The sequence below is a fragment of the Stenotrophomonas sp. JAG2 genome (assembly GCF_041080745.1).
Lineage (GTDB): Bacteria > Pseudomonadota > Gammaproteobacteria > Xanthomonadales > Xanthomonadaceae > Stenotrophomonas > Stenotrophomonas maltophilia_AA.
Genome location: NZ_JBEUMH010000007.1, coordinates 1 through 227,370, shown reverse-complemented (window position 1 = coordinate 227,370; position 227,370 = coordinate 1). Strand labels below are relative to the sequence as shown.

General features: G+C 67.1%; 202 protein-coding genes and 1 tRNA gene (1 of these 203 only partly in view). 122 read left to right on the top strand and 81 right to left on the bottom strand.

Annotated elements, in window-relative coordinates:
* Positions 1-1,054, bottom strand: partial view of a GTP cyclohydrolase II RibA gene (gene ribA / locus AB9O74_RS11415; RefSeq protein WP_179459941.1) — the 5' portion only. The gene continues 62 nt to the left of window position 1, outside the view; the window shows 1,054 of its 1,116 coding nt (coding positions 1-1,054); its start codon is at positions 1,052-1,054; its stop codon lies beyond the left edge, outside the window.
* A gap of 89 nt (positions 1,055-1,143) precedes the next feature.
* Positions 1,144-2,061: a lauroyl acyltransferase gene (locus tag AB9O74_RS11410; RefSeq protein ID WP_369349372.1), complete on the bottom strand. Its 918-nt coding sequence runs from the start codon at positions 2,059-2,061 to the stop codon at positions 1,144-1,146.
* Between the two features lie 85 nt (positions 2,062-2,146).
* On the opposite strand from AB9O74_RS11410, the gene dtd reads away from it, so the two are divergent.
* From dtd to AB9O74_RS11385, 5 genes are all read left to right on the top strand, one after another.
* Positions 2,147-2,587 (top strand): D-aminoacyl-tRNA deacylase, encoded by a 441-nt coding sequence (gene dtd, locus AB9O74_RS11405; RefSeq protein ID WP_369349371.1) that lies wholly within the window; start codon positions 2,147-2,149, stop codon positions 2,585-2,587.
* Between the two features lie 90 nt (positions 2,588-2,677).
* A complete protein-coding gene (rpoD, locus tag AB9O74_RS11400; protein ID WP_176988080.1) occupies positions 2,678-4,525 on the top strand; it encodes an RNA polymerase sigma factor RpoD in 1,848 nt (615 codons plus the stop codon).
* 153 nt (positions 4,526-4,678) lie between these two features.
* Positions 4,679-5,353, top strand: a complete 675-nt coding sequence (locus tag AB9O74_RS11395; RefSeq protein ID WP_369349370.1) for a hypothetical protein — start codon at positions 4,679-4,681, stop codon at positions 5,351-5,353.
* Between the two features lie 168 nt (positions 5,354-5,521).
* Positions 5,522-6,922 carry a type II toxin-antitoxin system HipA family toxin YjjJ gene (gene yjjJ, locus AB9O74_RS11390; protein WP_369349369.1) on the top strand — a complete coding sequence of 467 codons (1,401 nt, stop codon included), beginning with the start codon at positions 5,522-5,524 and terminating at the stop codon, positions 6,920-6,922.
* A gap of 56 nt (positions 6,923-6,978) precedes the next feature.
* Positions 6,979-7,054, top strand: a tRNA-Ile gene (locus AB9O74_RS11385).
* Positions 7,055-7,215: 161 nt separating this feature from the next.
* Here AB9O74_RS11385 and AB9O74_RS11380 read toward each other — a convergent pair.
* The gene (locus AB9O74_RS11380; protein ID WP_369349368.1) at positions 7,216-7,320 is read right to left on the bottom strand and encodes an AlpA family phage regulatory protein; all 105 of its coding nucleotides are present in this window, start codon (positions 7,318-7,320) and stop codon (positions 7,216-7,218) included.
* A 364-nt stretch (positions 7,321-7,684) separates the two neighbouring features.
* Between AB9O74_RS11380 and AB9O74_RS11375 the strand changes: the two genes are divergently transcribed.
* The gene (locus tag AB9O74_RS11375) at positions 7,685-8,116 is read left to right on the top strand and encodes a hypothetical protein (RefSeq protein WP_369349367.1); all 432 of its coding nucleotides are present in this window, start codon (positions 7,685-7,687) and stop codon (positions 8,114-8,116) included.
* A gap of 187 nt (positions 8,117-8,303) precedes the next feature.
* On the opposite strand, the gene AB9O74_RS11370 is transcribed toward AB9O74_RS11375, so the two are convergent.
* Positions 8,304-9,143 (bottom strand): hypothetical protein, encoded by an 840-nt coding sequence (locus AB9O74_RS11370; protein ID WP_369349366.1) that lies wholly within the window; start codon positions 9,141-9,143, stop codon positions 8,304-8,306.
* A complete protein-coding gene (locus AB9O74_RS11365) occupies positions 9,140-10,528 on the bottom strand; it encodes an AAA family ATPase (RefSeq protein WP_369349365.1) in 1,389 nt (462 codons plus the stop codon). The genes AB9O74_RS11370 and AB9O74_RS11365 overlap by 4 nt, the downstream gene beginning before the upstream one ends.
* A 711-nt stretch (positions 10,529-11,239) precedes the next feature.
* On the opposite strand from AB9O74_RS11365, the gene AB9O74_RS11360 reads away from it, so the two are divergent.
* Entirely contained in the window at positions 11,240-11,479 is a 240-nt protein-coding gene (locus AB9O74_RS11360) for a DNA adenine methylase (RefSeq protein ID WP_369349364.1), read from the top strand.
* A 553-nt stretch (positions 11,480-12,032) separates the two neighbouring features.
* On the top strand, positions 12,033-13,226 hold the full coding sequence (locus AB9O74_RS11355) for a serine hydrolase domain-containing protein (protein ID WP_369349363.1): 1,194 nt from the start codon (positions 12,033-12,035) through the stop codon (positions 13,224-13,226).
* A gap of 39 nt (positions 13,227-13,265) precedes the next feature.
* Here the strand turns inward: AB9O74_RS11355 and AB9O74_RS11350 are convergent, their stop codons facing one another.
* The 7 genes from AB9O74_RS11350 to AB9O74_RS11320 all read right to left on the bottom strand — a co-directional run bounded on the left by AB9O74_RS11350 (position 13,266) and on the right by AB9O74_RS11320 (position 20,814).
* Complete coding sequence (locus AB9O74_RS11350) at positions 13,266-14,513, bottom strand: arsenic transporter (RefSeq protein WP_369349362.1); 1,248 nt, start codon at positions 14,511-14,513, stop codon at positions 13,266-13,268.
* An 18-nt stretch (positions 14,514-14,531) separates the two neighbouring features.
* Positions 14,532-15,746, bottom strand: coding sequence for an MFS transporter (locus AB9O74_RS11345; RefSeq protein WP_369349361.1), 1,215 nt, complete (start codon positions 15,744-15,746; stop codon positions 14,532-14,534).
* Positions 15,747-15,945: 199 nt separating this feature from the next.
* On the bottom strand, positions 15,946-17,595 hold the full coding sequence (locus tag AB9O74_RS11340) for a phosphoethanolamine transferase (RefSeq protein WP_369349360.1): 1,650 nt from the start codon (positions 17,593-17,595) through the stop codon (positions 15,946-15,948).
* Positions 17,596-17,681: 86 nt separating this feature from the next.
* Complete coding sequence (locus tag AB9O74_RS11335; RefSeq protein ID WP_369349359.1) at positions 17,682-18,074, bottom strand: diacylglycerol kinase; 393 nt, start codon at positions 18,072-18,074, stop codon at positions 17,682-17,684.
* Positions 18,075-18,180: 106 nt separating this feature from the next.
* On the bottom strand, positions 18,181-19,425 hold the full coding sequence (locus tag AB9O74_RS11330; RefSeq protein WP_369349358.1) for a sensor histidine kinase: 1,245 nt from the start codon (positions 19,423-19,425) through the stop codon (positions 18,181-18,183).
* Positions 19,426-19,450: 25 nt separating this feature from the next.
* Entirely contained in the window at positions 19,451-20,146 is a 696-nt protein-coding gene (locus AB9O74_RS11325) for a response regulator transcription factor (protein WP_369349357.1), read from the bottom strand.
* A gap of 104 nt (positions 20,147-20,250) precedes the next feature.
* Positions 20,251-20,814, bottom strand: coding sequence for a hypothetical protein (locus AB9O74_RS11320; protein WP_369349356.1), 564 nt, complete (start codon positions 20,812-20,814; stop codon positions 20,251-20,253).
* Positions 20,815-20,987: 173 nt separating this feature from the next.
* Here AB9O74_RS11320 and AB9O74_RS11315 point away from each other — a divergent pair, with 173 nt between their 5' ends.
* Positions 20,988-22,082: a DUF5694 domain-containing protein gene (locus AB9O74_RS11315; protein WP_369349355.1), complete on the top strand. Its 1,095-nt coding sequence runs from the start codon at positions 20,988-20,990 to the stop codon at positions 22,080-22,082.
* On the opposite strand, the gene AB9O74_RS11310 is transcribed toward AB9O74_RS11315, so the two are convergent.
* Positions 22,079-23,479: a PLP-dependent aminotransferase family protein gene (locus AB9O74_RS11310; protein WP_369349354.1), complete on the bottom strand. Its 1,401-nt coding sequence runs from the start codon at positions 23,477-23,479 to the stop codon at positions 22,079-22,081. The genes AB9O74_RS11315 and AB9O74_RS11310 overlap by 4 nt on opposite strands.
* 114 nt (positions 23,480-23,593) lie before the next feature.
* On the opposite strand from AB9O74_RS11310, the gene AB9O74_RS11305 reads away from it, so the two are divergent.
* The 4 genes from AB9O74_RS11305 (at position 23,594) to arcD (ending at position 30,614) form a co-directional block, all read left to right on the top strand.
* On the top strand, positions 23,594-24,457 hold the full coding sequence (locus AB9O74_RS11305; RefSeq protein ID WP_346477775.1) for a DMT family transporter: 864 nt from the start codon (positions 23,594-23,596) through the stop codon (positions 24,455-24,457).
* A gap of 240 nt (positions 24,458-24,697) precedes the next feature.
* Entirely contained in the window at positions 24,698-26,164 is a 1,467-nt protein-coding gene (locus AB9O74_RS11300) for a SulP family inorganic anion transporter (protein ID WP_369349353.1), read from the top strand.
* A gap of 330 nt (positions 26,165-26,494) precedes the next feature.
* On the top strand, positions 26,495-29,089 hold the full coding sequence (locus AB9O74_RS11295; protein WP_369349352.1) for a methyl-accepting chemotaxis protein: 2,595 nt from the start codon (positions 26,495-26,497) through the stop codon (positions 29,087-29,089).
* A gap of 100 nt (positions 29,090-29,189) precedes the next feature.
* Entirely contained in the window at positions 29,190-30,614 is a 1,425-nt protein-coding gene (arcD, locus tag AB9O74_RS11290; protein ID WP_369349351.1) for an arginine-ornithine antiporter, read from the top strand.
* Positions 30,615-30,632: 18 nt separating this feature from the next.
* Here the strand turns inward: arcD and arsB are convergent, their stop codons facing one another.
* Together arsB and AB9O74_RS11280 are read right to left on the bottom strand one after the other, a co-directional pair.
* The gene (arsB, locus tag AB9O74_RS11285) at positions 30,633-31,700 is read right to left on the bottom strand and encodes an ACR3 family arsenite efflux transporter (protein WP_369349350.1); all 1,068 of its coding nucleotides are present in this window, start codon (positions 31,698-31,700) and stop codon (positions 30,633-30,635) included.
* A 22-nt stretch (positions 31,701-31,722) separates the two neighbouring features.
* Positions 31,723-32,049 (bottom strand): metalloregulator ArsR/SmtB family transcription factor, encoded by a 327-nt coding sequence (locus AB9O74_RS11280; protein ID WP_319211816.1) that lies wholly within the window; start codon positions 32,047-32,049, stop codon positions 31,723-31,725.
* A 98-nt stretch (positions 32,050-32,147) separates the two neighbouring features.
* On the opposite strand from AB9O74_RS11280, the gene arsC reads away from it, so the two are divergent.
* The gene (gene arsC / locus AB9O74_RS11275; protein ID WP_369349349.1) at positions 32,148-32,573 is read left to right on the top strand and encodes an arsenate reductase (glutaredoxin); all 426 of its coding nucleotides are present in this window, start codon (positions 32,148-32,150) and stop codon (positions 32,571-32,573) included.
* An 85-nt stretch (positions 32,574-32,658) separates the two neighbouring features.
* Here arsC and AB9O74_RS11270 read toward each other — a convergent pair whose 3' ends face one another.
* The gene (locus AB9O74_RS11270; protein WP_176988098.1) at positions 32,659-33,048 is read right to left on the bottom strand and encodes a DUF2628 domain-containing protein; all 390 of its coding nucleotides are present in this window, start codon (positions 33,046-33,048) and stop codon (positions 32,659-32,661) included.
* A gap of 195 nt (positions 33,049-33,243) precedes the next feature.
* Here AB9O74_RS11270 and AB9O74_RS11265 point away from each other — a divergent pair, with 195 nt between their 5' ends.
* The 6 genes from AB9O74_RS11265 to hemC all read left to right on the top strand — a co-directional run bounded on the left by AB9O74_RS11265 (position 33,244) and on the right by hemC (position 39,312).
* Positions 33,244-33,423, top strand: coding sequence for a hypothetical protein (locus tag AB9O74_RS11265; protein ID WP_176988099.1), 180 nt, complete (start codon positions 33,244-33,246; stop codon positions 33,421-33,423).
* Between the two features lie 484 nt (positions 33,424-33,907).
* Entirely contained in the window at positions 33,908-35,815 is a 1,908-nt protein-coding gene (mdoH, locus tag AB9O74_RS11260; RefSeq protein ID WP_369349348.1) for a glucans biosynthesis glucosyltransferase MdoH, read from the top strand.
* A 75-nt stretch (positions 35,816-35,890) separates the two neighbouring features.
* The gene (locus tag AB9O74_RS11255) at positions 35,891-36,556 is read left to right on the top strand and encodes an alpha/beta hydrolase (protein WP_369349421.1); all 666 of its coding nucleotides are present in this window, start codon (positions 35,891-35,893) and stop codon (positions 36,554-36,556) included.
* Between the two features lie 4 nt (positions 36,557-36,560).
* A complete protein-coding gene (locus tag AB9O74_RS11250) occupies positions 36,561-37,607 on the top strand; it encodes a sensor histidine kinase (RefSeq protein WP_176988101.1) in 1,047 nt (348 codons plus the stop codon).
* Between the two features lie 10 nt (positions 37,608-37,617).
* On the top strand, positions 37,618-38,346 hold the full coding sequence (locus AB9O74_RS11245) for a LytR/AlgR family response regulator transcription factor (protein ID WP_369349347.1): 729 nt from the start codon (positions 37,618-37,620) through the stop codon (positions 38,344-38,346).
* A gap of 54 nt (positions 38,347-38,400) precedes the next feature.
* Entirely contained in the window at positions 38,401-39,312 is a 912-nt protein-coding gene (gene hemC / locus AB9O74_RS11240) for a hydroxymethylbilane synthase (protein ID WP_176988103.1), read from the top strand.
* Between the two features lie 146 nt (positions 39,313-39,458).
* Here the strand turns inward: hemC and AB9O74_RS11235 are convergent, their stop codons facing one another.
* Positions 39,459-40,235 carry a DUF481 domain-containing protein gene (locus AB9O74_RS11235; protein WP_346477765.1) on the bottom strand — a complete coding sequence of 259 codons (777 nt, stop codon included), beginning with the start codon at positions 40,233-40,235 and terminating at the stop codon, positions 39,459-39,461.
* Positions 40,236-40,357: 122 nt separating this feature from the next.
* Positions 40,358-40,969: a hypothetical protein gene (locus AB9O74_RS11230; protein ID WP_369349346.1), complete on the bottom strand. Its 612-nt coding sequence runs from the start codon at positions 40,967-40,969 to the stop codon at positions 40,358-40,360.
* 90 nt (positions 40,970-41,059) lie between these two features.
* Between AB9O74_RS11230 and AB9O74_RS11225 the strand changes: the two genes are divergently transcribed.
* Both AB9O74_RS11225 and AB9O74_RS11220 read left to right on the top strand, forming a co-directional pair.
* Positions 41,060-42,025, top strand: coding sequence for a YafY family protein (locus AB9O74_RS11225; protein ID WP_121040104.1), 966 nt, complete (start codon positions 41,060-41,062; stop codon positions 42,023-42,025).
* Between the two features lie 113 nt (positions 42,026-42,138).
* Entirely contained in the window at positions 42,139-42,933 is a 795-nt protein-coding gene (locus AB9O74_RS11220) for a MetQ/NlpA family ABC transporter substrate-binding protein (protein WP_369349345.1), read from the top strand.
* Positions 42,934-42,937: 4 nt separating this feature from the next.
* Here AB9O74_RS11220 and glpK read toward each other — a convergent pair whose 3' ends face one another.
* The 3 genes from glpK to AB9O74_RS11205 all read right to left on the bottom strand — a co-directional run bounded on the left by glpK (position 42,938) and on the right by AB9O74_RS11205 (position 46,758).
* Positions 42,938-44,437: a glycerol kinase GlpK gene (gene glpK / locus AB9O74_RS11215; protein WP_369349344.1), complete on the bottom strand. Its 1,500-nt coding sequence runs from the start codon at positions 44,435-44,437 to the stop codon at positions 42,938-42,940.
* A gap of 47 nt (positions 44,438-44,484) precedes the next feature.
* Positions 44,485-45,978: a glycerol-3-phosphate dehydrogenase gene (glpD, locus tag AB9O74_RS11210; RefSeq protein ID WP_369349343.1), complete on the bottom strand. Its 1,494-nt coding sequence runs from the start codon at positions 45,976-45,978 to the stop codon at positions 44,485-44,487.
* A 147-nt stretch (positions 45,979-46,125) separates the two neighbouring features.
* Positions 46,126-46,758, bottom strand: a complete 633-nt coding sequence (locus AB9O74_RS11205) for an OmpW family protein (RefSeq protein WP_019183623.1) — start codon at positions 46,756-46,758, stop codon at positions 46,126-46,128.
* Positions 46,759-46,950: 192 nt separating this feature from the next.
* Between AB9O74_RS11205 and AB9O74_RS11200 the strand changes: the two genes are divergently transcribed.
* The 4 genes from AB9O74_RS11200 (at position 46,951) to lpdA (ending at position 51,552) form a co-directional block, all read left to right on the top strand.
* Positions 46,951-47,472 carry a DNA-deoxyinosine glycosylase gene (locus tag AB9O74_RS11200; RefSeq protein ID WP_369349420.1) on the top strand — a complete coding sequence of 174 codons (522 nt, stop codon included), beginning with the start codon at positions 46,951-46,953 and terminating at the stop codon, positions 47,470-47,472.
* Between the two features lie 200 nt (positions 47,473-47,672).
* Positions 47,673-49,076, top strand: coding sequence for a dihydrolipoyllysine-residue acetyltransferase (gene aceF / locus AB9O74_RS11195; protein WP_176988109.1), 1,404 nt, complete (start codon positions 47,673-47,675; stop codon positions 49,074-49,076).
* 29 nt (positions 49,077-49,105) lie between these two features.
* On the top strand, positions 49,106-49,720 hold the full coding sequence (locus AB9O74_RS11190; protein ID WP_369349419.1) for a hypothetical protein: 615 nt from the start codon (positions 49,106-49,108) through the stop codon (positions 49,718-49,720).
* Positions 49,721-49,737: 17 nt separating this feature from the next.
* Positions 49,738-51,552 carry a dihydrolipoyl dehydrogenase gene (gene lpdA / locus AB9O74_RS11185; RefSeq protein ID WP_369349342.1) on the top strand — a complete coding sequence of 605 codons (1,815 nt, stop codon included), beginning with the start codon at positions 49,738-49,740 and terminating at the stop codon, positions 51,550-51,552.
* A gap of 153 nt (positions 51,553-51,705) precedes the next feature.
* Here lpdA and AB9O74_RS11180 read toward each other — a convergent pair whose 3' ends face one another.
* A complete protein-coding gene (locus AB9O74_RS11180) occupies positions 51,706-52,524 on the bottom strand; it encodes a hypothetical protein (RefSeq protein ID WP_346477758.1) in 819 nt (272 codons plus the stop codon).
* Between the two features lie 538 nt (positions 52,525-53,062).
* Between AB9O74_RS11180 and AB9O74_RS11175 the strand changes: the two genes are divergently transcribed.
* The 9 genes from AB9O74_RS11175 (at position 53,063) to AB9O74_RS11135 (ending at position 60,259) form a co-directional block, all read left to right on the top strand.
* Positions 53,063-53,431, top strand: a complete 369-nt coding sequence (locus AB9O74_RS11175; protein ID WP_172407534.1) for a hypothetical protein — start codon at positions 53,063-53,065, stop codon at positions 53,429-53,431.
* A 31-nt stretch (positions 53,432-53,462) separates the two neighbouring features.
* A complete protein-coding gene (atpB, locus tag AB9O74_RS11170; RefSeq protein WP_176988112.1) occupies positions 53,463-54,257 on the top strand; it encodes a F0F1 ATP synthase subunit A in 795 nt (264 codons plus the stop codon).
* A gap of 66 nt (positions 54,258-54,323) precedes the next feature.
* Positions 54,324-54,626 carry a F0F1 ATP synthase subunit C gene (atpE, locus tag AB9O74_RS11165; RefSeq protein ID WP_088433762.1) on the top strand — a complete coding sequence of 101 codons (303 nt, stop codon included), beginning with the start codon at positions 54,324-54,326 and terminating at the stop codon, positions 54,624-54,626.
* 111 nt (positions 54,627-54,737) lie between these two features.
* Positions 54,738-55,208, top strand: a complete 471-nt coding sequence (locus tag AB9O74_RS11160) for a F0F1 ATP synthase subunit B (protein WP_176988113.1) — start codon at positions 54,738-54,740, stop codon at positions 55,206-55,208.
* Positions 55,209-55,211: 3 nt separating this feature from the next.
* Positions 55,212-55,739 (top strand): F0F1 ATP synthase subunit delta, encoded by a 528-nt coding sequence (locus AB9O74_RS11155; RefSeq protein ID WP_176988114.1) that lies wholly within the window; start codon positions 55,212-55,214, stop codon positions 55,737-55,739.
* A gap of 44 nt (positions 55,740-55,783) precedes the next feature.
* A complete protein-coding gene (gene atpA, locus AB9O74_RS11150) occupies positions 55,784-57,331 on the top strand; it encodes a F0F1 ATP synthase subunit alpha (RefSeq protein ID WP_176988115.1) in 1,548 nt (515 codons plus the stop codon).
* A gap of 82 nt (positions 57,332-57,413) precedes the next feature.
* Positions 57,414-58,277 carry a F0F1 ATP synthase subunit gamma gene (gene atpG, locus AB9O74_RS11145; RefSeq protein ID WP_176988116.1) on the top strand — a complete coding sequence of 288 codons (864 nt, stop codon included), beginning with the start codon at positions 57,414-57,416 and terminating at the stop codon, positions 58,275-58,277.
* 37 nt (positions 58,278-58,314) lie between these two features.
* Positions 58,315-59,721 carry a F0F1 ATP synthase subunit beta gene (atpD, locus tag AB9O74_RS11140; RefSeq protein WP_121040078.1) on the top strand — a complete coding sequence of 469 codons (1,407 nt, stop codon included), beginning with the start codon at positions 58,315-58,317 and terminating at the stop codon, positions 59,719-59,721.
* Between the two features lie 115 nt (positions 59,722-59,836).
* Complete coding sequence (locus AB9O74_RS11135) at positions 59,837-60,259, top strand: F0F1 ATP synthase subunit epsilon (RefSeq protein ID WP_019183637.1); 423 nt, start codon at positions 59,837-59,839, stop codon at positions 60,257-60,259.
* Between the two features lie 85 nt (positions 60,260-60,344).
* Here AB9O74_RS11135 and AB9O74_RS11130 read toward each other — a convergent pair whose 3' ends face one another.
* Entirely contained in the window at positions 60,345-60,728 is a 384-nt protein-coding gene (locus AB9O74_RS11130; protein WP_176988117.1) for a GtrA family protein, read from the bottom strand.
* An 85-nt stretch (positions 60,729-60,813) separates the two neighbouring features.
* Between AB9O74_RS11130 and glmU the strand changes: the two genes are divergently transcribed.
* Positions 60,814-62,178, top strand: coding sequence for a bifunctional UDP-N-acetylglucosamine diphosphorylase/glucosamine-1-phosphate N-acetyltransferase GlmU (glmU, locus tag AB9O74_RS11125; RefSeq protein WP_369349341.1), 1,365 nt, complete (start codon positions 60,814-60,816; stop codon positions 62,176-62,178).
* A gap of 64 nt (positions 62,179-62,242) precedes the next feature.
* Here glmU and AB9O74_RS11120 read toward each other — a convergent pair whose 3' ends face one another.
* The 6 genes from AB9O74_RS11120 to AB9O74_RS11095 all read right to left on the bottom strand — a co-directional run bounded on the left by AB9O74_RS11120 (position 62,243) and on the right by AB9O74_RS11095 (position 69,661).
* Positions 62,243-63,610 carry a PAS domain-containing sensor histidine kinase gene (locus AB9O74_RS11120; RefSeq protein ID WP_369349340.1) on the bottom strand — a complete coding sequence of 456 codons (1,368 nt, stop codon included), beginning with the start codon at positions 63,608-63,610 and terminating at the stop codon, positions 62,243-62,245.
* The gene (locus tag AB9O74_RS11115) at positions 63,607-64,947 is read right to left on the bottom strand and encodes a sigma-54 dependent transcriptional regulator (protein WP_176988120.1); all 1,341 of its coding nucleotides are present in this window, start codon (positions 64,945-64,947) and stop codon (positions 63,607-63,609) included. Before AB9O74_RS11115 ends, AB9O74_RS11120 begins: the two co-directional genes overlap by 4 nt.
* 129 nt (positions 64,948-65,076) lie before the next feature.
* Entirely contained in the window at positions 65,077-66,297 is a 1,221-nt protein-coding gene (locus AB9O74_RS11110) for an ABC transporter permease (RefSeq protein WP_369349339.1), read from the bottom strand.
* A gap of 16 nt (positions 66,298-66,313) precedes the next feature.
* Positions 66,314-67,618 (bottom strand): ABC transporter permease, encoded by a 1,305-nt coding sequence (locus AB9O74_RS11105; protein WP_369349338.1) that lies wholly within the window; start codon positions 67,616-67,618, stop codon positions 66,314-66,316.
* An 8-nt stretch (positions 67,619-67,626) separates the two neighbouring features.
* Positions 67,627-68,352, bottom strand: a complete 726-nt coding sequence (locus AB9O74_RS11100) for an ABC transporter ATP-binding protein (protein WP_176988123.1) — start codon at positions 68,350-68,352, stop codon at positions 67,627-67,629.
* 43 nt (positions 68,353-68,395) lie between these two features.
* The gene (locus AB9O74_RS11095; protein ID WP_176988124.1) at positions 68,396-69,661 is read right to left on the bottom strand and encodes an efflux RND transporter periplasmic adaptor subunit; all 1,266 of its coding nucleotides are present in this window, start codon (positions 69,659-69,661) and stop codon (positions 68,396-68,398) included.
* A 203-nt stretch (positions 69,662-69,864) separates the two neighbouring features.
* Here AB9O74_RS11095 and glmS point away from each other — a divergent pair, with 203 nt between their 5' ends.
* Together glmS and AB9O74_RS11085 are read left to right on the top strand one after the other, a co-directional pair.
* Positions 69,865-71,706 (top strand): glutamine--fructose-6-phosphate transaminase (isomerizing), encoded by a 1,842-nt coding sequence (gene glmS, locus AB9O74_RS11090; protein WP_346489320.1) that lies wholly within the window; start codon positions 69,865-69,867, stop codon positions 71,704-71,706.
* A 329-nt stretch (positions 71,707-72,035) separates the two neighbouring features.
* Entirely contained in the window at positions 72,036-72,467 is a 432-nt protein-coding gene (locus AB9O74_RS11085) for a CBS domain-containing protein (protein WP_176988126.1), read from the top strand.
* A gap of 59 nt (positions 72,468-72,526) precedes the next feature.
* Here the strand turns inward: AB9O74_RS11085 and AB9O74_RS11080 are convergent, their stop codons facing one another.
* From AB9O74_RS11080 to AB9O74_RS11070, 3 genes are all read right to left on the bottom strand, one after another.
* Positions 72,527-73,975, bottom strand: coding sequence for a UdgX family uracil-DNA binding protein (locus AB9O74_RS11080; RefSeq protein ID WP_369349337.1), 1,449 nt, complete (start codon positions 73,973-73,975; stop codon positions 72,527-72,529).
* A 1-nt stretch (position 73,976) separates the two neighbouring features.
* A complete protein-coding gene (locus tag AB9O74_RS11075; RefSeq protein WP_369349336.1) occupies positions 73,977-75,296 on the bottom strand; it encodes a putative DNA modification/repair radical SAM protein in 1,320 nt (439 codons plus the stop codon).
* A 74-nt stretch (positions 75,297-75,370) separates the two neighbouring features.
* Positions 75,371-75,805 (bottom strand): VOC family protein, encoded by a 435-nt coding sequence (locus AB9O74_RS11070; RefSeq protein WP_369349335.1) that lies wholly within the window; start codon positions 75,803-75,805, stop codon positions 75,371-75,373.
* Between the two features lie 182 nt (positions 75,806-75,987).
* On the opposite strand from AB9O74_RS11070, the gene AB9O74_RS11065 reads away from it, so the two are divergent.
* Positions 75,988-76,350, top strand: a complete 363-nt coding sequence (locus AB9O74_RS11065; RefSeq protein WP_369349334.1) for a hypothetical protein — start codon at positions 75,988-75,990, stop codon at positions 76,348-76,350.
* A gap of 52 nt (positions 76,351-76,402) precedes the next feature.
* Here AB9O74_RS11065 and gloA read toward each other — a convergent pair whose 3' ends face one another.
* Complete coding sequence (gloA, locus tag AB9O74_RS11060) at positions 76,403-76,930, bottom strand: lactoylglutathione lyase (protein ID WP_369349333.1); 528 nt, start codon at positions 76,928-76,930, stop codon at positions 76,403-76,405.
* A 109-nt stretch (positions 76,931-77,039) separates the two neighbouring features.
* Between gloA and AB9O74_RS11055 the strand changes: the two genes are divergently transcribed.
* Both AB9O74_RS11055 and AB9O74_RS11050 read left to right on the top strand, forming a co-directional pair.
* Complete coding sequence (locus AB9O74_RS11055) at positions 77,040-78,152, top strand: PLP-dependent cysteine synthase family protein (protein ID WP_176988132.1); 1,113 nt, start codon at positions 77,040-77,042, stop codon at positions 78,150-78,152.
* A gap of 118 nt (positions 78,153-78,270) precedes the next feature.
* The gene (locus AB9O74_RS11050) at positions 78,271-80,304 is read left to right on the top strand and encodes a M3 family metallopeptidase (RefSeq protein WP_369349332.1); all 2,034 of its coding nucleotides are present in this window, start codon (positions 78,271-78,273) and stop codon (positions 80,302-80,304) included.
* A 91-nt stretch (positions 80,305-80,395) separates the two neighbouring features.
* Here the strand turns inward: AB9O74_RS11050 and AB9O74_RS11045 are convergent, their stop codons facing one another.
* Together AB9O74_RS11045 and AB9O74_RS11040 are read right to left on the bottom strand one after the other, a co-directional pair.
* Positions 80,396-81,196, bottom strand: a complete 801-nt coding sequence (locus AB9O74_RS11045) for an SDR family oxidoreductase (RefSeq protein ID WP_369349331.1) — start codon at positions 81,194-81,196, stop codon at positions 80,396-80,398.
* Positions 81,187-81,765 (bottom strand): DUF1415 domain-containing protein, encoded by a 579-nt coding sequence (locus tag AB9O74_RS11040; RefSeq protein ID WP_176988135.1) that lies wholly within the window; start codon positions 81,763-81,765, stop codon positions 81,187-81,189. The genes AB9O74_RS11045 and AB9O74_RS11040 overlap by 10 nt, the downstream gene beginning before the upstream one ends.
* 212 nt (positions 81,766-81,977) lie before the next feature.
* Between AB9O74_RS11040 and AB9O74_RS11035 the strand changes: the two genes are divergently transcribed.
* From AB9O74_RS11035 to AB9O74_RS11025, 3 genes are all read left to right on the top strand, one after another.
* A complete protein-coding gene (locus tag AB9O74_RS11035; protein ID WP_369349330.1) occupies positions 81,978-83,441 on the top strand; it encodes a benzaldehyde dehydrogenase in 1,464 nt (487 codons plus the stop codon).
* A 14-nt stretch (positions 83,442-83,455) separates the two neighbouring features.
* On the top strand, positions 83,456-84,583 hold the full coding sequence (locus AB9O74_RS11030) for an NAD(P)-dependent alcohol dehydrogenase (RefSeq protein ID WP_369349329.1): 1,128 nt from the start codon (positions 83,456-83,458) through the stop codon (positions 84,581-84,583).
* A gap of 88 nt (positions 84,584-84,671) precedes the next feature.
* Complete coding sequence (locus AB9O74_RS11025; protein WP_369349328.1) at positions 84,672-85,772, top strand: helix-turn-helix domain-containing protein; 1,101 nt, start codon at positions 84,672-84,674, stop codon at positions 85,770-85,772.
* A gap of 80 nt (positions 85,773-85,852) precedes the next feature.
* Here AB9O74_RS11025 and AB9O74_RS11020 read toward each other — a convergent pair whose 3' ends face one another.
* Complete coding sequence (locus tag AB9O74_RS11020; RefSeq protein WP_176988139.1) at positions 85,853-86,335, bottom strand: YajQ family cyclic di-GMP-binding protein; 483 nt, start codon at positions 86,333-86,335, stop codon at positions 85,853-85,855.
* Between the two features lie 78 nt (positions 86,336-86,413).
* On the opposite strand from AB9O74_RS11020, the gene AB9O74_RS11015 reads away from it, so the two are divergent.
* The 3 genes from AB9O74_RS11015 (at position 86,414) to AB9O74_RS11005 (ending at position 89,146) form a co-directional block, all read left to right on the top strand.
* Positions 86,414-87,310: a DMT family transporter gene (locus tag AB9O74_RS11015; protein WP_176988140.1), complete on the top strand. Its 897-nt coding sequence runs from the start codon at positions 86,414-86,416 to the stop codon at positions 87,308-87,310.
* A gap of 142 nt (positions 87,311-87,452) precedes the next feature.
* Positions 87,453-88,460, top strand: a complete 1,008-nt coding sequence (locus tag AB9O74_RS11010) for an ATP-binding cassette domain-containing protein (RefSeq protein ID WP_176988141.1) — start codon at positions 87,453-87,455, stop codon at positions 88,458-88,460.
* Positions 88,457-89,146, top strand: coding sequence for a methionine ABC transporter permease (locus AB9O74_RS11005; protein WP_369349327.1), 690 nt, complete (start codon positions 88,457-88,459; stop codon positions 89,144-89,146). Before AB9O74_RS11010 ends, AB9O74_RS11005 begins: the two co-directional genes overlap by 4 nt.
* 59 nt (positions 89,147-89,205) lie before the next feature.
* On the opposite strand, the gene AB9O74_RS11000 is transcribed toward AB9O74_RS11005, so the two are convergent.
* Positions 89,206-89,817, bottom strand: a complete 612-nt coding sequence (locus AB9O74_RS11000) for a lipocalin family protein (RefSeq protein ID WP_176988144.1) — start codon at positions 89,815-89,817, stop codon at positions 89,206-89,208.
* A 203-nt stretch (positions 89,818-90,020) separates the two neighbouring features.
* On the opposite strand from AB9O74_RS11000, the gene AB9O74_RS10995 reads away from it, so the two are divergent.
* Positions 90,021-90,347 (top strand): hypothetical protein, encoded by a 327-nt coding sequence (locus AB9O74_RS10995; protein WP_369349418.1) that lies wholly within the window; start codon positions 90,021-90,023, stop codon positions 90,345-90,347.
* 34 nt (positions 90,348-90,381) lie between these two features.
* Positions 90,382-92,478: a prolyl oligopeptidase family protein gene (locus AB9O74_RS10990; protein WP_176988146.1), complete on the top strand. Its 2,097-nt coding sequence runs from the start codon at positions 90,382-90,384 to the stop codon at positions 92,476-92,478.
* Positions 92,479-92,562: 84 nt separating this feature from the next.
* On the opposite strand, the gene AB9O74_RS10985 is transcribed toward AB9O74_RS10990, so the two are convergent.
* The gene (locus AB9O74_RS10985; protein ID WP_369349326.1) at positions 92,563-93,759 is read right to left on the bottom strand and encodes a pyridoxal phosphate-dependent aminotransferase; all 1,197 of its coding nucleotides are present in this window, start codon (positions 93,757-93,759) and stop codon (positions 92,563-92,565) included.
* 111 nt (positions 93,760-93,870) lie between these two features.
* On the opposite strand from AB9O74_RS10985, the gene AB9O74_RS10980 reads away from it, so the two are divergent.
* The 8 genes from AB9O74_RS10980 (at position 93,871) to hslU (ending at position 101,436) form a co-directional block, all read left to right on the top strand.
* Positions 93,871-95,988 (top strand): S9 family peptidase, encoded by a 2,118-nt coding sequence (locus AB9O74_RS10980; protein ID WP_369349325.1) that lies wholly within the window; start codon positions 93,871-93,873, stop codon positions 95,986-95,988.
* A gap of 102 nt (positions 95,989-96,090) precedes the next feature.
* Positions 96,091-96,519: a YbaN family protein gene (locus tag AB9O74_RS10975; RefSeq protein WP_369349324.1), complete on the top strand. Its 429-nt coding sequence runs from the start codon at positions 96,091-96,093 to the stop codon at positions 96,517-96,519.
* 165 nt (positions 96,520-96,684) lie between these two features.
* Positions 96,685-96,927 carry a lipoprotein gene (locus AB9O74_RS10970; protein ID WP_346471322.1) on the top strand — a complete coding sequence of 81 codons (243 nt, stop codon included), beginning with the start codon at positions 96,685-96,687 and terminating at the stop codon, positions 96,925-96,927.
* Positions 96,920-97,774: a diaminopimelate epimerase gene (gene dapF, locus AB9O74_RS10965; RefSeq protein WP_369349323.1), complete on the top strand. Its 855-nt coding sequence runs from the start codon at positions 96,920-96,922 to the stop codon at positions 97,772-97,774. The genes AB9O74_RS10970 and dapF overlap by 8 nt, the downstream gene beginning before the upstream one ends.
* Positions 97,771-98,448 (top strand): DUF484 family protein, encoded by a 678-nt coding sequence (locus AB9O74_RS10960; protein ID WP_176988152.1) that lies wholly within the window; start codon positions 97,771-97,773, stop codon positions 98,446-98,448. Before dapF ends, AB9O74_RS10960 begins: the two co-directional genes overlap by 4 nt.
* Positions 98,449-98,470: 22 nt before the next feature.
* Positions 98,471-99,361, top strand: a complete 891-nt coding sequence (gene xerC, locus AB9O74_RS10955; protein ID WP_176988153.1) for a tyrosine recombinase XerC — start codon at positions 98,471-98,473, stop codon at positions 99,359-99,361.
* Positions 99,362-99,452: 91 nt separating this feature from the next.
* The gene (gene hslV, locus AB9O74_RS10950; RefSeq protein ID WP_019183676.1) at positions 99,453-100,004 is read left to right on the top strand and encodes an ATP-dependent protease subunit HslV; all 552 of its coding nucleotides are present in this window, start codon (positions 99,453-99,455) and stop codon (positions 100,002-100,004) included.
* Positions 100,005-100,062: 58 nt separating this feature from the next.
* Positions 100,063-101,436: an ATP-dependent protease ATPase subunit HslU gene (hslU, locus tag AB9O74_RS10945; RefSeq protein ID WP_369349322.1), complete on the top strand. Its 1,374-nt coding sequence runs from the start codon at positions 100,063-100,065 to the stop codon at positions 101,434-101,436.
* A gap of 64 nt (positions 101,437-101,500) precedes the next feature.
* Here hslU and AB9O74_RS10940 read toward each other — a convergent pair whose 3' ends face one another.
* Positions 101,501-102,169, bottom strand: coding sequence for a TetR family transcriptional regulator (locus tag AB9O74_RS10940; protein WP_176988154.1), 669 nt, complete (start codon positions 102,167-102,169; stop codon positions 101,501-101,503).
* 231 nt (positions 102,170-102,400) lie between these two features.
* Between AB9O74_RS10940 and smeD the strand changes: the two genes are divergently transcribed.
* The 3 genes from smeD to AB9O74_RS10925 are packed head-to-tail and all read left to right on the top strand — an operon-like array spanning position 102,401 to position 108,128.
* A complete protein-coding gene (smeD, locus tag AB9O74_RS10935) occupies positions 102,401-103,579 on the top strand; it encodes a multidrug efflux RND transporter periplasmic adaptor subunit SmeD (protein ID WP_070425967.1) in 1,179 nt (392 codons plus the stop codon).
* Positions 103,580-103,591: 12 nt separating this feature from the next.
* A complete protein-coding gene (smeE, locus tag AB9O74_RS10930; protein WP_369349321.1) occupies positions 103,592-106,738 on the top strand; it encodes a multidrug efflux RND transporter permease subunit SmeE in 3,147 nt (1,048 codons plus the stop codon).
* Positions 106,731-108,128, top strand: a complete 1,398-nt coding sequence (locus AB9O74_RS10925; RefSeq protein ID WP_369349320.1) for an efflux transporter outer membrane subunit — start codon at positions 106,731-106,733, stop codon at positions 108,126-108,128. The genes smeE and AB9O74_RS10925 overlap by 8 nt, the downstream gene beginning before the upstream one ends.
* 39 nt (positions 108,129-108,167) lie before the next feature.
* Here AB9O74_RS10925 and AB9O74_RS10920 read toward each other — a convergent pair whose 3' ends face one another.
* The 4 genes from AB9O74_RS10920 to AB9O74_RS10905 form a co-directional block, all read right to left on the bottom strand.
* Complete coding sequence (locus AB9O74_RS10920; RefSeq protein ID WP_346477721.1) at positions 108,168-108,587, bottom strand: low affinity iron permease family protein; 420 nt, start codon at positions 108,585-108,587, stop codon at positions 108,168-108,170.
* Between the two features lie 76 nt (positions 108,588-108,663).
* Positions 108,664-108,996 (bottom strand): hypothetical protein, encoded by a 333-nt coding sequence (locus AB9O74_RS10915; RefSeq protein WP_369349319.1) that lies wholly within the window; start codon positions 108,994-108,996, stop codon positions 108,664-108,666.
* 62 nt (positions 108,997-109,058) lie between these two features.
* Entirely contained in the window at positions 109,059-109,337 is a 279-nt protein-coding gene (locus AB9O74_RS10910; protein ID WP_369349318.1) for a hypothetical protein, read from the bottom strand.
* A 254-nt stretch (positions 109,338-109,591) separates the two neighbouring features.
* On the bottom strand, positions 109,592-110,044 hold the full coding sequence (locus tag AB9O74_RS10905; protein ID WP_369349317.1) for a nucleoside deaminase: 453 nt from the start codon (positions 110,042-110,044) through the stop codon (positions 109,592-109,594).
* 78 nt (positions 110,045-110,122) lie between these two features.
* Between AB9O74_RS10905 and ubiE the strand changes: the two genes are divergently transcribed.
* Positions 110,123-110,884 carry a bifunctional demethylmenaquinone methyltransferase/2-methoxy-6-polyprenyl-1,4-benzoquinol methylase UbiE gene (ubiE, locus tag AB9O74_RS10900; RefSeq protein WP_019186052.1) on the top strand — a complete coding sequence of 254 codons (762 nt, stop codon included), beginning with the start codon at positions 110,123-110,125 and terminating at the stop codon, positions 110,882-110,884.
* Between the two features lie 101 nt (positions 110,885-110,985).
* Positions 110,986-112,926, top strand: a complete 1,941-nt coding sequence (locus AB9O74_RS10895; RefSeq protein WP_369349316.1) for a M1 family metallopeptidase — start codon at positions 110,986-110,988, stop codon at positions 112,924-112,926.
* 71 nt (positions 112,927-112,997) lie between these two features.
* On the opposite strand, the gene AB9O74_RS10890 is transcribed toward AB9O74_RS10895, so the two are convergent.
* On the bottom strand, positions 112,998-113,618 hold the full coding sequence (locus AB9O74_RS10890) for a TetR/AcrR family transcriptional regulator (RefSeq protein WP_369349315.1): 621 nt from the start codon (positions 113,616-113,618) through the stop codon (positions 112,998-113,000).
* A 130-nt stretch (positions 113,619-113,748) separates the two neighbouring features.
* On the opposite strand from AB9O74_RS10890, the gene AB9O74_RS10885 reads away from it, so the two are divergent.
* The 3 genes from AB9O74_RS10885 to AB9O74_RS10875 all read left to right on the top strand — a co-directional run bounded on the left by AB9O74_RS10885 (position 113,749) and on the right by AB9O74_RS10875 (position 116,229).
* Positions 113,749-114,795 (top strand): MBL fold metallo-hydrolase, encoded by a 1,047-nt coding sequence (locus AB9O74_RS10885; protein WP_369349314.1) that lies wholly within the window; start codon positions 113,749-113,751, stop codon positions 114,793-114,795.
* A 94-nt stretch (positions 114,796-114,889) separates the two neighbouring features.
* A complete protein-coding gene (locus tag AB9O74_RS10880) occupies positions 114,890-115,621 on the top strand; it encodes a hypothetical protein (protein ID WP_369349313.1) in 732 nt (243 codons plus the stop codon).
* 5 nt (positions 115,622-115,626) lie between these two features.
* On the top strand, positions 115,627-116,229 hold the full coding sequence (locus tag AB9O74_RS10875; protein ID WP_369349417.1) for an HAD family hydrolase: 603 nt from the start codon (positions 115,627-115,629) through the stop codon (positions 116,227-116,229).
* A gap of 175 nt (positions 116,230-116,404) precedes the next feature.
* Here AB9O74_RS10875 and AB9O74_RS10870 read toward each other — a convergent pair whose 3' ends face one another.
* Positions 116,405-117,343, bottom strand: coding sequence for a carbohydrate kinase family protein (locus AB9O74_RS10870; protein WP_346477714.1), 939 nt, complete (start codon positions 117,341-117,343; stop codon positions 116,405-116,407).
* 275 nt (positions 117,344-117,618) lie between these two features.
* Here AB9O74_RS10870 and AB9O74_RS10865 point away from each other — a divergent pair, with 275 nt between their 5' ends.
* From AB9O74_RS10865 to AB9O74_RS10825, 9 genes are all read left to right on the top strand, one after another.
* Positions 117,619-118,665: a rod shape-determining protein gene (locus tag AB9O74_RS10865; protein ID WP_019186044.1), complete on the top strand. Its 1,047-nt coding sequence runs from the start codon at positions 117,619-117,621 to the stop codon at positions 118,663-118,665.
* Between the two features lie 156 nt (positions 118,666-118,821).
* The gene (gene mreC, locus AB9O74_RS10860; protein WP_369349312.1) at positions 118,822-119,892 is read left to right on the top strand and encodes a rod shape-determining protein MreC; all 1,071 of its coding nucleotides are present in this window, start codon (positions 118,822-118,824) and stop codon (positions 119,890-119,892) included.
* Entirely contained in the window at positions 119,889-120,374 is a 486-nt protein-coding gene (gene mreD, locus AB9O74_RS10855; protein WP_019186042.1) for a rod shape-determining protein MreD, read from the top strand. The genes mreC and mreD overlap by 4 nt, the downstream gene beginning before the upstream one ends.
* A gap of 1 nt (position 120,375) precedes the next feature.
* Complete coding sequence (gene mrdA, locus AB9O74_RS10850; RefSeq protein WP_176988167.1) at positions 120,376-122,445, top strand: penicillin-binding protein 2; 2,070 nt, start codon at positions 120,376-120,378, stop codon at positions 122,443-122,445.
* Positions 122,442-123,554 carry a rod shape-determining protein RodA gene (gene rodA / locus AB9O74_RS10845; RefSeq protein WP_369349311.1) on the top strand — a complete coding sequence of 371 codons (1,113 nt, stop codon included), beginning with the start codon at positions 122,442-122,444 and terminating at the stop codon, positions 123,552-123,554. Before mrdA ends, rodA (AB9O74_RS10845) begins: the two co-directional genes overlap by 4 nt.
* 165 nt (positions 123,555-123,719) lie before the next feature.
* Complete coding sequence (gene rodA, locus AB9O74_RS10840; protein WP_369349310.1) at positions 123,720-124,820, top strand: rod shape-determining protein RodA; 1,101 nt, start codon at positions 123,720-123,722, stop codon at positions 124,818-124,820.
* A 600-nt stretch (positions 124,821-125,420) separates the two neighbouring features.
* Positions 125,421-126,566, top strand: a complete 1,146-nt coding sequence (gene mltB, locus AB9O74_RS10835; RefSeq protein ID WP_369349309.1) for a lytic murein transglycosylase B — start codon at positions 125,421-125,423, stop codon at positions 126,564-126,566.
* Positions 126,563-127,897: a septal ring lytic transglycosylase RlpA family protein gene (locus AB9O74_RS10830; protein WP_369349308.1), complete on the top strand. Its 1,335-nt coding sequence runs from the start codon at positions 126,563-126,565 to the stop codon at positions 127,895-127,897. Before mltB ends, AB9O74_RS10830 begins: the two co-directional genes overlap by 4 nt.
* A 106-nt stretch (positions 127,898-128,003) precedes the next feature.
* Positions 128,004-129,221 (top strand): D-alanyl-D-alanine carboxypeptidase family protein, encoded by a 1,218-nt coding sequence (locus AB9O74_RS10825; protein ID WP_176988172.1) that lies wholly within the window; start codon positions 128,004-128,006, stop codon positions 129,219-129,221.
* 110 nt (positions 129,222-129,331) lie between these two features.
* Here AB9O74_RS10825 and AB9O74_RS10820 read toward each other — a convergent pair whose 3' ends face one another.
* Positions 129,332-130,396: a lipid A deacylase LpxR family protein gene (locus AB9O74_RS10820; RefSeq protein ID WP_176988173.1), complete on the bottom strand. Its 1,065-nt coding sequence runs from the start codon at positions 130,394-130,396 to the stop codon at positions 129,332-129,334.
* A gap of 193 nt (positions 130,397-130,589) precedes the next feature.
* On the opposite strand from AB9O74_RS10820, the gene AB9O74_RS10815 reads away from it, so the two are divergent.
* The 7 genes from AB9O74_RS10815 (at position 130,590) to gnd (ending at position 137,979) form a co-directional block, all read left to right on the top strand.
* Positions 130,590-130,868, top strand: a complete 279-nt coding sequence (locus tag AB9O74_RS10815; protein WP_121041243.1) for a DUF493 family protein — start codon at positions 130,590-130,592, stop codon at positions 130,866-130,868.
* Complete coding sequence (gene lipB, locus AB9O74_RS10810; RefSeq protein ID WP_176988174.1) at positions 130,856-131,563, top strand: lipoyl(octanoyl) transferase LipB; 708 nt, start codon at positions 130,856-130,858, stop codon at positions 131,561-131,563. The genes AB9O74_RS10815 and lipB overlap by 13 nt, the downstream gene beginning before the upstream one ends.
* Before the next feature lie 18 nt (positions 131,564-131,581).
* On the top strand, positions 131,582-132,595 hold the full coding sequence (gene lipA / locus AB9O74_RS10805) for a lipoyl synthase (protein ID WP_176988175.1): 1,014 nt from the start codon (positions 131,582-131,584) through the stop codon (positions 132,593-132,595).
* 237 nt (positions 132,596-132,832) lie between these two features.
* A complete protein-coding gene (locus tag AB9O74_RS10800) occupies positions 132,833-135,010 on the top strand; it encodes a carboxy terminal-processing peptidase (protein WP_176988176.1) in 2,178 nt (725 codons plus the stop codon).
* A 130-nt stretch (positions 135,011-135,140) separates the two neighbouring features.
* Entirely contained in the window at positions 135,141-135,767 is a 627-nt protein-coding gene (locus AB9O74_RS10795; protein WP_369349307.1) for a DUF2242 domain-containing protein, read from the top strand.
* A gap of 22 nt (positions 135,768-135,789) precedes the next feature.
* Positions 135,790-137,073 (top strand): hypothetical protein, encoded by a 1,284-nt coding sequence (locus tag AB9O74_RS10790; protein WP_369349306.1) that lies wholly within the window; start codon positions 135,790-135,792, stop codon positions 137,071-137,073.
* A 3-nt stretch (positions 137,074-137,076) separates the two neighbouring features.
* Complete coding sequence (gene gnd, locus AB9O74_RS10785) at positions 137,077-137,979, top strand: phosphogluconate dehydrogenase (NAD(+)-dependent, decarboxylating) (RefSeq protein WP_346477706.1); 903 nt, start codon at positions 137,077-137,079, stop codon at positions 137,977-137,979.
* Between the two features lie 84 nt (positions 137,980-138,063).
* Here the strand turns inward: gnd and AB9O74_RS10780 are convergent, their stop codons facing one another.
* Positions 138,064-139,104, bottom strand: a complete 1,041-nt coding sequence (locus AB9O74_RS10780) for an oxidoreductase (RefSeq protein ID WP_369349305.1) — start codon at positions 139,102-139,104, stop codon at positions 138,064-138,066.
* Positions 139,105-139,274: 170 nt separating this feature from the next.
* Between AB9O74_RS10780 and AB9O74_RS10775 the strand changes: the two genes are divergently transcribed.
* The 4 genes from AB9O74_RS10775 to AB9O74_RS10760 all read left to right on the top strand — a co-directional run bounded on the left by AB9O74_RS10775 (position 139,275) and on the right by AB9O74_RS10760 (position 143,674).
* Complete coding sequence (locus AB9O74_RS10775) at positions 139,275-139,652, top strand: BON domain-containing protein (protein WP_179460045.1); 378 nt, start codon at positions 139,275-139,277, stop codon at positions 139,650-139,652.
* A 245-nt stretch (positions 139,653-139,897) separates the two neighbouring features.
* Positions 139,898-141,718: an ATP-binding protein gene (locus tag AB9O74_RS10770; RefSeq protein ID WP_369349304.1), complete on the top strand. Its 1,821-nt coding sequence runs from the start codon at positions 139,898-139,900 to the stop codon at positions 141,716-141,718.
* Entirely contained in the window at positions 141,715-142,155 is a 441-nt protein-coding gene (locus AB9O74_RS10765; RefSeq protein ID WP_176988183.1) for a response regulator, read from the top strand. The genes AB9O74_RS10770 and AB9O74_RS10765 overlap by 4 nt, the downstream gene beginning before the upstream one ends.
* A gap of 4 nt (positions 142,156-142,159) precedes the next feature.
* On the top strand, positions 142,160-143,674 hold the full coding sequence (locus AB9O74_RS10760; RefSeq protein ID WP_176988184.1) for an ATP-binding protein: 1,515 nt from the start codon (positions 142,160-142,162) through the stop codon (positions 143,672-143,674).
* Here the strand turns inward: AB9O74_RS10760 and AB9O74_RS10755 are convergent, their stop codons facing one another.
* Complete coding sequence (locus tag AB9O74_RS10755; protein WP_369349303.1) at positions 143,675-144,409, bottom strand: 20S proteasome subunit A/B; 735 nt, start codon at positions 144,407-144,409, stop codon at positions 143,675-143,677.
* Between the two features lie 84 nt (positions 144,410-144,493).
* On the opposite strand from AB9O74_RS10755, the gene folK reads away from it, so the two are divergent.
* A complete protein-coding gene (gene folK / locus AB9O74_RS10750) occupies positions 144,494-144,985 on the top strand; it encodes a 2-amino-4-hydroxy-6-hydroxymethyldihydropteridine diphosphokinase (protein ID WP_369349302.1) in 492 nt (163 codons plus the stop codon).
* Between the two features lie 72 nt (positions 144,986-145,057).
* On the opposite strand, the gene AB9O74_RS10745 is transcribed toward folK, so the two are convergent.
* Positions 145,058-145,795 (bottom strand): pteridine reductase, encoded by a 738-nt coding sequence (locus AB9O74_RS10745; protein WP_176988186.1) that lies wholly within the window; start codon positions 145,793-145,795, stop codon positions 145,058-145,060.
* A 56-nt stretch (positions 145,796-145,851) separates the two neighbouring features.
* Here AB9O74_RS10745 and AB9O74_RS10740 point away from each other — a divergent pair, with 56 nt between their 5' ends.
* Positions 145,852-147,036, top strand: a complete 1,185-nt coding sequence (locus AB9O74_RS10740) for a class I SAM-dependent methyltransferase (RefSeq protein ID WP_241696369.1) — start codon at positions 145,852-145,854, stop codon at positions 147,034-147,036.
* 1 nt (position 147,037) lies between these two features.
* The gene (locus AB9O74_RS10735) at positions 147,038-147,427 is read left to right on the top strand and encodes a VanZ family protein (protein WP_176988188.1); all 390 of its coding nucleotides are present in this window, start codon (positions 147,038-147,040) and stop codon (positions 147,425-147,427) included.
* A 155-nt stretch (positions 147,428-147,582) separates the two neighbouring features.
* On the opposite strand, the gene AB9O74_RS10730 is transcribed toward AB9O74_RS10735, so the two are convergent.
* The 3 genes from AB9O74_RS10730 to AB9O74_RS10720 form a co-directional block, all read right to left on the bottom strand.
* The gene (locus tag AB9O74_RS10730) at positions 147,583-149,919 is read right to left on the bottom strand and encodes a family 20 glycosylhydrolase (protein ID WP_369349301.1); all 2,337 of its coding nucleotides are present in this window, start codon (positions 149,917-149,919) and stop codon (positions 147,583-147,585) included.
* Between the two features lie 93 nt (positions 149,920-150,012).
* Entirely contained in the window at positions 150,013-152,727 is a 2,715-nt protein-coding gene (locus AB9O74_RS10725) for a TonB-dependent receptor (RefSeq protein ID WP_369349300.1), read from the bottom strand.
* Positions 152,728-152,881: 154 nt separating this feature from the next.
* Positions 152,882-153,853, bottom strand: coding sequence for a glucokinase family protein (locus AB9O74_RS10720; RefSeq protein ID WP_369349416.1), 972 nt, complete (start codon positions 153,851-153,853; stop codon positions 152,882-152,884).
* 414 nt (positions 153,854-154,267) lie between these two features.
* Here AB9O74_RS10720 and AB9O74_RS10715 point away from each other — a divergent pair, with 414 nt between their 5' ends.
* The 6 genes from AB9O74_RS10715 (at position 154,268) to AB9O74_RS10690 (ending at position 163,027) form a co-directional block, all read left to right on the top strand.
* Positions 154,268-155,560 (top strand): sugar MFS transporter, encoded by a 1,293-nt coding sequence (locus tag AB9O74_RS10715; protein WP_176988191.1) that lies wholly within the window; start codon positions 154,268-154,270, stop codon positions 155,558-155,560.
* Positions 155,561-155,602: 42 nt separating this feature from the next.
* Entirely contained in the window at positions 155,603-156,670 is a 1,068-nt protein-coding gene (locus AB9O74_RS10710; protein WP_176988192.1) for a LacI family DNA-binding transcriptional regulator, read from the top strand.
* 6 nt (positions 156,671-156,676) lie between these two features.
* Positions 156,677-157,705, top strand: a complete 1,029-nt coding sequence (locus AB9O74_RS10705; protein ID WP_369349299.1) for an SIS domain-containing protein — start codon at positions 156,677-156,679, stop codon at positions 157,703-157,705.
* Entirely contained in the window at positions 157,705-158,853 is a 1,149-nt protein-coding gene (gene nagA, locus AB9O74_RS10700; RefSeq protein WP_369349298.1) for an N-acetylglucosamine-6-phosphate deacetylase, read from the top strand. Before AB9O74_RS10705 ends, nagA begins: the two co-directional genes overlap by 1 nt.
* Positions 158,850-159,917, top strand: coding sequence for an acyltransferase family protein (locus AB9O74_RS10695; protein ID WP_369349297.1), 1,068 nt, complete (start codon positions 158,850-158,852; stop codon positions 159,915-159,917). Before nagA ends, AB9O74_RS10695 begins: the two co-directional genes overlap by 4 nt.
* A gap of 119 nt (positions 159,918-160,036) precedes the next feature.
* A complete protein-coding gene (locus AB9O74_RS10690; protein ID WP_369349296.1) occupies positions 160,037-163,027 on the top strand; it encodes an autotransporter domain-containing protein in 2,991 nt (996 codons plus the stop codon).
* A 102-nt stretch (positions 163,028-163,129) separates the two neighbouring features.
* Here the strand turns inward: AB9O74_RS10690 and AB9O74_RS10685 are convergent, their stop codons facing one another.
* Together AB9O74_RS10685 and AB9O74_RS10680 are read right to left on the bottom strand one after the other, a co-directional pair.
* Positions 163,130-164,356: a multifunctional CCA addition/repair protein gene (locus AB9O74_RS10685; protein ID WP_369349295.1), complete on the bottom strand. Its 1,227-nt coding sequence runs from the start codon at positions 164,354-164,356 to the stop codon at positions 163,130-163,132.
* Between the two features lie 140 nt (positions 164,357-164,496).
* Positions 164,497-166,473 carry a transglycosylase SLT domain-containing protein gene (locus AB9O74_RS10680; RefSeq protein ID WP_369349294.1) on the bottom strand — a complete coding sequence of 659 codons (1,977 nt, stop codon included), beginning with the start codon at positions 166,471-166,473 and terminating at the stop codon, positions 164,497-164,499.
* Between the two features lie 112 nt (positions 166,474-166,585).
* Between AB9O74_RS10680 and AB9O74_RS10675 the strand changes: the two genes are divergently transcribed.
* From AB9O74_RS10675 to AB9O74_RS10660, 4 genes are all read left to right on the top strand, one after another.
* Entirely contained in the window at positions 166,586-166,822 is a 237-nt protein-coding gene (locus AB9O74_RS10675; protein WP_369349293.1) for an ExbD/TolR family protein, read from the top strand.
* 241 nt (positions 166,823-167,063) lie between these two features.
* Positions 167,064-169,937 carry a TonB-dependent receptor gene (locus tag AB9O74_RS10670; protein ID WP_369349292.1) on the top strand — a complete coding sequence of 958 codons (2,874 nt, stop codon included), beginning with the start codon at positions 167,064-167,066 and terminating at the stop codon, positions 169,935-169,937.
* Positions 169,938-170,154: 217 nt separating this feature from the next.
* Positions 170,155-170,781: a LysE family translocator gene (locus AB9O74_RS10665; RefSeq protein WP_176988199.1), complete on the top strand. Its 627-nt coding sequence runs from the start codon at positions 170,155-170,157 to the stop codon at positions 170,779-170,781.
* A 152-nt stretch (positions 170,782-170,933) separates the two neighbouring features.
* Positions 170,934-171,092 (top strand): hypothetical protein, encoded by a 159-nt coding sequence (locus tag AB9O74_RS10660; protein ID WP_176988200.1) that lies wholly within the window; start codon positions 170,934-170,936, stop codon positions 171,090-171,092.
* 97 nt (positions 171,093-171,189) lie between these two features.
* Here the strand turns inward: AB9O74_RS10660 and fhuE are convergent, their stop codons facing one another.
* Positions 171,190-173,346, bottom strand: coding sequence for a ferric-rhodotorulic acid/ferric-coprogen receptor FhuE (gene fhuE / locus AB9O74_RS10655; RefSeq protein ID WP_369349291.1), 2,157 nt, complete (start codon positions 173,344-173,346; stop codon positions 171,190-171,192).
* 425 nt (positions 173,347-173,771) lie between these two features.
* Here fhuE and AB9O74_RS10650 point away from each other — a divergent pair, with 425 nt between their 5' ends.
* The 4 genes from AB9O74_RS10650 to AB9O74_RS10635 all read left to right on the top strand — a co-directional run bounded on the left by AB9O74_RS10650 (position 173,772) and on the right by AB9O74_RS10635 (position 177,246).
* Positions 173,772-174,251 (top strand): VOC family protein, encoded by a 480-nt coding sequence (locus AB9O74_RS10650; protein WP_176988202.1) that lies wholly within the window; start codon positions 173,772-173,774, stop codon positions 174,249-174,251.
* 103 nt (positions 174,252-174,354) lie between these two features.
* Complete coding sequence (locus tag AB9O74_RS10645; protein WP_369349290.1) at positions 174,355-175,206, top strand: helix-turn-helix domain-containing protein; 852 nt, start codon at positions 174,355-174,357, stop codon at positions 175,204-175,206.
* Positions 175,203-176,285 (top strand): alpha/beta hydrolase family protein, encoded by a 1,083-nt coding sequence (locus AB9O74_RS10640; protein WP_369349415.1) that lies wholly within the window; start codon positions 175,203-175,205, stop codon positions 176,283-176,285. The genes AB9O74_RS10645 and AB9O74_RS10640 overlap by 4 nt, the downstream gene beginning before the upstream one ends.
* A gap of 82 nt (positions 176,286-176,367) precedes the next feature.
* Entirely contained in the window at positions 176,368-177,246 is an 879-nt protein-coding gene (locus AB9O74_RS10635; RefSeq protein WP_369349289.1) for an EamA family transporter, read from the top strand.
* Between the two features lie 62 nt (positions 177,247-177,308).
* Here the strand turns inward: AB9O74_RS10635 and betA are convergent, their stop codons facing one another.
* The 7 genes from betA to AB9O74_RS10600 all read right to left on the bottom strand — a co-directional run bounded on the left by betA (position 177,309) and on the right by AB9O74_RS10600 (position 185,931).
* Positions 177,309-178,979 (bottom strand): choline dehydrogenase, encoded by a 1,671-nt coding sequence (betA, locus tag AB9O74_RS10630; RefSeq protein WP_369349288.1) that lies wholly within the window; start codon positions 178,977-178,979, stop codon positions 177,309-177,311.
* Positions 178,980-179,005: 26 nt separating this feature from the next.
* On the bottom strand, positions 179,006-180,484 hold the full coding sequence (betB, locus tag AB9O74_RS10625) for a betaine-aldehyde dehydrogenase (RefSeq protein WP_369349287.1): 1,479 nt from the start codon (positions 180,482-180,484) through the stop codon (positions 179,006-179,008).
* A gap of 36 nt (positions 180,485-180,520) precedes the next feature.
* Positions 180,521-182,500, bottom strand: a complete 1,980-nt coding sequence (gene betT / locus AB9O74_RS10620; protein ID WP_176988207.1) for a choline BCCT transporter BetT — start codon at positions 182,498-182,500, stop codon at positions 180,521-180,523.
* A 121-nt stretch (positions 182,501-182,621) separates the two neighbouring features.
* Positions 182,622-183,359: an endonuclease/exonuclease/phosphatase family protein gene (locus tag AB9O74_RS10615; protein ID WP_346478937.1), complete on the bottom strand. Its 738-nt coding sequence runs from the start codon at positions 183,357-183,359 to the stop codon at positions 182,622-182,624.
* A gap of 50 nt (positions 183,360-183,409) precedes the next feature.
* Positions 183,410-184,237, bottom strand: a complete 828-nt coding sequence (locus AB9O74_RS10610) for a thiol:disulfide interchange protein DsbA/DsbL (protein WP_369349286.1) — start codon at positions 184,235-184,237, stop codon at positions 183,410-183,412.
* A gap of 122 nt (positions 184,238-184,359) precedes the next feature.
* Positions 184,360-185,004, bottom strand: a complete 645-nt coding sequence (locus AB9O74_RS10605) for a thiol:disulfide interchange protein DsbA/DsbL (protein ID WP_369349285.1) — start codon at positions 185,002-185,004, stop codon at positions 184,360-184,362.
* A gap of 129 nt (positions 185,005-185,133) precedes the next feature.
* Complete coding sequence (locus AB9O74_RS10600) at positions 185,134-185,931, bottom strand: cytochrome c (RefSeq protein WP_369349284.1); 798 nt, start codon at positions 185,929-185,931, stop codon at positions 185,134-185,136.
* A 155-nt stretch (positions 185,932-186,086) separates the two neighbouring features.
* Between AB9O74_RS10600 and yihA the strand changes: the two genes are divergently transcribed.
* Positions 186,087-186,710 (top strand): ribosome biogenesis GTP-binding protein YihA/YsxC, encoded by a 624-nt coding sequence (yihA, locus tag AB9O74_RS10595; protein ID WP_179460072.1) that lies wholly within the window; start codon positions 186,087-186,089, stop codon positions 186,708-186,710.
* A 153-nt stretch (positions 186,711-186,863) separates the two neighbouring features.
* Here the strand turns inward: yihA and AB9O74_RS10590 are convergent, their stop codons facing one another.
* The 3 genes from AB9O74_RS10590 to AB9O74_RS10580 all read right to left on the bottom strand — a co-directional run bounded on the left by AB9O74_RS10590 (position 186,864) and on the right by AB9O74_RS10580 (position 189,473).
* Entirely contained in the window at positions 186,864-187,841 is a 978-nt protein-coding gene (locus tag AB9O74_RS10590; RefSeq protein WP_369349283.1) for an MBL fold metallo-hydrolase, read from the bottom strand.
* Between the two features lie 96 nt (positions 187,842-187,937).
* The gene (locus AB9O74_RS10585; protein ID WP_346478854.1) at positions 187,938-188,771 is read right to left on the bottom strand and encodes a helix-turn-helix domain-containing protein; all 834 of its coding nucleotides are present in this window, start codon (positions 188,769-188,771) and stop codon (positions 187,938-187,940) included.
* A gap of 3 nt (positions 188,772-188,774) precedes the next feature.
* Positions 188,775-189,473, bottom strand: coding sequence for a VIT family protein (locus tag AB9O74_RS10580; protein ID WP_369349282.1), 699 nt, complete (start codon positions 189,471-189,473; stop codon positions 188,775-188,777).
* Between the two features lie 163 nt (positions 189,474-189,636).
* Between AB9O74_RS10580 and AB9O74_RS10575 the strand changes: the two genes are divergently transcribed.
* On the top strand, positions 189,637-191,001 hold the full coding sequence (locus AB9O74_RS10575) for a glutamate--cysteine ligase (protein ID WP_369349281.1): 1,365 nt from the start codon (positions 189,637-189,639) through the stop codon (positions 190,999-191,001).
* Between the two features lie 120 nt (positions 191,002-191,121).
* Here AB9O74_RS10575 and AB9O74_RS10570 read toward each other — a convergent pair whose 3' ends face one another.
* Positions 191,122-192,180, bottom strand: a complete 1,059-nt coding sequence (locus tag AB9O74_RS10570) for an NAD(P)-dependent alcohol dehydrogenase (protein ID WP_369349280.1) — start codon at positions 192,178-192,180, stop codon at positions 191,122-191,124.
* A gap of 106 nt (positions 192,181-192,286) precedes the next feature.
* On the opposite strand from AB9O74_RS10570, the gene AB9O74_RS10565 reads away from it, so the two are divergent.
* The 5 genes from AB9O74_RS10565 to fghA all read left to right on the top strand — a co-directional run bounded on the left by AB9O74_RS10565 (position 192,287) and on the right by fghA (position 196,191).
* A complete protein-coding gene (locus tag AB9O74_RS10565) occupies positions 192,287-193,171 on the top strand; it encodes a LysR family transcriptional regulator (RefSeq protein ID WP_369349279.1) in 885 nt (294 codons plus the stop codon).
* 123 nt (positions 193,172-193,294) lie between these two features.
* Positions 193,295-193,681 carry a hypothetical protein gene (locus AB9O74_RS10560; protein ID WP_369349278.1) on the top strand — a complete coding sequence of 129 codons (387 nt, stop codon included), beginning with the start codon at positions 193,295-193,297 and terminating at the stop codon, positions 193,679-193,681.
* A gap of 190 nt (positions 193,682-193,871) precedes the next feature.
* Positions 193,872-194,147, top strand: coding sequence for a metal/formaldehyde-sensitive transcriptional repressor (locus AB9O74_RS10555; protein WP_176988219.1), 276 nt, complete (start codon positions 193,872-193,874; stop codon positions 194,145-194,147).
* A gap of 55 nt (positions 194,148-194,202) precedes the next feature.
* Complete coding sequence (locus tag AB9O74_RS10550; RefSeq protein ID WP_176988220.1) at positions 194,203-195,312, top strand: S-(hydroxymethyl)glutathione dehydrogenase/class III alcohol dehydrogenase; 1,110 nt, start codon at positions 194,203-194,205, stop codon at positions 195,310-195,312.
* 48 nt (positions 195,313-195,360) lie between these two features.
* Positions 195,361-196,191: an S-formylglutathione hydrolase gene (gene fghA / locus AB9O74_RS10545; protein ID WP_369349277.1), complete on the top strand. Its 831-nt coding sequence runs from the start codon at positions 195,361-195,363 to the stop codon at positions 196,189-196,191.
* Between the two features lie 42 nt (positions 196,192-196,233).
* Here fghA and AB9O74_RS10540 read toward each other — a convergent pair whose 3' ends face one another.
* The 3 genes from AB9O74_RS10540 to AB9O74_RS10530 form a co-directional block, all read right to left on the bottom strand.
* Positions 196,234-196,872, bottom strand: a complete 639-nt coding sequence (locus AB9O74_RS10540) for a hydrolase (RefSeq protein WP_346478862.1) — start codon at positions 196,870-196,872, stop codon at positions 196,234-196,236.
* Positions 196,873-196,958: 86 nt separating this feature from the next.
* The gene (locus tag AB9O74_RS10535; RefSeq protein WP_346478863.1) at positions 196,959-197,639 is read right to left on the bottom strand and encodes an isochorismatase family protein; all 681 of its coding nucleotides are present in this window, start codon (positions 197,637-197,639) and stop codon (positions 196,959-196,961) included.
* 63 nt (positions 197,640-197,702) lie between these two features.
* Complete coding sequence (locus tag AB9O74_RS10530) at positions 197,703-198,572, bottom strand: pirin family protein (RefSeq protein WP_369349276.1); 870 nt, start codon at positions 198,570-198,572, stop codon at positions 197,703-197,705.
* Between the two features lie 120 nt (positions 198,573-198,692).
* Here AB9O74_RS10530 and AB9O74_RS10525 point away from each other — a divergent pair, with 120 nt between their 5' ends.
* The gene (locus AB9O74_RS10525) at positions 198,693-199,598 is read left to right on the top strand and encodes a LysR family transcriptional regulator (RefSeq protein ID WP_369349275.1); all 906 of its coding nucleotides are present in this window, start codon (positions 198,693-198,695) and stop codon (positions 199,596-199,598) included.
* Positions 199,599-199,712: 114 nt separating this feature from the next.
* Positions 199,713-201,134, top strand: coding sequence for a diguanylate cyclase (locus AB9O74_RS10520; RefSeq protein ID WP_369349274.1), 1,422 nt, complete (start codon positions 199,713-199,715; stop codon positions 201,132-201,134).
* On the opposite strand, the gene AB9O74_RS10515 is transcribed toward AB9O74_RS10520, so the two are convergent.
* Entirely contained in the window at positions 201,077-201,574 is a 498-nt protein-coding gene (locus tag AB9O74_RS10515; RefSeq protein WP_369349273.1) for a universal stress protein, read from the bottom strand. The two genes, AB9O74_RS10520 and AB9O74_RS10515, sit on opposite strands and share 58 nt — an antisense overlap.
* Before the next feature lie 148 nt (positions 201,575-201,722).
* On the opposite strand from AB9O74_RS10515, the gene AB9O74_RS10510 reads away from it, so the two are divergent.
* The 4 genes from AB9O74_RS10510 (at position 201,723) to AB9O74_RS10495 (ending at position 206,931) form a co-directional block, all read left to right on the top strand.
* Positions 201,723-202,637, top strand: a complete 915-nt coding sequence (locus AB9O74_RS10510) for a LysR family transcriptional regulator (protein ID WP_176988224.1) — start codon at positions 201,723-201,725, stop codon at positions 202,635-202,637.
* A 180-nt stretch (positions 202,638-202,817) separates the two neighbouring features.
* Complete coding sequence (locus AB9O74_RS10505; protein WP_369349272.1) at positions 202,818-204,356, top strand: MFS transporter; 1,539 nt, start codon at positions 202,818-202,820, stop codon at positions 204,354-204,356.
* Between the two features lie 17 nt (positions 204,357-204,373).
* Positions 204,374-205,429, top strand: a complete 1,056-nt coding sequence (locus tag AB9O74_RS10500; RefSeq protein WP_369349271.1) for an HlyD family secretion protein — start codon at positions 204,374-204,376, stop codon at positions 205,427-205,429.
* On the top strand, positions 205,426-206,931 hold the full coding sequence (locus AB9O74_RS10495) for an efflux transporter outer membrane subunit (protein WP_369349270.1): 1,506 nt from the start codon (positions 205,426-205,428) through the stop codon (positions 206,929-206,931). Before AB9O74_RS10500 ends, AB9O74_RS10495 begins: the two co-directional genes overlap by 4 nt.
* Here AB9O74_RS10495 and AB9O74_RS10490 read toward each other — a convergent pair.
* The 5 genes from AB9O74_RS10490 to AB9O74_RS10470 all read right to left on the bottom strand — a co-directional run bounded on the left by AB9O74_RS10490 (position 206,904) and on the right by AB9O74_RS10470 (position 211,778).
* Positions 206,904-207,242 (bottom strand): hypothetical protein, encoded by a 339-nt coding sequence (locus AB9O74_RS10490; RefSeq protein ID WP_179460084.1) that lies wholly within the window; start codon positions 207,240-207,242, stop codon positions 206,904-206,906. The two genes, AB9O74_RS10495 and AB9O74_RS10490, sit on opposite strands and share 28 nt — an antisense overlap.
* Positions 207,243-207,354: 112 nt before the next feature.
* The gene (locus AB9O74_RS10485) at positions 207,355-208,299 is read right to left on the bottom strand and encodes a DegV family protein (RefSeq protein WP_346478867.1); all 945 of its coding nucleotides are present in this window, start codon (positions 208,297-208,299) and stop codon (positions 207,355-207,357) included.
* A gap of 89 nt (positions 208,300-208,388) precedes the next feature.
* Positions 208,389-209,018, bottom strand: a complete 630-nt coding sequence (locus AB9O74_RS10480; RefSeq protein WP_369349269.1) for a 2-hydroxychromene-2-carboxylate isomerase — start codon at positions 209,016-209,018, stop codon at positions 208,389-208,391.
* 76 nt (positions 209,019-209,094) lie between these two features.
* A complete protein-coding gene (locus AB9O74_RS10475; RefSeq protein ID WP_369349268.1) occupies positions 209,095-210,375 on the bottom strand; it encodes an amidohydrolase family protein in 1,281 nt (426 codons plus the stop codon).
* Positions 210,372-211,778 (bottom strand): amidohydrolase, encoded by a 1,407-nt coding sequence (locus AB9O74_RS10470; RefSeq protein ID WP_346489655.1) that lies wholly within the window; start codon positions 211,776-211,778, stop codon positions 210,372-210,374. The genes AB9O74_RS10475 and AB9O74_RS10470 overlap by 4 nt, the downstream gene beginning before the upstream one ends.
* 253 nt (positions 211,779-212,031) lie before the next feature.
* Here AB9O74_RS10470 and AB9O74_RS10465 point away from each other — a divergent pair, with 253 nt between their 5' ends.
* From AB9O74_RS10465 to AB9O74_RS10455, 3 genes are all read left to right on the top strand, one after another.
* Positions 212,032-215,451 (top strand): autotransporter domain-containing protein, encoded by a 3,420-nt coding sequence (locus AB9O74_RS10465; RefSeq protein ID WP_369349267.1) that lies wholly within the window; start codon positions 212,032-212,034, stop codon positions 215,449-215,451.
* 109 nt (positions 215,452-215,560) lie between these two features.
* Positions 215,561-216,337, top strand: coding sequence for an AMP nucleosidase (locus AB9O74_RS10460; RefSeq protein WP_369349266.1), 777 nt, complete (start codon positions 215,561-215,563; stop codon positions 216,335-216,337).
* A gap of 52 nt (positions 216,338-216,389) precedes the next feature.
* Entirely contained in the window at positions 216,390-216,929 is a 540-nt protein-coding gene (locus AB9O74_RS10455; protein ID WP_179460091.1) for a DUF924 family protein, read from the top strand.
* A 72-nt stretch (positions 216,930-217,001) separates the two neighbouring features.
* Here AB9O74_RS10455 and grxD read toward each other — a convergent pair whose 3' ends face one another.
* The gene (gene grxD, locus AB9O74_RS10450) at positions 217,002-217,928 is read right to left on the bottom strand and encodes a Grx4 family monothiol glutaredoxin (protein WP_369349265.1); all 927 of its coding nucleotides are present in this window, start codon (positions 217,926-217,928) and stop codon (positions 217,002-217,004) included.
* A gap of 58 nt (positions 217,929-217,986) precedes the next feature.
* Here grxD and AB9O74_RS10445 point away from each other — a divergent pair, with 58 nt between their 5' ends.
* Positions 217,987-218,763 carry a polysaccharide deacetylase family protein gene (locus tag AB9O74_RS10445; RefSeq protein WP_369349264.1) on the top strand — a complete coding sequence of 259 codons (777 nt, stop codon included), beginning with the start codon at positions 217,987-217,989 and terminating at the stop codon, positions 218,761-218,763.
* A 30-nt stretch (positions 218,764-218,793) separates the two neighbouring features.
* Here the strand turns inward: AB9O74_RS10445 and AB9O74_RS10440 are convergent, their stop codons facing one another.
* The 5 genes from AB9O74_RS10440 to AB9O74_RS10420 form a co-directional block, all read right to left on the bottom strand.
* Positions 218,794-219,117, bottom strand: coding sequence for a hypothetical protein (locus tag AB9O74_RS10440; RefSeq protein WP_176988238.1), 324 nt, complete (start codon positions 219,115-219,117; stop codon positions 218,794-218,796).
* 34 nt (positions 219,118-219,151) lie between these two features.
* On the bottom strand, positions 219,152-219,517 hold the full coding sequence (locus AB9O74_RS10435) for a hypothetical protein (RefSeq protein ID WP_369349263.1): 366 nt from the start codon (positions 219,515-219,517) through the stop codon (positions 219,152-219,154).
* Positions 219,518-219,584: 67 nt separating this feature from the next.
* Positions 219,585-220,268: a class I SAM-dependent methyltransferase gene (locus AB9O74_RS10430; protein WP_369349414.1), complete on the bottom strand. Its 684-nt coding sequence runs from the start codon at positions 220,266-220,268 to the stop codon at positions 219,585-219,587.
* A 17-nt stretch (positions 220,269-220,285) separates the two neighbouring features.
* Entirely contained in the window at positions 220,286-220,906 is a 621-nt protein-coding gene (locus AB9O74_RS10425; protein ID WP_369349262.1) for an SGNH/GDSL hydrolase family protein, read from the bottom strand.
* The gene (locus AB9O74_RS10420) at positions 220,906-222,180 is read right to left on the bottom strand and encodes a pyridoxal phosphate-dependent aminotransferase (protein ID WP_369349261.1); all 1,275 of its coding nucleotides are present in this window, start codon (positions 222,178-222,180) and stop codon (positions 220,906-220,908) included. The genes AB9O74_RS10425 and AB9O74_RS10420 overlap by 1 nt, the downstream gene beginning before the upstream one ends.
* A gap of 174 nt (positions 222,181-222,354) precedes the next feature.
* Here AB9O74_RS10420 and rsgA point away from each other — a divergent pair, with 174 nt between their 5' ends.
* From rsgA to AB9O74_RS10405, 3 genes are all read left to right on the top strand, one after another.
* A complete protein-coding gene (gene rsgA, locus AB9O74_RS10415; RefSeq protein WP_369349260.1) occupies positions 222,355-223,461 on the top strand; it encodes a ribosome small subunit-dependent GTPase A in 1,107 nt (368 codons plus the stop codon).
* Positions 223,462-223,480: 19 nt separating this feature from the next.
* Complete coding sequence (locus AB9O74_RS10410) at positions 223,481-224,734, top strand: flavohemoglobin expression-modulating QEGLA motif protein (RefSeq protein WP_176988243.1); 1,254 nt, start codon at positions 223,481-223,483, stop codon at positions 224,732-224,734.
* Between the two features lie 177 nt (positions 224,735-224,911).
* Positions 224,912-227,203, top strand: a complete 2,292-nt coding sequence (locus AB9O74_RS10405; RefSeq protein ID WP_369349259.1) for a TonB-dependent receptor — start codon at positions 224,912-224,914, stop codon at positions 227,201-227,203.
* Positions 227,204-227,370: the final 167 nt, after the last annotated feature.

Sequence of the window (227,370 nt, the reverse complement as noted above, 5' to 3'; positions counted from 1 at the left end):
TGCGCAGGTACTGCTCGTTCTCAGCGGTGATGTCGCCGGTGACCGGTACGCAGTCCACCACGTCGATGCCGGCATTGCGCAGGCGCTGGGCCTTGGTCGGATTGTTGCTGAGCAGCTGCACGCGGGTCACGCCCAGGCCCTGCAGCATCGCCACGGCGCTGCCGTAGCGGCGCTCATCCGCGCCGAAGCCGAGCTGGGCATCGGCATCGATCGTGTCCAGGCCATCGTGCTGATACCCGTAGGCGCGCATCTTCGCAGCGATGCCGGTGCCGCGGCCTTCCTGGTCCAGGTACAGCAGCACGCCGCCACCGAGCTCCTTGAGCTTGCGCAGGCCACGCCGCAGCTGGTCGCCGCAGTCGCACTTGAGCGAACCGAACAGGTCGCCGGTCAGGCAGGAGGAATGCACGCGTACCGGCACCACCGCGGACAGGTCCGGGTTGCCGACAATGATCGCGACCTGGTCGCGCTGGGCCACGCCGCCGCGGAACACCGCGAATTCGGTCATGCCGACCTCGCGCAGCGGCACCGGCGAGCGGGCCACCAGCTCATAGGCGTGCGCGGCCTGTTCGGCGCCCTGGCTCAGGTCGCACAGGGAGACCTGCGCACAGGCATCGAAACGGCGGTCATCGGGGTTCAACAGCACGCCGACCATCGCCGGCAGCAGCAGGCCGAGGCGGGCGATCTCCACCGCGCCATCGTCCAGCGCTTCACCGCCGGTCCAGCCCGGCGGCATCGCACCGGGATCGCGCAGGTAGCTGAGCGAGGGCAGGGCATCGAAGTCGATCCCGGCCAGCGGCACGCGGGCGCCACGTTCGGCGCTGACCCCGAGCACGCGGGCACGGGTTGCGGTGAGGAACAGGTAGTGGCGGTCTTCCGCGGCGGTGGCGAAGGCGGTGAAGCTGGTGCGGGTGCTGCTGTCCAGCGCGATGAAGGCCAGGCGCTGGCCGTGGCCATCGTCGATCACCACCGGGCGACCGGCACGCAGCTCGGCCACCGCGCGCTCGCAGCGGATCGCGGCCGGATCGCCGAACGGGGAAGAAACAGCAGAGGACATGGCAGGGGCCGTGGGGGACATCGTGGTTTCCACAGTGGGGACGGATCGCGCCGATTCAATCGCGCCAGGGGCGTGACGCTGCGTCGCAGTCAGTGCGGATGGTCCTCGGTGGCATAGGGATCGTCCTCGCCGCTCTCCGGTGGGCGCAGCGTATAGCGCTTGTAGGTCCACTGATACTGCGCCGGATCGCGCCGGGCGATGCGCTCGATCCCGGCATTGAGGGCGCTGGCGGCGGTGCGCGGGTCCGGATCGGCCACGGCGGGCAGGGTGGGCTCGATGTGCAGGGCGAACTCCATGTCCGGCCCGACCCGCTCGCACCAGCCGTACAGCACGGTCGCGCCGGTGCGCTCGGCCAGCCGGTTGACCAGGGTCATCGTCAGCGCCTCCACGCCGAAGAACGGCGCGAACACCCCGTCGCCGGCCTTGGGCTGCTGGTCGGGGAGGATGCCGGTGGCGCCGCCGTCCTTGAGCACCTTGAACAACTGGCGCACGGCGGGGCCCTCGGCGCGCACCTGCTGCACGTTGTCGCCCCCGCGGACCAGCTGCAGGAAGGCATCGCCCACGGCCTCATCCGGGGCCTTGTAGACGATCGCGATCGGCCCGCGCGAGGCCAGCCACTGGTTGAGCAGCTCCCAGTTGCCGTAATGCGGGGCGGCCACGATCACGCCCTTGCCGGCGGCCAGGGCCGCGTCGTACAGCGCCTCGCCGTGGCGCTGGGTCAGCCGGGCGAGGTTGCGGTCGCGGGGCTGGGTCCACAGGCGCAGGGTCTCGATCGCCTGCAGCGCGGTCGAGCGCAGCACGTTGCGGTGCAGGACGGCGCGCTCGGCCTCGCCCATCCCGGGGTAGGCCAGCTCCAGGTTGCGGCGGGTGACGCGGCTCTCACGGGCATTGAGACGGATCCACAGCCAGGCCAACAGGGAGGCGAAGGCACGCAGCCAGGACCAGGGCAGGCGGGTGAACAGGGCAGCGGCGCGGTAGGCCAGGCGGGCAGTGGTGTGCGGTTTCATCACCGCAAAGTCTAGCCGCTGGCGGCCAGCCTGTCGGCGCGAAGGGGCGTTAAGGTAGTCCGCCTTCAGTTGCGGAGCCCCGTCCATGCTTGTCCTGATCCAGCGCGTCAGCGAAGCCAGCGTCCGTGTCGAGGGGGCCATCATCGGCCAGATCGGGCCCGGCCTGCTGGCCCTGGTCGGCATGGAGCCGGGCGATACCGAGGCCCAGATCGCCCGGATGGCCGATCGGCTGCTTGGTTATCGTGTCTTTGGCGATGAGGCCGGAAAAATGAACCGGTCCCTGCGCGATACCGGCGGCGGACTGCTGCTGGTCAGCCAATTCACCCTGGCGGCCGATACATCCAGCGGGATGCGGCCGGGCTTCAGTACCGCCGCGCCGCCGGCGGAGGCTGAACGCGGATTCAACCGGCTGGTCGACATCTGCAGACAAAAACATGCCCCGGGGGTGGAAACCGGCCAGTTTGGTGCCCATATGGTTGTCAGCCTGGTCAACGATGGTCCCGTGACCTTCCTGCTCAGACCCTAGCCCCCGGGACCACCGCCCGGGAACGCGGGGCGCCGGGCTGGTATAATGCTAGGTTCTATTCCCTCTCCCAGCCGGTGGCGCGAGCACTACATGGCCAACGAACGTCCTGCCCAGCAAAACGACATCAAGCTTCTGATCAGCAAGGGCCTGGAACAGGGCTACCTGACCTACGCCGAAGTCAATGACCATCTGCCCGACGACATCGTCGACCCGGAGCAGATCGAAGATATCATCGGCATGATCAACGGCATGGGCATTGATGTCCATGAAGTTGCGCCCGATGCAGAAACCCTGTTGCTCAACGATGGCAACACCGGCAACCGCGAAGTCGATGACACCGCGGCCGAAGAAGCCGCCGCCGCGCTGAGCGCGCTCGACACCGAAGGTGGCCGCACCACCGACCCGGTGCGCATGTACATGCGCGAAATGGGTACGGTCGAGCTGCTGACCCGCGAAGGCGAAATCGCCATCGCCAAGCGCATCGAAGAAGGTCTGGGCCAGGTCCAGGCCGCACTCGGTACCTTCCCGGTATCGGTGGAATCGCTGCTGGCCGACTACGACGCGCACAAGGAAGGCAAGAAGCGCCTGGCCGAAGTGATCGTCGGCTTCAACGACCTGGTCGAAGAAGTGCCGGCCCCGGTCGTCGCTGAAGACACCAGCGACGATGCCGAGGACGACGCCGACGAGGAAGAAGACGGCGACGACGTCGAGGAAGAAGCCGGCCCGACCGGTCCGGATCCGGAAGAAGTCGCACGCCGCATGCAGGCCCTGAGCGACGCGTACACCGCGTTCAAGAAGGCCGCTGCCAAGGGCGACCGCAAGCCGCTGGCCAAGCTGCGCGACGACATGGCCGCCGTGTTCGTGACCCTGAAGCTGCCGTTGCCGCTGACCGATGTGCTCGTCAAGCAGCTGCGCGACGTCATGGCCTCGATCAAGTCCCACGAACGCCGCGTGCTGAACCTGGCGACCGTGACCGCGCGCATGCCGCGCAAGGACTTCATCCGCTCGTGGGAAGGCAACCAGACCAACCTGGAGTGGGTGGAAGACGCACTGAAGCGCAAGCAGAAGTGGTCCTCGGCCCTGCGTGACGTGAAGGACCAGATCATCTCCGAACAGCAGGCGACGATCGACATCGAGAAGACCACCTGGCTGGAACTGGACGAGCTGAAGGAAATCAGCCGCGCCATGGCCTACGGTGAAGCGCGCGCGCGCAAGGCCAAGAAGGAAATGGTCGAAGCCAACCTGCGCCTGGTCATCTCGATCGCCAAGAAGTACACCAACCGCGGCCTGCAGTTCCTCGATCTGATCCAGGAAGGCAACATCGGCTTGATGAAGGCCGTGGACAAGTTCGAATACCGCCGTGGTTACAAGTTCTCCACGTATGCGACCTGGTGGATCCGCCAGGCCATCACCCGTTCGATCGCCGATCAGGCGCGCACCATCCGTATCCCGGTGCACATGATCGAAACGATCAACAAGTTGAACCGCATTTCCCGCCAGATGCTCCAGCAGTACGGCCGCGAGGCTACGCCGGAGGAGCTGGCCAAGGAAATGGACATGCCGGAAGACAAGATCCGCAAGGTGATGAAGATCGCCAAGGAGCCGATCTCGATGGAAACCCCGATCGGCGACGACGAGGATTCCCATCTGGGCGACTTCATCGAGGACACCAACGTGGAGTCCCCGATCGAGAACACCACCAACATCAACTTGTCTGAAACCGTGCGTGACGTGCTGGCCGGCCTCACCCCGAGGGAAGCCAAGGTGCTGCGCATGCGCTTCGGCATCGACATGAACACCGATCACACCCTCGAGGAAGTCGGCAAGCAGTTCGATGTCACCCGCGAGCGCATCCGCCAGATCGAAGCGAAGGCGCTGCGCAAGCTGCGTCATCCGAGCCGGTCCGAGCAGCTGCGCAGCTTCCTGGATATCGATTGATCGATACCGGCGCATCGCATTGAAACCCGACAGACCCCGCGCAAGCGGGGTTTGTTTTTTTGGGGCGGCAGGTGCCGCCGCGCGTGCAGCGGGCAGCAATGCGGATGCGATAGGATGCGCGTCGCTTTAGACCTGTGGATCGATGGAATGACGATGAAAAAAGTCTTGCTTGTCCTTGCCCTGTGCCCCTTCGCCGCGCTGGCCGCCGAGCCGCAGCAGCCTGCCTGCAACGCAGCTGATTTCTTCCAGACCCAGCCCGACCTCACGGTCGGCCGCGTCGTGGATGCCGGCAACGTGGCCCTGGTGGGTGAGCGCGCCGGCTGCCTGGACAAACCGCAGGACGGCTGCCACAGCGGCGATGAGGTCGAACCGGGCAGCAGCCTGGTGATCGGCAGCCGCTGGAACGACTACTACTGCGTGCAGGTCCTGCCACCCGGCAAAGCGGTGGTGGGCTGGGCGCCGGAACAGCGTGTCATGAAGACCGGCCACATGGCCGACACCGACTTCAGCAGCTGGCTGGGGCAGTGGGACGGCAGCGCCGGGCGCGTGCTGGAGATCCAGGCCAAGGGCGACACGCTGCATCTGCGCATGCTGCCCTCGGGCGGCAAAGGCGAGGGCACCCTGATCGGCAGCGCCGAACCGATGGGCGATGAGCTGTTCCTGGGCGAGGAGCCGTGCGCAGTGCGGGCCTCGTTGCAGGGGTCGAATCTGGTGGTTACCGACAACGGAAGCTGCGCGATCGGCGGGGCCAGCCCGGGTGGCGTGTACTCGAGCCGCGCGGCGGCGCAGCGGATGGAGCGGCTGTTCGAAGGGGTGGGGGATCGCTAGGCTGATCGCGTGATTTCGTTGCGTGTTTCGTAACGTAATTACAGATTCTCTTCTGTTGGTGGCTGGATTGATGTGATTTCAATCAACATCTTATAGACGTTATGAGGTTGCGGGTCGCCGAGGATTGGCGTATAGATTCGTAACATAATTCGTCTCGACATCCAGACCATGGCCCGTCCCCGTACCGTGCAGCTCCAGACGTTGTTCGACAGCCTGCCGGCTGGCGAGGTGGTATCGGCGGCCGATCTCATCGATCGCCTGGGCGTCACCCGGGCAACCCTGAGCCGCCTGGTCGCCGAGGCCGGTGACCGCGTGGTGCGACTTGGCCGCACCCGCGCCACCGCCTATGCCGTCCGCCAGCAGACCGCCGCGGGCAGCGAGTGGCCGCTGTTCCGTCTGCGCCCGGACGCCACCCTTGAAGAACTGGGCACGATCGTGGCCCTCACGGGCGAGACCTTCCACGTCGCGGCCACCGCCGCCCGCCCCAATCTGACCCGTTCGCCAGACGAGACCGTCGAAGGCCACTTCCCGGGGCTGCCGTGGTATCTGGACGACCTGCGGCCACAGGGCTTCCTCGGGCGTACGTTCGCGCATCGTCGCGGGCGTGACCTGGGCGTCCCCGACGACCTCAATCGCTGGCAACTGGGTGACACCCTGCAGGCGCTGGTGCGTGCAGGCGGCACCGAGATCGGTGATCTCCTGCTGGGCGGCGATGCCGTGCAGATGGCGTTGCGCGCGCTCGACGCGCCTGGCGATCACGTCCTGGCCGGGCAGCGCGCACGTCGTTATCCCGAGCGCGCCGCGGCGGCACTGGAAGGCGAAGACGTCGGATCGTCGCCCGGTGGCGAGCAACCGAAGTTCACTGCAACGGTGGAGCATGAGGGAGGGCGCTATGCGGCGTTGGTGAAGTTCGCGCAGCCCACCGCAGGCGAGGCCGCCGAACGCTGGGCGGACCTGCTGGTCTGCGAGCACCTCGCCCTGCAGTGCCTGCGCGACGCGGGCGTGCCGGCAGCGGCGTCCGAGATCCTCCAGACCGACACGCATACGTTCCTGGAAGTGCAGCGCTTCGACCGCACCGTCGACGTGCTCGGCCGGCGTGGCTTCGTCTCGCTGCTGGCGCTGTCCTCAGCCTTCGCTGGTGACGTGACCGTGGACTGGGGGACGGCTGCCGACGCGCTGCTGACGCAGGGCTGGGTCGATCGCGACGCGCAGGCCGCCATGGGCAGGCTGCACGCGTTCGGCCGGCTGATCGGCAACAGCGACATGCATCAGGGCAATCTGGGTTTCCACCTGGTCGATCGCGGTCCGCTGCCGTTGGCGCCCGCGTATGACATGTTGCCGATGTCACTGGCACCCTCGCGCACAGGGGTGCTGCGTGCGGCTACGCCGCTCGCCCCCATCGCGCCGGAGCGCAGCGGTCAGCTTGCGCACCTGCACTGGGCAGCGCCGCTGGCGGTGGACTACTGGCAGCGTGTGGCGGGTTCGGCGCTGCTGCGCTCGGGCGTGCTGCGTGACCTGGCTGCGGAGAATGCGCGTCGGGTGCAGGAGATGGGGCGGCGGTTCGGCTGATGTGAGGGTTGCAGTGGAAAGCGCCTGCGGGCCTCCACTACACTGTGCGGCCGCAAGGGCCTATAGCTCAACGGTTAGAGCAGAGGACTCATAATCCTTTGGTTGAAGGTTCGAATCCTTCTGGGCCCACCACCGAATCAGACACTTAGGATCAACCGCAGTGCCTTCGTCGTCAAGCGATCGACCTCCGGTGACCGCTCGGTGACCGTTTAGGCTCCGCTTCCGTCGCAGTTGGCCGCCGCCTGCACCTCGTTCTCCGGGGTCCACAGAGGCGCGCGGCGGCGGGCGTGGATTCACCGGTGAACGTCGCTCTGATACCAGCGCGTTCCGCCACCGACCTTGTGCCTGCGTGGGAACGTCTCCTTTTCCATTTCGCGATAGATATAACTCTTCTTCATCCCGGTCTGCGCTTTCAACCTGATCGAGCTTCAGCAAGACTTCGGGGATATTTTTAGCTGCGCCCATGACGAGCATCCGTTGCGAGAGATGCGAATTCCGGCAGCAGCGCGACCTGCGATCGCGCGCGCACCGGTCACCTGATTCGCGATCTGCATCAGGTCCAAGGTTGGGCCGTTGAACCGGGCCAGCCGACTTACTGCACAGGTGGTCTGCGCGCGCTGCAGCGCCCATGGCGAGCTGTATGTCGGGGCCGATGCAGAAGATCAGGCGGCCAGGGCATGGAGGCACAAGCCCAGCGTGCTTCCAGAACCGCCGGTGGCCAGAGTGGTGCGCGGCCGAGTGCCGGTGCCGGGACCAACTCTGGTGCGTGATCCGCTCGATCTGATCGTCCGCATGCTGGTCGGCGGCAGTTTCCGCGAGCCATCGGACGGCAGGTCAACCACGCCACCGCTGACGGCTGCCGACATCGCCGGTGCCGTCGGCATGATGCGTGATTCAGTGGCCAAGCAGGCCGTACTGGCGGTGGCGCTACGCGGGCAGGGGATATCACTGACGTCGCTGGGGCGTTCCCTGGCAAAGCGGGTGATGCGGCAGATTCAGTGGCAGCGATGCAGTGGCGCAAAGCCTGCGCTGCGAATCCCAGCCGACCGCTGGCGCATGAGGCTGGTGCTGCAGGACGCTGTGAATGACCTGGTGTGGCCCGAAGGAAAGATCGCCGCACAGGATGCCGCAAAGGCGGCAAAAATGCGGAAGGGGGGCGCCTGCGCGTGTACGGGATCGCTGCCGCAACACTAAGACAAGCACTGGAAGGCTGGCGGAAGGAGTTCAGTGGCAGGGTTTTCACATCGATACGCTAGTAGGGTCGTCGTGTCGGCAGCGGCCCATAGGGTCGCTACCTGCGATCAGTCTGCAGCGGTCAAAACTCGTCTGAGCACTAGCGGCAAAGATTGTAAGGGTTTTTGCGGTGGGGGCATGGCGGAATTCAATTCAGCTCTTCCGCAAGAGAGTGCGTTGTTTTAGCAAGTAATACAAAAAGACGCTCAATTGCAGATTGGTCGCTGAACGCTCTGTGCCCCTTGAATTCATTAATGGCGGATGCGAGTAATTCGGAGTAGTCGTGACCTCTTGATGAAAGGCGCAGGTCGCCGTTTATACTCTTTAGCCATCTGTCCATAGCGCTCAAAAAATCATGCTTATTTGATAAGCGGGCGTTTGAGCTGAGAGTTGCATGCACATACCGCTCACTGTCCAAGCGAAGTGCGCTGCCTTCACGCCTCAAATATTTATCAAGGGCTACCCATTTTAGCGAAAATGCAAGTTCACGGTCAGCAAGTCTTAAAGCGTACAAGAGCTTTAGATTATCGAATATTGATTCAATCAAACTTGCAGAATCGGGAACCTTGGCTCTTGCGGTCTTGATAACTAGGTCAAGCACCACTTCAGCAGTTATGAAGTGACTGTCAATTCCGCAAAATCTAGTCCAGCGCAAACGAGGTGAATCTTCAAGTGTTTCGAACCAATGATCTAAATCGCGGTCCACAAGGCACTTAACGCGGGCCTCAACTGCCAGGTTGCCCAGCTCCCTAGACAGCGCGACAACCCTTTGTTTGTTGCCCGAGGTCAGGCCGTGAGCCGCGAGGAGCTCTGCAGGAACATTGACGGCTCCAATGTCATAGAATATAGCTTCTCGTGATATACCCGAGAAAGCTTCGGTTAGCACTTCTTTATCGAAATTTCCCTCGACGAATACATCAGTAAGCTGGGGCTCGAGATCGTATCGTGCAAGCAGTTCTTCAATTGACCAGCGTGCATGCGATATCAAGACTGATTCTCCAGCTTTATTACTCGATTGCGATGTTGCGCCAATAGCTCCATTGAGTGAGATGCCAAGATGAACTGTATATTGGCGCCGTCGGTAATGTCGAGAAGCGACTGAACAAGCTGGCGCTGCCATTTGATGTTCAGGGAAATCTCAGGCTCATCGATCATGAAAACTGTTGGAACGTCTCGCGCAGTTAGTACGTAGCAAAAGAGCAGCAGCAATTGTTGCTCACCCGATGACAGCTGAGCGGGACTCAGTGGCACTCCAAGCCGGTTCTGAATGCTGAACCCTTGACTGAGCTTGAAGGTAATTGTTTTGTCGCTGAGTAGGCCGTTTACGATGGTCACAAACCGATCAATAAGCTGATAGGTTGGCTCTACAGCTTCAAGGCGGCTTTCCACGCTCTGTATGTAGGGTTGAAGTAACTCGGCGGCAAGCGCACTCTTAGATCCATCACCAAGCGCATTACGAAAGTCTGATGTCGGGAGATGAGTCGCCAGCTCATAACGGGCGTGCTCGGCCGATTTGCTGTCGATTGTTACCAGCTTGTTTAAGAGCTCCTGAAGGTCCATGCCCGAAGCAAATTCCGTGGTCCCTTGTCGACTGTTAGAGGAAACGATCCTCCTGAGAACGTCTCCATATACAGAGTGGACGTTCGTCGACCCTTGATTTGTGCCAAGTACCGCCTTCCTGCTGATCCACCGTGCAGCAGCGCTCAATGCTTGGGATAGCGCAATTTCGCGGGATCGAGCTACCAACTCGTTAATTCTCTTCGGCTCCCCGTACTGCATAGTGCGCCGCAGCTCGACCTCGTCACTCGGGTCAGACACGCTATCACTGTCGAGGCGGCGGTCAGCATTAAGAATAAATAGTGCAGGGACATGCTGCTTCAATACAGACAGGTATACCTGTTCGCCGTGAGGTACATCTCCCGCATTTCTTCCGTGCGAAGATTTCTTTACCTTACGGATGATTCGCCTCCCGCCCCGATCCTCTTCTATGACGATTGTGTCATCGTCATAATAAACTGCTCTTCCCTGGTTGGGCCTATAGTCCCAAACAGCTAGGGGCTTATCCTCGCTAAGAACTGTGAGCGAAAGTAGCTTGTTGGCTTTTGGTTGAAAAACCTCTGCCGTAAGCCGAATTCCTGAGGCGAGAGATACCTCTATTTTTTCAAAATCCGCCTGATAAAGTGCGCTCCTGTGCCCTCTATTGTGGGCTGCAGATAGAAGATGAAAAGCCAAGCGAAGTACCGTGCTTTTGCCAACGCCGTTGTCACCATACAGGATGGCTGCGTTTGTTAGCTTGCCCTCCTGTGGTACTGAATATGTATAAAGGCCGAAAAGGCCTTTGATATGAACATTAGAGATTAAGTGCGCTGACATAGAACACCGTTGGTTAAGGAATTTAACAGCGAGTCTTTTTGCCTTCGGTCGTGGGGGCGTTTCATAGACTGGCACGAAAGTGATTTTTGAAGTAAATCTACTATCTGCCCTAGCGGAGAAAGTGGAATCGTTCCTGCGCGTAATCGCGATAAATTAGATCGGGCCAACACCGCCTGTCCCGCTCTTCCCTCTTCCTCGCTCATGTTCCTCCCCCAAAACTCAAAATTCGCTAGTGGGCCATTAAGCAAAATACCGCACTCTTCACGAACCTTACCGCATTTGACCGACTGCGGTAAGGAGCGTTACCGCAGTTGCATCGGGAACCAGACTTGGGCCACAGTAGCTAGCTTGGACGAGCTTCCGAAGAACGCGCACTTAACGGCCGCAGGCTTGGACTCGGGAGGTCCAGTGGCCTGCGGTTCGTCGTTTCTGGGGGTCATCGATGGGCGCTGGGCCGGACTGAAAATTCGGCGTCTGTGACTCGCATGGTTCGACTCCACGTCGCCCCACCATCAAACAGAGCGACGCCCCGATGCCTGCCAGCACCGAAGCGCCGCCGCAGTACACGCGTTTCAGCCCCGTGCCATTGGCCTAAGCTCCGCCGCTCTCGGGAGAGTGCGTGCAGTTTGCTTATCGAATGTCGCAATAGCTGAGACATGAACACAAAGAGTCTTTCCCTTGGCCGGGCGGTAAACGCGCCTGGTGAAACACTTGCTGCCGTTGATCAACGATCGGGCACACGCCTGCTACGTTGAAGCCTTCGCCGGCAGCGCTGCGATACTGTTCGAACGCACCCCCGCGAAGATTTACGTGCTCATCGACACCTATGGCGAACTGGTACGGCTGTACCGCGTTGTGGCCAATCACCTAGATGAGGTCGTTCGCCACTTCCACTGGTCCCAGGACCAGTCGCGAGATGTGCCGGTAGGCACAGCTGCAGAACGTCGATAGGCTGACCGACATCCAACGTGCGGTTCGGTTCTACTACCTCCAGAAGCTGAGCTTTGGCGGGAAGGTGGAGGGCCAGACGCTCGGTGTAGGTGCTACCGGCAGGAAACGAATCAACGTGCTTCGACTCGAACAGGATCTGAGCGACGCCCACATGCGTTTGCCTGGCGTAGTGATCGAGCAGTTGCCCTGACAGCACTGCATTGAAAAGTACGACCGGCCCGAGGCGCTGTTCTTCCTCGATCCTCCGTACTGGCAGACCACTGGCTACGGCCAAGACACCCCGCTGGAAGAGTACGAGCAGCTGGCTGTGGTGATGAGCAAGTTGAAGGGTAGCGCGATCCTCACCATCAACGATCGCCCGGCGATGCGCGCGTTGTTCGATCGCTTCCACCGCCTGAGCGGTCCAATCAGATGCACAGGCGGTGGCGGCGAAGATCGCCAAGGGAATAGATTGATAGCGTGAATGGCGTGGGTACCTCCCATCCCATGACTTCTGCCACTCCAGTCTGACTACAGCTGTAGTTACGCTATCTCCGTTTCCGGAGGAATGCGCATGCGCTTGAAATCGTGGTGGATGGCACTGGGCTGCTTGGTGTGCTGCAACGCGTTCGCTGCCAGCGGTGGGCTGGCGCACGCTCTGGCCAGTCTGAAAGCCAACGCGGAGACATCGCGATCCGACGCAATGCTGATACAGCGCGATGGAAACACGCTGCTGGAGACGCGCAGCACCGCTGCAGCGCAGCCCATCGAACTGATGTCGGCGACCAAGTCGGTGGTGGCACTGTCCATCGGGTTGTTGCTGCACAGCGGCGCACTGGAATCGCTGGATCAGCCGGTGAGCGCGATCTATCCAGAGTGGGCACAGGGGCGCAAGCGCGACATCACGGTGCGGATGCTGCTCAACCACACCTCCGGCCTGCAGAATGTTCCCAACGCAGGCATCGAACTGGAAGGTGCACCGGATCTGGTCAAGCTGGCATTGGCGGCTGAGCTCTCAACGGATCCCGGGTCGACGTTCTCCTACAACAACAAGGCGACCAACCTCCTCGCCGGCATCGTCGAGCGCATCTTGGGGAAGACGATGGATCGCGTCGTCGAGAGCGGCCTGTTCCAACCACTGGGCATCACGGACTACACATGGCGCAAGGATGACGCAGGCACCCCGATCGGCATGGCTGGGTTGGCACTCTCCGCCGCCGACCTCGCCAAACTGGGCAGGTTGATCCTGGACAAGGGTGTCGCGCCGGACGGGCGTCGGCTGCTGGGAGAAGCGTTCGTCGCTGAACTCGTCGCCGAAAGCGCCCGCTCGAAGGAGGTGGGGCTGCTGTGGTGGAGAATTCCTGCCTGGGAGCGGTTTACGCTGAAGCCGGACGCGGCATCGGTTCTGTCGCGCAACGGCGTCGATGCAGGCGTGGCAGCCGGGCTGTTGAAGGCGGGCAGTCGCGGGTTTGCCGGCAAGGGTGAGCTGTTCGTGTTTTTCGGGGAAAGCCTCGGGCCCAGGTGGGCTGACGCGTACGGCCGCGAGATCACCAGCCGGGGCATCAAGCTCACGGACCTGTTCGATCAGGTGCGCGGTCCGGTCGCCGCTTACGCTGCGATGGGTTACATGGGCCAGTACTTGGTCGTGGTGCCAGAGACCTCCCTGGTCGGCGTCCGCCAGATCGTGCGCAAGGAGGGCCACGATTTCGCCGTGGACGACTACGCAACGTTTGCCGCTGACCTGCTGGCCTTGTCCAAGGCACTGTAAAACGTTCGAGCGCTTCTCCCCTGCAGGCGCGGCGTGCGCTTACAGCAACAGCAGCGCAGCGATCAGGGCGGGTGGCATCACCAGGATGCCGAGGCGCAGGAAGCTCAGCGGACTGACGTGCTCGCCTTCGCGTCGAAGGGCGACCAGCCAGAGCATGGTCGCGAGCGACCCGGTCACCGACAGGTTCGGACCCAGGTCGACACCAATCAACAGCGCGGCTCTGACCCGCGCCGGCACGTCCGCCATCTGGCCCACCGAGCCGGCCACCAGGCCGATCGGCAGGTTGTTGGCCAGGTTGCTCAGCACCGCCGCCGCGACGCCCGCCGCCCAGCCTGCCTCGGTGGGCGATCTCCGCGTCAGATCCTCGAGTGCCTGGGCCGCCATCTGGATCACGCCCGTCTGTGCCACGGCTTCCACCAGGACGAACAGCCCGGCCACCAGCGGCAGCACGCCCCAGGACACGTGCCGCAGCATCGGCAGCGGACTGCGGCGCTGACGCAGGCAGATCAGGGCCAGCGTGGCCGCGCCCGCGCAGAACGTGGTGAGCCCAAGCGGTCCCTTCATGGCCGAGGTGACTAGCAGGACGCTGCCGGTAACGCCGACCCCGATCGCACACAGGCGTCCCCCCTCGGACAAGGCCGGCTGCTCGGCCAGTGCGGCCAGCGGTCGGGCGATCTGGCGCCGATGGGCCAGACGCAGTACCAGGTACGTCATGCCGATCGCGGCCAGCGAGGGCAGCGTGAACTGCCGCAGCCATTCCGGCAGGGAGGGCATGTGGCTGCCGAAGACGACCAGGTTGGCGGGATTGGAAATGGGCAGCACGAAGCTGGCGGCATTGGCGACGAACGCACAGACGAACAGGTATGGCAGCGGATCGGCCCGGGCGGCCTTGCAGGCGGCATACACCGCCGGCGTCAGCACGACCGCGGTGGCGTCATTGGAAAGGAAGATCGTCACCACCGTGCCGACCAGGAACACCAGATCGAACAAGCGGCGTCCCGAGCCCTTGGCGTGTCCTACCGCGTACGCGGCCAGCCAGTCGAACAGACCCTCCTGCCGTGCCAGTTCGGCCAGGACCATCATGCCGATCAGGAACAGGTAGACATCGGTTCCCTCCGCCACCGCGGCGATGGCGGCGCCGAACGGCAACAGGCCGGCGACCGTCAGCAGCACGGCCGTGCCCAGTGCCCACGCATACTCCGGCACCCGCCAGGGGCGAAACAGGATGCCGCAGGTGGCAACGGCGGTTGCCATCCAGATGATCATGGACGTGGTGGAAATCTGCATCGATTGCTCAGCGGGTGCTCAAGGGCCGGCGTCGGAGGGCATTGTCGTTGAACGAGTGGCCACGGCGCGAGGCGGATGGGGGTGGTGGGTCTCCGGCACGGCCATCACCACCAGGAAGGCGATGGCTGCTATGCCTGCCAAGGTCAGGAACGCCGCATCATAACCAGCGAACTGGACGATCACCCCGGCCAGTCCCGGGCTGAACGCAGCGCCCAGCCCGAACACCGCGGACACCGCACCCAGCGTCACATTGAAGCGGCCGGTTCCCTGGGTCAGGTCGCTGATGATGACGGGAAGCAGTGCACCGAAGATTCCCGCGCCGACGCCATCCAGCAGCTGCACGCCGAGCAGCCACGTGGGCGCATCGGACAGCGGGTAGAGCACGCCCCGGATCGGCAGGATGAGGAAGGCTGCCAGCAGCAGTGGCTTTCGCCCCCAGGCGTCGGCGCGGGCACCGACCAGCATGGCGGCCGGCACCATGACCAGCTGGGCCGCGACAATGCAGGCCGCAGTCAGGGTCGTCGCCAGTGCAGGACTGGTCTGGGAGAGCTTCTGCCCGACCAGCGGAAGCATCGCCGCATTGGCCAGATGGAAGAGCGCACAGCACGCCGCCAGCATCATCAGCGTCCGGTTGTGCAGCAGCAGGCGGGCCGAGGCCGGGGCGTGGGCCTCCTGGTCGGCGGAGCGCAATCCGCGCGCCTGCGCGTGGTCGATGGCACCGGAAGGAATCATCAGGACCGCCCCGATGCTGGCCAAGGTCATCGCCGCCATCAGGTAGAACACCACCACCGGCCCGCCCAGATAGGCCAACCCGCCCGCCAGCAATGCCGCCACGGCGTTGCCTGCGTGATTGAACGTTTCGTTGCGGCCCATGCGCCGTGCGAACGCACGTGGGCCAACGATCCCCAGCGATATCGCCGCGATGGCGGGCGCGAAAACGGTCCCTGCCACCGCGCCGATCGCCTGGGTCACCGCAACGACGGTGAGGCAGGTGATCCAGGGCAGCGCCAGGCAGCTGGCCGTGACCAGGACCGCGGCCGCGACGACCACTGCCCGCTTGGCCGTGATCCTGTCCATCAACGCCCCGGCCGGGGTCTGGGCGAGCAGGGCGGCGAGCCCTGCAACGGTCATGACCAGTCCGATGCTGGCCGGCTCCCAGTGATGCACGGCCAGCAGGTAGATCGCCAGGTAAGGCCCCAGTCCATCCCGGACATCGGCCAGGAAGAAGTTCACCCCATCCAGCGCACGGTCAGGCGACTGCGATGACGGCGGCAAAGGAGGCGAGGGAGTCACTGGCGCTGGCTCGAGGGGCGGGATAATCCGCCCCGGTGCGTGGCGTTGGCACGTTATGCGCGTACGCCCGTGACGGTCGTGTTGCGTCGCCGACCCAACTGCGGGCGCCAGCCGTCAGTGAGGGTGCGCGCTGGTGCACTCAAGCGCGGCACGCGGCAAACAGGTCCAGCTCACGCTGGTAGACCTGGCTGCGGATATCGAACAGCCCCAGCAGGGAGTGGTAAACGTTGTCGTGACTGTACGCCGTGCCCTCGGCACGGTTTCGCAGGCAGGCCAGGTTGAGGTTTGCATGGTGCGCGAACGCGGGCGAGAACCACATCACCATCGGGACGCGGGTCTGCTCCTGAGGCGCAATGAGGTACGGCGTGCCGTGCAGGTACATGCCGCGCTCGCCAAGCGACTCGCCATGATCGGAGACGTAGATCATGGCCACGTCCCGCTGCTCCGCATAGCCCTGCAGCAGGTCAATGGTCCTGCCCAGCATGCGGTCGGTGTAGACCAACGTGTTGTCGTACGTATTGGTCAGCGCCGCGTTGGTGCATTTCTGGATCTGGTTGCTGTCGCAGGTTGGCGTGAAGACGTTGCCGTCGGCTGGGTAACGCTCGAAGTAGGTTGGGCCGTGGCTGCCCAGCTGGTGGAGCACGATCAGGCCGTCCCCCTGCATGGCGTCGATGCGCGCATCCAGTTGATGCAGCAGCACTTCGTCGTAGCAGGTGCCGTCCTTGTTGACACACTGCCCGGCCACCTTGAAGGCCGGCATGTCATCGGTGGGCACGCGCGCGCACACGCCTTTGCAGCCACCGTTGTTGTTGTTGCGCCAGAGGATGTTCACACCGGTACGCTTCAGGATATCCAGGAGATTTTCTTCCGTCGCCGCGCGTACGTCATCGTACTGGGTGCGTGTCATTCTGGAGAACATGCACGGCAGGGAGATGGCCGTGGCCGTGCCGCACGACGAGACGTTCTTGAAGGCGATGATGTCGCTTCGCTTTGCCAGCACGGGATTGGTGGCGCGCGGGTAGCCGTTGAGCTGGAAGTTCTGCGCACGCGCGGTCTCGCCCACCACGGCAATCACCAGCCTGGGACGCCTGTCCGTGCTCGTCGGCGGACGGGTGGCATCCTCGGCGACGGGCTGCAGCGAACGTGACACCGCGATGTACTTCCGCTTGAGATAGCCGTTGGCATGGCGCACGAAGTTGACCGGCAGTACCTGGTCCCTGAGCTCGCGGTTGTTGCGCAGCAGGGAGGCATAGTCCTTGTAGAACACCATGGATATCACGGCCAGGATCGCCAGGGTCGCGAGCACGTTGACCAGCATCCAGGAAGTGGTCTGCAACACGCACCCGCTGCGGATGCGCAGCGACATCATCGCGGCGGCTGGGAGCACGCCCAGAAGTACGATGGTGAGCAGCAAGGGGACCGAGAAGTAAGACCCGAGCTCGGCCTGGTTAGTCTCGAACACGTTCTGCACCATGCTGCGGTCGATCAGGACGTTGTAGTGCAGCATGAAGTACGTGCTTGCGGCACTGATGATCACCAGCAGCGCCAGCAACGGCTTGCGCAGGTAGGGCAGCGCAAGCACCGGCATGAGCAGCAGGTTGAACAGGCAGAAGAAGAAGACCGGCAGGCTCAGGAAGAACAGCACGCCGCGCACGCTGTCGAACTCCGCGTGCCTCCATAGCGCCTGCCACAGGGCAACGTTGCCGAGGGTGGTGAAGAACAGTGCGACTATCCATGTCAGCTGCACCGGGTTGAGTCGCACGAACATAAGACGCTGAAACACGCGCATTCTTCCAATGAATGAAAAGTGCGCGCAGTATCAGAATGTGTTTATCAGGAAGTTGTCAGGTGCACTGCCTGGTGTTTTTCTGCGCTCTAGCCGAGCAGGATCACCGCCCATACGACGCCCACCATCAACAAGGCCATCGCCTGAGCGGTACTGCCCATGTCCTTGGCATTCTTCGACAGCGGGTGAAGGTCGAGCGAGATGCGATCAACAACGGCTTCGATGGCGGAGTTGAGCAGTTCCACGATCAGGCTGATGAAGCTGACGGCCAGCATCAACGCCCGTTCCACCGGGCTGACGTCGAGGACAAACGTGCCTCCCATCAGAACGCCATGCAGAACCAGCAGCTGTCGAAAGGCGGCTTCGCCCCGCACGGTCGCGAGGAACCCGTCCCGCGAGTGGATCACGGTATGGACAATCCGGTTGAATCCGGTTCTTCCGTGGCGATACTTGCCGGCTCCCTCCGGGTCTGACCAGTGCATCTGCATCTCCTGCATGGATTGATGGGTGCACAGGATGGGAGAGGCGGCGTCAGGAAGCTGTCAGGAGGGGGCGCGAAAGCGCTTGGTTGCCGCAATGCGGTCGAGCCTATTGTTGCTGACCCTGCGTGCCGGACATGTCCAGCGTAAAGCGGCAACCGTTCTCCGAACTCTCCACGGCCATGCGCCAGCCCAGGTGGTCCACGATCCGTTGCACGATCGACAGGCCAAGCCCTTCCCCGCTCTCGCGCAGGCTTGGTGCGAAGCGCTGGAACTGCTGGGGATCCATGCTGGGTGGCAGGCCTGGACCGGTGTCGATAATGGACAGCGTGGCGTCCCGCACGGCGATGCGGATTTCGCCCTTGTCGGTGTACTGGCAGGCATTGCGCAGCAGGTTCCAGACCACGCTGCGCGCCAGTTCGGCGTTGGTGTGGATGCAGGGGTCCTGCGGCGCATCCAGCAGCAGGACGACCGGCTTGCCCGCCAGCCAGGGCTGGCAGCGCGTCATGCATTCCTCGATCAACGGACGCAGCGGGACGTTCTCCTTGGCAAGACGCTGTGGGTCACGCGAGAGCAGCAACAGGCAGGACAGCTGGCGCTGCATTTCCTGCGTGGTCCGAACGATACGCTCGCCGCTCGCTCGCAGGTGGCTGTCCTCGGGCAGCTGGTGAACGATGGTCTCGGCCGCGCCGGAAATGATGGCCAGAGGCGTGCGCAGTTCATGACTGGCATCCCCCACGAAGCATCGTTCACGCTGCAGGTACTGCTCCGCCTCGTCGCTGTGCTGTGCGAAGGCGCGCGCCAACACCCCGATCTCGTCGCGTGCCTCCTGGAAGGGAAACGGTGTCTGCCCGCGCTGCACGGCATCGGCCAGCTGGGTGATGGGGGCGATGACGCGCGCTGCCGTCAGTCGCCCGATCCAGAATGCGCAGAGGATGCACAACAGCATGACCACGAGCGCATAGCCATCGATCACGTGCTCCAGATACTGGTAACGCTCGGCATCCTGGCGGAGGTAATAACGTTGGTCGCCGAGGTCGAACACCAGCAGATGCCAGACGTCGGGCGGGTCGGCGCTGTAATAGCCCGGTGTATACGGGCGCAGGGCATCGGGCACGTTTCGCGCATCAAAGAGCTCACTGCCCCCAGACAGCGCCGGCGGCGTGCCATCGGCAAGGTCGGCCTGCAGGCGATCCATCTCGTCGTGCAGGCTTCTCGAAATGACGTAGGCCCTGAGCTCGTCATAATCCAACTGCTCGGCGGCGACCACGAAGCCCATGACGGCCACCATCAGCAGGACGAACGACACGGTGATACGCGTTCTGAGCGTCATCTGGCGGTAGATCGCTTTCATGACGGCAACTGCCCTCCTCGGGTCGTCATTCCGGGACAGACGTCGTTGGCGCACTCAGGCGCCATCCGATGCCGTGCACCGTCTCGATGAGCGGATGCGTGAAGCTCTTGTCCGCATGCTGCCGAAGCTCGTGGATATGCGTCCGCAACGCACCGCTTTCCGGCGGATGGTCGCCCCACAGCAGGTATTCCATTTCCTGCTTCCTGACCACGCCGGGCGCGGCCCGCATCAGGCACAGCAACAGCTTATGGGTGCTGGGGGTCAGCGTAATGGTCTGGCCCTGCCGCCACGCCTGCGGTGAACGGGTGTCCACCCGCAGGTCCTGCCAGGTCAGCGTGCCTTGGACGCTGCGGCCCTGGGCACGGCGCACCAGCGCCTGGATGCGTGCATCGAGCTCTATCAACGAGAAAGGTTTGACCAGGTAATCGTCCGCGCCCAGTGCAAAGCCCTGCACGCGGTCATCCACCGGATCGCGCGCGGTCAGCATGATCACCGGTACGGGATTCTGGAATTCCTGACGAAGTTTGTGGCAGAGCGTCATGCCGTCCAGCCGCGGCAGCATCAGATCCAGCAGGATCGCGTCGTAGTCATTCCCGGTCGCCAGGCGCAGGCCCGCAGCGCCATCGCGTGCATCGTCGAGCACATAGCCCAGCGGCTCCAGGAATGCGTACAGGTTGGCCACCAACTCGGGGTTGTCCTCGATGATGAGCAGGCGTGTCATGGTGCAGTGGGATCCGGGAGCATGGGGGAACTGTGCGGGATCGCCGTAGTGTTGCCAAGCACCCCGCTCAGGCAGGGGCGCCCGGACCACAGCGGGCGCATGCCTTACCTCAGCAGTGACGGCGCCTGGTCGATCCGCCACGCGCCATTCAACGCCAGCACCACCGCGAACTGTCCGCAGAGCAATACGTCGGCTTCATTGATGTCGCGGATGTGGCGGTCAGCACCCGGCAGCATGACCACCTCCACCTCGCCGATGAAGTCATGCCGCTCGTGATGCCTCGCGCGCACCATCACGCGGTACGGTCCACGCACCGTGCGCACTACCGGGCGGGTGCCTGCGGCCTGTGCCGCCTTGACCAGATCGATCACGTTCCCGCGTGGCATGCGCCAGACGATCCGCTCGGGTTGGCCGAACCACACCAGCGCCTTCACCTCGCGGGTGTGCAGGGCGCGCGTGGGGGGCGTGCGAGCCAACGCCAGCGCTGCCCGGCGGCCGCGCAAGGCGATCCAGGCGATGCTGGCCACGATGAACAGCCCGGTGCCGATCAGGTACACGAATACCAACCCGAACCACGGTGAACTGTTGGGGATGCCGAACAGCATGGCGAAGAAGATGAGCAGCATCACCCACCTGATCCACTCGCCTTTGCTGCTTTCGTCCGACATGCCTGGGTTCCTCGAGGTGTGCCCGCAGCAGGTGCCGGGCGCGCAATTCTGCCACCGTGTGGACAGCAACGGGTATCGCGATCGCCCCGATCGGCCCCCATGCCATCCGGCACGTGGCCAGGCCCGCATCTGCCTGTTAGAAAGGTCGCCACGGACTTCTCTGGTGGTGATGCATGAAGCAACGCGTGTTCTCGGCCTGCCTGATGGCCCTGATGCCGGTCTGCGCCCAGGCGCAGATCGACCTGGCGAATCTGGACAAGGACATGGTCGGTCCACGCACCGAGGTCCTCGTGTTGGGCAGCGTCCACCTGAGCGAGCACGAACCCTTCGCTCCCAAGGCACTGGACCCCCTGCTGGACAGATTGGCGGCGTTCAAGCCCGGCTACATCACCATCGAAGCCATCAGTGGCGAGCAGTGCGACCTGGCCAAGCGCCATGCCGCGGTGTACGGCGATGACTACTGCGCGAGTACCGAGACCGCGAAGACGGCCACGGGATTGGACGTGCCCGCCGCGATCGTAAAGGTCAACGGGACACTCGCAACCTGGCCGGCGTCGCCCACGCCCGCGCAGCGTCGCCAACTGGCCGCACTGTTCCTTGCCGCTGGCGAGCGGGCATCCGCGTACGTGCAGTGGCTGCAGCTGCCCGTGCCGGAGCGACGGGCGGACGATGGGCTGGACGCTACCCTCGTCGAGCTGCTCAAGCAGATCGAAACACGCAAGAACGAGAGCTACCAGATCGCCGCGGTCCTGGCGGCGCGACTTGGCCTGCAGCGCGTGTACGCGGTCGACGACCATACCGGTGACAATCACCAGATCGCGGACCGCAAGGCCTTCGGGGCTGCGCTCCAGCAGGCATGGAGCGGGTATGGCCCTACGTTCGATGCCATGACGGAGCGCGAGGCGGGCTTCATCGCGTCCAACGACCTGCTCTCGCTGTATCGCAGCGTCAACGATCCCGCGGCGCTGCAGGTGCTCGCCGAGTCCAACGTGCGTCCGACGCTGGCCGCGGTGTCACCGCAGCACTACCCCCAGATCTGGGTGCAGGGCTGGGAAATCCGCAATCTGCGCATGGTCGCCAACATTCTCGAGGTTGTGCGTGACCACCCCGGTTCCCGCGTCCTTTCCATCGTCGGCGCGTCTCACAAGCCGTGGTTCGATGGCTGGCTGGGGCAGGTCTCGGGGGTGGATGTCGTGGATACGCAGGCGGTGCTCGGTGGGGAGAGGGCGCCGATGGCGGCACCCGACGCGCAGCGTCAGACCCGCTAGTCGGCGTCCGCGTGTGAGGCGGTCATGGCCTTCGCGAGCACCTCGAACACCCGCGCATCCTGCGCCTGCGCGGCGTTGAAGCGCAGGAAGCCGGCTGCGCGCAACGACGGGCTGAAGGCATTGCCGGGGGCCAGCATCACGCCGTCGGCAAGACAGCGGCGGGCGATGCGGGCGGCATCCATGCCGTCGGGCAGGTGGCACCACAGCAGCATGCCGGCCTGCGGTACCGTCCATGGCGTGATGCCCAGGGGCGCCAGCCGCGCCAGCGTGAGTTCACGTGCCGCGGTCAGTCGCACGCGCACGGTCTCCAGATGGCGCCGATAGCCGCTGTCGGTCAGTGCGGCGTGCAGGATGTCGGCGGCCAGGCGCCCGCCGCCGAAGCTGGTGGCGATCTTCAGGTCGGCCAGGCCTTCGATCCAGTCGCGGCGCGCGGCGATGTACCCGCAGCGCACCGACGCGGACAGCGTCTTGGAAAAGCTGCCCACCTGGATCACCCGCGACAGCCCATCGAACGCGGCCAGCCGCGGTGCGGGCGTGTGCTCGAAATCGGCGAACAGGTCGTCCTCGACGATGACCAGGTCGCTGCTGTCGGCCAGCGAGAGCAGCCGGTGTGCGGTGGCTGGCGAGAGCGTGGCGCCGGTCGGGTTGTGGATGCCGGAATTGGTGATGTACAGGCGGGGCGCATGCGCCTGCAGCGCCGCGGCAAAGGCGTCCACATCCGGGCCGTTCGGCGTGTACGGCACGCCGATCACCTGCACGCGGTGCGCCTTGAGCAGGGCCAGGAAATTGAAGTAGCACGGGTCGTCGATGAGCACGGTATCGCCGGGCTCGAGCAGGAAACGGCAGATCAGGTCAACCGCATGCGAGCCCGATTCGGTGAGCATGATCTGCTCGGGCGCCACCTCGACCGCGTGCCCGGCCAAGCGGCGGGACAGCAGTTGCCGCAGCGGCGGCAGGCCTAGTGGCGATGCGTAATCGGCCAGTGCGGTGCTGCTCGCGCGGGCGGCACTGCGCAGGCCACGGCGGATCCCCTCGACATACATCCAGTCGCTGGGCAGCCAGCCGCTGCCGGGCTTGAGCACGCCGGCCTCGTGATCCAGTGATTGCCGCGCCAGCCACAACGGGTCGACCTGGCGATCGCGTGGCGGTCCCATCTCGGCCAGTGCCAGTGGCGCGACCGGGCCGGCCGCATAGAAGCCGGAGCCGGGCCGCGCCTGGATCAGCCCTTCGGCCGCCAACCGCTCATAGGCTTCGACCACGGTGGACACCGACACCTGCAGTGTCTTGGCCTGTGCGCGCACCGAGGGCAGTCGCGCGCCGGGCAGCCAGCTGCGGTCGTTGAGGCGTGCACGCACGCTGGCCATGACCGCCTCGATACGGGTGGTGGGAAGCGTCATTGGGGCATCCGTACGGGTCGTTCGGCCATAACAGTTACGGCAAAGTGTACTGGACTGTACATGGAGTGGCGGCCCGCCGTCGTGGTCCACTGGCCGCCCTTCAAGGATGTCGACATGGACAACGCAACCCGCGGCTGGATCAACGGTTTCATCGGTGTGGTGATCTTCGCCGGCTCGCTGCCGGCCACGCGGATCGCGGTACTGCAGCTGGACCCCCTCTTTCTGACCGCCGCCCGGGCGAGCATCGCGGCGTTGCTTGGCGGAATGGTGCTGCTCGCCCTGCGCCAGCCGCGGCCCACGCGCGCATCACTGGGGCCGTTGCTGATGGTCGCCCTCGGGGTGGTCGTGGGATTCCCCCTGCTCACCGCATTGGCCCTGCAGCACGTGTCTTCGGCCCACTCGATCGTGTTCCTCGGGCTGCTGCCGCTGAGCACCGCGCTGTTTGGTGTACTGCGCGGCGGTGAGCGGATGCGTCCGGCGTTCTGGTTGTTCTCGCTGCTCGGCAGTGCCGCGGTGGTGGGCTACGCGCTGTCGACCGGGCTCGCCGCCTCGCTGCAGGGCGACCTGTTGATGCTGGCGGCGGTGCTGGTCTGTGGGCTGGGCTATGCCGAAGGTGCGCGCCTGTCGCGCACGCTGGGAGGCTGGCAGGTGATCAGCTGGGCCTTGCTGCTGTCCTTGCCGCTGATGCTGCCGCTGCTGGCCTTGCGCTGGCCGCCTTCGCTGGCGGCGGTGGATGCGCCGGCGTGGTGTGCCCTGGCCTATGTGGCGGTCTTCAGCATGTTGATCGGCTTCATGTTCTGGTACCGCGGGCTCGCCCAGGGCGGTATCGCCGCGGTCGGCCAGCTGCAGCTGTTGCAGCCGCTCTTCGGCCTGGCGCTGGCGGCCGTGCTGCTGCATGAAACCGTGAGCTGGGCGATGCTGGTCGTCACGGTGTGCGCGGTGACCTGCGTGGCCGGCGCGCGGCACTTCGCGCGCTGACCCGAACCGCTGATGCCGCTGATCGTCGGGCGTTCGGTGATGATCATGGACCCGACGCGTTTGAGGGCATCGGGGGACTGCGCTATCCTGCGCGCCGCTTCCGCTGCCCCGGCAGGACCCTTGTGATGACGCCACCCTGATACCGCGTTGACGACGCGCCGGCCATTGCGCTGGCTCAGGGAGTGCCTTGTCCTCATCACACAGCGCGCCGTGCGCATCGCCGGTGCGTGGAGTCTGTCCATGTCTGTTTCCTATCCGCTGCGCCAGCAATGGCTCGGCAATATCCGCGGTGATCTGCTGTCCGGCGCCGTCGTGGCCCTCGCGCTGATTCCCGAGGCGATCGCCTTCTCCATCATCGCCGGGGTCGACCCCAAGGTCGGCCTGTACGCGTCGTTCTGCATCGCGGTGGTCACCGCCATCGCCGGTGGCCGGCCGGGCATGATTTCCGCGGCCACCGGCGCGATGGCGCTGGTGATGGTCGACCTGGTCCGCGATCACGGCCTGCAGTACCTGCTGGCCGCCACCGTCCTGGCCGGGCTGCTGCAGATCGTCGCGGGCGCGCTGAAACTCGGCGTCCTGATGCGCTTCGTCTCGCGCTCGGTGATCACCGGCTTCGTCAACGCGTTGGCGATCCTGATCTTCCTGGCGCAGCTGCCCGAACTGATCGGGATGCCGTGGACGGTGTATGCCGTGTGCGCGGCGGGCCTGGCGATCATCTACCTGCTGCCACTGCTGACCCGGGCGGTGCCCTCGCCGCTGGTGGCGATCGTGGTGCTGACCGCGCTCTCGATCTGGCTCGGGCTGGACATCCGCACCGTCGGCGACATGGGCGCGCTGCCCGACAGTCTGCCCACCTTCCTGCTGCCGGATGTGCCGCTCACCTGGGAGACCCTGCGCATCCTGCTGCCGGTCTCGGCCACGCTGGCCGTGGTGGGGCTGCTGGAGTCGATGATGACCGCGCAGATCGTGGAAGACATGACCGACACGCCCAGCCAGCGCAACCGCGAGTGCGCCGGGCAGGGCCTGGCCAACATCACCGCGGGGCTGTTCGGCGGCATGGGCGGCTGCGCGATGATCGGGCAGTCGGTGATCAATGTGTCCTCCGGCGGACGCGGGCGGCTGTCGTGCCTGGTGGCCGGCGTGCTGTTGCTGCTGCTGGTGGTGTACGGCGCGGACTGGGTCCGGCAGATCCCGATGGCCGCGCTGGTCGCGGTGATGATCATGGTCAGCATCGGCACCTTCCACTGGCGCTCGTTCGCCGAGTTCCGGCTGCACCCGAAAAGCTCCTCGGTGGTGATGCTGGGTACGGTGATCGTCACCGTCGCCACGCATGACCTGGCCAAGGGCGTGCTCACCGGGGTGCTGCTGTCGGCCCTGTTCTTCGCCCGCAAGGTGGGCCGGATGCTGGACATCCAGGATGCCGTGACCGCCAAGGGCACGCGTGTCTACACGGTGAGTGGCCAGGTGTTCTTCGCTTCGGCCGGGCAGTTCGCCGCGGCCTTCGATCTGCTGCACGTGCCCGAGCGCGTGGAGATCGATCTGACCCATGCGCACTTCTGGGATCTCAGTGCGGTCGGTGCGCTGGAGCGGGTGACCGGCAAGCTGCGCGCGCGCGGGGCCCACGTGGAGGTGATCGGACTCAATGCGGCCAGCCAGACGCTGGTGGAGCGGCTGGGGCGTGGCGGGCGCGGCGCGGGCGTTCACTGAACACGGTCAGGAAGCCGCGCTAAACATCGCGCGCATTGCGCCGTTATCCAGCTGAGTCCCTTCTCTGGGCCGGCGCCGTCACGGTGCGGGCAGGCGGCATCTCCACAGGGCAGGGCGGTGGCACCGTGGCGTACGACGCGGTGACCCCCAGCACAGGACCAGCGCAGCCGGGAGTGGCGGCGGGCTGCCTGTGCCGATCCGACGTTGCATCGATCCCTGCTGGCCGCGCCGTGATGACACCGCGCGCGTGCCGGCCCGCAATGGACTGCGTGTTTCCGTGGCGGCGCGTGACTGCGTCCGCCGGTATGCCCTTTTTCCGGAACCGCCCCCATGCCCGTGTCCCGCCCCACCGCGTCCAAGCGCCCCGGCAGCATCGCCAACCGACTGATGCTGGGTACCGCGTTGATCGCCATGCTCTGCTTCGGTGTCACCGCCGCCATCAGCTACCGCGAAGCCAGTGCCTCGCTGGTCGACGCTTCACGCCACACCATGCAGAGCGAGGCCCAGGCCGAAGCGCTGCGGGTGAGCGGTGATCTGTCCAGCGCCTTCGCCACCAGCCAGGCGCTCGCGCAGAACCTGCTGGTCCAGCGCGCCGCGGGCACGCTCTCCCGGGCGACGGTGGCCGCGGTCATCCGCCAGCAGGTGCAGGTGCACCCGGAATGGGTGGGCTTCGGCACGTTGTGGGAGCCGGAGGCTTTCGATGGCAAGGACGCCGAGTTCGTCGGTGCCGAGGCGCATGACGACACCGGCCGGTTCATGAGCTACTGGGCCTGGCACGAGGGGGCCCCGATGCAGGATGCGCTGAAGGGGTACGACGTGCCCGGCGATGGCGACTGGTACCTCAAGCCGAAGGCGCTCAAGCGGCAGACGGTGGCCGAACCCTACACCTACGAGATCGCGGGGCAGAAGGTACTGATGACCACGCTGTCCACCCCGGTGGTCGACGATGGCACGTTCCTCGGCGTGGTGACGGTGGATTTCGCGCTGGCCGCCCTGCAGAAGCACCTGGCCGCATTGCGCCCGATGGGCGAAGGCCACGTTGAACTGATCTCGCCCGGCGGGATCGTGCTGGCTGCGAAGGATCCGAGCGAGATCGGCAAGCGTCGCGAGGATGCGCTGACCACGCAGGTGCTGGCGGCAGTGAAGGCCGACAAGACCTTCGACGCCTTCGAACCGGATGCCGCGGGCGATGTGAAAACCTACGTGCCGCTGCGCATCGGCGGCAGCGAAGAGCACTTCGCACTCGGCGTGATCGTGCCGCACGCACTGATCACCGAAAAGGCACGCGCGCTGCTGTGGATCATCCTCGCCGTGGGCCTGGGTGCCGCCCTGGTGCTCAGTGGCAGCGTGTACGTGCTGCTGCGCCGGCAGGCGATCCGCCCGCTGGCCGATGCTGTCCGTCTCTCGGCCGACGTGGCCGAGGGCCGTCTGGATACGCCGCTGCCGCCGGCGCGCAACGATGAGGTGGGCCGCCTGCTGGAATCGATGCAGCGCATGCGCGGCCAGCTGCGCGCGGTGATGGCCGCGCAGGGCGAAATGGCCCAGCGCCACGAGGCGGGCGAGCTGAGCTACCGCATGGACGCGGAGGCCTTCCCGGGCGAGTACGGCAAGATGGTGGAGGAGACCAACCAGCTGGTCGGGGCCAACATCGCGGTGACCCGCCGCCTGGTCGAGGTGATGCAGCGCTATGCGGTCGGTGACCTGAGCCCGGACATGGATCGCCTGCCCGGCGAACAGGCGGCCTTCACCGCCGCGATGGACACCACCAAGGCCAACCTGCGTGCGATCAACACCCAGATCGGGGAACTGGCCGGCGCGGCGGCAGTGGGCGATTTCAGCCAGCGTGGCGACGTGGTGCGTTTCGACCACGACTTCCGTGCGATGGTCGAAAACCTCAACACGATGATGCAGGTCAGCGATGACAATCTGCAGCAGATCTCCGCGCTGCTGCGCGCGATCGCGGCGGGCGACCTCACCGCGCGCATGCAGGGCGATTTCCATGGCGTGTTCGCGCGGATGCGGGACGATGCCAATACCACCGTGGCGCAGCTGACCGACATCGTCGGCCGCATCCAGCAGGCGACCGGCAGCATCAATCTGGCCGCCGGCGAGATCGCCGCGGGCAACAGCGATCTGTCGCGCCGTACCGAACAGCAGGCGGCCAGCCTGGAAGAGACCGCAGCGTCGATGGAGGAGCTCACCTCCACCGTGCGCCAGAACGCGGACCATGCGGTGCAGGCGAACCAGCTCGCGGCCGGCGCGGCCGACGTGGCCTCGCAGGGCGGCGTGGTGGTCGGCCAGGTCGTGACCACGATGGCCGGCATCGAGGCCTCGTCCAAGCGCATCGCCGAGATCATCTCGGTGATCGACGGCATTGCGTTCCAGACCAACATCCTGGCTTTGAATGCCGCCGTCGAAGCGGCGCGCGCCGGCGAACAGGGCCGCGGCTTCGCGGTGGTGGCCACGGAAGTGCGCGCGCTGGCGCAGCGCTCGGCGGGAGCGGCCAAGGAGATCAAGACCCTGATCGACGACTCGGTCACCCAGGTCAGCGCGGGCTCGGCGCTGGTGCACACCGCCGGCCGCACGATGGAAGAGATCGTCACCGGCGTGCGCCGGGTCAACGACATCATGGCCGAGATCTCGGCGGCCTCGAAGGAACAGTCCGCCGGCATCGAGCAGGTCAACCAGACCATCACCCAGATGGACGAGACCACGCAGCAGAATGCGGCATTGGTCGAGGAAGCCACGGCTGCGGCGCGCGCGATGGAAGAGCAGGCGCAGCAGCTGGGCACTGCCGTGGCGATCTTCCGCCTGCAGTCCAGTGCTGGCCCGGTCAGTGCATCGGCACGCCGCGCCGCGCCGGCGCGCAGCACCGCGCTGATGCCGGCAGCGGCCGTGGCCGGGGACGACTGGCAGACCTTCTGATCCATCCCGGCGTGCCGCATGCAGCGGCACGCCTGGTTCACCGGATGCTCACCGCCCTGCGTGGGTCATCGGCGCTATCCTGTCCGGGCATGGTGAGCACATGACCTCTCGTTCCGACCGGCTCGGCCTGACCGCGTTGACCGCGCTGGTGGTCGGCTCGATGGTCGGCGCCGGCATCTTCTCGTTGCCGCAGAACATCGCGCGCAGTGCGGGCCCGGGCGTGGCCCTGATCGGCTGGACGATCAGCGGGCTGGGGATGTTGATGCTGGCGTTCGTGTTCCAGAACCTGGCCAACCGCAAGCCCGAGCTGGACACCGGCATCTATGCGTACGCGCGTGCCGGGTTCGGCGACTACATCGGCTTCTCGGCTGCCTGGGGCTACTGGGTCTGTTCGCTGCTCGGCAACGTCAGCTACTTCGTGCTGATCTTCAGCGGGCTGGGCTACTTCGTGCCGGCCTTCGGAGAAGGCAATACGTGGCAGGCGGTGGCGTGCGCGTCCGTTCTGCTGTGGGCGATGCACGCGATGATCCTGCGTGGCATCCGCCAGGCCGCGCTGGTCAATGCGGTCGTCACCGTCGCCAAGATCGTGCCGATCGTGGTGTTCCTGATCATCGCCGCGGTGGGCTTCAAGGCCGATATCTTCACCGGGCAGTTCTGGGGCACGGTGGAACTGGGCAGCGTCGGCGATCAGCTGCGCGGCATGATGCTGATCACGGTCTGGGTGTTCATCGGCATCGAGGGCGCCAGCATCTATTCGCGACGTGCGGCCAAGCGGTCGGATGTCGGGCGCGCGACCATCATCGGGTTCCTGTGCGTGCTTGCGCTGTTGATGCTGGTCAATCTGCTGTCGATGGGCGTGCTGCGCCAGGAGGCACTGGCACAGGCGCGCAACCCCTCGATGGCGTTCGTGCTGGAGGCCATCGTTGGCCCCTGGGGCGCCACGCTGATCATCATCGGCATGATCGTTTCGGTGCTGGGGGCGTTGCTGGCCTGGGTGCTGCTGTGCGCCGAAGTGCTGTACGCCGCGGCGGGGGATGGCACGATGCCAGCCTTCCTCGGGCACGAGAACGCGCGCCAGGTCCCGGCCAATGCGCTGTGGCTCACCAACGGGCTGATCCAGCTGTTCCTGGTCATTACCCTGTTCAGTGCCGGCACCTATACCAGCCTGGTGCTGCTGGGTGCATCGATGAGCCTGGTGCCGTATCTGTTCTCGGCCGGTTACGGCGCCCTGCTGGCGTTGCGCGGGGAAACCTATGCCGGGCAACCTGGGCTGCGCGCCCGCGATCTGCTGGTGGCCGGGCTGGCAACGGTCTACGCGCTGTGGCTGGTCTATGCCGGCGGACTGTCCCAGGTGCTGCTGTCGGTATTGCTGTACGCGCCGGGCATCGCCATGTTCGCGGTCGCCAAGCACGGGCATGGGCAGCGGATATTCACCCGGGCGGAGCAGGTGATCGTGGCGGTTGTGATCGTCGTTGCCGGTTGGGCGGCGTGGGCTCTGTACCAGGGCCATCTGCACCTGGCATGAGCGCCACGCGATGGGCGATCACGGTGACCGCACGTCCGGGCTCGCCGGAAACCCGCGGCGCCCCAGCCGCAGCGCCAGATGCACGAGCACGATCAGCACCGGCACTTCCACCAGCGGCCCGATCACAGCGGCGAAGGCGACCGGCGAACCCAGCCCGAACGCGGCGATGGCCACCGCAATGGCCAACTCGAAATTGTTGCCCGTGGCGGTGAATGCGATCGCGGTGGTGCGCGGGTAGTCGCGTGCGATCCAGCGGCCCATGAAGAAGCTCAGCAGGAACTGCACGAAGAAGTAGATCGTCAGCGGGATGGCGATCCGCACCGCGTCGAGCGGAATCCGCACGATGTCACCGCCCTTGAGGCTGAACATCGCCACGATGGTGAACAGCAACGCGATCAGCGTGATCGGGCTGATGGCCGGCAGAAACCGCGTTTCGTACCACGCGGCACCCCGCAGCTTCAGCAGCCAGCGCCGCCCGAGGTAGCCCGCCGCGAACGGAATCCCCAGATACACCAGCACCGCGCCGGCAATGGTCCACGTGCTGACATCGATCACGCTGCGCTGCAGCCCGAACAGCGGCGGCAGCACGGTCAGGAACACCCACGCATAGACGCTGAAGAACGCGATCTGGAACAGCGAATTGAACGCGACCAGCCCGGCCACGTACTGGTTGTCGCCGCGCGCCAACTGGTTCCAGACCAGCACCATGGCGATGCACCGGGCCAGGCCGATCAGGATCAGTCCGGTCATGTACTCCGGCCGGTCGTGCAGGAACAGCGCGGCCAGCGCGAACATCAATACCGGTCCCACCACCCAGTTCTGCAGCAGCGACAACGCCAGCACGCGCTTGTCGGCGAAGACGCCGGGCAGCGCCTCGTACTTCACCTTCGCCAGGGGCGGGTACATCATCAGGATCAGGCCCGCGGCGATCGGCAGGTTGGTGCCGCCGATCGTCATGGCATCCAGCGCGGCGGGCAGGCCGTCGAACAGGGTGCCCAGGGCCACGCCGAGCGCCATCGCCGCGAAGATCCACAGGGTCAGCCAACGGTCCAGGAAGGACAGGCGGGAAGGGGAGGACGTCGTCATTGCCACGGGCCCGGTCACGGTGTCAGCGCGGCGGTGTGCACTGGCCGGCCGGACCGCAGTCCGCCTCGCCGGCGCAGCAGTTTTCGGTCAGGTAACCGATCAGGCCATTCATCGCCTCGAAGTCGGCGCGGTAGCAGATGCTGCGGCCGCGCGGCTCGGCGCTGACCAGCCCAGCCGCGCTCAGCTCCTTGAGGTGGAAGGACAGGGTGGCGCCGGGCAGGCCCAGTTCGGTGGCGATCTCGCCGGCCAACCGGCCGCCATGCCCGGCCTGCACCAGCAGGCGGAAGACGCTCAGGCGGGTGGCGTGGCCCAAGGCGGCGAGAGCGTGGGTTGCGTTGTTATGTTCCATGTTTCTAGAATAATGGAACAATTTGTCTGGAGCAACCTCATGTCGCGTGTTCCCTATCTGATGCCTGGCCAAGCCGGTCCTGCCGCGGGAGACCGCGCATGAAGGCCGTCATCTATCACAACCCGGCCTGCGCGACCTCGCGCAACGTGCTCGCCTTGATCCGCCATGCCGGCGTCGAACCGGAGGTAGTGGAATACCTGCAAACGCCGCCGGATCGTGAGCGGCTTGTCGAACTGATTGTCGCCGCCGGCCTGCAGGTGCGCGATGCGCTGCGCCAGAAAGGCACGCCGTATGCCGAGCTCGGCCTGGGCGATCCAGCGCTGGCGGATGCGCAGCTGCTCGATGCGATGCTGGCCCATCCGATCCTGATCAACCGGCCGTTCGTGCAGACCGCCCTGGGGGTGCGTCTCGCGCGGCCGTCTGAGACCGTTCTGGAAATCCTGGCGCCGATCAACGCCCCGTTCTGCAAAGAGGATGGTGAGGTGGTGATCGACACCGGAGGCCGACGCCCCCCGCCGCGCTGAAGCAGCACACGCGGCCGCCGCACCGCCGCCCCACGAAAAAGCCCGGTCAGTGACCGGGCTTTTGTCTTTCACGCAAGCGCGTTGCTTACCAGCGCATGCCGGCGAAGGGGTTCCAGCTGGTGTCGCCCTTCACTTTTTCCAGGTAGTACGAATAGTTGGTGGTCATCCCGATCAGGACCGACCAGGCCATGCCGATCGCCCGGCCGACCACGTCCGGCAGGAACGCCAGGATCACCATCAGCACGAGGGTGATGCCCAGAATGGTGAGCGCCTTGCGCCACATGCCCAGGATCAGCAGGTAGATCCAGCTGAAGAACAGCGCGAAGAAGTTGAAGTTGATCTTGATCCGCTGGCCGAACGTCAACGTCTTGAACGCGGCCTTGAACGCCGGCGAATTGGGAGCGCCGTGCTGTTCGAAGAAGTTGAAGCGGAACTGCCACTTGGGGCTGTAGGGGGAAGCAGTATTGGAATCCATATCCGAATCATGTGTTGAAAACGATTACATGATACCGACAAGCTCTTGATAAGCGCCAATATTTCGACGCTTCCCAAGACCTCTGGCAAGGACTGCGGGCACCGTCACACATTCGTCCCGAATTTCCGCTAGGGTGCGCAATCCGCGCGGCCGGAAGCCCCGCAGGTCATGAGAAGTCAACGAGATGCCAGGCCAATGTCCATTGATGTGATGTCCCCCGAGCGCCCTGAAGCAGGACCGCAGATCACCCCGTGTCCGGTCGCCACCCAGGCACAGCACCTGCTCGCCCAGCTGCAGTTCTCGCAGGTGAGCGCGCGTGCGCTCGCCCGCCCGCCGGTCGCCACCGACCTGGCCGTGGCCGCCACCCTCGCCTGAGCTGACCCGGCGTCTGTCGCCAACGTCAGCGACGACCCGTCGCTGGACCGCTTCGCCGGTCGAAAACTGCGCACCACTGGCGCTCTCCTGTTCCGGCGGAGCCCCTTGGAAGTGCTGGCGTGGCGGTTTCGCGTCCCCCGCGCCGGTTCCAAGCTGAATGGGGAGACGCCCACGGCACAGGGCCTGCGGGCCGATCGTCGTTCAGGGGCTTCCAGTTGTCTCGATCCAAAAGCTGAATGCGGAGAAATCGACGCGCGGCCCTTCGCGCGCACCTTACATTTCGCGCCATAGACTGAGCCGCATTTTTCGTCTCAAGTCGGTTTGGAGAGTTCGTGGGTTCCGGTAGTCACAGACAACAGCTGCGTGCCGGTCTCCGGCCCGCGCCGACAGGACGAATGCGTGCCATCGCGCACGCCGGGCTCAGGATGCCCCTTTCCACACTTGGCACCCCCGGCCTGGCACGCCCTGCACAGGGACACCGCGCATGAGTACCCAGACCCTGATCGCCCCGCTGGACGCCGGCCGGGCGACGTTGCCGGCCGAGTCGCCGTTGCCGATGCCCGAGCAGTCGCTGCGCGATGGGCAGCTGCAGGTCCCACGCCAGCGCACCTCGCCGCGGATGATCGGGCTGCGCCGCTTTTACATCCTGGGCGGCACCGCGGCGATGACCATCGCTGCCAGCCGGATGATGTGGAAGGTGCTGGCCGTCAACGGCATCAGCGTGCTCGAGGCGTGCCTGCTGGTGCTGTTCGTCGGCCTGTTCGCGTGGATCGCGCTGTCCTTCGCCGGCGCCGTGGCCGGCTTCCTGACCGCGGTGTTCGACCGTGGTTACAAGCTGGGCATCGATCCGGACGCGCCGCTGCCGACCGTGCACACGCGTACCGCGCTGCTGATGCCCACCTACAACGAAGATCCGCGCCGGTTGCTGGCCGGTCTGCAGGCGATCTATGAGTCGGTCGCCGAGACCGGGCAGCTGGCGAACTTCGATTTCTACGTACTCAGCGATACCCGCCGCGATGACGTCGGGCAGGCCGAGGAAGAAGCCTTCCACGCGCTGTGCGATGCGGTCGGCGGCCATGACCGCATCTTCTACCGTCGCCGCGGCGACAACAGCGGGCGCAAGGCCGGCAACATCGCCGATTGGGTCCGCCGGTTCGGCGGCGCCTACCCGCAGATGCTGATCCTGGACGCCGACAGCTTGATGACCGGCGACACCATCGTGCGCCTGGTGGCCGGCATGGAGCACAACCCGGACGTCGGCCTGATCCAGACCCTGCCGGCAGTGGTCGGCGGGCGTACGCTCTTCGCCCGCATGCAGCAGTTCGGTGGGCGCGTGTACGGCCCGGTGATCGGCCGCGGCGTGGCCTGGTGGCACGGCGCCGAGAGCAACTACTGGGGCCACAACGCGATCATCCGCACCCAGGCCTTCGCCGAACAGGCCGGCCTGCCGTTGCTGCCGGGCAAGGAACCGTTTGGTGGGCATGTGCTCAGCCACGATTTCGTCGAGGCGGCGCTGATGCGTCGTGGCGGCTGGGCCACCCACATGGTGCCGTACCTCAAAGGCAGCTATGAGGAAGGTCCGCCGACCCTGACCGATCTGCTGGTGCGCGACCGCCGCTGGTGCCAGGGCAACCTGCAGCACGCCAAGGTGGTGGGCTCCAAGGGCCTGCACTGGGTCAGCCGCATGCACATGCTGGTCGGCATCGGCCATTACTTCACCGCGCCGATGTGGGCGATGCTGATGCTGGTCGGCATCGCGATCCCGCTGTTCCAGGGCGGCATCGACCTCAACGAAGTGCTGCATCTCTCGCCCGGCGTGTACTGGCGCCACCAGGACGAGACCCAGGTGATCCGCATGTTCGCGATCACCATGGTGGTGCTGCTCTCGCCCAAAGTGCTGGGCTATCTGGCGATGCTGCTGGAGCCGGTCGAACGTCGCGGCTGCGGTGGCACGATCCGCGCCTTCATTTCGATGCTGCTGGAGACCATCCTCGCCGCGTTGATGGCGCCGGTGGTGATGTATGTGCAGTCGCGCGGCGTGGCCGAAGTGCTGGCCGGCAAGGACTCGGGCTGGGACGCGCAGCAGCGTGACGATGGCGGCGTGTCCTGGCTCGCGCTGGCGCGCGGTTATGGCGGGCTGAGCGTGTTCGGTCTGTTCATGGGCGCGCTGGCCTACGCGGTCTCGCCCTCGCTGGCCGCGTGGATGGCGCCGGTGGTGATCGGCATGGTGCTGGCGATTCCGGTGGTGGGCTTCACCTCCTCGCGCACTGCGGGCGTCTGGATGCACCGGCTGGGCCTGATGGAAATCCCCGAAGAATCGGCACCGCCGAAGGTGCTGGTGCGCGCGGCCGAGCTGCGCCGCGCGGCCGCCGAGGCGCATCCGCACGGCTGAGCGGTATGTCGCCGCGACCGATGCCCCATTGGCACGGGGCGCGGTCATAATGCGGCTTGAACGTACTGGAGCCGCCTGATGCTGGATACCGTGGAAAACGAAACCGGCGCCGACCCGCAGTGGTCGGTGCTGTGGCTGCATGGCCTGGGTGCCGATGGCCATGACTTCGCCCCGATCGTGCCCGAACTGGTGCGCCCGCACTGGCCGGCGATCCGCTTCGTGTTCCCGCATGCGCCGGTGCAGCCGATCACGATCAACAACGGCGTGCCGATGCGCGCCTGGTACGACATCGTCAGCATGGACTTCCGCTCGCGCGCGGACAGCGCCGGCGTGGAGGCCTCGATCGTCGAGCTGGAACTGCTGATCGAGCGCGAGATCGCGCGCGGCATCCCGGCCGAACGCATCCTGCTGGCCGGTTTCTCGCAGGGCGGGGCGGTGATCCTCAGCGCGCTGCTGCGCCGCACGCGTCCGCTGGCCGGGCTGATCGCGTTGTCGACCTACCTCCCGGATCCGGCCAAGGCGGCCGCCGCGCGGGTGGCCGATGCGATCAGCGTGCCGGTGTTCATGGCGCACGGCACGCAGGATCCGGTGATTCCGGTGGCGATCGCCGAGCACACCGCGCAGACCCTGGGCGCGCTCGGCCTGCCGGTGGAGTGGCACACCTATACGATGGCCCACCAGGTCTGCGCCGAGGAACTGCACGCGCTGGGCGAATGGCTCGAGGCGCGCTTCGCCGCCTGATCCCATGAGCGACCCGCGCCAGCAGTCCTGGTTGCCCGAGCTGTGCCGCCTGCCGCGGCTGGCGGCGATGCTCGGGTTGGCCGAACTGGTCGTGGTGGTGGTCGCGCTCGCACCCGATGGGAGCCGCCATTGGACCGCGACGGATTTCCTCTCGGCCAGTGGTTTCGCGCTGTGGCTGGCGCTGGCGGTCACGGTCTGCCTGTGCAGCGTGCGTGCGATGCTCTCGCGCCTGCCCGAAGTGCCGGGCATGGTGCTGGTGGTGCTGATGACCGGCCTGATCGCCGCTGCCTGTGCGGCAATCGTGCACGCGCTGTATGGCGTGCTCGGTGGCAGCAGCTTCGCGCAGACGGTCGGTTTCTGGCGGTTCACGCTCGGCAGCGCGGCGATGACCGCGCTGATTTCCGCGCTGGCGCTGCGCTACTTCTACGTCAGCGATCGCGGCAGCGCGCAGATGCTGGCCAACGCGCAGGCGCAGGCGGATGCGCTGCAGGCGCGCATCCGCCCGCACTTTCTGTTCAACAGCATGAACCTGATCGCCAGCCTGCTGCGCCGCGATCCGGACGTGGCCGAGCGCGCGGTGCTCGACCTGTCCGATCTGTTCCGCGCGGCGTTGGGCGCGGGCGAGGGCGATTCCACCCTGCAGGCCGAGTGCGAACTGGCCGAACGCTATCTCTCGATCGAATCGCTGCGCCTGGGCGAACGCCTGAAGGTGATCTGGCTGCGCGACGAACCGTTGCCGTGGTCGTTGCCGATGCCGCGGCTGGTGCTGCAGCCGCTGGTCGAGAACGCGGTGCTGCACGGCATCTCGCGGGTGCCGGCCGGCGGCACCATCGTGCTGGCGTTGTCGAGCGATGGCACCAGCCTGCGCATCCGCGTGCGCAACCCGGCGCCGGACCCGGCCACGCGCGGGCTGCCGCTGCTCCAGGGCGCGGGCCACGCACAGCGCAACATCGCCCATCGCCTGGCCTGGCGCTTCGGCCCGGCCGCGCGGATGACGGGGGCGTGGGCCGACGGCTACTATGCTTGCGAAATCACGGTCCCGGTCCAGTGAGGAAACTGTCTTGAAGGTGGTGATCGCCGACGACGAACCGCTGGCCCGCGAGCGCCTGCGCTCCCTGCTCGCCGACCAGGCTGGCATCGAGGTCGTGGCCGAGGCCGAGAACGGCGAGCAGGCGCTGCATGCCTGTGCCGAACTGCAACCGGACCTGGTCCTGCTTGATATCGCCATGCCCGGCCTGGATGGGCTGGAGGCCGCGCGTCACCTGGCGACCTTCGAGCCGCGCCCGGCGGTGGTGTTCTGCACCGCCTACGACGCGCATGCGCTCTCCGCGTTCGAGGCGGCCGCCATCGACTACCTGATGAAGCCGGTGCGCCCCGAGCGCCTGGCCGCAGCCCTGGAGCGCGCGCGGACCTTCCTGGCCGGACGCAGCGGACCGGCAACGGCCGCCAGCCAGCAGGCCCGCACGCTGCTGTGCGCGCGCCTGCGGGGCAGCCTGCGGCTGATTCCGGTCGAGGACATCCACTACCTGCAGGCCGAGGAGAAGTACGTGGTGGTGCACCACGCCCGCGGCGAAGACCTGCTGGAAGAATCGCTGAAGTCGCTGGAAGAGGAATTCGGCAACCGCTTCGTGCGCATCCACCGCAATTGCCTGGTCGCCCGCCACGAGCTGGTCGAGCTGCGACGAAATGGCGCAGGCCAGGTCCAGGCCGTGCTGCGGCACGGGCACGCGCCGCTGGAAGTCAGCCGTCGCTGCGTGGCCAGCCTGAAGCAGGATCTCAAGCACCTGTAACCAGGCGGCCGCACGCCATTGGTCGATCCGCCCCTGTGCGTCGATAATGGCGCCATGAAGACCCTGCGCATCGCCACCCGAAAGAGCCCGCTTGCCCTGTGGCAGAGCGAATATGTCGCCGACCGCCTGCGCCAGGCCCATCCCGGGCTGGACGTGGTGCTGGTGCCGATGAGCACGCGCGGCGACGAGGTGCTGGACCGCTCGCTGGCCGCGATCGGTGGCAAGGGCCTGTTCCTCAAGGAACTGGAGCTGGCGATGCTGCGTGGCGAGGCGGACTGCGCCGTGCACTCGCTCAAGGATGTGCCGATGGAGCTGGATGCGCCGTTCGCGTTGCCGGCGATGCTGACCCGCCACGACGCGGCCGACGGTTTCATTTCCAATCTGTACGCCTCGCTGGAGGCACTGCCGATCGGCGCGCGCGTGGGCACGTCATCGCTGCGCCGGCAGGCCCAGCTGCGCGCGCTGCGTCCTGATCTGGAGCTGTCGGACCTGCGCGGCAACGTCAACACGCGCCTGGCCAAGCTCGACAACGGCGGTTACGACGCGATCGTGCTGGCGGTGGCGGGGCTGGAGCGGTTGGGCCTGGGCAACCGCATCGTCGCGCGGCTGGCCGCGCCGGCATGGCTGCCGGCGCCGGCGCAGGGCGCGGTGACGGTCGAATGCAATGGCGAGGATGCACAGGTGATGGCGCTGTTCGCTGCGCTGGACGATGCCGATACGCGTGCCTGCGTGGAGGCCGAGCGCGCCATGAACCGCGCGCTGCACGGCAGCTGCCATGTGCCGGTGGCCGGGTTCGCGCAGTGGGAAGGCGAGGATCTGTTCCTGCAGGGGCTGGTCGGCGGTGTCGCCGATGGTCGCCTGGTGCGCGCGGAAGCGCGCGGGCCGGCAAGTGATCCGGAAGGCCTGGGCCAGCGCGTGGCGCGCGGCCTGCTCGATGCCGGTGCCGGAGAACTGCTCGCGGTGTAGTGCCGGCCGCTGGCCGGCATTCCAGGTCGCGCAAGGTTCCGGGTAGCCGGCCGCTGGCCGGCACTACCTGACGCGATGGGTGTGCAGTGAGCCGGCCAGCGGCCGGCACTACATCACGACGGCGGGCGCACAGGCGCCCGCGGCGATTACTTGAACTTGTAGACCACGTTCATGGTGGTCAGCGTATCGGTCTTGCGCTTGTCTTCGGCGACGTCGCTGTTGTGGCGCGCCTGCCAGCCGGCCTTCAGCGCCAGGTGCTCGTTCATGCTCACCGACACGCCGAAATCGTTCTGCGCGAAGGTGTTGTACGAGCCCGATTCGACCAGCAGCGTGTTGACCAGATCGGTGTTCGGGGTCAGCGTGTACTTGAGATCGAACAGGCCACGACCGATCAGGCCGGTGCGGGTCGCATCGTCTTCGGTGTTGTGGGTGCGGCGCACACCGGGGCCGATCTGCGCGTCCATGTAGAAGCGTTCACCGTCGATGATCCGGGTGCCGTAACCCAGACCGAACGAACTCTGGCGGTCGTAGGTGGCGAAATCGTCGCGCTCGTAACGCAGCGTGGCGGTGATCTGGCGGTGTTCGCCCAGCTGCAGCGCGCTGCCGGCACTGCCGGTGTAGCGGTTGGCGGTGGTGTTGCGGCGGCGGATGGTGGTGCCGTCGTCGTTGGTATCGGTGTACTCCGAGCGCGAGCGCAGGCCGAACAGGTCCATGCTGTGCACCCAGTCATCGTCGGTGTAGCGCAGGCGCAGACGACCGTTGAAGCTCTCGGTATTGCTGTTGCCACGGGCCGAGGCAAAGCCCAGTTCACCGCCACTGCCGCTCCAGGGGGAGGTCATCGCCGCCAGTTCGGCAACGTCCTGTGCATAAACCGCCGGGGCGCAGAGCAGCAGGGGAACAAGCAACGAAACGCGCAGGGACATCAACGGTTCTCCGTGATCGGACAAGGGGGAGGGACAACAAGGGGGGGATGATACTTGATGCGTTCTGCGTCACATTCGGCGGCGGGCCCCGGCTTTAGGGCCCGTTCGGCCTTGATCCCTGTTCAGGGAACGTCGATCCGCAGCGAGGCATCGTCGAAGCGCGAATAGGTCACGGTGATCCGGAACGGCTGCCCGTTGGTCTGGCCCTTGCGTTCGATCTGAACCGGCAGGCCCTGCGCATTGACCCAGTAGAGCAGGCCATCGGGCGCGGCGGTCGCGTGGCGCACCTCGTATTTGTGGGCGCGCTGGCCGCCGGCGCGTTCTTCGCCGAGGTCGCGCACCTGCAGCTGCGCCGGCTCCAGATCCGCCGGCAGCGGACTGCGCCACTGGGCCAGCATCCCTTCGGGCACCGGGACCTGGCGCACTTCGCCGGCGCGCTGGAGGAAGAAGGTGCCGCCGATGATCGTCTGCGGGCCATCGTCGGTGATCAGCCGGTAGCGGTCCGGGGCCACGTAGTCCATCTGCGCTTCGAGGGCGCGCGGGCCTTGCATCTTCATCACCGCGTGGAAGCTGCGCAGCTGGCCGAAGCGCTGGCTGGCGGCCAGCACGGTGCCGACCGGGTCGGCGGCCGGTGCCGTCGCGGCAGGCACGGTGGCCGCGGGCGTTTCAGTGCGCCCACAGCCCCCCGACAGCAGGGCGGCGGCGGACAGGGCAAGGGCGGGCAACAGGCGCATGACGGGCAGCAGCAGGGGATGGGGGCCCCACGATAGCCGAAGATGCCGCTGAAGCCGCCACAACGACGGCGACTCGGACATAATCGGGTCATGGACCGATATGAACGCATCAACGCCCTGCATCGCCTGCTCAAGTCCGCTCGTTATCCGGTAACGGTGGCGGCACTGCAGGAAAAACTGGAGTGTTCCCGCGCGACTGTCTACCGCGACCTGGCCTTCCTGCGCGATGCGCTGATGGCCCCGGTGGAAGGCGATGGCGAGGCGGGATTCCGCTACCAGGCCGACGAAAGCGACCGCTTCGAGCTGCCGGGCCTTTGGCTCAGCTCGGAAGAGCTGCACGCGCTGCTGGCCTCCCAGCACCTGCTCTCGCGCACCGGTGGGGGCGTGCTGTCTTCGGTGCTGGCCCCGCTGCAGCAGCGCATCGAAGGCCTGCTGGCGGCACAGGCCGGCGTCTCGACCTGGCCGGTCGACCGGGTCCGGGTCATCCCGCACCGCGGCCGCAAGTTCGATGAAGCCAGTTTCCGCGCGGTGGCCTCGGCGGTGCTGGAGCGGAAGCAGCTGGCGTTCGAGTACCGGGCCCGCTCCACCGACGAGGCGACCCAGCGCACCGTGTCGCCGCAGCGGATGACGCATTACCGCGACAACTGGTACCTGGATGCCTGGGACCACGGCCGCGAGGGCCTGCGCAGCTTCGCGGTGGACCGCATCTACAAGGCTCGCGTGATCGATACCACCGCGCGCGACGTGGACGAGACCGAGCTGGACGAGCAGTTGGGCGCCAGCTACGGCATTTTCTCCGGTCCGCCCAAGGGCTGGGCCACGATCGTGTTCAGTGCCAAGGCCGCGCGCTGGGTGGCCGATGAGCATTGGCATTCCAAGCAGCAGGGCCGCTTCCTGCCCGATGGGCGGTACGAACTCAAACTGCCTTACAGCGTCTCGCGCGAGCTGTTGATGGATGTCCTGCACTACGGTTCGGACGCGGAAATCGTCGAGCCGGTGATGCTGCGCGAACAGGCCAAGGCGCTGCTGGCGCTGGCGCTGACCAGCTACGAGTAAGCCGGCCGGGCCGGCATCGGCTCATGCCGTGGGGTCATATGCCCCGGATTCCGCAAGGGCCGGGGCGTGCGGTATCGTGGGGCGTTGCTGCCCTTACGGATTCCGCTGCCCCCATGAAAAAATACCTGCTGCTCCCGTTGCTCGCCGCCTCGCTGGCCCTGGCCGCCTGCGGCAAGCCGGCCAACGACTCCAAGAAGCTGGTGGTGGCCGCGACCGCCGTGCCGCACGCCGAGATCCTCGCCGTGGTCAAGCCGATCCTGGAGAAGGAAGGCCTGACCCTGGAGGTGCGCGTGTTCAACGACTACGTGCAGCCCAACGACCAGCTGGTGCAGAAGCAGGTCGACGTGAACTATTTCCAGACCGAGCCCTACCTGGACGCCTACAACCGCGACCGCAAGACCGACCTGGTCAAGGTGATCGGCGTGCACATCGAGCCCTTCGGTGCGTACTCGCGTCGTTTCAAATCACTGGATGCGCTGCCCAACGGTGCCGATGTGGTGATCCCCAACGACCCCAGCAACAACAGCCGCGCGCTGATCCTGCTGCACAAGGCGGGTGTGATCACGCTGAAGGATCCGACCAACGCACTGGCCACCCAGCGCGACATCATCGCCAACCCGAAGCAGCTCAAGTTCCGCGAGCTGGACTCGGCGATGCTGCCGCGCGTGCTGGACCAGGTCGACCTGGCCCTGATCAATACCAATTACGCGCTCGATGCCGGACTCAACCCGACCGAGGATGCACTGGCGATCGAAAGCAAGGATTCGCCGTACGTGAACTTCCTGGTCGCGCGTCCTGACAACAAGGACGACGCCCGCGTGCAGCAGCTGGCCAAGGCCCTGACCGGTCCGGAAGTGAAGGCTTTCATCGCCGAGAAGTACAAGGGTGCCGTCCTCCCGGCATTCTGAGGGGTCACCCCACGCGGAACCCCATCGTCGCGTCCACCGCCTGCTGCCAGCCGGCGTACAGCGCCTCGCGCTGGTCCGCCGGCATCTGCGGGGTGAAGCGTCGGTCCACCGCCCATTGTTCGGCGATCTCGGCCCGGCTGCTCCAGAACCCGGTGGCCAGCCCGGCCAGGTACGCTGCGCCCAGCGCTGTGGTCTCGGCCACCTGCGGGCGCAGCACCGGCACGCCGAGGATGTCGCTCTGGAACTGCGCCATGAAGTCATTGGCGATCGCGCCGCCGTCGGCGCGCAGTTCCTTCAGTTCGATCCCGGCGTCGGCCTGCATCGCCGCCAGCACGTCGCGGGTCTGGTAGGCCATCGATTCCACCGCGGCGCGGATGAAATGCTCCTTGGTGGTGCCGCGGGTCAGGCCGAACATCGCGCCACGGACATCGCTGCGCCAGTACGGTGCACCCAGCCCGACGAAGGCCGGCACCAGGTACACACCGCCGTTGTCGGCAGCGCGCTCGGCGTAGGCCTGGCAGTCGCTGGATTTGCCGAACATGCGCAGCCCGTCGCGCAGCCACTGCACGACCGAGCCGGCGACGAAGATCGACCCTTCCAGCGCGTACTCCACGTGCCCATCGATACCCCAGGCGATGGTGGTGAGCAGGCCATTCTCGGAGGTGACGGCCTTGTCGCCGGTGTTCATCAGCATGAAACAGCCGGTGCCATAGGTGTTCTTGGCCATGCCCGGCTCGAAACAGGCCTGGCCGAACAACGCGGCCTGCTGGTCGCCGGCGATGCCGGCGATCGGCAGATGCTGATCGAAGAAGAACTGCGGCTGGGTCGTGGCGTACACCTCGCTGGAGCTGCGCACCTGCGGCAGCATCACGCGCGGGATGTTGAACAGCGCCAGCAGCTCGTCGTCCCACTGCAGTGCATGGATGTCGAACAGCAGCGTGCGCGCGGCATTGGTGACGTCGGTGACGTGCGCCTGGCGACCACTGAGGTTCCAGATCAACCAGCTGTCGATGGTGCCGAACAGCAGCTCGCCGCGTTCGGCCCGCGACTGCGCGCCCTCGACGTGATCGAGGATCCAGCGGATCTTGGTCGCCGAGAAATACGCATCGATCAACAGCCCGGTCCTGCGCCGGATCAGCGGCTCGTGGCCGGCGGCCTTGAGCTGTTCGCAGATCGCGTGGCTCTGCCGTGACTGCCATACCACCGCGTTGTGGATGGGCTGGCCGGTGGCCTTGTCCCAGACCACGGTGGTCTCGCGCTGATTGGTGATGCCGATGCCGGCGATCGAGCGCGGGTCGACCTGGTACCGGTTCAACAGCTCGGTGATCGTGGTGTAGACGCTGGTCAGGATGTCGCGCGGGTCATGCTCGACCCAGCCCGGCTGCGGAAAAATCTGGGTGAACTCGCGTTGCGCGCTGCCGGCGATGCGCCCGGCGCGGTCGAACAGGATGGCGCGCGAGCTGGTCGTGCCCTGGTCGATGGCGAGCACGTAGTGCTTGTCCATGGTCTGCTCCGTGGAAACCGATGCCTTGCGGCGTGCATGCACACAGCCTACGGCATCGAAACACGCGCCTGCAGGGTGGCCGCCAATGCCGCGTGCTGGCCGGCATCCAGGCGCAGGCCGAGATGGCTGCGGCGCCACAGCACGTCGTCGGCGGTGCAGGCCCATTCGTGCGCGATGAGGTAGTCCAGCTCGCGGTCGTGGAGGCCGCCGCCGTGGTCCGGGCCCAGCGCCTCGAGCGTCTGTGCACCCGCGAGCAGCCCACGCGCACGGGTGCCATAGCTGCTGGCCAGGCGCTGCAGCAGGGCAGGCGGCAGGCGAGGGTGGTCGTGCTGCAACGTGCCTGCCACCTGGGCGGCATCACCGCCATCGCCACCCGGCAGCGGCGGTCCACCGGCCGTCCATGCCGGCCCCATCTCCGGCAGCGAAGGCGAGAGGCGCCCAAGCGCTTCCTCGGCCAATGCGCGGTAGGTGGTGAGCTTGCCGCCGAGTACGCTCAGCAGCGGCGCGCCGGCGGTGTCCAGTTCCAGCCGGTAGTCGCGGGTGACCCGCGACGCATCGCGGTGATGATCGGCCAGCAGCGGGCGCACCCCGCTGTAGCGCCAGACGATGTCCTCGGCGCGCACCGGGAGGCGGACGAAGCGGTTCACCGCATCGAGCAGATACGTTTCCTCGTCCGCACGCGGCCGCGCCTGCGCGGGGTCGCCGTCGTAATCGGTGTCGGTGGTGCCGATCAGCGTGAAGTCCTGTTCGAAGGGAATCGCGAACACCACGCGCTGGTCGGGTTGCTGGAACAGGTAGGCGCTGTCGTGCGCGAACAGCCGCGGCACCACCAGGTGGCTGCCCTGCACGAGGCGCAGCCCGAGCGGCGCATCCAGCCCCGCACGTTCCAGCACCGTGCCGGCCCACGGGCCACTCGCGTTGACCACGCACCGGGCACGGATCCGCTGTACATCGCCGTTGGTACGGCGCAGCACGGCCCACCAATGGTCGCGGTGGCGGATCAGTTGTTCGCAGCGGGTGCGTGTGCGGATGTCGGCGCCGCGCTCATGTGCATCGAGGGCGTTGAGCAGCACCAGCCGCGCGTCGTTGACGCGCGCATCGGCATAGGTGAAACCGGTCCGGTAGCTCGCCTTCAGCGCCGCACCGCGCGGGTCGCGCTGCAGGTCGATGCGCTGCGACGGCGGGAAGTGGGGATTGGCCTGCCCGAGATGGTCATACAGCCACAGCCCGGCACGCAGCATCCACGCCGATCGCAGATGGCGCGCGTGCGGCAGGACGAACGCGGTGGGCGCGATGAGATGGGGTGCCAGCCGGCGCAGTGTCTCGCGCTCGTTGAGCGCCTTGCGTACCAGGGCGAACTCGCCCTGCTGCAGATAACGCAGGCCGCCATGGATCAGCTTGGTGCTGGCGCTGGAGGTGTGGGCAGCCAGATCATCCTGCTCGCACAGGCACACCGAGAGGCCCCGCCCGGCGGCATCCCGCGCGATGCCGGCGCCGTTGATGCCGCCGCCCACCACCAGCATGTCGAAGGACTCGCGCATTGGCTCCCCGGGGCGGACCGGCGGGGTCCGTCGTGGGGTCCAGTCTCGGCCAGCGGCCGGCAACGCCCGATGAAGGTCGCTGCTCCACAACGACAACGGGCCCGCGAGGGGCCCGTTGTGCGTACTGCATGGTGCGGAACGGCGTGCTTAGAAGCGCGCGCCGATGCCGAAGCCCACGGTCCACGGATCCAGCTTGGCCTTGTCGCCGGTGCCTTCGCCGTTGACGGTCAGCTCCGGGCGCGAATGCATGTAGCGGGCATCGGCGCGGGCGAACCAGGTGCTGTTGATGTTCATGTCCACGCCGACGGTGCCGATCGCGCCCTTGGCGGTCTTGACGCCGATGTGGCCGATGTCGCTGGCGAGGTCTTCATTGCTGAAGTTGGACTCGTAGTAACCGGCGCCCACGAACGGACGGAACACGTTGTCGGCCTGGCCGAAGTGGTACTGGCCGCTCAGCGCGATCGGCTGCTGCTCGACGGTGCCCAGGCGGGCGCCATCGGTGCCGCGCACGCGGTGGTCGAACTTGTCGGCTGCGCCCCACAGTTCCACGGCCCAGTTGTCGTTGATGTAGTAGCTGAAGCTCAGGGTCGGGGCCGGGCCGCCGTCCACCTTGCGCACGCCATCGAGCGGATCGTTCTTCGGCTGCAGCAGCGAGACGCCGCCGACCACGGCGAAGTGCTTGCCGGACGCGGTATCAACAGTGCTGTCCTGCGCGAAAGCAGCCGGCGCAAAAGCAAGAGCAGTCAGGGTAGCCAGGGTCAGGGTACGGATGGAGCGCATGGGGGAATCTCCTCAGGATGTTTTTGTTCTGGGCCCCGGTGTTGTGGGGCGAGGCAACCGTAGTCCCCGCAATATGAATCGCATCCGACGCACGTTAAAATTTAGTTGTTTCCATTCAGCGATCAGTGCGAAACCGCTGTATTTACGGGCGATCATGCAACGCTTGGCATTCATGCATCTGGTGATGGTGTGATGGAAACAACAACGTGCATCGGCTTCCCTGCGCAGCTGAACACCGACTGCCGCGTGCTGGTCCTCGGCTCGATGCCGGGCGTGGCATCGCTGCAGGCCGCGCAGTACTACGCACATCCGCGCAATCGGTTCTGGCCCCTGATGGGCGTGGTGTGCGGGATCGACGCGACACGTCCTTATCCGGATCGCGTGCGCGCACTGAACGCGGCCGGGGTGGGCGTGTGGGATGTGATCGGGCAGTGTGAGCGGCGCGGCAGCCTGGATGCGTCGATCGTGCGGGGCAGTGAAGTGCCCAATGCGTTGAGTGCACTGATCGAGAAATTGCCCGCGCTGCGTGCGATCGCCTGCAATGGGGGAACCGCATACCGCGCGTTCCAGCGTTTCATTGCCCCGGCGTTGAGCGGCCCGGCGCAGGCGCTGCCGGTCTGGTCGCTGCCCTCCACCAGCCCCGCCAACGCTGCCTGGCCATTGCCCCGGCTGGCGGAGGCATGGCAACCGCTGGCCGATGCCGTGCGGCGCTGAGGCGGGGACAGCCGCGGACAATACGGTACCGACTGGAAAATTCCGCTTTGCGCTGCGCGAAGCCGAATCCGGCCAAAGCAGATGCCTGCAACAGCCTGTCCCGGGACAGCGGCGCTGAAAATTCGCCAAGCCGGTTGGCGCTGGCGCGCGAAGCCCCCACAATAGGCGATTCCCTACACCAGATTGCCGGAGTTTTCCCCATGGCCGAAATCAAGGAAGCACTTGTCCCCGATATCGGTGACTACAGCGATATCCCGGTAATCGAGGTGCTGGTCGCCGTTGGAGATACCGTCAAGAAAGACCAGGGTCTGGTGACGCTGGAATCGGACAAGGCCACGATGGAAGTGCCGTCCTCGGTGGCCGGTATCGTCAAGGAAATCAAGGTCAAGATCGGCGACAACCTCTCCGAGGGCAAGCTCGTGGCCCTGATCGAAGTCAGCGAAGAGGCCGCCGCGCCGGCCGCTGCTGCTGCGCCGGCCCCGGCCGCCAAGGCGGAAGCCGCCGAGACCGCGACCAAGGTCGAGCCGGTCGCCACCCAGGCTGAGCCGGACAAGCTGGCCGCCCGTGATATCGAGCAGTCCGCCGCCAAGCCGACCCAGCCGGCCCCGGCCGCCGCTGCCCCGTCGGGTGGCTCGCCGACCAGCCCGCCGGTCGCCTTCAACGCCGACAGCGTGCTGCCGCAGAAGGTGCCCTACGCGTCGCCGGCCGTGCGCGTGTTCGCCCGCGAGCTGGGCGTGGACCTGAACCAGCTGAGCGGCACCGAAAAGGGTGGCCGCATCACCAAGTCCGACGTGCAGAAGTTCGTCAAGTCGGCCCTGGCCGGCGGCGGCGCTGCCACCGGCGGTACCGTGGCGGCCGGTGGCGGTCTCAACCTGCTGCCCTGGCCGAAGGTCGACTTCAGCAAGTTCGGTGAGGTCGAGGTCCAGCCGCTGTCCCGGATCAAGAAGATCTCCGGCGCGAACCTGGCCCGCAACTGGGCGATGATTCCGCATGTCACCCAGTTCGAACAGGCTGACATCACCGAGCTGGAAGCCCTGCGCGTTGCGCTGAACAAGGAAAACGAGAAGGCCGGCATCAAGCTGACCATGCTCGCCTTCCTGGTCAAGGCCAGCGCCGCGGCGCTGAAGAAGTTCCCGGAGTTCAACGCCTCGCTGGATGCCAGCGGCGAGAACCTGACCCTGAAGAAGTACTTCAACATCGGTTTCGCGGCCGATACGCCGAGCGGCCTGGTCGTGCCGGTGATCCGCGACGTCGACAAGAAGGGTGTGGTGCAGATCGCGCAGGAATCCGGCGAACTGGCCAAGAAGGCCCGTGACGGCAAGCTCGGCCCGGCCGACATGAGCGGCGGCTGCTTCTCGATCAGCTCGCTGGGCGGCATCGGTGGCACCGCGTTCACTCCGATCGTCAATGCACCGGAAGTAGCGATCCTGGGCGTGTCCAAGTCGTCGATCCAGCCGGTCTGGAACGGCAAGGAATTCGCCCCGAAGCTGATGCTGCCGCTGTCGCTGAGCTATGACCATCGCGTCATCGACGGCGCACTGGCCGCCCGCTTCACCACCTACCTCTCGCAGGTGCTGGCCGACATGCGGCGCGTCCTGCTGTGAAGCAGGGCCTGGTCCTGGCCGGGCTGCTGATGGCGCTGCCGATGGCGCAGGCGGGCGCGCGCGAATGCGCGTCCGACCTGGGCCATGGCTGGCCACCGGCGGTCGGCAACTACGGCCAGGCAGTGGAAACCCTGTTCGACGGCAAAGCGCAGCCGGCGTTGTCGCTGGTCAGCCTGCCCAAGAGTGGCGTGGAGACCGGTGTGGCGCTGCTGCCCGGTCCCGGGGACCAGGCATGGACCCTGCGCTACAGCCGGGCCGACAAGCGCGTCTACAGCTGGAACAGCGGCACCCGCCAGGGCGGCGTGGAACTGCGTGTGGACCAGCAGCCGGACCAGTACCAGGTCAGCATCCCGGCGCCGTTGGCGCAGCGGCTGCTGCACAGCTGGCAGGCCGCGCTGGCCGCGCAGGTGCCGGGTGGCCGCAAGGCGCCGGTGCTGGACGGTGACGTGCTGTCCTTCACCGTGGATGGCCAGCGTTACAGCGGCACCCGGCCGGAGTGCGGTGCGGGCCGGCTGATGATGAAACAGGTGGCGCTGCTGATCGAAGCCAGCGACACCAAGGAAAAGAAGCTCGACCGTCGCTGGAAAGATCTGGACGAGTCGCTCGACGAACTGCAGCAACTGCTCGGCGGCAAGGCCGGCTGAGCACCAGGAGAACACGAATGGCCGCAATTGAAATCAAGGTTCCCGACATCGGCGATTACAGCGGTGTCCCGGTGATCGAACTGCTGGTCGCCGTGGGTGACACGGTGAAGAAGGACCAGGGTCTGGTCACGCTGGAATCGGACAAGGCAACGCTGGAAGTGCCGTCGTCGGCCGCCGGTGTGGTCAAGGAAATCAAGGTCAAGCTCGGCGACAACCTCTCCGAAGGCGACGTCGTGCTGGTGCTGGACGCCGAAGGCGAGGGCGCCGCGCCTGCCGCGCCGGCCAAGGCGGAAGCGCCGAAGGCCGAGGCCGCTCCGGCCAGCAAGCCGCCGGTGACCCCGTCGCACCGCGCCCCGGCCGAACCGGCCGCGCCGCAGCCGGCGCTGTCCTCGGGCAAGCCGGCCGACATCGAATGCAGGATGGTGGTGCTGGGCGCAGGCCCGGGCGGCTACACCGCCGCCTTCCGCTCGGCCGACCTGGGCGTGGACACCGTGCTGGTCGAGCGTTACGCCAGCCTCGGCGGCGTCTGCCTCAACGTGGGCTGCATCCCGTCCAAGGCGCTGCTGCACGCAGCCGCGGTGATCGACGAAGTCGCCCACGCCGGTGATTTCGGCGTCGAGTTCGGCAAGCCGACCATCACCCTGGACAAGCTGCGCAGCTACAAGGAAAAAGTGGTCACCCAGCTGACCAAGGGCCTGGCCGGCATGGCCAAGCAGCGCAAGGTGCGCACCGTTCAGGGCCTGGCGAAGTTCGTCTCGGCCAACGAGCTGGAGATCGTCGGCGACGACGGCAAGACCCAGCTGCTGCGTTTCGAGCAGTGCATCATCGCCGCCGGTTCGCAGGCAGTGAAGCTGCCGAACTTCCCGTGGGACGACAAGCGCGTCATGGACTCCACCGATGCGCTGGAGCTGGCCGAAGTGCCGGGTTCGCTGCTGGTGGTCGGTGGCGGCATCATCGGCCTGGAAATGGCGACGGTGTATGCGGCGCTGGGCAGCAAGGTGACCGTGGTCGAGTTCATGGACCAGCTGATGCCGGGCGCCGACAAGGACCTGGTCAAGCCGCTGGCCGATCGCCTGAAGAAGCAGGGCGTGGAGGTCCACCTGAAGACCAAGGCGACCGACGTCAAGGCCGACAAGGCCGGCATCACCGTGTCCTTCGAAGCCGCGGTGGAAGGCGAAAAGCCGGGTCTGGACGCCAGCACCTTCGACCGCGTGCTGGTCGCGGTGGGCCGCTCGCCGAACGGCAAAAAGATCGATGCCGAGAAGGCCGGCGTGCAGGTCACCGACCGTGGCTTCATCCCGGCCGACCGCCAGATGCGCACCAATGTGCCGCACATCTTTGCGATCGGCGACATCGTCGGCAACCCGATGCTGGCGCACAAGGCCACGCACGAGGGCAAGCTGGCCGCGGAAGTGGCTTCCGGCGAGAAGAAGGAATGGGTGGCGCGCGTGATTCCGTCGGTGGCCTACACCAATCCGGAAATCGCGTGGGTCGGCGTGACCGAAACCGAAGCCAAGGCCAAGGGCCTGAAGGTCGGCGTGGCCAAGTTCCCGTGGGCCGCCAGCGGCCGTGCGATCGGCATCGGTCGTACCGAGGGCTTCACCAAGCTGATCTTCGACGAAGAGACCCACCGCATCATCGGTGGCGCGATCGTGGGCGTGCACGCCGGCGATCTGCTGGCCGAGATCGGCCTGGCGATCGAGATGGGTGCGGAGGCCGAAGACATCGGCCACACCATCCACGCGCATCCGACGCTGAGCGAATCGGTGGCGATGGCCGCGGAAATCTACGACGGCACGATCACCGATCTGTACATGCCGAAGAAGAAATAATCGGTCGATCACCGCCCTGGGTGGTGGCTCCGGTTCAACGAAAAACCCCGGCGAAAGCCGGGGTTTTTTGTTGCCCCACGGGAAGAAGGCGCACAAAAAACGCGGCCCCCGATACATCGGAGGCCGCGTTTGGAGAGAGGTAGTGCGAAGGGCTTAGAAGACGAAGCTGACGCCCGCCACCGGACCCTTGAACTCCTGCTTCAGACCGATCGTGCCATCGCGGCCGCTCTGGTCGACGTCCAGCTTGAACCAGTCGTAGCCGGCGAACACGCCGAAGTTCTTGGTGAAGCGGTAATCGACGATCGCATTGGCGCGGCTCAGATCACCGTCGTAGTCATCGAAGTTGCCCCACTTGGTGTTCAGGTACTGGCCCTGGAACGTGATCATCCACTTCTCGGACGGGGTGAAGCTCAGGCGGGCACCGACCACCGGCGCAACACCGTCGGCCTTCTCGTCCAGGAACTCGCCCTGGTACAGATCGCCGACGTCGGCGTAGGCCTTGGTGCTGACCTTCGCGTACTCCGCACCCAGCTGCAGGCCGAGGTCGAACTTCTCGGTGTCCACCACCGAGTAGTCATACACCAGGCTGGCGACCTGATACTTCAGCTCACCCTTGATGAAGCTGCCGGCCGGCACGTTGGTGTCGCCGAAGCTCACGCCCTGGTCGAGGGTCTCGCGGCGATCCTTGTCGTACTTGAAGTAGTTGAACAGCAGGCGCTGGCGGTTGCTGATGCGGAACATGCCGTCCACGCGCGGCTCCCATTCCTTGCCACCCAGGCCGAAATCTTCGGAGAAGCCCACATCCTGGCCAGCGATGTTGGTGTTGCCGCGGATCGTGTTGTCCGAATCAATCTGCATCGCACCCAGGCGAAGCGCGAAGCGGTCGTCGCCTTCGGCAGCATGGGACGGAGCGGCGTAGGAAAGTGCGGCCAGAGCGACTGGCACGGCAAGCAGGGAGAGCATCGGGCGCATCGGGGGTCCTTGCGGTGGTTCTAGTGATGTGCCGTCACATTGCCCACTGCGACGTCCACCATTCGTGAAGGTATGGTGGAGGCTGTGTGTACCGTTCATGCGCGCGGCCGGACCGCGGGTCCGTGCGGTGGCCGTTTTCGGGGCGGATTACCGTTACCCGCGGGCCACGGGCGACCCTGTTCGGCGGCGACGCCGCGCCGGCCGGAAAAAAGAGGGTGGCCCCGGAGAGGGCTTCGGGGCCACCCTGTACCAGCCCGCTCGCGGGACGCCGACGAGGATTCAACGGCAGGCTCATGGATCTGACCGGGGCAAGGGGCCAAAGTTCAACATGTTGCACTGCCGCATCGCGCTCCTCCTGCGCAAACCGATTGGACCGCAGGTGGCACAGGTGCGCAGGAGGCCCCAACGGCGGGCTTACATCCGGGATGAACAGGCAGCGGTTGTCTCTCAAATTGTCCCATTGCTATAATTTGGCGGCTCGACGAGGCGTTTGCTTGCGGCCTCGGCCTTTCTACTCACAACCATGCAGGACATTCACGTGCTGAACTCCGTTGACGCGGGTCGGCGACTGATGCTGCGCGCAGCGGTTTACCCGCTCGCTGCAGTGGCTGTCCTGGCTCTTGCCCTGCTTCTGTGGGGAGGCCCGAAGGCCGCTCTGGGGGCGCTGCTCTCCGGTGTGGCGGTTTCTGCAGCCGGCTGGGTCGCCGCGCGGATGGCGCTCGGCGGCGGGGTGCAGGCGGCAGGCTCGGCGATGACCCGCCTGATCCTGGCGGTGGTGGCAAAGTGGGTGCTCGTATTCGGCGTCCTGATGGTGGGGTTCCTGGTCTTCAAGCTGCCTGCACTGGCGCTGCTGGCCGGTATCGCCGTCGGATTGATGTTCCAGGTCCTGGCTCTGGCCAGGCGCTGATCCAATTTATTTAACTCAAGGTTCCGGACACATGGCAGGCGAGGCGCTGACACCCACCTCCTACATCCAACATCACCTGCACAACCTGACGTTCCATATGCAGGAAGGTGGTTTCTGGGCGATTCACGTCGACACCATTGTGACTTCGGTCCTGATGGGTTTGTTGATGGTGTTTGGCTTCTGGATGGCAACCCGCAAGGCGACTGCCGGCGTCCCGGGCAAGTGGCAGGCGTTCGTCGAGATCTGCCTGGAGTTCGTTGACCGCCAGGCCAAGGACACCTACCACGGCACCAGCAAGCTGGTGACCCCGATCGCGATCACCCTGTTCTTCTGGATCCTCATGATGAATCTCATCAAGATGATCCCGGCCGACTTCATCGCCAAGCCGCTTGAGATGATGGGCGTGCCGTACTGGAAGCCGGTTCCCACCGCCGACGTCAATGCCACGCTGGGCATGTCGATCAGCGTGTTCTTCCTGATGCTGTTCTTCGCGCTGCGCTCCAAGGGCCTGGGTGGCTTCACCAAGGAATTCCTGACCGCGCCGTTCGGCAAGTGGATGCTCCCGTTCAACCTGATCCTCAACATCGTCGAGTGGCTGAGCAAGCCGATTTCGCTGGCGATGCGACTGTTCGGCAACATGTTCGGCGGTGAGATCGTCTTCCTGCTGATCTGGGTGCTGGGCGGTGCGGGTATCGCCGGTGCCATCGCGGGCGGTGCATTCGGCCTGGGCTGGATGCTGTTCCACCTGCTGGTGATTCCGCTGCAGGCGTTCATCTTCATGATGTTGTCCATCGTGTACCTGAGCCTGTCGGAAGACGCTCACTGAGTTTCGCTTCACCCTTCATCCGTTTGTTTCTAAACCCTTAGTTATCCAAAGTTCCAGGAGAAAACCATGTACTTCGCCGTCCTGACCAACCTCGCCCAAGTCCAGAGCTCCACCGTCCTCGCCGTCGGCATCATGATCGGCCTGGCCGCGCTGGGTGCAGGTCTCGGTCTGGCCATCATGTCCGGTAAGTTCCTGGAATCGGCCGCGCGCCAGCCGGAACTGATTCCGGTGCTGCAGGTCCGCATGTTCATCACCGCCGGCCTGATCGATGCCGCGTTCATCATCTCGGTCGCCGTCGGCCTGCTGCTGGCCTTCGCCAACCCGACCATCGGCGAGTTCGTTGCACGTCTGCCGGCCGTTGCGGGCTGATCCAGCGAAAGCGAAACGATCAGGCGCCTTGTGCGCCTGATCGCGGATGAAGGACGGCTGCGCCGCTTCGGGCGGCGCAACCACCCCATCACCCCAGATTGAGCGAACCCCATGGATATCGGTTTTACCCTCGTTGCCCAGGCACTGGCGTTTGCCGGTCTGATCTGGATCATCGCGACCAAAATCTGGCCGCCGTTGATGAACGCCATCGAAGAGCGTCAGCAGAAGATCGCTGAAGGCCTCGCCGCTGCCGACCGCAGCCAGAAAGATCTGGCCCAGGCGCAGGAAAAGGTCAACGATGCACTGAAGGATGCGCGCACCAAGGCCAACGAGATCATCGATCAGGCCCACGCACGCGCCAACCAGATCGTTGATGCCGCCAAGAATGAAGCCATCGTCGAAGCCAACCGCCAGAAAGATCTGGCCCACGCCGAGATCGAAGCTGCCGCCAACCGTGCCCGTGAAGATCTGCGCAAGCAGGTGTCCGCGCTGGCCGTGAGCGGTGCCGAAAAGCTGCTCAAGCGCGAAATCGACGCCAACGCCCACAAGGCGCTGCTCGACGAGCTGGCCTCGGAGATCTGATCAATGAGCCAGGCCCTCACGCTTGCACGCCCGTATGCCCGCGCCGCGTTCGCGACCGCGCGCGACGAAGGCACGTTCGCGCCGTGGTCGGACGCGCTTGCGTTCTCCGCCCACGTAGCTGCCGACCCGCGCGTGGCGGCCTTGCTGTCGAACCCGGAACTGGACCGCGACGATGCCGTCGCGCTGCTGGTGCCGGAATCGTCCAGCGAGACCTTCGGTCGCTTCCTGGCCATCCTGGCCAATGCGCACCGTCTGCCGCTGCTGCCGGAAATCGCCGGCATGTACGACCAGCTGCGCGCTGAAGCCGAACACGTGGTCAAGGCCACGGTGACCTCGGCCACCGAACTGTCCGGCGCCGAACTGGACGCCATCAAGGCCGCGCTGCGCAAGCGCTTCGGCGGCGAGGTGGATGTGACGACCGCGGTCGACGCGTCGCTGATCGGCGGTGCCGTGATCGACGCCGGCGATGTGGTCATCGATGGCTCGCTCAAGGGCAAGCTGTCGCGCCTGCAGACCGCGCTCGCTAACTGAATTCATTTAACGTCCGGCGTGATCGCCGGCACTAGGACTTGACGATGGCAACCACGCTCAACCCCTCCGAAATCAGCGAACTGATCAAGAACCGCATCGAGAAGGTCAAGCTGGCCGCGGAATCGCGCAACGAAGGCACCGTGACCAGCGTGTCCGACGGCATCGTGCGCATCTTCGGTCTGGCCGACGTGATGCAGGGCGAAATGATCGAACTGCCGAACAACACCTTCGCTCTGGCCCTGAACCTGGAGCGCGACTCGGTCGGCGCCGTGGTGCTGGGTGATTACCAGAACCTCCGCGAAGGCGACGTTGCCAAGACCACCGGTCGCATCCTGGAAGTGCCGGTCGGTCCGGAAATGCTGGGCCGCGTCGTGAACGCGCTCGGCGAGCCGATCGACGGCAAGGGCCCGATCGCGGCCAAGGCCACCGCGCCGGTGGAGCGCGTTGCCCCGGGCGTGATCTGGCGCAAGTCGGTCGACCAGCCGGTGCAGACCGGTTACAAGTCCGTCGACTCGATGATCCCGATCGGCCGCGGCCAGCGCGAGCTGGTCATCGGTGACCGCCAGACCGGCAAGACCGCCCTGGCCATCGATGCGGTGATCAACCAGAAAGAAACCGGCATCAAGTGCGTGTACGTCGCGATCGGCCAGAAGGCCTCGACCGTGGCCAACATCGTGCGCAAGCTGGAAGAGAACGGCGCCCTGGCGCACACCGTGGTGGTCGCTGCGACCGCGTCCGAATCGGCCGCGATGCAGTACATCAGCGCCTACTCGGGCTGCACCATGGGTGAGTACTTCATGGACCGCGGCGAAGACGCCCTGATCGTGTACGACGATCTGTCCAAGCAGGCCGTTGCCTACCGCCAGATCTCGCTGCTGCTGAAGCGTCCGCCGGGCCGTGAAGCCTACCCGGGTGACGTGTTCTACCTGCACTCCCGCCTGCTCGAGCGCGCTGCCCGCGTGTCGGAAGAGTATGTGGAGAAGTTCACCAACGGCGCCGTCAAGGGCAAGACCGGCTCGCTGACCGCGCTGCCGATCATCGAAACCCAGGCCGGTGACGTCTCGGCCTTCGTGCCGACCAACGTGATCTCGATCACCGACGGCCAGATCTTCCTGGAAACCGATCTGTTCAACTCCGGCATCCGCCCGGCCGTGAACGCCGGTATCTCGGTGTCGCGCGTCGGTGGTGCGGCCCAGACCAAGATCATCAAGAAGCTGTCCGGCGGCATCCGTATCTCGCTGGCCCAGTACCGTGAGCTGGCGGCGTTCGCGCAGTTCGCCTCGGACCTGGACGAAGCCACCCGCAAGCAGCTCGAGCGCGGTCAGCGCGTCACCGAGCTGATGAAGCAGAAGCAGTACGCCCCGATGTCCATCGCCAACCAGGCGCTGTCGATCTACGCCGTCAACGAGGGTTACCTCGACGACGTGCCGGTCAACAAGCTGCTGGCGCTGGAAGAAGGTCTGCATGCCCACTTCGCCAACACCCAGGGCGAGCTGATCAGCAAGATCAACGCGACCGGCGGCTGGGACAACGACATCGAAGCTGCCTTCAAGAAGGGCATCACCGAGTTCAAGACCACCGGCAGCTGGTAAGCCGCATGTGTGGCGGGGCCTGACGGCCTCGCTTCACCGTTGAATGGCAGCGGGGCAGAGCCCCGCTCTACGGGAAGAAGAGATGGCAAGCGGACGCGAAATCAAAACCAAGATCAAGAGCGTGCAGAACACCCGCAAGGTGACGCGTGCGCTCGAAATGGTCTCGGCCTCCAAAATCCGCAAGGCGCAGGAGCGGATGAAGACGTCGCGTCCGTATGCGCAGGCGATGAAGCAGGTGATCGGTCACCTGGCCCAGGCCAGCACCGACTACCAGCATCCGTTCCTGGTCCAGCGTGACGAGGTCAAGCGCGTCGGTTACATCGTGGTCTCTTCCGACCGCGGTCTGGCGGGCGGCCTGAACAACAACCTGTTCCGCAAGATGCTGGGCGAAATGCGCCAGTGGCAGGACAAGGGCGCCGACATCGACGTGGTCACCGTCGGCCAGAAGGCCTCGACCTTCTTCCGCCGCGTCAAGGTCAACATGGTCGGCACCGTCACCCACATGGGCGATGTGCCGCACCTGGAACAGCTGATCGGCGTGATCAAGGTCATGCTCGATGCCTTCACCGATGGCAAGGTCGACCGCGTCTACCTGGTCTACAACCGCTTCATCAACACGATGACGCAGAAGGCCAGCTTCGATCAGCTGCTGCCGTTGCCGGCCGCTGAGAAGCAGGTCGCGCATCACGACTGGGACTACCTGTACGAACCCGACGCCGCGACCGTGCTCGAGCACGTGATGACGCGTTACGTCGAGTCGCTGGTGTACCAGGCCGTGCTGGAAAACGTCGCGTCCGAGCATGCAGCCCGCATGGTCGCGATGAAGTCGGCCAGTGACAACGCGAACAAGCTGATCGGTACCCTGCAGCTCGTCTACAACAAGGCGCGCCAGGCAGCGATCACCCAGGAAATCTCCGAAATCGTCGGCGGCGCGGCAGCAGTCTGACGCGCACAGTCAAAGCACACATTAGAGGATTGCAGCAATGAGTCAGGGCAAGATCGTTCAGATCATCGGCGCCGTCGTCGACGTCGAATTCCCCCGCGAGTCGGTGCCGAAGGTGTACCACGCGCTGAAGGTGGACAACACCGAAATCACGCTGGAAGTGCAGCAGCAGCTCGGTGACGGCGTGGTCCGTTGCATCGCGCTGGGCTCCACCGACGGCCTGAAGCGCAACCTGGTCGCCACCAACACCGAACGCGCCATCTCGGTGCCGGTCGGCGCGGGCACGCTGGGCCGCATCATGGACGTGCTGGGTCGCCCGATCGACGAAGCCGGTCCGGTCACCGCCAGCGACACCTGGGAAATCCACCGTGCCGCTCCGTCGTACGAAGACCAGTCCCCGGCCACCGAGCTGCTGGAAACCGGCATCAAGGTCATCGACCTGATGTGCCCGTTCGCCAAGGGCGGCAAGGTCGGCCTGTTCGGCGGCGCCGGCGTCGGCAAGACCGTCAACATGATGGAACTGATCAACAACATCGCCAAGGCGCACAGCGGTCTGTCCGTGTTCGCCGGCGTGGGTGAGCGTACCCGTGAGGGCAACGACTTCTACCACGAGATGAAGGACTCCAACGTCCTGGACAAGGTCGCGATGGTGTACGGCCAGATGAACGAGCCGCCGGGCAACCGTCTGCGCGTCGCGCTGACCGGCCTGACCATGGCCGAGTACTTCCGCGATGAGAAGGACGAGAACGGCAAGGGCAAGGACGTGCTGCTGTTCGTCGACAACATCTACCGCTACACCCTGGCCGGTACCGAAGTGTCGGCGCTGCTGGGCCGCATGCCGTCGGCCGTGGGTTACCAGCCGACCCTGGCCGAGGAAATGGGCGTCCTGCAGGAGCGCATCACCTCGACCAAGAATGGCTCGATCACCTCGATCCAGGCCGTCTACGTGCCCGCCGATGACTTGACCGATCCGTCGCCGGCCACCACGTTCGCCCACTTGGATTCGACCGTGACCCTGTCGCGTTCGATCGCCTCGCTGGGTATCTACCCGGCCGTGGATCCGCTCGACTCGACCAGCCGCCAGATGGATCCGCTGGTCATCGGTCACGAGCATTACGACACCGCCCAGCGCGTCCAGCAGACCTTGCAGAAGTACAAGGAACTGAAGGACATCATCGCGATCCTGGGCATGGACGAACTGTCCGAAGAAGACAAGCAGGCCGTGACCCGCGCCCGCAAGATCGAGCGCTTCTTCAGCCAGCCGTTCCACGTGGCCGAAGTGTTCACCGGCTCGCCGGGCAAGTACGTGTCGTTGAAGGACACCATCCGTGGCTTCAAGGCCATCGTCGATGGCGAATACGACCACCTGCCGGAACAGGCGTTCTACATGGTCGGCAGCATCGAAGAAGCGGTCGAGAAGGCCAAGAAGATGGCTGAGAAGGCCTGATGCGGCGGGGACGGGCGACATGCCCGTCCCGACCCGTCACACGGGGTGGGCGCATGCCCACCGCTGAGGACATCCTGCGGTGGGCCCACGCCCGCCCTAAAGCGAGAAGAGTTTCATGAGCACCATCCGTTGCGACATCGTCAGCGCCGAGCAGGAAATCTTCCGTGGTGAGGCGACCCTGGTCGTGGCCACCGGTGAGCTGGGTGAGCTGGGCATCGCGCCCAAGCACGCCCCGCTGATCACCCGGCTGAAGCCGGGCAAGGTGGTGGTGACCACGCCGAGCGGCGAGCAGATCGACTTCGCCATCTCCGGCGGCATTCTCGAAGTGCAGCCGCAGGTCGTGACCGTGCTGGCCGACACCGCGATCCGTGCCCAGGACATCGACGAAGCCTCGGTCCGCAAGGCCAAGGAAGAAGCCGAGCGCATCCTGGCCAACCGTGGTGAAGCAATGGAAGTGGCCGAAGCGCAGCAGCGCCTGGCGGAAGTGTCCGCCCAGCTGCAGGCGCTGGAGCGCCTGCGCAAGAACCTCAAGCACTAAGCGGCGCGGCGCGACGGCGCCATCCGCGAAGGGGAAAACGCCGGCTTGCCGGCGTTTTTTTTTGCCTGCCTCCCGGTAGGCCGGATCAGCGGAAGATCAGGGTCCGCATCAGCAGGAACGACAGACCGGCCAGTGCGCCTTCGACCAGCGGCTTGGCCAGCCATGCATAGCGCAGCCCCAGGTGCTCGGCCGCCAGCGTCACCAGCAGCGTGCTGATCGCGGTCAGCACCGCCCAGAGCAGCAGGAAGCGCACGAACCGCGGCCAGCCCAGACGGTGCTCGCCATCGCGGGCGAAGGTGTAGCGGCCGTTGAGCCAGAAGCCGAGCAGCATCCCGCTCACGCGCCCGAGCAGATTGCCCGGGGCGGCCGGCATGCCGAGCGCGGTGGCGGCCACGAACACCGCCCAGTCCACGACCAGTTGGACCAGGCCGACGACGAGGTAGCTGCTACCTTGGCGGAGGAGACTCACGGGAAATCCGGGTGCGGACAATCCCACATGTTAACGAGCGTCGCACTAGAATTCCCATCAACGATTCCCGGAACGTGATCTACCCATGACCCAACCCCTGCACGTGATCATCCTGGCCGCCGGTGCCGGCAAGCGCATGAAGTCGGCCCTGCCGAAGGTGCTGCAGCCCATCGCCGGGCGCCCGATGCTTGCCCATGTCATCGACACCGCGCGCCAGCTGGAGCCGGCAGCGATCCACGTGGTGTACGGCCATGGCGGCGAAGCGGTCCGGCAGGCGTTCGCCGACCAGCCCGACCTGCGCTGGGCCGAGCAGGGCCAGCAGCTGGGCACCGGCCATGCCGTACTGCAGGCGATGCCGGAGGTGCCCGATGCGGCGACCGTGCTGGTGCTCTACGGCGACGTGCCGCTGATCCGCGCCGAGACGCTGCGCCACCTGTTGTCGCAGTCGGGCCGGTTGGCCGTGCTGGTGGCGGAGGTTGCCGACCCGACCGGTTACGGCCGCATCGTGCGCAATGCGGAGGGCAAGGTGGGCGCGATCGTCGAGCAGAAGGATGCCAGCGACGAACAACGCAGCATCCGCACCATCAACACCGGCATCATCACCGCCGAATCGACCGCACTGCGTCGTTGGCTGTCGCAGCTCTCCAATGCCAATGCGCAGGGCGAGTATTACCTGACCGACATCTTTGCTGCGGCGGCGAGCGATTACACGCCGGCCGAGATGGCCTTCGTGCAGGAGCCGCAGGACGCCGAAGGCGCCAACGATCCCTGGCAGCTGGCCCAGCTGGAGCGTGCCTGGCAGATGCGTGAAGTGCGTGCGCTGTGCGCGCAGGGCGCACGCGTGCTCGATCCGGCACGGTTGGATATCCGCGGCACGGTCACCGTCGGCAGCGACGTGCAGATCGACGTCAACGTGATCCTGGAAGGGCGCGTGGTGCTGGGCGACGGCGTCAGCATCGGCGCGTTCACCCGGCTCAAGGACGTCACCCTGGCCGCCGGGACCGTGGTCAAGCCGCACTGCGATCTGGAGGGCGTGGTCAGCGAAGGCGCGGCGGACATCGGTCCGTTCGCCCGTCTGCGCCCCGGCACCGTGCTGGCCGAAGGTTCGCACGTGGGCAATTTCGTGGAGACCAAGAAGGTGGTGCTCGGCGCGGGCAGCAAGGCCAACCATCTCACCTATCTGGGCGATGCGGTGATCGGCAGCAAGGTCAACATCGGCGCGGGCACCATCACCTGCAACTACGACGGCGTGAACAAGTCGCAGACCACCATCGGCGACCGCGCTTTCATCGGGTCCAACAGCTCGCTGGTCGCGCCGGTGGTGATCGGGGAAGGTGCCACGGTCGCGGCAGGGTCGGTGATCACCCGCGGCGCGCCGGCGGACAAGCTGACCGTCGCCCGTGCCCGCCAGGAAACGATCGACGGCTGGAAGCGCCCGACGAAGAAGTAGTGCCGGCCGCTGGCCGGCAACCCGGCAGTCCCGAGAGCATCACGGTGCCGGCCAGCGGCCGGCACTACCGGGCGTCGGCCGGCAGGAACACCGCCACGCACAGGCCGCCCTCGCGGCGGTTCTGCAGCGAGATGCGGCCACCATGCGCTTCGACGATCTCACGGGTCAGTGCCAGGCCGAGACCGGTGCCGTTGCGCTTGGTCGAGTAGAACGGCATCAGCGCGTTCTGCAGCACCGCGTCGTTCATGCCCTTGCCGCGATCCAGTACTTCCAGCCGCAGCCACTGGGGCAGGCGGGTCAGGCGGACCTCGACGTCGTCATTCGGCGGCTCGGCCTCGCCACACGCTTCATGGGCATTCTTGAGCAGGTTCAGCAGCGCCTGCCCGAGCTGGGCGATGTCCACGCGGCTCTGCAGATCGTCGGGTACCTCTGCCATCCGGAACGGAATCTGGTGCTGCAGCCCGCCCAGGAACAGGTTCCACTGCACGGTCTGCAACTGCGGCTGCGGCAGCTTGGCGAAGCGCGCATAGCCGCGGATGAATCCTTCCAGGTGGCGGGCGCGCTCTTCGATGGTGGTGAACACTTCTTCCAGCCGTTCGGTCTTGCCGCGCCGGACCAGCTCGCCACCGGAATGCGCCAGCGAGGCGATCGGCGCCAGGGAGTTGTTCAACTCGTGGCTGATCACCCGGATCACCTTCTTCCACGTCTGCACTTCCTGGCGGCGCAGTTCGGCGGTCAGCAGGCGGATCAGCAGCAGGTCGTGCGGGCGCCCGTTGAGATGGAAATTGCGGCGTGACAGATGGTAGATCTGCTCATCGTCTTCATCGTGCTCATCGTCGCTGTCCTGGCCTTCGCCGCGCACCGCGAACAGGCTGTCGCCGCCGCGGGCGATGGCATCGCGCAGTTCGATCGGCATCGTCGCCATGACATCGTGCATGCGCTGGCCTTCCAGCTTCCAGCCGCTGTGCAGCAGCTTGCGCGCCGCCAGGTTGGAGAACACCACGCGCTGCACGCCGTCGCCCCCGTGGGCCAGCAACAGCATCGACACCGGCGTGTTCTGCACCATGGTGTCCAGCAGCAGCTCGCGCTGGACCAGGTCCTGGCGCTGCGCGCGCAGCACGTCGCCCAGCTCGCGGTGGGCCTGGACCAGATCGCCCAGCTCATCATTGGACGGCCAGTAGATGCCGAAGTTGTATTCGCCGTCGCGGTAGCTGCTGGTGGTACCGGACAGGGCGCGCAGCAATGAGCGGATCGGTGCCGTCGCGCGGCGCAGGCTCCACCACATCAGCGCCAGCAGCACGACGACCGAAATGCACGTGACCGCCCAGCCATGGTCCAGCCAGTACGCGAGGTACCAGGGGAACGCAGCCGCCAGTGCCAGCACCGGCAGCAGGCGCAGGAACAACCGGAAGGTGAAGGAGCGCCGTTTCATTCGCGCGGAATGCCGTAGCGGTCCATGCGCCGGTACAGCGCCTGGCGGCTGAGCCCGAGTTCGGCAGCGGTCTGGGCGATGATGCCGTGGTTGTGGGCCAGTGCGGTCTCGATCCGGCTGCGGTCCGGGTCCACCGTCGGGGCGGCTGCGCGCGGTGCGGCGGTGCGCGGCAGGTTGAGATCGGCGACCTCGATGCGCGGGCCGGTGGCCAGCAGGTCGGCGCGCTGCAGCACGTTGCGCAGTTCGCGCACGTTGCCGGGCCAGGGGTGGCGTTGCAGCGCGGTGGCGGCGGCGGTGGACAGCGGCTTGCCACTGCCCAGGAAGCGTTCGGCCAGTGGCAGGATGTCGCCGGGCCGTTCGGCCAGCGGCGGCAGCGCCAGCTCGACGGTGTTGAGGCGGTAGTACAGGTCCTCGCGGAACTGGCCGTCGCGGATCATCGTCGGCAGGTCGGCATTGGTCGCGCTGATCACACGCACTTTGACCTGGCGCTCGCGGTTGGAGCCCAGCCGTTCGAAGCGGCCGGTCTCGAGTACGCGCAGCAGCTTCATCTGTCCGCTGGAGGAGAGGTTGCCGATCTCGTCCAGGAACAGCGTGCCGCCGTCGGCCGCTTCGAACTTGCCTTCGCGTGCCTTGTTGGCACCGGTGTAGGCGCCGGCTTCGGCACCGAACAGCTCGGCTTCGATCAGCTCGGCGGGAATCGCCCCGCAGTTGAGCGCGACGAACGGTCCCTTGGCGACCAGCGAGTTGGCCTGGATGATCTCGGCGATCTTCTCCTTGCCCGCACCGTTGGGACCGGTGATCAGCACCGGCAGTGCCGAGCGTGCGACCTGGCAGGCCAGGCTGACCACGCGCTCGCTGGCAGGATCGGCCACCACCGCACCGCGCAGGTCGTAGCGCGCCTCCAGCGCCGAACGGTCGCGCTGTTCGCGGTCGCGGCGGCGATCGAGTTCGCGGCGGGTTTCGGAGAGCTCCAGCAGGTTGTTGACCGTGATCAGCAGCTTGCGGTCGTCCCAGGGCTTGGCCAGGTAGTCCGCCGCGCCGGCCTTGACCAGATCGACCGCGCTGCTGAGATGCGTCCAGGCGGTCAGCAGGATGACCGGCAGGTCGGGGTGGCGGGCGCGGATCTGCTGGAACAGCGCTTCACCTTCCTCGCCGGAGGTGGTGTCCTCCGTGAAGTTCATGTCCTGGATCACCAGGTCCACCGGCTGTTGTTCCAGCAGCTCCAGCCCCTGTTCGGGCGAAAGCGCGTGCAGGGTGTCGATGTCGTGCAGCGAGAACAGCACGTCGAGTGCCGTGCCGACGCTGGCGTTGTCGTCAATGATCAGGATCGAGGGCATGCGGCAACGAAGGACCAGGAAGAAGGCAGAGAGTACCGGAGCCGTGGGCCCTGGTGCAGGGCGGGGCCTTGCTGGCCGCTGCCGGACTGCGGCCCCCGCCCTTGCGGGGACCGCCTTCGGAACGGGCCGTCAGGCACTCCGGGTGGCGACGGCGGGGGGCACGGCCGCGGCGCGGCGGGCCGGGCCGAAGACCGCGATCTGGCCGAGCAGCCACAGCAGGACCGCGCCGATCGGCAGGTAGCTGATGGGCATGCGCGGCAGCTCGTAGTTGTTCATCAGCCACAGGTTGATCGTGTAGGCCATCAACATGCCCAGCACGATGCCGACCGTCGCCAACAGGAAGTTCTCGGTCTGGAAGTAACGCAGGATCTGGCTGCGGGTGGCGCCCAGCGCACGGCGGATGCCGATCTGCTTGGTGCGCTGCTGCACCCAGAAGCTGGCCAGGCCGACGATGCCCAGTGCGGTCACCACCAGCAGTGCCACGCACACGGTGATCAGCAGGCCGACCATGGCGCGGTCGTTGGCGAAGTACTTCTTGCGCTGTTCCTCGTAGGTGGATTTGCCGCGGATCAGCCGGCTCGAATCGACGCGTTCCAGTGCCGTCACCGCTGCCTTGATCACTTCGTCCCGGCGCGCGGGATCGGTGACACGGATCAGGTAGAAGCCTTCGTCGTAGGTCGCCCGCAACGGCAGCATGATCGAATACTGGATGTCGCCGCCTACCGCATTCGGGCGGGCCAGCACCTTGACGATGCCGACGATGCGCAATGGCATGGAACCGCTGTAGACCGTCTTGCCCAATGCATCACCGCCGGGGAACATCTTGTCGGCAATCGCCTTGGTGACGATGATCGCCGAGCCCGTTTTTTCGGCGTTCTCGTCGGTCAGGGCATCCGCTGCGTCGCGGTATTCGTCGCTCTGGAAATCGCGGCCGGCGATCAGCTCCACGCCAAGGGTCTCCAGCGCGCCTTCGCGGGCGAAGTACTGGGACGTGCTCAGCGTCGAGCGTTCCTGGTTGGGAGTCAGCCCCAGGCCCGTGTTCCAGGAGCTGTTGCGGAACGGAATCTGGTTCAGCGTCACGGCACTCTTGACGCCCGGAATGGCCTGCAATGCCGCCAGGTCTTCGCGGGTGCGCGCTGCGGCATTGACCTGGGTGCCGATGCCGCCCAGGCGGACTTCGATCAGTTCGGTTTCGGCGATGCCACTGGGCTGGTTGATCTTCTCGATGCGCTGGCCGATCAGGAACAGCGCATTGCAGACGATGGCGCAGGTCAGGGCGATCTCGAGCACGATCAGCGATGCGGCGGTTTTATGCCGGCGGAGCGTGGAGAGGATGGGACGGATATCCATGGTGTGCTCCGGATCCTTACTGCGATTTGAGTTGGATGGCGGGCGCGACCTGCATGGCGCGCAGCGCCGGCAGGAAACCGGCCAGCAGGCTGGCGACCAGGGTCAACGCGAAGGTCATCAGCAGCATCTGCCCATCCAGCGTGGCCAGCTTGGCGTAGTCCACCGGTTGCTGGCGCACGGCGTACAGCCCCAGCATCGCCAGCACCAGGCCGAGCAGGCCGCCGGCCAGGCCGACCGTACCGGCCTCGATGAGCGACTGCAGGAAGATCTGGCCGCGGCTGGCACCCAGCGCCCGGCGCACGCCGATCTCGCCACTGCGGCGCAGGAACTTGGCCAGCAGCAGGCCCACGGTATTGATCAGGCAGACCAGCAGGAAGCCCATCGCCAACCACAGCTGCAGGCGTACGTCACCGGGGACCACCTTCTTGTAGTCCAGCCACTCCATGACATTGCGCAGACGAACGTTGTTGGGACGCTCGAAGCGGCCGGCCGCACGCTGCTGGTCGGAGTAGTTTTCCAGGTAGCGGCGGTACTCCGCAGCCTGCCCGGCATTCTCCAGCTCCACCCAGTACTGGATCCAGGTGCAGCTGGCGGTCGGGCCGGTCGGATCGGGTTCGTTGCGGCGGCCGAAGCAGTCCATGCTGCCGCTGCGGTCGAACTTCAAATCGATGGCCGTGGTGAAGGGAACGAACACATCTTCGCTGTCGCCATAGCGACCGGTATTGAGATCGTAGAAGTGCGGGTTGGGGTGCCACTCGTCCAGCACGCCCACCACGGTCATCGTGTTGCCATTGATGCGCAGCGACTTGCCGACGCTGTTGGCGCCATCGAACAGCTTCTGGTTGAGTGTCTTCGTGATCACCGCGACCCGGCCGCGGCCTTCGTCATCGGATTCCTTCCATCCCTGGCCGTACTGGAACGGGGTATCGAACATCGGGAAGAAGTCGCCCGAGGTGTAGCGAGAATCCGTGACGAACGGACGCAGCGTGCTGCTGTCCGGCTCGATGGTGACGCCGCCACCGGTCATCATCGCCTGGCGCTTGGCATGTTTCTCGCTCAGCAGTTTGGTGGCATCGAAGCGGGTCAACTGGTCGGCCGGTTCTTCGCCAGGCTGATAGCCAAGCGCCGACTGTGGATCAATCTGGACGCTGAAGAGCCGGTCGCTCTTCTGCGGAATCGGATCACCGGACAGCACGTGGAACACGGTCAGCGTGGTCATCGACGCGCCGATGCCCAGCGCGATGGCGATCACCATCAGCGCGGTCAGCACCTTGTTGCGCCGGAAACTGCGCAGGGCCAGTCGGAAGTAGTAAGCGATCATGGCCGGCCTCAGTCGTTGGCGATGGCAGCGGCAACCGCGGGGCGCGGCGTGGAGAGCACCGGATCGCGCAGCAGGTCGGTGACCTGGCCGTCGACGATGTGCACGTTGCGCTTGGCACGGGCGGCCAGTTCGGGGTCGTGGGTCACCATCACGATCGTGGTGCCCTTGGCATTGATTTCTTCCAGCAGCTCCATGACGCCACGGGCCATCTGGCTGTCCAGGTTGCCGGTCGGTTCATCGGCCAGCAGCAGGCGCGGGCTGCCCGCCAGCGCCCGCGCGATCGCGGCGCGCTGTTGCTGACCACCGGAGAGTTCGGCCGGGTAGTGCTTCATGCGCGAGCCCAGGCCCACCTGGGCCAGCGCGTGCTCGATGCGCTCCTTGCGCTCGGCAGCGGGCATGCCGCGGTAGCGCAGCGGCACATCGACGTTGTCGAACAGGTTCAGATCGGAGATCAGGTTGAAGCCCTGGAAGATGAAGCCGATCTTCTGGTTGCGCAGGCGGCTGCGCGCGTCATCGCCGAGCTGGCTGACGTCCTGGCCATCAAGCAGGTAGGTGCCGCTGGTGAAGGTCTCCAGCAGGCCGGCGATGTTGAGGAAGGTGGTCTTGCCCGAACCGGACGGACCGGTCACGGCAACGAACTCGCCTTCGCGGACGTGCAGGTCCAGCGACCGCAGGGCATGGGTTTCCACCTGTTCGGTGCGGAAGACTTTGGCGACCGAGCGCATTTCAAGCATGGCTGTTTTCCTTTGAAAGTCGAGAGGATCGAAAGGGAATGATTCAGTTGACGGACACGCGCTCGGCATCGCCGAACAGATCGCTGCCGGAGACCACGACGCGGTCGCCGGGCTGCAGGCCGGAAAGGATTTCCACTTCACCCAGGCTGCTCACGCCGAGCTTGACCGGGCGGCGGATGGCATGGCTGCCCTCCATGACGTAGGCGTAGCCGTTGCCCTGTTCGACGAACGGGCCGCGCTCGATCTTGAGTGCGTTGCGGCGGGTATCGAGCAGCACGCGGGCCTGCATCCGCTGGCTCTGGCGCAGGCCCTGCGGCTGCTTGTCGGCGAAACGGATGCGGGCATTGACCTCGCCGGCGACCACTTCCGGGGAGACGGCGGAAATCTCGCCGGCGAACTGGCCGCTGCCGCCGGTCAGCTGCGCAGGCATGCCGATCGTCAGCTCCCGGGCGAAGCTTTCCGGCACCTTGATCTCGATCTCGAAGCGCGACAGGTCGACCACGCCCAGGATCGGCGCATTGGCGACCACATTGGTGTGCTGGGTCGCCTGCACCTGGCCGACCTGGCCATCGAACGGCGCACGCAGCGTGAGGGCGTCGACCTGGCGCTCGACCTCGGTCACCACCGCACGCTGGCGGTCGGCGAGCAGGCGCTTGTTGCGCGCATCGAGGTCGGCGCCCTGGGCCTTGAGCATGGCATCCTTGCGGGCATGCTCGAGCTGGATGTCGCTCTTCTTGACCGTGTCTTCGGCCTTGGCGACATCGACCTGCGGCACCGCGCCCCCATCGAAGCCACGCTTGTAGCGCTCCAGATCGCGCACGGCCGCCTGGCGTTCGATCACCGCCTGGTCGGTATCCTTCTGGGCCGTGGCGCGCGCCAGGGTCGCATCCAGGGTGGCGCGGCTGGCCTCGGCCTGCAGGCCGGCCAGGGTGGCCTGTTCCTGGGCCAGCTTGCTGCGCAGTTCGGGGCTGTCGATCACGGCCAGTTCCTGGCCCTGCTTGACCACGTCACCGGCCACCACCTTCAGGTTCACGTTGCCGGCGGAGATCGCATACAGCACCGGGTTGTTGGCCGCGATCACGCGACCGTCCGCGGCGATGTCGCGGACCATGTCGCCGCGGGTGACCTCGGCGATGCGGACGCGGGCGCTGTCGAAGGAGCGGCTGGCCCCGAGCCAGGCACGGGCGGCGAAGCCGATCGCCAGCAGCACGACCAGCGCGGCGACCGCCGGCCACAGCCAGCGCTTCCACGGGGCGGGCGCGGCATGCGAGGAAAGGGTCTGGTCCTGGGCGGAAGTGTCGCGGATCATCGGGCTCGTTCGCGGTTGGGTTACGAAGTACCAAGCAGACTCCGTGCCAAGTTTTCACCCTTTGAAAACAAGGGCTTGCGAAATCGGTCGCGTGTCCGTGTGTCCGCGGACACCGGGCCGGACACTTTCGTTAAGCGGACAGCGCCCAAGCGTCCGGGGCCGCCGCGCTAGAATGCGGGGCTTACCAGCAGGGATCTGAATCTATGTGCGGCATTGTGGGAGCGATCGCCCATCGCGACGTGGTACCGGTACTCATCGAAGGATTGAAGCGGCTGGAATACCGGGGCTACGACTCCTCCGGCATTGCCGTGATCGACGCCTCTGCCGCCGCACCCGATGTCCGCCGCGTGCGCCGCACCGGCCGCGTGGCCGAGATGGAGAAGGCCGCCGCGAGCGAAGGCTTCCAGTCGCTGCTGGGCATCGGCCACACCCGCTGGGCGACCCATGGTGGCGTGACCGAGGCCAATGCGCACCCGCACATCAGCCACGGCGTCGCGCTGGTCCACAACGGCATCATCGAGAACCATGAAGAACAGCGCGAGAAGCTGCGCGCGCTGGGCTACGTCTTCGAGTCGCAGACCGACACCGAAGTGATCGCGCATCTGATGCACCATCATCTGAAGGCAGGCGACAGCCTGCTGTCGGCGCTGCAGCGCACGGTCAAGGAGCTGACCGGTGCCTACGCGCTGGCGGTGATGAGCCGTGCCGAGCCGGATCACTTCGTGTGCGCGCGCATGGGCTGCCCGCTGCTGATCGGCGTCGGCGAGGGCGAGAACTTCGTCGCTTCCGACGTCTCGGCGATCCTCCAGGCCACCCGCACGGTGATCTTCCTGGAAGAGGGCGACACGGCCGATATCCGCCGTGATGGCGTGCAGGTGTATGACGAGCACAACCAGCCGATCGTGCGCGACGTGCACCTGTCCGATGTATCGCTGGCCTCGCTGGAGCTGGGCCCGTACCGCCACTTCATGCAGAAGGAAATCCACGAGCAGCCGCGCGCGCTGGGCGACACCATCGAAGCGGCGATCGATGCCGGCGGTTTCCCGGCCACGTTGTTCGGCAAGAATGCCGAGGCCGTGCTGTCGGATATCGAAGGCGTGCAGATTCTTGCCTGCGGTACCAGCTATTACGCCGGGCTGACCGCGCGCTACTGGATCGAAGCGATCGCCGGGCTGCCGTGCAGTGTCGAGATCGCCAGCGAATACCGCTATCGCGCGGCCTATGCGAATCCCAAGCACCTGATCGTCACCATCTCCCAGTCCGGCGAAACGCTGGATACGATGGAGGCGCTCAAGTACGCCAAGTCGCTCGGCCACCTGCATACGCTCTCGATCTGCAACGTGCCCGAGAGCGCGATCCCGCGTGCCAGTGAACTGGTCTGCTATACCCGTGCCGGTGCCGAGATCGGCGTTGCCTCGACCAAGGCCTTCACCACCCAGCTGGCCGCGCTGTTCCAGCTCACCGTGGTGCTGGGCAAGCTGCACGGCCGCATCGATGCCGCGCAGGAAGCGGACTACCTGGAGCAGCTGCGCTTCCTGCCGGGCAGCGTGCAGCATGCGCTGAACATGGAGCCGCAGATCGCCGCGTGGGCCGAGCGCTTCGCGCGCAGGAACAGCGCGTTGTTCCTGGGCCGTGGGCTGCATTACCCGATCGCGCTGGAAGGCGCGCTCAAGCTCAAGGAAATCTCGTACATCCACGCCGAGGCCTATCCCGCCGGCGAGCTCAAGCATGGCCCGCTGGCGTTGGTGGATGAAGAGATGCCGGTGGTGGTGATCGCCCCGAACGACAGCCTGCTGGAAAAGGTCAAATCCAACATGCAGGAAGTGCGTGCCCGCGGCGGTGAGCTGTTCGTGTTCGCCGACCAGGACAGCAACTTCGTCGAGTCCGAAGGCGTGCATGTGATCCGCACGCCGCGCCATGCCGGCGTGCTGAGCCCGATCGTGCATACGATTCCGGTGCAGCTGTTGGCCTACCACACCGCGCTGGCCCGCGGGACAGACGTGGACAAGCCGCGCAACCTGGCCAAGAGCGTGACGGTGGAGTGATGCGTCCGCCGCCAAGGCGGCGCTGATGCGTATCGAGGGTGGCCCTGCGGGGCCACCCTTTTTTGTGCGCCACCCATGGGGTGGCTCTACGCGGCCGCCGGCACTGGAACTTTAGTCGTGCCCTGCGGCGGCATTCAGCGACGGTTTTACTGGCGGTGCCATTCTCAGGGTCGTCCCCCGCTTCCACGACGAACCGTCCCAGATTTGCAAACTCCTGGGCCGGGGTGCGGACGTAGAATCGAATGACCGAGGACCGCGTGGCGATGCCACCGACCTCGCTGCAACCAGGCGCATCTCTCGACTTCAGTAACCTGTAACAGGAAACAAGAATGAACGTCCGCGAACTCCTGCAATCCAAGAAAGAAGCCATCGTCACCATCGATGTGGAAGACACCATCGGTGCCGCGGCCCACAAGATGAGCGCGCACAAGATCGCCGCCCTCGTGGTGATGAAAGACGATGCACCGGTGCGTATCGTGTCCGAGAAGGACATCGTGCGCAGCCTTGCGGAAGATGGTCCCCAGGCGGGCAGGCGGGTCATCTCCACGCTGCCGTCGGCAGGGCTGGAAGGCATCGGCCCCGACGCGAGCCTCAAGCAGGCGATGGCGCTGATGACGTACTCCCGCCATCGTCATCTGATGGTGACCGAAGGCGCCACGCTGGTCGGCATCCTGAGCCTGGGCGATATCGTGAAGAATCTGCTCAGCGAGCTGGAGCTGGAGAAGGCGGTCCTGCAGGACATCTACATGGCGGCGCACTGACGCTGCCCGATCTGCGTTGACGGGCATTGCCGGCCATCGGCCGGCAACCCCATGCGAGGTCAACGTGTACGTTGGACCTCGACCAGGTGCTGGAGGTCGTCCTTCAGCAGCCGATAGGCCTCGTCGCGCGCCGCATCGCCGGTCTGCCGCAGTACCCACGACGGATGTACCGTGGCAAACGCCCGCGTGCCATCGTCCAGTACGTGCCAGCGCCCGTGGTTCTTCATCAGATTGAAGCCGGCCCCGAACACGGCCGTGGCCGCGCTCGCCCCCAGGCAGACGATCACCTGCGGTCGCACGTTCTCTATCTCGCCCATCAGCCAGGGCCGACACGCGTTGATGTGGGTCATCTGCGGCTTACTGTGGATGCGCCGCTTGCCGCGCCGCTCGAAACGGAAGTGCTTGACCGCATTGGTCAGGTAGAGCGCGCTGCGCTCGATGCCGAGTTCGCGCAGCGCACGATCCAGCAGCTGCCCGGCGGGGCCGACGAACGGATGGCCGCTGAGGTCCTCGCTGTCCCCGGGTTGTTCGCCGACCAGCATGATCGATGCATTCGGTGGACCTTCACCGAACACCGTCTGCGTGGCCGGTTCCCACAGCGGACAGCGGCGGCACGCCGCGGCGGCCTCGCGCAGCGCGTCGAGCGTGGCAGGCGTCGTCTCTGCGGCGGGCTCCGGTGCCGCGATGGCCTGGGGAATGCGCCGCCGCGGGGCCTGCGCTTCACGGTCGTGCATCTCCTGCACCCGGTCACCGGCATCACGCACCAGCTGTGGCAGCAACGAGGCTTCGGGCAGGTGCTTCCAGTATCTGGCGGGAATCTCCTGCTGCATCATGCGCGTGTTGAGCCTGGCTGGATTGAAGATGTTGGCGTAGTAGGTGCGCCACAATGCTTCGCGTGCGTCTTCCATCGGTGCATCGCTTTGGCGGCCGCCCGTGCCGAACGACAGCTGCTGCCCATCCCAGTGCACGCTGCGGTACGGCGTCAGGATCGCCCAGCGCATGCCGGCGAATCGTCGCGCGAAAAACGGTGCGACGCGGTCGACGATCTGGTGATCCGGTTCGAACCAGGCAATGAACGCATCCTGTTCGCCGGGCACCTCCCGGAAGCGCACGAAGGCCTTCATCTTGTGCGTGTCGCGGCGTACCGCCTGGCTCAAGGCCATGGCGCGAAGCACGTCGGCATCGGCGGGATTGGACAGCAGGCTGCGTTCGCCATGGGTGATGCGCCACAGCATGCGATAGAGCAGTGACATCCGCTGCGGATCGCGATGGCACAGGCAGATGGCAGCCAGCTCGACAAAGCTCTTGGGGACATGGACCTGCGGCTCGGCCTGTGGCGCGCTGTCCTCCACCGAGGTCAACGATGGCGCATCCAGCAGCGACGTCTCGCTGCCAGGCAACCAGTCCAGTTGATCCGGCGCGACCGCGTGGCGCAGGGCCAGGCGCGCGGCGGTGCGCCACGCTTCCAGCGACCATGCCGGGTCGACCCGCACACTCCAGCGCGACATGTCAGTGGGCGGCCGCGTCGGGGAACAACGCGCCCTGTCGCGGCGGTGGTGCCAGTCGGGCACGTAGTGCCGCCGGGTCATCCAGTGCACGCCGCGGATGATGGTCGGCCAGCTGCACGAACGGCAGCAGCTTGCTCATCGGCGCACGCAGGCGGGCCACATCGGCCACACGCAGGCGTCCATGCCGCCGCGCCATCAGCACGCGCTTGACGTTGCGCACGCCGAGCCCGGGCACGCGCAGCAGCAGCTCCTTGGGCGCGATGTTGAGATCCACCGGGAAGCGCTCGGGGTGGCGGATCGCCCAGGCCATCTTTGGGTCGATGTCCAGGTCCAGCATGCCGCCCTGGGTGGTATCGGTGATTTCCTCCACGCCGTACCCGTAGAAGCGCAGCAGCCAGTCGGCCTGGTAGAGGCGGTGCTCGCGTGCCAGCGGGGGCGCCTGCAGGGGCAGCGCCTTGCTCGCATCGGGGATGGGGCTGAAGGCGGAGTAGTAGACGCGGCGCATCCGATAGTTGCCGTACAGATTGTCGGCCGCGCTGAGGATCTGCTTGTCGCTGGCACCGTCGGCCCCCACGATCATCTGGGTGCTCTGCCCGGCCGGCGCGAAGCGGGGGGCGCGGGCCCGGCGGCCGCGCAGGGCCGGCGCGGGGGACGCTGCGGCGGCTGCCGAGGATGATGGCGCGTCAGGGTCCGGATGGGACGTGCGCGCTTCCTTGGCTTCCTCGATGCGCCAGCGGAGCTCGCCCATCGCGCCGCGGATCGACGGCAGGGATTTTTCCGGCGCGAAACTGGCCAGCCCGGCCTCGGTCGGCAGCTCGATGTTGATCGACAGCCGATCGGCATGGCGTCCGGCAAGCGCAAGAAGTTCCGGGGAGGCTTCCGGAATGGTCTTGAGGTGGATGTAGCCGCTGAACCGGCGTTCTTCGCGCAGCACGCGCGCGATCTCCACCATCTGCTCCATGGTGTAGTCGGCATTGCGGATGATCCCGCTGGAGAGGAACAGCCCCTCGATGTAGTTGCGCTTGTAGAAGTCCATCGTCAGCGCGACCACTTCCTCCACGCTGAAGCGCGCCCGCTGCACGTTGCTCGATACGCGGTTGACGCAGTACGCGCAGTCGTAGATGCAGAAGTTGGTCAGCAGGATCTTGAGCAGCGACACGCACCGCCCATCGGGCGTGTAGCTGTGGCAGATTCCCATCCCCTCGGTACTGCCGATGCCGCCGGATGCACGCGAATCGCGCTTGCCCGCGCCACTGGAGGCGCAGGACGCGTCGTACTTCGCGGCATCGGCAAGGATGGCCAGTTTGCGGATCGTCTCCATGGAAAGACCGTACCGAGGCACGATCTCATCCAGTGAGACGCATCAGATAGTCCCTGAAGAATTCAGGTTCCGACTCAGCCTTCGAAGGTCACTTTCACCGAGTCCGCGCTGTAGGTGGCCGGCCCATGGAACACCACTTCGATGTTGTTGCCATCCGGATCCAGCGCGAACGCCGCGTAGTAGCCCGGATGGTAAGGACGCTCGCCCGGAGCGCCGTTGTCCTTGCCACCGTTGGCCAGCGCCGCCTGGTGGAAGGCCTCGACGGTGGCGCGGTCGCGCGCCTGGAAGGCGAGGTGGTGGCGACCGGTGAGCTGGCCCAGCGCCGCGTCGCTGTCCGGCGTGGAGATGAACAGTTCGTCGGCCCAGAAGTAGGTGTCGCCTTCGCCGGCGATCGGAATGCCGATCGTGTCGAACACGGCCTGGTAAAAGCGGCGGCTGGCGGCGAGATTCCTGACCACCAGTTGCAGGTGATCGATCAGGCGGCCGCGGTGCAGTTCCATCGTTTCCATACCGGCTCCGTTGGGTGGTGGGACGGGGCGCAGATATACCACTGGACGCAGCGCGACGCATCGCGGCGGTGTCGACCTTGCTGACTACGCGCAGCGGTCTGTCGGCCACGGCCCTTCCGCCGGCCCGCACGCTGACCTACGCTGCGCGCTGGCGTCATGAACGCGCAGGCGGAGGAGGCACGATGCTGTGGATGGTGATGATGGCCCAGGCGGTCGCAGGCGACGCGGGCTATGAACAGGTGCGGGCGCTGGCGCAACGCGATGAAGCCAGCCTGGCACCGGCGGCGTATGCGGAGATGCTGGACAGCATGAGCCGGGTCGGCGGGGCCAGCTTCACGCGCTGCATGCCCACGCCCGCGCCGCAGGCGCTGGCGCCCTTCACCGTGGTGCTGCAGCTGGATGCGCAGGGCAAGGTGGTGCGGACATGGCGCGAAGGCGAGGAGGCGGTTGCGCGCTGCGTTGATGCGGGGTTCGCTGGGAAAACGTTGTTCGTGCCGCCGAAGGCGCCGTTCCATGCGGCCTTCGAGTTCCAGGTCCAGCCCTAGCCCTAGCCTCGACAACGCGCCGGCGGGGCCGGCGCGTCGTGGAGAGGCGGGATCAGGCGATCGGGGTATTGGAGATGATCTCCACCCAGTAGCCGTCCGGATCCTTGATGAACGCCAGGTGCTTCATGCGGCCGTCTTCCAGGCGCTTCTGGTAGGGCACCTGCAGGGCGTCGAAGCGCTTGCAGGCGGCCTGGATGTCCGGCACGGAGACACAGATGTGGCCGAAGCCGCGCGGGTCGGTATTGCCGTCGTGGTAGACCGGGCCGTCCTGGTTCTCGGTGCCATGGTTGTGGGTCAGCTCGAGCACGCCGGGGATGCCGGCCATCCAGACGCGGCGCGCATCGTCGCCCTCGGGGATCTGCGTGCCGGCCGGCAGCAGGGCCAGGAAGTACAGGCTGAATTCGGCCTCGGGAAAATCGCGCTGGTCGATCAGGCGGAAGCCGAGCACGCGGGTGTAGAAGTCCAGCGATGCGGCGGCGTCCTTGACGCGCAGCATGGTGTGGTTGAACACGAAGCCGGTGGTTTCGGCGGGCACCTGGGCGGCGACACCCGGTTGGTTCTGGAACGCGGCAAGGCTCATGGGGGATCCTGGGGCGGGGCCGCATCGGCGCGGCGGACAGGCCATTTTAGCGGTCCCGGCTGGGCGGGGTGGCGGGTAGAATGGTGTGTCTCCCTGAGCAGCGTTCACCATGTCCCAGCGTGAATGGGTGGCCGCCGCCATCCGCAAGATCGAAGCCGACTTCAACCGTTCGGCCGATACCCACCTGATTCCGATGGACCTGCCGGGGTTCGAGGGCATCGACCTGTACTTCAAGGACGAGTCCAGCCATCCCACCGGCAGCCTGAAGCATCGCCTGGCGCGCTCGCTGTTCCTGTATGCGCTGACCAACGGCTGGCTGCGCGAAGGACGTCCGGTGATCGAAGCCTCCAGCGGCTCCACCGCCGTGTCCGAGGCGTATTTCGCCCGCCTGCTGGGCCTGCCGTTCATCGCGGTGATGCCGGCAACGACCTCGCCGGAGAAGATCGCGGCGATCGAGTTCCATGGCGGCCGTTGCCATCTGGTCGAGCGTGCCTGCGACCTGAACTGCGATTCGGAAACGCTGGCCCGCGAAACCGGCGGCCACTTCATGGACCAGTTCACCTATGCCGAGCGTGCCACCGACTGGCGCGCGAACAACAACATCGCGGAATCGATCTTCAAGCAGATGGCCGAGGAGCCGCATCCGGTGCCCGAGTGGATCGTGTGCAGCCCGGGCACCGGCGGCACCGCGGCGACGCTCGGCCGCTACGTGAGCTACCGCCGGCATGACACCCGCATCCTGTGCGCGGACCCGGAGGTCTCGGTGTTCTATGACGGCTACTGCGCCGCGCTGGCCGGGCAGCCCTGGCGCGAGCTGACCTGCAGTGGCGGCTCGCGGGTGGAAGGCATCGGTCGGCCGCGGGTGGAGTCCAGTTTCATCCCGACCAGCGTCGATGCGATGGTCAAGGTGCCCGATGCGCTGAGCCTGGCGGCGATGCGCCACGTCAGCCGCCAGCTGGGCCGCCGCGTGGGCGGCTCCACCGGGACCAATTTCATCGGCGTGCTGCAGGCCGCGCAGCTGATGCGCGATGCCGGCCGCAGCGGCTCGATCGTGACCATCCTGTGCGACAGCGGCGAGCGCTACGCGCACAGCTATTACAACCCCGAGTGGTACCCGAAGCAGGGCATCGACGTGGAGGGCGCCGATGCGCTGCTCGCCGCTGCCGTGGCCGGGCAGGGGCTGCCGGTGCTGCCCTGCGTCTCGCTGGAAGCGTTGTACTGAGCGGGGCGCCGGATCTGGCGTGAACCTGGCCCATCGGCGCACGCCGGGGCCTTGTGCGGGGTGGGGGGCAATGCCATATCGTGGGGTGATGCCGCTGCGGCGGCCCCGTTGTCTGGAGATGCCTGTGACCCCCACCAACCCGCTGCTCGATTTTTCCGGCCTGCCGCGCTTCGATGCGATCCGGCCTGAGCACATCGCCCCGGCGATCGACGCGCTGCTCGCCGAGGCCGAGGCGGCGGTGAAGACCGCCGAGACCGTCACCCCGGTGACCTGGGCGAGCTTCGCCGACCCGCTCGACGATGCCACCGAGCGCCTGTGGCGCGCGTGGGGCCAGGTCGGCCACCTGCAGGCCGTGGTGAATACCCCGGCGCTGCGCGAGGCCTACAACGCCAACCTGCCCAAGGTGACCCGCTTCGGCAGCGCGCTGGGCCAGAACCTGGCGCTCTACCAGCAGTACCGCGCCCTGGCCGCCGCGCCGGAAGCGGCGCAGTACGATCCGGCACGCCGCAAGGTGCTGGAGAACGCGCTGCGCGATTTCCGCCTGGGCGGTGCTGAACTCGATGGCGCCGGCAAGGCGCGCTACAGCGCGATCCGCGAGGAACTGTCCGCGCTGTCGGCGACGTTCTCGCAGAATGTGCTGGACGCCACCGATGCCTGGTCGCTGCACGTGGAAGACCCGGCCGAGCTGGCCGGCCTGCCGGACGACGTGATCGCTGCCGCCCGTGCCGCGGCGGAGAAGGACGACCTGCCTGGCTGGAAACTGACCCTGCAGATGCCGTGCTACCTGCCGGTGCAGACGTATGCGGAGCATCGCCCGCTGCGTGAAGCGCTGTACCGCGCCAACGCGATCCGTGCCTCCGAGTTCGGCGATGCCGCGCTGGACAACAGCGGCAACATCGATCGCGTGCTGGCGCTGCGTACGGAGCTGGCCACGCTGCTGGGCTTCGCCAACTACGCCGAGTATTCGATCGCGACCAAGATGGCCGAGGATGCGCCGCAGGTGTTGGGTTTCCTGCGCGATCTGGCCGCGCGTGCCAAGCCGTACGCACAGCGCGACCGCGCCGAGCTGGACGCGTTTGCCCGCGACGAACTGGGCATGCCCGCGCTGGAGGCCTGGGACCTGGCATTCGCCGCGGAGAAACTGAAGCAGGCGCGTTACAGCTATTCCGAGCAGGAGGTGAAGCAGTACTTCACCGAGCCGAAGGTGCTGGACGGCCTCTTCAGCGTGATCCGCAGTCTGTATGGCCTGGAGGTCCAGCCGGACGACGCGCCAGTCTGGCACCCGGATGTGCGCTTCTTCCGCCTGGTCGACGCACAGGGTGCGCTGGTCGGCCAGTTCTATCTGGATCTGTACGCACGCGAAGGCAAGCGCGGCGGCGCGTGGATGGACGATTGCCGCAACCGCCGCGATACCGCCGCCGGTGTGCAGACGCCGCTGGTGTACCTGGTCTGCAATTTCGGCAAGGGCGCCGCGGGACAACCGGCGACCTTCAGCCACAGCGATGTGACCACGCTGTTCCATGAAATGGGCCATGGCCTGCACCAGTTGCTGACCCGCATCGGCGAACTCGGCGTGGCCGGCATCAATGGCGTGGAGTGGGACGCGGTGGAGCTGCCGAGCCAGTTCATGGAGAACTTCTGCTGGGAATGGGAGCGCGTGCAGGCGATGACCGCCCACGTGGGCACCGGCGAGCCGCTGCCTCGCGCGCTGTTCGACCGCATGCTGGCCGCGCGCAATTTCCAGAGCGGCATGTTCACCGTGCGCCAGCTGGAATTCGCCCTGTTCGACATGCAGCTGCACAGCGATTTCGATCCGACCCAGGACAGCGTGCAGGCGTTGCTGGAGCGCGTGCGCGATGAAGTGGCGGTCAACCGCCCCCCCGCCTGGAATCGCTTCCCCAATCAGTTCAGCCACATTTTTGCCGGTGGCTATGCGGCCGGCTATTACAGCTACAAATGGGCCGAAGTGCTCAGCGCCGATGCCTATGCCGCGTTCGAGGAAGCCCCGGACAAGGTGACCGAAACCGGCCAGCGGTTCCGCGATGAAGTGCTGGCGCGTGGCGGCAGCCGTAGTGCGGCGGAAAACTTCGCTGCGTTCCGCGGTCGCGCGCCGACCGTGGATGCGCTGCTGCGCCATAACGGGATGGCGTAATACAGGGGGCGTGGTGCCATGCAATACGGGGAGCCGGCCAGCGGCCGGCACTACGTTGCGTGGAGATTACGTGCCTGGAGTGGCACGTGACTCACTCCGCGTAGATCATCTTCCGGGTCATGCCGCCATCGACGATGTGGTCCTGGCCGGTGATGAAGCCGGCCAGATCCGAGAGCAGGAAGACGGCCAGCGCGCCGATGTCCGGCGGCTGGCCGACACGGCCGACCGGATGCTGCGCATGATCGCGGCGCGAGAGCTTGGGCGTGCGCCGGCGTGACGGTGCCTGCCAGGCATCGGTGGTGATCCAGCCGGGGCTGATGCTGTTGACCCGCACCGCCGGCCCTTCGCTCAACGCGAGCGCATGGGTGAAGGCGACCAGCCCGCCCTTGGCGGCGGCATAGGCTTCACTGTCCGGTTCGGACTGCCACGCGCGCGTCGAGGCGATGTTGACGATCGCGCCCGTGTGTTCGCGCAGGGCCGGCAGCGCGTGCTTGCTGCACAGGAAGGCGCCGTGCAGGCTGGAGAGGCGGCGTTGCCACTCAGCCACCGGCATGTCCGCCAACGGCGTGCCATGTGCGCTGGCGATGCCGGCATTGTTGACCAGACCGTCGATGCGGCCAAAGCGCTTGAGCGTGGCCTTCATCAACGCCTGCACGCTGCGCTCGCTGGCCACGTCCGCGCGCTGGAACGCCGCGCGTTCGGGCAGCGCCCATTCCTTCAGGCAGGCCTTGCCGGCATCGGCATCCAGATCGGCGATCATCACGCTGCCGCCGGCGCCGAGCACGGACTGCGCGATGCCGCGGCCGACCCCCTGTGCACCGCCGGTGATCACCACCACGCGGTCGCGCAGCGGCTGTGCCGGCCAGTCGAGGATCGGCGGCGTCAGTGACACGGCGGCATGTCGTTGCGGCCCAGCAGGCGCGTCCAGCCTTCGATGCCGAGCTTGTCCAGCGTTTCGATGTTGCGCTCCACGATCACGTCCGGATCCGGGAACGCGGCGACCGCACGCTCGACGCTGTCTTCGCGCAGCAGGTGCAGGGTCGGGTAGGGCGCGCGGTTGGTGTAGTTGCTCACGTCATCCGGCGCCGCGCCGGCGAACTGGTACTGCGGATGGAAGCTGGCCACCTGCAGGATGCCCTGCAGATCCAGTGCTTCGATCGCCGCATCGGCGTTGTCGAGGAAATCGTTGTAGTCCAGGAAATCGGTCAGCACGTCCGGGTGCACGATCAGCGTGGTGTCGATCTGCTCGGCCGGGGTATCGCGCAGCAGGATCAGCTCTTCGGCCAGTTCTTCGACCAGTGCTTCGGGGGTGGTGGCATCGCTGAGCACGAACCGCACCTGCTCCTTCACGTACACCGCTTTGGCGAACGGGCACAGGTTCAGGCCGATGACGATCTGCTCCAGCCATTTCCGGGTCTCGGCGATCGGGTCGTGGGTGGCGGTGAGGGACGCATCGTTCATGGCGGGCGGTGTCGCTGGCTGGGCTGTTGATTGTACGGCGCGGCGTGTGGGTGCCGGTGTACGCACGCTTCCACTGTCCATTAACTGGACACCCGTCATGCTGATAAATCCTTATCCGGCAAGCACTTGCAGAGCGCCAGCCACTGGCCAATAGGCAGTGGGCCGCCGCAGGTATCCAATGGCCGGGTACACGACGCAAGGAGTTATCCGCGATGGCAACACATGCATTCCTGCCGACGGCCACCTGGTCCGGCAAGCTCTTCGATGGCCAGTGGACCTCGGGTGCAGGCACCCAGGACGTGGTCGAACCGGCCACCGGTGAACGCCTGGGCGAGATCGCGATGGCCGACCCGGCGCAGATCGCGCGCGCCGCCGCCACCGCCGCCAAGGCGCAGCGCGACTGGGCCAGCGCCCCGTATGACACCCGCGCGCAGATCCTTCGCCGCGCCGCGCAGCTGGCCGAAGAACACAACGATGAGATCGTGCAGTGGCTGGTCCGCGAAAGTGGCTCAACCCAGCTCAAGGCGGGCTTCGAGGCCAAGGTGAATACCAAGGCGCTGCATGAAGCGGCGGCACTGCCCTCGCGCAGCATCGGCGAAGTGCTGCCCTCCGAACCGGGCCGGTTGAACCTGGCGCGTCGCCGTCCGCTCGGCGTGGTCGGGGTGATCGCGCCCTTCAACTTCCCGCTGTACCTGGCCATGCGTGCGGTCGCCCCGGCGCTGGCGCTGGGCAACGCGGTGGTGCTCAAGCCGGATCCGCGTACCGCCGTGTGCGGTGGCTTCGTGATCGCGCGCCTGTTCGAACTGGCCGGGTTGCCGGCCGGCCTGCTGCACGTGCTGCCCGGTGATGGCGCGGCCGGTGCGGCGCTGACCAGCGACCCGAACATCGCGATGATCCAGTTCACCGGCTCCACCGGCGCCGGGCGCAAGGTCGGCGAAGCGGCCGGCAAGCACCTCAAGAAAGTGTCGCTGGAACTGGGCGGCAAGAACTCGCTGATCGTGCTCGATGACGCGGACATGGATCTGGCCATCGCCAACACGGCGTGGGGTGTCTACCTGCACCAGGGCCAGATCTGCATGGCGACCGGCCGAGTATTGGTCCAGCGCAGCATCCATGCCCGCTTCCTGGAGAAGCTGGTGGCCAAGGCGAAGTCGCTCAAGGTCGGCAATCCGGCCGATGGCGAGGTGGCGATCGGGCCGCTGATCAACGCCCAGCAGCGCGACCACGCCGCGCGCATCGTCGCCGAGGCGCAGGCCGCCGGTGCCACGCTCGCGACCGGGGGTGGCTACAAGGATCTGTTCTTCGAGCCGACCGTGCTCAGCGATGTGAGCCGCGACAACCCGGCCTTCCACGAAGAAATCTTCGCGCCGGTCGCGGTGGTGGTGCCGTTCGATACCGATGATGAGGCGGTCGAGCTGGCCAATGACAGCGAGTACGGCCTGTCGATGGCGATCGTGTCCAGCAATGTCGGCCGCGCACTGAAGCTCGGCGAACGACTGCGCACCGGCCTGCTGCACATCAACGACCAGACCGTGAACGATGAGGTGATCAATCCGTTCGGTGGCGTCGGCGCCTCGGGCAACGGCACCAGCATCGGTGGCCCGTCCAACATCGACGAGTTCACCCAGTGGCAGTGGATGACCGTCAAGGGCGAAGCGCCCGCCTATCCGATCTGAACCAGGAGACCCTCATGACCGCAACAGCAGAACTGCGCGACATCACCGTGGCCGTGGTGCGCGAAAAAGAACAGCCCTTCACGATCGAGAAGGCGCGCATCCGTGGTCCGCAGGACGATGAAGTCCTGGTCCGCGTGGTCGCCACCGGCCTGTGCCATACCGACCTGATCGTGCGTGACCAGTACTACCCCGTGCCGCTGCCGGCGGTGCTCGGCCACGAAGGCGCGGGTATCGTGGAAGCGCTCGGCCCGGGTGTGAAAGACCTCAAGGTGGGCGACCACGTCGTGCTGACCTACGGCGCCTGCGGCCACTGCAATCCGTGCAGCGTCGGCCACGGCGCGTACTGCAAGGACTTCTTCGGGCTCAACTTCGGTGGCGGTGCGCTGGACGGCTCCACCGCGATCCAGGACCCGGACGGCAACCCGCTGCACGATCACTTCTTCGCGCAGTCCTCGTTCGCCACCTACGCACTGAGCCGCGAGAACAACGCGATCAAAGTGCCCGACGATGCGCCGATCGAACTGCTCGGCCCACTCGGTTGCGGCATCCAGACCGGCGCCGGTGCGGTGATCAATTCGCTCAAGGTGACCGCCGGCAGCAGCTTCGCCAGCTTCGGTGCGGGCGCGGTCGGCCTGAGTGCGGTGATGGCCGCGCGCGTGGCTGGTGCGACCACCATCATCGCCATCGACGTGGTGCCTTCGCGCCTGGAACTGGCCATGGAACTGGGGGCCACGCATGTGATCAACAGCCGCGAGGTCGATGTGGTCGACGCGGTGCGCGGGATCACCGGCGGCGGCGCCAACTTCGCACTGGAATCCACGGGGCGTCCGGAGGTGTTGGCACAGGGCATCGAAGCGCTTGGCGGGCTGGGTGTGATCGGTGTGGTCGGCGCCCCGAAGCTGGGGACCAAGGCCGAGTTCGACGTCAACAACCTGCTGCTCGGCGGACGCAGCATCCGCGGCATCGTGGAAGGCGACAGCGTGCCCAAGGTATTCATCCCGCAGCTGGTGCAGCTGTACCAGCAGGGCCGCTTCCCGTTCGACAAGCTGGTGAAGTTCTACCCGCTGGACCAGATCAACCAGGCCGCCGAGGACAGCACCCGCGGTGTCACCCTCAAGCCGATCCTGACCATCGGCGGGTGAAACGGTCCGTCGCGGACATGCGTGCCTGCGACGACGTATCAGTCAGCTTTGCGGGAGTAGGCTGTCGGTCCGAGGTGGAGATCGACCGATGGCCGCGATGGTTCTGGAACAGCAGCAGGTACTGGCCGCCGCCCGTCAGCGCTTCGCCGAGGGCGGCGCGCTGATGGACAGCGTGGTCAGCCCCCCGGTACTGCGCTCCTGGGAGCGCTCGCGCCAGGCCGGCGTGCAGCCGCGGCAGGAGCCGTATTACGCGCCCCTTGCCCCGGCGGCCACGCGCCTGGATGACCCTGGCGACCGCCGCCTCGCACGCTGCGTGCGCGAGGACATGGACCATCTGTGGGCAGCCTTCGGGGGTCGCCAGTGGACCCTGTTCTGCGTCAACGCAGAAGGCCTGGTCATCGCCCAGCGCGAGCACGGCCTGGCCGACGTGCCGGTGCTGCGCCCGATCCAGATCGGTCGCCGCCTGCGCGAGATCGACATCGGCACCACCGCACCGGCCTGCAGCCTGGCCGAAGACGCGCCCGCGCTGGTGCGTGGCAATGAACACTATCTCGACCGCTTCGCCACCGTGTTCTGCCTGAGCGTGCCGCTGCACGGCCTGGACGGCGAGGTACTGGGCGCACTGGACATCACCGGTACCGGCGAACGCGACGCAGAGCTGCTGCACGGCTACTTCCGGCAAGCGGCCCTGTCGGCCGAGAACCGCCTCATGCAGGATCATCGCCCCTGCCATCTGCTGGCCGTCCAGCACGACGCGCGCTGGCTGCACTCACCGCTGCAGGGCCTGTTGGCCATCGAAGAAGACGGACACGTGCGCGCCGCCAACCGTGTGGCCCGGCGCCTGTTCGGACTGCCGCGTCGCGGCCCCTTGCCCGTCCTCACTCTGGACGGCCTCTTCGCCGGCGCCAGCGCCCACCAGCGCCGCCGCCTGCTGCAGGCCGGCCCCGCTCATCGCGTCCGCCTGGACGACGACACCGCCGTGCACGTGCAGTACCTGCGGGGACCGCTCGCATCGCATGCGAGCCTGAAGATCGACGCGGCCGGCGCCAACGCAGCAAATGCATCGCTGCGCACGCACACCACACAGCACGTGCGCGACGCCGTGGCCGCCCATCAAGGCAATATCAGCGCCGCCGCACGTCAGCTCGGCATCTCACGCACGACGCTGTACAAACTGCTGCGCGCGTAGCGACCAACGCTTGGCCCTACCGGACGCAGCGCACCAGCAATGAATCACCAGCGCTTTGCACTACAACCGTTCCGTTAAAATCAATCGCGGAAATTGTCGAACTGCAGCGGAACCTCGAACGTCTCCTTCCTCAGCAGCGCCATCGCATCCTGCAGATCATCACGCTTCTTGCCCGTCACCCGCAGCTTGTCGCCATTGATCTGGCTGTCCACCTTCAACTTGGCCTCCTTGATCTTCGCCGCGATCTTCTTGGCCACCTTCTGCTCGATTCCCTGCTTGACCGTGATCTTCTGCCGCGCACCGGCCAGATTGGTCTCGATATCGCCGAACTCCAGGCAGGCTGCATCGATCTTCCGCGCGATCAGCCGCTGGCGCAGGATGTCCGTCATCTGCTGCAGCTGGAAATCGCTCGGCGCGGACTGGCTGATCACGCTGTCTTCCAGCACGAACTTCGCGTCCACCCCCTTGAAATCGAAGCGCGTGGACAGCTCGCGGTTGGCCTGGTCGACCGCGTTGGTCAACTCGTGGATGTCGACTTCGGAAACAACGTCAAAAGAGGGCATGGGCAAACTCCAACGGGTGAATGCCCCCATTCTACCAAGCCACCATGGACGGGCCGGCCAAGCCGGCGATAATGGGCCATGAACACGCAGAAATCCCCCACCCGCGCTGTCGCCTGGATGCTGATCGCCGTCGCCTGCTTCTCGCTGATGGATGCCGGCATGAAGCAGCTGTCGGCCAGCTATCCCACCCTGCAGGTCACCTTCCTGCGCGGCGCGGCCTCGCTGCCGTTCGTGCTGGTCTGGGTCCTGGCCACCGCGGGCCCGCGCTCGCTGGTGCCCAAACGCTGGGTCCTGCACCTGCTGCGCGGCGTGCTGGGCATGGTGATGATCGGCTGCTTCGTCTACGCCCTGCGCAGCCTGCCGCTCTCCACTGCCTACACCATCTACTTCGTCGCCCCGCTGCTGATCGCTGCACTCTCCGTGCCCCTGCTCGGCGAGCACGTCGGCCCACGCCGCTGGATCGCCATCGGGATCGGCCTGATCGGCGTACTGGTCGTGCTGCGCCCCGGCGTCGGCGGCATCATCTCCTTCCCCGGCCTGATGGTGCTGCTCGCCGCCACCGCCTACGCCCTGGCCGCGATCACGGTCAGCATGCTGACCCGGACCGATACCCCGCAGTCGATGGTGGTGTGGTTCCTGGTGATCATGGCGGTCGGCGCCGGCCTGCTCGCGATCCCGGACTGGCAGCCGCTGCAGCTGGGCCACGCGGCGCTGATCGCCGGCATGGGCCTGGCCGGGGCAGGGGGCCAGGTCGCACTGACCCGCGCCTTCCAGCTGGGCGAAGCGTCGATGATCGCGCCGCTGGAGTACACGGGGCTGGTCTGGGTGATCGGCTGGGACCTGCTGTTCTGGGGCGTCCTGCCCGACCAGGTGACCTGGCTGGGCGCGGCGATCATCGTCGCCTCGGGCCTGTACCTGCTGCACCGCGAGCGGATCCGCCGGGTCCAGCCGCCCCGGCCGCTGGACCATCCCTGAGCCCGGCCGATGACCCGGGCCGGCCGGATCACGTTCCCTTAGAACCAAACGGAATATCATTCCGCGCAACCGCACGGGCCAGGGCCGCCCCGCGCTGGTAGGCTGCACGCCCCCTCCCGTCGATGCCCCGGTTGACCGCGAAGTGATCGAGTTCCAGCGCCTGCACAAATCCTATGCCGTCGGCGGCCGCGCGATTGCCGCGCTGCAGCCGCTCGACCTGACCATCGAGGCCGGCGAAGTCTTCGGCATCATCGGCCATTCCGGCGCGGGCAAATCGACCCTGATCCGGCTGATCAACCGGCTGGAGGAACCGACCGGCGGCCGCCTGCTGATCAACGGCGAGGATGTCACGGCGCTGGATGCCGAGGGCCTGCGCGTGCTGCGCCGGAAGATCGGCATGATCTTCCAGCACTTCAACCTGCTGTCCTCGCGCACCGTCGCGGCCAATGTCGCTTTTCCGCTGGAGCTGGCCGGTACGCCGCGCGCGGAGATCGATGCGCGCGTCGACGAACTGCTGCATACCGTCGGCCTGGAAGCGCACGCCAACAAGTACCCGGCGCAGCTGTCCGGTGGCCAGAAGCAGCGCGTCGGCATCGCCCGCGCCCTGGCCACCCGCCCGCAGATCCTGCTGTGCGATGAGGCCACCAGCGCGCTGGACCCGCAGACCACCGCCTCGGTGCTCAAGCTGCTCGGCAGGATCAACCGCGAGCTGGGCCTGACCATCGTGCTGATCACCCACGAGATGGATGTGATCCGGCGTGTCTGCGACCGCGTCGCCGTGCTCGATGCCGGCCACCTGGTCGAAACCGGCCCGGTCACCGAGGTGTTCCTGCACCCGCAGCACCCGACCACCCGCCGCTTCGTCAACGAGTCCGAACAGGTCGACGAGGGCGAGCTGCACAAGGATTTCGAGGCCGTGGCCGGGCGTATCGTGCGCCTGACCTTCCTCGGCGCGGACACCTACGAACCGCTGCTGGGGCGCATCGCGCGCGAGACCGGCGTGGACTACAACATCCTGTCCGGCCGTATCGACCGGATCAAGGACACGCCGTATGGCCAGCTGACCGTGTCGCTGGTCGGAGGCGACGTACAGGCCGCGCAGGCGGGCTTCGTCGCCGCCGGTGTCCACCTTGAGGAGCTGCGCCGATGATCCTGGCTACCGCAGGCGGGTTCTTCCGCCATCTCGACGCCGGCAAATGGGCCGATATCGGCCAGGCCACGCTGGACACCCTGCTGATGCTCGGCGGTTCGCTGCCGCTGACGCTGCTCATCGGCCTGCCGCTGGGCGTGCTGCTGTTCCTGACCGGCTCGCCGCAGTTGCACCGCAGGCCGGTGCTGTACGGCTCGCTCGCATTGCTGGTGAACCTGCTGCGCTCGGTGCCCTTCATCATCCTGATGATCGTGCTGATCCCGCTGACGCTGTGGATGATGGGCACTTCGCTGGGCGTACGCGGCGCGATCGTGCCGCTGGTGATCGGCGCCGCGCCGTTCTACGCCCGCCTGGTCGAGACCGCGCTGCGTGAAGTGGACCGTGGCGTGATCGAAGCGACCCAGGCGATGGGCGCCACCACCTGGCAGCTGGTCACCCGCGTGCTGCTGCCCGAAGCGCGGCCGGGCCTGATCGCCGGCGCCACCGTCACCGTGATCGCCCTGATCGGCTTCACCGCCATGGGCGGTGCGATCGGCTCGGGGGGGCTGGGCGATCTGGCCTTCCGCGATGGCTATCAGCGTTCGCACACCGACGTGGCCCTGGTCACCGTGGTGCTGCTGCTGGTGCTGGTGCAGATCCTGCAGATGATCGGCGACCGCCTGGTGGAACACTACAGCCGGAAGTGACCGGCCGGTACCGACCGTGGGGCGGTGCGCCGCCCTGTGTTGCGGCCTGACCGCCGCCCTTAGCGGACGTTCGGCACTTCAAAGCCCAGCCGGTCCACCTGTTCGGGGTGTTGCGGCACGCGCTTGAGCTTGTCGGTGTTGACCCCGTAATCGTCACGCAGGCGGGTGGCGAGCTCCTTGTAGAGCTCTTTGTCCATGTCCGGCTGGCGCGCGAAGATCCAGGCCATCTCGCGGCCCGGGTAGCCCAGCATCGCCCACGAATAATCCGGCGCGACTTCCAGCACGCGGGTGTGGGTCGGCACGATCTTGTAGAACCAGGTGCGCCAGTTGTGGTTGCCACTCTTCTCGTCCACCGAGGCGCGGACGGTGAGCTCCTGCTGCGGCTCGGAGAATCCATCGCGGTAGCGGTATCTGATCGACACCTTCTGGTCGCCGCGCAACTGGAACTCGTTGACGCTGGCGACGTGGCCGCGTTCGATCGGGTTCGGCACGCGGCCGATCACATACCAGGTGCCCATGAAGCGCTGCAGGTCGATCGGCGCACCGGCGCTGTCGACCGCGACCGGCGTCGGCGCGGGTTCCGGTTTGGTCTCATGGCGGAACGCACAGGCTGACAGCAATGCCAGCGAGGAGACCAACAGGACAGCGCGAAGCGGGCGGTTCGAAGACATGCGGCGGAAGGCTCCAGTGGCTGGCAGGGGCATGGTGGGTGGGACGGCGGAGAACGTCAATGGCGGCGCAGCGGTTGGGTGACCGATTCATGCAATCACGAAGGCGGGCGTCCTCCCTGCCACGCCCCGGACAAGGTCGCAGCCCTTGAGATGGCAGCGCGGCAAGGTGACGCATCACTTTCGCACGGAGCTGTGTCATGACCCTGTCGTCTTCCCCGCGTTCGTACGACCGTCCCGATCCCCGTGTCCTGCGTTGCGTCAGGCAGGGGGCGCTGGCCGGGCTGGCCCTGGTCCTGGTGTGGCCGGCCGCGCGGGGCCACAGCGAGTGGATCGGCTGGCTGCCCCTGTGGCTGGCCGGCATGCCGTTGATGGCCTGGTGGAGCCTGCATCGCTTCCGCCTGCCGCTGGCCGGCCTGCTCGCCCGGAGCGCCCGCCGTCGCCGGGGGCCGCAGGCGCGACGTCGCAGCCGCCCGCTGGCGCGTCCGGCCCGGCCTGACCTTCGACACGTGAGCCGCGGCCAGCCGGTGTGATAGCGTCCCAAGGCTATGACTGCCTGGAGCTGCAATGTCACGATTCGCTTCCGCCTGCCTGATGGCAGGTCTGATCTCCGCCGGTGCGGCGGGAACCGCCATGGCTGCTGACGCCCCGGCGGACAAGTACGCCTGGCTTGAAGACGTCACCGGCGACAAGCCGCTGGCGTGGGTCAAGGAACAGAACGCCAAGTCCGAAGGCCGCCTGGCCACGACCCCGGCGTTCAAGCAGATGGAGACCAGCATCCGCGAGGTGCTCGACTCCGACGCCAAGATTCCCGGCGTGCAGAAGATCGGCGACTACTACTACAACTTCTGGAAGGACAAGCAGCACGAGCGCGGCCTGTGGCGCCGCACCACGCTGGCCGAGTACCGCAAGGCCTCGCCGCAGTGGGAAACCGTGCTGGATCTGGATGCGCTGAACAAGGCCGAAGGCGAGAACTGGGTCTGGCACGGCGCCGACTGCCTGCGTCCGGACTATTCGCGCTGCCTGATCGCGCTGTCGCGCGGCGGCGCCGATGCCGACGTCACCCGCGAGTTCGACCTGGCCAACAAGACCTGGATCAAGGACGGTTTCTTCCGCCCGGAATCCAAGGGTGGCCTGAACTGGATCGACCGCGACACCGTATTCGTCTACACCGATTTCGGCACCGGCACGATGACCACCTCCGGTTATCCGCGCGTGGCCAAGCTGTGGAAGCGCGGCACCCCGATGGCCTCGGCCTCGGTGGTCTACGAAGGCAAGCCCGATGACATGTACATCGCGGCCATGCACGACGATACCCCCGGCTACGAGCGCAACCTGGTCAGCCGCACGCTGGCCTTCTACAACAACGAGCTCTACCTGCGCGCCGACGACGGCACGCTGACCAGGATCGATGCGCCGAACTCGGCGGAGAAGGGCCTGCGCAAGCAGTGGCTGACCCTGGAACTGCGCGAACCGTGGACCGTGGGCGGCAAGACCTACGCCGCCGGCTCGCTGCTGGCCACCAAGCTGGACGACTATCTCGCCGGCAAGCGTGACTTCGACGTGCTGTTCGCCCCGACCGACACCACCTCGCTCGCGGGCACCAGCTGGACCCGGAACCACCTGGTCCTGAACGTGCTGGACGACGTCAAGAGCCGCCTGAGCGTGCTGACCCCGGGCGACAGCGGCTGGAAGACGAGTGCCTTCACCGGCGCGCCGTCGTTCGGCACCGTGGCCGTCAGTGCAGTCGATGCCGATGACAGCGATGCGGTGTGGATGACCGTCACCGACTACCTGACCCCGACCACCCTGGCCATTGCCGAGATCGGCAAGCAGCCTGAAGTGCTCAAGACCATGCCGACGTTCTTCAACGCCGACGGCAAGGTGATCGAGCAGCACTTCGCCACCAGCAAGGATGGCACCCGCGTGCCGTACTTCGTGGTGCACGGCAAGGACATGAAGCTGGACGGCTCCAATCCGACCCTGCTGTACGGTTACGGCGGCTTCGAAATCTCGCTGACCCCGTCCTACTCCGGTGGCATGGGCCGCGCATGGCTGGAAAAGGGCGGCGTGTACGTGGTCGCCAACATCCGTGGGGGTGGCGAGTACGGCCCGCGCTGGCACCAGGCGGCGCTGAAGCAGAACCGTCACAAGGCCTATGAAGACATGGCCGCGGTCGCCCGTGACCTGGTCAGCCGCAAGATCACCTCGGCCAAGCACCTGGGCGTGCAGGGCGGCAGCAACGGTGGCCTGCTCACCGGCAACATGCTGACCCAGTACCCGGAGCTGTTCGGTGCGGTCGTGGTGCAGGTCCCGCTGCTGGACATGAAGCGCTACAGCCACCTGCTGGCCGGCGCCTCGTGGATGGCCGAATACGGCAATCCGGACACGGCCGACTGGGACTTCATCAAGACCTTCTCGCCGTACCACCTCTTCGACGCCAGCAAGACCTACCCGCCGGTGCTGTTCACCACCTCCACGCGCGATGACCGCGTGCATCCGGCGCATGCGCGCAAGATGGCCGCGAAGATGATCGACGCCGGCAAGGACGTGACCTACTACGAGAACATTGAAGGCGGTCATGGCGGCGCGGCGAACAACGCGCAGGCCGCGCACATGCAGGCGCTGGCCTACAGCTTCCTGTGGGAGCAGCTGAGCAAGTAACGACGCCTCCGGGTGGTGGGGCGTCGAGTTGGCCTCACCCCATTTATGCGCCGCGCAGCAATGCGCGGCGTTTTTTTTGGCCGATCAACGCACCCACGTTTCCAGCCCATGGGCGATCCGCCGCACGGCCTCTTCCAGCCGCGGGACTTCCTGCGTGTACGCCAGGCGCACATGCTCGTTCGCACGGTGGTGCCCGAAGTCCAGGCCCGGCGTGAACGCCACATGCTCGGTCTCCAGGAAATGCGCGCAGAACGCCTGCGCATCATCGGTGAACGCACTCACGTCGGCGTACAGATAGAACGCGCCTTCCGGTTCCACTTCGATGCGGAAGCCGAGCGCGCGCAGCGCCGGCAGCAGGTAATCGCGACGCTCGCGGAATGCCGCACGACGCTGCTCGAAGATCGCGATCGATTCCGGCTCGAAACAGGCCAGCGCCGCATGCTGGGCGATGCTCGAGGCGCTGATGTACAGATTCTGCGCCAGCTTCTCCAGCTCCCGCACCGCCTGCGGTGGCGCGACCAGCCAACCCAGGCGCCAGCCGGTCATCCCGTAGTACTTGGAGAAGCTGTTGAGCACGAAGGCTTCGTCATCCACCTGCAGCACGCTGGCCGCGTCCATGCCGTAGGTAAGGCCGTGGTAGATCTCATCCACCACCAGGTGCCCGCCGCGCGCCTTCAACGACTGCGACAGCGCTGCCAGCTGCGCCGCGGAGAGCACGGTGCCGGTCGGGTTGGCCGGGGAGGCGACCAGCGCACCGACAGTGTCGGCGTTCCACTGCCGTGCCACCAGGTCCGGCGTCAGCTGGTAGGCCGTCTCCGGGCCGACCGGCACCAGCTGCGCGGCGCCTTCCACCAGCCGCAGGAAGTGCCGGTTGCACGGATAGCCCGGATCGGCCAGCAACCAATGCTTGCCCGGGTCCACCAGCAGGCTGCTGGCCAGCAACAGGGCACCTGAGCCGCCGGGGGTCACCAGGATGCGCTCCGGATCGATCTGCACCTGATACCGATCCCGGTAGAACCCGGCGATCGCCTCGCGCAGCGCGGGCAGGCCGCGGGCCGCCGTGTAGCGCGTATGGCCGGCCGCCAGCGCTGCCTGGCCGGCGCGTACGATCGGGGCGGCGGTGGTGAAGTCCGGCTCGCCGATCTCCAGATGGATCACGTCGTGGCCGGCCTGCTCCAGCGCCTGCGCGCGGGCCAGCAGCGACATCACGTGGAAGGGTTCGATTTCCTGGCTGCGGCGGCTGTAGCCGGTGCCGGTGGGGGGCGTGCGGGAAGTGTCCATGGCCTGATGATAGGCGCAGTGACCAACGACAGGCTTGCTGCTGGCCCACCCGCCGGCACAGACTGCGGGAACACGGACGCCATTGCATTCCCCCGCCAGGAGCCCTATCTCGTGAAACCCGCCCTTTGTTTACTGGTTGCCAGCCTCATGACCTCCAACGTGCACGCCGCCCCCGCGCTGACCCCGCCTGACGCCGAGAAGCACCCGCACACGGTGAAGGCTCCCTTTGGCGCGACCCGCAGCGATGACTACTACTGGCTGCGCGACGACAAGCGCGAAAACACGAAGATGCTGGCCTACCTGAACGCGGAGAACGCCTACACCGATCAGGTCGTGGCCCCGCTGAAGCCGCTGGAAGACACCCTGTACAAGGAGATCGTCGCCCGCATCAAGCAGGACGACGCCAGCGTGCCCTCGCGTGACCGCGGCTACTGGTATTACACCCGCTTCGAAACCGGCAAGGACTACCCGATCCAGGCGCGCCGCAAGGGCAGCATGGAGGCGCCGGAGGAAATCCTGCTCGACATCAACACGATGGCCGAAGGCAAGGGCTACTTCAACGTGGGCGATGCCGATGTCAGCCAGGACAACCACGTGCTGGCCTGGGCCGAGGACGATGTCGGCCGCCGCCAGTACGTGATCCGCTTCAAGGACCTGCGCACCGGCGAAGTGCTGCCGGACCGCATCGAGAACGTCTCGCCCAACGTGGTCTGGGCCGACGACAACCGCACCCTGTTCTATGTCGAGAATGATCCGGAAACGCTGCTCACCGTGCGCGTCAAGAAGCACGTACTGGGCACCCCGGCCAGCAGCGACGCGCTCGTTTACGAAGAAAAGGACGACAGCTTCTACATGGGCGTCAGCCGCACCCGCGATGACCGCTTCCTGACCATCGAGCTGCACAGCACGGTCAGCTCGGAAACGCGCTACGCCCCGGCCGCCGATCCGCAGGCGTTCACGGTGCTGGCCCCGCGTGCGCGCGACGTCGAATACGATGCCGACCACTTCAATGGCCGCTGGGTGATCCGCACCAACGATGCGGACGCGAAGAACTTCAAGCTCGTCACCGCGCCCAGCGATGCCACCGCGCGCAGCCAATGGAAGGACTGGGTCGCGCACGATGACGCCGTGCTGATCGAGGGCTTCGAACTGTTCGACGGCTTCACCGCGATCGCCGAGCGCTCCAACGGCCTGGAGCGCGTACGCCTGCTGTTCCCGGACGGTCGCCAGGACTACGTCAAGGCAGACGAGCCGGCCTACTCGATGGGGCTGGCCGCCAACAGCGAGCACGACACCCCGTGGTTGCGTTACGCCTACACCTCGCTGACCACGCCGACCACGACCTACGAGCTCAACACCGTTACCGGTGAACGCCGCCAGCTCAAGCAGCAGCCGGTGATCGGTTACGACCCGTCGAAGTACACGACCGAACGCGTGTGGGTCACCGCCCGCGACGGCGTGAAGGTGCCGGTGTCGCTGGTCTACCGCAACGGTTTCAAGAAGGACGGCACCGGCGCGCTGTACCAGTACGCCTACGGCAGTTACGGCATGTCGATGGACCCGGGCTTCAACCAGACCGTGGTCAGCCTGCTGGATCGCGGCGTGGTGTATGCCATCGCCCACATCCGCGGCGGCCAGGAAATGGGCCGTGCGTGGTATGAGGACGGCAAGCTGCTCAAGAAGCAGAACACGTTCAACGACTTCGTCGATGTCACCCGTGAGCTGGTCCGCCAGGGCTATGCCGCCAAGGATCGTGTCGCCGCCTCCGGTGGCAGCGCCGGTGGACTGCTGATGGGCGCGGTAGCCAACCAGGCCCCGCAGGACTATCGCGTGATGGTCGCCCAGGTGCCGTTCGTCGATGTGGTCACCACCATGCTCGACGCCAGCATCCCGTTGACCACCAACGAGTACGACGAGTGGGGCAATCCGGAGCAGCGCGAGTACTACGACTACATGCTCAAGTACTCGCCGTACGACAACGTCAGCAAGCAGGCGTATCCGGCCCTGTTCGTCGGCACCGGCCTGTGGGATTCGCAGGTCCAGTACTGGGAACCGGCCAAGTGGGTGGCCAAGCTGCGCGATGACAACACCGGGCACTTCCCGATCGTGTTCCGCACCAACATGGAAGCCGGCCACGGCGGCAAGTCCGGTCGCTTCCAGCGTTACCACGAGCTGGCCGAATCGTATGCGTTCGTGCTCGACCAGCTCGGCGTCACCCAGACCCCGTAACGCCGGCTGCTGCTGCACGCTGTACGCCGACGACCCCGTGTCGTCGGCTGCCGCAGGCGGGTGCCCATCGCGGCCGCCCGGCCGGGTCGCTATGCTGGGGGCATGTCCCGGCCCGAACACCCCGTGGTTTCCGAAGCGCCGGCTGAGCGGGGGCGGGTGCGTTTCCGCTGGGCGTGGTGGCTGCTGGCCTATGTCAGCCTGGGCACCGGCATCGTCGGCATCTTCGTGCCGGGCCTGCCCACCACGGTGTTCATCCTGATCTCGGCCTGGGCTGCCTCGCGCGGTTCCGAGCGCCTGCACAACCGTCTGCTGGCGCACCCCCAGTTCGGTCCGGCGATCCGCAACTGGCAGGCGCATGGCGCGGTCAGCCGCCGCGGCAAATGGATGGCGAGCCTGACCATGGCCGTGTGCGCGGGCATCATGCTGTGGTGCGTGCCGGTCGCCTGGGTGAAATGGATCTCCATCGGCAGCATGGCCTGCGTGGCGCTGTGGCTGTGGACCCGGCCGCTGCCCCCAGGAGACACGCACTGACCCCGGTAGTGCCGGCCGCTGGCCGGCACCCATGAGCCCGTCAGGATGTGCGGGGAGCCGGCCAGCGGCCGGCACTACCGGGGTGCCTCCACGGGTGTGCTTTCCGCGCTGCCCGTTCATCCAGCCAGCACCCAAGCGCTCAAACACCGCGGCTATACTCGGAGGATGAAGACATCCCCCCGTACCCTCATCTCCCTGACGCTGGCCGCCTCGGCGCTGCTGGTGCTGTCGGCCTGTGGCAACAAGGGCCCGCTGGTCCTGCCGCAGAAGCCGGTCCCGGTCGAAGAACAGCTGGTTGAACCGGCTGCCGACGCCACGCCGCCGGCCGCCGATGCCGATACCGATTCCCCGGTGGTTCCCGATCCCGTTGATGCCCCCGCGCTGAAGGCCAATGACGGGAATGAGTAAGTCGAACACCTCCGCGGCGCTGCGCTTCACCAAGATGCATGGGGCCGGCAATGATTTCGTGGTGTTGGACCTGCGCGATGGCAGTGCGCCGCCGGATGCTGCGCTGGCCGCGCGCCTGGCTGATCGCCACACCGGCGTGGGCTGCGACCAGATCCTGACCATCGAGCCGCCCAAGGCGGAAGGCTCGGTCGCCTCGTATCGGATCTGGAATGCCGATGGCAGCAGTTCCGAGCAGTGTGGCAACGGCGCGCGCTGCGTGGCGGCCTGGCTGGTGCGTGATGGCGCAGCGACCGGCAGCACCTTCGCGATCGACAGCCCGGTCACCACGCATGCGGTCGAACGCCTGGGTGAAGACCAGTACGCGGTGGCCATGGGCGTGCCGCGTTTCGAGCCGGAGAACGTGCCGCTGATCGGCTTCGCCCGCGCCCGCGAGGAATACCTGTTGCCGTTGCAGGGCGACACGGTGCGCTTCGGCGCGGTGTCGATGGGCAACCCGCACGCCGTGATCGAAGTGGGCCTGGTCGATGCCGCCCCGGTCGAGCGCCTGGGCCCGTTGCTGCAGCAGCACGCCTCGTTCCCGAAATCGGTCAACGTCGGCTTCGTGCAGGTACTCGGCCCGCAGCACGCGCGCCTGCGCGTGTACGAGCGCGGTGCCGGCGAAACCCTGGCCTGCGGCAGTGGCGCCTGCGCCGCGGCCGTGGTGATGATGCAGCGCGGTCGCCTGCAGCGCGATGCGACGATGTCGCTGCCCGGCGGCGACCTGCGCGTCCGCTGGCCGGCCGATGATGCACAGATCGTGATGTCCGGACCCGCAGCCTTCGTCTTTGATGGGGAGTGGAACGCATGAGCGAGACCGCCGAGAAAATCGGATCGCATGAAGTAGCCGCCTGGCTGCGTCGGCATCCGACCTTCCTGAAACAGTTCCCGGACCTGGCCCTGACCCTGGTGGTGCCGCGCGATGACGGCCCCACCGCGTCGCTGGCCAGCTACCAGCTGGAAGTGCTGCGCGACAAGAACCGTGAGCTGTCGCGGCGGCTGGCCGATCTGGCCACCAACGCGCAGATCAACGAGCGCTTGGCCGTGCGCACGCACCAGCTGACCCTGGCATTGATGAAACAGGACTCGGCGGCGGACACCCTGCGGGCGATGGCCGCCTCGCTGGAAGAGGATTTCGCCGGTGATCTGGTCCGGCTGATCGTGCTGCATCCGATCGCTGGGCTGGAACAGGCACCGTGGCTGCAGGTGATCGAGGAGAGCAGCCCGTTGCTGGGCGTGTTCCGCGATTGCCTGAAAGACGGCGAACCGATCTGCGGCCGCCTGCAGCCGGAAAAGAACACCGTGCTGTATGCCGGGCGCGCCGAAGAGGTGCAGTCCAGTGCATTGCTGCCGCTGCCGGGTGTCGGCCTGATCGCGGTCGGCAGCCATGACGGCAATCGGTTCTACCCCGGCATGGGCACGCTGTTCCTGCGCATGATGGGCGAGTCGCTGGTCGTTGCCCTGCAGCGTTTCCCGTCGCCCTGATCGCCCGTCGAGCGGAGTCGTCGTGAGCACCGCGCAGGACTTCCTGTCGCATCTGCAGGTGGAGCGCCGCATGTCGGCGCACACGCTGGATGCCTATCGCCGTGACCTGGACGCCCTCGCGGCGTGGTCGGACGGGCAGGGGGCCGTCATCGACACGCTGGACAGCGCGCAGCTGCGCCAGTTCATCGCCGCCGAACACCGCCGTGGGTTGTCGCCCACCTCGCTGCAGCGTCGGCTTTCGGCGTGCCGCAGTTTCTATGCGTGGCTGCTCAAGCACCACCGCATCGCCGCCAATCCGGCCACGGGCCTGAAAGCGCCCAAGGCACCACGCAAACTGCCGCAGGTGCTCGATGCCGATGAAGCCGTGCAGCTGGTCGAACTGCCGACCGACGCACCGCTCGGCCTGCGCGACCGCGCGCTGCTGGAACTTTTCTATTCCTCGGGACTGCGCCTGAGCGAGCTGTGCGCGCTGATCTGGCGCGACCTGGATTTCGATACCGGCCTGGTCAACGTGCTGGGCAAAGGCAACCGCGAACGCCGCGTGCCGTTCGGCTCGCACGCGCGCACCGCGCTGCAGGGCTGGCGGGCCGAAAGCGGCGGCGCGGCGACCGCACCGGTATTCCCCGGGCGCAAGGGAGGCCCCATCACCCAGCGCGCCGTGCAGATCCGCATCCGCCAACTGGCCCAGCGCCAGGGCCTGTTCAAGCACGTGCACCCGCACATGCTGCGGCACAGTTTCGCCAGCCACATCCTGGAATCCTCCGGTGACCTGCGCGGCGTGCAGGAGCTGCTCGGCCATGCCGATATCGCCACCACGCAGATCTATACCCATCTGGACTTCCAGCACCTGGCCAAGGTCTACGACGCCGCGCACCCGCGTGCCAAGCGCCGCAAGAGCGGCAACGAAAGCTGAATCGATCCGCTGCGGCATCCGGGCGCAGGGCGGGGCGGGTTGAAGCGTCGGGCAGAGACCCCACCTCAGTCTTTGTCACCCCGGAGGCTCCATGGACCCCAGTCAGAACCCCAACGTATTTCATGCCACCACCATCATCTCGGTGCGGCGCAATGGACATGTCGCCGTCGCCGGCGATGGCCAGGTCACGCTCGGCCACACGGTGATGAAGGGCAACGCCCGCAAGGTGCGCCGTCTGGGTCGCGAGGGCCAGGTGCTGGCCGGTTTCGCCGGTGCCGCCGCCGATGCCTTCACCCTGTTCGAGCTGTTCGAGGCCAAGCTGGAAAAGCACGGCCAGCTGCAGCGCGCCGCGGTGGAGCTGGCCAAGGACTGGCGCACCGAGCGCCGCCTGGGCAAGCTCGAAGCACTGCTCGCCGTCGCCGACAAGGACACCTCGCTGATCATCAGTGGCACCGGTGATGTGATCGAACCGGAAGACGGCATCATCGCGATCGGTTCCGGCGGCTCCTATGCCCTGTCGGCCGCCCGCGCGCTGATGGCGCACACCGAGCTGGACGCCCGCACGATCGCCACCGAGTCGATCAACATCGCCGGCGACATCTGCATCTACACCAATCGCAACGTGGTGGTCGAGGAGCTCTAAGTAGTGCCGGCCGCTGGCCGGCAACCTCGAAAAACCTAATTCATTCGTGAGCACACCCATGCCGCACAAGATTGAAGTTTCTTCCGCCACCATGACCCCGCGCGAGATCGTGCAGGAACTGGACCGGCACATCGTTGGCCAGCACGACGCCAAGCGCGCGGTCGCCATCGCGCTGCGCAACCGCTGGCGCCGCATGCAGCTGCCGGCCGAGCTGCGCAACGAAGTCATGCCCAAGAACATTCTCATGATCGGCCCGACCGGCGTCGGCAAGACCGAGATCGCGCGTCGCCTGGCCACGTTGGCCAATGCGCCGTTCGTCAAGGTCGAGGCCACCCGTTTCACCGAGGTCGGTTACGTCGGCAAGGACGTGGAGCAGATCATCCGCGACCTCGCCGATACCGCGGTCAAGCTGTATCGCGAGCAGGCCAAGGTGCGCGTGCGCACCCAGGCCGAAGAGCGCGCCGAAGACCGCATCCTCGATGCGCTGCTGCCGCGCCGCAGCACCGGTATCGGCTTCGATGCCGAAGCCGCGCGCAATGAACCGTCCGCGCAGGACAACGAGACCCGCATCAAGTTCCGCCGCATGCTGCGCAACGGTGAGCTGGACGAGCGCGAGATCGAACTGGAAGTGTCGGCCAACGTCAGCATGGACATCATGACCCCGCCGGGCATGGAAGAAATGGGCCAGCAGCTGCGCCAGATGTTCTCCAGCATGGGCGGCGCGAAGGCGCAGAAGCGCACGCTGTCGATCAAGGCCGCGCGTCCGCTGCTGATCGAGGAAGAGGCCGGCAAGCTGGTCAACGAAGACGATATCCGCAGTGCGGCGATCGAGGCCTGCGAGCAGCACGGCATCGTGTTCATCGATGAGATCGACAAGGTCGCCAAGCGCGGCGACAACGTCGGCGGTGGCGATGTCTCGCGCGAAGGTGTGCAGCGCGATCTGCTGCCGCTGGTGGAGGGCTCCAACGTGTCCACCAAGTACGGCACGATCAAGACCGACCACATCCTGTTCATCGCGTCCGGTGCGTTCCACCTGGCCAAGCCCAGCGATCTGATCCCGGAACTGCAGGGTCGTTTCCCGATCCGCGTGGAGCTGGGGGCGCTGAGCAAGCAGGACTTCGTGCGCATCCTGACCGAGCCGAAGGCCGCGCTGACCAAGCAGTACGAAGCGCTGCTGCAGACCGAAGGTGTCTCGATGAAGTTCACCATCGACGCGGTGGACCGTCTGGCCGAGATTGCCTTCCAGGTCAACGAGCGCCAGGAAAACATCGGCGCGCGTCGCCTGCACACCGTGCTGGAGCGCCTGCTGGATACGCTGAGCTATGAAGCCCCGGACCGCGATGGCGAGACCATCAGCATCGACCAGGCGTATGTCGATGCGCATCTGGGTGAGCTGGTGCAGGATCCGGACCTGAGCCGCTACATCCTGTAACGGCACGCAATGATCGGGTGGTAGGAAGAACGGCGGCACTTCGGTGTCGCCGTTTTTTTTTTGCTCAGACCTCGTCGTCGGTCGGCAGCGCCGTCGGCGGGGCGCCCGGGGTGAATACACCCGGTTTGACGAAGGCGCTGAAGATCGCATCCAGCGTCTGCATGCCGTCGCGCTGGATCTCGAACAGCTCAGGCTCCAGCATGGCGCTGTACAGCACGCCGGTCAGGCTGGTGCTGACGATCCGCGCCACGGTTTCGGCATCCACGTGGTCGCGCAGCTGGCCCAGCTCGCGCGCGCGCTCCAGCGCGGCGGCGATGATCGCCAGCTCCTCGCGGGATGCCTCGCGCTGCAGTTCCTGCATCGCCTGGCTTTCCACCGACAGATCGTTGCGCAGCATGATTTCCATCATGTTGCGCAGCCGCTCGTCCTCGGCCAGCTCCCGGAAGGACACCAGCAGCGCCGAACGCAGGTCCAGGATCGGCGTGCTGCGCTTGGCCGAGGTGGTGCGGCGCATCCGCTCGATGAAGGGCACGCGCTCGCGGTCGATCATCGCGGTCAGCACTTCGGCTTTGTTCTTGAAGTGCCAGTACACCGCGCCGCGGGTAAATCCGGCGCGCGCGCCGATCATCGCCAGGCTGGTGCCGGCGACCCCGTATTCATGGAAACAGACCTGGGCCGCGTCGAGGATGCCCTCGCGGGTGGCCTGGGCCTCTTCTTTGGTTTTTCTGGCCATTGCGCTGTGCAGTTGCTGGATGAAACCGGCCTGAATTGTACCGCTTTACAAACAAACATGCATGTATGTATATTTGCGCCCCACTGATCCTCAGCGAGGACTGCCTGCAGATGCCGGCGGGTCTCGTTTCGGATATTTGTCGTCATTTGCTGCCTGTTTGTCGTCATTCTTCGCTTTTATCGGAAGTTGGGCTGCAGGCGCGCCCTTTTCCGTCTGCGAGCCCCTACCGCCATGTCCAGAACCCCGTACCGTCTTCTCGCGCTGTCCCTCGCGATCGCCCTGACCGTGTCCGCCTGTGGCGGCGGTGAGCAGGAGGGTCCGCAGGGCGGCCCCGGCCAAGTCACCGTGGCCACCCTGAAGGCCGAGCAGGTCGGCCTGACCCGTGAGCTGCCGGGCCGCACCAATGCCTTCCTGGTCGCTGAAGTGCGCCCCCAGGTCAACGGCATCGTGGCCAAGCGCCTGTTCACCGAAGGCGGCCTGGTCACTGCGGGGCAGCCGCTGTATCAGCTCGATGACGCCAGCTATCGCGCCCAGGCCAACAGCGCCCGTGCCCAGCTGGCCCGCGCCGAAGCGACCGCCAATGCCGCACGCCTGAGCGCCAGGCGCATCGGCGAGCTGGCCAAGGTCGAGGCGGTCAGCACCCAGGACAACGAAAACGCGATCGCCGCGCTGAAGCAGGCCGAGGCCGATGTCGGGGCCGCGCGTGCCTCGCTGGACGCCGCCAACGTGACGCTGGGCTATGCCCGCATCACCGCGCCGATCAGCGGCCGCATCGGCAAGTCCTCGGTCACCCAGGGCGCGCTGGTCAGCGCCGGGCAGGCTGAAGCGCTGGCGACCGTGCAGCAGTTGAACCCGATCTATGTCGACCTGACCCAGTCCGCCAGCGAGCTGCTGCAGCTGCGCCGCGAACTGGCCAGCGGCCGCCTGCAGGACAACCAGACCCTGCCGGTGACGATCCTGCTCGACGACGGCACCGAGTTCGACCACAAGGGCACGCTGGAATTCTCCGAAGTCAGCGTGGATCCGACCACCGGCAGCTACGCGCTGCGGGTCAAGGTCGAGAACCCGGACCAGGTGCTGATGCCGGGCATGTACGTGCGTGCCCAGGTCGGCAGCGGCGTGCGCGAGAACGCGATCCTGGTGCCGATGCAGGGCATCGCCCGCGATCCCAAGGGCGATACCAGCGCCATGGTGGTCGGCAAGGACGACAAGGTTGAAGTGCGGCAGGTCAAGGTCAGCCGTTCGCTCGGCGACAAGTGGCTGGTGGAAGACGGGCTCAAGGCCGGTGACAAGGTCATCGTCGAAGGCCTGCAGAAGATCCAGCCGGGCATGCCCGTGCAGGCCACCGAAATGGGCGCGGCCCCGGCCAAGCCGGCCGCCGCGCCGGCGGCTCCCGCCGCCCAGCAGTAACCGGAGAATTCCATGGCACGTTTTTTCATTGATCGCCCCATCTTCGCGTGGGTGATTGCGATCATCATCATGCTCGCCGGTGGCCTGGCGGTGCTCAAGCTGCCGGTGTCGATGTACCCGGAAGTGGCACCGCCGGCCGTCGAGATCAGCGCCAACTATCCGGGTGCATCGGCCAAGGTGGTCGAGGACTCGGTGACGCAGATCATCGAGCAGAACATGAAGGGCCTGGATGGCCTGATCTACTTCTCCTCCAACAGCTCCTCCAATGGCCAGGCCACGATCACGCTGACCTTCCAGAGCGGCACCGACCCGGACATCGCCCAGGTGCAGGTGCAGAACAAGCTGCAGCTGGCGATGCCGCTGCTGCCGCAGGAAGTGCAGCGCCAGGGCATCAACGTGGCCAAGTCGAGCAGCGGCTTCCTGCAGGTGCTCGGCTTCGTGTCTGAAGACGGCAGCATGGATGCCAACGACATCTCCGATTACGTCGGCTCCAACATCGTCGATCCGCTGAGCCGCGTGCCGGGCGTGGGCAACATCCAGGTGTTCGGTGGCAAGTACGCCATGCGCATCTGGCTGGACCCCAACAAGCTGCACACCTACAAGCTGTCCACCGCCGAAGTGATCGCCGCGATCACCGCGCAGAATGCGCAGGTCGCCATCGGCCAGCTCGGCGGCGCGCCGTCGATCAAGGGCCAGCAGCTGAACGCGACCATCAACGCGCAGGACCGCCTGCAGACCCCGGAGCAGTTCCGCAACATCATCGTGCGCAGTGCGCAGGACGGTGCCGAACTGCGCCTGGCCGACGTGGCCCGGGTCGAGCTCGGCGCGGAATCGTACGACTTCGTGACCCGTTACAACGGCAAGCCGTCCTCGGGTATCGCGATCACCCTGGCCACCGGCGCCAACGCGCTGGCCACCGCCAACGGCGTGCGCGCCACCCTGGATGAAATGGCCCCGAACTTCCCGGCCGGCCTGAAGGCGGTGGTGCCGTATGACACCACGCCGTTCGTGCAGGTCTCGATCAAGGGGGTCATCAAGACCCTGATCGAAGCCATCGTGCTGGTGTTCCTGGTGATGTACCTGTTCCTGCAGAACTTCCGCGCGACCCTGATCCCGACGATCGCGGTGCCGGTGGTGCTGCTGGGCACGTTCGGCATCCTGGCCGCGCTGGGCTTCTCGGTGAACATGCTGACCATGTTCGCGATGGTGCTGGCGATCGGCCTGCTGGTCGATGACGCGATCGTGGTGGTGGAGAACGTCGAGCGGATCATGTCCGAGGAAGGACTGTCGCCGCTGGAAGCCACGCGCAAATCCATGAGCCAGATCACCGGCGCGCTGGTCGGCATCGGCCTGGTGCTGTCGGCGGTGTTCGTGCCGATGGCCTTCATGAGCGGTGCCACCGGCGTCATCTACCGCCAGTTCTCGGCCACGATCGTTTCGGCGATGGCGCTGTCGGTGCTGGTCGCGATCGTGCTGACCCCGGCGCTGTGCGCGACCATGCTCAAGCCGCTCAAGAAGGGCGAGCACCACGTGGCCCACAAGGGCTGGTCGGGCCGCTTCTTCAATGCGTTCAACCGCGGCTTCGACCGTTCCAGCACGGGCTACCAGCGTGGCGTGCGCGGCATCCTCGGCCGTCCGTGGCGCTTCATGGGCGTGTTCGCCGCACTGGCGCTGGTGATGGGCCTGCTGTTCATGCGCCTGCCCAGCTCGTTCCTGCCCAATGAAGACCAGGGCATCCTGATGGCGCTGGTGCAGACCCCGGTCGGTGCCACCCAGGAACGCACGCTGGAATCGATCGACAAGCTCGAAAAGCACTTCATGGAGAACGAGGCCGACGCGATCGAGTCGATCTTCTCGGTGCAGGGCTTCAGCTTCGCCGGCATGGGCCAGAACGCGGGCATGGCCTTCGTCAAGCTCAAGGACTGGAAGGACCGCGATGCGGACCAGGGCGCGATGCCGATCACCGGCCGCGCGATGGCCGCGCTGGGCGGGATCAAGGATGCCTTCATCTTCGCCTTCCCGCCGCCGGCGATGCCGGAACTGGGTATCGGCTCGGGCTACACCTTCTTCCTGAAGGACACCAGCGGTGCCGGTCACCAGGCGCTGCTGGACGCACGCAACCAGCTGCTCGGCATGGCCGGGCAGAGCAAGCTGCTGGCCAATGTGCGCCCGAACGGTCAGGAAGACACGCCGCAGCTGCGCATCGACATCGACGTCGGCAAGGCGAGCGCGCTGGGCCTGTCGCTGGAGGCGGTCAACACGACGCTGGCGGCGGCCTGGGGCAGCAGCTACATCGATGACTTCATCGACCGTGGCCGGGTCAAGCGCGTGTATGTGCAGTCCGATGCGCCGTTCCGCATGAACCCGGAAGACTTCAACCTGTGGTCGGTCAAGAACACCGCCGGTGAGATGGTGCCGTTCTCGGCCTTCGCCAGCCAGCGCTGGGACTACGGTTCGCCGCGCCTGGAACGCTACAACGGCGTATCCGCGATGGAGATCCAGGGCGAGCCGGCCCCGGGCGTGGCCTCGGGCGATGCGATGAACGAAGTGGAGAAACTCGCCAAGCAGCTGCCGGCCGGTTTCGACATCGAGTGGACCGCGCTGTCCTACCAGGAACGCCAGGCCGGTTCGCAGACGCCGCTGCTGTACACGCTGTCGCTGCTGATCGTGTTCCTGTGCCTGGCCGCACTGTATGAAAGCTGGAGCGTGCCGACCTCGGTGCTGCTGGTGGCCCCGCTGGGCATCCTCGGCGCGGTGCTGGCCAACACCATGCGTGGCATGGAACGCGACATCTACTTCCAGGTGGCGATGCTGACCACGGTCGGCCTGACCAGCAAGAACGCGATCCTGATCGTGGAGTTCGCCAAGGAAAACCTGGAGAAGGGCACCGGCCTGATCGAGGCGACGATGCACGCCGTGCGCGACCGTCTGCGCCCGATCATCATGACCTCGCTGGCCTTCGGCCTGGGCGTGCTGCCGCTGGCGATCGCCTCGGGTGCCGGTTCCGGCGCACAGCAGGCCATCGGTACCGGCGTGCTCGGCGGCATGCTGGTCGGCACGGTGCTGGGTGTGTTCTTCATCCCGCTGTTCTTCGTGGTGGTGCAGCGCGTGTTCAATCGCAAGAAATATGGCAAGACCGCAGGAGGTTCCGATGCGTAAGCCCTTGATGGCCAGCCTGGCGCTGGCCGTGAGCCTGGTGCTGTCCGGCTGCTCGACCCTGGAGCCGCGCAGCACCGAAGTCGCCCCGGCGATTCCCTCGCAGTGGCCTGCCACCGCCACCGCGGGGGCACAGACCGCAACGGCCGACGTTGCCGACATCGGCTGGCGCGACTTCTTCGTCGATCCGCGCCTGCAGGTGGTGATCACCCAGTCGCTGGACAACAACCGCGACCTGCGCGTGGCCGTGCTCAACGTCGAGCGCGCCCGGGCGCAGTACCGGATCCAGCGCGCCGATCGCGTGCCGGCCATCGGCGTGCAGGGGCAGATGACCCGCAGTGGCGGCGATACCCCGGTGACCGAGCAGTTCAGTGCCAACCTCGGCGTGGTCGAGTTCGAACTGGACCTGTTCGGGCGTGTGCGCAATCTTAGCCAGGCCGCGCTGCAGCAGTACTTCGCCGAAGCGGCCAACCGCCGCAGTGCGCAGCTGTCGCTGGTCGCCGAGGTGGCCAATGCATGGCTGACCCTGGGCGCCGACAGCGAACAGCTGCGGATCGCCCAGGCGACGCTGGCGACCTACGAGGACTCGCTGCGCCTGACCGAGGCCCGTCGTCAGCTCGGCGGCGCCTCGGCGCTGGAACTGAGCCAGACCCGTACGCTGGTGGAGACCGCGCGCACGGATGTGGCGCGCTTCGCCGGGCAGGTCGCGCAGGACCGCAATGCGCTGGTGCTGCTGGCCGGTGGGCCGATCGATGCGTCCCTGCTGCCGCAGGCCGAGGTGACCGACGTGGCCAGCGTGCGTCCGCTGCCGGCCGGCGTGCCGGGCGACGTGCTGCTGCGGCGGCCGGACGTGATGGCCGCCGAGCACGTGCTGCTGTCGGCCAATGCCAACATCGGCGCGGCCCGCGCGGCGTTCTTCCCGTCGATCAGCCTGACCGGCAACATCGGTTCGGCCTCGTCGGAGCTGTCGGGTCTGTTCGACAGCGGCACGCGCGTGTGGAGCTTCATTCCGAAGCTCAACCTGCCGATCTTCCAGGGCGGCAAGCTGCGCGCGAACCTGGGCATGGCCACCGCCGACCGCGACATCGCGCTGGCGCAGTACGAAAAGGCGATCCAGTCCGGCTTCCGCGAGGCCGCCGATGCGCTGGCATTGAACGAGAGCCTGGATGCGCAGCTGTCTTCGCAGCAGGCGCTGGTGGCGGCGGCGGAGCAGGCGCAGCAGTTGTCGCAGGCACGCTATGACGCCGGCCTCGACAGCTTCCTGACCTTGCTGGATGCGCGGCGTACGGCGTACACCGCACGCCAGTCGCTGGTCAGCACCCAGCTGGCGCAGCAGTCCAATCAGGTGGCGTTGTACAAGGTGCTCGGCGGCGGTTGGCACGAGCGCGGCTGAGGGATCACGGGTGCGGCCACGCGGTCGCACCCGTGCCGGTCACGGATCATCGGCCCGGCCATCGCCGTGGCAGCGCCGCGCGCGGTCCAGCGCATTGCCGGCTTCGCGTGCCATCCGTTCGTACTCGCGACGGATTTCCTCCAGGCGCTCTTCATCGAGCTCTTCGAGATCGAGCAGTTCGTTGTTGGCGTCCTTGGTGGCGCGGATCAGCTCATCGAGCTTGATCTGGATCGCGGCGGTGTCCGCGTTCTGGCTGTGCTGGATCAGGAACACCATCAGGAAGGTGATGATGGTGGTACCGGTGTTGATCACCAGCTGCCAGGTATCGTTGAACTTGAAGACCGGGCCGCTCAGGGCCCAGATGACCACGATCGTCACCGCCGCCAGGAAGGTCCACGGCGTTCCCGCTGCATAGGACGCCTTCTTGGCGACAAGATTGAAGAGACTGCGCAGTTTCATGAGGCACGACAGGTGGGAGCCGAGGTGCCTGCATCATTGGTGGGGCGCCGTGCAGGCGCTGTGCAGCCGGCGCGGGTCAGGCGCGGGCATGCAGCCGCGGGCGCGAGGACAGGTCCTGGCGGCCGGCATGGTAGACGTGTTCCCAGCACTGGTCGACGAACTGGCGTGCCTGTTCTTCGGACAGGCGCGGCATGATCTGCAGCGCGTAATGGGTCTGGAACATTTCATCGCGCTGCTCATCGCTGGCACGCGGTTGCGTGATCAGCGAATCGCAGGCGAATTTGATCCACGGCACGTAATGGCCGAACGAGCCCGTCCCGAGGTTGCCGTCGGCATGACGCTGGCGCCAGTGGCTGACTTCGGCGTCGACATCGATGACGGCAGGGATGGAGATCTGGGCGGAAGACATGGTCACTTCAGTTTGGGAAGAAGGGAAGCTGGATGATGGCGTAGGGCGCGGTGCAAGCGATGTCATGGCGATGTGGAGCCTGTGTGGCGGTGTTGGCTGCGGTGTTCGCCCAGCAGATGCGCGTGGTGGACCACGCCGAGGCGTTCGGCCAAGATGGCCAACCGGTTGCAGACCGCGACGCGGTGATGGGGATGGCGCCGCGTCAACTCATCCTGGATCGCCTGGTAGGCATCCCAGAAAGGCGCGGCGTTGTGGTGGCGTTCGTGATGCACCTGCAGTCTTTCCCACGCGTCCATCAACGCAGGTTCGACGGAGGAGGTGCGGCGGGTTTGGGCATGCATGACGTCTCCTCGACGATGGTGCCCCCTGTGCAACCACCTTAAGACGTTCATGCAGCGCCGTTGTTAGCACCGCGTGTTCGCAGTGTCCGGCCACGGTCGACGGCGCGTGACGGCGTCACGCGCAGACACCCACGGCACAGGGGCCTGCACCCCGGCCGTGTCAATGAAGCATTCAGAACGTTGCAGCGCCCGCGCGTGCCGTAAGCGGAGCGCGCGGGGCTCTTCCGCGCGGATCCGCGCGGAAGGGGGCGTACTTACTCGCCGATGTCTTCGTTCCAGACCTCGGGATGGGCGTTGATGAAGCCGCCGAGCAGGTCGATGCAGGCCTGGCTCTGCATGTCGATCACCGTGACGCCATTCTCGCGCAGCCAGTCGATGCCGCCCTGGAAGGTGACCGATTCGCCGACCACGACGGTGCCGATGTTGAACTGGCGCACCAGTCCGCTGCAGTACCAGCAGGGGGCCAGGGTGGTGACCATGATGGTGTCCTGGTAACGGCGTTGGCGGCCCGCCTTGCGGAACGCATCGGTCTCGCCGTGGACGGACGGGTCGCCTTCCTGCACGCGGCGGTTGTGGCCGCAGCCGAGCAGGCGGCCATCGTTGTGGTACAGCGCGGCGCCGATCGGGATGCCGCCTTCGGCCAGGCCCTGGCGGGCTTCGGCGATGGCGGTCTCGAGCAGGGTGGCGTAGTCGGGGGTGGTGATCATGCGCATTCCAGGGACGTGAAGGCCTTCATGATAGTGGGCGGCCTGCCGCAACGGCGCCGGCGGTGCGATAATCGTCCCATGAGCGAATCCCCCTACAAGACTGGCACCACCCATTTCGGCTTCCGCGATGTCGCTGCGAAGGACAAGCAGAAGCTGGTGGGCGAAGTGTTCACCTCGGTCGCGCGCAGCTACGACCTGATGAACGATCTGATGAGCCTGGGCATCCACCGGGCGTGGAAGCGCTACTACGTAGCCACCGCGCAGGTGAAGCCGGGCGACCGCGTGCTCGACCTGGCCGGCGGCACCGGTGACATCGCCGCGCTGATCAAGGAACGGGTCGGGGACGAGGGTGAAGTGGTGCTGGGCGACATCAACGCCGGCATGCTCTCGGTGGGCCGCGACCGGCTGACCAACCGCGGCCTGGTCGCGGGCCTGAACTACGTCCAGTGCAACGCCGAAGCACTGCCGTTCCCGGATGCGAGCTTCGACCTGGTCACCATCGCCTTCGGCCTGCGCAACGTCACCGACAAGGAAGCCGGCCTGCGCGAGATGCACCGCGTCCTCAAGGTGGGCGGCCAGGCACGCGTGCTGGAATTCTCCGAGGTCACCGCGGACTGGTTCAAGCCGATCTACGATTTCCACTCGTTCAAGATCCTGCCGAAGCTGGGCCAGCTGTTCGCGCGCGATGGCGACAGCTACCAGTACCTGGCCGAGAGCATCCGCAAGCATCCGCCGCAGGAGCAGCTCAAGGCGATGATGGCCGAGGCCGGTTTCGAGCGGTGCCATTACAAGAACCTGACCGGCGGGATCGTCTCGATCCACTCCGGCTACAAGCTCTGACGCTTCGCGCAGCCAACTGAATGCGCAAGCCGCCACGTACGGCCTGCGCGCGGTCCCGGGACAGGGGTAAACTGGTCGTTTCACCCCGATCGGTCCCGTTCATGCGATCTCCGTTCCTGTTGATTCCCCTGGCCGTCGCCCTGGCGTCCGGCTGCTCCAAAGAACCGGCGGCTCCGACCGTCGATCCCACTGCCAACGCGCCGGCGGGCACTGCCATGAAAGCGGACAGCCGCAGCCACGATGAAAGCTCGTACGCCGAGCCGGACAAGGTGGTCGTCAAGGACCTCGCGCTGGATCTGAAGCTGGATTTCGACAGCAAGCAGATCGGTGGCACCGCGACCTACACCCTGGAGTGGAAGGACAAGGCCGCCAAGCAGCTGGTGCTGGACACCCGCGAGCTGAGCGTGGAGAAGGTCGAGGCGATCGCCGCCGACGGCAAGACCGCGCCGCTGCCCTTCGTGCTGGCACCGGCCGACAAGGTGTTCGGCAGCAAGCTGAGCATCGAGACCCCGGACCAGCCGGCCAAGGTCGTGATCACGTATCACACCGCACCGACCGCCTCGGGCCTGCAGTGGCTGGAGCCGTCGATGACGGAGGGCAAGAAGCTGCCCTTCATGTTCAGCCAGTCGCAGGCGATCCACGCCCGTTCCTGGGTGCCGCTGCAGGACACCCCGAGCGTGCGCTTCACCTACAGCGCGCATGTGGTCTCGCGCCCGGACGTGATGGTGCTGATGAGCGCCGACAACGATCCCAAGGCCGCGCGTGATGGTGATTACACCTTCAAGATGCCGCAGCCGATCCCGTCCTACCTGCTGGCCATCGCCGCCGGCGACCTGGTGTTCGAGCCGATCTCCGGCCGCTCCGGGGTGTGGGCCGAACCGACCATGGTCGGCAAGGCCGCCAAGGAGTTCGAAGACACCGAGAAGATGATCGGCGCCGCCGAGAAGCTCTACGGTGAGTACCGTTGGGGCCGCTACGACATGCTGGTGCTGCCGCCGTCGTTCCCGTTCGGTGGCATGGAAAACCCGCGCCTGACCTTCGCCACCCCGACCGTGATCGTCGGTGACAAGTCGCTGGTCTCGCTGGTCGCCCACGAACTGGCGCACAGCTGGTCGGGCAACCTGGTGACCAACGCCAGCTGGAAGGACATCTGGCTCAACGAAGGCTTCACCACCTACGTGCAGGGCCGCATCACCGAGGCGCTGTACGGCCAGGAAATGGCCGAGATGGAGCGCGAGATCGACCAGAACGATCTGCTCGCCGAAGTGAAGGGCATGAGCGAGGCCGACCAGGCCTTGGCGCTGCCGCCGCTGAGCGAGCGTGATCCGGACGAGGCGCTGAGCAACGTGGCCTACGTCAAGGGTTCGTGGTTCCTGCAGTTCCTGGAACAGCGCTTCGGCCGCGAGACCTTCGATCCGTTCCTGCGCGGCTGGTTCGATGACCACGCCTTCCAGAGCGCCAACACCGACCAGTTCGTCGAATACCTGAAGAAGAACCTGCTGTCCAAGAAGCCTGGCGCCGTCACCGATGCCGAGCTGAAGGCATGGCTGGACGAGCCGGGCATTCCGTCGTTCGCGACCAAGGCCCGCTCGCGCAACTTCTCCATCGTGGATACCGCACGCATCGCGTGGCAGGGCAGCAACACGCTGCCGAATGCGCAGATCACCGGCGAGTGGGGCACCCAGGAATGGGTGCACTTCATCGACGGCCTGGGCAAGACCCTGCCGGTCGAGAAACTGGCTGCGCTGGACAAGGCGTACCACTTCACCGGCACGGCCAACGGCGAGATCGCGATGCGCTGGTACCCGCTGACGATCCGCAGCGGCTACAGCGAAGCGAACGAGGCCGCCGGTGCGTTCATCGAGCGCGTTGGCCGCCGCAAGCTGATCCTGCCGATCTACGCCGAACTGGTGAAGACGCCGGAAGGCCTGGCCTTTGCCAAGGCGGCCTTCGCCAAGGCGAAGCCGGGGTATCACCCGATCACCACCGGCTCGGTCCAGGACATGCTGGACAAGGCCGAGGCGGGCACGGCCAAGCCGTAATCGCCAGACGTATCGGTTGAACGAAAAACGGCGGGGAAACCCGCCGTTTTTTCATGCCTCGGCGCCAGCGCTCACACCGCGCGCACGGCCAGGAACATGTCCACGCAGTCGTGCATCACCTGGTGCTGCTGCGCCGGTGCCAGCGGTGGCTGGCCGAAGGTGATCTGCGGCCAGAACGCAAATGCCTTGAGCATCGCCTGCAACTGGTGGGCCGCCTCGGCGGGCGGCATCTCCGCGCGCAGCCGGCCATCGGCCTGGGCGGCGCGGATCCAGCCGGTCAGGCCTTCTTCCTTCTCGGCCAGCTTGTCCATCATCGCGCGCGCCCGTTCGGGTGTGTGCACCAGCTCGGCCATGGCCACCCGGGACAGATCGATGAAGCCGGGGTCGTCGAGCAGGCGCATCTTCCGCGCCGCGAACACCAGCAACTGATCGCGCAGCGGCCGTGCCGGATCGTACGGCACGACATCCAGCGCCTGGCTGGCCTCGAACAGCTGCCACAGGATCGCGGTGAACAGTTCGTCCTTGCTGGCGAAGTGGTTGTAGACGGTGCGCTTGGATACCTCGGCCGTGGCCGCGATGCGGTCCATGCTGGTGCCGGCGAAGCCGAACGTGCGGAACTCGGCTACCGCCGCTTCGAGGATGGCCGCGCGCTTGCGGTCGGTCAGGCGGGTAGGGCGGTCGGAGGGGCTCATGCCGCCATTTTACACCGTTCAGTTTACTTTTCGGAAAAGGCAAGTACACTCGCCGGTGTACTTTCCAGGGCAAGCCCCGATGACGCGTCGCCTGCCTCGATTCCTCCTCCTTCTGACGGTGTTGATCGCCATGTCCATTGGCCTGTTGACCTGCGGTGCCCGCCCGGCTGCCGCCTATGACCAGTCGCCGCAGTTCGGCGACGGGCGCTTCCACAATCCCGTCGGCAAGAGCGCGCTCGGCTTCGTCGGTACGCTGGGCGTGATGTGGAAGTTCCTGTTCGACAAGCCGGCCGATGCCAGCCCGCTGGCGCCGATCCCGGTGCAGGCGCTGACCCGCCAGGCCCTGCTCGACGCGCCCGATGACAGCCTCTGGCGGTTGGGGCATTCGACGATGCTGATGAAGCTGGACGGCCATTTCTGGCTGACCGACCCGGTGTTCGCCGAGCGCGCCTCGCCGATGTCGTTCATGGGGCCCAAGCGGTTCCACGCCCCGCCGTTGAGCATCGACGAACTGCCGCCCATCACCGGCGTGATCATCTCGCACGACCATTACGATCACCTCGACCACGCGGCCATCCTCGCGCTCGCGCCGAAGGTGCAGCACTTCGTCACCGCGCTCGGCGTGGGTGACCGTTTGATCGGGTGGGGCGTGCCGGCGGTGAAGGTGGTGCAGCTGGACTGGTGGCAGGACACCCGCGTGGAAGGCCTGAAGATCGTCGCGACCCCGGCCCAGCATTTTTCCGGGCGCACCCTGGCCGACGGCAACCGCACGTTGTGGGCCTCGTGGGTGATCGACACCGGGCATACCCGCATCTTCTTCAGCGGTGACACCGGCTACTTCGACGGCTTTGCCCGCATCGGCGAGCGCTACGGCCCGTTCGACCTGACCATGATCGAGACCGGCGCCTACGATGCGCAGTGGCCGGACGTGCACATGCAGCCCGAACAGAGCCTGCAGGCGCACCTGGACGTGCGCGGCAAGGTGATGATGCCGATCCACAACGGCACCTTCGACCTCGCGCTGCACCCGTGGACCGAACCGTTCGAACGCATCACCACGCTGGCGCAGGAACAGGGCGTGGCGCTGACCGCGCCGCACATGGGCGAACGCCTGGATATCCGCGCACCGGCACCGTCCACCCAGTGGTGGCGGGAAGGGCAGCCGGCCACGCCGTGATGGTGGCGCCGAACGGCATCGTGCCGGCATGGCGCGCTTGGCGATAAAGTAGGCGCAGGCGCCTGGCGCGCCATCGTCCAACACGGAGCACCCAATGAAGCGACTGATCCTGGTAGCGGCCTGCGCCTTCGCGCTGGCCGCCTGCAGCAATCCCGAGGCCGAGCGCCAGGCGCAGGAAGCCGCCGCGGCCGCCGCCAAGGCGCAGCAGGAAGAGAAGGCCGAAGGCGTGGCCAAGCAGTACGACATGGCCGTCGCCGCGCAGGATTGGGAGCGCGCGCGCATCCACGGCGGCTCGCTGCTGGATCAGTACAAGGACACCGACGTGGCTGCCCGGATCGAACCGGGCTACGCCGAGGTCAAGGCCAAGGCTGAAGCCGCGCGCGAGACGCGCCGCCTGCAGGCGCTGTGGCAGTACAACAAGATCCCGGTCGGAACCAAGGGCATCCAGGCCTCCGCGCAGATCTACAGCAAGGAGCGGGTGGATGTGGACGGCAGCGGTGCCAAACCGGTGCAGCTGGTCTTCCGCGACCATCCCGAGTGGAAGCGCCACGCCTACCTCGTGCTGCAGGCCGGCGATTTCCGCTGCCCGAAGTGCCAGGTCAAGGTGACCGTCGACGACGGCAAGCCGGTGGCGATGGCGGCCTGGCGCCCGGATACCGATGAGGCGATCGCGATGTTCATCACCGACCAGAAGGCGCTGTGGAACCTGGCCCGCAAGGCCAAGGTGATCAGCATCGAATTCCCGGTCAAGGCCGGCGGCACGCGAACGGCCGTATTCGAGACCGGCGGCGTGGACGCCAGCCAGATGCCGCAGTGGTGGCAGTGAGCGGCCTGCCGGCCATCCGTCACTGGGTGTTCGACATGGACGGTACGCTGACCGTGGCGGTGCATGATTTCCAGCGCATCAAACGCGAGCTCGCGATCCCGCAGGAAGACGACATCCTGACCCACCTCGCCGCGCTGCCGGCCGAGGTGGCGGCGGAGAAGCATGACTGGCTGCTGGCACACGAACGCGCGCTGGCAGAGCACGCGCAGGCCGCTCCCGGTGCCGTGGCCCTGGTACGCGCGCTGCACGGTGCGGGCTGCCGGCTGGGCATCCTGACCCGCAACGCGCGCGAACTGGCCGAACTGACGCTGCAGGCGATCGGTATAGGGGACATGTTCGCCACCGACGACATCATCGGCCGCGACGAAGCCCAGCCCAAACCGTCACCGGCCGGGCTGCAGTACTTCGTCGAGCGCTGGCAGGCAGCGCCCGCCCGCATGGTGATGGTCGGCGATCACCGTTTCGACCTCGAATGCGGCCGCGCCGCCGGTACCCGCACCCTGCTCGTCAACACGCCGGACAACCCGTGGCCGGGCCTGGCGTGCTGGCATCTGGCCGACTGCGGCGAGGTGCTGGCGGCGTGGGAAGGGAAGCGGGTTTTGGCCTGATCGCACCGGACAAGGGCTGTCGCATGCTCAACCGGCGACGGACCTGAAAAGCAGCCAGGCATGGCCTGGCTCTACCCGCATCACCCCTCGAGTCCCCCCTGGTGGAGAGCCCCCTTGATGTTCAAGGGGGCGCGCCAACGGCGCGGGGTTCAGGTGGGATGCGCGGGCAGTTTGGTTACGCGTTCAACGCGTAACCAAACTGCTGCTTGAACTGCTCATTGAACTCATCAAACGTGAAGCGCTGGTTCTGGGTGCCCGGGTGCTCGACCTTCAGCGCGCCCATCAGGTTGCCCATGCGGCCGATGGTCAGCCAGTCGTAGCCCTTCTCGATGCCGTAGATCAGGCCGGCGCGGAAGGCGTCGCCGCAGCCGGTCGGGTCGACCACGCGGCGCTCGTGCGCCGGCGGGATGTCATAGGTCTTTTCCGGGGTGTGGATGACCGCGCCCTTCGGGCCACGGGTGGTGATGTAGGCCTTGACCCGGCTCACGATCTCCTTTTCATCCCAGCCGGTGCGCTCCTGCAGCAGGTTGGACTCGTAGTCGTTGACCACCACGTAGTCGGCCTGTTCGATGAAGGTGCGCAGCTCCGGGCCGTTGAACAGCGGCATGGCCTGGCCCGGGTCGAAGATGAACGGCACGCCGCCTTCGAAGAATTCCTGCGAGTTCTGGATCATGCCCTCGCGCCCGTCCGGGCCGACCAGGCCCAGGGTCACGCCCGGCACGTCCTTCACGTGGTTCTCGTAGGACCGCATCATCGCGCCCGGGTGGAAGGCGGTGATCTGGTTGTTGTCGTGGTCGGTGGTGATGAACGCCTGCGGGGTGAACAGCTCGTCGATCACCTTGACCCGGCTCAGGTCGATGCCCAGGCCCTGGAAGTACTCGCGGTACGGGCCGAAGTCCGAGCCCACGGTGCCCATCGGGATCGGCTCGCCGCCCAGCAGGTACAGGTTGTAGGCGATGTTGCCTGCGCAACCGCCGAATTCACGACGCATGCGCGGCACCAGGAACGACACATTCAGGATGTGCACCTTGTCCGGCAGGATGTGATTCTTGAACTGGTCCGGAAACACCATGATGGTGTCGAAGGCAAGAGAACCACAGATCAAAGCGGACATCGAGTAAGGCCTATGCGGAAGGGAGTTTGAGGCCCGTCTGGCGGGCAACGAAACGGCGCCTCGCGGCGCCCTGCGGCGCAAAGGTTAACGGGTGAGGCGGCTTTGGGCCAGAACCCGGGCTGTCCGGATTGGCCTGAATGGCCGTGAAGGCTGGCTTTCGGCCAGATTTGTCCTTGCTCGCGCACAGGGGGATTGCTAGGCTTGTCGACCTCGAATTCTGCCCATTTTTTCGCCATCCCGCGTTGGGCGCGACACCCCTCAGGATCAACTCCCAGATGTTCAAGAAACTGCGTGGCATGTTCTCCAATGACCTGTCCATCGACCTGGGCACGGCCAACACCCTCATCTACGTGCGTGGGCAGGGGATCGTGCTGAACGAGCCGTCGGTCGTGGCCGTGCGCCAGGACCGTGCCATCGGTGGTACCCGTTCCGTGGCTGCCGTGGGCGCCGAGGCCAAGCAGATGCTCGGCCGTACCCCGGGGCATATCACCACCATCCGCCCGATGAAGGATGGCGTCATCGCCGACTTCACCTACACCGAGGCGATGCTCAAGCACTTCATCAAGAAGGTCCACAAGTCGCGCTTCCTGCGCCCGAGCCCGCGCGTGCTGGTCTGCGTGCCGGCCGGCTCGACCCAGGTCGAGCGCCGCGCGATCAAGGAATCGGCCGAGGAGGCCGGCGCGCGCGATGTGTTCCTGATCGAAGAGCCCATGGCCGCTGCGATCGGCGCCGGCATGCCGGTGACCGAAGCGCGCGGCTCGATGGTCATCGACATCGGCGGCGGCACCACCGAAGTGGCGGTGATCTCGCTGAACGGCATCGTCTACTCGGCCTCCGTGCGCATCGGCGGCGACCGCTTCGACGAATCGATCACCAACTACGTGCGCCGCAACCACGGCATGCTGATCGGTGAAGCCACCGCCGAGCGGATCAAGGTCGAGCTCGGCTGCGCCTACCCGCAGGCGGAAGTGATCGAGATGGAAATCTCCGGCCGAAACCTCGCCGAGGGCGTGCCGAAGATGATCAAGATCAACTCCAACGAGGTGCTTGAAGCCCTGCACGAGCCACTGTCGGGCATCGTCAGCGCGGTCAAGCTGGCGCTGGAGCAGACCCCGCCGGAACTGTGTGCCGACGTCGCCGAGCGCGGCATCGTGCTGACCGGTGGTGGTGCCCTGCTGCGCGACATGGACCGCCTGATCTCCGAGGAAACCGGCCTGCACGTGCAGGTGGCCGATGACCCGCTGACCTGCGTGGCCCGCGGTGGTGGTCGTGCGCTGGAGCTGGTGGACATGCACGGCAACGAGTTCTTTGCGCCGGAGTGAGCCGTACCGGCCGTGTATCGTAGACACGCCTCTGCGGCGTGATGCCTCCGGTGAGCCCCGCTCACCGGGCGTCACCCCGCCGGGGCGTTGTCGCATGCTGTTCCCGCTGCGCTCTCGTTCCGCGCGCTTCATCCACACTTTTCCCAGTCGACGCCTGTGCCGCCTTACGCCGGTCCTCCCGTAGCCTCCCGCCAGGGCGATGCCGCCAGTCCGCTGCGCCTGCTCGCTTACCTGGCGTTGGCCATCACCCTGATCGTGCTCGATGACCAGGCCGGCTGGCTGTCGCGCCTGCGCGCGCAGGCCAACGTGCTGGTGCAGCCGGTGTGGGCGCTGGCCGGCCTCCCGGGTCGCCTGGGCACCCAGGTCAAGGACAACGCGGCCAGCCACGGCCAGCTCGTCACCGAGAACCGCGAACTGCGCAACCAGCTGCTGATCGCCAATGCGCGCCTGACCCGCCTGCAGACCGCCGCGCTGGACAATGCCCAGCTGCGCGAGCTGCTCAACGTGGCCGAGCGCAGTGGCCTGGACGTGCAGCTCGCCCCGATCCTGGATATCGACCTGGACCCGGTGCGGCAGCGCCTGGTGCTGGCCGCCGGTACCCGCGATGGCGTGCATGTCGGCCAGGCGGTGATCGATGCCGGTGGCCTGATGGGCCAGGTGATCGCCACCACCGGCAACAGCGCGACCGTGCTGCTGCTCACCGACCCCGACCACGCGGTGCCGGTCACCGTGGCCCGCAACGGCGTGCGCCTGATCGTCTACGGCCGCGGCGACACGCTCGAACTGCGCGACATTCCGCTCAGTGCCGGGGTGGAAGTGGGCGACGAGATCGTCACCTCCGGCCTGGGCGGGCGCTTCCCTGCTGGATTCCCGGTCGGCAGCATCACCGCGCTGCGCCCGGATGACACCCATGCCTTCCTGGTCGGCGAGCTGAAGCCGGCCGCCCAACTCGACCGCGGCCGCGATGTGCTGCTGCTGCGCCCGGGCGAGGCGATCCGCATCCCGCCGAACCTGCGCCGTGATGCCAGCGAAGCCGGTGGACCGGCCGCTGCGCCGCTGCAGGAGGGCACGCCGGCCGGCACCGCGGCGCCCGCCAATGCACCACAGGCCAACCGGCCCGGTCCGGCCGCACCGGTACCGGTGACCGCTCCGCGCCGTGCCGCAGCCGAATCCACGGTAGTGCCGAGCCATGCTCGGCAGGCCGAACCCGTGGAGAACCGGCCATGAGCCGCCTGCGCGACAAACCCTGGGTGCTCCCGGTCAGCCTGGTGGTGGCCCTGCTGCTCGGCCTGCTGCCACTGCCGGCCCTGCTGCAGCCGCTGCGCCCGTACTGGCTGGCGCTGGTGCTGGCCTACTGGGTGATCGAAACACCGGACCGGGTCGGGCTGGGCATCGCCTTCGCCAGCGGCGTGATCGCCGATCTGCTCTATGGCGGCGTGCTCGGCGAGCAGGCGCTGCGGCTGGTGATCCTGACCTTCATCCTGCAGCGCTTCCGCGCGCGCATCCGCTTCTTCCCGATGTCGCAGCAGATCCTGGCGATCGGCGGCCTGCTGTTCAACGATCGCATCGTCAGCGCGGTGGTGCACATCGTGGTCGGCGAGCCGACCCTGCCGTGGTCGTACTGGTGGGCGCCGCTGCTGGGCATGGCGCTGTGGCCGCTGGTGTTCGTGTTGCTGGACGCCCTGCGCTTCGGGCGACGCGGGCGCTGACATGTACATGCGCCGCCAGGCCAAGAATCCGCATGCCGAGGCAGAACAGTTCCGGCGCCGCGCCGCGCTGGGCTTCCTCGGCGTGCTGGTGTGCCTGCTCGGCCTCGGCGGCTGGTACTTCAAGCTGCAGGTGATGGACCACGACATCTACGCCACGCGCTCGGAGGCCAACCGGATCAAGCCGCGGCCGGTGGTGCCGGGGCGCGGGATGATCTACGACCGCAACGGCCGGCTGCTGGCCGAGAACGTGCCGGCGTTCCGCCTGGACATCACCCCGGACAAGGTCAAGGACATGGACGCCACGCTGGCGGGCCTGTCGAAGATCCTCGCGCTGAGCCCGGAAGACATCGAGACCTTCAACCGGTCGCGCAAGGCCCGCCGAAGTTTCCTGCCGGTCACGCTCAAGCTGCGCGTCACCGATGAGGAGATGGCGCGGTTCGCGGTGGACCGCTGGCGTTTCCCCGGCGTGGAGCTGGAGCCGTACCTGACCCGTCGCTATCCGTATGGCGATCTGTTCGCGCACATCATCGGCTACGTCGGCCGGGTCGATGACAAGGACCTGGAGATGCTGGGCGAGGGCAATGCCGCGCTGACCCACATCGGCAAGTCCGGGCTGGAGCGCTATTACGAGCAGCAGCTGCGTGGCAAGGTCGGTTACGAGCAGGTCGAGACCAACGTACAGGGCCGGGCGATCCGCACCATCGGCCGGGTCGCGGCGCAGTCGGGCAGCGACCTGCGGCTGTCGATCGATGCCGACCTGCAGCGCGCGATGGTCGCCGCCTTCGGCGAGTTCGAGGGCGCGGCGGTGGCGATGGACCCGCGCACCGGCGAAGTGCTGGCGATGGTCAGCCTGCCGTCCTACGACCCCAACCTGTTCGTCAACGGCATCTCGCACGCTGACTTCAAGGCGCTCAACGACAACCCCTCGCGGCCGCAGTTCAACCGCCTGGTGCTTGGCGGTGTCGCGCCCGGTTCCACCATCAAGCCACTGATCGGGCTGGCCGGCCTGGACAGCGGCGTGCGTAGGCCGGAAGACAAGATCCTCTCCACCGGCATGTTCTATCTGCCCGGCACCTCGCGCGGCTGGGGCGATGCCAACCGTGGGGGCCATGGCTGGACCGATCTGCGCAAGTCGATCACCCAGTCGGTCAATACGTATTACTACAAGCTGGCGCTGGATCTGGGCATCGACCGCTTCGACCACTACATGGGCTACTACGGGTTCGGTGCGCCGACCGGCATCGACCTGACCGGCGAGATCGGCGGCATCCTGCCGTCGCCGGCGGCCAAGTTCAAGGCGCGCAAAGAGCGCTGGTATCCCGGCGACACCGTCAACGTCAGCATCGGCCAGGGTGACTGGAAGGTCACGCCGCTGCAGCTGGTGCATGGGGTGGCCGGCATCGCCGATGGCCAGCTGCGGCAGCCGCACCTGGTGATGCAGCAGCGCGCCGGTTTCGATGCGGACTGGACCGCCACGCCGCCGGGCGAAAGCAAGCCGATCAGCCCGACGCCAGGCAATCTTCAAGCCGTGCGCGAAGGCATGATGGGCACCATGCAGCCGGGCGGCAGCGGTGCGCGTGCTGCCGCCGGAGCCCCGTATGTCATGGCCGGCAAGACCGGCACCGCGCAGGTGATCAGCCGCCGCGGTACCGCGGCGGTCAACCCGCGCAGCCTGCCGCTGCATCTGCGCCACCGCGCGCTGTTCGTGGGCTTCGCACCGGCCGACCACCCGGTGATCGCGGTGGCGATCGCGGTGGAGGGCGGTGGTTACGGTGGCTCGGCGGCAGCACCGATCGCCCGCAAGATTTTTGACGCCTGGCTGCTCGGCAAGATGCCCGACGGCCTGGAACCGCTGGACAGTGAGCGCGGCACCACCGCGATCGGCATCACGGCGTTCGACGGTGGCGATGGTGCGGCACGCGAAGCGGGCGATGCCGCCGTGGCCGCGCTGGAGCTGCTGCCGGTCATGGTCGGTGTGCCTGCCGCGCCCGAGCCCGCCCCGGCGCCGCTGCCCGGCGCCCCCGTGCCGAGTGCCACCGCGCCGCCGACCGCACCGGAGCGGACACGATGAAGGTCTTCCTGCGCTGGGCGGTCGATATGGCCGTCCGCTTCAGCAGCTCGCTGGACTGGGTCCTGTGCCTGGCCCTGGGCGCGCTGATGCTGATCGGCCTGGCGGTGCTCAAGAGCGCCGGCGGCGACGGCCTGGTGTTCGCGCAGGGCGCGCGCTTCGCGGTCGGCCTGGCCGCGATGTGGGCGATCTCGCGCGTGTCGATCCTGCGCACCCGCTCGGCCACGCCGTTGATCTATGCGGTCTCGATGATTCCGCTGCTGGCCGTGTTCGTGCTCGGCACCGGCAAGTACGGCCGGCAGTGGCTGGATCTGAAGCTGTTCTACCTGCAGCCGGCCGAACTGCTCAAGGTCAGCCTGCCGATGATGGTGGCCTGGTACCTGCATCGCATGCCGCTGCCGCCGCGCTTCTCCACGGTGCTGACCAGCGCGGTGATCATCGGCGTACCGACCGGGCTGGTGATGCTGCAGCCGGACTTCGGCACCGGCGTGCTGATCGCCGCCAGCGGTGCGTTCGTGCTGCTGCTGGCCGGCCTGCCGTGGTGGTGGGTGGGCGTGGCGGTCGGCGGTGTCGCCGCGGCCGCGCCGGTGGCCTGGTTCTGGTTGCTGCGGCCGTACCAGAAGGACCGCATCATGATGTTCATGGACCCGGAGAGCGATGCGCTCGGCGCGGGCTGGAACATCATCCAGTCCAAGATCGCGATCGGCTCGGGGGGCTTCGACGGCAAGGGCTGGGGACAGGGCTCGCAGTCGCACCTGAACTTCATTCCCGAGCAGACCACCGACTTCGCCTTCTCCGTGCTCAGCGAGGAGTTCGGCTGGATCGGCGTGGCCATCGTACTCGCGCTGTACCTGGTGGTGATCGGGCGCTGCCTGTGGATCGCCTCGCAGTCGCGCGATACCTATTCGCGCCTGCTGGCGGGCGCGACCGGCCTGGCGTTCTTCGTCTACGTGCTGGTCAACGGCGGCATGATTTCCGGCCTGCTGCCGGTGGTCGGGGTGCCGATGCCCTTGATCAGTTACGGCGGTACCTCGGCGGTATCGCTGCTGGCCGGCTTCGGCCTGGTGATGGCGGTACGTCGCCACAACCCGGTGCACGGCGGCTACGGCTGAGCGCACGCGATGCGTACGCCGTGATCGGCGGTACGTGTCGGCTAAGGTTTGCGGTGCCCACGCGTGTTACGGTCCTGCGCTCGCGCCGGCCCGCCTGTCGGGCCCGCTTTCTGTTCGCCGTGTCGCCTCCTGCTGTGCGTCGCGTCATCCACAGGAGTCGTCCGCATGGTCGAACTACTGCAGCGCGCACGCGCCGTGTTCCATTTCTTTTTCCGCACGCTGGACCTGCCGCTGCTGGGCGCGTTGTGCCTGCTGATGGTGGCCGGCCTGGCCGTGCTTCACAGCGTGGACGGTCCGGTAAATGCGCAGGCGATGCGCTACGGGGCCGGCCTTGCCGCACTCTGGGGGCTGTCGCGGCTGCCAGTGGTGGAACTGCGTGTGTGGTCGCCGTGGATCTACACGCTCTCCCTGCTGCCGCTGCTGGCGGTGTATGTGGTCGGCACCGGCAAGTACGGCCAGCGCTGGTTGAACCTGGGCGCGTTCTATCTGCAGCCTTCCGAGCTGCTCAAGCTCAGCCTGCCGATGATGATGGCGTGGTACCTGCACAAACAGCCCTTGCCGCCGCGGCCGCGCGCGGTGCTGACCGCCGCCGTGCTGATCGGTGGCCCGGCGGTGCTGATCCTGCTGCAGCCCAACCTGGGCACCGCGACGCTGGTGACCGCCAGTGGCGTGTTCGCGCTGCTGCTGGCCGGGCTGCGCTGGTGGTGGATGGCGGTGGCGCTGGGTGGCTTGTCGGTGGCGGCGCCGCTGGCGTGGTTCGGATTGCTGCGGCAGTACCAGAAGGATCGCGTGCTGACCTTCCTGTATCCGGAGAACGATCCGCTGGGCACCGGCTGGAACATCATCCAGTCCAAGATCGCGATCGGCTCGGGCGGCATGCACGGCAAAGGCTGGGGGCAGGGCACCCAGGCCACGCTGGATTTCCTGCCCGAGTACACCACCGACTTCGCCTTCTCGGTGCTGGCCGAGGAGTTCGGCTGGGTCGGGGTGGCGGTGGTGCTCAGCCTGTTCCTGTTCGTCACCGCGCGCTGCCTGTGGATCGCCAGCCAGTCGCGCTGTGGATACTCGCGGCTGCTGGTCGGCACCACCGGCCTGGTGTTCTTCGTCTACGTGCTGGTCAACGGCGGCATGATCTCCGGGCTGCTGCCGGTGGTGGGCGTGCCCATGCCCTTGATCAGCTATGGCGGCACGTCGGCGGTATCGCTGCTGGCCAGCTTCGGGCTGGTGATGGCCGCGCGGCAGCATCAGCCGGTGCATTCGACATGAGGCCGGCATCCGCCATGCATTGCGCACGCGCCCAGGCGAAAACGCTTCCACGTGCAGGCATCGTCAAGCTGTCGCCGCAAAAGTGAGAAGTGGCGCACAGATATGAAGTGACTTGATCTCGATCAATGGACTTGTCGCAAACGGCCTGCACAATGGCGGCCCGCCAACAACGACGCGCTGAGCCAAGCATCGCGAAGGGGGAGTCTGGCGGGGAGTAGTTGACCTCACAGGTAGAGAGGGCGAGGCGCGCGCTGGGGAGATGCGCGCCGCGCCGCTGCCGATCGGGTCCGGTTTGGCCGGTTGCGTCCGCGGGGATGGGGACGCAGCCGGCAGACCTCTTCGCCCGGTGTTGCCAGCGCACAAAGTGAGACGTGCGTCGCCGCCCCTGCCGGTCGTGGCGTCTGCCCGGCAACCTTGCCGGAGGCGCGAGCGCGTTCCCGTTCCACCGCACGGTCGTCGTGCGTGAGGATCAACATGAATGGGGAAGTGAGCCGGCGCGTCCTACACGCGGCCTTAACGGCATCGGTGGAACTCAGGCAATCCGTTGAGATTCATGGTGTTAGGGGTTTTAATTCATCCATGACCTGCTAACCTGCCGCGATGATTCGACGCTCCCTGGCCTGCATGCTCACGCTCGGTTTGGTCGCTTGTGCGACCCAGCCGCAGACTCCTTCACCGTCGCCGCAGGCCTCGGGGGTTCCCGTCACTCCCGCTGCGGGGAACAAAGGGCCGGCCGAAGCCGCCCCCGAGGCAGCGGGCGCCAACGCGGCCCCGGTCGATCTGACCCCGGTCCCGTTCGAGGTGGCGCGCGCCAACTTCGTGCGCGATACCGCGGCCCGCTACGGCATTCCCGCCGCGCACATCGAGGCGACCCTGGCCCAGGCGCAGATCCGCGACCCGATCATCGCGGCGATGTCGCGCCCGGCCGAGCGGGTCAAACCGTGGAACGAATACCGGCCGATGTTCATCAGCCAGGCGCGGATCGAAGGCGGCAGGAAGTTCCTCGCCCAGCATCGCGATGAGCTGATGCGCGTGCAGCAGCGCACCGGGGTTCCGGCCGAGGTGATCGTGGCGATCATCGGCGTGGAAACCAGTTACGGCGGCAACACCGGCAATTACCGCGTGCTGGATGCGCTGTACACGCTGGCCTTCAAATACCCGCGCAGTGGCGATCCGGCCAAGCTCGAACGCGAAGTGCGCCGCGAGCTGTTCTTCCGCGACGAACTGGCGCGCCTGTTCGCGCTGACCCGCGATGAGAAGCTCGACATCACCGCGATCAAGGGCAGCTACGCCGGCGCGATGGGCATGGGCCAGTTCATGCCCTCCAGCTATCTCGATTACGCGGTGGACGGCAACGGCGATGGCCGTCGCGATCTGTTCAACAGCTATGACGACGTCTTCTCCTCGATCGCCAACTACTTCGTCAAGAAGGGCGGTTGGGTCCGCGGTGGCCCGGTCGCCGTGCCGGCCACGCTGCAGGCGGGTCGCGAGGCGTTCAATCCGACCGAGTGGGCACCGACCTGGAGCCTGTCCGAGCTGGCCCAGCGCGGTTACCAGCCCAGCGTTCCGGTCGCGGCCGGCCTGACCGCCACCCCGATCACGCTGGAAGGCAGCACCGGCAAGCAGTACTGGCTGGGCTTCCAGAACTACTACGCCATTACCCGCTACAACCTCTCGAAAATGTATGCGATGGCCGTGTACCAGTTGTCCCAGGCCATCGCCGGACAGGAGTTGCCGCCGGCATGAACACGATCGCACGCTCCAGATGGCTGATCCCGGGTCTGTTGATACTGGCACTGGCCGCCTGCAGCAGTGCGCCGAAGAAGCCCGGGGGCGGCACCGCTTCCGGCAGCAGCAAGCCGTCCGGCGCGGTGGTGCAGGGCAAAGGCGGGCGTCCGGCGCATTGTCCTGATGGCTCGCCGTACAAAGCCGCGTCTGAAGACCCGAGCACGCGCGGCGATTATCGCGCCGGCGGGCTGTACAAGCCGGGCGTGAATGACAGCACCCCCACCTACATTCCGAACGTAGCCTGCATCCCCGAGCCGGAGGTGGTGGATCTGCCGCGTTCGCCGGTCGGCAACAAATCGCCGTACGTGGTGCTGGGCAAGCAGTACCAGGTGATGGACAAGACCCGCGGCTATGCCGAGAAGGGCACGGCCTCGTATTACGGCGCCAAGTTCCATGGCCGCCTGACCTCCAACCGCGAGGTGTACGACATGTACGCCTTCACCGCCGCGCACAAGACGCTGCCACTGCCGAGCTTCGCCCGGGTCACCAACCTGGACAACGGCGAATCGGTGATCGTGCGGGTCAATGATCGTGGCCCGTTCCATGACGGCCGCGTGGTCGATCTCAGTTACGCGGCCGCCGTGCGTCTGGGCATCACCCAGCGCGGTACCGGCAACGTGGAAGTCCGCGCACTGGCCCCGGGCGACGACAACCTCATGGTCGACAAGCCCAGCCGCCGCGAACGCCGCGAGGTCGCCGCCGCTGCGGCTGCCGCGACGACGGCCAGCGCCACCGCGGCACGCCGCGCCAGCGACATGGATGCCCTGGTCGGCAAGCTGCCGGCCGCCACCGCCACGGGCACCGCGGCCAAACCGGCCGGCGAGCAGTACCGCTACCGCGTGGCCGACTCGGCCAAGCCGGGCAACGCCGACAACTTCGATCACTGGATGCGCGACAACGGGGTACGCGTGGCCACCGGCAAGCCGGCCACCACCCAGGCCGCCAGCGTGAACAGCGCCCCGGTGGCGGTCGCCGCACTGCCTGCCGCCGCCGCCGCCGCGCGCCCGGCACCGGCACCGGCACCGGCTCCCAGCGCCAGCCTGTCCCAGCAGGTGCTCGGCAGCGTGCTGCTGCAGGTCGCCAGTTTCGCCAGCCGCGACAACGCCACCCGCGCGCTCGGTCAGCTGTCCTCGGCCGGCATCGCCGGGGCCAGCATCAGCGACATCGTCAGTGGCGGGCGCACCCTGTGGCGCCTGCGCGTGCCGGCCCCCGACCATGCCAGTGCCTCGGAACTTGCCGGCCGGATTGCCGGTCTGGGCTTCGGGGCGCCGCAGATCGTGAAGGACTGAGCCTTCCACTGCCCGCGGCACGCCAGCGCGTGCCGCCGCTCCTTGGCCCTACAATGGCCGTTATCCCTCATCCCCCCCTTGGCGCCCTCCAGGAGCTTGCTGTCCGATGAAATTCCGCTTTGCCGCCGCTGCCATGGCCACGACCCTGTTCGTGGGCATGGTCTCCGCCCAGACCCCCCTGCCGACCCCGGCACCGGCGCCTGCTCCCGCCGCCGCCGCTCCGGCCACCGTGGCCACGCCGCCGGCACCCGCGCCCAGCATCTCCAAGGCCTGGATCCTGATGGATTTCGCCACCGGGCAGGTCCTGGCCGGTGAAAACGTGCACGAACAGCTGGCCCCGGCCAGCATCACCAAGGTGATGACCTCGTACGTCGTCGCCGCCGAGGTCAAGAACGGCAAGGTCCGTACCGACGACCAGGTGATGATGAGTGAGCGCGCCTGGCGCGAGGGCGGTGCCGGCACCGACGGCAGCTACAGCGGCTTCCCGGTCAACCAGACCGCACGCCTGGAAGACATGGAAAAGGGCATGGCGATCCAGTCCGGCAACGATGCCGCGATCGCCCTGGCCGAGCACGTCGCCGGCAGCGAAGAAGCCTTCGCCTCGCTGATGAACAGCTACGCCGCCAAGATCGGCATGAAGGACTCGCACTTCGTCAACGCGCACGGCCTCAGTGCCCCGGGCCACCACACCACCGCCTACGACCTGGCCCTGCTGGGCCGCGCGATGGTGCGTGACTACCCGGAAACCTACGCCTACAACAAGGTGAAGGAATTCACCGTCGGCAACATCACCCAGCCGAACCGCAACCTGCTGCTGTGGCGCGACCAGAGCGTGGACGGCATCAAGACCGGCCATACCTCCGAAGCCGGCTACTGCCTGATGAGCTCGGCCCAGCGCGGCGACCAGCGCCTGGTCGCGGTGATCCTCGGGGGCGGTTCGGAAAAGCAGCGCGCCGATGACAGCCTGGCCCTGCTCAACTGGGGCTTCCGCTTCTTCGAAACCCACCGCATGTACGAGCCGGGCAAGGTCGTGGCCGAGCACAAGGTGTGGAAGGGCAAGACCGACAAGCTGCAGCTGGGCGTCGCCCAGCCGATGCTGGTCAGCGTCCCGCGCGGCCGCTACAACGATCTCAAGCCGAGCATCGATGTTCCCAAGACCCTCGAAGCCCCGTTCACCGCTGGCCAGCAGGTCGGCACGCTGAAGGTGATGCTGGACAACCAGGTCGTCGCCCAGGCGCCGCTGGTTGCCGTGGCCGCCGTCGAAGAAGCCGGCTTCTTCAAGCGCCTGTGGGACAGCTTCTGGATGTGGTGGGAATCGGAGTAATCCGGTTCGACCGCAGTAAAAAAAGACCGGCGAATGCCGGTCTTTTTTTGCGCATCCCTTTTGGCTGCCCGGTAGTGCCGGCCGCTGGCCGGCGTCTCGTACTGGCGGCGTTACAGCGACCGGCTGATCGTGAAGCTGCCGAACACCGGCGCCTCGCGCTGCCCATCGAACTCGCGCGTGCTGTGGTAGCGCGCCAGTGCGAACTTCCAGCGCCCGCGCATCACCGCCAGCCCGTAGCCGGCCTGGCCGACCACATGCCGCTTGTCGACACTGTGGCTGTTGCGGAATGTGTTGCCATCCAGCGTGATATCGCGGATCACCCACGCCGCATCGGTCGTCGCGAACAGATGCCACGACCACCCGCTCGGCTTGCCACCGCGCGTCGGCGCCGTGTTCTCACCGGCCGGGCGCAGGGGGGTGCTGCCGAAATCGTCCGGCAGCTTCCAGCCGAAGCGCACTTCGCCACCGGCATTGAGGTGCGTGGCCAGGTTGCCCACCGCGCCGCCGTAATGGCTGATCGCATCCCAGCCCCAGCCGCCCAGGTTCTCCGTGGCATCGGCCGGCCACCGGCGCATCCGCTCGTGGGTCAGCATGAACACCGGCTCGTTGTGCAGCTGGTTGTCCCAGCCCTGGAACTTCTCATCGCCCAGCAGCTCGTGCACCGCGTTCTGCACTTCTTCGCCCTGCGCCCAGGGCCCGACCACGCCCAACGCCAGCTGCGTCGTCTGCAGCCGGTCGCCGCGGCGCGCGTTGTACCCGAAGCTGCCGATCAGCACGCCCGCATACGGGCGGTCATCTTCGATCAGGTCCTTCCGGGTGAAATCGGTCGGGGTGAAAATCCCCTGGGCCAGGCTGAAGATCATGTTCTGCTGTTCGAACTCGCCCGGGTGCAGCCGCTCCAGGTGGCTGTTGACCCAGCGCGCCAGGCGCGGCAGGCACGGATCGTCGGTGTAGTCGACCAGATTCGGCGACACGAAGGTGATCTGGGCACCGTTGGTATAGCCCTGATCCTGGTCCTTGCCGCCGAACAGATCGTTGTCGACGCGGAAGTTGACCTGCGGCGGATGCTCGCGCATCGCATCGGGCCCGCATTGGGAGGCGGCCTGGGCGGCAGGCGCCGCCAGGGCGAGGACACCGGCAAGCGCGGCCGGCAGCGCGAAGGGCTTCAAGGACATGGGATACCAGACAGGGATTTATTCTTTCTTAAGCTGGTACAGCGTAGTCAGAGCGTGATCCTGTGAACAGCACTGCGCACGCACTGCTGCGTATCAGTGGCGATACAGGCGTTTTCACGTGCCGTTCGGTACCGCTGTGCGCACGATCAAGCAACGCTTGGGTTCGGGCGCGGGCATCCCCATAATCCCGGACATGGAGATCAAGTCTGACAACCCCGACCACGGCTTCCAGTTCCCCGGCCAGTTCGAACTCAGCGCCATGGGCGCGGCCGGCAACGACCTGGAACGCGAACTGCCGCGCCTGCTCGAGCTCGCCGGCCTGGAAGTACTGACCGAACGGGTCAGCTGGAAACACTCGTCCAACGGCAAGTACGTGTCCGTGCGACTGGTGTTCAAGGCCGACAACCGCGAACAGTACGACGCCGCCCACAACGCGCTGCGCGACCACCCGGAAGTGAAGTGGACGCTGTAGCCAGCTGCGCCACCGCCGCGGCCCCGGGCGACCGGGCGCCGCAACCGGCCCTCGTGCGTGACCTCGGCCGCCAGCCCTATGCCCCGGTCTGGCACGCCATGCAGCGTTTCACCGATGCCCGCACCGATGCCACCCGCGACGAACTGTGGGTGGTCGAGCACGACCCGGTGTTCACCCTGGGCCAGGCCGGCAAGGACGAGCACGTGCTCGCCCCCGGCGATATTCCCGTTCTGCATGTCGACCGTGGCGGCCAGGTGACCTACCACGGCCCCGGCCAGCTGGTGATCTACCCGCTGCTGCAGCTGCGGCGGCTGGGCATCGGGGTGCGCGACTATGTCTGCCGGATCGAGCAGGCCATCATCGACACCCTGGACGAATGGAACATCGGCGCCGAGCGCCTCGACGGCGCCCCCGGCGTCTACGTGGGCGGGGCCAAGGTCGCCGCCCTCGGCATCCGCGTGCGCCGCGGCTGCACCTTCCATGGCCTGGCCTTCAATGTGTCCATGGACCTGGAACCGTTCCGCCGGATCAACCCCTGTGGCTATCAAGGGCTGCAGGTGACCTCGGTGGTAGACTTGGGGGGACCGTCCGGCATGGCGGCCGTCACGCCGGTGCTGCTGGGCCATCTGGCCCGCCAGTTCGGCCTGGCCCTCGAGCCGGCCGCTGAATTACCCGATTTGACTGACGCGGCGTGAACGCCGCCGACCAAGGCCATGACTGAAACCACCGCTCGCCTCATTCCCCTGCAGGTTGTGCAGGGCGACACGCCGTCCGCCGCCCCGTTGCAGACGGGCGTCAAACAGATCGGCGGTGACAAGATCGGCCGCTCGCCGGTGCAGTTCGCCGACGCGCCGGTGCTGCGCAAGCCGTCGTGGATCCGCGTGCGGATTCCGTCGGGCAACGCCGTGCAGAACCTCAAGGCCAAGCTGCGCGAGAACCGCCTGGTCACGGTCTGCGAGGAAGCCAGCTGCCCCAACATCCACGAGTGCTTCAGCCACGGCACCGCGACCTTCATGATCCTCGGCGAGGTCTGCACCCGCCGCTGCTCGTTCTGCGACGTCGCCCACGGTCGGCCCAAGCCGCCGGACGCCAATGAACCGGCCAGCCTGTCCCAGACCGTGGCCGACATGGGCCTGAAGTACGTCGTGGTGACCAGCGTGGACCGCGACGACCTGCGCGACGGCGGTGCGCAGCACTTCGCCGACTGCATCGGCGCCATCCGTGCCAAGTCGCCCAACACCAAGATCGAAGTGCTGACCCCGGACTTCCGTGGCAAGGGCCGCATGGAGCGCGCGCTGGAGATCCTGGCGACCAATCCGCCGGATGTGTTCAACCACAACATCGAAACCGTGCCGGACCTGTACCGCAACGTGCGCCCGGGCGCGGATTACCAGTGGTCGCTGACCCTGCTCAAGAAGTTCAAGGCCCAGCATCCGGAGATCGCCACCAAGTCCGGCATCATGCTCGGCCTGGGCGAGACCCTCGAGCAGGTCCAGGCCACGCTGCGCGACCTGCGCGAGCACGACGTGGACATGATCACGATCGGCCAGTACCTGCAGCCGACCGCCCACCACCACCCGGTGCTGCGCTACTGGACGCCCGAGGAATACAAGGCGCTGGAGGAGTACGGCAACGCGCTGGGCTTCAGCCACGTCGCTTCCGGTCCGATGGTGCGCTCGTCCTACCACGCCGACCGCCAGGCGGCCGACGCCGGCGTCGCCGGTTGATCCAACGGGCCCTTCGGGGCCCGTTCCGTCATTCCCCCTGTCTTCCCCCGGCCGCGGCCCTGAACCGCGGATGGCCGCAGGCCTGTGCCTGCCTGCCGATCCCGCCGGTATTCACAAATTTCTCCAACGGCCTCGGTAGGCTGAAGGCCCCGGTGACAAACGCGGCAACTTTCGGCACTGTCGTGGTGTCTGTAATGCACGCAGTCTCTCCCTTGGCAAGGTGCCACGAGCTAGTCCATGAAATTCAAAGCCCCCGCATTCCTGATGGCCCTGGCGCTCACCGCGCCGATGGCACTGGCCGCCTACGCCGATTCGCCCGCGCTGCCCTCGGCCGCCACGGCCGACCAGGTGACCACCTCCAAGCTGGTCTACGGACTGCTCTCGGACAGCCGATACGCCTACCGGCCGCGCGCACTCGATGCGGCGACCTCCAAGGACGTCTTCAAGCGCTACCTGGAGTCGCTCGACAGCAGCAAGCAGTTCTTCACCCAGGCCGACATCACCCGCTTCGCGCCGTTCGAGGCCAACATCGCCACCGCCATCCGTGGGGGTGAGCTGGAGCCGGCGTTCCAGGTGTTCGCGGTCTACAAGCAGCGCGTGGGCGAGCGCGTCGGCTATGCGCGCAAGCTGCTCAAGCAGGACTTCGATTTCAGCACCGACGAAAAGTTCGAGTACGACCGCAAGGACGTGCCGTGGGCCGCGAGCAGCGCCGAACTGGACGATCTGTGGCGCAAGTCGGTCAAGAACGATTGGCTGCGCCTGAAGCTGGCCGGCAAGCAGCCGGCCGAGATCCGCAAGACGCTGGACAAGCGTTACGCCACGCTGGAAAAGTCGGTCAATGAGCTCAAGGGCGAGGACGTGTTCCAGTTCTTCCTCAACGCCTACACCAGCGCCGTCGACCCGCATACCGATTACTTCACCCCGCGCACCGCCGAGAACTTCAACCAGGCGATGTCGCTGTCGCTGGAGGGCATCGGCGCGCAGCTGCAGCGCCAGGACGACATGGTGGTGATCCGCGAGGTCATCGCCGGCGGCCCGGCCGCGGTCAATGGCACGCTCAAGCCCGGCGACCGCATCGTCGGCGTGGGCCAGGGCAAGTCCGGTCCGCTTGAAGACGTGATCGGCTGGCGCATCGATGACGTGGTGGCCAAGATCCGCGGCAAGAGCGATACCCAGGTCCGCCTGGAATTTATTCCGGCCGAGGAAGGCGTCGACGGCAAGCACCACACCCTGGTGCTGACCCGCCAGAAGGTGCGCCTGGCCGAACAGGCCGCCAAGGGCGAAACCCTGACCATCCCGGCCAAGGATGGGGAGCCGGCGCGCAAGGTCGGCGTGATCAAGCTGCCGACGTTCTACCAGGACTTCGAAGGCCGCCGCCGCAATGCCGCGGACTACGCGTCGGCGACGCGCGACGTGGCCAAGCTGCTGGCCGGCTTCAAGGCCGACAAGCTCGACGGCGTGGTGCTGGACCTGCGCAACAACGGTGGTGGTTCGCTGGATGAAGCGATCGAACTGACCGGTCTGTTCATCGAACAGGGCCCGGTGGTCCAGGTGCGCGAGTCCGGTGGCCGCGTCACCGTCAACAGCGACCGCAGTGAAGTGGTGGCGTGGGACGGTCCGCTGGCCGTGCTGATCAACCGCGGCTCGGCCTCCGCGTCGGAGATCTTCGCCGGCGCCATCCAGGATTACGGCCGTGGCCTGGTGATCGGTGAGACCACCTTCGGCAAGGGCACCGTGCAGAACATCGTCGACCTCGACCGTTGGCCGAGTGGCGAGACCCAGCGCTTCGGCCAGGTCAAGCTGACCATCGCCCAGTTCTTCCGCGTCAGCGGCAGCAGCACCCAGCACAAGGGCGTGGTGCCCGATCTGGCCTTCCCGGCCAGCGTGGACGCCAGCGAGTACGGCGAAAGCACCTACGACAACGCCCTGCCGTGGACCCGTATCGCTGCCGTGCCGCACACCCAGTACGGCAATTTCGGTCCGCTGCTGCCCAAGCTGGAAAGCCGCCACGACACGCGCATCGCCGCCGACAAGGAGTTCCAGTGGTGGAACGAGGATGTCGAGCAGTTCCGCGCCGAGAAGGCCAAGAAGTACATCTCGCTCAACGAGGCCGAGCGCCGCGCCGAGCGTGAGAAGCAGGACCGGCAGCGCACCGATCGCCAGGCCATCCGCAAGCAGCTGGGCCTGGATCTGGATCCACTGGCCGATGACAGCAATGACGACGGGCTGACCGGCAACGAGCGCGACATCGTCAAGGATGCCGCCCGCGAGAAGGCTGCCGAGAAGCGCCCGGATCCGCTGCTGCGCGAGTCGGCCGCGATCCTGGCCGATGCGGTGAACCTGCTGGAGGCCGACCGTCCGCTGTCGGCACAGGTCCTGCCGCAGTCGACCGGCGTCGGCCGCTGGGCGGACTGACCGCTTCGGCGGCCGCCAGCTGAACAGGTGACAACTCCACAGGCCGCCCTTCGGGGCGGCCTGTGCGTATCCACCTCCTGCCAACGCGCACAGGTCTATCCTTGGAGGCTGGATTTCCGCAGGAGCGGCCATGCGCTTTCGTCGTGTACGTTCGATCCCGCTGCTGGCGGTGTTCGCCGCGTTGACCGCCTGTGGCGGCCGCGCCGCCGACAGTACCCTGATCCGGGAGTCCTTCGACTCCGGCGATACCTATTCGCGCACCGTCCCCGGCCCGCCGGCCCAGGCCTGCGAAGCCGCCCGACGCACCCTGCTCAGCCAGGGCTATGCGATCGCCCGCGCCGGCGATGACGCGGTGGAGGGCAACAAGAACTTCCAGCCGAAGGATGAGGAGCACGAGCAGCTGGTGCTGCGGATTTCCTGCGCGCCGCGCGGCGACCAGGCGCTGGTCTTCGTCAGCGCCGTGCAGGACCGCTACGCGCTGAAGAAGAGCCCGACCTCGGCCAGCGTTGGCGTGGGTGCGCTGGGCTCGGTCTCGCTGCCGTTCGGCAGCAACGACGACTCGCTGGTGAAAGTGGCCAGCAGCACCGTACAGGACGCCACCTTCTACCGCCGCTTCTTCGAGCGTCTGCAGCAGTACCTGCCGGCCGCCGCCGTGCCCGAGCCGACGCCGGCCGCCGCCCCGCCCGCGGCGCCCGCTGCAGCGGTGGAGGCGCCGCCCGCCACGGTGGTGAGCGATACCCCGGCATCGCTGCGCTGAGCGGGCAGGGGTGCGGCAGGCCATGGCAGCAGGATCGCGGCGCTGGCACCGCTGCGTGCTCGGCGCGCTGCTGGGACTGATCCCCGCGGCCAGCGCGTGGAGTGCGGCGTCCTGCGCGCAGCGCGTGCTGGAGGAGCTGGGCTGGCGGATCAGCGCCGCTGATATCGAGGCACCGATGGTGCAGGGCGGACCGGTCTGCGAGCGCGCCGACCTGCATCAGGCGCAGGCGGCCGGCGACCTGCGCGTGCAGCTGCCGCGGCAGTGGTCGGAGGCGCAGCGGCAGGCCTGGCTGCCCACGTTGTTCGATGATCCGGCCACGGTCTGCGCCTATGCGTTCAAGCTCGGCGCCGCCACCCGCCGTGCCACCACCGCCCTGCAGGACAACGAGGGGTTCCGCTTCTCGGCGCTTCAGCTGGGCTGGATCGGCTTCGGTGCCGGTGGCGCCCAGGCCAAGGGCTGGGAGCGCTTCCGCAGCTTCGGCCGTGGCTATCAGCCGGCCGAGGCCAACAGCGCGGCACTGCAGACCTTCTACGACGGCCGCGTGCGCGCGGAATGCGGGGTCGGCCGCCAGGTCGCGCAGCTGGCGACCCAGCGCGAGCTGTACGGCGATGCCGCGTTCGATCGCGCGTTCTCGGCTGAAGAGCTGTCCATCGGCACCTTCCTGACCCTGCACGAGACCGACAGCATCCTGCTCGGCCGGCATGCCGGCGAGTTCCTCGCCGATGGGAAGGCAACGAAGACCGCCCAGCGCGGGCGGCAGGCGTTCGTCGGGACGCCCGGCTTCATCGAGCACGTGTTCGACCGCGCTTACCTGGACGACATCAACAACCAGGCCGAGAACTTCGTGGTGGTCGATGTCAGTGATGCGGCGGCGCGCGCGCTGCGCGAGCACGACGGCTTCGCGTACTACGACCGGATCAACCGGCGCATCTGGTCATTGGCCCAACGCATTCCGGGCCCGGGCCCGCGCCGATTCGAGCGCCTGCTGATCGAGCGTGATCCGATCTGGCGGCGCGAAGTGCCGGCCGCGCAGCAGCCGCTGCTGAAGGAACTGGACGCATTGCTGGACGATCCGTTCTACCAGGGGTTCCTGATTTACGTGCATCCACGCGGTATACGTCCTATCGGATATCACATCGCGCGCCTGCTCGACCGCAATCCGCGTACGCCGTTCGCGATCGAGCTGGGGCTGCACAATCTGCACACCACGTTGTACCGGCGCTGGATCGACGCACAGCTGCAGCAGTGCGCGGCCGCGCCGGTCTCTCCCGTTACACAACCGTATTCGCAAGCTGAGCAAAGGTGAGTCATGGATATTGCAATGATTGGACTGGGCCGCATGGGCGCCAACATGGCCGAGCGCCTGCACCGCGGCGGTCATCGCGTGATCGGGGTCGATCCCGGTGAGGCCGCACGCACCGCGGCGGCCGCGCGTGGTTTCGAGGTCAGCGCCTCGATCGCCGATACGCTTGCCGCGCTGCCGGTGCCGCGCGTGGTGTGGTTGATGGTGCCGGCCGGCGTGGTCGACCAGACGCTGGCCTCGCTCTCGCCGCATCTGTCCGAAGGCGATGTGGTGATCGACGGCGGCAACTCGTACTACAAGGACTCCATGCGCCGCAGCGAACAGCTGCAGGGCGAAGATGTGACCTATATCGACTGCGGCACCAGCGGCGGCGTGTGGGGGTTGCAGGAGGGCTACAGCCTGATGATCGGCGGTGACAAGGCCGCGGTCGAACGGATCGGCGCGATCTTCCGCACGCTGGCACCGGGTGAAGACCGCGGCTGGGCGCATGTCGGCCCGAGCGGGGCAGGGCACTTCTGCAAGATGGTCCACAACGGCATCGAGTACGGGATGATGCAGGCCTACGCGGAAGGCTTCGCGCTGATGCAGCACAAGACCGAGTTCAACCTCGATCTGGCGCAGGTCGCCAAGGCCTGGCAGCACGGCAGCGTAGTGCGTTCGTGGCTGCTCGATCTCAGTGCCGATGCGCTGGGCCGCAACCCGCAGCTGGACGGCATCGCGCCCCATGTCGATGACTCCGGCGAAGGCCGCTGGACCGTCGCCGAAGCGATCGACCTGGACGTGTCGGCTCCGGTGATCACCCTGTCCCTGCTTGAGCGGCTGCGCTCGCGCGAGAAGAACTCCTTCAGCGATCGCCTGCTGGCGGCGATGCGCAACGAGTTCGGCGGCCACGCGATCAAGTCGACCTGAGCCGACCGATGCGGGCCGACGGAACGTGATCGTCCGGCCCGCATCCACGCAGGGCGTGGATCTACGTCGACTGGCGTGGCCGACTCACAGGGTCACCCGCCGCCCGCTGCGTGCACTCTCTGCGCCCGCTTCCAGCAGGCGCATCAGCTGCAGTGCCTGCGCGGTGCTGACCGGCGCTTCGCCCGTACCCAGCATCGCATCGCGGAAGGCCGCGTAGAACGCGCGGTAATCGCCGGGCACGTTGTCCACGGTGCTGCGCTGGGTGTGTCCGTCCGCATCGGCCCGCACCAGGTGGCCATGCTGCGGGTCCAGCCCCCAGCCCGGCGCGCCCGGTGCAACACCGCGGCGCAGCTGATCTTCCTGCACGTCCAGCCCGTCCTTGAGGTAGCTGCCGGCATCGCCATGCACGATGAAGCGTGGGCTGGAGGCGGCGACCAGCGAACCGGCATGCAGGATCGCGCGGTGGCGCGGGTAGTGCAGCACCGCGTGGAAGTAGTCGTTGCCGAGCGCGTGCTCGCGCTGCGCCATCAGGTCCGCGCTGATCGCGCCGGGCCAGCCGAACAGCTGCAGCATCTGGTCGAGCAGATGGGGACCGAGATCCATCCACAGGCCGCTGCCGGGGGCATCGCTCTCGCGCCAGCGGTCACGCACCTGCGGGCGGAACCGGTCGAAGTGGGAATGGCATTCGGCGACGCGGCCGACGCGGCCTTCGGCGAGCACCTGCTTCAGGGTGAGGAAGTCGGCATCATGGCGACGGTTCTGGAAGACGGTGACCACACGGACGGCCTCCCGCGCGGCCTGCACCACTGCCTCGGCTTCCGCCACCGAAAGCGCGAACGGCTTGTCCACCAGCACGTGTTTGCCCGCGGCCAGCGCGGCGCGCGCCAGCGGTGCGTGCGCATCGTTGGGCGTGGCGATGACGACGGCGTCGACCGCGGGGTCATCGAACAGCTGCTGCGGGTCGTCGCACAGGCGCACATCGGTGAAGCTGCGCAGCAACCGATCACGCTGCGAACTGACGATGCTGTGCAGGGCCAGCCCCGGCGTGTGCAGGATCAATGGCGCATGGAACACGCTGCCCGCCAGGCCGTAGCCGATCAGTCCCACCTGAAGTACGGCGGCCATGGTGCACTCCAACATAACGGGGCAGGACAGCGTAACGGCTGCGCGCGCGAGGCGGAAATCTGAACGGTTCGGCAGCAAGCTGAGTGGTTCACGGCAACGTTATGTGGTGCCCACGTCCCGTCCACGGCCCTGCACGGACACTGGCCCCACATCCGCAAAGGAATTCGAACATGACCAACACGACCCGTAATCTGCTTGCTGCTTCGCTGGCCCTGGGCATGGTGCTGGGCACCTCGTCCGCGATGGCCAAGGATCCGCCGAAGAGCACCGATCATGCCGCGATGACCCATGCCGATACGCACGATTCGGCCGAGCCGGTTACCGACAGCTGGATCACCACCAAGGTCAAGACCGACCTGCTGACCAGCAAGAACGTCCCGGGTACCGAAGTCAAGGTGGAGACCGTCAATGGCGTGGTCACCCTCACCGGCACCGTGGCCAGCCAGGCCGAGCATGACAAGGCCGTCCGCGTGACCCAGCAGATCAAGGGCGTCAAGCGTGTCGACGCCGCTGGCCTGAAGGTCGCCGCAGCCGCTGCCAAGCGCTGAGTCCGGCTGTACCGCTGAACGGAGCGCGCCTTCGGGCGCGCTTTTTTTTGTGGGGCTGTCCCCCTCTGCCTGGCAGGCGTCGCGCTCCCTCCGAGCCTCCGCGAGCGCGTTCAGACAGGTGATTGCCTGCGTATTCACAAAGGGGTGGAGTATATTCAGCGCTTCGCCATCGTCGGCGCGGTGCACGGCCCGGTCATTCCGGTGGCTGGGCATGGCCGGTCTTGGCATCGAGCTGAAGAGGGACTATGGCGCTGGTGTTCAGTGATCAAATCTGGGACCGCTGGCGTCTGCCGGCCCTGGCCCTGGCGGCGGTAGCCATCATCGTGGTGCCGTGGCTCACCCTGCGCAAACTGGCCAACGACAACATCGATGCGATGAACTGGGTCACCCACACCCAGGATGTCGGCGTGGCCGTCTATCAGCTGCAGGCTGACGTACGCGATGTTGAATCCGCTGCGTTGACGATGTCCAAGGGCATCGACGCGCCGGGCCTGCGCGAGCGATTGGCGCAGGCCGATGATATTCCCGGGCGGTTGGACCGGCTGGCCGAACTGACCCGCGACAATCCCGATCAGCTGATCCGGATCGGTCGCATCCAGTCGATGCTTGAACGCCGCATGGAACTGGCCAAGCAGCTGGCCCGTTCCGCGCCCGACGCCGATCAGCGGCAGCTGGTGGCTGACCTGACCACCCGCTATCCGATCCGCCGCCTGGTCGAGGAACTGCAGGCCACCGAAGAGCAGCTGCTCGCCAAGCGCTCGGAACTGTTCGCCGCGCAGCAGCGCCAGGGCGAGCTCGTCTCCTGGTCGGCACTGATCGTGCAGCTGCTGCTGCTTGGCCTGGTGCTGTGGCTGCTGCAGCGGCAGATCCGCCACCGTCTCAGTGCGGAACGTGCCTCGCTGCGTGCGGCCGAGCGTGCGGCCTCGGTGCTGCACACGGTGCGCGAGCCGATCGTGCTGCTCGACCGCGCGCTGCGCGTGCAGATGCACAACCCGGCATTCGGCGAGCTGTACGGCCTGGACGAAGAGGCCCCGGCCGAAGGGCTGCCGCTGGACAGCATCGGCGACGGCGCCTGGGCCGATGCGGTGGTCCGCCAGCGCCTGACCGACGTACTGCTGCGCGGCCGCGAGCTGTGGGATTACGAGCACGAGCAGCGCACCGCCGATGACGTGGTGCGGATCATGCTGATCAACGCGCGGCGCATGCCACTGCCGGACAAGGACGATGAAGTGGTGCTGATGACCGTCAGCGATGTCACCGTCCAGCGCGCCGTGCAGCTGCGCGTGGAAGAACTGAACCGCCAGCTGGAAGGCAAGGTCGAGCAGGTCTCCGAGGTCAACCGCGAGCTGGAAGCGTTCAGTTATTCGGTATCGCATGATCTGCGCGCGCCGCTGCGCCACGTGGCCGGTTTCTCGGACAAGCTGACCCGCCACCTGGGCGAGGGCGCGGATGAAAAATCGCTGCACTACCTGGGCGTGATCTCCAATTCGGCCAAGCGCATGGCCGCCCTGATCGACGATCTGCTGGTCTATTCGCGCCTGGGCCGGGCGGCGATGCGCCTGCAGGCCGTGGACATGCAGTCGCTGGTCGCCGACACCCGCGCCATGCTCGATGCCAACCAGCAGAGCGAGTCGGAAAGTACCGGCGTACCGCACCATATCGACTGGAAGATCGCACCGCTGCCGATCATCGTTTCCGATGAAAACATGATGCGGCAGGTCTGGCTGAATCTGCTCGGCAATGCGATCAAGTATTCTTCCAACCGCGAGCCGGCCCGGATCGAGGTCGACTACAAACTCCAGCCTGACGGCAGCCATCTGTTCACCGTGCGCGACAACGGCGCCGGGTTCGACATGGCCTACGCCGGCAAGCTGTTCGGGGTGTTCCAACGGCTGCACAAGGCCAGCGACTACCCGGGCACGGGCATCGGCCTGGCCAGCGTCCGCCGGGTGCTGACCCGCCACGGCGGCCGCATCTGGGCCGAGTCGGCGGTCGATCAGGGCGCCACGTTCCACTTCGTTCTTCCACCCGCGCTCGACGCAATCAACAAGGGCTCCGCCGCATGACCGCTCTCCGCACCATCCTCCTCGCCGAGGACAGCCCCGCCGATGCCGAGATGGCCATCGACGCCCTGAAGGAAGCCCGCCTGGCCAATCCGATCGTGCATGTCGAAGACGGCGTGGAAGCGATGGACTACCTGCTGCGCCGTGGCGCCTTCGCCAACCGCGAGGAAGGCCTGCCGGCGGTGCTGCTGCTGGACATCAAGATGCCGCGCATGGATGGCCTGGAAGTGCTCAAGGAAATCCGCAACACCGAAGAGCTCAAGCGGCTGCCGGTGGTGATCCTGTCTTCCTCGCGCGAAGAAAGCGACCTGGCGCGCAGCTGGGACATGGGCGTGAACGCCTACGTGGTCAAGCCGGTGGACGTGGACCAGTTCTTTGGTGCGGTGCAGACCCTGGGCAAGTTCTGGGGTCTGATCAACCAGGCACCGGAGGTCGAGTAAGCCCATGCCGCTCACCGGCCCTGCGTTGGGTGCCCTGCGGATCCTGCTGATCGAGGATTCGCCGGAAGACGCCGAACTGATGTGCGAGCAGATGCTCGATGCTGGCCTGGAGGCCAGTTTCGAGCGGGTCGAGAGCGCGCAGGAACTGCGCGAAGCGCTGGAGCGCGCCGCGCCGGACATCGTGCTGTCGGACCTGAGCATGCCCGGCTTCTCCGGCAATGAAGCGCTGCAGATCGTGCGCGCCGCCTTGCCGGACGTGCCCTTCATCTTCGTGTCCGGCACGATGGGTGAGGAAAACGCCGTGGCCGCCCTGCACCAGGGCGCCAACGACTACATCATCAAGCACCAGCCGGCGCGCCTGCCCTCGGCGGTGGCGCGCGCCGTGCGCGAAGCGCGCAGCGCGATCGACCGCCAGCGGGTGGAAGCCGAGCTGATGCGCGCCCAGCGGCTGGAAAGCCTGTCGCTGCTGGCGGCCGGGCTGAGCCATGACCTGCGCAACATCCTGCAGCCGCTGCTGATCATGCCGGACCTGCTCAAGGCACGCACCGACGATCCGCAGCTGCACCATCTGGCCGACATCATCGCCGAGTGCGGCCGCCGCGGCCACGAGATGGCCGAGTCGATGCTGTCCTTCGTGCGCGGTTCGCGCAAGCCGAGCGAGCACATCTGCCTGGCCCACCTGTTCGAAGGCGTGGAACTGCTCCTGCGCAGCAACCTGCCGGCCAAGGTCACCCTGCACCTGGAGGTGGCCGACGGGCTGGCGGTGGATGCCAATTACACCGAGCTGCAGCAGGTGCTGCTCAATCTGTCCTTGAATGCCATCCAGGCCATGCCCGAGGGTGGCCGGCTGACCCTGCGCGCTGCCGCGGCCGCCGATACCCATGGCGATGACTGGCTGTGCATCACCGTGTCCGACGAAGGCATCGGCATGGATGCGCAGACGCTGTCGAACCTGTTCAATCCGTTCTTCACCACCAAGGCGACCGGCACCGGGCTCGGCCTGATTTCCTGCAAGCGCATCATCGAAGGCGCGCACGGGACCATCCAGGTCGACAGCACCCCGGGCGTCGGGACGCGGTTCGATGTCCTGCTGCCGATGCAGGTGATCGCCGATGCGGCCGAGGCGGTCGATGGGCCGATCACCGCCGGTACGGGGCAGTCGATCCTGGTGGTCGATGGCGAGGCCACGCGGCTGTCGTTGCTGGGCAATGCGCTTTCCAGCCAGGGCTATCACCTGCAGCTGGCCTCCGATGGCGCCGCCGCGCTGCGCTGGATGCAGCAGGAGACCATGCCCGCGCTGGTGATCGCCGATGCGGGCTCCAAGCTGCTCTCGGCCAGCCACCTGCTCGGCGAAATGGCCTCGCTGGGCTATCGCGGCCCGGCGCTGGTGCTGGAAGAAGCCGACGTCACCGTGCCGCTGGCGGTCTTCCCACCAGGCATCAACGTGCACGTGCTGCGCAAACCACTGGAAATGCAGCAGGTGTTCCGTTCGGTCGCCGAGGCGCTGGAAACCGCCTGATCAGGCCTCCCACGGAAACCGGGGGAGGCTGGCCACGGCCTGTTCGAGCTTGAAAGACCAATTGCCGTGGATTTCCGCGTACAGCGGGCTGTCGCCGGCCAGCCGCATGCGCTGGGTGATGCGCAGGTCATCCTTGCGGATCAGGACCAGGTCGACCGGCAGCCCGACCGACAGATTGGAGCGGATGGTCGAGTCCAGCGACACGATGGCCGTGCGCGCAGCATCTTCCAGCCGGGTCTGCGGGCGCAGGATCCGGTCCAGGATGGGCTTGCCGTACTTGGATTCGCCGATCTGCAGGAACGGCGTTTCCGGCGACGCCGCGATCGCATTGCCGAGCGGGTAGATCATGTACAGGCCGGGGTGCTCGCCGCCGATCTGGCCGCCCAGGATCAGCGTGGCCTGGGTCACGATGCCATCCTGCCCGGACTCATGCGTGCTGGATTTGACCTGGCTGTCGAGCAGCACGCGGCCCACGTACTCGGCCACTTCGAACAGATGGCGGTAAGCGCGCAGGTTCTCGGGCCGCTGCTCCTCCACGTCGCGCCGCAGCCGCGAGATCAGCAGCTGGGTCGTCGCCAGGTTGCCGGCGGCCATGATGACGAAGGCCGCTTCACCGGGAAACTCGAACTCGTGCAGCTTGCGGTGCACGCGCACGTCGTCCAGCGACGCGTTGGTACGGGTGTCGGCGGCGAAGACCAGGCCTTCGTCCACCTCGATGCCGACGCAATAGGTCATGTCGGTGTCCTATGATGTGCACCCCGATTCTATGCGCTGGCCCCGTTGCCCCCGTGTGGAGTCGCCCCACGTACGCTGAATACCATGATCACTGCGCTCCTGAGCCTGGGCAGCAACCTGCAGCCGCAACAGCATCTTCACGCCGCGGTGGAGGCCCTGCGCGCGCGCTTCGGCGCGATCGCGGTCTCGCCGGCCTACCGCACCGCCGCGGTGGGCTTTGATGGCCCGGATTTCCTCAACAACGCGGTGGCGATCCAGACCGATCTGCCGCTGCAGACGCTGGATGACTGGCTGCATGCGCTGGAGGATGCCCACGGCCGCGACCGCAGCGGCCCGCGCTTCAGCGACCGCACCCTGGACATCGACGTGGTGTTCTACGGCGATCTGATCGTGGAAGGCCCCGGCCACCTGCGCATCCCGCGCCCGGAGCTCAAGCACGCCTTCGTGCTCAAGCCGCTTGCCGACATCGCCCCGGACTTCCGCGATCCCGTCAGCGGGCTGACCCTGGAGGCGCTGTGGCGCGCGCATCGGCAGTTCGGCGAGCCGTTCGACACGATGGACCTGCTGCCCGGCTGATCGATGCGGTAGGTACCGACCGTTGGTCGGTACGGGGCCTGCACGCGACCCAGCGTGCGGTCCAACCGGCGTTTACGACAACGTCCGCCCACCATCCACGCGCAGGGTGTGCCCGGTGACGAACGCGGCATCGGTGGCCAGCCAGTACACCGCCTCGGCGATCTCCTCCACCGTGCCGGTGCGTGCCAGCGGCGTGCGTGCCAGCAGCGCCTGCTGCGCGAAGTCATCCTTGCCCTGTTCCGGCCACAGGATCGCCCCGGGCGCGACCGCATTGACCCGGACCTTGGGCGCCAGCTCGAGCGCCAGCGAGCGGGTGACCATCTCCAGCGCGGCCTTGGCAGCTGCGTACACCGGGTGGTCGCGCATCGGCTGGGTGCCGTGCAGGTCGGTCAGGTTGACGATGCTGCCCTGCTGGCGGCGCAGGTGCGGCGCCGCGGCCTGGGCCAGCAGCAGGGGCGCGCGTGCGTTGACCGCGAACAGGTCGTCCCACTGCGCAGCGGTGATCTGGCCGAGCAGGGTGGGGTAGAAGTTCGAGGCGTTGTTGACCAGCGTGTCCAGCCGGCCGAACTGGGCCACGGTCTGGTCGACCAGGTCGGGCAGGGCCTCGGCATCGCGCAGATCGGCCTGCAGGGCCAGCACGCTGCCCGGGCGCAGCATGTCCATGTCGAAGGCCATCTGCTGCAGCTCGGCGGTCGAGGTGTGGGCGTGCAGCACCACCGACCAGCCACAGGCGTGGAACTGGCGGGCGATGGCCGCGCCGATCCGGCGCGCACTGCCGGTGATCAGCGCCACGGGCGCGGTATCGGTCATCGGGGGTACTCCCTGCTCAGGCTATGCTGTGCATTGTCACCGCAATCGCCCGCGCCATGCATTCCCCACTGCCCCTCCCCGAATCCGACGCCCTGGCCCACAGCGACGAGCTGGCTGCGGCGCTGCGCGCTGAAATCCTCGCCAACGGCGGCGCGATGCCGTTCTCCCGCTTCATGGAGCTGAGCCTGTACGCGCCCGGTTGGGGGTACTACAGCGCCGGTGCCAGCAAGTTCGGCGCGGCCGGCGATTTCACCACCTCGCCGGAAATCGGTGCGCTGTTCGCCGCGACCCTGGCCAACGCGATCGCCCCGGTGATGCAGCAGCTCGGCCCGGAAGCGCGGTTCATGGAAGTCGGTGGCGGCAGCGGCGCCTTCGCCGAAGTGCTGCTCAAGCGCATGCTGGAACTGGACGCGCTGCCTGAGCGCTACGCGATCCTGGAGCCCAGCGCCGACCTGCGCGAGCGCCAGCGCGAGCGCCTGGAGAAGGCGCTGATCCCGCCGGTGTTCGCCCTGGTGGAATGGCTGGACCGCCCGTTCGATGACGACTGGGACGGCATGGTCTTCGCCAACGAAGTGATCGACGCGCTGCCGACGCCGCGCTTCCTCGCCCGCGACGGCATGGTCTATGAAGAAACCGTGGAGCTGGATGCCGACGGTGCCTTCGTGCGGGGCGCGCAGCCGGCCGATGCGATGCTCACGGCGGCGGTCCGCCACGTCGAGCATTACCGCGAGAAGCCCTTCGCCGATGGTTACCGCTCCGAACTGCTGCCGCAGCTGCCGTACTGGATCCAGGCGATCGCCGGCGGCCTGCAGCGCGGCGCGATGCTGTTCGTCGATTACGGCTACCCGCGCAACGAGTATTACCAGGACGACCGCGACGAGGGCACTGTGCGCGCGTTCTATCGCCACCACGTGCACAACGACCTGTACCGTTGGCCGGGCCTGCAGGACCTGACCGCCTCGGTGGATTTCACCGCGTTGGCCGAGTCGGGTACCGGCGCCGGTTTCGAGCTGGCCGGATACTGCACCCAGGCCAGTTTCCTGCTCGGCAACGGGCTCGATGCGCTGCTGGAAAAGGCCGACGCGCGTACCGACGAGATCGGCCGCGTGCGGCTGCGCGACCAGGTGAAAAAGCTGACGCTGCCGACCGGGATGGGCGAGCGCTTCCAGGTGATGGGCTTCCAGCGCGATGTCGATTTCGAAGCCGCCTTCGAGCTCGGCGATCTGACCTGGCGCCTGTAAGGTGGCCGCGACCACGCTGCTGAAGCCGCTGCGCTGGCCGCGGGCATGGCTGGCGCTGTGGTGGCTGGCGGTGCTGGGCACCCTCGTGGTCTGCCTGATCCCGCCGCCGCCGATTCCGTTGCCGGAGAACAGCGACAAGGTCGAGCACTTCCTCGCGTATTTCCTGCTGGCCGCATCGGCCGTGCAGATCTACCAGCGCCGCGCAGCCCTGGTCTGGGCGGCGGTCGGCCTGGTCGCGCTGGGCATCGGCATCGAGTTCGCGCAGGGCGCTTTGACCGTCAACCGCATGGCCGACCCGATGGATGCGCTGGCCAACAGCGTCGGCGTGCTGGCCGGCATGGCGATTGTGTTCACCCCGCTGCGCGACCTGCTGCTTCGCCTGCGCGGGTGACGCCTGCGATGCGGGTGACGCATGACGGGTACTGCTGCCCGGACGACGCATGACAGGTAGTGCCGGCCGCTGGCCGGCAACCTGGCGATGTCGGATTCATGAGGTGCCGGCCAGCGCCCGGCACTACCTCCTCCGTTTCGTTTGTGGCTGCGGCGTTACCGCGGCTGCAGCGTCATCTCATCCAGCACCCACATCGTCGGCCGGGTGTCGCCGGTGAAGCGCACGCACAGATTCTGCGTGCCCTTGAGCGAACGCGGCAGCGCCGCCTCCAGTGTGATGAACCCATCGGCACCCGGTGCGGCCGGCAGCGTCACGCTGGCCAGCGGCTTGCCATCGCACTGCCCGCCGAGGATGTCCATTTCCCCGTGTGCGCTGCGCTTGGGTGCGAAGCGACGGCTGGGTTCGTCGTGGGCCAGCTGGAAGTAATACGGGATCTGTCCGGCGCGGATGCGGACGCTGGCAATGCCGTCCACATCGGCATCCTTCCACAGCCAGCACGGGTTGAAGATGTCGACGTTGAAGATCGCACGCTCGCCGTCGGCCGGGCCATCATCTTCCAGGCGCAGCAGCAGCTGGCCTTCGCCCGGGCACTGCGCCAGATGCTCGTCGGTCCGCGACAGCAGCGAGGTGGCGGTGATATCGAAGCGGCTGGCGGCCTTGGCCAATGCCTGGCCGTTGAAGAACGTCGCGGCCTGCAACGCCACCGGCAGCGGCTGCTGCAGCGGGGCGGTGTAGCGCGGCGACTGGGCGGTGACCGCACTGCCATCCACGCTGTAGTGGATGTCGTAGCCGAGCGGATTGCGCAGTGCGAGCGTCGCGGTGCCGGCAGCGCGATCGTCATGGCTGTCCAGTTCCACCTGGAACGGGGTCTGCGCATACGCGATGCCCATCGCCTGGTAGCGCTGCAGCTGCGCCGGCAGGCGTGCCAGGAAATCGGCGTAATCGCGACGCGCGCGCGGCGACCAGCCGGTCTCGGCCACGGCAGCCAGGCGCGGGAACAGGTTGTGCTGCAGGCGCGCGTAGCTGCGCGTGTGCTCGGTGAACATGTTGGCCTGCAGGCCGAGGATGTGGTGCTGCTTGTCCTTGGCCAGCGCGTCCGGCACCGGCTCGAAGCCGTATACGCGCGCCAGCGGAATCGTCGCCGGGCGGCCCGGCGGCTCGTTCTCCGCGTTGGTCTGCAGGTAATCCATGTACATGTCGGTCACCGGCGACATCACCACGTCGTGACCTTCGCTGGCAGCCTTCAGGCCGCCTTCCGTACCGCGCCACGACATCACCGTGGCTTCCGGCGGCAGGCCACCTTCGAGGATTTCGTCCCAGCCGATCAGGCGCCGGTCGTGTTGTTCGAGGAACGTTTCCAGGCGCTTGATGATGTGGCTCTGCATCTCCATCTCATCGCCGGCGCCCACCTCGCGCATGCGTGCCTGCACCCGCGCGGAAGCCTCCCACTGGTCCTTGACCGCTTCGTCGCCACCCACGTGCACATACCTGGCCGGGAACAACGCGATGACTTCTTCCAGCACGTTCTCAAGGAATTCGAGGGTGCTGTCGTCGGTGTTGAACAGGTTCGGGAACACGCCCCATTCGCTCAGCGGCTTGAGCGGGGTGTCGATCGTGCCGAGCTCCGGATAGGCCGCGATCGCTGCGGTGGCGTGGCCGGGCACGTCGATCTCGGGGATCACCTGGATATGGCGCGCGGCCGCATACGCGATCACCTCGCGGATCTGTTCCTGGGTGTAGAACCCACAGTAGGGACGCTCGGCGCCGGTGACCGGATCGCGGCCACCATCGCCGGCCGGAATGCGGCAGCTGCCGACGCCGGTCAGTTTCGGGTAGCGCTTGATCTCCATGCGCCAGCCCTGGTCATCGGTGAGATGCCAATGGAAGGTGTTGAGCTTCTGCTCGGCCATCGCATCGAGGACCTGCTTGATCTCGTCGAGGCTCTGGAAGTGGCGGGCCGAATCGAGCATCAGGCCGCGCCAGCTGAAACGGGGGGCATCATCGATGCGCAGCGCCGGAAGCGTGCCATTGCTGCCGCCGGTAAGCAGTTGCGAGAGCGTGGCCGCACCGTAGAACAGGCCGGCCTCGGTGGCGGCCTGTACGGTCGCGCCGCGCGCGTCCGAACGCAGCTGGTAGCCTTCGGCACCGGTCTTGAGCGTGGCGTCCAGCACGAAGCGGATGCCGTCCTTGCCGCGTCCTTCGCCCACCGTTACCGCCGGGCCACCGCTGTCGCGCAGCAGGGTGGCGAACTGCGTGGCGACGCGCTGCGCGACCGGGCCCTGTGCACGGACCGGCGTGGCCGCCGTCACCGCGTAGCCGGCGCCGTCGAGGCGCTCGGCCTTCGCCGGCGCGGGGATCAGCATCAGCGAACCGGGCAGGGCCTTCGGGCCATCCGGTGCCTGTGCGTCGGCGGCCTGGGCCAGCGGTGCGAGGGAGAGTGCCAGTGCGAAGGACAGCAGCGACAGCGAGGTACGACGGGTGCGGGTGTGCATCGGGTCATTCCTTTGTAGCGAATCGGGTTCCACCTGTGAAACGGGCCCGGAAATCCGGGCCCGTTTCAGGTGTGCAGCGTGTTACCGCGGCGATCAGTACTTGAAGCGGAAGTTCAGATAGTACTGGCGGCCGTTGGAGTAGAACGAGGTCGGAATCAACGCGCTCTGGTAGTACTTGTAGGTCGGGTTGTTGAGGTTCAGGCCATCCAGGCTGATGCTCAGCCAGTCGGTTGCCTTGTAGCTCAGCGACGCAGACAGGGTGCCGAAGTCGTCCTGGTAGTACGGGTTGGTACCGGACAGGCTGATCAGGAACGAGGAACGGCGGGTGTAGCTGACGCGAGCGCCGAAGCGTTCGTTCTCGAAGTAGGCACCCACGTTGTAGGTGTTCTTCGAGGTGCCCAGCAGGTTGTTGGTGCCATCGGCCCAGGTGTGGTTGGTCCTGCCATTGGCGTAGGTGTAGTTGGCGTTGACGCCGAAGTACTCGCCGATCGGCTGCTCGTAGGCCACTTCCACGCCGGTGACCTGCCCATCGGCATTGATCGGGGTGGAGATGTCGTAGGTTTCAAGCTGGTTGGTCAGTTCGCTGAAGAGCTGGCGCTGGACCACGTCGAAGGCGATGTAGTCCTTCAGGCGCATGTGGTACGCGCCCAGCGACAACAGGCCGCGCGGCATGAAGTACCACTCCAGGTTGGCATCCAGGTTGCTGGACAGGGTCGGCTTCAGGTCGGGGTTGCCGCCACCGCCGGTCTTGTTCAGATCCGAACCCCACGAGGACGCACCCAGTGCCGAGTAGTCCGGCAGCGTCTGGGTCTGCGACGCAGCCACACGCAGCACCAGGTCATCGTCCAGGTCGAACTTGATGTTGGCGCTTGGCAGCACGCGGTCGTGCTTGTTCTCGAAGGCCTGGCGCTGCCACATGCCGAACAGGCTGCGCACGTCGGCGCGGGCCGGATCGCTGACGGCCAGGTAGGTGTCGATGTCCTGCTTGATGTTGACGTAGCGCAGGCCGATGTTGCCGCTCCACCAGTCACCGGTGAAGTTGGCCTGCACGTAACCGGCGAAGTTCTTTTCCTTCACCTTCCACTCGGCACCGTAGTTGTGGCGGCCGTCGGGACCGTCGTTGCCGGCCAGCCAGGTCGAGTTGTTGACGATGGCGTTCTGCAGCGCATCCGGGGTGTAGTACCAGATGTTGCGCGGGAAGCTGCCGCCCACGCCGCTGGCGAAGTTGCCCGGGTACTGCCCGGTGGCGCTGCCGCGCAGTGCGGACCAGATGTCGCCCGGGCTGGCGCCTTCCGGCGACAGGGCTTCACGTTCGTGGTCGGCGAAGCGCAGGCCGAAGTCGATCGAGCTCAGCGTGCCACCGTTGCTGAAGTACTGGTTGAAATCCAGCGACGCCCAGTCTTCCTTGTCCTCTGCCTTGACCAGCTGGTTGCCCCAGGTGCCGAAGCTGCTGACGCCTGCTTCGCTGATGTCGCCACCGATGTTCCAGTCGACCGGGGAGCCGGCGCCGTGGCTGGCGTAAGACGCGCCCCCACCCTGGCCGACGGTGACTTCGGCGATGAACTGGCGCGGGGTTTCGCCGGTGCCCTTGGTGGTGCCGGCCTGGAACTTCGCGTTGAGGTTGTCGTTGATCTGCCAGTCCGCGTCGAAGGTGACGTAGCTGCTCTTGGCGGTGGCCTCGCGGTAGATCATGTCGTACACGCCGTAGTTCGTACCGGGAACGCCGGTGTACGTCGCGTTGGTGATCACGCCATCCACCACGGTGTAACCCGGGTCCGGGGCCTGGGTGCGGCCGAAGCCGCTGCCGAACATCATGAAGTTGCGGTTGTAGTTGTTCGCTTCCAGTTCGGACGTGAAGCCGCTCAGGCCCAGGGTCAGCGTGTCGATCGGCTTCCACTGCACGGTGACCATGCCACCCTTGCGCTTGCGGGTCTGCTCGAACAGGGTCGAACCCAGCAGGCCGGGAATGGACAGGCCTTCCAGGTCCGGACGCGGCGCCTGCAGGAACTGGCCCGGATTGGCCGGATCGGGGATGCCTGCCACGACCGGATCGGTCGCCTTGAGCGCAAAGAAGCCGCCCGGGATTTCCTGCGCTTCACGGCGCAGTTCGCGCTCCTGGTAGAAGCCCTGCACCAGCACGCCGAAGGTGTTGGCGTCATTCTTGTAGTTGAACAGGGCCGAGTACTGCGGATCGGTCGAGTCGGCCTGGTCCGAGCGCACGGCGCCGATCGATGCTTCGGCCGTGAACTGCTTGGCGAACTGCAGCGGGGTACGGGTGATGATGTTGACGGTACCGGTGGTGCCGCCGTCCTGCAGCTTGGCCTGGGAGGACTTGTTCACTTCCACCGAGCTGACCAGCTCGGACGGCAGCAGCGAATAGCTGACGCTGCGGCCGACGTTGTTGCCCTGGCTGAGCACGAACCAGTCGGCCGAGCCGACGCTGTGGCCGTTGATGAGGGTCTGGGTCAGGCTCGGGCTGGTGCCGCGCAGGCTGACACGGTCGGCTTCATCGAAGCCGCCTTCATCGGCGCTGGACGAGCTGATGTTCACGCCGGGCACGCGCTGCAGGGTATCGGCGACGTTGTGCGCGGGCAGCTTGCCCACGTCTTCGGCGGTGACCACTTCCAGGCGCGCATTCGCTTCGCGCTTGGTATCGAGCGACTTCTCCATCGAACCGCGGATGCCGGTGACCTGGATGGTGTCCAGGTCGGTTGCGGCCGGCGTGGAGGCGGGGGCTTGCTGCGCGTGGGCGCTGAAGGCCAGGCAGCTGACGATGGCTGCGGAAAGCAGGGTCTTGCGGGTGTTCATGATGTCTCTCCTCATCACTCGATGGTCGCCGGCGACGGCGTCTGTTTGCTTGCGTCTGGTACGACTGTGCCGCGCGCCTGTTGTCCGGTGCGCCTTGGGTGCTACGTACTGCGTGGTGCGTTGTCCGCAGCGCCGATCCCGGCGCCGCGGCAGATCAGGTGTCCGAGCGGCCGAGGTACCAGCTGGCGGCGCCGATGACGCCCAGCTGCCCGTGCTCGACCACTTTCACGGGAATGCGTTCCAGCGCCTCGCGCATCGGTCCCTTGTTGAGGTACCGCTCGACGAACGTGCTGTTCAACAGGAAGTCGCGGATCTGCGGCAGGATGCCGCCGGCCAGGTAGACCCCGCCGGTGACGCCGTACTGCAGTGCCATGTCGCCGATCGTGCTGCCGAGCAGGCCGCAGAACACGTCCAGGCTCTGCCGCGCCAGCGGGTCGTGGCCGGCCATCGCGGCGGCGGTGACCCCATCGGGGGTGGTCAGCGTCGGCGCCTGGCCGTTCAACGCGCACAGGGCGCGATACAGATTCATCAGGCCGGGGCCGGACAGCGCCTGCTCGACCGAGACATGCGAGCGCTCGCGCAGCATCTGCCGCACGATCGCCATCTCCAGTTCGGTGGTGGTGGCCAGGGTGGGCTGGCCGGCTTCGGTAGCCAGGACTACGGCGCCATGTGCGGTCGGGATCCACACGGCCGCGCCGAGCCCGGTGCCCGGGCCGACCACCAGGGTCGGGCCGCGCGGGGCGGTGGCCGGGCCGGTCAGCTGGAGCACGCCGCTGGCATCGACCTGGGCGGCGGCATAGGCCACGGCCTCGAAGTCATTGACGATGTAGACCTGGTCCAGGCCGACCTCCCGCTCGATCTGCCGCGCCGACAGTGGCCAGGGCAGGTTGGCGGTGATCACCGTGCCGTCGTCGCGGGCATAGCCGGCGGTGGCGACCACGCAATGCGTCGGGCGCGGGCCATCTGCCAGGAAGTCGGACAGGATCGCGCTGAGGCCGGCGTAATCCGCATTGCGGAACTTGCGGTAGTCCAGCAGTTCGACCGGATGGGCCGGATCGGCACTGGCCTGGACCCGGCCAACCCGGACATGCGTACCACCCACGTCGGCCGCCAGGAACGGCGGCATCGCGGCGGGCGGGGCATGGGCCGGAACAGCGTGGGCGGCGTTGGTCACACGGACTCCATCGGTTGGGCGTGGCCAGGGCGGACCCGGCGATTGAGGCGGAGTCTGTAATCGTTCTGACAACGATGTCAACGATAACCTCAGACTTTCGATGTTGCGTCGCAGCGTGGGTTTGCGCACGAAAACGTTTTCATCGCGGCGCCGTCATGTTTTTGCAAACCCCCATGAATACGGGCTCCGCTCCTCCCGCCGCGAGCGTTGCCGCCAGATTGCGCAGGTGCAGCAAAGGAAAATGCGCGGGGGCGGCGTGAACCAGTTGTTGACAAACCCGGCGGCGGCAACGAATAAATGTGACAACGTTGTTCCCAGCCACTCTTCCGACGCCGCTCCGGTGCCGTCGATGCAGGAGCCTCCCTGATGTCTGCCGTGCCTGCTGCCTCCGCGCGTTCGAGCGTGCTCACCTCGATCCTGATCATCGGCGTGCTGTTCTTTCTGATCGGCTTCTTCACCTGGCTCAACGGCCCGTTGATCACTTTCGTCAAGCTCGCCTTCGAGCTGGACGAGGTCGGTGCCTTCCTGGTGCTGATGGTCTTCTACCTGTCGTATTTCTTCCTGGCGCTGCCGGCCTCGTGGATCCTCAAGCGCACCGGCATGAAGAAAGGCCTGAGCCTGAGCCTGCTGGTGATGGCGGCCGGCGCGGTGGTGTTCGCCCACTTCGCCCAGCAGCGCTGGTATCCGGGCGCGCTCAGCGGCCTGTTCATCATCGGCAGCGGGCTGGCCCTGCTGCAGACGGCGGTCAACCCGTACATCAGCATCCTCGGCCCGATCGAGACGGCCGCGCGCCGTATCGCGGTAATGGGCATCTGCAACAAGATCGCCGGCATGCTCGCCCCGGTGCTGATCGGCACGCTGGTGCTGCACGGCATCGGCGATCTGACCGAGCAGGTGGCCGCGGCCGACCCGGTCGTGCGCAATGCGCTGCTGGATACCTTCGCCAGCAAGATCCAGCTGCCGTACATGGTGATGGCGGGGGTGCTGGTGGTACTGGCGGTGGGTGTGCTGTTCTCGCCGCTGCCCGAACTGAAGACGTCCGAAGCCAACGCCACGCCGGCCCGCGCGCCGGGGGTGGCCGAGCGCACCAGCATCTTCCAGTTCCCGCACCTGTGGCTGGGCGTGCTGTGCCTGTTCGTCTATGTCGGCGCGGAAGTGATGGCCGGTGATGCGATCGGCACCTACGGCCACAGCTTCAACCTGCCGCTGGACCAGACCAAGATGTTCACCTCGATCACCCTGGGCGGCATGCTGCTGGGCTACCTGGCCGGCCTGGCGATGATTCCGCACCTGGTCTCGCAGTCGCGCTACCTGAGCATCTCCGCAGTGCTGGGGGTGGTGTTCTGCACGGGCGCGCTGCTCACCCACGGCTATGTCTCGGTGGGCTTCGTGGCAGCGCTCGGCTTCGCCAACGCGATGATGTGGCCGGCGATCTTCCCGCTGGCGATCCGCGGCCTGGGCCGTTTCACCGAAACCGGCTCGGCCCTGCTGGTGATGGCCATCGCCGGTGGCGCAATCATTCCGCAGCTGTTCGCCGTGCTCAAGCAGCACTTCGATTTCCAGTGGGTGTTCGCCGGGCTGATGATTCCCTGCTACCTCTACATCCTGTTCTATTCAGTGCGCGGCCACCGGATCGGCCTGCCCCGCGACGGGCAGTGATCGGCGATCATGGACGCTCCACGGAACCCGCAGGACAAAGCCATGCGCAGAGCGACCATCAAGGATGTCGCCGAACGGGCCAAGGTGTCATTGAAGACCGTCTCGCGCGTCATCAACAATGAGCCCTCGGTGATGCAGGCCACCCGCGCGCGTGTCCTGCGCGCGATTGCCGAACTGGACTACGAGCCCGATCCGGCCGCGCGCAACCTGCGCACCGGTACAACCCTGGTGATCGGGCTGGTCTACGACAACCCCAATCCGTACCACATCATCGGCATGCAGAACGGCGTCCTCGCTGCGTGTCGCGAGACCGGGTTCGGGCTGCAGATCCATCCCTGTGATTCCAGCTCACCGATGCTGGCCGAAGAACTGGCCGACTGGGTGCAGCGTTCGCGCCTGGCCGGGCTGGTGCTGACCGCGCCGATGTCCGAGCGCCGCGACCTGGTGGCGGCGCTGACCGGGCGAGGGATCAAGCTGGCGCGCATCATCGCCGGCACCGCCGACCCGGAAGATGGTGCCTGCGTGTTCGTCGACGACCGCGAGGCCGCCTACGAAGTCACCGAGCACCTGATCCAGCTCGGCCACCAGCGCATCGGCTTCCTGTGGGGCAGCAGTTCGCACGGCTCCAGCGTGGAGCGCCATGCCGGCTACGAGGCGGCGCTGCGCGATTACGGCATGAGCGTGGACAAGCACCTGGTGGTGCAGGGCGACTACACCTTCGACGATGGTTTCCGCGGTGCGCGCCGCCTGCTGGCGCTGCGCGAGCCGCCTACCGCGATCTTCGGTTCCAACGATGAAATCGCCGCCGGCGTGCTGGCCGCGGCCAAGTCGGCGGGCATGAACGTGCCCTACGACCTGTCCATCGCCGGCTTCGAGGACAGTCCGTTCTCGCGCCAGTCCTGGCCGCCGCTGACCACCGCCAAGCAGGCCACCGAAGACATCGCCCGGCATGCCGCGCGCCTGCTGATCGCGCAGCTGCGCAGCGATGCCTACGACGAAGCTCCGCTGCAGCTGCGCAACCAGGGCTTCGTGCCGCAGCTGGTGGTGCGTGGTTCCACCGCGCCGATGCGCCCGCAGGGTGCACGGCTTCCTTCTCCTGAAACGACCTGAGTCCCCATGTCCCTGCCTGCTCCCCACGACACCCTGATGTACCGCGAAGCCGCCGAGGCCGCCGATGTGATCGCCGCGCAGTTCGCGCGCAACCAGGTGGCCGTGGAGACGCTGGCGGCCAGCCTGCGCGCGGCGCCGCCGCCGTTCGTGGTGACCTGCGCGCGGGGCAGTTCCGATCATGCCGCCACCTATGCCAAGTACCTGCTGGAAACGCGGCTGGGGCTGGTGACCGCCTCGGCCTCGCCGTCGGTGGGCTCGGTCTACGAAGCGCCGCTGAAGCTGCGTGGCGCGCTGTACATCGTGATCTCGCAGTCGGGCAAGAGCCCCGACCTGCTGCGCAACGCCGAGGCCGCCCGTGCGGCCGGCGCGCGCGTGGTGGCGCTGGTCAATGTCGAGGATTCGCCCCTGGCGCAGCTGGCCGAAACGGTGATCCCGCTGGGCGCCGGCGCCGAGCGCAGCGTCGCGGCGACCAAAAGCTACCTGGCCTCGCTGGCGGCGATCCTGCAGCTGGTGGCGTACTGGACGCAGGACGTGGGCTTGATCGCTTCGCTGCGCGCGCTGCCCGATGCCCTGCGCGAAGCCTGGAACAGCGACTGGTCGTCGCTGACCGAGGACCTGGTGCCGGCGCACAACCTGTTCGTGCTCGGCCGTGGCCTTGGCCTGGCCGCCGCGCAGGAAGCAGCGCTGAAATTCAAGGAAACCTGCGGCCTGCACGCCGAGGCCTACAGCTCGGCCGAGGTCAAGCACGGCCCCATGGCGCTGGTCGGCCCGGGCTTCCCGGTGCTGGCGTTCGCCCAGCCGGATGAAACCGGTGCCGGCACCCGCGCGGTGCTGGGCGAGTTCGCCGCGCGCGACGCGCAGGTGTGGCTGGCCGATGTCGGTGGCGACCTGCCGCTGCCGGTCGCACCGCACCCGGCCTGCGCGCCGCTGCTGACCATCCAGAGCTTCTACCGCGCGATCAACGCGCTGGCGCTGCGTCGCGGGCACAACCCCGATCTGCCGCCGCATCTGAACAAGGTGACGGAAACCGTCTGATGAAAACTGTCCTGCGCAACGCCCGCATCCTGGCCGGCGACGACTTCCGCGATGACCTGGCGGTGGTGATCGAAAGCGGGCGGATCACCGCGCTGGTTTCCGATGCCGCACCGATGCTCGGCCAGGCCGATGAGCAGGTGGATCTGGGCGGCGGCTGGCTGCTGCCGGGCTTCATCGATGCGCAGGTCAACGGCGGCGGCGGGGTGCTGTTCAACAACAGTCCGGATGTCGCCACGCTGCGCACGCTGGCGCAGGCGCACCGCCGCTTCGGCACCACCGGGCTGCTGCCGACCCTGATCAGCGACGACGTGCAGGTGATGCGCGCGGCCATCGCCGCGACCCGCCAGGCGATCAGCGAAGGCGTGCCCGGCGTGCTGGGCATCCACCTGGAAGGCCCCTACATCGCGCCGGCGCGCAAGGGCACCCACGATGCCAACAAGTTCCGCGTCCCCGATCCCGCCGAGATTGCCCTGGCGGCTTCGCTGGACAACGGCGTCACCCTGCTCACGCTGGCCCCCGAACGGGTGCCGCTGGAGAGCATCCGCGCGCTGGTCGAACGGGGCGTGGTGGTGGCGGCAGGTCACACCGCCGCCAGCTATGAAGAGGCGCGTGCCGGCCTGGAGGCGGGCATCCGTGGGTTCACCCATCTGTACAACGCGATGTCGCCGCTGACCGGGCGCGAGCCGGGCGCAGTGGGAGCCGCGCTGGAAGACCGCGACAGCTGGGTCGGCATCATCGCCGACGGCGTGCACGTGCACCCGGCCAGCCTGCGCGTGGCGCTGGCGACCAAGCCGCGTGGCAAGGTCATGCTGGTGACCGATGCGATGCCGCCGGTCGGTGCGGAAGACCCCCGCTACGAACTGTACGGCGAGGTGATCACCGCCGTGGACGGCGTGGTGCGCAATGCCGCCGGCTCGCTGGCCGGCTCGGCGCTGGACATGGCCACGGCGGTGCGCAACAGCGTGCAGCTGCTGGGCGTTTCGCTGGCCGAAGCGGCGCGGATGGCCTCCACCTATCCCGCGCAGTTCCTGAATCTGGATGACCGTTACGGGCATATCGCCGAAGGGCATCACGCCGATCTGGTACTGCTCGATGATGCCCTGCAGGTGCGCAGCACCTGGATCGCCGGGCAGCGCGAAGACGTATGAGCGCCACGCCGTCAGGACGGATGGGGTCGATCGACGCGCTGCGCGGCCTGACCGTCGCGGCGATGCTGCTGGTCAACAACCCGGGCGACTGGAGCCATGTCTACGCGCCGCTGCTGCACGCGGACTGGCACGGCTTCACCCCGACCGATCTGATTTTCCCGCTGTTCCTGTTCATCGCCGGCGTCTCGATGGCCTTCAGTCTGGCCCCGCGCGCAGGCGATCCGGCCACGCGTCCGGCGCTGGTGCGTGGGGTTCTGCAACGCGCGTTGCGCATCCTGATCGCCGGTGCGCTGCTGCACCTGCTGGCGTGGTGGCTGTTCGAGCTGCCGGCGTATCGCCTGTGGGGTGTGCTGCAGCGGATCGCGCTGTGCGTGGCGGTGGTCGGCGTGCTGGCGATCTACACGCAGGCGCGGACCCAATGGGCGGTGATCGTGGGCCTGCTGGCGGGGTATGCCGCGATCCTGCTGTCTGCCGATTCGCTGCAGCCCTGGGTGAATCCGGCCAGCCGGCTGGATACCGCGCTGTTCGCCCCGTTCCTCTACAAGTATTCCGCGCTCACCGGCCTGGGGCATGACCCGGAAGGACTGCTGAGCAGCCTGGGGGCGATCGCCAGCACGCTGCTCGGCCTGCGCGCCGGTGCGTGGCTGCGGGTCGGTCGCATGGGCGCATTGGCCGCGTTGGCGGTGGCCTGCCTGGCGGGCGGTGCGTTGGCGATGCTCTGGCTACCCCTCAACAAACAGCTGTGGACCCCCAGCTACGTGCTGTGGAGTGGTGCGCTCTCGGTGGCGTTGCTGCTGCTGGCGCACCTGCTGATCGACCGTTGCGGCCTGCCCGCGGTTGGCCGCCGCTTTGGCGTGAATGCGATTGCTGCCTACCTGGGCTCGTCGGCGATGGTGCTGGTGCTGATCGCCAGCGGCGCCTGGGCCTGGCTGTACCAGGCCGTCGCCACAGCGCTGCCAAGCGCCCCCACGCTGGCGTCGCTGCTGTGTGCAGTGGGGTTCGTCGCGCTGTGGTGGGGCGTGGTGTGGGTGCTGGACGCGCGGCGGATCTACCTCAAGATCTGAGGCTGGCGTCCGATTCTTTTACCCCCCCGTCACGGCGCGGCAGTAAAAGTACTGATGCCGGTCTGGGTAGAAGCACGGGGCCGTTGCCGTACACCCCTCTTGTTGAACAGGAAAGGCGTATGCGCTCCATGCCCGCTTCGCCGGCACACACCGTGCTGGCCGACCGCATTTCACATTGGCTGCGTCGGGGCTGTGGGGGCGCGCTTGGCACGGTCCTGCTGGCCGGTACCGCGCCGGCCTGGGCCGGCTGCGACAATCCCGCACCTGGCCAGGGGCAGACGGTGACCTGCTCGAACGCAGCGCCCAATCCCGATCCGGTGGCGATCATCACCGCCGGCGGCGCGTCCAACACCACCATCAACGTGCTGGCCAACGCGCAGCTCGGCATCGCCGCCGGCAATGCGATCACCGTGCAGGCCGGGACCGGACATGTCATCAACAACAACGGCAGCATCATCGCCACCGCAGGGCGCGCGCTGCAGCTCAACGGCGCCACCTACCTGATCAACCGCGGCACCATTGCCGGCAGTACCGGCGGGGTCGTGTCCGGTGCCGGCAACGACCGCATCGACATGCTCGGCGGCAGCATCCAGGGTGGCGTGCTGCAGGGCGCAGGCAATGACACCGTGGTGATCCGCGACGGGGTGATCGACAGCATCGACCAGGGCGATGGCGAGGACAGCCTGGAAATCAGCGGCGGCAGCGTCACCGGCACCGTGCAGCAGGGATCGGGCATCGACACCTTCCTGATGACCGGTGGCAGCCTGGGCGCGCTGCTGCAGGGCGATGCACTGGACCGTTTCCGCATGACCGGCGGGCGCATTGTCGGTGCGTTCGACGATGGGGACTACGCCGAAATGACCGGCGGCCGCATCGGCCGGGTCAACATGAAGCTGGACGACAACACCTTCCTGATGTCCGGCGGCACCATCGACGGCAACCTGGTCACCGGCTTCGGCCGCGACACCATCGTGCTGTCCGACGGGTACATCGGCGGCAACATCAGCGTCAGTGGCGGCGATGACGCGGTGACCCTTACCGGCGGCACCGTTCGCGGCGAGATTCGCCTGAGCTTCGGCAATGACAGCCTGACCTGGAACGGTGGCGGCGTGGTCCACGGGGCGATCGATTTCGGTGAGGGCGATGACGTCGCGCAGCTGACCAACCTCAATACCGCCCACCTGGGCGCACTGCCGTTATTCGACGGCGGCCTGGGCAATGACGTGCTCCGCTTCGACAACGTCAAGACCAGCGGGGTGTCGCGCTTCACCAACTGGGAGCAGGTCAGCCTGCGCGACGATACCCAGCTGGCCTTCGACGGCACCCTGGTGCTCGGCGACAGCGCCAGCGGCACCGGCCGCCTGGACATCGATGCCACCAGTGCCGTGTTCGGCGGTGGCAGCAATGGTGGCGTCGCCCCGTTCGTGGCCGGGCAGCTGGCCACGCTCACCAACGCCGGTCGCATCGACCTGAGCAACGGCGGCGGCGTGGGCGACACCTTCACCGTGGTCGGCAATTACGTCGGCAATGGCGGCGCGCTGTATCTCAACACGGTGCTGGGCGACGACAGTTCGGCGTCGGACAAGCTGGTGATCTCCACCGGCAGCGCCAGCGGCACCACCGGCGTGGGCATCCTCAATGCCGGCGGCGCCGGTGCCTCCACCGTGGCCGATGGCATCCTGGTGGTGCAGGCGATCAATGGCGCCACCACCGCGCCCACCGCATTCGCGCTGTACAACCCGGTCGCCGCCGGTGCGTACGAGTACTTCCTGTTCAAGGGCGGGGTCAGCGGCGGCACGGCCGAGAACTGGTACCTGCGCTCCACCCTGGTGGCCAGCGTCACCCCGGCCCCCGCGCCGCCCCCGGGCGGGGGCACCACGCTGCCGCCGCCGCCGGACAGTACCGGCACGCCGCCGGTCGAGCTGCCGCCGGCACCGCCGCCGCCGCCGGACGTCAACCCACCGGATGATCCCAACCCGGCCGCGCCCGAGCCGGCCCCGCCGCCGGAGCCGGCCGATCCGGCCGACGTCGCGCCGCCCACCATCGATACGCCGCCGCCGGTGCCCACCGACGTGGCGGGGGTCCCCGGGCCGTTGGCGGTGCCGCCCACGCCCGGTGCGCGCGCCGCGCAGGGCGACATCATTCCGCTGTACCGCTTCGAGACCGGCCTGTACTCGGTGGTGCCGCCGCTGCTGCGCGAAACCAGCTTGGCCAGCCTGGGCACCTTCCACGAACGCCAGGGCGAGCAGCGCGTGCTGGCCGGCCAGGGCGGCGTGCGCGCGGCCTGGGCGCGGCTGGTGGGGCAGAGCCACGAACAGCAGTGGGACGGCGACGCGCAGCCCGGCTTCGACGGTGATATCCAGGGCATCCAGGCCGGTCTGGACCTGTACGCCAATGCGGCAGACACCCACCGCGACCAGTTCGGCGTATTCGTCGGCCGCACCCGCGCGCAGGGCAACGTGACCGGTTTTGCGATCGGCTGGGAGAACGTCGCGGTGGGCCGCACGCGGCTCGATGACAAGCACGTGGGCCTGTACTGGACCCGCGTAGGCAGCGAAGGTGGCTACCTGGATGCGGTGGTCATGCAGAGCCGCTACGACGGTGATGCAACCTCGTCCCGCGGCCTCGGCATCGACGTGCGCGGCGATGGCACCACCGCCTCGCTGGAAGTGGGCAAGCCGCTGCTGCGGTTCGGACAGAGTGCCTGGTGGCTGGAACCCCAGCTGCAGGTGATCTGGCAGCGCACGTCGGTGGATGATGCCGGTGACGCGGTGTCCGCGCTGCGCTTCGATAACGACAACGCCTGGACCGGACGCGTCGGCCTGCGCCTGGCCGCCGACTACGATATCGCAGGCAACGGCTGGCAGCCGTACATCAAGCTCAATTACTGGCAGACCCTGGACGGTGAAGACCGCATCGATTTCGATAGCAACCGCATCCTCAACCAGCAGGATGCGCGCGCGCTGGAAGTAGGCGTGGGCGTGGTGGCGCGTTTCAACAGCAACGTCAGTGCGTTTGCAGTGGCCGATTACACGCGTGACCTGGAAAGCAGTGCGCGGAAGGAGCGCAAGGTGATCGAGGGCAACGTCGGACTGCGCTTCGACTGGTGAGCCTGCGCGTCCGGGACGCTGCGGGAGGCCATCCGCAGCAGGGAGAGCGCGGTGCGAAGCGGCCTGGACCAGGCGGGGCGGAATCTGCCGCCGAGGCATCGATCAGCGCGTACGCGCCGCGCTGATCGCCTTTACCCGCGCCTTGGCCAGCGCGTCACCCACCGCTGGCCCTTTCAATCCGCTCAGATCCAGATCGCGCGCCTGCACTGCCAGCGCCGCCTGGTGCAGGCGTTTCAGCGTTTCACCCTGCGGGTAGTCGCTGTCCTCGAAGCCGAGCCGGCCGCGCTTGTCGGCTTCGCAGCACAGTGCGATCTGCGCGATGCGTTCGGGGCGGCGGAAACCGTCGCAGCGGCCGAGCAGCTCGAGCAGGGTGGCGTCGCGCAGTTCGTCGATGCGGTGGACGTTGAGGTGATCGCGGCATACCGCTTCGGCCAGCTGGCGGTGATCGACCGGTACCTTCAGGCGTTCGGCCAGCGCGCGCAGCGGGGCGACACCGCGCTGCTCGTGCATGATGTGGCGCGGCCATTCGTCGGGCGGCGTGAGGCCCTTGCCGAGGTCATGGGTCAGCGCGGCGAAGCCGATCAGATCGTCGCCGGGCGCCAGTTGTGCGGCCATGTCGCTGACCATTTCCTGATGCACGCCGGTATCGACTTCCGGATGGAACTCCGCGCGCTGCGGCACGCCGTACAGCGCCTCCAGCTCGGGCAGGATCGCACCCAGCGCATGGGCATCGTGCAGGGTGCGCAGGAAGGCGGACGGCCGGGCGGAGGCCAGCGCGCGACGCAGTTCCTGCCAGACGCGCTCGGGCACCAGCGCCTCGAGTTCGCCGCTGGCGGCGATCTCGCGCATAAGGGCCATCGTCTCGTCCGCCACGGTGAAGCCGAGCGGGGCAAAGCGCGCCATGAAGCGCGCCGCACGCAGCACGCGCAGCGGATCTTCGACGAAGGCCGGGCCGACATGACGCAGCACGCGCTGTTCGATATCGCGCACGCCGCCATAGGGATCCACCAGGGCACCGGTGGCCTCATCGCAGGCGATCGCGTTGATGGTGAAATCGCGGCGCTGCAGATCCTCTTCGAGCGTGACCGAGGGATCGGCATCGACCACGAAGCCGCGGTAACCGCGGCCGGACTTGCGCTCGGTGCGGGCCAGCGCATATTCCTCACCGGTGTCGGGGTGCAGGAACACCGGGAAATCCCGGCCCACGGCCTTGTACCCCTGCGCTTCCATCTGCGCCTGGGTGGCCCCGACCACGACCCAGTCGCGGTCACCGGGGGAACGCTGCAGGAGGCGGTCGCGTACGGCGCCGCCGACAAGATAGATCTTCATGCGCCCCATGATGCCGCAGTGGGCCAACGCGACGCCAACCGGTCGTGCCGGCCGCTGGCCGGCTCGCCAAGAACCCGGGCACTACCGGGGTGTTCTGACAGTGTCGGAAAGCCGGCCAGCGGCCGGCATACCGGGGCCGGTCAGTCGCCGCCCTTGTCGGCGTTGGCCGCGCAGGCGAACGTCTTGCGCTTGACCTGCAGGCGGCCGTTCATGCGGTCGGTCACCGGCAGCGCGTCGCCGTTCAAGCGCCAGTCGTAGATCACGCTGAAAGCCAGGATGCGCGCGACGTACTCACGGGTTTCCTTGTAGCTGATGGTTTCGATCCAGATGTCCGGATCAAAGCCCGGACGCTGCGACTGCCAGCGGGCGGTCGGGGTCGGGCCGGCGTTGTAGGCGGCGATGGTGACGTAGGGCAGCCCGTCGTACTTGTTCATCAGCTGGCGCAGGTAGGCCGTGCCGATCGCGATGTTGGTGTCCGCGTCGTACAGGCTGGCGGCCCCCCCGTAGTTGGTCAGGCCGATCGACTTGGCCACGGCCGCACCGGTGGCCGGCAGGACCTGCATCAGGCCCATGGCGTTGGCCGGCGAGCGCGCCTTCGGATTGAAGATGCTCTCGGCGCGGATCTCCGCGGCGACCCAGGCCGGGTCGATGGCGTTGCGCGCCGACTCGCGGCGGATGCTGGCGTCGTGGTGCAGCGGGAAGCGCAGCGAGTACAGGCGCTGCTCGTCCGGGGTCTTGCCGAGCGAGAACACCGCACGATCGAACCAGCCGTTGTCGCGGGCGACTTCCACGGCGAGGCGACGCTGGGTGGTGTCGTAGCGGCTCAGGGCGTCGTTCCACTCGGCCACGGCCCAGCCTGCCCGTTCGATCTTGAACAGCTCCATCGCCCGCACGATCGCCGGGTCCCGCGCGACCGCTGCCTGCGCCTGGGCGCTGTCGTTGGGTTCCCACGGGCACAGCGTGTAGTTCTGGCCGAGCTGGTCGGCGGCGAGGAAGCCGTGGAAGGTGGCCGCACGGGCCGCCTCACGGAAGGCGGCCTGCGCTTCACTGCGCTTGCCGGTCTTGTCCAGCATGCGCGCTTCGAAATAGCGCCAGCGCGAGTCGGCGCGCTGGGTAGGGCCCATCTTGCGGATCGCCGTCAATGCCGCCGGCCAGTCGCCGCGCGACAGTGCTTCGCGTGCGCGCCATTCGTGCAGGCGCTCGTCGTACGCCGATTCGGGCACGGCGTTGAGGCGGCGGGCGGATTCGGGACCGTACGAGGCCACCGTCCACAGCGCGATCTGGTACAGCACCTGCGCACGTTGCGCGGCGCTCAGCTGCAGCGCATCGGCGTACTGCGGCAGCTGCTGTTCGGTAGCGCCCGGGTCGGCCTTGGCCAGCTTGGCCAGGCCATCGGTGGCGATGCGCCGGCTGCGTTCGTTGCGCGGCCAGTTCAGTGCGCTGGCGTTGGGTTTGTCGACGAACGCGGCATAGGTGTTGGCCAGCGCCAGATCGGCCGCCGGCAGGCCGCGTGCGGCGCTGCGCATTACCGCAGGCTGCTGCTCATCGGCCGCAGCGTCGATACGTGCCCAGCGCAGTTCGGCGTTCAGGCCACCCTTGGCATCCAGTACCGCGAAGACCGGGTCGCAGGCATCGGGCAGCGATTTACCGGTACTGCGCCAGATCGCCTGGGCCTCGCTGACCCACTGTGCATCGGCCCTGCCGGTGGCCTGGCGCGCATTGAGCTGGGCGCAGCGCAGGCCGACATTGGAGGTGTCGGTCCAGTTGGCCAGCAGCGTCGGCCAGTCCTGGCGCCTGGCCACGGCCGGCAGCCACACGTTGCGGAAGCTGGTAGCCACGGCCTGGCCGCTGTAGCGCTTGAGGAAATCCTGGGCCTGCGCGTTGCTGACGGTATCGATGTTGCGACGCAGGTTGGCGAACTCCACCCAGCCATACAGCGGGTGCCGGCTCAATGCGGCCGCCTGGGCAGGGTCGAACTGGCCGCGCTCGGCGTTGTCGATGACGGCCTTGAGCTGCGCGCGCTGCGCATCCAGGTTCTGGGCATCGGCTACCGGGCTGACGCCGGTGCAGGCCAGCAGGACGGTCGCGCTGAAGAAATACAGGGGAAGTCGTGTCATGCCGAAAGCATAACGGGGGCGGGTGAAAGGCGGTGAGGGCAAGCCGACTCGAGGATGAACGAATCCCTGCCAGGACGCTGAAGGAGGAGGGCGTGGGGTGGTGCCTCCGACGTTGCCAACGTCCCCGATCGAGGTGCGGGTCGACGCCGGCAACCAGGCCTACTGGAACGGCCAGCCGATCGCCGTGGAGACGCTGGCGTCGCGGCTGCAGGAACAGGCGCACGACCATGCGGGCAACCTGCCGACGCTGCGCATTGCAGCCAATCCCGACGCGCACTATGACGTGATGGCCAAGGTTCTGGCCGCGGCCAACAACGCCGGGATGGACCGGATCGCGTTCGTCCAATAGCGGCCCGACAGCTCCGTTGCTTCCCCTCGAACGCCCTTGGAAACAAGGGCGTTCTTTGTTGTATGCCTCCTCTCCAAGGGCTTTCGACGCAGCGCGCCCACGCAGTCGGCTTTGTCGACTACGCGTGAAAGAGTGGCGTGCGTCACTCCTTCACATTTACAGGTTGTTTACAAAGGAGACACTGCCGCCATGCAGGGGGGGCGCGGCAGGTCCGCCCACCATTCCTTTGGAGAGAGAGCGAATGAACAACCTGCATCACCGCCCGCTGGCGGTTGCCGTATCGCTGTGCCTGCTGCTGGCTGCGCCGGCACTGGTCAGTGCACAGGACGCGCCACGCAGTACTACCGACCTGGACCGGGTGGAAGTGACCGGCAGCCGCATCAAGCGGGCCGAGGTGGAAGGGCAGGTACCGATCCAGACCCTGACCCGCACCGAGATCGAGCGCACCGGCCTGACCTCGATCGGCGATGTGCTGCAGCAGCTGACCGGTTCCGGTTCGGCGCTCAATGCGAAGTTCAATTCCTCCGGCAACTTCGGCTTCCCGCCGGATGGCAGCGGCGTGGGCGCGGGCTCGGCCCAGGTCGATCTGCGCCATCTGGGCGCGAAGCGGGTCCTGGTGCTGGTCGACGGCATCCGGTGGGTCAATGAGTCCTCCGCTTCCGGCGTGGGCGCGGCGACCGATCTGAACACCATTCCGCTCGCCATCGTCGAGCGCATCGAAGTGCTCGAAGACGGCGCCTCCTCGCTGTACGGCTCCGACGCCATCGCCGGTGTGGTGAACATCATCACCCGCCGCGAATTCGACGGCGCGCAGGTGACGATGAACTACGGCGAGTACAGCAAGGGCGACGGCACCCAGAAGGGCGTGGACCTGGCGTGGGGCACCCGCGGCGACCGCTACAGCCTGTTCCTCGGCGCCAGCTGGACCAAGCAGGATCCGGTGTATGCGCGCGACCGCGAGCAGTCGCGCTTCCCGATCCCGGGCACCGGACTGGCGTTCGGCAGTGGCGGCATTCCGCAGGGGCGCTTCAAGATCATCGACCCCACTTCCGGATTGTTGCAGGACATCGTGCCCAATACCGGGGTGAGCAACCCACGTTACGACGGCAGTGCCGGCTGCACCCGCAGCGATGATTACCACTGCTTTACTTCCGCCGACCGCTTCAACTTCGCCGACTACAACATGGTGCTCACCCCGTCCGAGCGGAAGGGCATCTTCGGCCAGTTCCGTTTCGACCTCACCGATGACATCCAGTGGTACATCAAGGCACTGGGCAACCGCCGCGAATCCACCAACCAGGCCGCACCCGAGCCGCTGTTCTTCGGCCCCGATGGCGCCACCGGCAATCCGCTGGCGGACAATATCGTGGTCTCCGGGCTCAACCCGTATAACCCGTTCGGCTTCGATCTGGTTGCATCGGACAATATGATTTTGATCGGCCGCCGCCCGGTGGAAGGCGGCGCGCGCGTATACGAGCAGGAGGTCAACACCCAGTACTTCGCCACCGGTCTGGTCGGCCAGTTCCAGGCGGCGGACCGCAGCTGGTTCTGGGACCTCAACGGGATGTACAGCAAGAACAAGGCCGAGCAGACCAACTACGGCAGCTACGACATCTACAAGGTCAACATGGCGCTGGGCGATCCGGCGGTGTGCGCGGCCACGCCGGGCTGCGTGCCGCTGAACATCTTCGGTGGCGTCGGCTCGATCACGCCGGACATGCTGCGCTGGATCCAGCCGGTGGTGCTCGACCGCAGCCAGAACGAGTTGAGCCTGTTCACCGCCAACCTCAGCAGCGAACTGTTCACCCTGCCGGCCGGCCCGGTCTCGTTCGCCACCGGCTACGAGTACCGCAAGTACGAGGGCCGCTACGATCCGGATCCGCTGACCGTGATCGGCCACTACAACGGCGTACCCTCGCTGCCCACGTCCGGCTCCTACGATGTCAACGAGGCCTACCTGGAGTTGAGCGTGCCGATCTTCGCCAAGAGCGCGCTCGGCGAGAAGCTCGACCTGAGCCTGGCAGGGCGCTACTCGGACTACTCGACCTTCGGTGGCGAGTTCACGCCGAAGTACGGCCTGCGCTGGCAGGTGACCAACGACTTCGTGCTGCGCACCAGCTACGCCGAAGGCTTCCGTGCGCCGTCGATCGGTGAACTGTACGGCTCGGCCGCGCGTGCCGACCTGCAGCTGTTCGATCCCTGCTCGGTCGGGCTGGGTGGCACGCCGCCCCGCGGCAATGCGGCCAACTGCGCCGCCCTCGGCGTGCCCGGCGGCTTCCAGCAGGCCAACTCGCAGATTTCGGTCACCACCGGCGGCAACGCCGAGCTGGATCCGGAGCGCTCGCGCAGCTTCAGTGCCGGCTTCGTGTGGAGCCCGTGGTTCGGCAGCAATGCATCCTGGTCGGAGCGCTTCGATGTCGAGGTGACGTTCTACCGCCACCACATCGAAGGCGCGATCCAGGCGATCAACGCCCAGACCCAGCTCGACCTGTGCGTGGATACGCTGGACCCGCTGTACTGCGCCGGCATCACGCGGGCCTCCACCGGCGCGGTCAGCAGCTTCAACAACCGGCTGACCAACCTGGGCTCGATCAAGACCGATGGCTGGGATGTGGACCTGTTCTGGACCCTGCCGCAGACGGAGATCGGCCAGTTCAAGCTGGGCTGGCAGAACACCTTCGTCGGGCGTTACGAGGCCTTGGGGGCCGCGGGACAGAAGCAGCCGCAGGAGCCGGGCGTGGAAGTGGCCGACAGCTCGATTCCGGAATGGACCAGCAATGCCACGCTGAGCTGGAACCTGTCCAACTGGAACGCCTCCTGGACGGTGCGCCATATCTCCAAGCTCACCGAAGAGTGCGGCGATGTGGCCGCCTTCCCGATCTGCGGCAACCAGGCCGAGGGCACCAACGAACTGGCGGCGACCACCTTCCACGACATGCAGGTGGGCTACAAGGTCGACTGGATGAAGGGGCTGCAGCTCAGCGCCGGCCTGAACAACGTGTTCGACAAGGATCCGCCGATCTGCCTGTCATGCTCGCTCAACGGCTACGACGCCTCGACCTACGACATCCCGCGCGGACGTTACTGGTACGTGCGCGCGGACCTGCGGTTCTGATCGCGGGCTGATGCGGAGGTGACACACCGGGGCGCCATCACGGCGCCCCGGTGGCGGCCTGCTGCAGCGCCGGTCATGCCCGGCTGCGTGCAGCGCCGGACAAATGCGTTGCGCATGCCGGCCATCGCGGGTGCCTGGCATGCTGGCGCATTCTGCGTCAGGCATCATGGGGAGCCGGCCAGCGGCCGGCACTACCCCTCTCCTGAACTGCATTGCCATGAACCTGCATACCTGGTGGATCTTCGCCGTCACCGTGTTCGTCCTGTGCGGCACGCCCGGCCCGAACATGCTGCACGTGATGACCCGCAGCGTGCGGGTCGGCTTCCGCCGCAGCATCGCTGCGATGGCCGGCTGCCTGACCGCGCTGGTGCTGGCCCTGGCGATCTCCGCCGCCGGGCTGGGCGCGGTGCTCAAGGCGTCGCCGATGGTCTTCGACGTGCTGCGCTATGCCGGCGTGGCGTATCTGGTCTACCTGGGCATCAAGGCCTGGCGTGGCGGTGATGCGCCGATCGACGTGGGCAGCACCACGGCGCTGGTGCCCAGTTCGCGCACCGTACTGTTCCGCGACGGCTTCATCATCGGCATCAGCAACCCGAAGCTGCTGCTGTTCGCCTCCGCGTTCCTGCCGCAGTTCGTCGATCTCGCCCAGCCGCAGCTGCCGCAGTTCGTGATCCTGGTGGGCACCTTCGCGGTGATGGAGATGTTCTGGTACGCGGTGTACGCCGCCGGCGGTCGCGGCCTGGCCGGTCATCTGGCCAAGCCGGGGCTGCGCAAGGTGTTCGACCGCGTGGTGGGCACGATCTTCATCGGGTTTGGATTGGCGCTGCTGCGCGCGCGACCGTAGTCGGGCTGATGTGACAGCCCGGACAGCAGAGACGTCAATGGCGCGCTAGTGGGCGGCATCAACGCAGAAACAACCTTCATTTCGAGGCATCGCTGCACTCCGACGCATCTAGTCTGCTGAATGCCAACTCGGCAAACCTTTAGGAGGACGCAATGAAGAAGACTCTCTCTGCATCGCTGCAGGCCGCAGCGCTGGGGCAAACAGTCTACGGGTGCATGGATATCTGGAACGGCGTGGCGATGCCGTGTGCAGCAATGACCGCGATCCTGCTGATGGCCCTAGGTCTCCATCTACGCACGCGGGCCGCGTGAGTGGAGGAGGCTGCGGGACGCGCGGATGAACGATGAAAATGCAAAAGGCCGGGAAACTCCCGGCCTTTTGTTTCTCATTTCATGGCTGTTCCGAACGTCAGAACGACCAGTTGAATGTGATCGACCCGTTCCGGCCATCGCCGTAGGCGCCATAGCCGGTGATCTGCGAGAGGTACTTCTTGTCGAGCAGGTTGTTGAGGTTGGCCTGCACGCTGAACTCCGGGGAGATGCGGTAGCGCACGAAGGCACTCACCAGCGCGTAGCCTTCCTGTTCGAAGCGGCCAAGGTCTGGGATCGGATAGTAGATCCGATTCTGCCAGTTGGCGCCGCCACCGACCGTCAGTGCGGTGAGCGACTGCGGGGTGTAGCTGGTGAAAAGCTTGATCGTGGTCTGCGGCAGGTTCGTGTTGATGTCCGCGCCGTCTATGTCCTTCGCCACGTACCGTGACGCACCGAAGGTGGCGTTCCAGCCCGGAGCGAGCTCGCCGTTGAGTTCGAACTCAACGCCTCGGCTTACGGTGCCGCGCGCGGCGATGTAGGCCGTTTCGAGTTCATTGCCGTCTACCTTGTCCATCGTGGGCTGGCCCACATTGTCCTGCTCGATGCGGAACACAGCTAGCGATGCGTTAAGGCGGTTATCGAACCACGCCCCCTTGACGCCCACTTCATAGCTCTTGCCATCGACCGGATCCAGATAGCTGCCCGACTTGGTGCGCAGCGTCTGCGGCTGGAAGATCTCAGTGTAGCTGGCGTAGGTGGAGTATGTGGCGTTGAGGTCGTAGACCAGACCCGCATACGGGGTGGTGACCTTGTGCGAACGGTCGGCGCCTTCACCTTCGCTCTTCCAGTCGGTGTAACGGGCACCAAGGATCAGCTTCAACGGATCGGCCAGCGAGAGGCGGGTCGCCGCGTAGCCGGCCTTCTGGGTGATGGTGCCCTGGCTGGCCAGGCTCAGCGGATTCCAGTTCGGTTCCGGGAAGTTGCCGGTCCAGTTGAGATAGTTGTCGATCGGGCCCCACGCGGAGCCGGCGCCGCCGATCTGGAAGTCACCGTAGTTGGCGTACTCGCGCTTGTTGTAGCTCAGGCCAGCCATGAACTGGTGCTCGCGGCCGAACAGCTGGAACGGACCTTCCACGAAGCCGTCCACGCTGTCGACTTTGCGCTCGGTGTTGTACAAACCGGCCATCGGCGTGATGCCGCTGCCGGTCACCTTGTCGAACGCGGTGTACGAAGGGTAGAACAGCTTGTCGTTGGCGTTGGTCTTGTCGTGGGTCGCGCCGACCTTGATCTTCCAGTCATTGGCGAAGGCGTGTTCCAGCGTGGCGAACAGGCGCTTGCTGGTGGTGTCCCAGTAGGTCCAGCCCGGGTTGGCGCTGAAGGACTCGTCGTACGGCGTGGGCGTGCCGTCGGAGTACCACATCGGGAAGCCACCCCAGGTCGCGCCGTTGGCCCGCTTCTGCTGGTAGTCGTAGCCCACGCTCAGCTGGGTGTCCGGGGTCAGGTCGGCGTCGATCACCGCATAGCCCAGCGTCTTGTGCTGGTCGTAGCGGTCCATCTGCGATTCGGTGTCCAGGTAGCTGCCGATCACGCGCGCGCGCACCGAGCCGCTGGCGTTCAGCGGGGTGGTCACGTCCACCGTGCTGCGGGTGCGGCCCCAGCTGCCGACGTTGACCGACACGTTGCCGGTCAGCTCGGCGCTGTCGGCATGCTTGCGGATCAGGTTCACCGAGGCGGACGGGTTGCCGGCGCCGGACAGCAGGCCGGTGGCGCCACGCACCACTTCCACGCGGTCATACAGGGCCAGGTCCAGGCCGGAATCGCCGTAGCTCCAGTTCTGCACCATCTGCGTCGGCAGGCCGTCGAACTGGTAGCTGTCGATGTAGAAGCCGCGCGCGTAGAACTCGGTGCGCTCGGTATCGGACTGGGTGCTGCTCACGCCGGTGGTGTTGGCGAGGACGTCGATGATGTCATCGAGGTTCTGATCCTCGATGCGCTGGTGGCTGATGATGCTGACCGACTGCGGGATCTCGCGCGGGGCCAGATCGAAGCGGGTACCGGCCGAGGTCCTGCGGACCGAATAGCCTTCGGCGCGCTCGCCCTTGACCACGATCCTGTCCAGGGTGGTGGCGTCGGCGGTGGCATCCTGCGCGAAGGCAGGCGCGACAGCGAGGGTGCACAGGGCCACCAGCAAGGCCTGCGGCAGCGGGCGGCGGTGCATCGACGGGCGGGACAGCGCGTGGGCGGAGCGGGTCATCGGCGTTTCCAGAAAGGCGGCAACGCGCATGGCCGGCGTCCTGGGTGGCCTGCGGCGGAGCGGAGTGGGGGCAGGCAGCGGCTGGCGGGGGCGTAGACCCGACGCGGGCTCGATAACTGTTCGCGGGCGCGCATCCCTTACGCGACCCGGATCACACTATGGTAATAGCAATGATTCGCATCATCAACCGCATCGGACCTCGGCACGGCTGCGCAAGGCCGGCAACTCAGGGCGCACTCGTATTCATACTTCCCGCTGCCGAGCCGCCGCGCAGGCGCGCCTCGTGGGTCGCCGAAGCTACCCGCGCGCTGGGTTAACAGCTCCGTCGCTACCCTGAGCCTGCGCTGGGTGGACAGCCTGAGCCTTTGCGCGATCCGGCGGCCCCGCGCATGCCAGGCCGCCTTCCTCCGCTGCAGGAGATGCCCATGGTCAGCAAGAATACGATCTGTCTCTGGTTCGACGGCACCGCTCTGGAGGCCGCCACGTTCTACGCCGCCACCTTCCCGGACAGTGCGGTGCATGCGGTGCATCACGCACCGGGCGACTTCCCCTCCGGCAAACAGGGGGACGTACTCACCGTCGATTTCACCGTCGCCGGCATTCCCTGCCTCGGGCTCAACGGCGGCCCGGCGTTCAAGCACAGCGAAGCCTTCTCCTTCCAGATCGCGACCGATGACCAGGCCGAGACTGACCGGCTCTGGAACGCGATCGTAGGCAATGGCGGCGAGGAAAGCGCCTGCGGCTGGTGCCGCGACAAGTGGGGCCTGTCCTGGCAGATCACCCCGCGGGTACTGACCGACGCGGTGACCAGCAAGGACCCCGCCGTGGCCCGGCGCGCGTTCGAGGCGATGATGACGATGCGCAGGATCGACGTGGCGGCCATCGAGGCGGCGGTGAAGGGCTGAGGCGGCCTGCGCGGCGAGCGGCAGCCGGCAGCAAGAACGATCAAATGACACGCCGCGCGCTGGGTTACGCTGCGGACCCGTTCATCGGCATGGATCTGGCGGCATGGGTGCGGCACGCAGGGCCCTGTGGTACATCGAAAGCCACTTCGCTGAAAACCCGTCGCTGGCCGATATCGCCGGCGTGGTCGGGCTGTCCCCGTTCCATCTCTCACGCCTGTTCCAGCTCGGCACCGGCACCTCGGTGGTGCGCTATCTGCGTGGGCGCCGGCTGACCGAAGCCGCACGCCAGCTGGCGGCCGGCGCCGGTGACATCCTCGGTGTCGCGATGGCCGCCGGGTACGGCTCGCATGCGGCATTTACCCGCGCGTTCTCCGAGCAGTTCCAGCGCTCGCCCGAGCAGGTCCGCGAGCACGGGCTTCCTGGTCTGGCGCTGGTGGAGGCCTTGAAGCTGGATGACGCCGCCACCCCCTGCATGATCGAGCCGCATCGCGCGTACCGCGGTGCCCTGCGCGTCGCCGGTATCGGTGCACGCCATACATCCGCGACCGTCGCATCGATTCCCTCGCAGTGGCAGCGCTTGGACGAGGCGCATGGCCTGGGCGCGGAGATCGCCTATGGGGTGTGCGGCAACAATGATGCCGACGGCGGCTTCGACTACATCGCCGGGGTGGAGATCCGTGCCTCCGCGCCCGTGCCCGCAGGCTGGCAGGCGATCTCGATCGCGCCCCGCGAGTACCTCATCGCCTGGCACGCCGGGCACATCTCGGCGATCCGTTCCACCTGGTTCTGGTTGTTGAACGACTATCTGCCGGGCTCCGGCCTGACCCTCGCCGATGCACCGGACCTGGAGCGCTATGACGCGCGCTTCGATGACCGCAGCGGCCACGGCGGGGTGGAGATCTGGCTGCCCCTGGCCGACACGCTGCCCCCCAAGGAGATCGACCCATGCGAATGAACGCCCGTTGCTGCGCCGCGCTGTTGTGGCTCTGCCTGCCCACGTTTGCCGTGGCCGCCGCGCCGCCGGTCGGAGAGCGCCACGGCATCGCGCATACGCCGAGTGCGGCCGTGCGCGATGCCGACCACCGCGACAGCGTGCGCTATACCGTGTGGTACCCGGCCCAGTCCGGTGCGCAGGAAACCGCGCTGACGATCGGCCCGCCGGGCGCGCCGTTGTTCGAGGTGGGCACGGCCGCCGCCGATGCCGCCATGGCCAAAGGACGCTGGCCGGTCCTGCTGCTCTCGCACGGCAACGGCGGCAGCGCACGGATGATGGGCTGGTTTGGCACCGCGATGGCGCGGGCAGGGTATGTGGTGATCGCGGTGGATCATCCCGGCAACAACGGCGTGGACCCGATGACCGAGGCGGGCAGCATCCTGATGTGGAACCGCGTGGATGACCTCGCGGCCGCACTGGCCGCCGTGCAGGCCGACCCTGCGCTGGCGACGGACATCGACACCACGCGGCTGGGCATCGCGGGCTATTCGGCCGGTGGGTTCACGGCCCTGGTCGCCGCGGGTGCCCGGCCGGACGTGCAGCGGCTGCTGGCGTTCTGCCGCGCGCATCCCGCCGATGGGGTCTGCGCGCCCCAGGCGGAGAACCCGACGCTGACGCTAGCGCGCCGGATACGCGTGGCGGCCACCCCCGAACTCGCCCCGTGGGTCGCCACGTCGGGAGACGATCGCGCGCTCCCGGCTGTCCGCGCGGTGTTCCTGATCGCCCCGGCGATGGTGCAGGCCTTCGCGCCGGAGGAACTGGGCAAGGTGCCGTCGCCGGTCTCCATCATCGTCGGAGCGGCCGACACGGTGGCAGCGCCCGCCACCAACAGCGAGGTCGCGGCCGCGGCACTTCCGAAGGCGAGGCTGACCACCCTGCCGGCAGTCGGTCACTACGATTTCCTGTCCAGCTGCACCGCGCTCGGAAAGACGCGCGTCGGTGCACTGTGCCAGTTGGCGGCCGACCAGAACGCCACGCACGGCGCCGCGATCACCGAAGCCAGGGCCTTGTTCGACGCGGCGTTGTCGGCCACGCGCTGATGCGGGGGCGTGCCCCGTCCAGGCAGCCCTCAGGATCAGCGGGAGAGCAGCGTCGGCCGACGATCCGCAATATCCTGTGCGGATGTCGACCTCCCGCCTCTCTTCCTTCATTCCCGCCCTGGCCGTGCTCGGCTCGGTCACCTCGCTGGCCGTGGGCACCTCGTATGCCAAACAGCTGTTCCCGTTGATTGGCGCGCAGGGCACCAGCGCACTGCGCGTGGGCTTCTCGGCGCTGGTGCTGCTGATGGTGTTCCGGCCGTGGCGCTGGACCACCTCGCGTGCCGATGCCGGCGCGATCATCCGCTACGGCGTCACGCTCGGGGTGATGAACCTGCTGTTCTACATGGCCTTGCGCACGATCCCGTTCGGCATCGCGGTGGCGATCGAATTCTGCGGGCCGCTGGCGGTGGCGATGTGGTCCTCGCGGCGGCCGGTCGACTTTGTGTGGGTGGGCTGTGCGCTGGTCGGGTTGTTGCTGCTGCTGCCGTTGGGCCATGGCGAGCCGCTGGATCCGGTCGGGGTGATGTTCGCCCTCGGCGCGGCCGTGTGCTGGGCGATGTACATCATCTTCGGCAAGCGCGCCGGCCACCTGCCGGCCGGGCATACCGTGTCGCTGGGTCTGTGCGCGGCGGCATTGGTGGTGGTGCCGGTGGGCGTGGCGCACGCGGGCATGGCGCTGCTGGATCCGAAGATCCTGTTGTTCGGCCTCGGCGTGGCGATCGTTTCCAGCGCGATCCCGATGTCGCTGGAGATGATGGCGCTCAAGCGGTTGCCGAAGGAGACCTTCGGCATCCTGATCAGCATGGAGCCGGCGGTCGCGGCGCTGCTGGCGATGGGGTTGCTGGCCGAACACCTGACCCCGCTGCAGTGGGCGGCGATCGGCTGCACGGTGGTGGCGTCGGTGGGCAGCACGGTGACCGCGAAACGGGCGGTGTCCGTGGTGCCGGGCGCGCCGGGGTGATCGTGATGCCGTGACCGGCGCGCCGACCAACGGTCGGCGCCTACCGATGGATCGCTGCGCCCTCAGCGCCGTGCCGGGGCGTCTCCGGCCACGTAGTACGCCGCGGTGCTGCGCGGCAGCGGGGCACGCCCGCGGATCCGGTCGGCGATCTTCTCGGCGATCATGATCGTGGTGGCGTTGAGGTTGCCGGTGATGATGCGCGGCATGATCGAGGCATCGACGACGCGCAGGCTTTCCATGCCATGCACCCGGCCCTGGCCGTCGACCACGCTCATCGCGTCGGTGCCCATCGCACACGAGCACGACGGGTGATACGCCGTCTCGGCATGCGCGCGCACGAAGGCATCCAGTTCCGCATCGGTCTGGCACTCGGCGCTCGGGCTGATCTCGCGCCCGCGGTACTCGTCCAGCGCGGGCTGGGCGATGATCTCGCGGGTGATGCGGATCGCATCGCGGAATTCCTGCCAATCCTGGTCGGTGGACTGGTAATTGAACAGGATGGAAGGGTGCTCGCGCGGGTCCAGCGACTTCGCGTGCACGCGGCCGCGGCTGGGCGTGCGCATCGAGCCGACGTGTGCCTGGAAACCGTGTTCCTTGACCGCGTTGGTGCCGTTGTAATTGATCGCCACCGGCAGGAAGTGGTACTGGATGTTCGGCCAGTCGAAGTCCTCGCGGGTGCGGATGAAACCACCGGCTTCGAACTGGTTGCTGGCACCGATGCCGGTGCCGTTGAACAGCCACTCCGCGCCGATCGCCGGCTGGTTCCACCACTGCAGTGCGGGATACAGCGAGACCGGCTTCTTGCAGGCGTACTGCATGTACACCTCCAGGTGGTCCTGCAGGTTCTCGCCGACGCCGGGCAGGGCGTGCACCAGCGGGACGCCGAGTGCGGCCAGCAGCGCGGGCGCGCCCACGCCGGAGCGCTGCAGGATCTGCGGCGAGGCGATCGCACCGGCGCACAGCAGCACTTCGCGGCGCGCGGTGGCATCGATCGGCTCGGCGCTGTTGCCGGCCAGGTAGCGCACGCCCACCGCGCGCTTGCCGGCGAAAAGGATGCGGTCGGTGGTGGCATGCACCACGATCTCCAGCCCCTCGCGGTCCTTGGCCATGTCCAGGTAACCGCGCGCGGTGCTGGAGCGACGCCCACGCGGGGTCACGGTGCGGTCCATCGGGCCGAAGCCTTCCTGCTGGTAGCCGTTGAGGTCGTCGGTGCGCGGGTAGCCCGCCTGCACGCCGGCCTCGACCATCGCGTGGAACAGCACGTTGTTGCCGTTCTTCGGCGTGGCCACGCTGACCGGGCCGTCGCCGCCGTGGTAATCATTGGCACCGATGTCGCGCGTCTCCGCCTTGCGGAAGTAGGGCAGCACGTCGTGGTAGCTCCAGTCTTCCAGGCCGTCGAAGCTGGCCCACTGGTCGAAGTCCATCGCGTTGCCGCGGATGTAGCACATGCCGTTGATCAGCGAGGAGCCCCCCAGGCCCTTGCCGCGGCCGCACTCCATGCGCCGGTTGTCCATGTACGGTTCCGGTTCGGTTTCATACGCCCAGTTGTAGCGGCGGCCCTGTAGCGGGTACGCCAGCGCGGCCGGCATCTGGGTGCGGAAGTCCAGCCGGTAGTCCGGGCCGCCGGCTTCCAGCAGCAGTACGCTGACGCCGGCGTCTTCAGTGAGTCGCGCGGCCAAGGTGTTGCCGGCCGAACCGGCGCCGATGATGATGTAGTCGTATTCGCGCTTCATCGCGGTGTCTCCTGGGTAAGGCCGGTTCAGAACACCGACGCGTAGCGGTCCAGCTCGATCTGGATGGATTTGGTGCGGGTGTAGGCGCGCAGCGTGGCCAGCCCGTTCTCGCGGCCGACACCGGACTGCTTGTAGCCACCCACCGGCATCTGCGCAGGCGACTCGCCCCAGCTGTTGACCCAGCAGATGCCGGCCTCAAGCTGGTGGATCACCCGATGGGCGCGCGCCAGGTCGGGCGTCACCACACCGGCGGCCAGGCCGTAATCGGTATCGTTGGCGCGGCGCACCGCCTCGTCCTCGTCCTCGTCGTCGTAGGCCAGCAGGCTCATCACCGGCCCGAAGATCTCCTCGCGCACGATGCGCATGTCATCGCGGCAATCGCTGAAGATGGTTGGCGCCACGTAGCAGCCCTTGCCCAGCGCACCCTCGGTCAGCCGTTCGCCGCCGCAGACCAGGCGCGCGCCGTCGGCCTTGCCGCTGGCGATGTGCTCGAGCACGCGCTGCATGTGCGCGGCGCTGACCAGCGGGCCGAAGTTGGTGTCCTTGGCCAGCGGATCGCCGATGCGGATGCGCTTGACCCGCTCCAGCAGCTTGGCTTCGAACGCTGCCAGCCTGCCGCGCGGCACGAACACGCGGGTGCCGTTGGTGCACACCTGGCCGGAGCTGTAGAAGTTGGCCATCATCGCCACGTCGGCGGCCAGGTCCAGATCGGCGTCGTCGCAGATGATCAGCGGCGACTTGCCACCCAGCTCCATGGTGACGTCCTTGAGCGTGGAGCTGGAGGCGCCGGCCATCACCTTGCGGCCGGTGGCGGTGCCGCCGGTGAAGGAGATCTTCTCGATCAGCGGGTGCTCGGTCAGCGCCGAGCCGACGCCGGCGCCATCGCCGGGCAGCACGTTGAACACGCCATCGGGCAGGCCGGCCTCGGTGAAGATTTCCGCCAGCTTCAGCGCGGTCAGCGGGGTGACCTCGCTGGGCTTGAAGATCATCGCGTTGCCGGCGGCGAGCGCCGGGGCGGCCTTCCACAGCGCGATCTGGATCGGGTAGTTCCAGGCGCCGATCGCGCCGACCACGCCCAGGGGTTCCTGCCGGGTGTAGAAGAAGCTGCTCTCGCGCAGTGGCACCTGGCTGCCTTCCAGCCCGTGCATGACCCCGGCGTAGTACTCCAGCACGTCCGCGCCGGTGACCACGTCCACGCTCAGCGTTTCACTCAACGCCTTGCCGGTGTTGCGCGATTCCAGCTCGGCCAGTGCGTCGTTGCGCTCGCGCAGCAGTTCGACCGCGCGCAGCAGGATGCGCGAGCGCTCCACGGTGGTCAGCGCGGCCCACACTTTCTGGCCGGCCTGGGCGCTCTCCACCGCAGCGTCGAGATCGTCGCTGTTGGCGCTGTGGACATTGGCGAGCAGCTCGCCGTTGGCCGGGTTGATGACCTCGAAGGTCTTGCCGCCCTGGGAAGGAACGTAACGGCCGCCGATGTACAGCAGCTGGTCGGGGAAGGTGGGCATGTCGATGACTCCTTTGCAGCGGGAGACCAGCGGGCGTCAGCGCGTGAGATGCAGGAACTGCAGGTGACGCTCGTACTGGTCGATGATGTCGTTGATGATCTGCTGGCGGCTGTAGCCGACCAGCTCGTAATCCTGTCCGCCTTCGTAAAGATGGACCTCGGCGCGGTAGTAACGCTGGTTGCGGAAGCGCTGCGCGGCGAACGAAGGCGTGAGATAGCCGCGCATGATCACCTGGTAGGTGAAGACCTGTTGTTCGCCGTGGTCCACCAGCAGCTCCATGTGACCCGGCTCGAACTTGGTCTGCACGTCCAGTCCCTGTTCGAGCAGCTGCGCGGCGACCGCTTCGATCGCCGGCTTCACGTCGGTGTCCATGAAGCGGTACACCTCATCGCGCGCCGGGAAGTGCACCGCCTGGGTGATGCGCTGGCGCCAGCCACGCTGATGCCGCGATTGCCCGATCAACGGGATCGGCGAGTACTGCGAGGCTTTCTTGCGCTGTGACTCTTCGCCCAGCGCACGGGTCAGGCCCCACAGCATCAGCAGCAACACCACCGAGAACGGCAGCGAGGCCAGCACCACGGCGGATTTGAGCGCGTCCATGCTGCCTGCCAGCAGCAGCCCGGCCGTAACCAGACCGGTCATCACGCCCCAGAACACGCGCAGCCAGCGCGGACCGTCGTCTTCCGGATTGCCGCCCTGCGAGGACAGCGTGGACAGCACCACCGTGCCCGAGTCGGCCGAGGTGACGAAGAAGATGAAGCTGACGATCACCGTGACCGCGATGACGGTGCGGCTCCACGGATAGCTTTCCAGCAGTGCATACAGCACGGTCGGTGGGTTCTCCACCGCCATCTGCGCCAGGTGCACCTGGTCGTGATGCAGGATCTGATCCAGCGCGCTGTTGCCGAAGATCGACAGCCACGCCAGGGTGAAACCCAGCGGAATCAGCAGCACGCCCAGCACGAACTCGCGGATGGTGCGGCCCCGCGAAATGCGCGCGATGAACAGCCCCACGAACGGGGCCCAGCCGATCCACCAGGCCCAGTAGAACACCGTCCAGTTGCCCAGCCAGTCCGGCCGCCCGCCGTAGGCGTACACATCGAAACTCTTGCCGACCACGTTGCCGAGGTAGTCGCCCATGTTCTGGATGAAGGCGTTGAGCAGGTACTGGGTGGGCCCGGCGAACAGCATGAACAGCAGCAGCGAGATCGCCAGCAGCATGTTGATGTTGGACATCCAGCGCACGCCTTTCTCGACGCCGGAGACGGCCACGGTGATCGCAGCGCCCATCATCAACACGATCAGCCCGACCTGCACCCAGGCCGCGTGCGGCACCGGGAACAGGGTGTTCAGGCCGGCGTTGAGATGCAGCACGCCAAAGCCCATGTCCGCGCCGAGGCCGAACACGGTGGCGACGATGCCCAGCGCATCCACGGTGTAGCCGATCGGCCCGTTGATGCGCTTGCCGATCAACGGATACAGCGCCGAGCGCAGCGCGAGGGGCAGGTTGTGGCGGTACGCGAAGTAGGCCAGCGCCATCGCCGCCAGCGCGAACACGCCCCAGCCATGCAGGCCCCAGTGCAGGAACAGCAGCTGCATCGCCTGGCGCGCGCTGGCCTCGCCGCTGCCGGTGCCGCCCTGCGGCGGCAGCAGGTAGTGGGTCAGCGGCTCGGAGACGCAGAAGAAGAACAGGGTGATGCTGATGCCCGCGGCGAACAGCATGCCGGCCCAGGACAGATAGCTGAATTCCGGTTCGTCATGGTCCGCGCCCAGTTTGACGTTGCCATAGCCGGACAGCGCCACGCCGACCACGAAGACCAGGTACACGGTCATCGCCAGCAGGTAATACCAGCCGACATTGCGCGACGCCCAGGTCTGGGCATCGAGCAGCATCACGCCGGCATCGATCGGAAACACGGTGACCAGAATGGCGAATGCCGCCACGATCGTGGCGGCAAGCAGGAACACGGGTCGAAGCGTGCGCACCTCGGACAGAGGCGGCTCCACGGTACTCATGGGGTGGGGGATACTCCCGGTGCCGGAGCGGCAGACGGCGGGATTTATCGCACAGGCGCTGTGGACAGCCTGTTTACGCCGCTGCGAGGCCCGCCGCGCAAGGGCGGCGGGTGCACAGGGGTCAGCGCAGCGCGCTGCTCGGCACGTCGATCGACATCGCCAGGGCGAGGTGATCGGAGAACGCGGCCGGCACCGCCTCGGCACTGCGTTGCTGCAGGCCGTTGCTGAGCAGGATATGGTCGATCGCCCGGTCCGGGCGCCAGCTGGGGAAGGTCGGCACCACGCAGCCCGGCGGCTGCAGCGTCGTCTTCTGGTACAGCACCTGCATTTCCGGACGTTCGGCCAGGCAGTTGAAATCGCCCATCAGCACCGCGTTGGGATGCTCGGAGAGCAGATCGGCGATGAAGGCCAACTGCGACATGCGCGAATTGGTCCCCAGCGACAGATGCGCCACCGCGACTGCCAGGCCCTGGCTGCCTTCACCGAACTTGGCCAGCAGCACGCCGCGCCCGCCGATCCGGCCGGGCAGGGCGTGGTCCTGGACCTCGACCGGCTCGAGCTTGCTGAGCAGGCCATTGGCGCTGGACGCGACCCCGCCCATGCGGCGGTTGGGCTGGTGGCTCCAGTAATTGAAGCCGGCGCGCTCGGCCAGATAGTGGGTCTGGTTGGTGAAGCCCGAGCGCAGGCTGCCGGGGTCGGCCTCCTGCAGGCCGACGATGTCGTGCTCACGGGCCATCTGCGCGATGGCATCCAGGCTGGTTCGTTTTCGCCCGGCCGGCAGTGCGTGCGACCAGCTGCGGGTCACATAGTCACTGTAGCGGCGGGTGCTCGAACCGGCCTGGATGTTGGCCGTCAGCAGGCGCAGGGTCCGCGTGTGGGGGGAATTCACGACGGTTCGCTGGTGCTGGATCAGTTGGCCTTGCCGGCGCGTTCGCGCGCGATCAGGTGATCGGCGATGCGCAGCATGTCCGGGAAGCCCTTGCCCTTGACCAGGTACTTGCCGTTGACGATCACCGACGGGGTGCCGGAGATCTTGCTGCGCTGGGCGAACTGCTTGGCCGAGTTGGTCTTGGCGTTGACGGCGAAGCTGCCCATCATCGCGGCGAACTGCTTCGGATCGGCGCCGTGCTTGCCGTAGAAGTTGGCGATGTCTTCGACCGAATCACGGCCGCGCTCGCCCTTCAGGCTCTGCTCGGCGTGGATCGCGGCGTACATGGCTTCGTGGGTCTTTTCCTGCAGGCCCATCGCCTGCGCGGCGTAGAACGCACGGCCGTAGTCATCCCAGGTGCCGCCGAACATCGCCGGCACGTAGACGAAGTTGACGTCGCTCGGCAGGCCAGCTTTCCACGGCCCGATCAGCGGCTGGAACGCGGCGCAGGCCGGGCACACGTAACCGAAGATCTCGGCGACTTCGATCTTGCCGGTGGCCGGCTGGAACGGCTGGCCGTTTTCGATCACCACATAGTCGGTGCCGGCGACCGGCTCCGGGCCGGTCGGGCGCGAGGAGGCCGGGGCCGGCGCCGGGGTGGTGGCTTCGGCAGCGGCGGTCTCGGCGGCGGCGGTTTCACCGCTGGCGGCCGGGGCCTGCTCGGTCGGCGTCGCCGCTTCGGTGGCCGGGGTGCTGCTCGGCGCGGCCGGTTCGGCCGGGGCGGTGGTGTTGGCGGTACCGTCCTGGGCCTTGCAGGCGGCCAGGATCGGCAGCAGGGCCATGAGCGTAATGGCGAAACGGGTCTTCATCGAAGCATCTCCAGCGGATGAGCATGTTGGGGCCGATGCTGGGAGCATCGGCCAGGGAAGCATGATGACACGCGGAAACGAGCGTCCCGCGTGCACGGTGCGTGATGGTTCAGCGAGCGCTGTCAGAGCGCCTTGCCGCTGCGCGCACGGGCGATCAGGGCATCTGCGTTGCGCAGCATGGCCTCGAACGAGTCGCCCTTGACCAGGTACACGCCATTGATGATCAGCGTCGGCGTGCCGGGCACCTTGGTGCGCAGGGCGAAGGCACGGGCAGCCTTGACCTTGGCGTCCACCGCATCGCTCTTGAGCGCGGCGATGTACTGCGGCGGGGCCACGCCAAAGCCCTGGTAGAACGCAGCCAGTTCATCCGGCGAGACGTTCTGCATCGGCAGCGAGCCCTTCTCATGCAGGGCGTCGAACATGGCGCGGTGGCTGCGCTTGGCGACGCCCAGCTGATCGGCGGCGTAGTAGGCGCGGGCGAACGAATCCCATACGCCACCGAAAGCGGCCGGCACCGGGGTGAAGCGGACATCCTTGGGCAGCTTGGCGGCCCAGGCTTCCAGCTGCGGCTCGAAGTGCGCGCAATGCGGGCAGGTGTAGCCGAACATCTCCACGACTTCGACCTTGCCGGCCAGCGGCGCGAACGGGCCGGCATCGGCGATGCGGTCGTAATCCTTGCCCTCCACCAGCGGGGTCGGGGTGGCGGCGAGGGTGCTCAACGGGCTCAGGGCCAGCAGCAAGAACAACAGGCGGGGCATCAACGTCATCTACATCCATCTCCATACAGAAAAAACGACGCCGGCCCAGTCGCCGGCGTGGCAGTGAACATACTCCGCCAGCCACGGCGGTCGCATCTGTCATCCGACCAAGGGGATGCGCTGCGGTGCGGGCGGTGGTTACGGTGCCTGCGTGCCCCCGGCAACGGTGGCGGCAGCGGCGACATCATCGGCCCGGTTGTGCAGGCCCTGCAGGTAGCTGGCCAGGGCCTGGATCTCCTGCTCGGTCAGCGACTTGGCGATCGTGGCCATGATCTGGAAGTGGGCCTTGTCGGTTTCCTGGGTGGTTCCGGCCTGGTACTCCTGCAGCCGACGGGCAACGTAGGCCGAGTGCTGGCCGCCGATGTGCGGGTAAGCCGGGCCCGGATTGCCGGCGCCGGTCGGGCCGTGACAGGCCATGCAGGCCGGGATGCTGCGCTCGGCATCGCCGCCGCGGTACAGCTGCTGGCCGATCTCGAAGAATTTCTTGCCGGCGTATGGGCCTTCGGCCACGGCGCCATCGTCGGCGATGCCGGCGGTGGCCTTCTGCGTGGCGAAGTAGGCGCCGATGTCGCGCATGTCCTGCGGGGTGAGGTCCTGCACGAACGGCACCATCGCCGCCGAAGCCCCGGAGGTGCGCTGGCCATTGGCGATCAGGGCCATCTGCTGGGCGCTGTAGCGCTCGCTCTGGCCGGCGATGCTCGGGTACATCTCCACCGTGGAGTTGCCATCGGCCGAATGGCAGGCCGCGCAGGCCGCGGCCTTGGTCTGCCCGGCCTTGGGATCGCCCCAGGTGGTTTTGCTGAAATCGACCTCCAGCGAGGCGGTCTTGATCGGCCCGTTGTCCGGCAACGGGGTGATCGAGGTCTGGGCAACGGCAACGGCGGCGAGCAGCGAGACAGCAAGTGCGGAAACGGCAAGAACGCGAGCATGGCGCATGCGGAAGCTCCGTGTGGACCGGCCTGGCGGTTGCGGGACCGCAACCACGGGGATCGCCCGATTATCAACGCCGTTTCACGCCACGGTCAACGCAGGGTGCAGCAAAACCGAGCGCGGGCAGCGCGGATCGGGCCCGGACATGCGATCCTATACCCATGTCATTGCTCCTCGAACGCGCCCAATACCTGCTTTCGGCCCACAACACCCGGCAATTGCCGGACGACGTGGGCGCGGAAGTCGCCTTTGCCGGTCGCTCAAACGCCGGCAAATCCAGTGCCCTCAACGCCCTGACCCGCCAGAACAGCCTGGCCCGGGTCTCCAAGACCCCCGGCCGCACCCAGCAGCTGGTGTTCTTCGAGGTCACCCCGGAGGCCAAGCTGGTCGATCTGCCGGGTTACGGGTACGCCAAGGTCCCGTTGGACCTGCAGGCGCACTGGCAGGCCTTCATCGACCAGTACTTCCGTACCCGCGAGGCCCTGCGTGGCCTGGTGGTGGTGATGGACATCCGTCATCCGCTGAGGGACTACGACCGCCAGATGCTCGCCTATGCGGTGCAGCGCGGCCTGCCGGCGCACGCGCTTCTGACCAAGGCTGACAAGCTCGGCCGCGGCCAGCAGGGCATCGCCCTGCAGAAGGTGCGCAAGGAGCTGCAGTCCTCCTTCGGCGATACCGTCAGCGTGCAGACCTTCTCCGGCCCCGCCCGCCAGGGCGTGGATGAAGCCCGTGGGATCATCGGCGGCTGGCTGGGCCTGAACAAGCCGGCGCCGGAAGCGACCTGACCCCGGGCGTTGCTGCGGTCCAATGGGCCGCACCGCGCCGGTAGTGCCGGCCCCTGGCCGGCTGCTCTTTCCATCAGATGTATCGGGTGCCGGCCAGCGGCCGGCACTACCGGAATGCGCCTGCCGCCCGTTGTACGGCGCGGTCGTGTCCCCTCATTCCGCCGGCAGCGGCGCGAATTCGCCCGGCACCCAGGCAAACGCCTCACCTTCGCGACGCACGTGTCCCAGCCCCGGGAATGGCAGGTGCGCGCCCGCCACCCACCAGCCCTGATCCGCCGCCTGCGCCATCATCCGGCGCCGGCTGGCGATCGCGGCCACGCGGTCGCTGTCCGCTTCAAACGACGCCTGCGGCTGCGCGAACTGCACCGCGTGGAAATGCACGAGGTCGCCCCAGACCAGCAGTTGCTGGCCGGCGCCGCCATCGATGCGATAGGACACATGGCCGACCGTATGCCCATGGCTGTCCAGTGCGGTGATGCCGGCCGGCAAGTGGTCGCCAGGCGCAAAGCGCTTCAGTTTCCCGCTCGCCGCATACGGCGCCACTGCCTTGCGCGCCAACGCGAAGGCAAAGCGCACGCCCTGCGGCGCGGTCGCTTCGCTGGCCGGGTCGAGCCAATACGCGGCATCGGCGGCCGACAGCCACACCGTGGCATTCGGGTAGGCAAGCTTGTCCTGCGCATCGAGCAGGCCACACAGGTGGTCGGGATGGGCGTGGGTGAGCACGACATCATCCACCTCGGCCGGGTCGTAGCCGGCCTTGCGCAGGTTGCCCAGCACCTGGCCCAGCCCGGGACCGAAGCACTGCGCGGTCCCGGTATCGACCAGGGTCAGGTGATCGCCCTGCTGCACCAGGTAGGCGTTGACGGCGGTCTGCAGGCCCTTGCCATCCTCCGGCACGTAGCGGTGATCGAGCAGCCGGGTGACCGCGCCGGGCGCGATCCCGACCAGCGCCTGCCGACCCAGGGCGACGGTGCCATCGAACAACGCCGTGACCTGCAGCGTGCCGATCTGCTGGTGATAGACGCCAGGCACCTGCTCGCGCGGGGCGTGCGTGGTGGTGGCCAGTGCGGGGCTGGCGGCAGCGGCCAGCAGCAGGGCCGTGGCGAGCGTACGAACGCGGGGGAAGGACATGACGGATTCCGTACAGGGCGGCAGCGCCGCGGTGTCCCCATGCTGCGCGTCCTGCGGACTGCGTTCCGCTCAGAATGCCGCGCGATCCGCTCGCGCTCAGCTGTTGCCGATCGCCGCCGGTTCCAACCCGTAGCGCTCGACGAAGCGCTTGCTGAAGCTGCCCAGCGAGCGGTAGCCGACGCGCGCGGCCACCGTCTTCAACGGCAGGCGGGTGGTGTAGAGCAGGCCCATGGCATGTGCCAGCCGTGCATCGGTGATCAGTTCGCGCACGCTGGACTGCTCGCTGGCCAGCCGCCGGCGCAGCGTCGCACCGCTGAGGCCGAGCTGCGCTTCGAAATCGCGCGACTGCCAGTCGCGCTCGGGCTGGGCGGCGATCAGATCGCGGATGCGCTCACCCAGGCTGGGCTCCGGGGGAACCAGCAGGCTGCCGTGCCCGCGCCGGCAGAACGCCACGGCAAGCGATGCCAGGGCTAGCCGTGCTTCGGTGTACTGGCCGTGTTCCAGCGCCTGCCGCCACTGCAGCAGGGTCGCGCCATGCTCGGCGAGCGGCAGCCTGGCCAGCGCATCGCCGGCCTCGGGCAACGGCTCGTTCCACAGCGCCCGCGCGGCCGTGAGCGCTTCGGCGCACATCGGCACGATCGCACTGAGGTAGAGCCCACTATGCGGATCGGGAATGTTGACCACATCGATGCGGCAGCGGCGGGTGATCAGGAACAGATCGCCCGGCGCGAATTCCAGGGACTGCTGCGCGGTGCGCACCTGTTTGCGTCCCTGCAGCAGGATCGCGAACTGCGGCTGTGGAATCTCCACCGACGAGGCGCCATGCTCGCGGCGCGCGGTGATGCAGGCGTAGCCGTCCGCGCGCTGGCAGTCCGCCAGGCTGGCCAGGGTCGCCAGCAGGGAGGTGGTGGTATCGATCGGCACGGACATCGCTCAGCCCGCCACGTTGAACAGTCGGCCGACCAGGGCGGCCGCCGCCATCGCGATCGCGCCCCAGAAGGTCACGCGCAGCGCGCCACGCAGGCGCGAGGCGCCACCGGCATGCGCGGCCAGGGTGCCGGTGAGGCACAGTCCCAGCAGCGTGACGACGGTGGTCGCCTGGCCGACGATGGCATGCGGGGCGAGCAGCGCGGTCAGCACCGGCAATGCCGCACCACTGACGAATGCGCCCGCCGAGGCCAGGGCCGCCTGCATCGGGCGCGCGCGCAGCTCCTCGGTGATGCCGAGCTCATCGCGGGCGTGGGCGCCGAGCGCGTCGTGCGCGGTGAGCTGTGTAGCGACTTCATGCGCCAGTGCGGGAGTCAGCCCGCGGTGCCGGTAGATCGCCGCCAGCTCCTCCAGCTCGCTGTGCGGGTCTTCGTGCAGTTCGCGCTTTTCCACCGCCAGGTCGGCCAGCTCGGTATCGGCCTGGGACTGCACCGAGACATACTCACCGGCCGCCATCGACATCGCGCCGGCCACGGTCCCGGCGATGCCGGTGGCCAGAATCGTCGAGGCCGAGGCGCCGCTGGCGGCGATACCGACCACCAGGCCGGCCACCGAGACGATGCCGTCATTGGCGCCGAGCACGGCGGCACGCAGCCAGCCGACACGGTCGGAGCGATGGACTTCCGGATGACGGGATCTGCTCATGGGCTCAGTTTAGGGCCAAGGCAGCGTCAAGCCCATGCCAGTAGGATGCTGAAAACCGTCACGGTGACACGACGGCAGGGGACGCCACGATATAGTGCGCCCTTGCGATGCGGGGGCGCGAACCCCACATCCCCGCCCTGACCAGAATTCTGCGAGCCTCCCCTTGTCGAGCCCCAGCCACGTCGCCGAGACGCCGATCACCGACCGTAATGAACTGGTCGCCACGTTGGCCTCCGGCGAAAAGCCCAAGGCGCAGTGGCGCATCGGCACCGAGCACGAGAAGTTCGGCTTCCGCCTGGATGACCTGCGCCCGCCCACCTTCGACGGCGACCGCGGCATCGAAGCGCTGCTCAACGGCCTGACCCGCTTCGGCTGGGATCCGGTACAGGAAGACGGACGCACCATCGCGCTGCTGCGCGACAACGCCTCGGTGACCCTGGAACCGGCCGGCCAGCTGGAGTTGTCCGGCGCGGCGGTGGAAACCATCCACCAGACCTGCGTGGAAACCGGCACCCACCTCAACGAGGTGGCGCAGGTCGCCGGCGAACTGCAGCTCGGCTTCCTCGGCATGGGCTTCCAGCCGAAGTGGACGCGCGATGAGATGCCGTGGATGCCCAAGGGCCGCTACAAGATCATGCGCGAGTACATGCCCAAGGTCGGTACGCTCGGCCTGGACATGATGACCCGCACCTGCACGGTGCAGGTCAACCTGGACTACGCCACCGAAGCGGACATGGTGAAGAAGTTCCGCGTGTCGCTGGCGCTGCAGCCGATCGCCACCGCGCTGTTCGCCGATTCGCCGTTCACCGAAGGCAAGCCCAACGGCTACCAGAGCTACCGCTCGCACATCTGGACCGACACCGACAACGACCGCACCGGCATGCTCGACTTCGTCTTCGAAGACGGCTTCGGTTACGAGCGTTACGTCGATTACCTGCTCGACGTGCCGATGTACTTCTCCTACCGCGACGGCAAGTACCACGATGCCAGCGGCCAGAGCTTCCGCGATTTCATGGTCGGCAAGCTGCCGGTGCTGCCGGGCCAGCTGCCCACGCTGCGCGACTGGTCCGATCACATGACCACCGCGTTCCCGGAAGTGCGGCTGAAGAAGTACCTGGAAATGCGTGGGGCCGACGCCGGCCCATGGAGCCGCCTGTGCGCGCTGCCCGCATTCTGGGTAGGCCTGCTGTATGACGATGCCGCGCTCGATGCCGCGTGGGACCTGGTCCGCGATTTCAGCCTGGTCGAGCGCAATGTCCTGCGTGATGGCGTGCCGCGCCATGGGCTGAAGCTGCCGTTCCGCAACGGCACCGTGCTTGATCTGTCGCGCGAAGCACTGAAGATCGCCGTGGCCGGCCTCAAGCGCCGCGCCGCGCGCAATGCCGATGGCCAGGATGAAAGCAAATTCCTGGACGTGCTGCAGGAGATCGTCGATTCCGGGTTGACCCCGGCCGATCGCAAGCTGGCGCTGTTCCATGGCGAGTGGGGCGGCAACATCGATCCGGTGTTCAAGGAATTCGCGTACTGAGCGGTTGATCCGGGGTGACAACCAACGGTTGTCACCTACCGCGATCGGTAGATGCCGACCGTTGGTCGGCATGCGCTTCAAAACGCGCCGGCCGGTGACGTGCCGGCCGGCGCGCGTGTATCAGGCCGCTTTTTCCAGCGTGCCCATGTCGATCACGAAGCGGTAGCGCACATCGTTCTTCGCCATGCGCTCCCAGGCCTCGTTGACGGTCTTGATGTCGATCACTTCCACATCGCTGACGATGTTGTGCTCGGCACAGAAGTCCATCATTTCCTGCGTCTCGGCCATGCCGCCGATCGCAGAGCCGGTGATGTGCTTGCGGCCGAACATCACCGAAGCGCCCATCAGCGGCGGATCCAACTCGGTCAGCACGCCGACCAGGCACATCGTGGCATCGCGCTTGAGCAGGGACATGTACGGGTTGGTGTCGTGGCTGACCGGGATGGTGTTGAGCAGGAAATCGAAGCTGCCCGCATGTGCCTTCATCTGCGCCGGATCGCGCGAGACCAGCACCTCGTCGGCCCCCAGGCGCTTGGCATCGGCACCCTTTTCCGGGGTGGTGGTGATCATCACCACGGTGGCGCCCATCGCCTTGGCGAACTTCACGCCCATGTGGCCCAGGCCACCCAGGCCGATCACGCCCACCTTCTGGCCGGGGCCGACCTTCCAGTGGCGCAGCGGCGAATAGGTGGTGATGCCGGCGCACAGCAGCGGCGCGGCGGCCTTGAGGTCGAGCGTTGAGGACACCTTCACCACGAAGCGCTGCTCGACCACGATGTGGTCGGAGTAACCGCCGAAGGTCGGCTGGCCGCTCTCGCGCTCGGTGCTGTTGTAGGTGAAGGTCGCGCCCTTCTCGCAGTACTGCTCCAGGTCTTCATCGCAGGCCGCGCAGTGGCGGCAGGAATCGACCATGCAGCCGACGCCGGCGAAGTCGCCGACCTTGAAGCCGGTGACGTTGGCGCCGACCTCGGTCACGCGGCCGATGATCTCGTGGCCCGGCACCATCGGGAACTTGGAACCACCCCAGTCGTCGCGGGCCTGATGCAGATCGGAGTGGCAGATGCCACTGAAGAGAATCTCGATGCGCACGTCATCGGGGCCGGCCGGGCGACGTTCGAAGGAGAACGGCACCAGCGGCGCGGTCTGGTCGTGCACCGCATAACCATGGGCGAGGGACATGGGGAATCCTTGGCAGGTTTGTAGAAAGGCGCTTTACAATACGCCCCGATCCCGTGCACAGACAGTCAGGATATCGGCATGATTCATCAAGTGAAACGGGATAATCATGGCCACTGACAACCTGACCCATCTGGCCGCCTTCGCCGCCGTGGCCCGCCACCGCAGCTTCCGCAAGGCCGGCGCCGAGCTGGCGCTGTCCACCTCGGCGGTCAGCTACGCGATCCGCGCGCTGGAAGAGCGGCTGGGCGTGGGCCTGTTCCATCGCACCACCCGCAGCGTCGCCCTCACCGAAGCCGGCCAGCGCCTGCTCGAACGCCTGCAGCCTGCGCTGGGGCAGGTGCATGACGCGCTGGAGGAGATGAACCATTTCCGTGCCGCACCGGCCGGCCTGCTGCGCATCAACGCCACCCGCGCCGCGGTCCAGACCCAGCTCGGCCCACGCCTGGCGAAGTTCCTGCTGGCCCATCCGGATGTGCGTCTGGAGCTGGCCCAGGATGACGGTCTGGTCGATATCGTCGCCGGCGGTTACGACGCCGGTGTGCGCCTGCATGAATCGGTACCCGAAGACATGGTCGCCGTGCCGCTCGGGCCGGCACTGCGCGGCTTGATCGTCGGTGCGCCGGCCTACCTTGAAGGACGCGAGACACCCCGGCATCCGCGCGATCTGATCCACCACGAGTGCGTGCGGTTCCGCTTCGCCAGCGGCCATCTGTACAAGTGGCAGTTCGAACGCGATGGCCAGGCGCTGGAAATCGATGTGCCGGGGCGACTCACCCTCGGCGACCAGAACACCATCCTGCAGGCGGTGGTGGACGGACTTGGCCTCGCCTATGTGCTTGAGGATTCCGCGCGTCCGTACCTGGATGACGGCCGGCTGGTCGCGGTACTGGAAGACTGGAGCGAGCCGTTCGCGGGTTTCGCGGTGTATTACCCGCGGCAGCGGCAGATGTCGTCCGCGCTGCGGGCGTTCATCGATCTGCTGCGGGGGTAGGACCGGCGGGAGAGGCCTGCACTGGTGGCGCGCGTCCCCGTTGGGTAGGCTGGTTTCGCGAGCGGAGGCCTCGTGGGTGCCCCGCAGCGATCACATCGCGGTATGACCAGAAGGAGATGGCACATGGAAGGGATGCACAATCGGAAGCTGTTCGACCTGCTTGTTTCCTGGGTGCTGGCGTATTTCGTCATCATCGGCGCACTGCTCCTGGTCTGCGTCGCGGTCACTATCGCGATGATGATCGGCGCCAGTTGGACGGTCACCGTGGCGGCCGCTCTGTTGGCGGCGGCGCCCGCCGTTGCCTTGCCGTTCTCCGCGCGTGCCGCCAAGTGGTTGCTGCTGCTGGCGTACAGCGGCCTGGCCGCCACCTTTGTGTGGCTGGCGTTCCGGCCGCAGCCCGGCGCAGCGTCGGCGCCGCTGGTCAAGGGCGTGGTCGTGGCGTTCGCCGCCCTGCTGGTGGTCCGGGTGTGCCTGGCCTGGCGAAACGACCGCAAGGCCCGGCAGCACTGAGGAAGGCGGCGTTCTGACGCATTCCGCTGCACTGCACGCGATGCCATGCACCCTTCGTTGAACCACCGCAATCACGGGTAGATCCACGCCATGCGTGGATGCTTCCGTGCCCGGCAGGCAGCCTGTCAATGACCCCGATTTCGCCGGTCCTGTATACTCACCCCCAGTATAGTTAACCGGCCTCGCTCCCATGCCCCATTCACCGCAGGAAAAAAAGCGCGTTCTCGCCCGGGTCCGTCGGATCCGTGGCCAGTGCGATGCGCTCGACCGCGCGCTGGACGCCGGCGCCGAGTGCGGGCCGGTGCTGCAGCAGATCGCCGCGATCCGCGGTGCCGTCAACGGACTGATGTCCGAGGTGATGGAGGCCCATCTGCGCGAAGAGTTCGGGCAGCCGGCGAAATCCGATGCGCAGCGCGATGAGCGCGTGCGCGAGATGAGCATGCTGATCCGGTCCTATCTGAAATAAGTATGCGGGCGACCGCGTGCTGCCCATCCTTGTTCCCTGCCTTGGAGTGCTCCCCATGAAATCCCGTGCCGCCGTTGCCTTCGCCGCTGGCGAACCGCTCAAGATCGTCGAGATCGATGTCGCTCCGCCGCAGAAAGGCGAAGTGCTGGTAAAAATCACCCACACCGGTGTCTGCCACACCGACGCGTTCACGCTGTCCGGCGATGATCCGGAAGGCCTGTTCCCGGCCGTGCTCGGCCACGAAGGCGCCGGCATCGTGGTCGAAGTGGGCGAGGGCGTCACCAGCGTCAAGCCGGGCGATCATGTGATCCCGCTGTACACCGCCGAGTGCGGCGAGTGCCTGTTCTGTACCTCGGGCAAGACCAACCTGTGCGTGGCCGTGCGTGCCACCCAGGGCAAGGGCGTGATGCCCGATGGCACCACCCGCTTCAGCTACAACGGCGAGCCGATCTACCATTACATGGGCTGCTCGACCTTCAGCGAGTACACCGTGGTGGCCGAAGTCTCGCTGGCCAAGATCAACCCCGACGCCAACCCGGAGCACGTGTGCCTGCTCGGCTGCGGCGTGACCACCGGCATCGGCGCAGTGCACAACACCGCCAAGGTGCAGGAGGGCGATTCGGTGGCGGTGTTCGGCCTCGGTGGCATCGGTCTGGCGGTGATCCAGGGCGCGCGCCAGGCCAAGGCCGGCCGCATCTTCGCGATTGATACCAACCCGTCCAAGTTCGAACTGGCCAAGCAGTTCGGCGCGACCGACTGCGTCAACCCGAAGGACCATGACAAGCCGATCCAGCAGGTCATCGTCGAGATGACCACCTGGGGCGTGGACCATACCTTCGAGTGCATCGGCAACGTCAACGTGATGCGTGCGGCGCTGGAATGCGCGCACCGTGGCTGGGGCCAATCGGTGGTGATCGGCGTGGCCGGCTCGGGCCAGGAAATCTCGACCCGTCCGTTCCAGCTGGTCACCGGCCGCTCATGGAAGGGCACCGCCTTCGGTGGCGTCAAGGGCCGCAGCCAGCTGCCGGGCATGGTCGAAGATGCCATGAAGGGCGACATCGAACTGGCCCCGTTCGTGACCCACACGATGGGCCTGGACGAGATCAACGACGCGTTCGACCTGATGCATGAAGGCAAGTCGATCCGCTCGGTCGTGCATTTCTGAATCACTGAGGGCGGCGCGTGATCCGCGCCGCCCCTATGGAGAATCACCATGGAACGCATCGAACACCGCGCCGCGTCCGGCGGTTGGCAGGACGTGTACCGCCACACTTCGCAGGTGCTGGGCTGCGACATGAACGTCGCCGTGTATCTGCCGCCGCAGGCCGCCACGCAGAAGCTGCCGGTGCTGTACTGGCTCAGCGGACTGACCTGCAACGAACAGAACTTCATCACCAAGGCGGGTGCGCAGCGCTACGCCGCCGAGCATGGCGTGATCCTGGTCGCGCCGGATACCAGCCCGCGCGGCGATGACGTCGCCGATGCCGAGGGCTATGACCTGGGCAAGGGCGCCGGCTTCTATCTCAACGCCACCGAGCAGCCGTGGGCCGCGCACTACCGCATGTACGACTATGTGGCGGAGGAACTGCCGGCATGGATCGAGGCGCATTTCCCGACGACGGGCGCGCGCAGCATCAGTGGTCACTCGATGGGCGGCCATGGGGCACTGGTGATCGCGTTGAAGAATCCCGGTCGCTACAGGAGCATCTCGGCGTTCTCGCCGATCGTCGCGCCGACCCGCGTGCCGTGGGGCCAGAAGGCCTTTGCCGCGTACCTCGGCGAGGACCGCGCCCGCTGGGCGGCGTGGGATGCCAGCGAGCTGGTCGCCACGGCCACCGAGCGCCTGCCGTTGCTGGTCGACCAGGGCGGTGGCGATGAGTTCCTGGACAGCCAGCTGCAGCCGCAGTGGCTGCAGGCCGCCTGCACCGCGTCCGGTCACCCGCTGACGCTGCGCCTGCAGCCCGGTTACGACCACAGCTATTACTTCATCAGCAGCTTCATCGGCGAGCACATCGCGCATCACGCCAAGGCGTTGCACGGTTGATGCCCGCCCAACGGCCACGCGGGAGCGTGGCCGTTGCGTCGCTCATTCGCGATCGTAGGAGAACTGGATACCGGCAGTGCCGCCCGTCTGGATGAAAAGATCCATGAACGCCGGCACCGTGTCCTGGCGCTGCCAATCGCGCTGCAGCTCACAGAACAGCTGCGGGACGCTGATCATCCTGCCGCCGGCCTGTTCTATGCGTCGCAGGCCCGCGTCATGCGCGGCCAGGGACGTGCCGCCAACGGCATCGACCACGACGTACACCTCGTAGCCCTCCTTCAGGGCATCCAGGGCGGGGAAGGTCAGACAGGCTTCGGTCCACAGGGCGGTCATGATCAGCTTGCGGCGCCCGGTGGCCTGCACCGCTTCGCGGAATGCGGTGTCTTCCCATGAATTGATCGTGGTGCGGTCGTAGGTGGGATGGTCGGCCAGCACCTTGCGCAGCTGCGGAATCGGCGGTTTGTTGAGGCCGCTGCGCACATTGACCGTGGAATGCACGATCGGCAGCCCGTAGGCGACGGCGGCCTTGGCGGTACCGACGATGTTGTTGACCAGCAACTGCCGGTCCATCGAGGCGATCGAGTTCACCTGCACCGGCTGGTAGTCGATGATGATGAAGGCGGCGTTCTGCGGGGTCAGCAGGTGATCGGTGACAGGATCACGGATGGGTTCGCTTGCCATGGAAAATACTCCTGGGCAAGGGGAGGCCGCCGGGCGGCCGGGTCATGGCGATGGCAACGACCACCGCCACGGAGGACAGGGGTGCGTCAATCGCGCTGGGAATCCAGCACTTCGCCGTGCTGCTCCACGTCGCGCGCCTTGGCATAGCTCTCGCTGAGCAGCTGGTAGGCGGGGAAGATGTGGCCGTAGATCTCCGCCCACTGCGCGGCATCTTCGCGATGCCAGGTGCGCTGCAGCTCGGAGGCGACCGCGGCGGTGTCCATCGGCACCACGCCGGCCTGCGCGACGCGGGCCAGGGTAATCTCCTGCGCCATCTTGGAGTACGTGCCCGAGGCGTCGACCACCGCGAATACCTGGTACCCGTCGGCCACTGCCGCGATCGCCGGGAAGGCCATGCAGACGCTGGTGATGGTGCCGGCGATGATCAGCTGGCGGCGCCCGGTGGCCTTCACCGCGGCGACGAAATCCGGGTTGTGCCACGCGTTGATCTCGCCGCGCCGTGCCACGTACTGCGCGTGTGGGGCGTTGGCATGGATCTCCGGAATCAGCGGGCCGTTGGGCCCCTGCGGCACCGAGGCGGTGGTGATCACCGGCAACCCGGCCAGGCTGGCCATCTTCGCCAGGGCCGCGGCATGCGCACGCACCGTGGTGAAGGGAAGGTCGCCGATGGTCTGGAACAGGCCGCTCTGGTGGTCGATCAGGAGCATGGCGGCCTGGTCGGGGTCGATGACCGGTGCGGCGCCGTTGAAGTTGGCTGGAGTCGTCATTGCGGGGATTCTTGGTACGTGCAGGGAAAGGAAGTGCCGGTGGGAAGCACCGGCACGGGGACATCACGCCTGGGCGATCTGGCCGAAGCGGCCACTCTTGAAATCGGCGAAGGCCTGGCTGATTTCGTCCTGGCTGTTCATCACGAAGGGTCCGTGGCCCACGATGGGCTCATCGATCGGTTCGCCGCTGAGCACCAGCACCGTGGCATCGTTGTTGGCCTCGATCTGAAGCGCGCTGCCATCGCGATCGAGCATCACCAGCTGCGCCTCGTGCACGGCCTGGCTGCCATTGACCTGCACGCTGCCACGCAGCACGACCAGGGCGACGTAGCGTCCCTCCGGTACCGGCAGCCGGGCGCTGCGCCCCTGGAGCAGGCGCAGGTCCCACACATCCATCGGTGTGAAGGTGCGCGCGGGGCCATGCTGGCCGTCAAACTCACCGGCGATCACGCGCACGCGTCCCGCCTGGTCCGGCAAGGCCACCGACGGAATCTGCGCGTCCAGCAGGGTCTGGTAGCCGGGCGCGGCCATCTTGTCCTTGGCCGGCAGATTCACCCAGAGCTGCACCATCTCCAGCGTGCCGCCGGTGCGGGTGAAGGCGTGGGAATGGAACTCTTCATGCAGGATGCCGGAGGCAGCGGTCATCCACTGCACGTCGCCGGGGCCGATGGTGCCGCCGGCGCCGGTGGAGTCGCGATGCTCGACCTCGCCCTCATAGACGATGGTGACGGTCTCGAAGCCACGGTGCGGATGCTGGCCAACGCCGCGGGGCTGTGCGGCCGGGGTGAACGCCATCGGACCGGCGTAGTCCAGCAGCAGGAACGGGCTGACCTGCTGGCCGTGGCTGGAATAGGAGAACAGGGTCCGGGCCGGGAAGCCGTCGCCCACCCAATGCGCCTTCGGGGCGCTGTAGATGCCGAGAATCTTCTTCATGTCGAACTCCTCCGGGGCCACGCCCCTGTCTGATGGAGGAGATGATGGATTCAGGACGCTGGCGCCGGTAGTCGGCAGAATCTATCCTCATAGTCCTATTTCGTGAACGCTGGAGGCGCCATGCAGGATCTCAATGACCTCTACTATTTCGCCCAGGTGGTGGATCACGGTGGTTTCGCGCCGGCGGGACGGGCGCTGGGCATGCCCAAGTCCAAGCTCAGCCGCCGGGTGGCGTTGCTCGAAGAGCGGCTGGGGGTACGGTTGATCCAACGCTCGACGCGGCATTTCTCGGTCACCGAGGTCGGTCAGACCTTCCATGCGCACTGCAAGGCGATGCTGGTCGAAGCCGAGGCCGCGCAGGAAGCGATCGAACTCACCCGCAGCGAGCCGCGCGGCATCGTCCGCGTGGCATGCCCGGTCGCGCTGCTGGACACGCGCGTCGGCGAGATGATTGCCGACTTCCTGGCGCAGTGCCCGGGGGTGGAGATACAGCTGGACGCCACCAACCGCCGGGTCGATCTGATTGCCGAAGGCATCGATATCGCGATCCGGGTGCGGCCGCCGCCGCTGCAGGACACCGAGCTGGTGATGCGGGTGCTGGCCGAGCGCAGCCAGTGCCTGGTCGCCAGCCCGGCGTTGATTGAGCGGCTGGGCCTGCCGCAGGTGCCGGCCGATCTCGCCGCGTGGCCAAGCATGGAGCTGGGCCTGCCGCAGAACGAGCACGTCTGGAATCTGTTCGGCCCGGACGGCACGCGCGCGGACATCCATCATCGGCCGCGCCTGGTCACCCGCGGCATGCTGACCCTGCGCGCAGCCGCGGTGGCGGGCGTGGGCGTGGTGCAGCTACCAAGGATGATGGTGTGCGACCAGATCGCCGCCGGCACGCTGGTGCATGTGCTGCCCGCGTGGGCGCCACGGCGGGAAATCATCCACGCGGTGTTCCCCTCGCGGCGCGGGCTGCTGCCCTCGGTGCGCTCGCTGATCGATTTCCTGGCGGAACGCTTCCAGCAGCTCGAGGAAGAGTAACCGGCGCGCCCCGCCGCCTTGCCGCACCCGCCCCGTCAACGCGGGATGAATTGATCCCCAGGTGCCGGGCAACCTTGTATGTTGGTCGCAACGCCGCATCGGGATGGAAGCCGCATGGTGGTCTGGCTGTCGGTGCTGTACCTGCTGTGCCACGGCATCGCGCTGGTGCTGCTGCCCGCGCATGCGCTGCCGGTGTCCTATGCGTTCCTGATCGGGGCACCCGTGCTGGCCGCGATGGCCTGTGTGTGGCGGGGCCGCCGCAGCGCGTCGATCGTCGGCTGGTACGCGATGGCGCTGGGCATGGGGCTCTGGGCCGCGGGCATGGCGTTGAACATGTACCAGGAGGTCGGCCGCGGCAACGCCGATGCGACGCCGGGGCTGAGCATGCTGCTGTACGTGCTGTACGGCGTGCCGCTCACCTTCGCGATGGCCCATCCGCGGCATGAGCCGTGGTATCTCAGCCTGATCGATGCGCTGCTCGCACTGCTGCTCGGTTACCTGTTCTTCGTCTACACGTTCTCCTTCGCCACGCTCAACGATGCGGGCGAGGAGGGCATCGAGCACCTGCGGCTGATGTTCGACGTGGAGAACATCTTCATCGCCGGCTTCGCGCTGCTGCGCTGGCGGGCCAGCGAGGACGCGTCCCGGCGCGTGTTCTTCCGCACGCTGTGCGTGTTCGCCTGGGTGTACCTGGGCGTGGCCGCGTACATCAACCATGTCGACACGGAAGGCAGTTACGGCGGGCGGGTCGATCTGCTGATCGACGTACCGTTCCTGTTGCTGGCGGTGATGGCGTTGCGACCTTCACGACGCGGCGACGTGCGCGTACCGCGCACACTGGTGATGGCCGTGCGTGCCGGCAGCCCGCTGATCCTGGCGGTGTCGCTGATGGTGGTGTCGGCCCTGATGGTCCGCGACCATCCGTACCTGGCCGTGGCGGGGTTCGTGCTGGCCACGCTGGGCTCGGGCCTGCGCAGCGTGCTGATGCAGATGCATTCGTTCGCGCGCCAGGACCAGCTCGATGCGCTGTCGCGGATCGACAGCCTCACCGGCCTGGCCAACCGCCGGCAGTTCGACCAGAGCCTGCGTGATGCGTGGGAGCGGGCGCGACGCAGCGGGCAGGGCATCGCATTGCTGATGGTGGATATCGACTGCTTCAAGGACTTCAATGACCGGTACGGTCACCCGGCCGGCGACCAGTGCCTGCGCCTGGTCGCCGCGACGCTGGCCGGCTGCGCGGTGCGCAGCACCGATCTGGTCGCCCGGTATGGTGGTGAGGAGTTCGCGGTGGTGGTGGCGTCGTCGCCACTGGACGGCGCGCCGGCCCTCGCCGAGCGCATGCGCCATGCGGTGGAACAGCTGCAGTTGCCGTCCGCCGAGTCGGGACGGCCGGTGACGATCAGCATCGGCGTCGGGACCGTGCGCCTGGTGCTGGACGCCGACCCGGCCGAACTGCTGGCGGCGGCGGACACGGCGCTCTACTCCGCCAAGCGGGGCGGGCGCAATCGGGTGGAAGCGGACGGCGAACCGGGCTGAGTGGGGTCGCGCACTTCCACCAGCACCGGGCAGGGCGCGTGATCCACCGTCCATTGCCCGACCGAGCGGTCCAGCAGGCGCTCCATGCGCGAAAGATGGCGGTGGCCGATCACGATCAGGTCGCAGCCGTGCTGGCGGGCGTGATCGCAGATCACCTGCGCCGGCTCGCCGGCGGGGTGGTGGCCGATGCCGTCGATGCCGCGTTCGCGCAGGTAGTCCAGTGCGATGGCGAGCAGGCGCTCGGCCTGATGGACCTGGTCATCGGCGGCCGGGTATTCGGCATGCTCGGCACGCGGTGCGTCGTCGGCCAGCGCGAACGCGGGATCCAGCACGCACAGCAGGTGCAGCCGGGAGGCGGGGCCGGCCAGCGACGCGGCCAGGTCCAGGACCTGCGCATGCTGCGGCCCGCCATCCAGGGCCACGAGTATCTTGGTGAACATCGGCATTCTCGATCGAGGGGGCATCAGGATCGCCCAACGTCCGCCCCGGACCCATGCCGTGCGCCGCAGCTGAGGCGTGCGCCATGCGCATGAATGGTGAGTTTGGATTGCAGTAAAGTCACCGGCACACGTTGAAGGTGATACTGCCGTGACCATGCCCGATCTGAATCTGCTCATTGCCCTGGACGCCCTGATCGAGGAGGGCAGCGTCGTCGGCGCGGCGCGGCGGATGAACCTCAGTGCCCCGGCGATGAGCCGCACCCTGGGCCGGATCCGCGAGGCGATCGGCGATCCGGTGCTGGTCCGCGCCGGGCGCGGCCTGGCCCCGACCCCGCGCGCGCTGCAGCTGCGTGAGCAGGTGCGCGGCGTGATCGAGCAGGCGCACCTGGTCTTCAATGCCGGCCGCGAGGTCGACATGATGACGCTGGAGCGCACCTTCAGCATCCGCGCCAATGATGTGTTCGTCGGCACCTATGGTGGCCGCATGCGCGAGCTGTTCAAGGCGCAGGCGCCGTGCTCGGTGCTGCGCTTCGTGCCCGAGGGCGATGGGGACGACGATGCGATGGCGCAGGGCCGGATCGATCTGCACATCAGTGCGGTCAGCAAGCTGAGTGCCGATACCAAGGTGCAGAACCTGTTCAGCACCTCGTTCTTCGGAGCCGCGCACGAGGGCCACCCGATCTTCGCCGAGGAGATCACTGCCGAGCGCTTCGTGGCCTTCGACCACATCGCCGTATCGCGCCGTGGACGCTGGTATGGCCCGATCGATGAAGACCTGGAAGCGCTGGGCCTGACCCGGCGCGTCGCGCAGATCATGCCGACCTTCCATTCGGCGATCTTCGCCGCGGCCGATTCGGACCTGATCCTGCCGCAGATGCCCAGCGTCATGCTGGGGCGTCTGGAACGCCTCGGCGTCCCGCTGCGCCTGTTCGAACTGCCGATTCCGGTACGCAGCGCGATTGTCGTGCAGGCATGGCATCCCCGCCTGGACAGCGATCTGGCGCATCGCTGGCTGCGCCGCAGCATCAAGGCGATGTGCGACGCGGAATCCACCCAGGCCTGACGCGCCGCGACCACGGCCACGCGTACGGTGATCGGTGAGGCGTGCGTCTGATGCACGCCAGCGATGGCCGGCGCAGCATTTTTCGCAGCATCGGCGCTGCCTAGACTGCCGCTCCCCGTCGTGGAGTGGACTCATGTCCGTGTTGTTCCCACTGCACTGCCCGCGTTCCGGCGGTGCCCGATGAGTGCCGTCGCCGCCCCGTTGCCGGCTGCGACTGCCGTGCCCGCCGCACCACCCGCCCAGGCCGCGTTCGGCCTGCGCCTGGCGGTCGGCCTGTGCGGCGTGTTGCTGGCCGTGCTGATCTCCGGCATCAACGAAAACGTCACCAAGGTCGCGCTGGCCGACATCCGGGGCGCGATGGGATTCAGTGTCGATGACGGCAGCTGGATCATCGCGCTGTACACGGCGATGTCGGTCAGCGCGATGGCGTTTGCGCCGTGGTGTGCGGTGACCTTCTCGCTGCGCCGTTTCGCGCTGGTGATGATCGGCGCCTTCATGGTGCTGGGCGTGCTGTGTCCGTTCGCGCCGGACCTGCCCTCGTTCCTGATCCTGCGCGCGCTGCAGGGGCTGGCCGGCGGTGCACTGCCGCCGTTGCTGATGAGCGTGGCGCTGCGCTTCCTGCCGCCGGGCATCAAGTTGTACGGGCTGGCCGGCTACGCGCTGACCGCCACGTTCGGCCCGAGCCTGGGCACGCCGATGGCGGCGCTGTGGGTGGAGTACGTGGGCTGGCACTGGGCGTTCTGGCAGATCGTGCCGTGGTGCCTGGCCGCGCTGGGCATGGTGGCCTGGGGCCTGCCGCAGGATCCGCTGCGGCTGGAGCGCTTCGCACAGTTCAACGGCGTCGGCCTGGCGCTGGGGTTTCCGGCGCTGGTGATGCTGGTGATCGGACTGGTGCAGGGGCCGCGGCTGGACTGGTTCGCCTCGCCGTTGATCTGCCTGCTGCTCGGCGGTGGCACCGGTCTGCTGACATTGTTCTTCTACAACGAATGGTCGCACCCGCTGCCCTTCTTCAAGCTGCAGCTGCTGGCCAACCGCAACCTGAGCTACGCGTTGATCACCCTGGGCGGCGTGCTGTTCGTGCTGCTGGCGGTGATCATGATTCCCTCCAGCTTCCTGGCCAAGGTGCAGGGCTACCGACCGCTGCAGACCGCACCGATGCTGCTGTGGGTCGCTCTGCCGCAACTTATCGCGCTGCCCCTGGTGGCGACCCTGCTCAACCAGCGCCGGGTGGACAGCCGCTGGGTGCAGGCGATCGGCCTGGGCCTGCTGGCACTGGCCTGCGCGCTGGGCGCGCAGCTGACCACCGAGTGGCACCGCGACAATTTCGTGTGGCTGCAGGTCATCCAGGTCATTGCCCAGCCGATGGCGGTGCTGCCGCTGCTGATGCTCGCCACCGGCAGCCTGGCACCGACCGATGGCCCGTTCGCCTCGGCGTGGTTCAACACCGTCAAAGGCTTTGCCGCGGTGTTCGCCGGCGGCGTGCTCGAGGCGCTCACCACCGTGCGCGGCCATGTGCATTCCACGGTGCTGGTCGACCGCCTCGGCAACACGCCGTGGCTCGATGGGGGCGCCGCGGGCCTGGGCGCACGCCTGCACGCGCAGGTGGTGGCGCTGACCTCGGCCGATCTCTATCTCCTCGTTGCGTGGGTGGCGGTGGCGCTGATCGCGCTGATTCCGTGGCTGCCCACGCGCATTTATCCGCCACGTGCCGTGGCTTGAATTCAAGGAAGTCCCCCGTGTCCCTGCATCGCACCTCTGTTCCCTTCGTCATCGCCGCCGGCGTGCTGCTGCTTGCCGGCGGCGCGTGGTGGCTGCTGCGCGACGGCCGCCACCAGTCCACCAACAATGCCTACGTCACCGCGGACTTCACCGTGGTCGCACCGAAGATCGCCGGCTTCGTCAGCGAGGTCCGCGTGCAGGACAACCAGACGGTCAAGGCCGGCGATGTGCTTGCGCGCATCGACGACCGCGACTACCAGGTGGCGTTGTCGGCGGCGCATGCCGACCTCGCCAATGCGCAGGCGCAGCTGGCCAACGCACAGGCCGCGCTGGCCCAGCAGGGCTCGGTGATCGACCAGGCCCAGGCCAGCGTGGATGTCAGCCGCGCGGAGCTCAGCCTCGCCCAGGCCGATCAGCGCCGTTACCAGGCGCTGGCCAGCGACGGCGCCGGCACCGTGCAGAACGCACAGCAGGCGCAGTCGCGCCAGGCGGTCGCCCGTGCACATCTGCAGCAGGGCACGGCCGCCGTGCTCAACGCACGCCAGCGCACCGCGCTGTTGACCGCCAGCGTGCAGTCCGCGCAGGCCACCGTGCAGCGGGCCGAAGCCGCACAGGCCCGTGCCGAGCTGGACCTGTCGCATACGCAGCTGCGCGCGCCGATCGATGGCATGGTCGGCCGCCGCGCGGTGCGCGTGGGCGCCTACCTCACCCCGGGCACGCCGGTGCTGGCGGTGGTGCCGCTGCAGCAGGCGTTCGTGGTCGCCAACTTCCAGGAAACGCAGATGACGCGGATGCGGGCCGGACAGCGCGTGGACGTACAGGTGGACGTGTTCCCCGGCCAGCCGCTGCATGGCCGGATCGACAGCATCGCCCCGGCCACCGGGGTCACCTTCGCCGCGGTTGCCCCGGAGAACGCCACCGGCAACTTCACCAAGGTGGTCCAGCGCATCCCGGTGAAGATCCTGCTCGATCGGGACCAGCCGCTGGCCGGCAAGCTGCGCGCGGGCATGTCGGTGGAGGCGCGGGTGGACCTGGACAGCGGTGGCCGCGCGCTGCCGGGGGAGGGCGCATGATGATCGGGCACATGCTGCGCGTGGGCGCCGGCAGTGCGCTGTGCGCTGCGCTGGCCGCCTGCACGCTCGGCCCCGATTTCGTGCGCCCCGAGCCGAGCCTGCCGGCGCAGTGGGAGGGCCAGGTGATCACCGCCGCCGCCTTCGCCCCGGATGCGGCATGGTGGAACGGCTTTGACGACCCGCTGCTGGCGGCGTTGGCGAGCCAGGCCATGCAGGCCAACCTGGATGTGCAGCTCGCCACCAACCGCGTGGCGCAGAGCCGCGCGCTGCGCGGAATCCGTGCCGCCGATCGTGCGCCCACCGTCAGCGCCACGGCCGGTGCCACCCGCGCGCGCAACAGCGAAGCGGGCCTGAACGACCCCTCCGGCAATGCCGGGCGCGAGGATTACGGGCTGTTCCAGGCCGGCATCGCGCTGGGGTGGGAACTGGACCTGTGGGGACGTGTGCGCCGCCAGGTCGAGATCGCCGATGCCCGCGTGCAGATCGCCAACGAGGACGGGCATGCGGTGCAGACCGCGGTGATGGCTGAAACCGCGCGCGACTACCTGCAGCTGCGCGCGACGCGGCAGCTGCTGACGATCACCGTGGACAACCTGCGCATCGCCCGCGACGTCCAGCGCCTGACCCTGGCCCGCCAGCAGCAGGGCGTGGCGACCACGTTGCAGGTGGCCAGTGCGGCGGCCCAGGTCGCGGCGCTGGACGCGCGCCTGGCCCCGCTGCAGCATCGTCAATCGCAACTGCGCAACGCGCTGGCGCTGCTGCTGGGCCAATCGCCCCAGGCCCTGGACGCACAGCTGGAGGGCGCACGGCGCGACTGGCCGGCCCTGCCCACGATGGCGGCCGGACTGCCCGGTGACCTGGTCGAACGCCGTCCCGACATCCGTCGCGCGGAAGCGGCCCTGCATGCCGCCACGGCCGGCATCGGCGTGGCCAAGGCCAGCTTCCTGCCGCGCATCACGCTCAATGGCGATGCCGGTTTCCAGGCCAAACAGCTCGACGACCTGGATGGCTGGAACGCGCACCGCTTCAGCATCGGCCCGGCGCTCAGCCTGCCGATCTTCCAGGGGGGCAGGCTCAAGGCGAATCTTGCCCTGAGCCGGCTGCAGGAACGCGAGGCCGGCCTGCAGTTCCAGAAAGCCGTGCTGCAGGCCTGGCACGACGTGGATGATGCGATCGATGGTTACAGTGCCGAGCAGCAGCGTGGAAAAGCGCTGCAGGTGGCCGTGGAAGAAAGCGATCGCGCGCTCGCCGCGGCGCGCCGCCAGTACCAGGCGGGCGTGATCGACATGCTGGATGTGTTGACCACCCAGCGCATCGCGCTGGACAACCAGGCCGCGCTCGCCGGCAGCCAGGCAGCGGCGGCGATCGCACGGGTGGATCTGTACCGCGCGCTCGGCGGTGGCTGGCACGATGACGCTGCCGGCGCCGCCGCCACTGGCAGCGCGTCGGCTGCCAACGGGGCGGGCAACATCGCTCAGCGGACGTTGCGCAGTTCCCAGTGACTGCCGGCCAGCATGCGCAGGCGCTGCTTGAACACGTCGCTGTCGATGCTGGTGGTGGCGACGAGGTTGATCCGCAGATCGTCCTGCGCACCGGTGACGGTGGCGGCCGGATCGGTCGCGCCCCACTGCGGATCGACTGCGTCGGGATCGTCCTGCTTGGCGCGCCAGCGGTCGAACAGGACCGTGGTGCGCAGGGCGTTCTGAAGTTCTTCGGCCAGTCCCGCCGCGCCCTGGGCGTGGAAGGACAGGTCCGGGTCGTTGCCGCGTGCCTTGGCCGGGTCCGGCAGGCTGATGTCATAACTTACGGGCATGGTTACCTCCATTGAATGCGGCAAGGCTGGCAGAGACGCGGTGCAATCCGCGTGCAGAACCGGCGGCCGTGCCGGGATCGTGGCATGGCCGCTGCGATGCTGACCAGTGTGGTCAGCCGCTGAAGGTGTGGGGGCCGTCGGCAAAGCCTATCGTCACCGCGCCCTTGCCCACGTTGACCATGCCGGTGAGGCTCATCACCGCCTCGAATACATCCACGCCATGCGCCTGGCACGTCTCGCGCAGCGCGCTATAACCGGGCAGGGCCTGCAGGTCGGCCAGCTCACCGCCGTAACTGATGCACACCGTCGGCGTCATCAGGCCGGCCTTGACCCGCTGCCCGACGAAATCGAACAGCTTCTGCACGGCGTTGTCGAAGCCCTTGATCTTGGCCACCGGCCCGGTCTCGCCACGGTAGCCATGCAGCACCGGCTTGATGTCCAGCGCACTGCCCAGCGCGGCGCTGATCAGGCCGACGCTGCGGTCGCCCTTGTGCCGTGCACGGGCGCGCATGTAGTACAGATCGCGGGTGATCATGTAACCGTGCACGTTGTGCGCCAGCAGTTCCAGCCGCTCACGGATCTGCTGCACGCTCGCGCCGCTGTCGCGCAGCCGGACCGCTTCGACCGCGGTCACGCCCTGGGCGGCGAACAGGTTCTGGGTATCGAGCACGCGCAGCGCGAACGGCGAGTTGAAGCCTGCCGCCTGTCGCACCGGCTTGTAGTCGTTGAGGATCGCGAAGCTGGCCTGCATCGCGTTGTCGTGGATCGGGCTGCGGGTCTTGGTGATCGTCATGCAGAACACATGGTCGTAATCGATCACCAGCTTGCCCAGGAACAGATCCCGGATCTGATTGACGCTGAATGGAATGGTCTCGGCCTCGGCGCCATGCTCGGCGACGTGGGCATGCAGGAAACTCAGTGTGGCCTGTTCGTCGCGATGGTCGGCCAGCACGGCCTCGCCAATGCGGACGGTGATCGGCAGCAGCACGATGTTGTGTTGTTCAATGAAGTCCTGCGGCAGATCGCACGCAGAGTCGACCACGATTCCGATGCGCATCCTGTGCCCCTCCGGCAGGTTGTAGGTTCGGAAACGTGAACGCTATCTCAAAACGAGATGCTTTGCCTGACCGGGGAGGCGGAGCGACCTCAGCGGCTGCGCTCGACGGCCACCGGCAGGTCCACGATCCGGGCCCATTCGCCCTGCTCAAGCAGGCTGGGATCGGCCAGTACGGCCTGCATCAGCGGGTGCGCGTCGTTGCCCCAGAACAGCTCGCTCCCGATCGCCAGCGTCGGGACGCCGAACACCCCGGCGGCCAATGCGGCGTCGGTGTTGCGCCGCAGGTCCTCCTTGACCGCGGGCACGCTGATCGCCGCGGCGACATCGGCGATGTCCAGCATCGCACCGGGCAGGGCGAGCGCCGCGGCGCTGTCGCCGGCATGACCGTCGCGCCAGATCCAGTTGAACAGGAGGTCGACCGTTTCGTGGGTGGCCCCGGCGGCCAGGCACAGGCGCAGCGCCGCCAGCGGATTGAACGGATGGCCCGGCGGAAAACGCAGCGTCACCCCGGCACTGCGCGCCTGCCACAACGCCTGCCGATAGGTGAACACCCGTTTGGCCGGTATCTCGGCAGGGCCGAGGTTGCCCAGGTGATGCAGCACCGCACCGAAGGCGATCGGCACCGGCACGATGGTCTTGAACTGCGGCAAGGCCTTGAGCTGCTGCCAGTGCAGATAGGCGAACGGTGAGACGAAATCGAAATACCAGCGCAGGGCCATGGTCGGATGCTCACGGGGCAGGGCGACAGGGTCGCCGAACGCAGGGCCGCCGCAGGCAGCGGCCCTGTGCAGGGGCTCAGCGCGAGTATGCGCGCGGTTCGGCGGAGGCTGGCGCCTGGTAGCGGTCGCGCAGGTCGGTCTGGCGCGAACGCATCGGCATCGCGCGGCCGCCCAGCCAGACCTGCTCGGCGTAGTGAGCGACATCCAGCGGATCCCCCTCCCACAGCACCAGGTCGGCCAGCTTGCCCGGCTCGATGGTGCCGAGACGGTCGCCGACGCCCAGCGCCTGGGCCGGGACCCGGGTCAGGCCAGCCAGGCCATCGTCCCAGGGCAGCCCGTTGGCCACCGCATTGCCGGCCAGCTGGCGCATCTTGCGCGCGTTGTGCGAGGCATCGTCGCGCTGGGCGAAGCTGACCGGTACGCCGGCTGCCTTCAGCCGCGCGGCGTTCTGCAGGGTCGCGCCGAGCTGGTCGAAGCTGCTCGGCAGGTTGCCCAGCCCATCGACGAACACCGGCACGCCGGCCTGGGCCAGCTGCGGGGCCAGGCGCCAGGCTTCGGCACCGCCGGCGATGGCAATCCTGACCTTCTCACGCGCGGCCCAGCGCAGCAGCTGGCGGATGTCCGCGGCGCGGTCGACCTGCACCACGATCCGGCCCTGGCCGGCCAGGTAGCGCGCCAGCGTGGCGCGTCCGGCGGGCGTCAGCAGGGCATGCGGCGAGTCGGCCGGGACGCGCCCGCGCGCCTCGCTGACCATCTGTTCCAGCAGCATCCACTGCGCGGCGCGCGAAGTGCCGGTGAGCTCCGCGCCGGACGCGCCGAGACGGATGAACAACGCCTGCGGGCCGACCGGATCGGCGCTGCCGTCCAGCCGCATCACGCCCCCTTGGCCGGCGATGAAACCACCGCCCGTGTTGGCCCCGAGCAGGGTGAAGCCGATGCCATCCAGCCGCGCGACCGGGATCAGCACCGAGTCCGGATTGAAGGCCAGGGTGACGTCGAACTCCGGGCGCAGCGGCTGGTCTTCCAGCTTGAGCGTGCTGTCCACCGTGGCCGATTCCCCGGAGACTTCCTCGATGCCAATGTCGGTGATGCCGCCGAACAGCGCCGGGGTCAGCGGCTTGCCCGCGGCGTCGACCACGGCCACACCGGCCGGCGCCGACAGGCCCGGGCCGACCGCGCGGATCACGCCGCCCTGGACCAGCACATCGCTGTGTTCCAGGCTGCCGCGTGCGGCGGCGGTGTGTACGGTGGCATTGCGGATCAGCAGGTCCTGCGCGAACACCGCAGGTGCCACGCAGGCACCGGCGATCAACAGCAGGGCCCGCGGAAGCAGGCGGATCGAGACGCGGCGGCTCATGGGCGTGCCTCCTGGCCGAGCATGAAGTCCGACAGCGGCTGCCGCCTCACGTCCTCGCGGTCATAGACCTGGTGGCCATCGACGTAGACCTTCTCGGCCAGCGCATACGAACTGAAGGGGCTGCCGTTCCAGACCACCACGTCGCCCATCTTGCCCGCCTCCAGGCTGCCGGTCTGCTTCTCCACGCCCAGCGAGCGCGCCGCGTTGGAGGTGAGCCACATCATGGCCCGCTCCGGTGCGATCTCGATCCCGGCGCGGCGTGCGTTGGCGATCACCTTGGCGGCTTCCTGGTTCAAGCGCTGGATGCCTTCGGGCGAATCCGAATGCACGATCGCGCAGCTGTTGGCCGGGCGATCGACCAGGGCGATGTTCTCCTGGATGCCATCGAAGGCCTCCATCTTGAAACCCCACCAGTCGGCCCACAGCGCCCCGCACACGCCTTCCTCGGCGAGCCGGTCGGCCAGCTTGTAGGCCTCCACCGCGTGGTGGAAGGCGGCGATCTTGAAGCCGAATTCCCTGGACAGATCCAGCATCGTGGCCATTTCATCGGCGCGGTAGCAGTGGATGTGCACGCGGATGTCGCCCTGGATGGCACCGGCCAGCGTGTCCAGCTTCAGATCGCGCTTGCCGCCGCTGTCGCCGGCGCTGTCGCCCTTGTCATCGCCACTGAACCAGCGCTTCTTCTTCGGCTGCTTCGGCGTGTTCTTGGCGATGTACTCGCTGGCATCGATGAAGGCCGCGCGGTAGCCGGCGACATTGCCCATGCGCGTGCCCGGCGCGGTACCCTTGCCGCCGTAGACGCGCTTGGGATTCTCGCCGCAGGCCATCTTCAGGCCCCACGGCGCGCCGGGGAACTTCATCGCCTGGTAAGTGGTGGCGGGCACGTTCTTCAAGGTCACGCCGCGGCCGCCGACCAGGTTGGCCGAGCCGGGCAGAACCTGCATCGAGGTCACTCCACCGGCCAGTGCCGCAGCGAACCCCGGGTCCTGCGGCCACACCGAGTGTTCGGCCCAGACGTTGGCGGTGACCGGCGCGGTCATCTCGTTGCCGTCGCTGTGCGCGCTCACGCCCGGGCTGGGATACACGCCCAGGTGCGAGTGCACATCGATGATGCCGGGGGTGACCCACTTGCCCTGGCCGTCGACGCGGACCGCATCGGCCGGCGCACTCAGGCCGGTGCCGACGGCCGCGATGCGGCCGTCCTGCAGCAGGACATCGGCGTTGTCCATGCGCACGCCGGTGCCGGTGAGCACCGTGGCATTGCGGATCAACACCGGGGCCGAAACGATCGGCGCGTACGTACTGGGATAGGGATCCTGGACGAAACGGGAGGCGGCAGGCGCCGGCCCGGACACGATCGACATCAACGCCAGGCCAACGCCGACGCTCAACAACTTCTGCATGGTTCTCCCCGATGCGGCATGGACACAATTCCTCGACGCTAGCCGGGAGAGGGCCGGGTTGCCAAGTGACCTTTTGCATAGTCTTAGCAAATGAGACCTAGCATTGTTATGAGAAACGATTGTGAACTTTTCATGAATTTTTCGGGTAGGCTCAGGCGGGGCCTTGGAGCGGCCGATAGTCGGTCGGACATGTCATGTCAGCACCTTGCCCCTCATGCCGAAACACGAACCAGATCAAGGAAGTTCTCCGTACATGACCCTGCACTCGAAGTACCACGCGACCTCCCGTCGCCTCGCGCCGTCCCTGCTGGCCTCGGCCATCACCGGCACCCTGCTTGCCGCCATCGCCGTTCCGGCGCTGGCCACTCCTACCAGCGATGCCCTGCAGCGTTACCAGCAGCAGCGCACCGAACAGTCCGCCGCGTTCGGCCGTGATCTGCAGACCGCCTCGCTGGCGGCCAGCTTTGCGATCTCGACAGCTGGCCCTGCCGCAGTCCTCGCCAACGTTCGTCCCAGCGCCGGTCCCGATGGTCCGATCATGGGTGAGCCGGGTGACCTGGAAAGCTGGCGCAGTGATGAGTTCAAGGCCGATTGGGGTCTGGAAGCCATCAACGCCGACGCTGCGTATGCGCGCGGCCTGACCGGCAAGGGCATCCGCCTGGGCGTCTTCGATTCCGGCACCGGTCTTGCGCACGACGAGTTCGCCGGCAAGGATCACCGCAGCATCCATCTGGCCGATGTGCTGCCCGATGGCAGCCTGTGCTCCCGCGAAGTACTGAGCGGCCCCGACGCCTGCTTCGTCAGTGATGGCAACCAGGTCGCTGTGACGTACAACTTCCTGGATCCGGTCGAAGCGGCGCTGCTCAATCGCAATGGTATCTACGAAGGGGCGAGCTACGAGATTCATGGCACCCACGTTTCCGGCACCATCGCAGCCAATCGCGACGGCAATGGCACACATGGCGTGGCCTTCGGCGCCGATCTGAGTGTGGCGCGCCTGTTCGCCAACAGTGCCGTGTACCTGAGCGTGGTCCGTACGCCGCAGGGCGCGTATGTATCGACTCAGACCGTGGCAGCGATCGGCGCGTCCGATTCGGTGTTCCCGCAGTTGTACGCGCAACTGAACGAGCACGGTGCGCGCGCGGTCAACCACAGTTGGGGCCTGAGCAGCGAGCCGGACACCCTCGAAGACCTCGACTTCTACCTGTCCCACCCGGTGTTCGAGAACCAGTTGGCTGCCATGGTTGACGGCTCACGCAGCAGCGGTCTGATCCAGGTATGGGCTGCCGGCAACACGGATGCACCCAACCCGTCGCCGGAAGCGGCGCCGATCGCCGGCATGTACGCCTCGTTGCCGCGCGCCGTTGCCGATATCGAGCCGTACTGGCTGGCCGTAGTCAACGTTAACCAGAGCAGCGAACTGAGTAACCGCTCCATGCGGTGCGGCCAGACGGCCAACTGGTGTCTGGCGGCGCCAGGTTCGGTTATTACCTCGACGGTCTATGGTGCCGACTCGCAGATCGATGCTGACTTCTACGATGACAACGGCAATTTGGTCGTTGAGATCAACGGCCAGACGCCGACCTATGGCTACGACGATCTGAGCGGCACCTCAATGGCAGCCCCCCATGTCACCGGCGCGCTCGGTTTACTGTTCGAGCGCTTCCCGTACCTGGACAACGCCCAGGTCCGCGACGTCCTGCTGACGACCGCAACCGACCTCGGTGCACCCGGCATCGACGAAGTGTACGGCTGGGGACTGATGAACCTGGCCGATGCCATCGAAGGCTACGGCATGCTGCGCGTCGACACCGACGTGGTCATGAACCAGAAGGCCGGTGGCTTGAAGGTGTGGGAAGGCGATGCGTGGGACGACTGGACCAATGACATCGGCGGCCCGGGCAAGCTGACCAAGTCCGGTATCGGCTGGCTGCGTCTGAGCGGCGACAACAGCTTCAACGGCGCCATCGTGCGCGACGGCGTGCTCGAACTGGACGGCGCCAACGCGCTGACTTCGTCGGTGGATGTGCAGGGTGGGCGGTTCCTGCTCAACGGCAGCCTGGTCTCCACCACGCTCAACAGCCTTGGCGGTACCAGCCTGATCACCAGCACGGGTGTGCTGGATGGCTCGGCGCTGAACGTGACCGGCGGCGTGGTGTCGTTCAACGGCGTGCAGCAGGGCGGCTCGACCGTGGTCGGCGCCAAGGGCACGCTGAAGGGCGTGGGCACGCTGGGCAGCACCCGCGTCGAGGGCATCATCGCGCCGGGCAACTCGATCGGCACGTTGACCATCAACGGCGATTACGTGCAGACCGCCAGCGGCATCTACCAGGCCGAGCTGGCCCCGGGCAGCCGCAGCGATCTGCTGCGCGTCACCGGTACGGCCACGCTGGATGGCACCCTGAAGGCACTGCCGGAAGCCGGCGTGTACTACCTTGGTGAGCAGTTCAACTTCCTTCAGGCTGCCGGTGGCGTCAACGGGCAGTTCGCCACCACCGACTTCTCGGCCTTCTCGCCGTTCCTGACGTTCAGCCTGGGCTACAGCGCCAATGGCGTGCGCATCGACGTCGCCCGCGGCAACGCGCTGGCCAGCGCCGCGGTCACGCCGAACCAGATCGCCGTGGCCACCAGCGCCGATGGCCTGGCCATCAACCAGGGCCTGCCCAAGCCGCTGACCCAGCTGTTCCCGGCCCAGGTCGGTGCGGCACTGGACGCGCTGAGTGGTGAAATCCATGCCGCCACGCCGATGGCGCTGGTGGAAAGCAGCCGTTACCTGCGTGATGCGGCGCTGAGCCGTGCCGTGGGCGTGCGTTCGCCGGGGGCCGCTGATGAGGCGGCCGGTGGCGGCGCGTGGGTGCAGGCGATCGGTGGCAGCGGCAAGCTCGACGGCGATGCCAATGCCGCGCGCACCGATTCCAACAGCAATGGTCTGCTGGTCGGTGCCGATCATGTGTTCGGTGGCGGTTGGCAGGTCGGTGGGCTGGTCGGTACCGGCCGGACCGACATCAAGCAGGCGGCCGGTCGCGGCGCCCGTTCGGAGATCGACAACACCCACTTCGGTGCCTACGTGGGCAACCAGTGGGGGGCGTTCGGCCTGCGCGCCGGCCTGGGTTACTCCCGCCATGACGTGGACAGCAAGCGTCAGCTGACGTTCGCCGGCTACCAGGACGCGCTGTCGGCCAAGTACGACGCCACCACCCGCCAGGGCTTCATTGAAGGCGCGTACCGCTTCGGTGGTCGCGAAGGTGGCCTGGAGCCGTACCTGCAGTTCGCGCGCGTTGAAGTGGACGTGGACGGGATCACCGAACAGGGCGGCGCTGCTGCACTGAACGGCCAGGTCGCCGACACCCGCACCAACGTGGCGACCGCCGGCGTTCGGTTCGACAAGGGCCTGAAGACCTCGTGGCAGCAGGAAAGCTGGCTGCATGTCCGCGGTGGCGTCGGCTACCGCCGTGCCTCGGGCGACCGCAGCCAGGTCGCCGATCTGGCCTGGACCGGTGGCAGCAGCTTCGCGGTCAGCGGTGCGGCGATCGCCGACAACGCCGTGGTCGCCGAGCTGGGCCTGTCGGCCTGGTTGAGCCCGCGCAACCAGCTGGAGCTGGGCTACAACGGCACCTTCGGTGATGACGCCCGTGACCGCAGCGTCACCGCGCGCTGGTCCGTGCAGTTCTGATCCAGCGGTACCGGTAAACCGAAAAAGGCGGCCACTGGCCGCCTTTTTCTTGCGTATTCGTTGATCTCGCTCAAAATTGCAGCATCAGCACGACCGCGGGCAATCCCCCATGAAAACCAAACAGGACATCGTAGAAAACTGGCTGCCGCGTTACACCGGCGTCCCCTTGGAGCAGTTCGGCCAGCACATCCTGCTGACCAATTTCGGTGGCTACCTGCAGACGTTTTCCCAGCTCACCGGGGCGCCCATCCAGGGCGCGGACCGGCCGATGGCCAGCGTCACCAGCGATGACATCACCCTGATCAACTTCGGCATGGGCAGCCCGAACGCGGCGATCATCATGGACCTGCTGTCGGCGGTGATGCCCAAGGCGGTGCTGTTCCTGGGCAAGTGCGGGGGGCTCAAGCGCAAGAACCAGCTGGGCGACCTGATCCTGCCGATCGCCGCGATCCGCGGCGAGGGCACCTCCAGCGACTACCTGCCGCCGGAAGTCCCGGCCCTGCCGGCCTTTGCCCTGCAGCGGGCGGTCTCGACCATGGTCCGCGATCTCGGCCACGACTACTGGACCGGCACCGTCTACACCACCAACCGCCGCGTCTGGGAGCACGACGAGCCCTTCAAGGAAAAGCTGCGGGTGATGCGCTGCATGGCCATCGACATGGAGACGGCGACCCTGTTCGCGGCCGGTTTCGCGAACCATATCCCGATCGGGGCCTTGCTGTTGGTGTCCGACCAGCCGATGATTCCCGACGGCGTGAAGACCGAGGTCTCCGATGCCAAGGTCAGCTCCCAGTTCGTCGAGAACCATATCCAGATTGGTATCGAGGCGCTTAAGCTGATACGGCGCAACGGCAAGTCGGTCCGCCACCTGCGTTTTGACGAGTAACGGCAATGGAACGGATGGACGTCTTGGGGCGTGCCATCCACAGGGGTAGTGAATGGACGTGGCGGCACAAGTAGTGGAATTCTGGCGCGACGCCGGACCGCAGCAGTGGTTCGCGCGCGATGACGCGTTCGATGCGCGGTTTCGCCAGCAGTTCCAGGAAGAGCATTTCGCCGCCGCCCGCCGCGCGCGCGAGCACTGGCTCAGCAGTGCCGATGGCGCGCTGGCGCTGATGATCCTGCTCGATCAGTTCCCGCGCAACTGCTTCCGCGAGACGGCGCATTCCTACGCCACCGATGGCCTGGCGCGTCACTACGCCATGCGTGCGGTGGAGGAGGGCCTGGACCTGCAGCTGGTACCCAAGCTGCGGGCTTTCATCTACCTGCCGTTCGAGCACTCCGAGGACCCGCAGGACCAGGAGCGCTCGGTGGCGATGTTCGATGCGCTGGGCGACAAGGAATACCTGCAGTACGCAGAGCTGCACCGCGACATCATCCGGCGCTTCGGCCGCTTCCCGCACCGCAACGCGGTGCTGGGGCGGATGCCGACGCCGGAGGAGCTGGATTACCTGGCCGAAGGTGGGTTTGCGGGATGAACGCCCCCGCTGCCACCAACAAAAAAACGCCGGCAATGCCGGCGTTTTTCTTGTCCCGCAACGCGCCGAAGATCAGTACTTCGGCACGCCGTTGTCCACATCGTTCGACCAGGCATCGATGCCGCCGGTGATGTTGGAGACCTTGGTGAAGCCCAAGGCGCGGAACTGCTCGGCGGCCTGCGCGCTGCGGCCGCCGTGGTGGCACAGGAAGGCCAGCGCGGTGTCCTTGGGCAGGGCTTCCAGACGGGCGCGGTTGTCGCCGTCGAAGGTCTCGAACGGGGCGTTGATCGCCGCGATCGCACGCTCGTCGGCCGGGCGCACGTCGACCACGGTGATGCTGCCGGCACGCAGCTGGTCGTCGGCGTCGCGCACGCTCAGTTCCTGAACGGCCTTCGGCGCGTTCGGGTTGTCGATCGCCAGGCCCTTGCCGCGGATGTCGTCGACCCAGTCGATGGTGATGCCTTCGGCGCGGCGCGCGCTGGCCAGGTCGAACTGCACGCGCAGGCCGTTGGACTCGGCGGCGATCGCGTTGTCGTCGTGCGGGGCGAGCTGGAAGTTCGGCTGGAAGCGCGCGTCGATGCCCAGCTGCAGCGAGGCACCCGGGGAATCGGCCAGCGCGCCACGCAGCATTTCCACGGCGGCCGGGGTCACGGTGATGCGCGGCGGGGTGCGGTCCGGCGCGGCCAGGCCGAGCACGCTGCTCAGTTCACCGTTGCCGGCCATCTGCAGGATGATGTCGCTGCCGCCGACCAGCTCGCCGTCGATGTACAGCTGCGGGATGGTCGGCCACTCGCCGTAGGCCTTGATGCCTTCGCGGATTTCCGCGTCGGCCAGCACGTTGACGTGGTCGAACTCCACGCCGAGGTCCTGCAGGGCGCCGACGGCCTTGGCCGAGAAACCGCACTGCGGCATGCTCGGCTGACCCTTCATGAACAGCACGACGCGGTTGGCGTTGAGAATGGATTCGATGCGCGAGCGCAGGGCGGGTTCAAGGGACATGGCGGTCGGGGTCCGGATATGCGAACCGCGTATTCTACGCGGCATGGCATCATGGGGCATGACCGTACCGGAAACGTTGTATCGCATTCCCCGGCGCCCCTGGCGCTGGCTGCCGTGGCTGGTGCTGTCGCAGCTGCTGGTGGTGCTGGTCTGGGTCGGTTGGGGCTGGCGCTACGGCCTGCCGTTGATGGTGGCGACCCACGCCCTGTTCATGGTGCCGGTATTCCTGCCCAACAGCCGCTTCTATGCCCCGGTGCTCAGCCGCCTGCCCGGCGACGCCCGCAAGGTCTGGCTGACCATCGATGACGGCCCCTCGGCCGAGACCCCGGCGGTGCTCGACCTGCTGGACCGCTACGAGGCCAAGGCGACCTTTTTCCTGGTCGGTGAACGCGCGCAGGCGCGGCCGGAGCTGGTGCAGGCGATGCTGGCCCGCGGGCACAGCCTGGGCAACCACAGCCACCGCCACCCGCAGACCCGCTTCTGGCGGCTCGGGCGGCAGGCGATGGCGGCCGAGATCACACAGTGCCAGCAGGCCCTCACCGCGATCGCGGGTACCCCGCCACGCTGGTACCGTTCGGTGGTCGGGATGACCAACCCGTTCGTGGCCCCCGCGTTGAAGCAGTGGCAGCTGACCCGGGTCGGCTGGAGCGCGCGTGGCTTCGACGGGGTGGAGTGCAGACCCGAGCAGGTGGTCGAGCGGATCACGCGTGACCTGGCGCCAGGCAGCATCGTGCTGCTGCATGAGGGCGCGGCGCATGGCCACAACCTCGCCATCATCGAAGCGGTACTGCAGGCGGTGCAGGCGCGCGGGCTGCACGCGGGTCTGCCGGACTGACGCCCGGCCGTCGGCCGGCGCAGGCCGGGCTCAGCTCAGGGAACCGATGATCATCAGCAGGACGACCCCGAGCATGCTGCCGACCGAGATCACCAGGCCGAGGATCGCGAACACGCGGCGGCGGCCCGTCTGCAATGCGCCGGCAACGCCCAGGCCGAAGGCCACCAGCTGCATCAGGGCGGTACACATCAGGCCAAGCCCGACCAGGATCGCCGACATCGAGGTCTCCTCCATGCCGCCTGGCGTGGTGGTCTCGATGATGCCGGCGATGACGATCAGGCCCAGCATCAGCACGGCGCCGCACAGGGCGGTGATGAACGCGGCAATACCCATGCCGGAGTGAGGGGTGTGCATCAGGGCTCCTTGTCGATGCGGTGAAACGGAGGGGTCAGGGGGCGAGGGGCTGCGCGGCCGCAGCGTCCGACGGCGGATGCGAGGCATGCCACTGGTCGCGGATCCAGCCGCCGAGCGACAGCTGCGCGATCAGCACGCCCAGCGTCACCAGCAGCGCGATGATCCCGAACAGGCGGCGCCGACGCGGCTGCAGCACGCTGCCCAGGCCGAGCAGCAGGGCGAGGATCGCCAAGCCAACACTGCTGCCGAGCAGCGCGGCCAGCGACCACGGCAGCTCGCGCATGGCCGCGTGTTCGGGCGCATGCGCGTAATGCATGCTCAGCAGCAGCATCACCAGGCCGCAGGCGCTGACGATCAGCGCGGCGATGCCCAGCGCGGAATGTCGGGTCTGTCGGGGCATGGGGGCTCCTTGCCGGAAGGGGGGCGCGAGTATGCGCGCGTGCGGCCGGCGGCGCGAGTCGTGGCGGCTAGGCGGCCGTGGGGCGCACGCCGACAATCAGCCAGTTGTTGAAGGGCGTGTTGCCGTACAGCGGCGTCATCCGCAGGTGCAGCCCGGCCGCGTCCAGTGGCGCGCGCAGGCTCGCGGCGTCCGGGTAGTGACAGGGGCGCGTGCCCATCCAGCCGACCAGGTGCGCAAGCATGTCGGTGATCCGCGTGGTGCGGTCGCGGCCGCTGTGGTCGGCGAGCGTGGTTCGGATCACCAGCCGCGCGCCGGGGGCCAGGCGCGTGGCGGCGGCGTTCAGCAACTGCGTCTGTGCGGCTGCGGGCAGGTACTGCAGCACGTCGAGCAGGGCGACGTTGCCATGGTGGGCGGGCAGGGTGGCACTGACATCCACGCAGGTGAACGTGGCCTGCGACAACCCGGCGCGCGTGCTGGCGCGCTCGGCCCGCACGATCTTGTCGGCGTCGATGTCCAGCCCGTGGTACGCCAGTGCGCTGCCGTGCTGGCGCAGCACGTGGGCCAGCAGGCCCAGGCCGCAGCCGATATCCAGCAACGGGAGGGCAGGCGCCTCGTCAAGCGCGGCGAGCACGCCGGGATACAGCGGATCGCTGCCGAGTTTGCCGCGGCTGTAGTAATAGTCGCGACGGTTGCCGAGCCGCTGCGCCGGCAGGAACGCCGTGGCGATCCGGCGGGCCTGCTCCCTGGCCAGCGGCAGCGTGGCCTCGCTCAGCGGGTCGGCTCCGCCCACAGCACGCGCGTCACTTCGAACGCGCGCTGGTGCCACAGCGTGTACATGGCGGCGGACGGATGCAGGCCATCCTCGGCCAGCATGACGGTCTCGCCGCCCCATTGGCGGCTCAGGTCGGTGATGTCGACGAAGGCCACGTCATGCTCGGCACAGATCGCCGCGGCGGCAGCGTTGTAGGCATCCAGCTCATGACCGATCTGCCCGCGGTCGCGGCCGGACGCCTCGGCGTACGGGGACACGCCCCAATCCGGGATCGACAGCACCAGCACGCGCGGTGCACGGTCGCCGGCGAAGGCGAGCGCGCGCTGCAGCAGGGCGGTGAAGCGCGGGCGGTACTCCGCCACGCTGCGCCCACGGTATTGATCGTTGACCCCGATCAGAAGGCTCACCAGATCGAACGGACCCTGTGGTGGGTCCGCATCGATGCCGGCCTCCAGCTCATCCGTGGTCCAGCCGGTGGTGGCGATGATCGTTGGATCGTCCAGCGCCACGCCGATATCGCGCAGGGCCGCGGCCAGCTGCATCGGCCAGCGCCCGGCGGGGTCAACGCCTTCACCGATCGTGTAGGAATCGCCCAGGGCCAGATACGGCAGGCCCATCAGGCGACCGCGCTGCGCGGCTTGATCGGGACCACCTTGGTATTGGCTTCGGCGCGGCGTGCCAGGGCACGGTCGATGCGGCCGAACACATCGCGCATCACGTCCGGCTCGGGCAGCAGGGTGACGCGGAAGTGGTGGCGGTAAGGCACGTTGAAGCTCGAGCCCGGCACCACCAGCACGCCTTCCTCATTCATCAGCTCCAGCGCGAAATCATGGTCATCGAAGCTGCGGGCAGCGGCCCCGACCACCGCCGGGAACGCGTACAGCGCGCCGGCCGGTGCCACCAGCGACAGATGCTCGCTGGCGTTGCAGGCCTCGATCACCGCGCGGCGGGTTTCGTACAGGCGGCCACCCGGTGCGCACAGCGGCGAGATGGTGTCCGGCCCGTTCACGGCGGCATCGATGGCGTACTGGCCCGGCACGTTGGCGCACAGGCGCAGCGCACTGAGCAGGTCCATCGCCGCGCGGAACTCGCCCAGCCGCTCGCTCGCGCCGGACAGCATCGCCCAGCCCACGCGCCAGCCGCAGGCGCGATGCACCTTGCTCAGGCCGCTGAAGGTAATGCACGGATGGTCGCCGGCCAGCGGCGCGACGGCATGGAACTGCGCGTCGTCGTAGAGGATCTGGTCGTAGATCTCATCCACCATCAGCAGCAGGTTGTGCTTGGCTGCGATGGCGACGATCCGTTCCAGCAGCTCGCGCGAGTAGCTGGCGCCGCTGGGATTGTTCGGGTTGATCAGCACGATCGCGCGGGTGCGCGAGGAGACCAGGGCCTCGATCTCGACCGGGTCGGGCTGGAAGCCGTTCTCCGGCGCGCAGCGGTAATACACCGGGCGACCATCGTTGAGGATGGTCGCGGCCGACCACAACGGATAGTCGGGTGAGGGCACCAGCACTTCGTCGCCCGGGTTGAGCAGGGCGCGCAGCGACAGGTCGATCAGCTCGCTCACGCCATTGCCGATGAATACCCGGTCCGGGTGCGCATCGGGTGCGCCGCGCCGGGCGTAGGCGGCGGCGATGGCTTCGCGCGCCTCCGGCAGGCCCTGCTGGTGGGTATACGGATCGGTGCGGCCCATGTCGTCGGCGATCGCGCGCTGCAGGTGCTCCGGCGCACGGAACCCGAAGTTGCCCGGGTTGCCGATGTTGAGCTTGATCAGCTTGCGGCCCTGGGCTTCCAGCTCCCGCGCTCGTCGCGCCAGTTCGCCCCGGATCTCGTAGCGGACTTCGGACAGGCGCTCGCGGGTGGCGAGCGGCTTCAGCGGGGGCGTGGACATGAACGGGCCGTCATTCAGGCATGGAAACCGCATGGTAGCGGAATTGTTGCGTTGCAGGGCAAGCGTTTCCGGCCGAATGCCCGGCCCTGCAAGGCAGTTGCAGATGAAAGGATTTCCGCGGGTACGGACCGGCGTCGGCCTGTGCGGCGACGGCCGGGCGCCACACCCTTTAGAATGGGCACGATGAGCGAACCCACTGATTACCTTGCCCTGCAGACCATTGGCTGGCCCTGGCCGGGCGGCCCGGAGCTGCCGGCCTGGCAGGCCATGTTCGAACAGTTCCCGCAGGCGCGCCCCGGCCGGGTGATCGAGCAGCATCGCACCGGGTACATCGTCTCCGATGCGCCGGAAGCGGCGATCAAGACCGAATCCCCGCCGGAGTGGCAGCGGCCGCGCTTCCCCAGCCACGAGCGCGCGGCGGTCGGCGACTGGGTGCTGCTGGACGGCATCAAGATCGTCGCCCTGCTGCCGCGGCGCACCGCCATCAAGCGTGGCGCCGCCGGCGAGCATTACCACCAGCAGGTGATCGCGGCCAACATCGATACGGTGTTCATCGTCTGTGGCCTGGATGCCGACTTCAACCCGCGCCGGATCGAGCGCTACCTGCTGCTGGTCGGCGGGGGCGGTGCACAGCCGGTGGTGGTGCTGACCAAGGCCGACCAGACCGAATACAGCCAGGACGCCCTGGATGTGCTGGAAGAACTGGCGGCGCAGAACATTCCGCTGCTGGCGATCAACGGCAAGGACCCGGCCAGCGCCTCGGCCCTGCTGCCGTGGCTCGCCGCCGGCCAGACCGTGGTGCTGGTCGGTTCGTCCGGTGCCGGCAAGTCGACCCTGACCAATACGCTGCTCGGCCACGAGCGCATGAAGACCGCGGATGTGCGCGTCAACGACTCGCGCGGCCGCCACACCACCACCCATCGTGCCTTGATTCCGCTGCCGGCCGGCGCCTGCCTGATCGACACCCCCGGCATGCGCGAGCTGAAGCCGACCGGTGAAGAGGCCCTGAGCGAAGGCGGTTTCTCCGACGTGGAAGCGCTGTCAACGCAATGCCGTTTCCGCGACTGCGCGCACCAGCGTGAGCCGGGCTGTGCGATCCGCGCGGCCATCGACGATGGCACGCTGGATGAAGAGCGTCTGCTCAACTACTTCAAGCTGAAGGAAGAGGTCGCCGCGGCCGCCGCCAAGCTGGCCGTGCGCCAGGCGCAGCAGGCCATCGAGCGCAAGCACGTCGGCAAGGGCGCCCAGTGGCGCCCGGGCGGGAAGGGCGGCCGGCGATAGCTTTTGCTACTGTCCGTCCATGGACACGCCAATGACCGTGGATCGTGACGTTGCCCACCACACCGCGCTCGATGCCCAACTGGTCGAGGCGGTGGGCGGGATCAAACTGCTCGGGCTGACCAGTTGGCCGGCCGCGTTGCAGGCGCCGTTCCTGGCCAGCGTCGCCCGGGGCCAGCCGGTCCTGCCGCAGGTCGACTACCCCCGGCTCGATTTCGCCGATACCCGCCATCGGCTGGCCGCGATCAGCGCCCAATGCGATCCCGACCATCCCATCGGCCTGTATGTGCAGCGCTCGGCGCACAGCTGGGACCAGGCGGCCGGGCTGCTCGAATCGCTCGGAACCGCCGAAGTGGACCGCTACTCGGTGGAGCTGTTCGGCGCGCCCGAGCAGCCGCTGCCCGGCAACGGCCCCAGCACCCGCGATGCGGCCCGCCACTTCATCCAGATCGCGCAGGAGCTGGACCACGAACTGCTCGCGCCCGAAGAACAGGTGCCGGTCTCGGCCACGGCCCTGCAGCTGCAGTTGCAGAGCGATCTGGACGCCTTCTTCGAGTCGCGCATCATCACCGTGCAGCTGGATCCGGAGCTGATCTCCAAGGCCGCCGCCGGTCCCAACCGGATCCGCCTGCGCACCAGCGCCCGCTTCAGCGCCTACGATCGCGCGCAGCTGTTCCACCACGAGGCGCTGGTCCACTCACTGACCGCACTCAACGGCCGCGAACAGCCCCACCTGCCCAGCCTGGCGCTGTCGTCGCCGCGGGTCACCGCGACCCAGGAAGGGCTGGCCACGTTCGCCGAGCAGATCACCGGCAGCATCGACATCGAGCGCCTCAAGCGCATCAGCCTGCGCACCGAAGCCATCGCGATGGCACGCGAGGGTGCCGATTTCATCGAGGTGTTCCGCTATTTCTGCGATGCCGGGCAGAACAACGAAGAGAGCTTCGCCTCCGCCCAGCGCGTGTTCCGGGGCGTCCCCCCGAGCGGCGGCGCCGCCTTCACCAAGGACACCGTGTATCTGCGCGGGCTGGTCTCGGTGCATACCTTCTTCCGGCACATGCTGGCCGAAGACCGCCTGCAGGTCTGTCGCTGGCTGTTCGCCGGCAAGATGTCGCTGACCGATGCGATCGCTTTCGCGCCGCTGTTCGAAGAGGGCATCCTGCGGCCGCCGCGCTGGCTGCCGCACTGGGTCAGCCGCGCGAATGGGCTGGCCGGCATGCTGGCGTTCTCGCTGTTCGCCAACCGCATCCGCATGGATCAGCTCGCCCCCGAGTAGTGCCGGCCGCTGGCCGGCTGCCTCGCGCACCCTCCGCGCGCATCCCACGCGTTCGTGAGCACTGCATCGCAATTCATCTGCGATCACTCTTACCGTCAACATCCTTTCATGTTCCGCTCGCATGCTGGTCATGCACCTGCATTGCGCAGGTCATCTTCCCCCATGTAACGGACGACCATGCTTACCCGACCCCTGACGATCGCGGTGGCGCTCGCGCTGTGCGCCGCCAACGCCCACGCCGCCGATGTAGACGCCACCGCCGCTGCCAATGTCGCGCTCAGCGCGCAGACACTCGATACCGTTTCGGTGATCGGCCAGGGCGAGACCCGCCAGGTGCAGCGCATCACGGCAGTGGACAAGGAGGTGCTGCCGCCGGGTACCAGTGGCCAGAAGATTCTTGATCGGCTGCCGGGCGTCTCCGTGCAGTCCAACGATGCCTTCGGCGCCAATGAAGAATCGCAGACGATCAGCCTGCGCGGTTTCGACAAGAGCCGCTTGGGCTATACGCTGGACGGCATCCCGCTGGGCGACAACAGCTACGGCAACTACAACGGCCTGAGCATCGCGCGCGCGTTGATCGCCGAGAACCTGGCCGGCGCCGAGCTGTCGCAGGGCATCGGCTCGCTGGGCGTGGCGTCCACCAGCAACCTCGGCGGCACCATCCAGTACTTCTCGCAGGACCCGTCCACCGAGTTCGGCGGCAAGGCCAGCGTCACCGTCGGCGACGACAATCAGCGCCGCGGCTACCTGCGGGTGGACACCGGCGACCTCAACGGCTTCTCGGCGTATGTGTCCGGTGTGCATCAGGATTCGGACATGTGGGCCGAGCCGAACCAGAACCAGACCACCCGCCAGTTCAATGCCAAGGCGATCTGGAACGTCGGCGACAATCGCTTCGGTGCCTTTGCCGCCACCTCGCGCGTGAGCCAGGCCAACTACGCCTATCTCTCCAAGAGCATGCTCGCGCGTGGCCTGGGCTGGGACTGGAACATCTACGCCCCGGACTGGGACCGCGCGGTCGCCGCCGCCTACTGTGCACCGGGCACCTACAACGCGCAGAAGTGTGCGTTCACCGGTGGCGTCAACAGCATCGACGATGCGTACTACCAGAGCCGCGCACTGCGCGACGACAACCTGTACTCGCTGGATGCCGACCTCGCGCTGGGCGACAACGCCCGCCTGAAGCTGCTCGGCTACCATCACGAGAACCGTGGCCAGGGCCACTGGTGGGCACCGGGCCAGCCATCCAACCCGGGCACCGCGGAGATGCTGCCGATCTCGATCCGCAGCACCAACTACACCATCAACCGCCAGGGCATCACTGCCGCGCTGAGCTGGCAGTGGGGCATCCATTCGCTGGAAGCCGGCCTGTGGTACGAGCGCAACGACCACAATGTCGAGCGCAACTTCTACTACATCACCGGTCCGTTCCTCGATGATGGCTATCTCAACCATCCGGACCGTCGCCTGTTCGATCAGGACTTCGACATCCGCACGCGCCAGTTCTACGTGCAGGACCGCATGCGCTTCCTGGACGACCGCCTGACCGTGGACGTGGGCATCAAGAGCCCGAATACCCGCATGACCGCCAACGCCAAGCCGGGTACCGAAGCCAGCTACGCCTCGGGCACGCTGACCGCCAAGGAATCGGTGCTGCCGCAGGCGGGCATCGGCTTCAAGCTGAGCCCGAACCAGGAAGTGTTCGCCTCGTACTCGGAGAACATCGCTGCCTTCGTCGGCGGCGGCAGCGGTGGCCCGCTGCAGGTCTCGCCGGAATCCTTCGCGGCCAGCGCCGGGCTGGAGCCGGAGAAGTCGAAGACGCTGGAAGCCGGCTTCCGCACCTTCGGCGAGAAATACCAGGCGTCCATCGCGGCCTACCACGTGATGTTCGACAATCGCCTGCTCTCGCTCAATCCGTGCACCAGCATCGAAGTGGGCACGCGCCCGGAGTGCATCACGCGCTTCATCAACGTGGGTTCGGTGAAGAGCCGTGGTGCGGAGCTGACCTTCATCCTCAAGCCGATCGATGGCCTGCAGTGGTACAACGCGCTCTCCTGGAACAAGACCACCTACGAGGACAACTACACCTCGGGCGGTGCGATCGTGCCAGTGGCCGGCAAGATCACGGTGGACACGCCCGAGCGCATGGCCTCCAGTGAGATCAGCTGGAACCGCGATGGCTTCTTCGCCAGCCTGCGCGCGAAGTACACGGGCAAGCGTTACTACACCTACACCAACGACCAGTCGGTGCCGGGCGTGACGACGTTCGATGCGGGCATGGGGTATTCGTTCGGGCCGGGCATGGGCCTGCGCGATATCAAGGTGTCGCTCAACGCGACCAACCTGACCAACAAGCGCTACGCCGGCCAGCTCAGTTCGTTCGCCCCGACCGATCCGACCGGCACCCGCTACGCGATCCACGCCAGCGCGCCGCGCCAGCTGTTCATGACGGTCGCTGCGGAGTTCTGACCGCCACCTGCAAGGGCAAGGGTAGCCACCGACCGTTGGTCGGTGGGCGCAACGCCTCCCAGATGGCTTGGCCAGGCGCGGGGTGTGTGGGTTCGCGGGACGCGCCGTAAACCCATCCATGGGGGCTCGTGAGCCGCATCCATGCGGCACAACGGTCCCGCCAACCC

What these genes read in the sequence shown, in the direction of transcription:
- AB9O74_RS11410 (WP_369349372.1), bottom strand. Translation starts at nt 2,061, where the DNA reads ATGAAACCGCACACCACTGCCCGCCTGGCCTACCGCGCCGCTGCCCTG.
- dtd (WP_369349371.1), top strand. Translation starts at nt 2,147, where the DNA reads ATGCTTGTCCTGATCCAGCGCGTCAGCGAAGCCAGCGTCCGTGTCGAG.
- rpoD (WP_176988080.1), top strand. Translation starts at nt 2,678, where the DNA reads ATGGCCAACGAACGTCCTGCCCAGCAAAACGACATCAAGCTTCTGATC.
- AB9O74_RS11395 (WP_369349370.1), top strand. Translation starts at nt 4,679, where the DNA reads ATGAAAAAAGTCTTGCTTGTCCTTGCCCTGTGCCCCTTCGCCGCGCTG.
- yjjJ (WP_369349369.1), top strand. Translation starts at nt 5,522, where the DNA reads ATGGCCCGTCCCCGTACCGTGCAGCTCCAGACGTTGTTCGACAGCCTG.
- AB9O74_RS11380 (WP_369349368.1), bottom strand. Translation starts at nt 7,320, where the DNA reads ATGAAGAAGAGTTATATCTATCGCGAAATGGAAAAGGAGACGTTCCCA.
- AB9O74_RS11365 (WP_369349365.1), bottom strand. Translation starts at nt 10,528, where the DNA reads ATGTCAGCGCACTTAATCTCTAATGTTCATATCAAAGGCCTTTTCGGC.
- AB9O74_RS11355 (WP_369349363.1), top strand. Translation starts at nt 12,033, where the DNA reads ATGCGCTTGAAATCGTGGTGGATGGCACTGGGCTGCTTGGTGTGCTGC.
- AB9O74_RS11350 (WP_369349362.1), bottom strand. Translation starts at nt 14,513, where the DNA reads ATGCAGATTTCCACCACGTCCATGATCATCTGGATGGCAACCGCCGTT.
- AB9O74_RS11340 (WP_369349360.1), bottom strand. Translation starts at nt 17,595, where the DNA reads ATGCGCGTGTTTCAGCGTCTTATGTTCGTGCGACTCAACCCGGTGCAG.
- AB9O74_RS11335 (WP_369349359.1), bottom strand. Translation starts at nt 18,074, where the DNA reads ATGCACTGGTCAGACCCGGAGGGAGCCGGCAAGTATCGCCACGGAAGA.
- AB9O74_RS11330 (WP_369349358.1), bottom strand. Translation starts at nt 19,425, where the DNA reads ATGAAAGCGATCTACCGCCAGATGACGCTCAGAACGCGTATCACCGTG.
- AB9O74_RS11325 (WP_369349357.1), bottom strand. Translation starts at nt 20,146, where the DNA reads ATGACACGCCTGCTCATCATCGAGGACAACCCCGAGTTGGTGGCCAAC.
- AB9O74_RS11320 (WP_369349356.1), bottom strand. Translation starts at nt 20,814, where the DNA reads ATGTCGGACGAAAGCAGCAAAGGCGAGTGGATCAGGTGGGTGATGCTG.
- AB9O74_RS11315 (WP_369349355.1), top strand. Translation starts at nt 20,988, where the DNA reads ATGAAGCAACGCGTGTTCTCGGCCTGCCTGATGGCCCTGATGCCGGTC.
- AB9O74_RS11310 (WP_369349354.1), bottom strand. Translation starts at nt 23,479, where the DNA reads ATGACGCTTCCCACCACCCGTATCGAGGCGGTCATGGCCAGCGTGCGT.
- AB9O74_RS11305 (WP_346477775.1), top strand. Translation starts at nt 23,594, where the DNA reads ATGGACAACGCAACCCGCGGCTGGATCAACGGTTTCATCGGTGTGGTG.
- AB9O74_RS11300 (WP_369349353.1), top strand. Translation starts at nt 24,698, where the DNA reads ATGTCTGTTTCCTATCCGCTGCGCCAGCAATGGCTCGGCAATATCCGC.
- AB9O74_RS11295 (WP_369349352.1), top strand. Translation starts at nt 26,495, where the DNA reads ATGCCCGTGTCCCGCCCCACCGCGTCCAAGCGCCCCGGCAGCATCGCC.
- arcD (WP_369349351.1), top strand. Translation starts at nt 29,190, where the DNA reads ATGACCTCTCGTTCCGACCGGCTCGGCCTGACCGCGTTGACCGCGCTG.
- arsB (WP_369349350.1), bottom strand. Translation starts at nt 31,700, where the DNA reads ATGACGACGTCCTCCCCTTCCCGCCTGTCCTTCCTGGACCGTTGGCTG.
- AB9O74_RS11280 (WP_319211816.1), bottom strand. Translation starts at nt 32,049, where the DNA reads ATGGAACATAACAACGCAACCCACGCTCTCGCCGCCTTGGGCCACGCC.
- arsC (WP_369349349.1), top strand. Translation starts at nt 32,148, where the DNA reads ATGAAGGCCGTCATCTATCACAACCCGGCCTGCGCGACCTCGCGCAAC.
- AB9O74_RS11270 (WP_176988098.1), bottom strand. Translation starts at nt 33,048, where the DNA reads ATGGATTCCAATACTGCTTCCCCCTACAGCCCCAAGTGGCAGTTCCGC.
- AB9O74_RS11265 (WP_176988099.1), top strand. Translation starts at nt 33,244, where the DNA reads ATGTCCATTGATGTGATGTCCCCCGAGCGCCCTGAAGCAGGACCGCAG.
- mdoH (WP_369349348.1), top strand. Translation starts at nt 33,908, where the DNA reads ATGAGTACCCAGACCCTGATCGCCCCGCTGGACGCCGGCCGGGCGACG.
- AB9O74_RS11250 (WP_176988101.1), top strand. Translation starts at nt 36,561, where the DNA reads ATGAGCGACCCGCGCCAGCAGTCCTGGTTGCCCGAGCTGTGCCGCCTG.
- hemC (WP_176988103.1), top strand. Translation starts at nt 38,401, where the DNA reads ATGAAGACCCTGCGCATCGCCACCCGAAAGAGCCCGCTTGCCCTGTGG.
- AB9O74_RS11235 (WP_346477765.1), bottom strand. Translation starts at nt 40,235, where the DNA reads ATGTCCCTGCGCGTTTCGTTGCTTGTTCCCCTGCTGCTCTGCGCCCCG.
- AB9O74_RS11230 (WP_369349346.1), bottom strand. Translation starts at nt 40,969, where the DNA reads ATGCGCCTGTTGCCCGCCCTTGCCCTGTCCGCCGCCGCCCTGCTGTCG.
- AB9O74_RS11225 (WP_121040104.1), top strand. Translation starts at nt 41,060, where the DNA reads ATGGACCGATATGAACGCATCAACGCCCTGCATCGCCTGCTCAAGTCC.
- AB9O74_RS11220 (WP_369349345.1), top strand. Translation starts at nt 42,139, where the DNA reads ATGAAAAAATACCTGCTGCTCCCGTTGCTCGCCGCCTCGCTGGCCCTG.
- glpK (WP_369349344.1), bottom strand. Translation starts at nt 44,437, where the DNA reads ATGGACAAGCACTACGTGCTCGCCATCGACCAGGGCACGACCAGCTCG.
- glpD (WP_369349343.1), bottom strand. Translation starts at nt 45,978, where the DNA reads ATGCGCGAGTCCTTCGACATGCTGGTGGTGGGCGGCGGCATCAACGGC.
- AB9O74_RS11205 (WP_019183623.1), bottom strand. Translation starts at nt 46,758, where the DNA reads ATGCGCTCCATCCGTACCCTGACCCTGGCTACCCTGACTGCTCTTGCT.
- AB9O74_RS11200 (WP_369349420.1), top strand. Translation starts at nt 46,951, where the DNA reads ATGGAAACAACAACGTGCATCGGCTTCCCTGCGCAGCTGAACACCGAC.
- aceF (WP_176988109.1), top strand. Translation starts at nt 47,673, where the DNA reads ATGGCCGAAATCAAGGAAGCACTTGTCCCCGATATCGGTGACTACAGC.
- AB9O74_RS11190 (WP_369349419.1), top strand. Translation starts at nt 49,106, where the DNA reads ATGGCGCTGCCGATGGCGCAGGCGGGCGCGCGCGAATGCGCGTCCGAC.
- lpdA (WP_369349342.1), top strand. Translation starts at nt 49,738, where the DNA reads ATGGCCGCAATTGAAATCAAGGTTCCCGACATCGGCGATTACAGCGGT.
- AB9O74_RS11180 (WP_346477758.1), bottom strand. Translation starts at nt 52,524, where the DNA reads ATGCGCCCGATGCTCTCCCTGCTTGCCGTGCCAGTCGCTCTGGCCGCA.
- atpB (WP_176988112.1), top strand. Translation starts at nt 53,463, where the DNA reads ATGGCAGGCGAGGCGCTGACACCCACCTCCTACATCCAACATCACCTG.
- atpE (WP_088433762.1), top strand. Translation starts at nt 54,324, where the DNA reads ATGTACTTCGCCGTCCTGACCAACCTCGCCCAAGTCCAGAGCTCCACC.
- AB9O74_RS11160 (WP_176988113.1), top strand. Translation starts at nt 54,738, where the DNA reads ATGGATATCGGTTTTACCCTCGTTGCCCAGGCACTGGCGTTTGCCGGT.
- AB9O74_RS11155 (WP_176988114.1), top strand. Translation starts at nt 55,212, where the DNA reads ATGAGCCAGGCCCTCACGCTTGCACGCCCGTATGCCCGCGCCGCGTTC.
- atpA (WP_176988115.1), top strand. Translation starts at nt 55,784, where the DNA reads ATGGCAACCACGCTCAACCCCTCCGAAATCAGCGAACTGATCAAGAAC.
- atpG (WP_176988116.1), top strand. Translation starts at nt 57,414, where the DNA reads ATGGCAAGCGGACGCGAAATCAAAACCAAGATCAAGAGCGTGCAGAAC.
- atpD (WP_121040078.1), top strand. Translation starts at nt 58,315, where the DNA reads ATGAGTCAGGGCAAGATCGTTCAGATCATCGGCGCCGTCGTCGACGTC.
- AB9O74_RS11135 (WP_019183637.1), top strand. Translation starts at nt 59,837, where the DNA reads ATGAGCACCATCCGTTGCGACATCGTCAGCGCCGAGCAGGAAATCTTC.
- glmU (WP_369349341.1), top strand. Translation starts at nt 60,814, where the DNA reads ATGACCCAACCCCTGCACGTGATCATCCTGGCCGCCGGTGCCGGCAAG.
- AB9O74_RS11120 (WP_369349340.1), bottom strand. Translation starts at nt 63,610, where the DNA reads ATGAAACGGCGCTCCTTCACCTTCCGGTTGTTCCTGCGCCTGCTGCCG.
- AB9O74_RS11115 (WP_176988120.1), bottom strand. Translation starts at nt 64,947, where the DNA reads ATGCCCTCGATCCTGATCATTGACGACAACGCCAGCGTCGGCACGGCA.
- AB9O74_RS11110 (WP_369349339.1), bottom strand. Translation starts at nt 66,297, where the DNA reads ATGGATATCCGTCCCATCCTCTCCACGCTCCGCCGGCATAAAACCGCC.
- AB9O74_RS11105 (WP_369349338.1), bottom strand. Translation starts at nt 67,618, where the DNA reads ATGATCGCTTACTACTTCCGACTGGCCCTGCGCAGTTTCCGGCGCAAC.
- AB9O74_RS11100 (WP_176988123.1), bottom strand. Translation starts at nt 68,352, where the DNA reads ATGCTTGAAATGCGCTCGGTCGCCAAAGTCTTCCGCACCGAACAGGTG.
- AB9O74_RS11095 (WP_176988124.1), bottom strand. Translation starts at nt 69,661, where the DNA reads ATGATCCGCGACACTTCCGCCCAGGACCAGACCCTTTCCTCGCATGCC.
- glmS (WP_346489320.1), top strand. Translation starts at nt 69,865, where the DNA reads ATGTGCGGCATTGTGGGAGCGATCGCCCATCGCGACGTGGTACCGGTA.
- AB9O74_RS11085 (WP_176988126.1), top strand. Translation starts at nt 72,036, where the DNA reads ATGAACGTCCGCGAACTCCTGCAATCCAAGAAAGAAGCCATCGTCACC.
- AB9O74_RS11080 (WP_369349337.1), bottom strand. Translation starts at nt 73,975, where the DNA reads ATGTCGCGCTGGAGTGTGCGGGTCGACCCGGCATGGTCGCTGGAAGCG.
- AB9O74_RS11075 (WP_369349336.1), bottom strand. Translation starts at nt 75,296, where the DNA reads ATGGAGACGATCCGCAAACTGGCCATCCTTGCCGATGCCGCGAAGTAC.
- AB9O74_RS11070 (WP_369349335.1), bottom strand. Translation starts at nt 75,805, where the DNA reads ATGGAAACGATGGAACTGCACCGCGGCCGCCTGATCGATCACCTGCAA.
- AB9O74_RS11065 (WP_369349334.1), top strand. Translation starts at nt 75,988, where the DNA reads ATGCTGTGGATGGTGATGATGGCCCAGGCGGTCGCAGGCGACGCGGGC.
- gloA (WP_369349333.1), bottom strand. Translation starts at nt 76,930, where the DNA reads ATGAGCCTTGCCGCGTTCCAGAACCAACCGGGTGTCGCCGCCCAGGTG.
- AB9O74_RS11055 (WP_176988132.1), top strand. Translation starts at nt 77,040, where the DNA reads ATGTCCCAGCGTGAATGGGTGGCCGCCGCCATCCGCAAGATCGAAGCC.
- AB9O74_RS11050 (WP_369349332.1), top strand. Translation starts at nt 78,271, where the DNA reads ATGCCTGTGACCCCCACCAACCCGCTGCTCGATTTTTCCGGCCTGCCG.
- AB9O74_RS11040 (WP_176988135.1), bottom strand. Translation starts at nt 81,765, where the DNA reads ATGAACGATGCGTCCCTCACCGCCACCCACGACCCGATCGCCGAGACC.
- AB9O74_RS11035 (WP_369349330.1), top strand. Translation starts at nt 81,978, where the DNA reads ATGGCAACACATGCATTCCTGCCGACGGCCACCTGGTCCGGCAAGCTC.
- AB9O74_RS11030 (WP_369349329.1), top strand. Translation starts at nt 83,456, where the DNA reads ATGACCGCAACAGCAGAACTGCGCGACATCACCGTGGCCGTGGTGCGC.
- AB9O74_RS11025 (WP_369349328.1), top strand. Translation starts at nt 84,672, where the DNA reads ATGGCCGCGATGGTTCTGGAACAGCAGCAGGTACTGGCCGCCGCCCGT.
- AB9O74_RS11020 (WP_176988139.1), bottom strand. Translation starts at nt 86,335, where the DNA reads ATGCCCTCTTTTGACGTTGTTTCCGAAGTCGACATCCACGAGTTGACC.
- AB9O74_RS11015 (WP_176988140.1), top strand. Translation starts at nt 86,414, where the DNA reads ATGAACACGCAGAAATCCCCCACCCGCGCTGTCGCCTGGATGCTGATC.
- AB9O74_RS11005 (WP_369349327.1), top strand. Translation starts at nt 88,457, where the DNA reads ATGATCCTGGCTACCGCAGGCGGGTTCTTCCGCCATCTCGACGCCGGC.
- AB9O74_RS11000 (WP_176988144.1), bottom strand. Translation starts at nt 89,817, where the DNA reads ATGTCTTCGAACCGCCCGCTTCGCGCTGTCCTGTTGGTCTCCTCGCTG.
- AB9O74_RS10990 (WP_176988146.1), top strand. Translation starts at nt 90,382, where the DNA reads ATGTCACGATTCGCTTCCGCCTGCCTGATGGCAGGTCTGATCTCCGCC.
- AB9O74_RS10985 (WP_369349326.1), bottom strand. Translation starts at nt 93,759, where the DNA reads ATGGACACTTCCCGCACGCCCCCCACCGGCACCGGCTACAGCCGCCGC.
- AB9O74_RS10975 (WP_369349324.1), top strand. Translation starts at nt 96,091, where the DNA reads ATGTCCCGGCCCGAACACCCCGTGGTTTCCGAAGCGCCGGCTGAGCGG.
- AB9O74_RS10970 (WP_346471322.1), top strand. Translation starts at nt 96,685, where the DNA reads ATGAAGACATCCCCCCGTACCCTCATCTCCCTGACGCTGGCCGCCTCG.
- dapF (WP_369349323.1), top strand. Translation starts at nt 96,920, where the DNA reads ATGAGTAAGTCGAACACCTCCGCGGCGCTGCGCTTCACCAAGATGCAT.
- AB9O74_RS10960 (WP_176988152.1), top strand. Translation starts at nt 97,771, where the DNA reads ATGAGCGAGACCGCCGAGAAAATCGGATCGCATGAAGTAGCCGCCTGG.
- hslV (WP_019183676.1), top strand. Translation starts at nt 99,453, where the DNA reads ATGGACCCCAGTCAGAACCCCAACGTATTTCATGCCACCACCATCATC.
- hslU (WP_369349322.1), top strand. Translation starts at nt 100,063, where the DNA reads ATGCCGCACAAGATTGAAGTTTCTTCCGCCACCATGACCCCGCGCGAG.
- AB9O74_RS10940 (WP_176988154.1), bottom strand. Translation starts at nt 102,169, where the DNA reads ATGGCCAGAAAAACCAAAGAAGAGGCCCAGGCCACCCGCGAGGGCATC.
- smeD (WP_070425967.1), top strand. Translation starts at nt 102,401, where the DNA reads ATGTCCAGAACCCCGTACCGTCTTCTCGCGCTGTCCCTCGCGATCGCC.
- smeE (WP_369349321.1), top strand. Translation starts at nt 103,592, where the DNA reads ATGGCACGTTTTTTCATTGATCGCCCCATCTTCGCGTGGGTGATTGCG.
- AB9O74_RS10925 (WP_369349320.1), top strand. Translation starts at nt 106,731, where the DNA reads ATGCGTAAGCCCTTGATGGCCAGCCTGGCGCTGGCCGTGAGCCTGGTG.
- AB9O74_RS10920 (WP_346477721.1), bottom strand. Translation starts at nt 108,587, where the DNA reads ATGAAACTGCGCAGTCTCTTCAATCTTGTCGCCAAGAAGGCGTCCTAT.
- AB9O74_RS10915 (WP_369349319.1), bottom strand. Translation starts at nt 108,996, where the DNA reads ATGTCTTCCGCCCAGATCTCCATCCCTGCCGTCATCGATGTCGACGCC.
- AB9O74_RS10910 (WP_369349318.1), bottom strand. Translation starts at nt 109,337, where the DNA reads ATGCATGCCCAAACCCGCCGCACCTCCTCCGTCGAACCTGCGTTGATG.
- AB9O74_RS10905 (WP_369349317.1), bottom strand. Translation starts at nt 110,044, where the DNA reads ATGATCACCACCCCCGACTACGCCACCCTGCTCGAGACCGCCATCGCC.
- ubiE (WP_019186052.1), top strand. Translation starts at nt 110,123, where the DNA reads ATGAGCGAATCCCCCTACAAGACTGGCACCACCCATTTCGGCTTCCGC.
- AB9O74_RS10895 (WP_369349316.1), top strand. Translation starts at nt 110,986, where the DNA reads ATGCGATCTCCGTTCCTGTTGATTCCCCTGGCCGTCGCCCTGGCGTCC.
- AB9O74_RS10890 (WP_369349315.1), bottom strand. Translation starts at nt 113,618, where the DNA reads ATGAGCCCCTCCGACCGCCCTACCCGCCTGACCGACCGCAAGCGCGCG.
- AB9O74_RS10885 (WP_369349314.1), top strand. Translation starts at nt 113,749, where the DNA reads ATGTCCATTGGCCTGTTGACCTGCGGTGCCCGCCCGGCTGCCGCCTAT.
- AB9O74_RS10880 (WP_369349313.1), top strand. Translation starts at nt 114,890, where the DNA reads ATGAAGCGACTGATCCTGGTAGCGGCCTGCGCCTTCGCGCTGGCCGCC.
- AB9O74_RS10870 (WP_346477714.1), bottom strand. Translation starts at nt 117,343, where the DNA reads ATGTCCGCTTTGATCTGTGGTTCTCTTGCCTTCGACACCATCATGGTG.
- AB9O74_RS10865 (WP_019186044.1), top strand. Translation starts at nt 117,619, where the DNA reads ATGTTCAAGAAACTGCGTGGCATGTTCTCCAATGACCTGTCCATCGAC.
- mreD (WP_019186042.1), top strand. Translation starts at nt 119,889, where the DNA reads ATGAGCCGCCTGCGCGACAAACCCTGGGTGCTCCCGGTCAGCCTGGTG.
- mrdA (WP_176988167.1), top strand. Translation starts at nt 120,376, where the DNA reads ATGTACATGCGCCGCCAGGCCAAGAATCCGCATGCCGAGGCAGAACAG.
- rodA (WP_369349311.1), top strand. Translation starts at nt 122,442, where the DNA reads ATGAAGGTCTTCCTGCGCTGGGCGGTCGATATGGCCGTCCGCTTCAGC.
- rodA (WP_369349310.1), top strand. Translation starts at nt 123,720, where the DNA reads ATGGTCGAACTACTGCAGCGCGCACGCGCCGTGTTCCATTTCTTTTTC.
- mltB (WP_369349309.1), top strand. Translation starts at nt 125,421, where the DNA reads ATGATTCGACGCTCCCTGGCCTGCATGCTCACGCTCGGTTTGGTCGCT.
- AB9O74_RS10830 (WP_369349308.1), top strand. Translation starts at nt 126,563, where the DNA reads ATGAACACGATCGCACGCTCCAGATGGCTGATCCCGGGTCTGTTGATA.
- AB9O74_RS10825 (WP_176988172.1), top strand. Translation starts at nt 128,004, where the DNA reads ATGAAATTCCGCTTTGCCGCCGCTGCCATGGCCACGACCCTGTTCGTG.
- AB9O74_RS10820 (WP_176988173.1), bottom strand. Translation starts at nt 130,396, where the DNA reads ATGTCCTTGAAGCCCTTCGCGCTGCCGGCCGCGCTTGCCGGTGTCCTC.
- AB9O74_RS10815 (WP_121041243.1), top strand. Translation starts at nt 130,590, where the DNA reads ATGGAGATCAAGTCTGACAACCCCGACCACGGCTTCCAGTTCCCCGGC.
- lipA (WP_176988175.1), top strand. Translation starts at nt 131,582, where the DNA reads ATGACTGAAACCACCGCTCGCCTCATTCCCCTGCAGGTTGTGCAGGGC.
- AB9O74_RS10800 (WP_176988176.1), top strand. Translation starts at nt 132,833, where the DNA reads ATGAAATTCAAAGCCCCCGCATTCCTGATGGCCCTGGCGCTCACCGCG.
- AB9O74_RS10795 (WP_369349307.1), top strand. Translation starts at nt 135,141, where the DNA reads ATGCGCTTTCGTCGTGTACGTTCGATCCCGCTGCTGGCGGTGTTCGCC.
- AB9O74_RS10790 (WP_369349306.1), top strand. Translation starts at nt 135,790, where the DNA reads ATGGCAGCAGGATCGCGGCGCTGGCACCGCTGCGTGCTCGGCGCGCTG.
- gnd (WP_346477706.1), top strand. Translation starts at nt 137,077, where the DNA reads ATGGATATTGCAATGATTGGACTGGGCCGCATGGGCGCCAACATGGCC.
- AB9O74_RS10780 (WP_369349305.1), bottom strand. Translation starts at nt 139,104, where the DNA reads ATGGCCGCCGTACTTCAGGTGGGACTGATCGGCTACGGCCTGGCGGGC.
- AB9O74_RS10775 (WP_179460045.1), top strand. Translation starts at nt 139,275, where the DNA reads ATGACCAACACGACCCGTAATCTGCTTGCTGCTTCGCTGGCCCTGGGC.
- AB9O74_RS10770 (WP_369349304.1), top strand. Translation starts at nt 139,898, where the DNA reads ATGGCGCTGGTGTTCAGTGATCAAATCTGGGACCGCTGGCGTCTGCCG.
- AB9O74_RS10765 (WP_176988183.1), top strand. Translation starts at nt 141,715, where the DNA reads ATGACCGCTCTCCGCACCATCCTCCTCGCCGAGGACAGCCCCGCCGAT.
- AB9O74_RS10760 (WP_176988184.1), top strand. Translation starts at nt 142,160, where the DNA reads ATGCCGCTCACCGGCCCTGCGTTGGGTGCCCTGCGGATCCTGCTGATC.
- AB9O74_RS10755 (WP_369349303.1), bottom strand. Translation starts at nt 144,409, where the DNA reads ATGACCTATTGCGTCGGCATCGAGGTGGACGAAGGCCTGGTCTTCGCC.
- folK (WP_369349302.1), top strand. Translation starts at nt 144,494, where the DNA reads ATGATCACTGCGCTCCTGAGCCTGGGCAGCAACCTGCAGCCGCAACAG.
- AB9O74_RS10745 (WP_176988186.1), bottom strand. Translation starts at nt 145,795, where the DNA reads ATGACCGATACCGCGCCCGTGGCGCTGATCACCGGCAGTGCGCGCCGG.
- AB9O74_RS10740 (WP_241696369.1), top strand. Translation starts at nt 145,852, where the DNA reads ATGCATTCCCCACTGCCCCTCCCCGAATCCGACGCCCTGGCCCACAGC.
- AB9O74_RS10730 (WP_369349301.1), bottom strand. Translation starts at nt 149,919, where the DNA reads ATGCACACCCGCACCCGTCGTACCTCGCTGTCGCTGCTGTCCTTCGCA.
- AB9O74_RS10725 (WP_369349300.1), bottom strand. Translation starts at nt 152,727, where the DNA reads ATGAACACCCGCAAGACCCTGCTTTCCGCAGCCATCGTCAGCTGCCTG.
- AB9O74_RS10720 (WP_369349416.1), bottom strand. Translation starts at nt 153,853, where the DNA reads ATGCCGCCGTTCCTGGCGGCCGACGTGGGTGGTACGCATGTCCGGGTT.
- AB9O74_RS10715 (WP_176988191.1), top strand. Translation starts at nt 154,268, where the DNA reads ATGTCTGCCGTGCCTGCTGCCTCCGCGCGTTCGAGCGTGCTCACCTCG.
- AB9O74_RS10710 (WP_176988192.1), top strand. Translation starts at nt 155,603, where the DNA reads ATGCGCAGAGCGACCATCAAGGATGTCGCCGAACGGGCCAAGGTGTCA.
- AB9O74_RS10705 (WP_369349299.1), top strand. Translation starts at nt 156,677, where the DNA reads ATGTCCCTGCCTGCTCCCCACGACACCCTGATGTACCGCGAAGCCGCC.
- nagA (WP_369349298.1), top strand. Translation starts at nt 157,705, where the DNA reads ATGAAAACTGTCCTGCGCAACGCCCGCATCCTGGCCGGCGACGACTTC.
- AB9O74_RS10695 (WP_369349297.1), top strand. Translation starts at nt 158,850, where the DNA reads ATGAGCGCCACGCCGTCAGGACGGATGGGGTCGATCGACGCGCTGCGC.
- AB9O74_RS10690 (WP_369349296.1), top strand. Translation starts at nt 160,037, where the DNA reads ATGCGCTCCATGCCCGCTTCGCCGGCACACACCGTGCTGGCCGACCGC.
- AB9O74_RS10685 (WP_369349295.1), bottom strand. Translation starts at nt 164,356, where the DNA reads ATGAAGATCTATCTTGTCGGCGGCGCCGTACGCGACCGCCTCCTGCAG.
- AB9O74_RS10680 (WP_369349294.1), bottom strand. Translation starts at nt 166,473, where the DNA reads ATGACACGACTTCCCCTGTATTTCTTCAGCGCGACCGTCCTGCTGGCC.
- AB9O74_RS10670 (WP_369349292.1), top strand. Translation starts at nt 167,064, where the DNA reads ATGAACAACCTGCATCACCGCCCGCTGGCGGTTGCCGTATCGCTGTGC.
- AB9O74_RS10665 (WP_176988199.1), top strand. Translation starts at nt 170,155, where the DNA reads ATGAACCTGCATACCTGGTGGATCTTCGCCGTCACCGTGTTCGTCCTG.
- AB9O74_RS10660 (WP_176988200.1), top strand. Translation starts at nt 170,934, where the DNA reads ATGAAGAAGACTCTCTCTGCATCGCTGCAGGCCGCAGCGCTGGGGCAA.
- fhuE (WP_369349291.1), bottom strand. Translation starts at nt 173,346, where the DNA reads ATGACCCGCTCCGCCCACGCGCTGTCCCGCCCGTCGATGCACCGCCGC.
- AB9O74_RS10650 (WP_176988202.1), top strand. Translation starts at nt 173,772, where the DNA reads ATGGTCAGCAAGAATACGATCTGTCTCTGGTTCGACGGCACCGCTCTG.
- AB9O74_RS10645 (WP_369349290.1), top strand. Translation starts at nt 174,355, where the DNA reads ATGGGTGCGGCACGCAGGGCCCTGTGGTACATCGAAAGCCACTTCGCT.
- AB9O74_RS10640 (WP_369349415.1), top strand. Translation starts at nt 175,203, where the DNA reads ATGAACGCCCGTTGCTGCGCCGCGCTGTTGTGGCTCTGCCTGCCCACG.
- AB9O74_RS10635 (WP_369349289.1), top strand. Translation starts at nt 176,368, where the DNA reads ATGTCGACCTCCCGCCTCTCTTCCTTCATTCCCGCCCTGGCCGTGCTC.
- betA (WP_369349288.1), bottom strand. Translation starts at nt 178,979, where the DNA reads ATGAAGCGCGAATACGACTACATCATCATCGGCGCCGGTTCGGCCGGC.
- betB (WP_369349287.1), bottom strand. Translation starts at nt 180,484, where the DNA reads ATGCCCACCTTCCCCGACCAGCTGCTGTACATCGGCGGCCGTTACGTT.
- betT (WP_176988207.1), bottom strand. Translation starts at nt 182,500, where the DNA reads ATGAGTACCGTGGAGCCGCCTCTGTCCGAGGTGCGCACGCTTCGACCC.
- AB9O74_RS10610 (WP_369349286.1), bottom strand. Translation starts at nt 184,237, where the DNA reads ATGAAGACCCGTTTCGCCATTACGCTCATGGCCCTGCTGCCGATCCTG.
- AB9O74_RS10605 (WP_369349285.1), bottom strand. Translation starts at nt 185,004, where the DNA reads ATGACGTTGATGCCCCGCCTGTTGTTCTTGCTGCTGGCCCTGAGCCCG.
- AB9O74_RS10600 (WP_369349284.1), bottom strand. Translation starts at nt 185,931, where the DNA reads ATGCGCCATGCTCGCGTTCTTGCCGTTTCCGCACTTGCTGTCTCGCTG.
- yihA (WP_179460072.1), top strand. Translation starts at nt 186,087, where the DNA reads ATGTCATTGCTCCTCGAACGCGCCCAATACCTGCTTTCGGCCCACAAC.
- AB9O74_RS10590 (WP_369349283.1), bottom strand. Translation starts at nt 187,841, where the DNA reads ATGTCCTTCCCCCGCGTTCGTACGCTCGCCACGGCCCTGCTGCTGGCC.
- AB9O74_RS10585 (WP_346478854.1), bottom strand. Translation starts at nt 188,771, where the DNA reads ATGTCCGTGCCGATCGATACCACCACCTCCCTGCTGGCGACCCTGGCC.
- AB9O74_RS10580 (WP_369349282.1), bottom strand. Translation starts at nt 189,473, where the DNA reads ATGAGCAGATCCCGTCATCCGGAAGTCCATCGCTCCGACCGTGTCGGC.
- AB9O74_RS10570 (WP_369349280.1), bottom strand. Translation starts at nt 192,180, where the DNA reads ATGTCCCTCGCCCATGGTTATGCGGTGCACGACCAGACCGCGCCGCTG.
- AB9O74_RS10565 (WP_369349279.1), top strand. Translation starts at nt 192,287, where the DNA reads ATGGCCACTGACAACCTGACCCATCTGGCCGCCTTCGCCGCCGTGGCC.
- AB9O74_RS10560 (WP_369349278.1), top strand. Translation starts at nt 193,295, where the DNA reads ATGGAAGGGATGCACAATCGGAAGCTGTTCGACCTGCTTGTTTCCTGG.
- AB9O74_RS10555 (WP_176988219.1), top strand. Translation starts at nt 193,872, where the DNA reads ATGCCCCATTCACCGCAGGAAAAAAAGCGCGTTCTCGCCCGGGTCCGT.
- AB9O74_RS10550 (WP_176988220.1), top strand. Translation starts at nt 194,203, where the DNA reads ATGAAATCCCGTGCCGCCGTTGCCTTCGCCGCTGGCGAACCGCTCAAG.
- fghA (WP_369349277.1), top strand. Translation starts at nt 195,361, where the DNA reads ATGGAACGCATCGAACACCGCGCCGCGTCCGGCGGTTGGCAGGACGTG.
- AB9O74_RS10540 (WP_346478862.1), bottom strand. Translation starts at nt 196,872, where the DNA reads ATGGCAAGCGAACCCATCCGTGATCCTGTCACCGATCACCTGCTGACC.
- AB9O74_RS10535 (WP_346478863.1), bottom strand. Translation starts at nt 197,639, where the DNA reads ATGACGACTCCAGCCAACTTCAACGGCGCCGCACCGGTCATCGACCCC.
- AB9O74_RS10530 (WP_369349276.1), bottom strand. Translation starts at nt 198,572, where the DNA reads ATGAAGAAGATTCTCGGCATCTACAGCGCCCCGAAGGCGCATTGGGTG.
- AB9O74_RS10525 (WP_369349275.1), top strand. Translation starts at nt 198,693, where the DNA reads ATGCAGGATCTCAATGACCTCTACTATTTCGCCCAGGTGGTGGATCAC.
- AB9O74_RS10520 (WP_369349274.1), top strand. Translation starts at nt 199,713, where the DNA reads ATGGTGGTCTGGCTGTCGGTGCTGTACCTGCTGTGCCACGGCATCGCG.
- AB9O74_RS10515 (WP_369349273.1), bottom strand. Translation starts at nt 201,574, where the DNA reads ATGTTCACCAAGATACTCGTGGCCCTGGATGGCGGGCCGCAGCATGCG.
- AB9O74_RS10505 (WP_369349272.1), top strand. Translation starts at nt 202,818, where the DNA reads ATGAGTGCCGTCGCCGCCCCGTTGCCGGCTGCGACTGCCGTGCCCGCC.
- AB9O74_RS10495 (WP_369349270.1), top strand. Translation starts at nt 205,426, where the DNA reads ATGATGATCGGGCACATGCTGCGCGTGGGCGCCGGCAGTGCGCTGTGC.
- AB9O74_RS10490 (WP_179460084.1), bottom strand. Translation starts at nt 207,242, where the DNA reads ATGCCCGTAAGTTATGACATCAGCCTGCCGGACCCGGCCAAGGCACGC.
- AB9O74_RS10485 (WP_346478867.1), bottom strand. Translation starts at nt 208,299, where the DNA reads ATGCGCATCGGAATCGTGGTCGACTCTGCGTGCGATCTGCCGCAGGAC.
- AB9O74_RS10480 (WP_369349269.1), bottom strand. Translation starts at nt 209,018, where the DNA reads ATGGCCCTGCGCTGGTATTTCGATTTCGTCTCACCGTTCGCCTATCTG.
- AB9O74_RS10475 (WP_369349268.1), bottom strand. Translation starts at nt 210,375, where the DNA reads ATGAGCCGCCGCGTCTCGATCCGCCTGCTTCCGCGGGCCCTGCTGTTG.
- AB9O74_RS10470 (WP_346489655.1), bottom strand. Translation starts at nt 211,778, where the DNA reads ATGCAGAAGTTGTTGAGCGTCGGCGTTGGCCTGGCGTTGATGTCGATC.
- AB9O74_RS10465 (WP_369349267.1), top strand. Translation starts at nt 212,032, where the DNA reads ATGACCCTGCACTCGAAGTACCACGCGACCTCCCGTCGCCTCGCGCCG.
- AB9O74_RS10460 (WP_369349266.1), top strand. Translation starts at nt 215,561, where the DNA reads ATGAAAACCAAACAGGACATCGTAGAAAACTGGCTGCCGCGTTACACC.
- AB9O74_RS10455 (WP_179460091.1), top strand. Translation starts at nt 216,390, where the DNA reads ATGGACGTGGCGGCACAAGTAGTGGAATTCTGGCGCGACGCCGGACCG.
- grxD (WP_369349265.1), bottom strand. Translation starts at nt 217,928, where the DNA reads ATGTCCCTTGAACCCGCCCTGCGCTCGCGCATCGAATCCATTCTCAAC.
- AB9O74_RS10445 (WP_369349264.1), top strand. Translation starts at nt 217,987, where the DNA reads ATGACCGTACCGGAAACGTTGTATCGCATTCCCCGGCGCCCCTGGCGC.
- AB9O74_RS10440 (WP_176988238.1), bottom strand. Translation starts at nt 219,117, where the DNA reads ATGCACACCCCTCACTCCGGCATGGGTATTGCCGCGTTCATCACCGCC.
- AB9O74_RS10435 (WP_369349263.1), bottom strand. Translation starts at nt 219,517, where the DNA reads ATGCCCCGACAGACCCGACATTCCGCGCTGGGCATCGCCGCGCTGATC.
- AB9O74_RS10425 (WP_369349262.1), bottom strand. Translation starts at nt 220,906, where the DNA reads ATGGGCCTGCCGTATCTGGCCCTGGGCGATTCCTACACGATCGGTGAA.
- AB9O74_RS10420 (WP_369349261.1), bottom strand. Translation starts at nt 222,180, where the DNA reads ATGTCCACGCCCCCGCTGAAGCCGCTCGCCACCCGCGAGCGCCTGTCC.
- rsgA (WP_369349260.1), top strand. Translation starts at nt 222,355, where the DNA reads ATGGGCACGATGAGCGAACCCACTGATTACCTTGCCCTGCAGACCATT.
- AB9O74_RS10410 (WP_176988243.1), top strand. Translation starts at nt 223,481, where the DNA reads ATGGACACGCCAATGACCGTGGATCGTGACGTTGCCCACCACACCGCG.
- AB9O74_RS10405 (WP_369349259.1), top strand. Translation starts at nt 224,912, where the DNA reads ATGCTTACCCGACCCCTGACGATCGCGGTGGCGCTCGCGCTGTGCGCC.